The organism is Nocardioides sp., assembly GCF_044226765.1.
Taxonomy (GTDB): domain Bacteria; phylum Actinomycetota; class Actinomycetes; order Propionibacteriales; family Nocardioidaceae; genus Nocardioides.
Map to the genome: position 1 here is coordinate 339,385 of NZ_JBGAGJ010000002.1, position 227,143 is coordinate 566,527.

Sequence of the window (227,143 nt, forward strand, 5' to 3'; positions counted from 1 at the left end):
GTGGTGACGGTAGGTACAGAAGAAGCACCGGCCAACTACGTGCCAGCAGCCGCGGTAATACGTAGGGTGCGAGCGTTGTCCGGAATTATTGGGCGTAAAGGGCTCGTAGGCGGTTTGTCGCGTCGGGAGTGAAAACACTGGGCTTAACTCAGTGCTTGCTTTCGATACGGGCAGACTAGAGGCATGCAGGGGAGAACGGAATTCCTGGTGTAGCGGTGAAATGCGCAGATATCAGGAGGAACACCGGTGGCGAAGGCGGTTCTCTGGGCATGTCCTGACGCTGAGGAGCGAAAGTGTGGGGAGCGAACAGGATTAGATACCCTGGTAGTCCACACCGTAAACGTTGGGCGCTAGGTGTGGGATCCATTCCACGGGTTCCGTGCCGCAGCTAACGCATTAAGCGCCCCGCCTGGGGAGTACGGCCGCAAGGCTAAAACTCAAAGGAATTGACGGGGGCCCGCACAAGCGGCGGAGCATGCGGATTAATTCGATGCAACGCGAAGAACCTTACCTGGGTTTGACATACGCCGGAAACATCCAGAGATGGGTGCCCTTTTAGTCGGTGTACAGGTGGTGCATGGCTGTCGTCAGCTCGTGTCGTGAGATGTTGGGTTAAGTCCCGCAACGAGCGCAACCCTCGTCCTATGTTGCCAGCAAGCCCTTGTGGTGTTGGGGACTCATAGGAGACTGCCGGGGTCAACTCGGAGGAAGGTGGGGATGACGTCAAGTCATCATGCCCCTTATGTCCAGGGCTTCACGCATGCTACAATGGCCGGTACAAAGGGCTGCGATGCTGCAAGGCGGAGCGAATCCCAAAAAGCCGGTCTCAGTTCGGATTGGGGTCTGCAACTCGACCCCATGAAGTCGGAGTCGCTAGTAATCGCAGATCAGCAACGCTGCGGTGAATACGTTCCCGGGCCTTGTACACACCGCCCGTCACGTCACGAAAGTCGGTAACACCCAGCCGGTGGCCCAACTCCTTGTGGAGGGAGCCGTCGAAGGTGGGGCTGGCGATTGGGACGAAGTCAACAGCGTAGCCGTACCGGAAGGTGCGGCTGGATCACTTCCTTTTCTAAGGAGCACACACCCCGCACGCCCAGCAACTGTCTGGGCGGCACCGGTGGTGTTCACTAGTGGAATCGTCGACGAATGGCGCGACCGCACGTGTGCGGTCGGTCCCAGTACTGTCGTGCTCCGTCATGGAGCCGGCGTGGAACCGCGCCGGTCGTGAGCGGGCGAGAGCGTCGAGACACACTGTTGGGCCCTGAGGAATCAGCCGACAGGCGACACCTCCGGCTCTCCCGGACCGACACCGCGAGGTGGCGGCCGCGACGAGCACGCACCTTCAGAACTCGATAGTGGACGCGAGCATCTTGCGACCGCGCTTCACCAGGCGTGGTCGCTTTATTGACGGCAGTAGAAGTACTGCCGTCGTCTAGTCTTTGCAGTTTCTGTTGAGTGTTTGTGAGACAAGCTGTGAAGGGCACATGGTGGATGCCTTGGCATCGAGAGCCGATGAAGGACGTTGGAGCCTGCGATAAGCCCTGGGGAGTTGGCAACCGAGCTGTGATCCGGGGGTGTCCGAATGGGGGAACCTGGCACGAGTCATGTCGTGTCACCCGCGCCTGAATGAAATAGGGTGTGTGGAGGGAACTCGGGGAAGTGAAACATCTCAGTACCCGGAGGAAGAGAAAACAATAGTGATTCCGAGAGTAGTGGCGAGCGAAATCGGAGGAGGCTAAACCCCATGCGTGTGATACCCGGCAGGGGTTGCGTATGGGGGTTGGGGTAGCATCTGATCACATCTGCCGGTGTGGTGAGCAGTGAGAAATCGCGTGTGAAGTTGAAGTCCGTTGGAAAGCGGCGCCGGAGAGGGTGAGAGCCCCGTAGGTGTAAGTGCGTGACTGTTGTGTTTTCCAAGTAACACGGAACTCCTGAAATTCCGTGTGAATCTGGCGGGACCACCCGTTAAGCCTAAATACTACTCGATGACTGATAGCGGACTAGTACCAGGAGGGAAAGAAAAGTACCCCTGGCGGGGAGTGAAATAGTACCTGAAACCGTGTGCCTACAATCCGTCGGAGCTCGGCCGCCCACTGTCGTGGTGGGTGTGGGGGTGACGGCGTGCCTTTGAAGAATGAGCCTGCGAGTTTGTGTTGTGTTGCGAGGTTAACTCGTGTGGGGGAGCCGTAGCGAAAGCGAGTCCGAACAGGGCGGTTCAGTAGCACGATCAAGACCCGAAGCGGAGTGATCTATCCATGGGCAGGTTGAAGCGCGGGTAAGACCGCGTGAGGACCGAACCCACTTAGGTTGAAAACTGAGGGGATGACCTGTGGATAGGGGGTGAAAGGCCAATCAAACTCCGTGATAGCTGGTTCTCCCCGGAAATGCATTCGTAGGTGCAGCGTTGTGTGTTTCTTGCCGGAGGTAGAGCACTGGAGGATTGATGGGCCTGACCAGGTTACTGACGTTAGCCAAACTCCGAATGCCGGTAAGTGAGAGCGCAGCAGTGAGATCGGGGGATAAGCTCCGTAGTCGAGAGGGAAACAGCCCAGACCATCAGCTAAGGCCCCTAAGCGGTGACTAAGTGGAAAAGGATGTGGAGTCGCAGTGACAACCAGGAGGTTGGCTTGGAAGCAGCCACCCTTGAAAGAGTGCGTAATAGCTCACTGGTCAAGTGATTCCGCGCCGACAATGTAGCGGGGCTCAAGTCATCCGCCGAAGCTATGGCATTCATGCGCACCCTGCGGGGTGGAACCTAGCCACTGGGTGGTTCAGGTGTGTGGATGGGTAGGGGAGCGTCGTGTCGCGTGTGAAGCCTCGGAGTGATCCAGGGGTGGATGCGACACGAGTGAGAATGCAGGCATGAGTAGCGAATCACGGGTGAGAAACCCGTGCGCCGAATGATCAAGGGTTCCAGGGTCAAGCTAATCTGCCCTGGGTAAGTCGGGACCTAAGGCGAGGCCGACAGGCGTAGTCGATGGACAACGGGTTGATATTCCCGTACCGGCAACGTAGCGCCCATGACGAACCTGGTGATGCTAACCATCCGAAGCCGCGCATGACCGATCCCTTCGGGGTGAGGCGGCGTGGTGGAGCGTGGGACCCGAGCTGGTAGTAGTCAAGCGATGGGGTGACGCAGGAAGGTAGCCCAACCGTGGCGATGGTTGTCCACGGGTAAGCAGGTAGGGGAGACGATAGGCAAATCCGTCGTCTTGTGTTTGATCACGACCCTGAGATGTGATGCCGAGCCCGTATGGGCGAAGTGGGTGATCCTATGCTGTCGAGAAAAACCTCTAGCGAGCTATGCGCCGCCCGTACCCCAAACCGACTCAGGTGATCAGGTAGAGAATACCAAGGCGATCGAGCGAACCATGGTTAAGGAACTCGGCAAAATGCCCCCGTAACTTCGGGAGAAGGGGGGCCGGATCCGTGACCGAACTTGCTTCGGGAAGCGGTGATGGCCGCAGAGACCAGGCCCAAGCGACTGTTTACTAAAAACACAGGTCCGTGCGAAGTTGTAAGACGATGTATACGGACTGACTCCTGCCCGGTGCTGGAAGGTTAAGGGGACCGGTTAGACACGTGAGTGTCGAAGCTGAGAACTTAAGCCCCAGTAAACGGCGGTGGTAACTATAACCATCCTAAGGTAGCGAAATTCCTTGTCGGGTAAGTTCCGACCTGCACGAATGGAGTAACGACTTGGGCGCTGTCTCAACCGTGGAAAATTGCAGTACGAGTAAAGATGCTCGTTACGCGCGGCAGGACGGAAAGACCCCGGGACCTTTACTATAGTTTGGTATTGGTGTTTGGTTCGGCTTGTGTAGGATAGGTGGGAGACTGTGAAACCTTCACGCCAGTGAGGGTGGAGTCATCGTTGAAATACCACTCTGGTCGTACTAGATGTCTAACCTAGGGCCATGATCTGGTTCAGGGACAGTGCCTGATGGGTAGTTTAACTGGGGCGGTTGCCTCCTAAAATGTAACGGAGGCGCTCAAAGGTTCCCTCAGCCTGGTTGGCAATCAGGTGGCGAGTGTAAGTGCACAAGGGAGCTTGACTGTGAGACAGACATGTCGAGCAGGGACGAAAGTCGGAACTAGTGATCCGGCCACGGCATGTGGAAGCGTGGTCGCTCAACGGATAAAAGGTACCCCGGGGATAACAGGCTGATCTTCCCCAAGAGTCCATATCGACGGGATGGTTTGGCACCTCGATGTCGGCTCGTCGCATCCTGGGGCTGGAGTAGGTCCCAAGGGTTGGGCTGTTCGCCCATTAAAGCGGCACGCGAGCTGGGTTTAGAACGTCGTGAGACAGTTCGGTCCCTATCCGCCGCGCGCGTAGGAAACTTGAGAAAGGCTGTCCCTAGTACGAGAGGACCGGGATGGACGAACCCCTGGTGCCAGTTGTCCGCCAGGGCACGGCTGGTTAGCTACGTTCGGAAGTGATAACCGCTGAACGCATCTAAGCGGGAAGCACGTTTCAAGATGAGGTTTCCCACCCCCTCGAGGGGGTAAGGCCCCCAGCAGAACACTGGGTTGATAGGCCGGAGGTGTACAGCAGCAATGCCCAGCCGACCGGTACTAATAGGCCGAGGGCTTGTCCCACAAACCCTCAACTGAACCTGCACAAGACAAGTTCTGATCCTCGCGTCCACTAACGATCTGCACCAGATCATCTGAATACCCAGATCAACTGAATACTTGGTGCCACCCACGTGTGTTGTCCGTGGGGGTGCGCCGCAAGAGTTACGGCGGCCATGGCGAGAGGGAAACACCCGGTCCCATCCCGAACCCGGAAGTTAAGCCTCTCAGCGCCGATGGTACTGCGACCGGGAGGTCGTGGGAGAGTAGGACGCCGCCGGACATCCTTTCTGAGCAGGGCCATCCAGTCATGGGTGGCCCTGCTCGGCATTTCGGGTCGGTCTCGTCCGGCTCCGCGGTGGTGGCCCGCCGGACGTCCACAGGTCCGCCACCGGACGGGCTCGTGCACAGGCGACGAGAGGTCGGGCCGGCGCCGTCGGTGCCGGCCCTCAGCGTGGTCGGCGGAGGTGATGTGCGATGTCCGCACCGAAGACGAGGGCGACCGCCGAGGTCGCGATGTGCAACGAGGTCCGGCTCGTGGGCCGGGTGTCCCGGGCACCCGAGGAGCGGGTGCTGCCCAGCGGTGACGCGGTCTGGACGTTCCGGGTGGTCGTCCCCCGGGCGCCGGGCCGCTCGCGTCAGGCGGTCGATGCGATCGAGTGCGCCGCCTGGTCGGCGCGGGCACGCCGGTCCGTGAGCGGCTGGTCGGCCGGCGACGTCGTGGAGGTGAGAGGGGCGCTGCAGCGTCGCTTCTTCCGCGCCGGGGGCGCGGTGGCCTCGCGGGTCGAGGTGGAGATGTCCGCCGGTCGGGTCATCCGTCGCGCAACGAGCGGATGAGGACGCCGACGTGTGGCTTGGGCTGGAAGGAGGTCGCCTTCTCCGGCAGCAGGCGGTCGGCCGCACAGATCTCGAGCACCCGGCCGAAGTCGGGCGCCGGCATCAGGACGGCGGTGCCGCCGCGCCCGGCGACGGCAGCCAGCGCCTCGTCGGTCGAGTGGTGGTAGTCCACCAGGGGAGCAGGTCGCAGCGACGCGAGGATCCGGTCGTGGAGGACCTGCACCGCGAGCTCCTCCGGCGGCAGGGGCAACCGCAGGGTGATCCAGCGGCGGCCGTCGGTGGCCACCAACGTGTCGGGCCGCAGGGCGCTGATCGCCGCTCCCGCGTCGCTCTCCCGGACCTCGACGCCGACCCGCACCGCCGTGGCGCGGAGCGCCTGGAGGTCCGTCCCGGCGAGGTGCCGGTGGATCGGGCCCAGGTGGAGCGGGGTCGCGTCCTGGTCCACGAGCATCGCCAACCCTGCGCGGGCCGCTGGCCGCGGGTCGCGCGCCTGCAGCTGCAGGTAGGCCGCGTACCGGTGGTGTCCGTCGGCGATGAGGGCTCGTCGCGCCGCCAGCTCCTCCTGGACGCCGGCGACGATCTCGCGGTCGCGCAGTGCCCAGAGGCGGTGCCGCTGCCCGCCGCGGTCGACCAGCTCCCGCGACGGCGGCGTGCGCTGCACGTCGTCGAGCAGGGCCCGTCCGGCCGTGGACCCCCGGTAGACCAGCAGGATCGGCGCCGGGTTGACCTGCAGCTGCTCCATCCGGGTGGCGAGGTCGTCGACCTGCCGGGGATGGACACCCTCGTGCGGCAGTACCGCGACCTCGGCGCGTGACCTGGCCCGCCGGGACAGGTCGAGCGCCCCGGTGAGGCCCCGGACGGTCAATCCCTCGCTCGTGTACTCGTGGAGGTAGATAGCCGGCACCGGGTCCCGGTGCACCAGTCCGCGCCGCTCCCAGCGGTCCAGCCGCTCGGCGGCTCGTCGGTAGGGCCGGCCGAACAGGCGCATCGAGGACGGCACCCCGATCCGTGCCGGGTCGACGGTCAGCCCACGGAAGGGCAGGAGCCGCAGCGGCTGCGCCACGTGGGGTGGCGGAACCACAGCACGCGCGTCCACGAGGAGCATCGTAGGGTGCGGGCACGCATCGACCATCGAGGAGGCATGCGTGCTCGGCTCGTCGACGCAGCTGCTGTGCGAGGCACACGACCTGGCCATGCTCGACCTCGACGGCGTCGTCTACGTCGGCGGAGAGGCTGTGCCCGGTGCGCCCGAGCACCTCGCCGCCGCCCGCGCGGCCGGGATGCGGCTGGCATTCGTCACCAACAACGCGTCCAGACCGCCCACCGAGGTGGCGAGCCATCTCCAGCGGCTCGGCGTCGCCGCCGCTGCCGAGGACGTCGTCACCTCCGCACAGGCCGCGGCCCACCTGGTCGCCGACCGGTGGGGTGCGGGTGCGCGGGTCGTCTGCCTGGGCGCCGCGGGGCTGCGCGAGGCGCTGGAGGGACAGGGGCTTCGTCCGGTCACCGCGGCCGACGAGGCGGTCGCCGTCGTCACCGGCTACGGTCCGGACGTCGTCTGGTCGGAGATCATGCGTGCCGCGGTCCGGATCCGCGACGGCCTGCCGTGGGTGGCCAGCAACACCGACGCGACCTTTCCGGCGCCCTACGGCGTCGCTCCGGGACACGGCGTCCAGGTCGACATGCTGCGGCGCTTCGCCGGCGTCGAGCCGGTGGTGGCCGGCAAGCCCGAGCGCCCGCTGCTCGACGAGACCGTGCGCCGGGTGGGCGGTCGGCGACCGCTGATGGTCGGCGACCGGTTGGACACCGACATCGAGGGCGCCCACCGGGCCGGCGTGCCGTCGCTCCTGGTGCTGACCGGAGTGACCGGCCTCGCCGACCTGGTGACGGCGCGGGACGAGCAGCGGCCGACCTACCTCTCGCCCGACCTCGCCGGCCTGCTGTCCGCGCACGCCGCACCCGCCCACGAGGAGGACGGCGGCTTCCTCCTGGGCGGGTGGACGGCGCGGGTGGTCGACAGCCGCCTCGCGGTCGACGGTGACGGCGACGGCGCCGACTGGTGGCGGGTCGCGGCCGTAGCCGCGTGGGCCCACCTGGATGCCACCGGGGAGCCCGCGGACGTGACGGGCGTCGCCGGGCCCCGCGATAGCCTCGACCCATGAGCGAGCAGTCCGACCGGCCCGACCCCTCCAGCGGCCCGGAGCAGGTCCGCACCGGGCTCCCGTCGGTCGACGAGGTGATCGCGGCGGTCGAGGAGCTCGAGGACCGGCCCGTCGAGGAGCACGTCGGCGTGTTCGAGACCGCGCACGACCAGCTGCGGCGGGCGCTCGACCCGGTCGACGACGACCCAGCCTGACGTGCCGCCGCGACGCCTGCGCCTGGACGCCGAGCTGGTCCGCCGCGGCCTGGCCCGGTCCCGCGAGCACGCCAGCGACCTGATCGCCCAGCGTCGGGTCACGGTCTCCGGAGCGGTCGCGACCAAGCCCGCGACCGGCGTCACGACCGACGTCGCGATCGTCGTGGTCGCCGGCTCCGACGGGCCCGACTACGTCTCGCGGGGTGGTCACAAGCTGGCTGGGGCGCTGGCGGCCTTCGAGCCGTCGGGATTCGTGGTGTCGGGACGCCGGTGCCTCGACGCCGGTGCCTCCACCGGCGGTTTCACCGACGTGCTGCTGCGCCACGGCGCCCGGGAGGTGGTCGCCGTCGACGTGGGCTACGGACAGCTGGCCTGGAGCCTCCAGCAGGACGCCCGCGTGCTGGTGCGGGACCGGGTCAACGTCCGGGAGCTGACCCTGGAGATCACCGACGGGACGGTCGACGTCGTCGTCGGCGACCTCTCCTTCATCTCCCTGCAGCTGGTGCTCGACGCGCTCCTGGGCGTCACCGCGGAGGACGGCGACCTCGCGCTCATGGTCAAGCCGCAGTTCGAGGTCGGCAGGGAGCGGGTCGGCAAGGGGGGCGTGGTCCGCGACCCCGCACTGCGGGCCGAGGCGGTGGTCGGGGTCGCCGACGCGGCCGCCGCACGCGGCTGGGGCGTCCGCGCGGTCGCCACCAGCCCGCTGCCGGGCCCGTCGGGCAACGTCGAGTTCTTCGTGTGGCTGCGCCGGGGTCCCGCGCAGCTGGACGCGGACGCGATCCACGCCGTGGTGCGTGCCGCCGCACCGGCGGGGACGGCGGGTGAGAGGGTGGGGTCGTGACCTCACCTGACCCGGGAACCGCGGACGGCGGCGCCCGGCGCGTGCTCCTGGTGGCCCACACCGGGCGCGACGACGCGCGCGAGGTCGCCCGGGGCTTCGCCAAGGCGCTCACGGCGCACGGGCTGCTGGTCCGGCTGCGCGAGTCCGAGGCGGTCGACCTCGACCTCTCCGCCGACACCGACGGGGTGGAGGTGGTCGCCAGCTCCCGGCCGCCCAGCGCCGACTGCGAGCTGGTCGTCGTGATCGGCGGCGACGGGACGATCCTGCGTGCTGCGGAGCTGACCCACGACTCCGGCACCCCCCTGCTCGGCGTCAACCTCGGCCACGTCGGCTTCCTCGCCGAGGCCGAGTACGAGGACCTCGAGTCCACCATCGAGGCGATCGTGGCACGGCGGTACAGCATCGAGGACCGGCTCACCCTCGACGTGACGGTGCACCGCGACGGCGAGGTCGTCGGACGCACCTGGGCGCTCAACGAGGCGAGCGTCGAGAAGGCCGCGCGCGAGCGGATGATCGAGGTCGTCGTCGAGGTGGACGGGCGACCGCTCTCGCGGTGGGGGTGCGACGGCGTGGTCTGTGCGACCCCGACGGGGTCGACCGCCTACAACTTCAGCGCCGGAGGGCCGGTCGTGTGGCCGGGCGTCGAGGCCCTGCTCCTGGTGCCGATCAGCGCCCACGCACTCTTCGCGCGCCCGCTCGTGGTCGCGCCGAGCTCGGTGCTCGCCGTCGAGGTGCTCGCGCGCACGGACGGCGCCGGGGTGCTGTGGGCCGACGGCCGGCGCACCGTGGAGCTGCCGCCGGGGGCTCGCATCGAGGTGCGTCGCGGGGCGGTGCCGGTGCGCCTGGTCCGCCTGCACGAGGCGCCGTTCACGGACCGGCTCGTCGCGAAGTTCGGCCTGCCGGTCGAGGGTTGGCGGGGGTCCACCGAGCGGCGTCGCCGGATCGGGGACGGCGCGGAGATCGCGGATGCTTGAGGAGATCCGGATCGCCTCGCTCGGGGTGATCGAGTCCTCGACGCTGGAGCTCGGGCCCGGGCTCACCGTCATCACCGGTGAGACCGGCGCCGGCAAGACCATGGTCGTCACCGCACTGGGGCTGCTCCTGGGCGGCCGTGCCGACAGCGGTGCGGTCCGCACCGGTGCCCGCTCCGCCCGGGTGGAGGGCGTCGTGCGGGTCGGCGAGCTGGCGGCCTTCACGGCGGCGGTCGAGGAGGTCGGTGGCGAGGTGGAGGACGGCGTCGTCGTGCTCGCCCGCAACGTGTCGGCCGAGGGCCGGTCCCGCGCGTTCGTCGGCGGGGCGTCGGTGCCGGTGTCCTCGCTGGCCGAGGTGGCCGAGCCCCTGGTGGCGGTGCACGGCCAGTCCGACCAGCACCGGTTGCTGCGGGCGCGCGCCCAGCGCGACGCGCTGGACCGCTTCGGCGGGGACGAGGTCGCCGGGCTGCTCGCGGCGTACGCCGACGTCCACCACCGGCTGGTGGCGGTGGAGGAGGAGCTCGAGGAGGTCGTCGCCCACGCCCGGGAGCGAGCCCAGGAGGCCGACCTGCTGCGGTTCGGGCTCGGCGACGTCGAGGGCGTCGCGCCGGTGCCCGGCGAGGACGTCGCCCTGGCAGCGGAGGAGGCCCGGCTGGGCTTCGCCGACACCCTGCGCACAGCTGCCGAGCAGGCCCGCGAGGCACTGTCGAGCGAGCAGGGCCATCCGGACGCGCTGGCCACCACGGCGGCGGCCCGCGCCCTGCTCGACGGGGTCCGGGAGCACGACGCCGAGGCCGGGGAGCTCGCGGACCGGATCGCCGAGATCACCTACCTGCTCTCCGACCTCGCCGCCGACGTGGCGTCGTACGCCGCCCGGGTCGAGACCGACCCGGCCCGGTTGGCGGCGGTCTCGGAGCGCCGGGCGGCGCTGACCGCCCTGACCCGGAAGTACGGCGACACCATCGACGAGGTCCTCTCCTGGGCCGAGCGGTCGGCGACCCGGCTGCTCGACCTGGACCACACCGACGAACGGATCGCGGAGCTGCGCGCGGAGCAGGAGCTGCTGCGGCACGACCGGGCCCGGGCCGCGGCCGCGCTCACCGCGGCCCGCACGGAGGCCGCGGCGCGGCTCGCCGACCAGGTCACCGCGGAGCTCGGCCTGCTCGCGATGCCGCACGCCCGCCTGAGCGTCGAGGTCCGTCCGCTGGAGCGGTTCACGTCCTCCGGTGCCGACGAGGTCGAGCTGATGCTGGCGGCCAACACCGGCTCCGACCCGCGGCCGCTGGGCAAGGGCGCATCGGGTGGCGAGCTCTCCCGCGTCATGCTCGCCCTCGAGGTGGCGCTGGCCGGCACGAGCCCGGTGCCGACGTTCGTCTTCGACGAGGTGGACGCCGGCGTCGGCGGAGCGGCCGCCGTCGAGGTGGGCCGTCGCCTCGCCGAGCTGGCGACCAGCGCCCAGGTGCTCGTCGTGACGCACCTGCCCCAGGTGGCCGCCTACGCCGACCGGCACGTCGTGGTCGAGAAGGCGTCGGACGGCACCGTGACGAGCTCGGGCCTGACCGTCCTGGACGACGCCCAGCGCGAACAGGAGCTCTCCCGGATGCTGGCCGGCCTCGCGGGCTCCGACACGGCCCTGGCACACGCCCGGGAGCTCCTCGAGGTGGCGCAGGAGACCCGCGCCAGCCACTGAGGAAGCCGCAGGACCCGTGACGCGCCCGGTGCCTGGAGGTCCGAGGATCTCCGCAACCTGCCTGACAGCATGGAACGGCCATGAGGATCTCCGTTCGCCCACGTCCTGCCGTCGGCCTTCCCGGGCTCGTCGGCACCGCTCGCGTCGACCGCCGCACCACCGCGCTCCTACCCCGCCTGCGACCCGGTGACGTCGCGGTCGTCGACCAGGTCGACCTGGACCGCGCGACCGCCCAGGCGCTCGTGGACGCCGGGGTGGCCGCGGTCGTCAACGCGGCCCCGATGATCTCGGGCCGGTTCCCCAACCTGGGGCCGCGGGTCCTCGTCGACGCCGGGATCACCGTGGTGGACCGGGTCGGTGCGGCCGGGTTGGCCGCGGTCGCCGACGGCCGCACGGTGCGGGTCCACGAGGGGACGGTGTACGCCGGGGAGGACCCCCTCGCGCGGGGTCGCGCGGTCGACGCCGCGACCGTGGAGTCCGAGCTCGAGGAGGCGCGCACCGGCCTGGTCACCCAGCTCGAGACCTTCACCTACAACAGCGCGGAGCTGCTGCGCCGCGAGCAGGACCTGCTGCTGCACGGGCTGGGGCTGCCGCGGCTGCGCACCCGGATCGCCGGGCGGCCCGTCGTGGTCGTCGTCCGCGGCCACGACCACGAGCGCGAGCTGGACCTCGTGCGACCGTTCCTGAGCGAGCAGCAGCCGGTCCTGGTCGGGGTCGGGGCGGGCGCGGACGTGCTGCGTGCCGCGGGCCACCGTCCTGATGTCGTCGTCCTCGACCCGCTCGCGGACGAGTCCGAGATGCCGTCGGCGAAGGTCCTCAAGGCGGCGCGCGACGTCGTGGTCCGCTCGGACCGCGGTGCCGGCCGGGTCACCGTCGACCAGTTGGAGCGGCTGGGGGTGCGCCCGCTCGCGTTCGAGTCGACCGCGACGCCCGAGGACGCCGCCCTGCTGCTGGCCGACGCGGGCGACGCCGCGGTGATCGTCGGAGTCGGGATGCACGCGACGCTCGACGACTTCCTCGACCGCCAGCGGGCCGGGCTCGCCAGCACCTTCCTCACCCGTCTCAAGGTCGGCCCGCGACTGGTCGACGCCACCGCCGTGCCGTCCCTCTACTCCGGCCGGGTGCGACCGTGGCACCTCCTGGTGGTGATGCTCGCCGGTCTGGTCGCGGTGGCCGCGGCGATCGCCGTCACCCCGGTGGGCCAGGAGTGGGCCCACCAGCTGACCGCCTGGCTGACCGACACCCTGCAAGGACTTCTCTCGTGATCTCCTACCGTCACCACATCGTCTCCCTGGTCGCCGTCTTCCTGGCGCTCGCCGCCGGGATCGCGCTCGGGGGCGGCCCGCTCAGCGACCTGGGCCGCGACGACCAGCCGGCCGCGGCGAGCACCCGGGCGGACCGGGCGACCGAGCAGCGCGCGTCGTACGGCGACCAGTTCGCCACCGCGTCGGCCGGCGCGCTGTACGCCGGTGGGCTCAAGGACCACCCCGTCGCGGTCGTGACCCTGCCCGGTGCCGACGCCGACGCCGCAGGGGGCCTCGGGGTCCAGGTGCGGGCCGCGGGCGGCACCGTGGCTGGGACCTACGCCGTCCAGCGCGCGCTGACCGACGCCTCCGAGAAGTCGCTCGTCGACACGCTCGGCAGCCAGCTGACCCAGCAGCTGGGGGCGGGCGCGGTGAGCCCCGACTCGTCGACCTACGTGCGGATCGGGCAGCTGCTCGGGCTCGCGGTCGCCACCTCCGACCTGTCCACCGCCGACGTCGCGGCCGTCCGCGAGAGCCTGGCCGGCGCCGACCTGGCGACCGCACCGGACGCGGCACCGCGCGCGCCGCTCGTACTGCTGGTGCTCGGCCGGCACACCGACCCGGCGATCCTCGCGGGGGTCGTCACCGGGCTGGCGGACAAGGCCACCGGGGTGGTGGTCGCCGGCACCACGGCCGCGGCCGCCGCGGCCGGCGACCTCGGCGTGCTGCGCAGCGACCCGGCGGCCCACCAGGTCGCGACCGTGGACGGGGTCGAGACGCCGCTGGGCCAGGTGACCGCCGTGCTCGCGCTGATCCGCTCGCTGACGACCCCGGGCGGGTCCTACGGCGTGGCGGGGGCCGACGGCGCGGTACCCGTGCGTTGAGCCGCGACGGCTCGGTGCGTCGGGCACCCGGGTCGCGGCGGGCCTGACGTAGGATGGAGTCCCGTGAGTAGCCGGACGCCGACGAAGCACGTGTTCGTGACCGGAGGCGTCGCCTCCTCGCTCGGGAAGGGGCTCACCGCCTCCAGCCTGGGCAGCCTGCTCAAGGCGCGCGGTCTCCGCGTGACCATGCAGAAGCTGGACCCCTACCTCAACGTGGACCCCGGGACGATGAACCCGTTCCAGCACGGCGAGGTGTTCGTGACCAACGACGGGGCGGAGACCGACCTCGACATCGGCCACTACGAGCGGTTCCTCGACACCGACCTCAGCCAGATCGCGAACGTCACCACCGGGCAGGTCTACTCCAGCGTGATCGCCAAGGAGCGCCGCGGCGACTACCTCGGTGACACCGTCCAGGTGATCCCGCACATCACCAACGAGATCAAGGACCGGATCCTCGCGATGGGCGAGACCCAGGTGAACGGCGAGACGGTCGACGTCGTCATCACCGAGGTGGGCGGCACCGTCGGTGACATCGAGTCGCTGCCGTTCCTCGAGGCCGCCCGGCAGACCCGGCACGAGATCGGTCGGGAGAACTGCTTCTTCCTCCACGTCTCCCTGGTGCCCTACATCGGCCCGTCCGGGGAGCTGAAGACCAAGCCCACCCAGCACTCCGTCGCCGCGCTGCGCCAGGTCGGCATCCAGCCCGACGCGATCGTGTGCCGGGCCGACCGCGAGCTCCCGCCGGGCATCAAGAAGAAGATCTCGCTGATGTGCGACGTCGACCAGGAGGCGGTGGTCACCGCCGCGGACGCACCGTCGATCTACGACATCCCCAAGGTGCTGCACCGCGAGGGCCTCGACGCCTACCTGGTGCGCCGTCTCGACCTGCCGTTCCGCGACGTCGACTGGACCGCCTGGGACGACCTGCTGCGCCGCGTCCACCACCCGGTCGAGGAGGTGACCGTCGCACTGGTCGGCAAGTACGTCGACCTCCCCGACGCCTACCTCTCGGTCGCCGAGGCGCTGCGCGCCGGCGGCTTCGCCCATGAGGCCAAGGTCAACCTGCGCTGGGTCGCGTCCGACGAGTGCCAGACCCCGGCCGGGGCCGCCAAGCAGCTGCAGGACGTCGACGCGGTCTGCGTGCCCGGCGGGTTCGGGGTGCGTGGGATCGAGGGCAAGCTCGGCGCGCTGACCTACGCCCGCACGCACGGGATCCCGACGCTGGGGCTGTGCCTGGGCCTGCAGTGCATGGTCATCGAGTACTCCCGGTCGGTCCTCGGCCTGCAGAAGGCGGGCTCGACGGAGTTCGACCCCGACACCCCCGAGCCCGTCATCGCGACGATGGCCGAGCAGCTCGCCTTCGTCGAGGGCGCCGGTGACCTCGGCGGCACCATGCGCCTGGGGCTCTACCCGGCCGCGCTGAAGCCGGGGAGCATCGCCCGCGAGATCTACGGCGAGGCGCAGATCGACGAGCGGCACCGCCACCGCTACGAGGTCAACAACGCCTACCGCGAGCAGCTCGAGGAGGCTGGCCTGGTCTTCTCCGGCACCTCGCCGGACGACACGCTCGTGGAGTTCGTGGAGCTGCCGCGCGAGAGCCACCCCTACTACATCGCCACCCAGGCCCACCCCGAGCTCCGCTCGCGCCCGACGCGGCCGCACCCGCTCTTCAAGGGCCTGGTCGGTGCCGCCATCGACCGGCAACGCGAGCTGCGGTTCCCGATCGACGAGAGCGTGCTGCGCCGAGAGTTCGACGACGCCGACGACTCGATGGACGCCTGAGGCCGGTGCCGCCCGAGCTCGACGACACCCCGGAGGAGTGGCCCGTCTCCGACAGCCAGGTCGTGTACGACGGCGGCTGGGTGGTCCGGGTGCGCGAGGACCAGGTGCGCCGTCCCGGGCACCCCGAGGAGGAGCCGTTCACCCGCCTGGTCGTGGAGCACTCCGGTGCGGTGGTCGTGCTCGCCCTCGACGACGAGGACCGGGTGCTGTGCCTGTGGCAGTACCGCCACGCGATCGGCCGGCGGCTGGTCCAGCTGCCGGCGGGGCTGCTCGACGTGCCGGGGGAGGACCCGCTGGTGGCCGCCCGCCGCGAGCTGTGGGAGGAGGCCGGGCTCGAGGCGAGCCAGTGGACGCACCTCACCTCGACGTACTCCTCGCCCGGCTTCACCGCCGAGCTCTCGCACTACTACCTGGCTCGCGGGGTGACCGCCGTCGACCGGGGCGACTTCGAGCCCCAGCACGAGGAGGCCGAGATGCAGGCGGCCTGGGTGCCCTTCGGCGAGCTGCACGACGCCGTGGCCCAGGGGCGCCTCTCGGACGCCCACCTCGCCATCGCGGTGCTGACCGCCGGGAGTAGGCTCGCGCCGGCGCCACGACGAGGTGGCGCAGATCACCGAAGGAGCATCGCGTGAAGGTCGGCGTCCCGAAGGAAGTCAAGAACCACGAGTACCGGGTGGCGATCACGCCGATCGGTGTGCACGAGCTGACGGCTCATGGTCACGAGGTGGTCATCGAGCGGGGCGCGGGTGTCGGTTCGCAGATCACCGACGAGGAGTTCGTGGGCGCGGGTGCGCGGATCGTGGCCACGGCCGAGGAGGCGTGGGGCACCGACGGTGGTGTGGACATGGTGCTGAAGGTCAAGGAGCCGGTGGCCGAGGAGTACCACCGGATGCGTGAGGGCCTGACGCTGTTCACCTATCTGCACCTGGCGGCGGACAAGCCGCTGACCGAGGAGCTGATGGCGCGCAAGGTGACCGGGATCGCCTACGAGACGGTGCAGCTGCCCTCGGGTGGTCTGCCGCTGCTCTACCCGATGTCGGAGGTCGCGGGCTGCCTGGCGCCGCAGGTGGGTGCCTACAGCCTGATGAAGGCCCAGGGTGGCCGCGGGGTGCTGATGGGCGGCGTCGGTGGGGTGGCGAACGCGAAGGTCGTGATCATCGGCGCGGGTGTGTCGGGTCAGAACGCGGCGAACATCGCGTTGGGGATGGGCGCGGACGTGACGCTGCTGGACACCGACCTGGACAAGCTGCGGATGTCGTTCTGGCGCTACAACAACCGGGTGCACGGGCTGGCGTCGTCGAAGCTGGCGATCGAGCAGCAGGTGATGGAGGCCGACATGGTGATCGGTGCGGTGCTGATCCCGGGTGCGGCGGCGCCGAAGCTGGTGTCCAACGAGCTGGTGTCGCGGATGAAGCCGGGCTCGGTGCTGGTCGACATCGCGATCGACCAGGGCGGCTGCTTCGAGGACTCCCACGCGACCACGCACGCGGACCCGACCTACCCGGTCCACGACTCGACGTTCTACTGCGTGGCGAACATGCCCGGCGCGGTCCCGAACACCTCGACCTACGCGCTGACCAACGCCACGTTGCCGTACGCCGTCGCGCTGGCCGACAAGGGCTGGCAGCAGGCGCTGCGCGACGACCGGTCGCTGGCACTGGGTCTCAACACCCACGACGGGCAGCTCACCAACGCGCCGGTCGGCGAGGCGGTCGGCATCGACGCCGTCGAGCTCGAGGGCGTGCTCGCCTGACGGTGAGCGACGGGGGAGACGTCCAGCGGGCGGTCCGCACCTACCTCGACCACCTGTCGGTGGAGCGGGGGCTCGCGGCGAACACCCTGTCGTCGTACCGGCGCGACCTGCGCAGGTACCAGGAGTTCCTCGCGCAGCAGGGCGTCGACCGGCTCGCCGACGTCACCGAGGCGACGGTCGCCGACTTCCTGGTGCGGCTGCGCGAGGGGGACGAGGTGCATCCCGCCCTCGGCTCGAGCTCGGCCGCGCGGACGGTCGTCGCCGTGCGGGGCTTCCACCGGTTCGCGGTGGCCGACGGGCTGTCGGCCACCGACCCGGCGAGCGGGGTGAAGCCGCCGACACCGGCCAAGCGGCTGCCCAAGGCGCTGCCGCTGGCCGACGTGGAGGCGATCCTCGACGCCGCCGGTGCGCCGGGCACCACCCTGGCGCTGCGCGACCGCGCGCTGCTCGAGGTGCTCTACGGCACCGGTGCGCGGATCTCCGAGGCGGTCGGGCTGGACGTCGACGACCTCGACCTGGTCGACGGAACCGTGCTGCTGCGGGGCAAGGGCAGCAAGGAGCGGCTGGTGCCCGTGGGGTCCTTCGCCCGCGCGGCCGTGGAGGCCTACCTGGTGCGGGGCCGCCCCGAGCTGGTCGCGGCCGGGCGAGGCGGTCCGGCGCTCTTCCTCAACGCCCGCGGCGGCCGGCTGTCGCGCCAGTCGGCCTGGTCGGTGCTGGTCAAGGCGGCCGACCGGGCCGGCGTCACCAGGGACGTCTCGCCGCACACGCTGCGGCACTCGTTCGCCACCCACCTGCTCGACGGCGGTGCCGACGTGCGGGTGGTGCAGGAGCTGCTCGGCCACGCGTCGGTGACGACCACGCAGGTGTACACGCTGGTGACGGTGGACAACCTCCGAGAGGTGTTCGCGACCGCCCACCCCCGAGCCCGCGACTGAGCGCCTGGTGACCGACCTCCTCGACCAGATCACTGCCGTCGTCGCCGGCCGCGGCCTCGACCTCTACCCGCACCAGGAGGAGGCGATCCTCGCCCTGCTCGCCGGGGACAACGTCGTGCTCGCGACGCCCACCGGCTCCGGCAAGTCGCTGGTGGCCGAGGCTGCCCACCGGGCCGCCCTGGCCGAGGGCCGGGTGTCGTTCTACACCGCGCCGATCAAGGCCCTGGTGAGCGAGAAGTTCTTCGCGCTGGTCGCCGAGCTCGGCGCCGCCGACGTGGGGATGCTCACCGGCGATGCCTCGGTCAACCCGGACGCCCCCGTCATCTGCTGCACCGCCGAGGTGCTGGCCAACATCGCGCTGCGGGAGGGGGCCGGCGCCGACGTCGGGCTGGTCGTCATGGACGAGTTCCACTTCTACGCCGAGCCCGACCGCGGCTGGGCCTGGCAGGTGCCGCTCCTCGAGCTGCCCCAGGCGCAGTTCCTGCTGATGTCGGCGACGCTGGGCGACGTCAGCGACCTCGCCGCCGACCTGACCCGGCGCAACGGGCGCCCGACGACGGTCGTCGCGGACGCCGTACGACCGGTGCCGCTCACCTTCTCCTGGTCGACCACGGCGCTGGCCGAGACCCTCGAGGAGCTCGTGACGACCGGTCAGGGGCCGGTCTACGTCGTGCACTTCACCCAGAAGGACGCCGTCGAGCAGGCGACCTCGCTGCTCAAGGCCGGCTGGGTGCCCAAGCCCGAGCTCGGCGACCGGCTGGACCACGTCCGCTTCGGCGCCGGGTTCGGCAAGACCCTCTCGAGGCTGCTGCGGCGCGGCATCGGCGTGCACCATGCCGGCATGCTGCCGCGCTACCGGCGCCTGGTGGAGCAGCTGGCCCAGGCCGGGCTGCTCGCCGTCATCTGCGGCACCGACACGCTCGGGGTCGGCATCAACGTGCCGATCCGCACGGTGCTCTTCAGCGGGCTCGCCAAGTTCGACGGCAGCCGGCAGCGGATCCTGCGGACCCGGGAGTTCCTGCAGATCGCCGGCCGTGCGGGCCGGGCCGGCTTCGACACCGCCGGCTACGTCGTCGTCCAGGCGCCCGAGCACGTCATCGAGAACGAGAAGGCCAAGGCGAAGGCGGAGGAGCGCCGCGCCGCGGGCCGCAAGGCGTCCAAGGCGCAGCTGAAGAAGCCCCCCGAGGGCACCGTGGTGTGGTCCGAGCAGACCTTCGACAAGCTGGTGTCCGGCACGCCGGAGCCACTGGTCTCCCGGATGCGGGTCGACAACGCGATGCTGGTCAACGTCCTCGCCCGCGAGGAGGACGCCTTCCCGGTCCTGCGGCGACTGCTCACCGACAACCACGAGGACCGGCGCCAGCAGCTGCGGCTGGCCCGGCGTGCGCTGCGACTGGGCCGCTCGCTCGTGCGCTCCGGCGTGGTGACCCGCCTCGACGAGCCGGACCGCTTCGGCCGGCGCTACGTCCTGACCGTCGACCTCCCCGCCGACTTCGCGCTCAACCAGCCACTGGCGCACTTCGCGCTCGCCGCGCTCGACGTGCTCGACCCGGACGCGCCCGAGCACACGCTGGACGTCGTGTCGGTCGTCGAGGCGGTCCTCGAGGGGCCGCGCCAGGTCCTGCTCCAGCAGCAGTTCGTCGCCCGGGGTGAGGCGGTCGCGGAGATGAAGGCCGACGGCCTGGAGTACGACGAGCGGATGGCGCTGCTGGAGGACGTGACCTGGCCGCGGCCGCTCGCCGGGCTGCTGGAGGCGACCTACGAGATCTACCGCCAGACGCATCCCTGGCTCCCCGAGGACGCCCTGCAGCCCAAGTCGGTCGTGCGGGAGATGTACGAGCAGGGGATGGGCTTCACCGACGTGATCTCGCGCTACCAGCTCGCGCGCTCCGAGGGTCTGGTGCTGCGCTACCTGACCGATGCGTACCGCACCCTGCGGCAGACGGTCCCCGAGCAGCACCGCACCCCGGAGCTGGACGACCTGGTCGAGTGGCTGGGGGAGACGATCCGCCAGACCGACTCCTCGCTCCTCGACGAGTGGGAGGCGCTGGCGGACCCGTCGCACGTCCGCTCGGACGTGGCGCACCACGAGCCGCCGCCTCCGCCCCGGCCGGTGTCGCAGCAGGCCCGCGCCTTCGCGGTGATGATCCGCAACGCGATGTTCCGCCGGGTCGAGCTCGTCGCCCGCGACGACCTGGACGCTCTGATGGCCCTGGAACGCGCCGCTGCCGACCGGACGGACCCGCCGGCCGAGGTGGTGATGACGCGCTCGCGCTGGGACGAGGCGATCGAGGCGTACTACGAGGAGCACGACCGGGTGCTGCTCGACGCCGACGCCCGGGGCCCGGCGCTGCTGTCGGTCGTGCGCGAGGGCCCGCTCTGGGCGGTGACCCAGACCGTCCACGACCCGGAGGGCCACCACGACTGGGTGGTCGAGGCCGAGGTCGACGTCGCCGCGTCCGACGAGGCCGGCGAGCTGGTGCTGCGCACCACCGCGATGCGGCGGCTGGGCGGCTGATTCTCCCGGCCGGCGCAGCGGGGAACGGTCAGAACAGGCTGCAGAAGCCCTGGGGGCAGGAGTCGAGCCACGCCTTGCCCCAGCTCCCGTTCGGCCCGAGGGACGAGATCTGCTTCTTGCCCGACCCGTCGTCGAACCAGAGCATCGACCACAACGGCTTCGAGGACTGGGCGCGGGCAGCCGCGGTGATGACCTCGGGGTTCCAGCGCCCCGTCGTCGAGTTGTAGGGCCCGGCCTCGGTGATGGTCATCCGGGTCACCAGGGCCGCCACCGCGGCGTAGCCGGTCATCGGCAGGGTGGCCGGCTGCTTCGCGGTCGCTGGGGAGCCGTAGGAGTCGATCCCGGCCAGGTCGACCCGGCTGACCGGTGGCAGCAGGCTGACCGGCTTGACGGTCCGGGGACCGGTGTCGGCATTGAAGCTGTAGGCCCACAAGACGTTGTGGACGCCGTCGACCGCAGCCCGCTCCTGCATTGCCTTCCAGACCTTGCGGAAGGTGGTCGGATCGGGCCGGCCCCACCAGAACCAGTCCCCGTTGACCTCGTGGAAGGGCCGGAAGACGACGGCGACGCCGTACTGGTCCTGGAGCTGCTTCAGCAGCGCCATCTTGGCGTCGAAGTCGACCCAGAAGGTCGAGTACTCCGGCGTGCTCGGGTCGAGCAGCGGGCCGAGGTCGTGCCACGGGTCGTCCTGGAAGCTGTTCGCGACGCCGTTGCGAGGGTTGTGAGCGTGCCACGTCGCGCTCAGCACCGCGCCCTGCTGGGCGAGCTGGCCGAGCGCGTCGAGCGGAGCGGTCGGGAACTGGTAGGTCTGGCCGTCGGCGAGCTCCTGCAGGTCGAAGCCGACCACCGACACCCGCCGTCCGCCGAGGGTGTCCAGGGGCTGACGGTAGGAGATGTTGGAGACGTTGAGCTGCTGGCCGACACCCATGACACCCGCCTTGCGCCAGCGGTCCAGGCGCGCGGCCAGGCACCGGGCGGCGGGCGTCGCCTGGTCGTCGACCAGCGGCGTGGTGGGAGCGCACGCAGACCCGGCCGGTGCGACGGTGACCGCGAACGTCGGGGAGGCCGCGCGACCGGTGGTCCGAAGGGTGATCGCCCGGTACGTGTGCACCCCGGCGGTGGCAGGGCTCAGCCGCGCGACGGCAGCGCCGCGCGAGGAGGTCACGGCGCTGGTCCGGGCGACCCACCGGCCAGCGACACGCTCCTGGACCTGTAGCCGCGTGACGGCCGCGGGCCGCAGCTGCAGCCGGACCGAGGTCGGGTCACCGGCGGTCACCGCCGCCGTCGCGGGCCGGGCGGCGAGCGTCGCGCGGGCCGCGCGCGTGCGCGCGTGCGCAGGGGTCGTCGCGGCGACGATCAGTCCCCCCGTGATCAACCCCGCCAGCACGGCCTTCGCGGCCACCCGTGGGTGCACCCCGCCATTCTAGGGCCGGACTAGGGTCGACCCCATGACCGACGTGGAGACTTCACACAACCTTGAGGCTGCCCGCTACGAGGCCCGGATCGACGGCGAGCTCGCCGGGTTCGCCCAGTACCAGCTCACCGACGAGCTCGTGGTCTTCACCCACACCGAGGTCGACGAGCGGTTCGAGGGCCGCGGTGTCGGGTCCGCGATCGCCCGGTACGCCCTCGACGACGTGCGCCGCGGCGGGTCGCGACGGGTGCTCCCGCTGTGCCCGTTCATCAAGGCCTGGATCGGCAAGCACCCCGACTACGCCGACCTCTTGTACGGCGCCCCGGCGACCACCGCGCGGGACTGACTCGTCCACAGCCCTGTGCACAGGCACCGGGTCGGCTGTGCACCTGAGGCGGCGCTCGTGCACAGGCTGTCAACAGATCGGGCCCGGGCCTGGGGGTTTCGGCGTACCGGGTTGTTCCCCGTCGGAGCGCGCACCTAGAGTCGCCCGCGAACCAGGCCACAAGTCGTCGTGTCGACATGTGGCCGCCGCACCCAGAGGAGCGTGGCATGAGCGCAGGCGGCACCATCGGCGGCGGACCCACCGGCGGCGCGGCTGCGAGCTCGATGCCACCCCTGGTCCGCACCCCCGCACCGCCCGCCGACACCCAGCCCCCCGCAGCACCCATCCCTGAAGCCGGAGACTCCGTGGCCGACCCCGTCGCCGACGCCCTGCCCTTCGAGCGACCCGCGAGCGAGACGAAGCTCGGACCGACCGGCCGACCGATGCCGGACCTTCCCGAGCCGCGACCCCTCACCGAGCACGGGCCCGCCCGGGTGATCTCGATGTGCAACCAGAAGGGCGGGGTCGGCAAGACCACCACCACGATCAACCTCGGCGCCGCGCTCGCGGAGTACGGCCGCAAGGTCCTCCTGGTCGACTTCGACCCCCAGGGCTCGCTGTCGGTGGGCCTCGGCCTGAACCCGCACGAGATGGACCAGACGGTCTACAACCTGCTGATGCAGCGCGACGTGACCCTCGAGGACGTCGTGGTGCCCAGCGGGGTGCCCGGGATGGACCTGCTGCCCTCCAACATCGACCTCTCGGCCGCCGAGGTCCAGCTGGTGCACGAGGTGGCCCGCGAGCAGACCCTGCAGCGGGTGCTCGCGCCGGCCGTCGAGCACTACGACGTCATCCTCATCGACTGCCAGCCCTCGCTCGGCCTGCTGACGGTCAACGCGCTCACGGCCAGCGACGGCGTGATCGTCCCGCTCGAGTGCGAGTACTTCGCGCTTCGCGGGGTGGCGCTGCTCAAGACGACCATCGACAAGGTGCGCGAGCGGCTCAACCCCAAGCTGGAGATCGACGGCGTGCTCGGCACCATGTACGACGGCCGGACGCTGCACAGCCGGGAGGTGATGGAGCGCCTGGTGCAGGCGTGGGGCGACCAGGTCTTCCACACCGTCATCCGGCGCACCGTGAAGTTCTCCGACTCGACGGTCGCGGGGGAGCCGATCACGACGTACGCGTCGACGTCGGCGGGTGCCGACGCCTACCGGCAGCTGGCCAAGGAGGTGCTGGCTCGTTGTCTCGACGGGTGAGCCTCCCCGCGGCCGACGACCTGTTCCGCCCCACCGCGCCGGCCGGTGACCAGTCCGGCCCCCAGCCCGGGCAGGAGCCGGACCAGCAGCCGGCGGACGAGCCGGCCGAGGACCGGTCCGGGCCGAGGCGGCCGAGCGGCCGGGTCCGGCACGACGAGAAGATGACGGTCTACGTCACCTCCGACGAGCTGCTCGACCTCGAGCACGCCCGGCTGCTGCTGCGCCGGTCGCACGGGCTCGCCGTCGACCGCGGCCGGCTGGTCCGCGAGGCGGTCGCGATGGTCCTCGCCGACTTCGAGGCGCACGGCGCGGACAGCGCGCTCGTGCGGCGGTTGACCGAGGGATGACCGCGCGACCGCAGGCCCGGGCCGACGTCGAGCCGGCCGCCGACGCGGCGCCCGGGTTCGAGGTGCGCCTGGACAACTTCGAGGGCCCGTTCGACCTGCTGCTCAGCCTGATCGCCAAGCACAAGCTGGACATCACCGAGGTGTCGCTCTCCCGGGTCACCGACGAGTTCATCGCCCACGTCAAGGCCGGTGGGGCCCTCTGGGACCTGGAGCAGACGACGTCGTTCCTGCTCGTCGCGTCCACCCTCCTCGACCTCAAGGCGGCCCGGCTGCTCCCGCAGGGGGACGTCGAGGACGAGGAGGACCTCGCGCTGCTCGAGGCCCGCGACCTGCTCTTCGCGCGGCTGTTGCAGTACAAGGCGTTCAAGCAGGTCGCCGCCGTGATCGAGCAGCGGCTGGCGACCGAGTCGCGCCGGCACCCGCGGGCGGTCGGCCTGGAGGAGCGGTACGCCGGCCTGCTGCCCGAGGTGCTGATCGGCATCGGGCTCGAGCAGTTCGCCCAGCTCGCGGCCCGGGCGATGGAGCCCAAGCCGGTCCTCGAGCTCTCGCTCCACCACATCCACGCCGCGAAGGTGAGCGTGCGGGAGCAGGCGGCCCTGGTCGTCGAGCGGCTGCGCCGACAGGGGACGATGACCTTCCGGGCCCTCTGCGGGGACTCCCCGGACCGACTGACGACGGTGGCGCGCTTCTTGTCGCTGCTCGAGCTGTTCCGCGAGGGGGCGGTCGCGTTCGACCAGGTGACGCCGCTCGGCGAGCTCACCGTGCGCTGGACCGGCGACGACGACGCCGACGTGGACGAGCTGATCACCGACGAGTTCGAGGGCGCGCCGCCCGAGGAGGCGCAGCCGGAGGGAGATCCCGATGACCCAGCAGACGTCTGAGCAGCCCGACGCCCAGGAGCAGGAGACGCTCGCGGTCCCGGTGGCCGCGCTGCGGCCCTCGCTCGAGGCGGTGCTGATGGTCGCCGACCAGCCGCTGGAGCCGGTGACGCTGGCGACCGCCGTGGGCTACCCGGTCGCCGAGGTCGTCGAGGCGCTGGAGGACCTGGCCGGCGAGTACGCCGAGCAGGAGCGGGGCTTCGAGCTGCGCCACGTGGGCGGCGGCTGGCGCTACTACACGCGCGACGAGTACGCGGCGGTGGTCGAGGGGTTCGTGCTCGACGGTCAGCAGGCCCGGCTGACCCAGGCATCGCTGGAGACGCTGGCCGTGGTCGCCTACAAGCAGCCGGTGTCGCGGGCCCGGGTGTCTGCCATCCGCGGCGTCAACGTCGACGGGGTGATGCGCACGCTCGTGACGCGCGGGCTGGTCGAGGAGTGCGGTCACGACCACGAGACCGGGGCGAACCTCTACCGCACGACCGGCTACTTCCTGGAGCGGATCGGCATCACCTCGCTCGACGAGCTGCCCGAGCTGGCGCCGTACCTGCCCGACATGGACGACCTCGAGGACGAGCTCGCCGAGATGGTGGCCGCGCCGGTCGCCAGCGAGACCGCGCCGGAGCCGAGCCACGACGACCCCCACCCCCCGTCGCCGCACGCCTCGCCCCACAGCGGGGACGGCACCGAGCCCGACGGGGGGACCGAGCCGACGTGAGCGGTCCCGAGATCGAGACCGACGAGGAGGGGCGGGTCCGGCTGCAGAAGCTGCTCGCGCAGTCGGGTGTGGCCTCTCGTCGCAAGTGCGAGGAGCTGATGCTGGGCGGGCACGTCGTCGTCGACGGCGAGGTGGTCACCCGGCTCGGGACCAAGGTGGACCCGCGGACCGCGGTGATCCGGGTCGACGGCAAGCGGCTGCCGCCGGTCTCGGAGAAGGTGTACCTGGTCCTCAACAAGCCGCGGGGCGTGGTGTCGACGATGTCGGACCCCGAGGGCCGCCGCACGCTGGGCGACCTGGTCGCGGACCGGCCCGAGCGGCTGTTCCACGTCGGCCGGCTCGACACCGACACCTCCGGCCTGATCCTGCTCACCAACGACGGCGACTTCGCGCAGCGGATGGCGCACCCCTCCTACGAGGTCGACAAGACCTACGTCGCCGAGGTGCAGGGCGAGGTCTACCCGCGGATCGTCAAGCAGCTCCTCGAGGGGGTGACCCTCGAGGACGGACCGGTGACGGTGCGCCGGGCCCGGGTGGTCGAGGCGACCGAGGCCAAGTCGATCGTCGAGCTGGTGATCCACGAGGGCCGCAACCGGATCGTGCGCCGGCTGCTCGACCACGTCGGTTACCCGGTGCGCCGGCTGACCCGCACCGCCATCGGGCCGGTGCGTCTGCGGCGGCTCCCCGTGGGGGAGATGCGCGACCTGACCCGCGACGAGCTCGGCGAGCTGCTCGAGGCGGCCAGGCTGTAGCCGCGTTCCGCCCTCCCGGCCGATCGGTCGGCGCTAGCGTGCCCTCATGAGCCTCTCCGAGGACCTGGGCTACGTGTTCCGCCGCCCCAATGCGGTGCAGCGGTCGATGCAGGCCCTCGGCTCCAGCCGCCCCGGCGCCTGGACGTTCGCCAAGATCCTGCCGCCGATCGACACCGTGGTCGAGCGGCTGACCCACGACCGGCACAGCCTGCCGAGCCTCCTGGCCGGCCTGCCGGTCCTCGACGTCACCACGACAGGTCGCAAGTCCGGGCTGCCCCGGACCGCCCACCTGATCGCAGTGCCGCACGACGGCTCGCTCGCGCTGCTCGGGACCAACTTCGGCCAGACCTCGACACCCACGTGGGTGCTCAACCTCGAGGCCGACCCGCACGCCCAGGTGCGCTACCGCGGGACGACCGTCGACGTGGTGGCGCGGCCGGTCACCGGTGCGGAGTTCGAGCAGGTGCTGGCTCGCGCCGAGTCGCTGTACGCCGGCTACCGCAAGTACCAGACCCGGATCACCGGTCGCCGGCTGCGGATCTTCGCCCTGGAGACCGTCACGGCCTGACGGCGTACCGTCGTCGCGTGCACCCAGCGCTGGCGCCGTACGTCGCCTCCGCGGTCGCCTACGACGTCGACCTCGGAGGCGCGGGCGTGCACCGCGGCCTGCCGTCCACGACCCTCACCCTCGTGCTGCCGGTCGGCGAGCCACTCGAGGTCGGCTGGTCGGGCCTCCCCGGGACCCGGGCGCGACGGTGGTCGACGGTGTCCGGGCTGCACGCCCACCCGGCCGAGATCCACCACGCGGGCCACCAGCGCGGCGTCCAGCTGGCGCTCACGCCCGCGGCCGCTCCGGCGCTCCTCGGCGTGCCCTCGGCGGCCCTGGCCGGCGAGCTCCTCGAGGTCGGCGACGTCGCCCCCGCCCTGGGCGACCTGCCCGGACGCCTCCAGGAGACGCCGTCCGAGCGATGGCTGGCGCTGGTCGAGCGCGCCCTGCTGGAGCGGCTCTCCGCGTCCGGGTGGGGCCTCGGCGCGGTCGCCCCCCGCGCGGAGGTGGGGCACGCCCTGGCCAGGCTGACCCGGGGCGCCTCGGTCGCCGCGGTGGCCACCGATGTCGGCTTCAGCCGCCGCCACCTCGCCAGCCTGGTGCGGGCGGAGGTCGGCGTCACGCCCAAGCAGGTGCAGCGCCTGGGCCGGTTCGAGGCGTCGCGGGCGCTGGTCGGTCGGCTGCCGCTGGCCGAGGTGGCCGGACGGTGCGGCTTCGCCGACCAGGCGCACCTGACCCGCGAGTGGGTCGCGCTCGCGGGCTGCCCGCCGACCACGTGGCTGCGCGAGGAGTTCCCGTTCCTCCAAGACATCGGGCCCGGGCCCGGGGAAGGCTTGCGCCCATGAGCAACGCAGCAGACATCCGACTCTGGCACACGATGTCCTTCCGGGACGCCGACGCGATGATCACGTGGCTGTCGGCCACCGGGTTCGTCGAGCACGCGACCTACCGCGACGAGTCCGACCCCTCGGTGGTGGTGCACGCCGAGTGGCTGTGGCCCGGGGGCGGCGGGATCATGTTCGGGAGCCTGCGCGCCGACGGGGTGGTCACCAACGTGGGCGGCTCGTCGGCGTACCTGGTGACCGACGAGCCCGACGAGGTCTTCCGACGGGCGGTCGAGGCCGGCGCCACCGTGGTGCAGGACATGGTCGACCAGGACTACGGTGGCCGCGGCGGCACCGTCACCGACCCGGAGGGCAACCAGTGGTCGGTCGGGAGCTACCAGCCTTCGTGAGACCGCGCCCGGCCGGCGCCCGGGCACCACTAGCCTGGGGACCGTGGCAGTCAGGGCAGTGCGAGGGGCGACCCAGCTCGACGTCGACGCGCGCGACCACATGCTCGAGCGGGTCGCCGAGATGGTCAGCGGGGTGATGGTCGCCAACGGCCTCGAGGTCGACGACTTCATCTCGGTAATCTTCACCGCGACCTCCGACCTGCACTCCGAGTTCCCGGCGTACGCCGCCCGCCGGCTCGGCTTCGGCGACGTGCCCCTCATCTGCGCCCGCGAGCTGGAGATCGAGGGCTCGATGCCGCGGGTGGTGCGGATGATGGCGCACGTCGAGACCGACCTGCCCCGCTCGGACATCACCCACGTCTACCTCCACGGCGCGGCCGCCCTGCGGCGCGACCTGACGCGGGTCCAGGCGCTCCCCGACGATGAGTGACACCCGGTCGACGCTCGTGGGACCGGTCGAGGTCGTCGGCACCGGTCTGCTGGGCACGTCGATCGGGCTCGCCTGCCGTCGGGCCGGCGTCGAGGTGCTTCTCACCGACACCTCGCCCGAGCACGTCCGGACCGCCTCCGGCCTCGGCGCCGGCCGCCCGCGCCGGCCCCAGGACCGGCCGCGCCTGGTCGTGGTCGCCGTCCCGCCCGACCACCTGGGGGCGGAGATCGTGCGGGCTCTGGAGGACACCGACGCCGTCGTGACCGACGTCGGGAGCGTGAAGACGGGTCCGCTGGCGTCGGTGACCGGCCGCCCCGGTGCCGAGCGGTACGTCGGCGGTCACCCGATGGCGGGCAGCGAGCGATCCGGGCCGCTGGCGGCCAGCGCGGCGCTGTTCGACGGCCGCCCGTGGGCCGTCACCCCCCACAGCGGTTCGGACCCCGACGCGGTCGCCCAGGTGGAGGCCCTGGTCGCGGCGTGCGGGGCCGTCGCCGTCCGGCTGACGCCGGAGGAGCACGACCGCGCCGTCGCCCGGACCTCCCACGTGCCGCACCTCCTGGCGGCCCTGGTGGCGGCCCGGCTGGCCGACGGCCCGGCGGAGCACCTGGCGCTCACCGGCCAGGGCGTGCGGGACGTGACCCGGGTTGCCGCCGGCGACCCGGCCCTCTACGGGCAGATCGTCACCGCGAACGCCGAGGCCGTCCTGGCCCTGCTCGGCGAGGTGCGCGCCCAGCTGGACTCGCTCATCGACGCCGTGGGCACCGCCGACCGGGGCGGTCTGGAGGCCGTGCTGCGCGAGGGCGTGGCCGGCACCCGTGCCATCCCCGGCAAGCACGGTGCTCCGGTGCGACCGATGCGCTCGGTCTTCGTGTCGGTGCCCGACCACCCCGGGGAGCTGGCCCGGCTGTTCGCCGACGCGGGGGAGAGCGAGGTCAACATCGAGGACGTCCACATCGACCACGACCCCGGCCGACCGGTGGGCCTGGTCGAGCTGCTGGTCGAGGAGGCCCGTGCGGAGCACCTGCTCGGGTCGCTGGAGTCCCGGGGATGGGTGACACACCGGTAGGCTGCCGCCCCGTGAGCAGCTCCGCCCCGACCCCGGTGCCCAGTCTCGTCATCGCCGTCGACGGCACGTCGGGATCCGGCAAGTCGAGCACGTCGCGCGGCGTCGCCGAGCGGCTGGGCCTGCGCTACCTCGACACCGGGGCGATGTTCCGCGCGATCACCTGGTGGATGCTGCAGCACGGTGTGGACGTGCACGACGCCGCCGCCGTCGCCGAGCGGGTGGACGAGGCGGTCATCGTGTCCGGCACGGATCCCGCGTCGCCGACGATCACCGTGGACGGCACGGACGTCGCGGTGTCCATCCGCCGCGACGACGTGAACGCGGCGGTCTCCCCGGTCAGCGCGGTGCCCGAGGTGCGCACCCGGCTGCTCCGGCTCCAGCGGGAGGTCATCGCCGCGGCGGCGACCGGCATCGTCGTCGAGGGCCGCGACATCGGCTCCGTGGTGGTCCCCGACGCCCCGGTGAAGGTCTACCTGAGCGCCGACCCGGCCGCCCGCGCCGCTCGCCGGACCGCCGAGGAGGGCAGCGCGGACGTCGAGGCGACCCGCGCGTCGCTGCTGGCCCGCGACCGGATCGACTCCGGACGAGCCACCGCGCCGCTCACCCGGGCCGACGGGGCCGTGCACATCGACACCACCGACCACACGCTGGCCGAGGTGATCGAGATGGTGGTCGCTCTCGTCGAGGACGCCGGGGCACGCACGTGACCCGGTCACCGGCGCACCTGGACCCGCCGCGCAGCGACCGGGTCACGGCCGCTCCGCGCTACCTGCTGCACCCGCTGCGCCCGATCGCGCGGTTCCTCTTCCGTCGCCGCTGGGACGTCCGGGTCCACGACGTGCACGAGGTGCCGACGACCGGCGGGGTGATCTTCGCCTCCAACCACGTCGGCGTGATCGACGGGCCGCTCCTGGCGATCTTCGCCCCGCGGCCGGTGCACGCGCTGACGAAGGTCGAGATGTTCAAGGGCTTGCTCGGCCGCTTCCTCTGGCACTCCGGCCAGATCCCGCTCGACCGCTACCACGCCGATCCCGCCGCAGTGCGCACCTGCCTGCGGGCGCTGCGCGACGGGCGCGCCGTCGGCATCTACCCCGAGGGACACCGCGGCGCCGGCGACCTCGAACGGTTCCACCGCGGGGCGGCCTACCTGGCGCTGGTGTCCGGCGCCGCCGTCGTACCCGTGACGATGTTCGGCAGCCGCGAGCCCGGAGGCACCAGCGGGTCGCTGCCGCGGCGCGGCGCGCGGATCGACCTGGTCTTCGGGGAGGTCTGGCGCACCGAGCCGGTGCCCTGGCCGCGGACGCGGGAACAAGTGGAGAAGTCCTCGTTGTTGCTGCGAGAGCACATGCTGGTCCAGCTGGACCGGGCGCGCGCGTCGACCGGGAGGGAGCTCCCAGGTCCGCTGCCGCCGACCGACGTAGACCCCGACCCCGACACCGGGGTGACCGATGAAGGAGCACCATGACCGAGCTCGAGCCTGCCGACACGGAGGCGCTCGGCCCGCTGCCCATCCTGGCCGTCGTCGGGCGGCCGAACGTCGGGAAGTCGACGCTGGTCAACCGGTTCATCGGCCGGCGTGAGGCCGTCGTCGAGGACGTGCCGGGCGTCACCAGGGACCGCGTCTCGTACGACGCGCTGTGGAACGGCCGGTCGTTCACGGTCGTCGACACCGGTGGCTGGGACCCCGACGCCCGGGGCCTGGCCGAGCGGATCGCCGGCCAGGCGGAGGTGGCGGTCGGGCTCGCGGACGCGGTCCTCTTCGTCGTCGACGCGACCGTCGGCATCACCGACGCCGACGAGGCGGTCGTGCGGATCCTGCGCAGGTCCGGCAAGCCCGTGGTGCTCGCCGCCAACAAGGTCGACGACCAGCGCACCGAGGCGGAGGCGCACGCGCTGTGGAACCTCGGGCTGGGAGAGCCCTACCCCGTCTCCGCGCTGCACGGACGCGGCTCGGGGGACCTGCTCGACGCCGTCCTGGCGGCGCTCCCGGAGCCGCCGCCGGAGCGCGAGCCCGAGGTCGGCGGACCGCGCCGGGTCGCGATCGTGGGCAAGCCGAACGTCGGCAAGTCGTCGCTGCTGAACAAGCTCGCCGGCGAGGACCGCGTCGTCGTGGACAACGTCGCCGGCACCACCGTGGACCCGGTCGACGAGCTCGTCGAGCTGGGCGGCCGGACCTGGCGGTTCATCGACACCGCCGGCATCCGCAAGCGGGTCAAGGAGGCCTCCGGCCACGAGTATTACGCCTCGCTGCGGACCTCGACGGCCATCGACCGGGCCGAGGTGGCCGTGCTGGTCGTGGACGCCGACCAGAGCATCTCCGAGCAGGACGTGCGGATCATCCAGACCGTCCGCGACGCCGGCCGCGCGCTGGTGATCGCGTTCAACAAGTGGGACCTGGTCGACGAGGAGCGCCGGCACTACCTCGAGCGGGAGATCGAGCGCGAGCTCGTGCAGGTCCAGTGGGCGCCGCGGATCAACATCACCGCTCGCACCGGCTGGCACGTCGACCGCCTGGTCCCTGCCCTGGACCGGGCCCTGGAGGGTTGGGAGACCCGGGTGTCGACCGGTGCTCTCAACGGGTTCCTCGGCCGTCTCGTGGCCGAGCACCCCCACCCGGTGCGTGGCGGGAAGCAGCCCAAGATCCTCTTCGGCACGCAGGCGACGACCGCGCCGCCGACGTTCATCCTGTTCACCAGCGGCAAGCTGGACGCGTCGTACGAGCGGTTCATCGAGCGTCGGCTGCGCGAGGAGTTCGGGTTCGTCGGCACACCGATCGTGCTCCAGCAGCGGCCTCGGGAGAAGCGCAAGCGGTAGTACCGTCGGGCCATGAGGCGTCTCCTGGTCCTCGTCGCCGCGGTCCCGCTCGGCCTCACCTCCGTCGGGTGTGCGTCCGCGACCGTCCCGGCGGTCGGGAGACCGGTGGCCGGCACCACGTGCGAGACCTTCCCGGCGGACAGCTGGTGGCACGCCGACGTCAGCCGGCTGCCGGTCCACCCCCGCAGCCGGCAGTGGCTCTCGCACATGTCGACCGGTGTCGACCTGCACCCCGACTTCGGACCGTCCTACGGTGACGGGCCCGACTACGGCATCCCGGTGACCGTCGTGGGGCCCGGGCACGCGAAGGTGCCGGTGCGTTTCGACTACGCGTCGGAGAGCGACCGGGTGCGCTACCCGCTCGGGCGCGACACCCGGATCGAGGGTGGCCGCGGATCGGCGGGGGACAAGCACGCGATCGTGGTCGACAAGGGCACCTGCCGGCTCTACGAGACGTGGAACACCCGGGTCAGCCACGGCCGCTGGGTCGCCGGCTCGGGGGCCGTCTGGTCGCTGCGGTCCAACGCGCTGCGCCCGGACGGCTGGACCTCGGCCGACGCGGCCGGCCTCCCGATCCTCCCTGGCCTGTTGCGGTGGAACGAGGTGCGGGCCCGCGACGTCGACCACGCCATCCGGTTCACCACCGACGTCACGAGCCGGCACCACCTCTGGCCCGCCCGGCACGACGCCGGGTCGCGCTCGTCGCTGGCCTACCCGCCGATGGGTGCGCGGTTCCGGCTGCGCGCCGGCTTCCCGACCACCGGCTTCTCGGCGTACGCCGTCGCGGTCATCGAGGCGATGAAGAGGTACGGCCTCGTGCTCGCCGACAACGGGTCGCCCTGGTACTTCCAGGGCGAGCAGGACGCCCGCTGGCCCGACCGTCTGGTCGAGGAGCTCAAGCGGATCCCGGCGTCGGCGTTCGTCGCCGTGGACACCTCCTCGCTGAAGGTCTCCGACGACTCGGGCCAGGTGTCGGTGCGCGCGTCTACGGTCGGTCCATGAGCGAACGCGACGATCTCCTGGACCTCCTGCACAAGCACCGCGACCTGTTCCGAGTCACCGTTCGCGGCCTGTCGGACGACGATGCCCGCTCCCGACCCACCGTCAGCGAGCTGTCGCTCGGCGGGCTGGTCAAGCATGTGGCGGAGGTGGAACGCACCTGGGCCCGCTTCGTCGTCGAGGGCCCTGCGCCCGAGCCCGACATCGACTGGGCGAACGTCGACTGGAGCAACCCACCGGAGCGGGTGAAGGCCTACCAGGACGGGTTCCGGATGCTCGGCGACGAGACGCTGGCCGGCCTCCTGGCCACGTACGACGAGGTGGCGGCCGCCACCGACGAGCTGGTCCGCACCGTCGACCTGGACGCCCGCCAGCCGCTGCCGGCAGCTCCGTGGTTCGAGCCCGGCGCCACCTGGTCCGCACGCCGGGTCTTCACCCACATCGTCGCCGAGACGGCTCAGCACGCCGGCCACGCCGACATCCTCCGCGAGACCATCGACGGTCAGAAGTCGATGGGCTGAGCCTGAGTCGTGGATCCGGTCGTCGGCTGTCCCTGGTCGAGCCGGTAGTCCTCGTCGGCACCGACGTGGATGGCCTGGAGGCCGCCGACCACCGAAGCGGGGATGAGATAGGGACGCAGGTCCCCCGTTGACGACTGCGAACGCATCGATGTCGTCCGGGTCGTACGGGCGCTGCGCGTCGCTGGACCTGGTGAGCCGCACGACCCACGTGCGTCCGGCACGGAGGTCGTCGTCTTCACCTGCACCCGCAGCAGCCTCCGGCCGGCCACCAGGTCGTAGACCGCGGGCTCCAGCGGCCAGGAGATCTCGTACCCGCACAGCGCCAGCCATCCCGCCGCCAGCAACGACCCGGCGCGGGGGAGCCGGTCGAGCCGGGGCCCCGGAACGGAGAACGGGTCCGGCCGGGTCGGAGTCCTGGACAGGTGGCCGGTGTCCAGGCCGAGCCGTGCGGCGTGCCCCGTCAACGCGGTGGTGTGCGATCGCCCGACGCCGCCACGCTCGGCCACTTCCGACGACTGGGTGGAGCGATGCACCGCTGGCGCCGCGAGCTGGCGGCACTGGCAGGCCCCGGTCGCCACCGGCCTGGCGAGGGTGTGACCGGTGCTCGGGTCGGGCTCGCGCCGTCGTACCGACCCGAGCGCCAGCCCCACCAGACCCGCCAGTCCCACCGGTCAGGCTCTTCCTGACGTTGTCGGGTGTTGCAACCCCTGACAACGTCAGGAATCCCCGGCTGACCGGGGATTCATCCACCCTCCCGGGTCGCTATCGGGCCAGGTCTGCGCCGACCACCGGCGCGTGCCGGTGACGTGTCGGTGATCGATGCCGAGCTCATCGGCGCGAGCCCGCACCGCAGTCCCAGACGTGGCGGTCAGGGCGAGGGCTCGTAGCACGCCACGCCAGGAGCGAGAAGTGGCGACGACCCGAGCGAGGCCCTGGTCGTCGTAGGCGCGTCGGCGGCCCATGGCCGCACGCTGGGTGGCAGCACCGACAGGGGGAGCGATTCCGGGGCGGGCCTCCCGGTGCGGTAGGGTTTCCCGCGGTCCGACAGGGCCACTCGGGCTGTAGCGCAGCTTGGTAGCGCACTTGACTGGGGGTCAAGGGGTCGCAGGTTCAAATCCTGTCAGCCCGACCGAGTTCCAGCAGGTCAGAGGCGGTCTTCCCGGTCCGGGGAGCCCGCCTCGACCTGTCTCCCGGGGTCTCCCGCCCGGCCCGCCCGCCAACCGTCCCGGCGGACGTGACGTTCGCCCCTGCCCGCGCCGTCGCGCTGCCGACAGGATCGGCACATGAGCACGACGACGGATCCCCGGGTCGACGGCAGCGGACGGCGGCAGCGGCTGGGTGGCCAGGACGCGCTGTGGCTGGAGATGGACACCCCGGGCAACCTGATGGTGGTCGACAGCCTCTTCTGGACCGAGGAGCCGATCGACTGGGACCGCTACCTCGACACGATGCGCGAGCGGCTGTGGGACCGCTACCCGGTGTTCCGCAGCGTCGCCGTCCGCGGCGACGACGGCGGCTGGTGGTGGGAGGAGCAGCTCGGCGCCGAGGTCGAGTCGCGCTACGAGCATGTGGTGCTGCCGGACCCGGGCGGTGAGGCCGAGCTGCAGGCCCTGGTGGCCGAGCAGCGGGTCGTGCAGCTCGATCCCGACGAGCCGCTGTGGCGCTCGTTCCTCATCGACAACTACCGGGGTGGCAGCGCGGTGCTGTTCCGCGCGCACCACGCGATCGCCGACGGCATCCGGATGGTCCAGCTGACGCTCAGCATCTTCGACGCCGATCCCGATGGCACGCCCGCCGTCCCGGTGCCCGAGGGCGTCGCCCACGAGCCCGCGGTCGAGGCCGCCGATCAGACTCCGCCGGGTGTCCTCGGGCTCGCGTCCGCAGCGGTGGGCGGGTCCGTGCAGCTGGCCCGGACGGCGGTGACGAACCCGCTCGGTGCCGCCCATACCGCCCTGTCACTGGGCGGTGCCGCCGCCGGTGCCCTCACCAGCCGGACCGCGGCCGCCCTCCCGGGGGACCTCGACACCGTCCGCAAGCTCGTGCTCGGCACGCGCAACGACAACGCGGCCTGGACCGGACACGTGGGCGACCGCAAGACGATCACCTGGACCGAGCCGCTGTCCCTGGCGGAGACCAAGCGGGTGGCGCACGCCCACGGCGCGACCGTCAACGACGTGCTCGTCACGTGCGTGGCGGACGCCCTGCGCACCTACCTCGAGACCCAGGGCACGGTGTGCCACAGCGTCACCTGGGACGTCCCGGTCAACCTCCAGCCCTTCGACCCCGACCTGCCGATCGTCCTCGGCAACGGCTTCGCGCTCGTGCAGCTGGAGCTCCCGACGCATACCCACGAGATCGAGGACACCCTCCGGGTGGTACAGGACCGGATGGGCCGCATCAAGCGCGGCCACGAGGCCGTCGTGGACTTCGGCATCCAGGCCCTCATCGCCCGGATGAGCAAGGGGCTCTACCGAGCGGCGATCGACCTGCTCGCGAACCGGGCGGTCGGCGTGCTCACCAACGTCCCCGGACCTCAGGTCCCGCTCTACGCCGCCGGCCAGCGGGTCGTGGCGATGATGGGCTGGGCGCCCACCGCTGCCGACCAGGCGATGAGCATGACGATCTACAGCTACGACGGCAAGGTGTTCGTCGGGCTGGCCGCCGACGCCGGCCTGGTGCCCGACGCCGAGTCGGTCATGAGCGGCTTCGTCGCGGCGTTCGAGCGACTCTCCGCCAGCGCCTGATCAGGCAGGTCCGATCAGGCAGGTCCGATCAGGCAGGTCCGATCAGGCAGGGTCGATTAGGCAGGGTGCGCGGCGAGGTGGTCGCGCACCTGCGCCTGGATGCCGGGCGCCTCCGGTCCGATCCATGCGGACAGGTGCGTGCCGACGTCGACGGTCACCAGGCGAGCGTCCGGCAGGTGCTCGTGGGCGTGGAGGCTCTGGTCGTAGCCCACGTCGGCGTCGGTGCGCGCGTGGACGAGCAGGACCGGCGCCCGGACGTCGGCCAGCGGCAGGTCGAGCGCGGCGTACTGGTGGATGTCGTTGGTGAAGCCGTGCCGTCGCGGTCCCGTGATCGTGTCGAAGAGCTCGAGCGCGAACGACCGCTGCTCGTCGTCGGCCAGGATCTCGGCCGCGAGCTCCTTGGCCTGGGCGCGGGACAGGTCGCCCTCCTCGCCGAGGAGACCCTTCACGGTCGTGGCCGGCGCGTGGTCGGCGACCTTGCCGGTGAGCCAGCGGCCGAATCGGTTCATCAGCAGCTTCTCCTCGGCCAGTCCCACCCGCCGGCGCAGGTCGGGGCGGAAGGAGGTGCTCACGGCGGCCAGTGCCACCACCGACGTGACCCGGTCGGGGTGCCGGGCGGCGAGCGAGTACGACGACGGCCCGCCGCCCGACCAGCAGACGACGCCGAACCGGTCGATGTCCAGGGCGTCCATCAGCGCGATCTCCAGGCCGGCCTGCTGCTCGGGCGTGCGGTTGTCCTCCATCAGCGGCGTCGCGCGGAAGCCGGGACGGGAGAGCGCCACGACCCGGTGCCGGTCGGTGAGGAACCGGGTCATCAGCGCGCCCTGGTCGCACCCGCCGGGCGAGCCGTGGACGAACAGCACCGGGGGTCCCGCACCGACGTCGACGTGCTCGACGGTGCCGGCGGCGGTGGGGGTCAGGATCGGGTCCGGAGCGGTCATGGCACGTCCTCCTCGTGGTCGGCCGGTCGTCCCCGAGGAGCCGGTCGAGGGTGTGGGTCCGAGTCTGACCCACGCAATCGGTGACAGGCGTCACCCGACGCGCTACCGTCTGCACAAGAACGTGTTCTACTTCTGCCGAGGGAGACCCATGAAGACTCGCGCCGCCATCCTGTGGGAGCCGCACACCGACTGGAGCGTGGAGGACATCGAGCTGGACCCGCCCAAGAAGGGCGAGATCCTGGTCAAGCTCGCGGCCTCCGGTCTCTGCCACTCCGACGAGCACCTGGTGACCGGCGACATGGTCCTCGACCCCGAGCTCGCCGAGGCCTTCGGGCTCAAGCAGTTCCCGATCATCGGAGGCCACGAGGGCGCCGGCGTGGTCCAGGAGGTGGGCCCGGACACGGCCGGCTTCGAGGTCGGCGACCACGTCGTCTTCAGCTTCATCCCGTCCTGCGGCAAGTGCCCCTCCTGCTCCACCGGGCACCAGCACCTGTGCGACCTCGGCGCCTTCCTGCTCAGCGGCCTGCAGCTCAGCGACTTCTCCTACCGCCACCACGCCAAGGACGGTCGCGACCTCGGCATCATGGTCGGGCTCGGCACGTTCTCGCCCTACACCGTCGTCAACGTCGACAGCGCCGTGAAGATCCGCCCGGACGTCCCGCTCGAGCGCGCCGCGCTGGTCGGCTGCGGCGTCACCACCGGCTGGGGCTCGGCGACCTACGCCGCGGACGTGCAGTCCGGCGAGACGGTCGCCGTGATGGGCCTCGGCGGCATCGGCATGAGCGCCGTCCAGGGCGCCGCGATGGCCGGGGCGCGGTTCGTCGTCGCCGTCGACCCGGTCGACTGGAAGCGCGAGAAGGCGCTGACGCTGGGCGCGACGCACACCGCGGCGTCCATGGCCGACGCGCAGGCCGTGATCAGCGAGCTGACCGCCGGCATGATGGCCGACAAGGCGATCCTGGCCGTCGGACTCGCCGAGGGGGAGCTGATCGCTCCGATGATGAGCCTGGTGAAGAAGGCCGGCCGCGGCGTCGTCACGTCGGTGGCGAACATGATGGCCGACGACGTGAAGCTCAACCTCTTCGAGATGTCGATGATGCGCAAGGAGCTGGTCGGCTGCATCTTCGGCAACGCCAACCCGCGCTACGACATCCCGCGCCTGCTCGACCTCTACATGGACGGCAAGCTCAAGCTCGACGAGATGGTGACCACCGAGTACACCCTCGACGAGATCAACCAGGGCTACCAGGACATGCGCGACGGCAAGAACATCCGCGGCGTCATCCGCTACGAGTGACCTAGCGCCCCCGGGAAGGGGGCCGTGCGGCACTGACCGGAGACCCCCCTCCGGTCCGACGCTGGGTGCATGGACGCCGAGGTCTGGCGTGCAGCGGGAGAGTCGCTGGCGATCGGGCTGCTCGTCGGCGCCGAGCGTGAGCGCTCGAAGGCGGAGGCGGGCAGTGCCGGTGTGCGCACGTTCGCGATCGTCGGGCTGCTGGGCTGTGTCGCGTCGCTGCTCGGCGCCGCCCTGGGCGCCCTGCTGCTCGCGGGTGTGGCCACGCTGGTCGCCATCTCCTACGTCGACTCGCGGCGCACCGACCCGGGCGTCACCAGCGAGGTCGCGCTGCTGGCGACGTTCGCGCTGGGCGCGCTGACCCGCAGCCAGCCGGCGTTCGCCGCCGGTGCGGCGGTGGCGATGACCGTCGTCCTGGTGTCGAAGGACACGCTGCACCACTTCGTCCGCGACACGATCACCGACCTCGAGCGCACTGACGCGCTGCGGTTCTTCGTGGCGGCGTTCATCGTGCTGCCGCTGCTGCCGTCGGGGTCGGTCGGCCCGTACGGCGTCCTGGTGCCGCAGCGGATCTGGTTGCTGGTCGTGCTGATCTGCGCGATCGGGTGGGTGGGGTACGCCGCGACGCGGGCACTCGGCGCGAGCCGCGGGCTGCTGGTGGCCGGACTGGCCGGGGGGTTCGTGTCCGGCACCGCCACGATCGGTGCGATGGGGCTGCGCGTGCGCCGGTCCGACGCACCCGTGCCGGCCGCCCTCGGCGGTGCACTGACGGCGAGCGTCGCCACGCTCGTCGAGGTCGGGGTGCTGACCACGATCGCCGACACCGACGTCGCCGTCCGTCTGTACCCGGCGCTGGCGGCCGGGATCGCGGTGCTCGTGCTGGAGGCGCTGGCGCTCGGTCGTCGAGCGGGGACGACCGGGCCGGACGCCGAGATCGGCCGCCCGTTCGCGCTCCTCCCCGCGGTCGTGATCGCCGGCGTGATCTCGGGCGTCCTGCTCCTGGCGACCTGGCTCGACCACCGGTACGGCGCCTCGGGGGCGACCCTGGCTGCGGCCATCGGGAGCCTGGCCGACACCCATGCCTCCGCCGTCGCCGTCGCCACGCTCGCGCACCGGGGTGAGCTCGCCGTGTCGACGGCCGTCGTCGCGGTCGGCATCGGGCTGGCCACGAACACGGTGAGCAAGCTCGTCGCGGCGCTGGCGGGTGGCGGGCTCCGCTTCGGCGTCGCCACGCTGCTCTGGCACCTGCCGGCCGTCGCGGTGGTGGCGCTCGGGATCCTCCTCCTCAGCTGACCCAGTCGGCCCTCCGCAGCCACCGCAGCGCCCAGGCGCCGTACACGTCCGGGCCGTACGAGGTCGCGATCCGCTGGGTGACGGCGATCGCGAACGCCGGCCCGCTCGGGACGCCCACGGCGACGAGCCCAGCGGTGAGGGCGGCCTCGGCGACGCCGACGTTGCCCGGCACGGGAATGAGGGCCGAGAAGAGTGCGGCCGCGGCGACCACGAACACGCAGTCGGCGAAGCCCGGACCCGGGTAGAGCCCCTGCACCATGAGGGTGAGGCAGAGTCCGGTGATCAGCAGCGAGACCAGGTTGCTGCCGAACATGAGCAGCGCGCGGGTGGGGCTCGCGGTGACGATGCGCAGGGAGGCCCACTGGGCGCGCCCCGCCTCGACGACCTTGGCGCGCAGCGGCCGGACGAGCACCAGGACCAGGACCGAGACGACGAGCACGACGACCAGCAGCAGGGCGAGCTGGTCGAGGTCGTCGGGTCCGCTGAGGGAGACGCTCGGGACCCGGTTGACGAAGATCAGCCCGAGCACCACCACGATGGCGTTGCACACCGACGCTGCGAAGGCGTCGAGGGCCGCGGCGCTCACGGCGACGGTGGGCGGCTCGCCGAACCGGCGGAGGAACGAGGTGGTCAGGGCGACGCGCCCGACCGTCGCGGAGATCGCCAGGCCGACGGTCTTCACGGCGTACTGGATCTGCACCAGCGGCCACAGCGGCAGCCGGCTCGGGACCGCCGACATCGTCGAGACCGAGTCGGCGACCGACGTCGCCTGGGCCACGACCAGGCCGGCGGCGACCCAGCCCCAGGCGGCGTTCTGCCAGGTGTTCACCACCGTGTTCCAGTCGATGCCCACCAGGGTCGACAGCAGGGCGTACGCCGCGAACAGGATGAGTCCGGTCTGCAGCAGGTCGCGCAGCTTGACCCGGACGATCGGTGCGGGCGCCGGCGGCTCGACCCCGGTGCGTTCGGTGATGACGGCGACCAGCGCGGGCAGCGCCGCCTTCACCCCGTCCGTGGCCCGCAGCGAGCGAGGGAGAGCGGCTCGCTGCAGGTAGGGCAGGGATGCCGCGACAGCGTCGGCGCCCAGGCCCGCGATGGCGGCACCTGCCGCCCGCTCCGGGCCGACCAGGAGGGCCTGCGCGGTCAGCTGCGTGGCGACCTCACGGCCCTTGTCGGCCACCGACGCGGCGACCCGTCCCTCGGCGAAGTCGGAGATCACCACGGCCCCGTCGGCCGCCTGGCCGACGCGCTCCAGGGTGAGCCGGGTGTGGGCGAGACCGGCCCGGTGGAGCCGCCGGACGGCGGCCCAGACCGCGTCGAGTGTCGCGTCGTCGAGGTCGTCACGCTCCGCGAGCGGGGGTGGCGGCGCGGTGAGGGCGAGCACGGCGTCGCCCTGGTCCGCTCCGGCCGCGACGACCTCGGGCACGGCGACGCCGGCCTTGCCGGCCAGCAGCGTCACGAGCGCCTCGTGCTCGACCAGCTGGAGCCGCGTGGCGTCCGGTGCCGACTGGTCGCGGTAGGCCAGCGACCGCCCCCATCGGGCGGCTCGGTGCGCATCGCTCGCGTCCCGTCCGTAGATCTTCACGACCAGCGGGCCGAGCGTCGGCGACACCGCGGTCAGCTCGCGCACCCCCCATGGCTGGTGCTCGGCGAACTCCAGGTGGTCTGCCTCGACCCCGAGCTCGTCGAGGGCGCGGGCCACCTGGGCGAGGTCGGGGTAGCCGGCGGGGGAGCCGAAGACCACCAGCGCGATCCCGGCGGCGGCCAGACCGACGCCGAGGGCGCCGGCCACGTCGGTCGGGCCGCCGATGCCGATCATCCAGGCGGCCAGGCACTGGATGACCACGATGGTCATGCTCAGCCGCCGGTAGGCCAGCACCAGCCACGGGCGCAGCACGAGCAGCACGGCGGCCGACACGGCGATCCGGACGACGGGGAAGGTCGACTCGCTCGCGCCGTACGCCGGCGCGGGGTCGAGGTCCGGCCAGCCCTCACCAGCCAGGAACGACGCGACGAGCACGCCGGCGATCGCGACCGCTGCGGCGAGGAGGAGGGTGAGGGGCAGGCGACCCCGGCGCGTGAAGGTCAGCAGGGTCAGCACCGCCGCGGCCGCGGCATACACGAAGCCGAGGAAGTAGGCCGCCTCGAAGACGCCGACCAGCCACCGCGGCAGGTCGTCCGCGAGGTGGCGCACCGCGGCGTCGAGGTCGCCGGCGCCGGTGGCGACCTCGCGGGTGCTGACCGCGACGACGAGTACGCCGAGGACGCCGATGGCGAGGTCGACCGGCCGGCGGGAGAAGCCGCCGCCCTGGACGAAGAACCGGCGCGTGCGCCGGTCCGCGTCGCTCACGCCGCGCCCTCGGGCGCCTCGGTGGGAAGGTCCCGGCGGTGCCCGCAGCCCTCCAGCCAGCCGACGAGGACCCGGTGCAGGGCGTCGGCGCCGATGACCATGTCGGTCGGCATCGGGAGGTCGACGGGGTGGACGACCATGCCACGGTCCTGCCAGCCGCCGAGCCCGCCGTGGCACGCGACGAGCCCCTCGAACGCCGCGACCTCGTCGAGGTCGTCGACCAGGCTGTTGACGTAGACGTCCGGCGCCTCGGCCATCGTGGCTGCGCGCAGGACGAACTCCGGGGCGTGCTCGCCGTACGGCGCCAGCGGGTCGACCCCGACGACGACCCGGTCGCGGACCCGGTGCTCGCCGTCGGCGCCGTAGGCGACCGGACCGTGCTCGACCGTGTCCACGACGACGAAGCCGACGCCCGGGTGCGCGACGAGCCCGGGGAGCAGCGCGGGGAAGCGCTGGTCGAGCTCGGTCCGGGTCAGCCGGTGGTCCTGGCCCGCGACGTAGACGAGGCCCAGGTTGCCCGAGCCGAAGACGACGAATCGCTCCTCGTCGGGCCGGGCGCTCTCCGCCTCGAGGGAGTCCTCGGTGATCCGGTCGGACGCCCGGCCGAATGCCCGGCCCACCACCGAGTCCTGGTCGGCGCTGCCGGCCATCATCGAGTTCAGCGAGCCGCTCGCCTCGTTGTTGTCCACCGCGCCGAGCGCCGGCGCGTCGGCGAGCCGGGAGACGAGCGTCGCCAGGTCCTCGCCGTAGCGGTCCACGAAGATCGCGCCCTGGGACTGGCCGTGGTCGGAGAGCACGACCAGGTGGTACCTGCGCGGCGCGACCGCGGCGATCGCCTCGAGCTGGGCGAGCACCGCGTCGATGCCCGCCAGGGCGTCGAGCGACTCGGGCTGCAGGATGCCGCAGTGGTGGGCGACCGCGTCGTAGTCGACGTAGTCCACGTAGATGCTGCGGCGGCCCTTGAGCATCGCGTCCGCGACCAGGGTGGTGTTGAGGTCGCGGACGACGCCGGTCAGGGCGGCGCGCTCCATCGTGAAGCCCCAGCCCCGGTGCACGCGCGGCCGGATGTCGCGCCGGATCGCCCGGCGGGCTTGGAACCGCTCCCGGACGATCTCGCTCAGGGCACGCGTCATGCTGCGCGCGAAGCCCGCGGGCCGTCCGAGGAACTCCGAGATCGTGCGCCGCGACTCGCGGGTCTCCTGGCTGCGGCCGACCGCGCTCATCGTGACGTACGCCGTGGGCGCGTCGCCGGTGAACAGGTTGCTCACCGAGACCCCGTCGTCGACCAGGAGCCCGCGGCCGTCGGAGTGCATCGCCTCGATCGCTGCCGCGTCGCCGGGCCGGTTGGCGACGTAGACCTTGCCGGTCGGCCGGTCGACCCAGCGGAACGCCGGGATGCCGTCGATGGTGCCGTGCAGGATGCCCATCTGGCTGGCCGGCGTCGTCGCGGGCAGCTTGGGCCGCCACTCGACCGCCCGGTGGGACCCGTCGCGGATCCAGCGTGACAGGGTCGGCAGTGTCCCCGCTCGGACGCACCAGTCCAGGACGGGGTAGGGGACCCCGTCGGCCTGGACGAAGACGATGCCGGGCACGTCGGGGTCGGGGATGCTCGCCTGCTTGCGCCGCGCGCGGCGCAGGAGCGTGGCGGTCACCGCGTCGTCGGTGCCCGCGGTGCCGACCCAGACGAACAACGTGGAGGTGATCGCGACGATCCAGGAGGCGAGCACGGCCGTCACCAGGTCGGCGGCGGACAGCCCGTACGGCGCGTAGAAGACCACCCACACCGCGACCGCCTGCCCCAGCAGGCCGAGCAGGATCGCACCCACCCAGCCCAGCAGGACCGCCGCCTCGACGAGGAAGACGCGGAGCACGGCCCCGATGACCGCGACCAGGATCGCGGCGAGGAACGCCTGGGCGACGCTGGTGACCTGGAAGTCCGGGAGCAGCCAGGAGGTCAGCAGGAAGCCGACGGTGGCGCCCAGGAGCCCGAGGAAGGCGCGCCCGACGTCGCCTCGCCGCAACCGCCGACGGTGGCGCGTGCCGTCCGGGGTCCCGACCATGGCGGCGACGCTAGTGGTCCGGGCCTGCCCGGCGTTGGCCCGTTGCGGGTGACTTTCGCCCTCAGGCGACCGGCTCGACGTCGGCGTCCATCTGCGCCACGAAGTCGCGCTTCACCCGGCGCCACGCCTCGTCGGTCATGGTGCGCCGCCAGTAGGGCGAGCAGGACATGTCGGCGCGGGTCAGCCCGCGCTCGACGAGCAGGTGCCGGCGTACGCCGCGGATCTCGTCGGCCTCGCCGTGCACGAACGCCTGCACCCCGGACGCGGGGAGGTCGAGGTCCTCGACCGCGCGCAGGAGCAGCTCGGCGTCTCCGGAGCCGGTGCGGTGCAGCCACCGGAGGTCCAGCTCGCCGGGGCAGGAGAGGTCGACCTCGTGCTCGGGTCCGTCGCAGACGATCCGTGCGACCGCCCGCTGGCCGGCGGGCACCGCCTCGAGCGAGGCCGCGACCGCGGGCAGGGCCGACTCGTCGCCGGCCAGGAGGTGGCAGGCCGCCGCCGGGTCGGGCCGGTAGCTGCCCCCGGGGCCTTCCATGACGAGGACGTCCCCGGGCGCGGCCGAGGCCGCCCAGGGCCCGCCGACGCCGTCGTCGCCGTGGACGACGAAGTCCAGCGTCAGGCTCTCGGTCGCGGGCTCCCACCGCCGGACCGTGTAGCGGCGGCGCGCGGGCCACAGCTCGGCCGGATAGTGCTCGCGCACCTCGGCGGGGGCGAACACCGGCCCGTACGGCGCGTCGGCGGGCGGGAAGGCGAGGTTGACGTAGGTGTCGGTGGCGTCGGGCGTCGCGAAGCCCGACAGGCCGTCACCCCGCAGCACCACCCGGACCAGCGCCGGCGTGAGCCAGCTCGCGCTCCGCACCGTCGCGTGCCACACCGCCATCCAGGGCTCCCTCCACCGGTTCCGGTGAGGCAACCCTAACCTCGGCGTCCGCGCGCGTCGTCTCGCAGGCCCGGTAGGTCGCCCACAGGTAGAGCGCGAGCAGCGCGACCGTGAGGAGGATGACGATGCTGATGAAGACGACCCACCACATCACGTTCGTCTGGGTCATGACGTAGTTGTTGCCGTCGTACTGAGCGGGCATGGGCTCCTCCGTCGCCAGGGTCGCTGGGTCCTCGCCGGGTGGCGGTCCACGGCCACGGTCGCAGCGCGGCGGGCCCGGTCGGCAGGGTCGGCGGTCCCGAGCGCCGGAGGACCAGTCCCGGGGACCGGAGGACCAAGGGCCCGGACTCTTGGCCCGACTCCGGTCCGCCGCGCCCGCGGGTCTGGCACCCTGCACGCGTGAGGGTCGACGCGTGAGGGTCCTGGTCACCGGCGGCGTGCGGTCGGGACGGTCGCACCGTGCCGAGGAGCTGCTCGCTCACCATCCCGACGTGACCTACGTCCGGCCACGGCCGCTGCACGACGACCCGGCCTGGGCGGCCCGGCTGGGCGTCCTGCGGCAGCGGCACCCCGGGACCACCTGGTCGGTCTCCGAGACCGGCGACCTGGCGGAGGCGCTGTGGACGCCCGGCCCGGTGCTGGTCGACTCCGTCGGCTCCTGGCTCACCCGCCTGCTCGACGACGCCGGGATCTGGGACGCCCGCGCCGAGGACGTGACGGCGTACGTCGACGAGGAGCTGGACGCCGCCCTCGCGGCCCTGGTGGGCACCGACCACGACCGGGTCCTGGTCACCAACGAGGTCGGCCTCGGCGTCGTCCCGGAGCACCGCACCGGCCGGCTCTACCGCGAGCTCCTCGGCGAGGTGAACCAGCGGATCGCCGCCGTGTCGGACCAGGTCCACCTGATGGTGGCCGGCCGGGTCCTGCTGCTGTGAGGCCGGCGGGAGACCTGGTCGGCGACCGGCTCCCACGGGTCGTGTGCCTCACACCTACCCCACGGTCGGTCTCAGGCACACGACCCGACACCGGCGTTCGCCACGTCGGGCTGCTCGGTGGGGGTCAGGGCGGACCGGCGAGCGGTGCGACGACGTCGCGGAGCCAGCGCTCGACGTCGCGCCGGCGGCGCAGGCGCACGACCGGGAGGTCGGGATGGGCGGCGCGGACGGCGGGGATGCGCTGGTCGTAGAGGTTGCGGGTGCTGATCGCCCACCGCACGATGTGCTCGCGGTCGGTGAGGAAGGTGTGCAGCGGACCCTCCTGGTTGCCGTTCCACAGCTCCTCGCGGCGCCACCGCCGGCGTACCGTCCGTCGGACGACCCGGCTGAAGGTGACCGGGAAGGGCAGGTCGAGCCACACGAGGAGGTCGGCGCGGGCGGCGAGCAGCGGCCGGGCGTGGTCGTACTGCCACTCGGTCACCCACCGGTCCGTCGCGACGAACGCGTCGACGTCGGCCTCGAACTCCGGCCGCTTCGTCCAGCCCGGTCCGTGGAAGAAGGCGTCCAGCTCGTGGTGCGGCAGGTCGAGGACCTCGGCCAGCCGGCGGGCCAGGGTGCTCTTGCCCGATCCCGAGACGCCCGCGATCGCCACCCGCTGCGGCCGGCGGGGGAGCGGGTCGTCCGCGTGGAGCATCCCGGACGCTGGCACCCCGGACATCGGCACCGCGGCATCGTACGGTGCGGGGGTGCCAGACCCTCAGATCGTGCCGGGTGACCGGCCGGGGACGGTGGTGCTCCGGATGGCCGGGATGCAGCAGTCCCACGTCGACCTCGACGACCCGCGCCGGATCGAGTTCGCCTACGTGCGCCGGATCGCCGACGTCGTCGACGCCTGCGGTGCCCCCGGTGAACCGGTGCGGGTGGTACACGTCGGCGGCGGGGCGCTGACGCTGCCCCGGTACGTCGCCGCGACCCGTCCCCGCTCGGCCCAGGTCGTCCTCGAGCCCGTGGCGGCGATGACCGACCTGGTCCGGTCCGAGGCGCCCCTCCCGCCGCGCAGCGGCATCAAGGTCCGGCCCGTCGACGGGCGGACCGGGACCGCCGAGCTGCGCGACGGGCAGGCGGACCTGCTGGTCGTCGACGCGTTCGACGACGCCCGGGTGCCCGCCGACCTGGTGACGTCCGAGTACCTCGTCGACGCCGCCCGGGTCCTCGACGCGCACGGGCTGCTGGTGCTCAACCTCACCGACCGGGCGCCCTTCGGCTGGACCCGGCGCGTGGTGGCCGGTGTCCGGGCGGTGTTCGCCGACGTGCTGCTCACGGCCGAGCCGGCGACGCTGCGGGCCCGCCGGCTGGGCAACCTGGTCGTCGTCGCCTCGCGCGGCCCGGTGCCGCTGGACCCGCTCCGCGCCCGGGCGGCGAGCTCTGCGGCGCCGTACCGGGTGCTCGAAGCACGCCAGGTCAGCGACTCCTTCGGCGGCGGCACGCCCTTCACCGACGCCGACAGCGAGCCGTCGCCCGCGCCGGGCTGATCAGGAGTACGACGTGCCGCGCTCGGCCCGGGTCCACAGGAGCCCGTCGCCCGCGACCGCGCCCTCCGCGGCGAGGGCCCGCTTGAGCACCTTGTTGGTGGCCGTCCGCGGGAGCGACTCGACGACCCGCACGAAGCGGGGCCAGGCCTTGGCGGAGAGGTCCGGCTGCTCGGCGAGGAACTCCTCCCACCCGGTCGGGTCGAGCGGGCCGGACACGACCAGCGCCGCCACGACCTGGTCGCCGACGTCGGGGTCGGGCACCGCGTAGACCGCGGCCTCGACGACCGACGGGTGCCGCAGCAGGATCCGCTCGACCGGGGCCGCGGCGAGGTTCTCGCCGTCGACGCGCAGCCAGTCCGCCGTGCGGCCCGCGAAGTACACGAACCCGTCGGCGTCGCGGTAGGCGAGATCGCCGGACCAGTACATGCCCCCGCGCATCCGCTCGGCCTCGGCGCCCGGGTCGCGGTAGTAGCCGGCGAACGCGCCGGACCCCAGGGTGTTGACCAGCTCCCCGGTCGCCTCGTCGGGGTTGAGCAGCACGCCGTGCTGGTCGAAGACGGCGTCCGGCGTCTCCCGGGTCGTCACCGGGTCGAGCACCTTGACGCCGTCCACGGGCCGGCCCAGGCTGCCGGCGGGCATCCCCGGCACCCGCTGCACCACGACGGCGTTCTCGGTGGAGGAGTAGGAGTCGACGACGAGGCAGCCGAACCTGCGCGCGAAGCCCTCGATGTCGCGGTCGTTGGCCTCGTTGCCGAAGACCAGGCGCAGGGGGTTGTCCGCGTCGTCGGGCCGCTCGGGAGTCGCCATGACGTAGGTCAGCGGCTTGCCGACGTAGTTGGCGTACGTCGCGCCGAACCGACGTACGTCGGGCAGGAAGCCCGACGCGGAGAAGCGGCGCGCCAGCGCGACCGTCGCCCCGGCCGCCAGCGCGGGACCCCAGCCGGCCATCACCGCGTTGGAGTGGAACAGCGGCATCGACAGGTAGGCGGTGTCGGCGGGGGAGAGGCCGAACCGCTCGGCGAGGAACCGGCCGGGGTGGGCGACCTTCGCCTGGGTCACGTTGACCGCCTTGGGGTCACCGGAGGTGCCGGACGTGAAGATCAGCATCATCACGTCGTCCGGCCCGATCGCGACCGGCGGCACCTCGGCGTCGGCGTGCACCTCCAGCAGGGCCGCCCAGTCGGGGGAGTCCAGGGGCAGGACCGGCACGTCGACGTCCGCGAGCAGGTCGGCGTGCGCCGCGTCGGTCACCACGGCCTGGACGTCGGCGCGGGCCACGTCGGCCGCGAGGGCGGGACCGCGCCGGGTCGGGTTGAGCCCGACGACGACCTGGCCGCCCAGCGCGGCGCCGCCGAGCAGGAACAAGAACTCGGGGACGTTCTCCAGCAGCACACCGACGTGCCGCGGCCGGCCGGGGTCGAGCAGCGCGTCGAGGACCCCGCTGCGCACGCACGACTCGCGCACGACCTGGGCCCAGGACCAGGAGTCGTCCTCGAAGAGCAGGCCGGGGCGCTCGTCGTCCGCCCGGGCGAGCAGCTGCTCGCGGACGGTCGGCAGCGTCACGCGGGCTCGGCGGCCAGGGCCCGTCCGACGGTGAGCGCCTGCTCGGTCGCCCCGCCGTGGAGGAGCTCGAAGCGCTTGGCGCTGGTGAAGTAGCGGTGCGCCTCGCCGTCCAGGTCGATGCCGACGCCACCGTGGACGTGCACGGTCGTGTGCGCCAGGCGGTGGCCCGCGTCGGCCGCCCACAGCTTCGCGATGGCGACCTCGGTGTCGGCGGGCAGGCCCTCGTCCAGGCGCCAGGCGGCCTGCCACAGCGTGAGCCGCTGGCCGAGCACGTCGATGTAGCCGTCGGCGAGCCGCTGCGACACCGCCTGGAACGTCCCGATCGGGCGGCCGAACTGCTCGCGGGTGCCGGCGTACGCCGCCGTGAGGCGCAGCGCCCCCTCGGTCACCCCCACCTGCTCCGCCGCGCCGGCGAGGACCCCGAGCTGGCGCAGCCGGTGCGCGGCGACGCCGTCGGCAGCGCCCACGAGACGGTCGGGACCCAGCGTCACGCCCTCCAGGTCGAGCCGGGCGACCGCGTCGCCGTCGGAGACGTGCTGGGTGACGACGGTGACGCCGGGGTCGCCCGGCTCCACCAGGAACACGGCAACCCCGGACGACGTCTCGGCGGGCACGAGGAAGGCGTCGGCGTACGGCCCGGCGGGCACGACGGCCTTGCTGCCGGTGACCCGGTGGCCGTCACCGTCGGGGGTCGCCGTCGTGGCCGGGCGGTCGGGCGCCCAGGTCAGGTCCTCGGCCAGCGCCAGTGTGAGGACCGTCGTGCCGGCCGCGGCACCGGGCAGCCAGCGCTGCTGCTGCGCCTCGGAGCCGTGCTCGGCGAGCAGGCGGGACGCCGGGCCGTGTGCCACCAGCGGGACGGGGGCGACGGTGCGACCGACCTCGACCAGCACGCGGCACAGCTCGACCAGGCCGAGCCCGGCGCCGTCGTACGCCTCGGGCAGGGCCAGGCCGAGCAGGCCCGCCTCCCCGAGCTCGGCCCACAGCTCGCGGTCGAAGCGGTCGCCGCCGGCCTCGACGGCCTTGAGCCGCTCGGTGCCGGTGCGGTCGCGCAGGATGCTCGCGGCCAGCTCTGCGGCCTCGTCCTGCTCCTGGGTGAACCGGAAGTCCATCGGGTGCCTTTCGTCGTGCGGGGTCTCGACAAGCTCGACCAGCGGAAGGGTCAGGATCGCTTCGGGGCGGGCAGGCCGAGTCCGACGTAGCCGATGATGTCGCGCTGGATCTCGTTGGTGCCGCCGCCGAAGGTCATCACCAGGGCCGAGCGGTGGAACCGCTCGAGCCGGCCCTGCAGGACCGCGCCGTCGGAGTCGGCGGTGAGGCCGGCGTTCGGACCCACGATCTCCATGAGCGACCGGTAGACCTCGGTGGCGAGCTCGGAGCCGTAGATCTTGGTCGCGGAGGCCTCGGCCGGCGAGAGGTCGACGCCCGCGTCGGCGTCGGCTGCCAGCTTCCAGTTGATCAGCCGCAGCGCCTCGGTCCGGGCGTGCGCCCGTCCGAGCGCGACCTGCACCCACTCCGCGTCGATCACCCGGTCACCGCGCGGGCCCTTGGTCTCCTGCGCCCAGCGCCGCACCAGGTCGATCGACTGGGTCAGCGGCGCGGCCGAGGTGAGCGCGACCCGCTCGTGGTTGAGCTGGTTGGTCATCAGCGACCAGCCGCCGTTGAGCTCGCCGACCAGGTTGCCCACCGGGACGCGGACGTCCTCGTAGTAGGTCGCGCTGGTCGTGACGCCCGCGACCGTGTGCACCGGCGTATAGGAGAACCCCGGCGCGTCGGCCGGCACCAGGATCATCGACAGGCCCTTGTGCCGGGGCAGGTCGGGGTCGGTGCGGCAGGCGAGCCAGATCCAGTCGGCGTACTGGATCAGCGAGGTCCACATCTTCTGCCCGTTGATGACCCACTCGTCGCCCTCCTGCACGGCGCGGGTCTTCAGCGAGGCCAGGTCCGTGCCCGAGCCGGGCTCGGAGTAGCCGATGGAGAAGTGCAGCTCGCCGCGCAGGATCCGGGGCAGGAAGTGCTCCTTCTGCGCGTCGGTGCCGTAGCGCATGATCGTCGGGCCGACGGTGTTGAGCGTCAGGTAGGGGATCGGCACGCCGGCCACCGCAGCGGCGTCGGTGAAGATCAGCTGGTCGGTCATCGACCGGGCCTGCCCGCCGTACTCCGCCGGCCAGCCGATGCCGAGCCAGCCGTCGGTGCCGAGCTGCCGGATGACGTCCTTGTAGACCTGCTCGTCCCCGAACTCGCCGGAGGAGGGCGACAGTCCCGCCCGGACCTCGGGCGTGACCAGGGCGGCGAAGTACTCGCGCAGCTCCTCGCGGAGCCGCTCCTGCTCCGGCGTCAGGGCGATGTGCATGCGACTCTGCTTTCTCGAGAGGAGGTTGCCGGGGTGTCCCCGGGTGGAATCACAGCCGGGAAAACTATAACCTGTTCTAAGTTTCGGTCCACAGGTCTGGAGGCACGCCCATGACGGACACACGGAGCGTCAGGACCCTCGACCCGGGGACACCACCCGAGCGCTTCGCACGCGGGTGGCACTGCCTCGGGCTGGTCGACGCCTTCCGCGACGGCACCCCCCACGCGGTCGAGGCCTTCGGCGGCAAGCTCGTCGTCTGGGCCGACTCCCAGGGGGAGATCCAGGTGCTCGACGGCTACTGCCGGCACATGGGCGGCGACCTGACCCAGGGCACCGTCAAGGGCGACGAGATCGCCTGTCCCTTCCACGACTGGCGGTGGGGCGGCGACGGCCGGTGCAAGCAGATCCCGTACGCCCGGCGGGTCCCGCTGCGCGCCCGCACGCACCGCTACCCGGTCGTGGTGCGCAACGGCCAGGTCCTGGTCTGGCACGACGCCGAGGGCAGCGAGGCCGACCTGGACGTGCTGCCCCCGGAGCTGCCGGGCGTGGGCACCGACGCCTACACCGACTGGACGTGGGAGGTGCTCGACGTCCCGACCGCGCACTGCCGCGAGATCATCGACAACGTCGTGGACATGGCGCACTTCTTCTACATCCACTTCGCCTTCCCGACCTCGTTCCGCAACGTCTTCGAGGGCCACACGGCGACCCAGTTCATGGAGTCGCGCGGACGGCCCGATGTCGGCGGGAGCGGGTACGGCGACGCGAACCTGGTGCTGAAGTCCGAGGCGACCTACTACGGGCCGTCGTACATGATCAACTGGCTCCACGTGGACTACAAGGGCTTCGAGACCGAGGTCATCCTCATCAACTGCCACGTGCCGACGAGCCAGAGCTCGTTCAAGCTGCAGTACGGCGTGTGCGTGAAGAAGCCCGAGGGTGTCGACGAGGAGACGGCGCAGTACATCGGCCGGCGCTACTCCGAGACCTTCAAGGAGGGCTTCGAGCAGGACGTCCACATCTGGCTGAACAAGGCGCCGGTGCAGAACCCGCTGCTCTGCGAGGAGGACGGGCCGGTCTACCAGCTGCGCCGGTGGTACGAGCAGTTCTACGTCGACAGGGCCGACGTGACGCCGGAGATGACCGACCGCTTCGAGTTCGAGGTCGACACGACCAAGGCCAACGAGTTCTGGCAGGAGGAGGTCGCCGAGAACCTGCGCCGTCGCGAGGCGGAGGGCGGCCCGGCGGACCCCTCGTCGCAGCAGATCATGACGGGGACCTGAGCCGATGGCGTCGTTCGTGCCGCAGAGCCCGGAGACCCTCGAGGACCAGCGCCTCTACACCTCCGCCCGGCTGGTGGAGGTCGCCTGCCTCGACTGCCTGGCCACGGTCGGGGTGAAGAAGAACAGCGAGCACCACACCTCCATCCAGTGGACGGCGGACGCGCGCGACCAGTGCCCGGAGCTGTCCCGGCGGCACGGGCTGCGTGCGTCGCACCCCGCGTGCCCGCGGATGATGGCGAGCATCGAGGCCGCCGTCCGGGAGGGTCGCGTCACCATCGGCGCCGAGGACGGTTACTGATCGCATGGCAGAGGAGTCCTTCGAGCTCGAGGTCGTGGACGTCGTCGAGGAGACCGACGACGCCCGCTCGATCTCCTTCGGCGTCCCCGCGGGGGCCGAGGAGCAGTTCCGCTACCGGCCCGGGCAGTTCCTGACCCTCGCGGTCCCGAGCGACCTCACCGGTGTGGCCGCGCGGTGCTACTCGCTGTCGAGCAGCCCGTTGGGCGCCGGCCCCCTCACGATCACCGTCAAGCGCACCGTCGACGGCTACGCGTCGAACTGGGTGTGCGACCACCTGCGCGTGGGCGACACCATCCGGGTGCTGCCGCCGAGCGGCATCTTCACGCCGGCCTCGCTCGACGCCGACCTGCTGCTGCTGGCCGGGGGGAGCGGCATCACCCCCGTCATGTCGATCACCCGCACCGCGCTCGCCGAGGGTTCGGGCCGGATCGTGCTGTTCTACGCCAACCGGGACGAGCGATCGGTCATCTTCGCCGAGGAGCTGACCCGGCTCTCCGCCGAGCACCCGCAGCGGCTGCAGGTCGTGCACTGGCTGGAGTCCGTGCAGGGGCTGCCCAGCCAGGACCAGGTGCGCGCGTTCGCGTCGGCGTTCACGTCGTACGACGCGTTCGTGTGCGGCCCGGCACCGTTCATGAAGCTGGCGGTCGCGGCGCTGCGCGAGCTGGAGTTCCCGCGCGAGCGGCGGCACCAGGAGAAGTTCGTGTCGCTCGGCGGCAACCCCTTCGGCGACCTGCACGAGCGGGAGGTCGCGGAGCACGAGATCGAGGACGCGGAGCGCGACGAGGCGGACCCGGGCGAGGCCGTCGACGCGCCGGACGTCCCGCAGGCCCCGGTCCGGCTCGAGGCCGAGCTCGACGGCGAGGTGCACCGCTTCGACGACTGGGCGCCCGGCACCACGCTGCTGGAGCACCTCGAGGCCAAGGGAGTGAAGGCGCCGTACTCGTGCCGCGAGGGGGAGTGCTCGGCATGCGCCGTGCGGTTGCTCGAGGGCGAGGTCAAGATGCTCCACAACGACGTCCTGGACGAGGAGGACATCGCCGACGGCATCCGCCTGGGGTGCCAGTCGCTGCCCGTCACCGACGTCGTCCGGGTGACCTACCACTGACGGGCGCGCGACCACTGGTCCATGCCACTGGTCCAGTCGTGCGGGCGACCCAGGCGTAGGTGAGGCGGGGCCGGGGAAGGGTGCCGCCAAGCCAACAATGGACACCCCCGGTCCGGTACGGCGCCTCGACCTCGTCGTCCCGTCCCCAGGGGCCGGCAGTGAGGACGAGCCATGATTCTCGGACTGTGCTTGATCGCGGTGACCCTGCTCGGGTGGACGGTGGTGGGCGTGGCGACACGCCCGGCCGGCCGGGGACGGGTCCGCCGGCGCGAGGCGGAGCGCCGGTCGCACCAGCTCCACGTCAACCCCGACCGGGTCTCGCGCTTCGACGTCGAGAACCTGCTGCTGGCGGAGTCGGTCCCGCTCAGCGCGGTCGCCCGGGTGATGGACCGGTCGGCGGCACGACGGATGTCGGCGCGCACCATGTGGCGGTGGGCCAGGGTCCACGGCAGCGCCCAGCTGGTCGCGGTGGTCGACGCCGGGCTGGCCGAGGACATGCTGCTCGACCACCTCGACGCGGGGACCGCGCCGGACCCCGCGAGCCTCGAGGTCTTCGCCCGGCTGGCCCGGGACACGGTGCCGGTGCTGCCGGCGGTCCCGTCCGCGCCCGACGTCGCCGGCCTGATGTCGGACCCGGAGCCGATCTCGCTGGACGGGGCGCCCTGGCCCGTGGACCCCGTCCTCGTCGCTGGCCTGGAGGGCCTGGTGGACTGGGGGAGCCGGTCGGCCGACCCGGTGGAGCTCCAGATGTTCGACCGCCTGCCGCCGATCGCCGAGCCGGGCCTCACGCCGCGGCGCGGCCTGGACGGCGGGTGGCCCGCCTTCGGCTGAGATGCCCGCCCGGTCAGCGCGGCCGCGTCACCAACCCCGCTCGCGCCACTGCGGCAGCGCGGGCCGCTCGACGCCGAGGGTGGAGTCGCCGCCGTGCCCCGGGTAGAACCAGGTGTCGTCCGGCAGCCGCCCGAAGACCTTGGTCTCCACCTCGTCGATCAGCTGGGTGAACGCGGCGGCGTCGCCGAAGGTGTTGCCGACGCCGCCGGGGAAGAGCGTAGAGTCTGAAAGGTGAACATAGACGCGGGTGTGCAGGTCGTCCTCTACGCCCGGATCAGCGAGGACACCACCGGAGAGGCCTCCGGCGTTCGCCGCCAGCTCGAGGAGTGCCGCGCCCTCGCTGTGGGCCGCGGCTGGGACATCGTTGACGAGATCACCGACAACGACCTGTCGGCCGCCAAGGGCGGGCACCGGCCCGGCTACGCGAAGGTCCTCGACCTGGTGCGGTCCGGCGCCGTGTCCCACGTCGTGGTCTGGCAGACGTCGCGCCTCGTCCGCAACCGACGCGAGCGCGCGGACGCCATCGAGCTCTTCGGCCGTCAACGGGTCGGGATCATCGCGGTGCGCGGCGTCAGCTTCGACCTGTCGACCGCGTACGGCCGCGGGCAGGCCGGGCTCCTCGGAGAGTTCGACAGCATGGAGAGCGAGGTCAAGGCCGAACGCGTCGCCGCCGCCGCCGCGGATCGCGCGAGGTGCGGTCGCCCCAACGGCGGTCTGGGCTACGGCTGGACGAAGGTCGGAGCCGGATCGTCAGCGACGTACGCCGTCGACCCGGAGCAGGCCGCGATCGTCCAGGAGATCACTCGCCGGCTCCTCTCGGGCGAGTCCCTCCTGAGCCTTACCAACGATCTGAACGTCCGCGGCGTGCCGGCTCCGGCCGGGGACCGGTGGGGCAAGACCTCGGTGAAGAAGATCGCGACCCGGCCGGCGAACGTCGCGCTGCGCGTGCACCACCGTGGGCGCTCCACAGAGACGGTGTACGAGGGCGCGTGGCCACCGTTGGTCGACCGTGCCGACTGGGAGCGCCTCACGGCCGTTCTGGCGGCCCCTGAGCGGCGCCAGAACAGCGTGGCGCGGCCCGGGGCCCGTCGGCACCTGCTGACCTGGGGGATCGGCTCCTGCGGGGTCTGTGGCGGCTTCCTGCGTGTCGGCACAAAGGGCAACAGCAGGTACGGCGTGCACCGTCCGCTGTACCTGTGCGCCGAGAAGGGTTGCGTCGGACGCTCCCAGGCTGCCGTCGACGAACTCGTCGGGAAGGTCGTGATCGCTCGCCTGTCTCGTGATGACGCCCTTGCGTGGCTGCTTGGCGACGACGACGAGGCCCGCCGCCAGGCCGAGGTGGCCGAAGATCTACGCCGACGCCTCGACGCCGCTGCGGACCAGTACGCCGACGGCAAGATCACCGACCGCCAGCTCGGCCGGATCACAGCTCGGCTCCAGCCGCGGATTGACGACGCAGAACGGGCACGCCGCTCGGCAACCCGGATGCTTGACCTTGACACGCTCCGTGCGCTGGCCGGCCCGACTGCTGTCGAGCGCTGGGAGGGCATGACGGTCACCCAGCGCCGGGCCGTCCTGGAGACCATCGGCATGGAAGTTGCGATCGACCGGGTCACCCGGCGCGGGCCCGGTTTCGACCCGCAGTCGGTCCGAATCGGATGGAAGGGCGCATCCTCGTGAAAGACCCCGAAGAGATCTTCCAGTCCCAGGTTCAGGACCTCCGGCTGGTGATCGGATTGGGCCACATGGCTCGCGGCTTCGCACAGAGCGCCGAGCGATCGACATCGGTGAAGCCGCGCGTTGTCGTGCGCTGTCCTCACCCGCACGGCCGCGAGGTTGCAAGGGTCTTCGAGACGCCCGAAGGGCCGTTGTACTTCGCGATGATCCCTGCTGTGTCGGCGGACCGTCGTGGCCCGGACCGGCCTCTCTGGGAGCAGCTCGACCGTCTGCTTCGGCTCCCGCCCGAGGTCGTCGACGACGACCTGTCCCTCTTCGAGGCCTTCAACTCAACCCGAGTGAAGAAGAACCCGCCGGTGATGGTCAATGACCCAGCTCCGCGGCTCCCGAAACCGGTCGCGTACTCGGTCCTGATGAAGCCAAACGCGCTCACGCGCCTGTGGTGGCGATGTAGCGATCACTGGACGCCCGAGCAGCCGTACGCTTCCCTTGACCCGGCTGCGCTCGGGGCAGTCTTCGACCGGGCTGTGACCGACGATCGATGGCGGCGCGTGTTCCTGCCGCCTGCGTCGGATGGGGTCGTCTAGGATCGGCCACAGCCCCGCGGAAGCCGCGGAACCCCGTCTTGGAATGGGCCCCATGACGATCACCCACATGGGAGTTCGTCATGCCTACCCAGGCTTCACAGGGACTCGACGAGTACGTCGAACACGTCGCCGCGAGCGCTCCGCCGCTCACCTCGGAGCAGCTTGACCGTCTGACCGCGCTTCTCGCCGTCGACCATTCACGTGTACGCACAAGCGCACCGGGGGAGGTCGCATGAAGATCATCCGCCAGCGCCGACCCGACCGATTCACAGTCCTCGACAACCAGCTGATCGAGAACGCCGACCTCTCCTTTCGCGCGCTCGGCGTCCTCGCCTATCTCCTCTCGCGGCCCGACGGGTGGGAGACCGACAGCACCCGACTCGCGCGCAACCGACCTGAGGGTCGGGATGCCGTCCGGACGGCGCTGAAGGAGCTCGAGCGCGCCGGATACCTGATGCGGCGGCACGTCCAGGACAACACGACCGGGCGGTGGTCGACGGTCACAGAGGTGCTCGATTCACCGGAGACGGATTCCCAGGCGTCGGGTATCCAGGCGTCGGTTTCCCAGTCGTCGGATATCCAGTCGTCGGATTCCCAGGCGCTTCTAGAAAGCACTGACACCGAGCACGGAGACCTAGAACTGCCGCTAAAGAACCAAGACCAAGCGCCGACCGCCGCTGACGCGTCGGGTGTCGGCGCAACTACGGGGTCGGCGGCGGACCACGGCATCCCGCTCGGCCGCCTCGCCGCGCTCTCCAGCCGCCTCATCGCCGTCGAGCACCAGACCCTCGACCCCGCCGTCGTCTGGTTCGACATGAAGGCCGACGGCATCCGCCACCCCGACGTCTGGGCCACCAAGCTCGACGACGTCGAACTCGCAGGTTGGCTGTACTCGCACACGTTGAAGGCCGAGGCGATCGCATGACCGGCCTGTTCCAGACCCCTGACATCAACCAGCACTCGACTGCCACTCCCAGGCAGCAGACGAAGGTCGTACGCCTCAACGCAGCCGACGACTCCGAGATCGTCCACATCACACGCGCCAAGCTGTCGCAGATCGCCAAGGGCTACCTCGGCAAGGGCCGACGCCGCGGCCGTGACGAACTCGCAACCGAGCTCGGGTTCCGCACACCACGCGACCTCGCCACGTTCGTGGCCGCAGCCCGAGGGCAGAAGCCATGACGGCCGGCCCCGTCGAGGACGTGTGGGTGTCGCGCTACCGCGACCGACGCCAACGACTCTGGCTCCGCGTGGCGTCGTACGCCGAAGCCCACGCGCGCCCCAGCGGCCACGCTCCACTCACCGCAGGCGAACTGACCAAGGTCCTCGACCAGGGCGGACCAGCGGTCAGCCGAGCCATCGCCACCGCCGTCCGCGAAGGCTGGCTCCACCCCGCGTCCTCGGCCCGGTGCCTGGTCCTCCCACGCTGCGACCCCAACGCACCATGCCCCGCAATCCACCGGGACGGACGTTGACCGCCACCTGGTCGGGTCGCAAGGTACAAGCCGCACGAGCGATCGTCGCGACATGGCTACCCATGAAGTGCGGACGCTGCGACCAGGTTGTTGACGGACGCACCCCGTGGGTGGTCGGTCACAAGATCAGCCGCACCCTTCGACCCGACCTGACCTGGGACGTAGCCAACTGGCAACCCGAACACCGAGCCTGCTCCGACGCCTCCGCCCAGGCCGCCGTCATCGAGAAAGCCCGAGCCGAAGGCGCCCGAGAAGCCATCAACGGCTCTTTTCCCCACCACGATCACGACGGACAACCCCCGCGCCTTCCGGCACACACACACGGGACCAACGAAGACCCCGTGGAGGCCCGGGCGGGCCTGTCGTGGACCGATCTCTGCCGAGATCCGCCTGATTGGCTCACGCCGTACCTGGAGGTTCCGGAGGACGCGGCCCCGCCGCTGTGGGTGTCGAGCGTTCACCCCGATGCGGTGGGCACTTTCGGGCCCGAGGCGATCGAGTGGATGGAGTCCAACATCGTCGAGCGGGGGCGACCGCTGCGGTTGCGATGGTGGCAGAAGCTCGCGATCGTCCTGCAGCTCCAGCACCGTGAAGACGGCACCCTGTGTTGGCGGGTTGTCCTTGAGTCCGGGCCCCGGCGGATCGGGAAGTCAGTTCGGCTGCGGGGAATGGCGTTGTGGCGCCTCGCGAACGGACCGGACATGTTCGAACCGGAGCAGCTGGTCCTCCACACCGGCAAGGACTTGGCGATTGTTCGCGAGGTGATGCGCAAGGCGTGGGCGTGGGCTGCTCCACGCGACGAGTGGGACATCAAGCGGGGGATGACGGAGCCGGAGGTGTCGTACCGCGGTGTCAACCGCTGGGTGGCCCGCAGCAAGGACTCGACGACCGGGTACGACGCCTGCCTCGCTCTGTGCGACGAGGCGTGGGACGTACCCCCGGCGAGCATCGACGACGACCTGGAACCGACCATGCTCGAACGCGAGAGCCCGCAGCTAGTACTGACCTCGACCGCGCACCGGCGCGCGACCTCGCTGATGCGTGGCCGGATCACCGAGGCGTTGGCCGTCGACGACGGCGAGACGCTGGTGCTGATCTGGTCGATGCCGCCCGGCTCGGATGCGGGCGACGAGACCGCGTGGCGTGCCGCGTCGCCGCACTGGTCCGAGGACCGCCGGCGGATGATTGCCAGCAAGTTCGCCAAGGCGCTGGCAGGGGAGTCCGACCCCGAAGCCGACGACCCCGACCCAATGCAGGGCTTCCTCGCCCAGTACGGCAACGTGTGGCGGCTGCGCGAGCGTCGAGCCCTTCGGGGTCAGGGCGTTGTCGATTCGGAAGCGTGGAACACCCTCGCCGCCGAGGTCCCGTTCATCCGGCCTGACGCGGCCGCGATCGAGTCGTGGTACGCCGAGGGTGTCAGCCTCGCGCTCGCATGGAAGGACGCCGGTCGGTCGATCGTCAGCGTCTCGGACCACCCCGACATGGAGTCCGCGGTGGCCGCCCTCAAGGAATCGGGGTGCCGCGCCGTCGTCACAGTCGGCGCCGGCCTCATGGATCACGTGGCGCTGAAGGGTGTGCGGAAGCGGAAGGGTGAGGCGCGGGTGATCGGCGCCGTCCAGGTCCTCAGTCGGCTCATCTCCGAGGGTGTCCTACGACACGACGGTGGTCAGCACCTCGGTGGGCAGGTCCTCACGCTTCGCACCCTGCCTGGAGCTGACGGCCCACGCATGGCGTCCACCGGCCGAGCCGATGCGGTCAAGGCGGCGGTTTGGGCTATAGAGAGAAGCCGCTTGGCACGTTCACGCAAGCCAGGTGTCGTTCTCCCGACAGCGGCCACCGCCTGACACCGTCCGTTCCTACGTTCGCCGCGTGGGTGTGCTCAGGTCGCTGCTGACGGGTCATCGGGACCCTGTCGTCGCGGCTGCCCTGGAGACCGACTCGGCGGACGTGACCTTCGCAGTGGACGCCGAGTCGGTCCCACCCGAAGTCTTCGGACTCACGTCGTACGCCTCCCCGGTGTCGCCGGCGCCGCGGGTCTCGCGGCGCGAGGCCACCCAGGTCCCGGCCGTGAAGCGGTCCCGTGACCTGATCGCCGGGTCACTGGGCACGCTCCCGCTGAACGTGGTGAAGCCCGACCTCACGATCGAGGCGACGTCGTGGCTGCAGCAGCCCGAGCGCGACGTGCCGCGATCGGTAACCATGACGCGGCTCGCCGAGGACCTGCTCTACGAGGGCATCGCGTGGTGGAAGATCGTCGGCTTCGACTGGCGCGGTTTCCCCGCCCAGGTGATCCGCCTCGACCCCCGCTCCGTGGACGTGCAGAAGGATGGCCGGGTCCACGTGACCCTCGACGGCCACCGCGGCATCGCCGACGAGTGGCCCAAGGACACCGAGCTGATCCGGTTCGACTCCCCGAACGACCCACTGCTGGTCGCCGGCGCACGAGCGATCCGTCAGTGCCTCATCCTCGACAAGGCCGCCCAGCGGTACGCCGAAGGCGCGCCTCCCGGCGACTTCTTCACGCCCGTCGATGAAGTGGACCCGTTCGAGGACGAGCAGGAGCTCCGCGAGAAGCTTCTGGACCCGTGGGCTACGGCTCGCCAAGCGCGCTCGACGGCGTACATCCCCGCCGCGGTCAAGTACAACGCCGCGGCCTTCAACCCCGAGCAGCTGGAACTCGCGGACCAGCGTCAGCACGCCGTGCTGGAGATCGCTCGAATCGCCGGTGTCGACCCTGAAGAGCTCGGCGTCTCGACCACCTCGCGGACCTACGCCAACCAGTACGACCGCCGCAAGGCGTTCATCGACTTCACCCTGGGCGGCTACCGCGCCGCGATCGAGGATCGGCTCTCGATGGGCGACGTGACCCCGCGCGGCTCGGTTGTCCGGTTCGACCTCGACGCGTTCCTCCGCACTGACGCGCTCAGCCGCTACCAGGCCTACAAGGCCGGGATCGAGGTCGGCGCCATCGACGGAGCCGACGAGGTCCGAAAGCTCGAGGGCAAGCCCGCCCTGTCCACCAAGCCCGACAGCACGACGACAGCCAAGGAGACCAACGTGACCCCGTCACTCGCGGCGCCCGAGCCGATCCACATCACCTTCGACGCCGGCCCGAGTCTCGTGCTCGACGCCCCGCCGGCCGCCGACGAGTTCTCGGTCGACACCGAGAAGCGCGTCATCCGCGGCCTGGCCGTGCCCTACGGCAAGGTCGGCGTCAGCAATGGCCAGAAGTTCACTTTCTCCAAGGGGTCGCTGAAGTTCGCCGACCCGAAGCGGGTGAAGCTGTGGGTGCAGCACGACAAGAACCAGGCCATCGGGTTCGCCACCCAACTCGACGACCGCGAGGACGGGCTCTACGCCGAGTTCCAGGTTGCCCGCGGCGCCGAGGGTGACCGGATCCTGTCCCTGGCCGAGGACGGCGTCCTCGACGGCCTCTCGATCGGTCTTGGCCGCGGCGGCCGGTTCCAGACCCGCGACGGGATTCAGTTCGCCGTCGACGTCCCGCTGATGGAGATCTCGTTGACGCCGGCGCCCTCGTTCGACGACGCCCGCACCGGCACCTTCGAGGGCGAGAGCGGCGAGCTGAAGTTCGACGCCACCCACCTCGCCACCGAGATCCGCAAGGCGATGTTCCAGGGGTTCTCGGACCTGGCCCGCCCGCAGGGCGAGCGCGAGGTCGTCTCGGCCGGCGGGACCCAGTTCGAGGTCACCGAGCCGTCGCCGTACCGCTTCGACGGCGTCAAGGCCGAGCACTCGTTCGTCGCGGATATGCGGTCGGCGCAGCAGGGCGACAGCGAGGCGCGGCAGCGGCTCGAGGAGTTCGGCGAGGAGTTCGCAGCGTTCGCGGTCACCACCTCGAACGTGAGCTCGCTCAACCCGACCCGCAACCGCCCCGACCTGTATGTGCCGAACCTGCAGTACTCCCGTCCGCTGTGGGAGTCGGTGTCGACCGGAGTCGTCGACGACGTCACCCCGTTCACGGTGCCGAAGTTCTCGTCGGCCTCCGGCCTGGTCGGCGCGCACACCCAGGGGACCGAGCCGACCCCGGGCTCGTTCTCGGCGACGATCCAGACGATCACCCCGACGCCCACCTCGGGCAAGATCGAGATCAACCGCGAGGTCCTCGACCAGGGCGGGTCGCCGCAGGCGGACCAGATCATCTGGGCCGAGATGCTGAACGCCTACTACGAGGCGATCGAGGCGAAGATCGCGACGCTTCTCAACGGCATCGCGACGGCCGAGCTGAACTTGGCCAGTGCCGTCGACTCGGCACTCGTCGATGCCCTCACGGCGTACTTCGCCGGCCTGCAGTTCGTCCGCGGCGGGAACCGGTTCACCGGCTTCGTCGCCGATGGCAACTTGTTCCCGGCGCTGGTCGCCGCGAAGGACTCGGCCGGCCGGAAGCTGCTCCCGATCCTGGGTCCCACCAACGCGCAGGGCACCGTCTCGGGCGGCTTCGACCGGGTGCAGCTGGGCAACCAGAACATCCGCGCCGCCTGGGCCCTCGGCACCGGCAACGACAAGAAGTCGTACAACTTCGTGCCGTCCTCTGTGTGGGCCTGGGCCTCGACGCCGAAGAAGTTCGTGTTCGAGTACCAGGTCAAGTCGGTCGACATGGCCATCTGGGGCTACTCGGCGACCGCGTGCCTGCGTGACTCCGACGTGAAGCCGATCGACTACACGACGGCGGACAGCTGATGGCCCGCCGGCAGCGCCGGGCCGTCGTGGACGGAGACAGCCGGCAGGTGCCCTCCGCTGAGGAGCGGAAGGGCAAGCGCGCCCACGACGACCAGGGCAACGTCCGGCCGGCCGACGGTCGCTGGGACCTGCACGAGCCCAAGGACGAGAGCAAGTACGTCCGCACGAGCAAGGAGACCTGATGGCGCAGCGCGAAACGACCGCGAAGAAGGCCACCGCGAAGAAGGCCAGCCAGCCCAAGCCGCGGCCCGCGCCGAACCTCACCGCCGCAGTCGGGACCACGGTCGAGCTGGAGGTCGACGAAGACGCCCGCGAAGTCGCTGTCGAGCTTCCCGACGGCACCAAGCGGACCGTCTACGCGGCCGGTGGCCGGGCGCTCTACGTGCTCGACCGGCCCGGGATCCACATCGCCGGCGGGCTCGTGGTTGCGGCGACTCCATGACCAGCCCCGCCCGCGTCGTCACCGGCGCCAACGTAAGCCGTCGACAGGTCCGCCTGGACCCGTGGCCGTGCCGACGTTGCGGGATCGACCTGGGGCGGAAGGTCCAGCACGACACCTGCCGCGACTGCCGCTCCGTTGAGCGGGCAATCGCACTGCTTGAGCTGGAGGAGTTCTTCCAGCAGCGCCACCCGTTCACCACGACCAGCTGAAACACCGGAGAGGAGGACCTCGTCATGGCCACACTTGAAGCGCTGACCCCGCTGGACGTCACGATGTCCTTCGAGGACCCGTGGGAGTTCGGCTTCCGCGTGATCGGTGACCTTGATGACCTCGTCGGTGACATCACGTTGGAGGTCACCTGGCCACGCGGTGAACCGACCACCACACAGATCCAGATCCCGTCGCATGGTCTCGACGGTGACCAGGAGATGTACCTGACTCAGCCGTTCACGCGAGGGAGTGGCACCTACTCCATCAGCGCTTCGATACTGGGGCCCGAAGAGGACGTGCTGGTCTTCACGTGCACGGTGCCTGGCGTAAACCAGGGCGTGACAGTGACAGACGTCCGGAACTACCTCGGTGCCAGCGTCGCCGCGTGGTCTGACGAGGACCTGGAACTGGCTCTGCGGGCCGAGGGCGCCGCTCAAGACGCCCGATGCCGGTATCCCACCGAGGAGCCCGCGTACGACCTCCGCGAAGCGCTCTGCCGGCGGGTCGCGGTCAACCTGGCCCGCCGCGGCCTTCCCCTCGGGATGCAGGCAACCGAGGTCGGCGCCGCCCGCCTATCCACGACAGACCCCGAGATCCGTCGTCTCGAACAGCCCTACCGCAAGGTGCTGGTCGGATGAGCGCCGAAGTCCGAGCCGAGCTCGCGACCGCGGCCTCTGGGGTCGAGGGCATCTCGTGCAGCCCGACGTACGTACAGCTCACGTCCATCGGGCAGGCGTGCGTCCGACTGGAGCGCCAGGAGTTCCCGGATCGGTTTGGCGCCGTCGTCCACTGGAACGTCGTCGTCTGCCTCGGCCAGGACATGGCGACGGCTGAAGCCTTCTTCGAGCAGAAGGTTCCGGCTCTCGTTGCGGCCCTTCGGCCGCTCATGGCGATCCGCTCAGCAACACCTCAACAGCTTCACCTTGTCGACGGCACGACCGTGCTGGCGGCGTTCATCAACGGGTTCCGGGAGGAATGACATGACCGCATTGGGCACCCGCCAGCTCGTGCTGACGATCGGTGGCACCGACTACACGGCGCAGGTCAGCAACTGCGAGATCACCTCGCAGGCTGCTGAGTCTGACGTCACCACGTTCGCCGAGGCCGCCGCCGGCGGCGCGCGCGAGTACAGGCTGAAGTTCACCGGCCTGCAGGACCTCACCACCGGGACGATCTGGGACAAGGTCTGGTCGGCGGCAGGCAGCTCGGTCGCCGCGCTCGTGAAGCCGTACGGCAACTCCACCGCCTCTCCGACGCAGCCGCACTACTCCGGCAACGTCACGATCACCGAGCCCGACGGCACGCTGATCGGTGGAGACGCCGACGCCTCGACCACCTCGCGGTGGACCTTCGAGTGCGAGTGGGTCTTCTCGGCCAAGCCCACGAAGGTGACCAGCTGATGGCGACCCAGCGGACCATCCTCACGGGCCTCGTCCAGACCCCGGTCGCTGCGGCCGCGGACGCGACCGGCGACTACTGCGTCCCCACGGACTCCCGCCAGCGGCTCGCGATCCGAGTCAAGAACGGCGGCGGGTCGGCGATCACGGTCACCCTCGACGACGTCAACAGCGTTGGCCCTGACCAGGCGCAGTCCTTCAACGCCGACGTCCAGGTATCGGTACCGGCCGGCGCCGAGCGGGTCCTGGCCATCACCGACACGACCAGGTTCCTCAGCCTCACCACCGGCCGGGTGTCCTGGACCTACTCCGCTGTCACGTCGGTCACCGTCGACGTCTTCGGGGTCTAGAGGACCCCATGGACGGGCTGTCGATCGAGGTCGACAACCTCGCAGACGTCACCCGGGCGCTCCGCGAGGTCGGGGTCTACGTCGACGAGCCGAAGGACGCCCTGGAGGAGATCGCAGAGCGCGGTGCGCGGGCCGTCGAGAGGCACACACCTCGACGGTCCGGGCGCCTCGCCGGCCGAGTGTCCGGCCGGCAGTCCCGCAAGGCCGCGGTCGTCACCGCGAGCACCGACTACGCCGGCGTCATCAACTACGGCTGGCCCGCTCGGAACATCGCACCCGCTCAGTACATGCAGGAAGGCGAAGCCGACGTCCTGCCCGACGCCGTCTCGATCTTCGAGGACGCCATCAACGACCAGATCAAGGAGCACCACTTCCGATGAGCACCAGCCCCATGACCGCCGAGGAGATGGCCGAGAGCCTCACCGGCTTCGACGAGATCGCGATCGAGAAGCACTTCGGGATCGACATCTACACCGACTCCGAGACCAAGGGCGTCAAGGCCCTCCGGGCGCTCGTGTTCGTCGACCTCCGCCGCGGCGGCAAGAGCGACGACCAGGCCAAGCAGGCCGCCATGGAGATGGCCCTGCGCGACGCCAACACCTACTTCGCCGACGACGAGCCCGAGCTGGACCCCGAGCACCCGGAGACCCCGTCGGGAAACGACTCCGCGCCCTCCGACTGAGGGCGTACGACCTCGGCCTCTGGTGCTTCATGACCGGCCAGACCCCCGAGGTCTACCGGTCGCTCACGCGACTGGAACGAGAGCAGTTCAGCAAGGCCGCGACGGACGCGAAGAAGAAGGGATGGTGACCGGTGGCAGGCCCGATCCGGATCTCCATCCTGGCGGACGCGTCCAATGCCAACCGGGCCATCACCTCGGTCTCGGCCAACGCCGCCGGCATGGGCGTGCGGGTCCGCAAGGCCGGCCGGGTCGCCGGAGTCGCGCTCGCCGCAGGCCTCGGCGTCGCGACCGTCGCAGCGGTCCGGTTCGGCAAGGCGTCGATCTCGGCGGCCTCCGACGCCCAGCAGTCCCTCGGTGCGTCTCAGGCCATCTTCGGCCGCTGGTCACGCAAGGTCATCCGCACCTCCCGTGATGCGGCCACCAAGTTCGGTCTGTCGGCCAACACCTACCGAGAGAACTCCAACCTCCTCGGCGCCCTGTTCAAGAACCAGGGCGTCGCCATGGACCAACTGGCGCCGAAGACCCGCCGCATGGTCAAGCTCGGCGCCGACCTGTCCGCGATGTACGGCGGCACCGCCACCCAGGCCGTCGAGGCCCTCACCTCGGCGTACAAGGGCGAGTTCGACCCCTTGGAGCAGTACGGCATATCGCTGAAGCAGTCGACGATCAACGTCGAGGCGCAGCGCGTCGCGCACGTGAAGTCGACCACAGAGTTCAACAAGCTCACGATCGCCCAGCAGCGCCAGGCCCAGCAGCAGGCCACCACCAACCTGCTGATGAAGCAGTCCAAGGACGCACAGGGCCAGTTCGCCAAGCAGACCGGCACCCTCGCAGAGCAGCAGCAGATCCTCGGCGCCGGGTGGGAGAACATCAAGGTCAAGATCGGCCGCGCCCTGCTGCCGGCCATGACCCAGCTGGTCGCCGTCGGCAACAAGCAGGTGCTGCCGTTCATCTCGACCCTGGCCGACAAGTACGCGCCGAAGCTCTCCCGGGCCCTCGCCGGGCTGCCGGCGGCCCTGAGCAACCTGACCTCGAGCAAGGGCGGCGGCACCGGCTCCCAGTACGCCGAGATCGCCAAGAACCTCGCCAAGGTCGGCCCGGCCGTCAAGCAGGCCTCGCAGTCGCTGCCGTCGTTCACCGACCTCCTCAGCGTCACCTCGGTCGTCATCGGGTTCGCCGCCGACCACATCGACCTGCTGACCAAGGCGCTGCCGTTCCTGGCCGCCGGGTTCGTCGCCGTCAAGGCCGCCCAGGTCGCCGCCAACGCGGCCGCGGTCCTCTCGGTGCCGACCAAGATCGCCGAGGTCGTCGTCAACCGCCAGCTGGTCGCGTCCAACAAGGCGCTGATCGCCACCCGGGCCGAGCTGACCGGTGCGACCATCAGCACCACGGCCGCCGAGAACGTCGGGGTCGCCACCCGCGCCCGGTCCGTTGTCGGCCTGGTCGCCCAGCGCGTAGCCACCGTGGCCATGGGCGCAGCGACCAAGGCGGCTGCGGTCGGCCAGTGGGCTCTCAACGTGGCCATGACCGCCAACCCCATCGGCCTGGTAGTCGTCGCGATCGCCGCCCTGGTCGCCGCGTTCGTCATCGCCTACAAGAAGTCCGACACCTTCCGCGCCATCGTCGACAAGACCTTCAGCGTCATCAAGAAGGTCGTCTCCGCCGCCGTCTCGTTCGTGGTCGACTTCATCAAGAGTCACTGGAAGCTGATCATCGTCCTGATCGGCGGACCCCTCGCAGCCGTCGCCCTCCTGGCCGCCAAGCACTGGAACAAGGTCAAGGCGGTCACCTCGGCCGTCTGGTCGGCCGTCAAGGCGGTCGTCTCCACCTACATCGGCGCGGTCAAGGCAGTCGTCTCCACCGGCATCCGAGCCGTGGCCGCCTACTTCAACACCATCGCCGCCATCGTCGGGAAGGTCCGCGGATGGTTCGGGCAGATCGAGTCCGCGGTCCGATCGAAGCTCGAGGCGGCGGTCTCGGTCGTGCGGTCCATCCCGGGCAAGATCAAGTCCGCACTGGGCTCGCTGGGCTCCCTGCTCTACAGCGCTGGGGCCGAGCTGATCCAGGGGTTCATCAACGGCATCACCTCGAAGTTCTCGGCTGTCCAGGGCAAGCTCGGAGAACTCACCGGCAAGCTGACCTCCTGGAAGGGCCCGCCGAAGAAGGACAAGATCCTCCTGCGTCCGGCCGGCCGCTCGATCATCACCGGCCTGATCGCCGGGTTCACCGACGGCGAGGACGGCGTCAAGAAGTCCCTGGGCAAGATCACCGCCCTGATCAAGAAGCGGATCAACCTCAAGGACGCCAAGAAGGAGGCGGCCCGCGAGAAGGCGGTGCTCGCCCACCTGCGCGGCCAGTACGCCGCGCTGGTCAAGAACGGCAAGGCCCAGGACCGGGTCAACGACGCCCTGGACAAGGCCAAGGACAAGCTCAAGGAGATCAAGAAGGCCGCCGCCGACTACGCCGCATCGGTGGCATCGACGGTCACCGGCACCGGGTCGCTGTCCACCCTGGGGCAGGGGGCCGGGTTCGGGTCGGTCGACCAGCTCATCCAGCAGCGCGGCGGCGCCGTCGCCACAGCGAAGAAGTGGGCGGCCGCCATCAAGCGGCTGGCGAAGATGGGGCTCAACGCCACCGACCTGCGCGACCTGATCTCCCAGGGACCGGCGTCGCTGCCGCAGGTCCAGGCGATCCTGGCGGCTGGCAAGGGCTCGATCAAGGTCCTGAACTCCCAGCAGGCCGAGCTGGCCAAGATCGGGAAGGACCTCGGCAAGTACGCCGGGCAGCACTTCTACGGCGCCGGCATCGCAGCCGCTGATGGTCTCGTGCGTGGGCTGGAGGCTCAGGCCAGGCGGCTCGACCGGGCCGCGGTGCGGCTGGCCAACGCGCTCGTCGCAGCGGTCAAGAAGGCGCTAGGGATCAAGTCGCCGTCGCGGGTGTTCGCCCGCATCGGCCTCGACACCGTCAGGGGACTGGACCTCGGTCTCGATGACATCTACGTGCGCCGCTCCGGCGCCGTCCTCGCCGCGTCGCTGCAGAAGGGATTCGGACGCCCCGGCCTCGACGCGTTCGTGGCCTCCGGCGCCGGCAGCAGCGGCCGAACCATGACGCTGCGCCTCACCGCCGAGCAGGTCGACCAACTGCGCCGGGGCCGGGAGATCCAGGCCGACCTCGACGCCTGGCACGGAACCGGAGCCCGCTGAACATGCCCACCCAGAGCTTCTCCACCGTCGACGTGCTCCGCCTGGAGGTCGAGACCGACCCCACCGGGCTCTACAACCTGGTCGCCAACCCCATGGGCGAGCTCGGCGGCTGGGGCTGGATCACCCCGGTCGCCGGCACGACGATGACCAAGTCCAAGGTCACCTCCGGCTGGCGACTGCGGTACAACCACACGATCGGTGCGAACTACTTCTACACCGAGCCGATGCCGGTCACGGCCGGCGAGTACGTCGCGGCCTACGCCGAGGGCGGCTCGGGCGGCACCGGCTACGTCCGACTCCGGTTCGAGTGGCTGAACTCGGCTGGCGCAGTGATCACCGCGTCGACCCAATCCGGCTACTACTTCGTCAACGGCACCGTCATGAGCGTCGGCGCCGTGCAGGCACCGACCGGAACCGTCTACGCCCGACTCCGGTTCGACCAGTACCTAAACACCTCCGGCGCCAACATGGTCAGCGGCGGATACATCACCTTCACCAAGGTCACCGTCGCCAAGTCCGCGACGCTCGGGGCACTGACCGGGCTGGGCTACCTCGACCCCATCCCGTACCAGAACATCCTCGGCCCGACCCACGACCTGTCGATCAACCGCGACGAGCTGAACGTGGGACTGCTCACCGCCAGCGTCCTCGACGCCTCCCTCGACCCGGCCGTAGCCACCCTGCTCCGCCCCGGCCGCAAGGCGCGAGTGATGACCCTCGACGGGACCACCTGGACTCCGATCTTCTGGGGCGCCATCCGCAACGCCGCGGTCACCTACGACTACGCCCGCACCGACGCAAAGCGCGCCCGAATCACCCTGACCGCCGTCGACAACGTCTCCAGGCTCGCCTCCATCCCCGCCACAGACGGCGTCGCCCAGATCAGCGAACTGCCCTGGATCTTGGAGGGCGCCGGGGTGCCCTGGTCGTGCAACGGCTCAGGTAGCCAGGTCGCCAGCGCCACCGTCGTCGCGCACAACGAGAACGCCTCCGTGCTCGACCAGATCGCCATCACCCGCGACACCATCAGCGGGTACGCCTGGGTCGACCGGTTCGGCGTGATGCAGGCCTGGGACGCCTCCCAGATCCCCACCACAGTCGCGGCCACCCTCGACGAGGACGACTACTCCTCGCTGGTCGTCGACTACGACACCGACCGGTGCATCAACACCGTCACCATCAAGTACCTGCGGATCAACCTCGCGACCGGCGAGACCGTCGAAATCCCCTACGGTCCCTACACCGACGCCACCTCCGTGGCCACCTGGGGACCGCACGCCGCCGAGTTCACCGTCCAGGGCGGCACCGAGTCCAGCGCAGCCATGGCCGCATACGGCGCCGCGGTCCTCGCAGCCAACGCCACCCCGGTGATCCGCGTGCAGTCGACCACGCTCCCGATCGCCGGAGTGGGAGACCTCCCCAAGGCGCTGCTAGACCTCTACGACCTGGTCACGGTCAACAACACCAACGGCGGCCTCTCGGACTCCCTGCGGGTCACTAGCATCCAGCACACCATCACCTCCGAGAAGTGGCTCACCACCCTCGGATTCGCTGTCGACGGCGGTGTGGCGCCACCGGTCAACACCCCGAGCCCAGGCAACGGCGCCGTGGCCCCAGGCATCCAGCACGGCTCGACCACGATGTCCGGCAGCAGCATCGCCGCAGGTGCATCGGTGACCGCCACCGTCTCGTTCACCGTCCCCTACAGCGCCACCCCGGCCGCGGTCTACGCCCAGGTCGCAGGCTTCGTCTCCGGCGCCGGCCTCATCGCCATTCGCCAGGTCGACCAGATCACCGCCACCGACTTCCGGATCGTCCTGGTCAACCTCGGCTCCGGCGCCGCCACGTTCACCAACTTGCCTATCCGATGGACGGCGTTCTCGTGAGGCGAATCACGTGTAGGCACAATTCGAATATCCGAATTGATCGCGTGTAGAGACAATTCCATTGTTTATGTTCTGCCTTGACTAACTAATTCGAATGGTGCTCCGATAACTACATGGAACTCAATTTGAAGCGAATTCGAAAACTGGCCGCCAAGATGGAGAACGACCCGACGATCCCGGATATGACGTTGACCCAAGCCCGTGCGGTCCTCACCCTCATGGGTACGCCAACGCGCGACGCTGAGGACGCGAGCTGGGGTGAGCCGTCATGGCACTGAACCTTGACCGCATCGTCCGCCTCGCCCAGGAATTCGATGACGACCCCGAGATCCCGCCGATGACGCCCAAGCAAGCCCGTATCCTCCTGCGGGTGCTGAAGCAGGCCCCCGGCAGGCAGATCCACGACGACGGCCTCCCGATCTAGCAAGACGTTGGGGACGTCGACTGCTCCCTCTACTCACCAACCGCGCGAGCGCCACTCCGCAAGGGACGGGCGCTCGACGCCGAGGGTGGAGTCGTTGCCGTGACCGGGGTAGAACCAGGTGTCATCGGGTAGCCGCCCGAACACCTTGGACTCTAGGTCGTCCATGAGGCTGGTGAAGTCCTCCGGGCGTGTTGTCCTTCCAGGACCCCCGGGGAAGAGCGAGTCGCCGGTGAACAGGTGCGGCGACCCGGCCGGGTCCTCGTAGAGCAGGGCGACCGAGCCCGGGGTGTGGCCGGCCAGGGCGATGACCGACAGCGTGCACGAGCCGACCGCCACCGTGTCCCCCTGGGCCAGCTCCCGGTCGACCGGCACGCCCGTCTGCTCGGTGATCGCCGCCGCGTCCGGTGCCCCGGCGAGGACCTGGGCGCCGGTGGCGGCCACGACGTCGGCGAGCGCCCGGTGGTGGTCCCAGTGCTGGTGGGTGGTCACCACGGTGGTCAGGCCGGCGTCGCCGACCAGCGACAGCAGGGTGGGGGCGTCCGAGGCGGCGTCGACCAGCACCTGGTCGCCCGTCTCCCGGCACCGCAGCAGGTAGCAGTTGTTCGACATCTGCTCGTCGACGGCCAGCTTGGTGATGGTGAGGTGCTCGAGCTCCCGGACGTCGGGGGCGCCGCCCGGGGTCACGTCTCCGGTGTAGGTCATCATGCTCCGATCCGCGGCAGGGCGCCGCTGTCGCTCGTCAGGTCACTGCCGTCACCGCGCCCGCTGAGCCACCAGCCCAGGTCCGCGGCGGTGCCGGAGACGGTGGGGCCGCCCTCGCCGGTGGACCAGGTGCGGTCCAGGTCCACCGCGCGGAGGGTCAGCGCGGGCTCGGGCCGGTCGAGCATCGAGGCGACCAGGCGGAGCGCGAACTCGGCCGGCCACTCGGTGCGGTCGTAGCCGCAGTGGAGGTCGGCGTGGTGGATCTCCACCTCGCGCAGCCGCATCCAGGTCACGTCGTCCGCGGTGAACGTCGCCCCGCCCGGCACCCGCTCGACGACCGTCCCGGCCCGGTCCTGCGGCACCGCGGCGACGGCGTCGTGCAGGTCGGTGGCGGCGCCGAGCAGCCGGCTCCGGATCGCCGAGGGGTGCTTGGCCGCCAGCGACGCGATGTCGGCGTCGCGCCGCTCCTGGCTGGCGTACATCGGGGTCGGACGTCCCTCGACGATGCCGCGCAGCGCCCCGGCCAGCCCCTCGGCGTTCAGGGCGAGGTGGGCGAGCACGTGGGCACGGGTCCAGCCCGTGCACTCGGTGGGCGCACCGTAGTCGGCGTCGGCGAGGCCGTCGGCGGTGCGGATCAGGCGGCGGGTCGCCGCGGCGAGGTCGGTCGGGTCCTCCATGGGCCCATCCTGCCGGACCGAGCTGCCGGGCGGGGTGGCTGTCGGTCCCCCGTGAGATCGTGGGGAACACCGGCGCGCCTCGCGGGGTTGTCGTGTGCTCAGGCCGGTTAGGATGACGAACAGGTGTTCGAAACGAGGGGACAAGCAGTGGTCGACCAGCTCATCGTCCGGGGTGCCCGGGAGCACAACCTCAAGGACGTCTCGATCGACCTGCCGCGCGACTCGCTCATCGTCTTCACCGGGCTGTCCGGGTCGGGAAAGTCCTCGCTGGCCTTCGACACCATCTTCGCCGAGGGGCAGCGGCGCTACGTCGAGTCGCTGTCGGCGTACGCCCGGCAGTTCCTCGGCCAGATGGACAAGCCGGACGTCGACTTCATCGAGGGTCTCTCGCCGGCGGTCTCGATCGACCAGAAGTCGACGTCGAAGAACCCACGCTCGACCGTCGGCACCATCACCGAGGTCTACGACTACCTGCGCCTGCTCTACGCGCGGGCGGGGCGGCCGCACTGCCCGGTGTGCGGTGCCCCGATCGAGCGGCAGACCCCGCAGCAGATCGTCGACCGGGTGCTCGCGATGGAGGAGGGCCGGCGCTTCCAGGTGCTCGCACCGGTGATCCGCGGGCGCAAGGGGGAGTACGTCGAGCTGTTCAAGCAGCTGCAGACCCAGGGATTCTCGCGCGTGCGCGTGAACGGCGAGACCCACCCGCTGGACGACCCACCGAAGCTCGACAAGCAGAAGAAGCACACCATCGAGGTGGTGGTCGACCGGCTCGCCGTCAAGGACTCCGCGAAGCGCCGCCTCACCGACTCGGTCGAGACGGCGCTGCAGCTGGCCTCCGGCCTGGTGGTCCTCGACTTCGTCGACCTCGACCCCCAGGACCCGCACCGCGAGGCCCGGTTCAGCGAGAAGATGTCGTGCCCCAACGACCACCCGCTGGACACCGACGAGCTCGAGCCGCGATCGTTCTCCTTCAACTCCCCGTTCGGCGCCTGCCCCAGCTGTCACGGCCTGGGCACCCGGATGGAGGTCGATCCCGAGCTGGTCGTCCCGGACGGGCGGGCGACGCTCGGCGAGGGCGCGATCCAGCCCTGGAGCCAGGCCCACGTCGCCGACTACTTCCTGCGGCTGCTCGGTGCGCTGGGCGAGGAGCTCGGCTTCGACCTGAACACCCCGTGGGACGACCTGCCGGCGAAGGCCCGTCGGTCGGTGCTCGACGGGCACCCGACCAAGGTGCACGTGGTCACCCGCAACCGCTACGGACGCCAGCGCGCCTACTACGCCGAGTTCGAGGGCGTGCGCGCCTACATCGAGCGCCGCCACCGCGAGGCCGAGTCCGACGTCAGCCGCGAGCGCTTCGAGGGCTTCATGCGGGAGGTGCCGTGCCCGGTGTGCGCCGGCAGCCGCCTCAAGCCGGTCTCGATGGCGGTCACCCTCGGCGCGCGCGAGCGGGGCGGCAAGAACATCGCGGAGGTCTGCGCCCTGCCCATCAACGAGGCGGCCGACTACCTGCGCAACCTCGACCTGTCCGCGCGGGAGCGGCAGATCGGCGAGCGGGTGCTCAAGGAGATCCAGGAGCGCCTCAACTTCCTGCTCGACGTCGGCCTCGACTACCTCTCGCTGGACCGACCCTCCGGGTCGCTGTCCGGGGGCGAGGCGCAGCGGATCCGGCTGGCCACGCAGATCGGCGCCGGGCTGGTCGGGGTGCTCTACGTGCTCGACGAGCCGTCCATCGGCCTGCACCAGCGTGACAACCACCGGCTGATCGAGACCCTGGTGCGGCTCAAGGACCTCGGCAACACCCTGATCGTGGTCGAGCACGACGAGGACACCATCCGGGTCGCCGACTGGGTCGTCGACATCGGCCCGGGCGCCGGCGAGCACGGCGGCCAGGTCGTCCACAGCGGCAGCGTCGCCGACCTGCTCGACCACCCCGACTCCATGACCGGGCAGTACCTCTCCGGCCGGCGGGAGATCCCGGTCCCGGAGGTGCGCCGGCCGCGCACGAAGGGCCGGGAGCTGACCGTCGTCGGCGCCCGCGAGCACAACCTGCGCAACGTCGACGTCTCGTTCCCGCTGGGGCTGTTCGTGGCGGTCACCGGCGTCAGCGGCTCGGGCAAGTCCACCCTGGTCAACGACATCCTCTACACGTCGCTGGCCAAGCAGATCTACAACGCCCGCGCGGTGCCCGGGCGGCACCAGCGGATCACCGGCCTCGACCACGTCGACAAGGTCATCCACGTCGACCAGTCGCCCATCGGGCGCACCCCGCGCTCCAACCCGGCGACCTACACCGGGGTCTTCGACCACATCCGCAAGCTGTTCGCCTCGACGCCCGAGGCCAAGATGCGGGGCTACCTGCAGGGTCGGTTCTCGTTCAACGTCAAGGGCGGGCGCTGCGAGGCGTGCGCGGGCGACGGCACGATCAAGATCGAGATGAACTTCCTCCCCGACGTCTACGTGCCGTGCGAGGTGTGCCACGGCGCGCGCTACAACCGCGAGACGCTCGAGGTGCACTACAAGGGCAAGACCATCGCCGAGGTCCTCGACATGCCGATCGAGGAGGCGGCGGAGTTCTTCGCCGCGGTGCCGGCGATCGCGCGGCACATGAAGACGCTGGTCGAGGTCGGCCTCGGCTACGTGCGGCTGGGGCAGCCGGCCACGACGCTGTCCGGCGGCGAGGCGCAGCGGGTCAAGCTCTCCTCCGAGCTGCAGAAGCGGTCGACCGGACGCACGGTCTACGTGCTCGACGAGCCGACCACCGGCCTGCACTTCGAGGACATCCGCAAGCTGCTGCTCGTGCTCGGCCGCCTGGTGGACGCCGGAAACACGGTTCTGGTCATCGAGCACAACCTGGACGTGATCAAGACCGCGGACTGGCTGGTGGACATGGGCCCCGAGGGCGGGTCGCGCGGCGGCATGGTCGTGGCCGAGGGCACACCGGAGGCGGTGGCGGCGAACCCGGCCAGCTACACCGGCCAGTTCCTCCGACCGCTGCTCGACGGCCGCGAGGCGGTCCAGCCGGCGGCGCCGCGGCGGGCCACGAAGCAGGCACCCGCGACGAAGGCAGCGGCGACGAAGGCAGCGGCGACGAAGGCAGCGGCGAAGAAGGCAGCGGCGAAGAAGGCAGCGGCCAAGAAGTCGACCGCGCGGACCCGCAAGGCCAGCTGAGGCGAGATTCACAGGGACCTCACAGGGGTCTGAACCACGGGCCCGCCCCGTCCGTGCCTACTGTGAAGATTCAACGAGTCGCTCGCCCGAGAGGACCAGGATGTCGCTCACCCGCCGCAACACCTTGACCGGAGCCGCCGCGATCGGGGTCGGTGTGCCGATCCTCGCCGCCTGCGGGGCCAGCGACTCCGGGTCGACCGGGTCGGCGCCGACCGCGGCGGCCGGCGAGAAGCTCGGACCGGCGTCCGACGTGCCGGTCGGAGGCGGCACGATCTACGCCGACCAGAAGGTGGTCGTCACCCAGCCCAGCCAAGGCGACTTCAAGGGCTTCTCGGCCGTGTGCACCCACCAGGGCTGCCTGGTCTCGAACGTCGAGGGCGGCACCATCAACTGCACCTGCCACGGCAGCAAGTTCTCCATCGACGACGGCTCGGTCGTCAACGGGCCGGCGACGTCCGGGCTCCCGGCGGTCGGTGTCGCCGACCAGGGCGGTCAGATCACGACGGCGTGACGGTCGCCCCCGCGGCACGCGTCACGCCATCGCTCGTCGCGGGGTGAGCGGCGCCGGTCGAGACGGGCGTCGAGCAGCACCCGCGCCTCGTCGGTCCGGTCCGCGCGGAGGAGCGAGGCGATCCGGGCCTCCTCGACGACCTCGCGCTGCGCGTCCGAGCCGCCGAGCCGGGGCACCGACGGGGCGAGGCGTGCGAGCGCGTCGGCAGCGGCCGAACAGCTCCCGGAGGCCAGCTGCGCCAGGGCTGCCGCGAGCGGGCTGACGACGTCGCGCTGCGTCGGGTGCTCGTGGCGGGCGGCCCAGTCCTGCAGGCGACGCAGGCCGGCGCGGTCGTCGGTGGCGAGCAGCACCACGGCGGTGTGGAGCGCCAGGAACGGGGTGCTCGGGCGTTCCAGGACGTCCCGGCCGGCCGCGTCGGCGACCGCAGTGATGTCGGGGACCCCGGTGGCGCCGGGGGTCAGCGCCCAGCGGAACAGCAGCGACCCGCTGTCGACCACCGCGCGGCACCCGAGCCCGCGCTCGGGGCGCAGCTGGGCGTCGTACCGGCGGCGGACGGCGTCCTGGTCGCCGAGAGAGAGCTCGTGCAGCGCCGCGTGCCAGGAGAAGTGGCTCAGGCTGTCGGTCGCCGCGCCGTCGCCGGTGACCCAGGCATCCATCCAGGCGAGGCCGGCCTCGTGGTCGCCGGTCTCGTAGTGCGCGTGCGCGCGGGCGTGTGCGGAGTGCCCGGCACCCGGCTCGACCGCGAGCGAGACGACGGCCAGGTCCATCGCCTCGTCGAAGCGCCGCTGCTCCTGGCGGACGAACGCGAGCAGCCCGAGGAACCACCAGTCGTCGCCGTAGGCCGGGATCGCCGCCTCGACCAGCGCCCACGCCTCCTCGGGGACCTCGGTGACACCGGCGAACGCGATGGTCGGCACGGCCGTCGACAGCAGGACCGCGTCGCGGGGGTAGGCCCGCAGGTGCCGCACCAGTGGCCGGGAGTCACCGCGCAGGTGGGCGGCGACCGCGTGCACGTGACTGCGCTCCCGCACCGTCGCCTGGGACGCGTGACGCAGCGCGTCGGTCATCCGCGCCGCGATGTCGACGGGCGCGCACAGCTCGTGGCCGAGCAGCGCGACCGTGGCGTGGCCGAGCGCGAAGGTGGGGTCCAGGACCACGGAGCTGGCAACGGCCCCCACCGCACCCGACCGGAGCCGCAGCAGGTCGAGGACGCCTCGGCCGTACGCCCTGCCCGCCTCGTCGGTGCACGTCAGTGCGTAGCCGTAGGTATCCAGACATGCCATGTAAGTAGACTAAGACACTCGACATCGGGATCGGGGGAACCCGGTGTCGGACCCCCACCGTAGGGTTGCCACGTGTCACGAGCCCTGTCCTACCGGCCGGCGCCCGGGTCGATCCCGACCCAGCCCGGGGTCTACCGGTTCCGGGACCCGAGGGGCCGGGTCGTCTACGTGGGCAAGGCCAAGAACCTGCGCGCGCGGCTGTCGTCGTACTTCCAGGACGTCGGCCACCTGCACCCCCGCACCGCGACGATGGTGACGACCGCGGCCAGCGTCGAGTGGACGGTCGTGAAGACCGAGGTCGAGGCCCTCCAGCTCGAGTACTCCTGGATCAAGGAGTTCGACCCGCGCTTCAACGTCAAGTACCGCGACGACAAGTCCTACCCCTGGCTTGCGGTGACCGTCGGTGAGGAGTTCCCCCGAGTCATGGTGGGCCGAGGCGCCAAGCGCAAGGGCACCCGCTACTTCGGCCCCTACAGCCACGCCTGGGCGATCCGGGAGACCGTCGACCTGCTGCTGCGGGTCTTCCCGATGCGCTCGTGCAGCAATGGCGTGTTCAAGCGCTCGGGCCAGATCGGGCGGCCGTGCCTGCTCGGCTACATCGACAAGTGCGCCGCCCCGTGCGTCGGCAACGTCACCGCCGAAGAGCACCGGGCGATCGTCGACGACTTCTGTGACTTCATGGCGGGCCAGACGAGCGCGTTCGTCCGGCGGATCGAGCGGGAGATGTACGCGGCGGCGGAGGCGCTGGACTTCGAGAAGGCAGCGCGGCTGCGCGACGACCTCGGTGCGCTGAACAAGGCCCTGGAGAAGCAGGCCGTCGTGCTCGGCGACGGCACGGACGCCGACGTCATCGCCCTCGCGGAGGACCCGCTCGAGGTCGCGGTCCAGATCTTCTACGTGCGCGGCGGCCGGATCCGCGGGCAGCGCGGCTGGGTGGCCGACCGCGTCGACGAGGGCGGCACCGCCGAGCTGGTCGACGACTTCCTCCTGCAGCTGTACGCCGGCGGCGACCCGGACTCGATCCCCCGCGAGATCCTGGTGCCGGCGCTGCCGCCCGACCACACGACGTACGAGCAGCTCCTCGGCGACCTGCGCGGCTCGCGGGTCGCGATCCGCGTCCCCCAGCGCGGCGACAAGAGGGCGCTGCAGGAGACGGTCGCGCAGAACGCCGCCCAGGCGCTCGCACTGCACAAGACCAAGCGGGCCAGCGACCTGACGACGCGCAACCGGGCCCTGGAGGAGATCCAGCAGTCGCTGGGGCTCGACGAGGCGCCGCTGCGCATCGAGTGCTACGACGTCTCCAACCTGCAGGGCACCGAGGTGGTGGCCTCGATGGTGGTCTTCGAGGACGGGCTGGCGCGCAAGAGCGAGTACCGCCGGTTCGTCATCCGGGGCGTCGACGGGCAGAACGACGTCGCGTCCATGCACGAGGTGATCACCCGTCGGTTCCGCCGCCTGCTCGACGAGCAGGCCAGCTCGACGGAGCGGATCACCGAGGACGGCCCGATGCTGGTGGACCCCGAGACCGGCCGACCGAGGAAGTTCGCCTACGCACCCGGCCTGGTCGTCGTCGACGGCGGTCCGCCGCAGGTGGCGGCGGCGCAGCGCGCCCTGGAGGAGCTCGGGGTGGTCGACATCCCGGTCTGCGGCCTGGCCAAGCGTCTGGAGGAGGTCTGGCTACCCGACCAGGAGGACCCGGTCATCCTGCCGCGCACCAGCGAGGGGCTCTACCTGCTGCAGCGGATCCGGGACGAGGCCCACCGCTTCGCGATCACCCACCACCGCTCCCGGCGCTCGAAGTCGATGGTCGAGAGCGTGCTCGACGACGTGCCGGGCCTGGGGGAGGTGCGGCGCAAGACGCTGCTGAAGCACTTCGGGTCGCTGAAGAAGCTCCGGGCGGCCACGGTCGCGGAGATCGCGGACGTGCCGGGCATCGGTCCGCGGACCGCGGAGGCGATCAAGGGTGCGGTCGCCCAGGCGAGCGGCCAGAATCGTCCGGTCAGCGTGAACACCGCGACCGGCGAGATCGAGGAGGGCTAGTGGCTGAGCACGGCACGGACCACCACGGCGAGCTGGTGGTGGTGACCGGCATGACCGGAGCCGGCCGCAGCACCGCGGCCAAGGAGCTCGAGGATCTGGGCTACTACGTCGTGGACAACATGCCGCCGAGCCTCCTGCGCGAGGTCGTCCGGCTCGTCGACGAGAGCCGTGGGGTGGAGCAGCCGATCGCGGTGGTCGTCGACGTCCGCTCCGGCTCGTTCTTCGAGTCCGTCCAGGCCAACCTCGCCCAGGGGGCCACCGGGCGGCACGCCACCTTGGTGTTCCTCGAGGCGACCGACGACGTCCTCGTGCGCCGGCAGGAGGCCGCCCGCCGGCCGCATCCCCTGCAGGGCGGTGGCCGCCTGCTGGACGGCCTGCAGCGCGAGCGCGAGGTGCTCGGCGACCTGCGCAGCGACGCCGACCTGGTGATCGACACCACCTCGCTCAACGTGCACCAGCTCACCGACCGGATCGCCGAGGCGTTCGGCACCGCCGACAACATCCGGCTGAAGGTGACCGTGACCAGCTTCGGCTTCAAGTACGGCATCCCGGTGGACGCCGACTTCGTGGCGGACATGCGGTTCCTGCCCAACCCCCACTGGGTGCCCGAGCTGCGCGCCAGCACCGGACGTGACCGCGAGGTGGCCGACTACGTCCTGGGCCAGCCCGGCGCCGCGGAGTTCCTCGACGGCTACGTGCCGGTGCTGGAGAGCGTGGCGGCTGGCTACCTGCGCGAGGGCAAGCGCTTCATGACGGTGGCCATCGGCTGCACCGGCGGCAAGCACCGCAGCGTCGCGATGAGCGAGGAGATCGCCAGCCGGCTCGTCGCGGCCGGCTTCGAGGCGCGCGTGAGCCACCGGGACCTGGGGCGCGAATGACCGCGTCCTCCGGCGCCCAGCGGGCGCAGTCCGTCGTCGCGTTCGGCGGTGGTCACGGCCTGGCCGCCACCCTGCGCGCGCTCCGTCTGCTCGTCGACGACCTCGTGGTCGACGACCTGACGGCTGTCGTGACCGTCGCCGACAACGGCGGGTCGTCCGGGCGGCTGCGGTCGGAGTTCGGGGTGCTGCCCCCCGGCGACCTCCGGATGGCACTGGCGGCGCTGTGCGCCTCCGACCGGTGGGGCGACACCTGGGCGCAGGTGTTGCAGCACCGGTTCGCCGGCCAGGGCGAGATGCGCGGGCACGTGATCGGCAACCTCCTCATCGTCGGGCTCTGGGAGCAGCTCGGCGACCCGGTCGCCGCCCTGGACTGGGTCGGCAAGCTCCTGGGGACCTCCGGCCGGGTGCTGCCGATGGCGCTCACCCCGTTGGACATCACCGCCGACGTCCGCGGCCTCCACGCGGACGACCCCGACCGGCTGACGCCCGTGCGCGGTCAGGTCGAGGTCGCGACGACCGACGGCGTGATCTCCTCGATCGCCCTCGACCCGCCGGACCCCGCCCCCTGCCCGGAGGCGATCGCCGCCGTGGGCGCCGCGGACTGGCTGGTCCTGGGGCCGGGGTCCTGGTTCACCTCGGTGCTCCCGCACCTGATGGTCCCGGCGCTGCACGAGGCGATGGTGGGCTCGCAGGCCCGGGTCCTGGTGACGCTCAACCTGACCGAGCAGGAGGGGGAGACCCACGGGTTCGCGGCGGCCGACCACCTCGCGGTGCTCGTCGAGCACGCACCGGACCTGCGCGTCGACACCGTCCTGGTCGACCGGTGCCACGTCCGCGACGGCCTGGCCGACCTCGAGCACCTGGTGCAGGCGGCCGGTGCGCGGCTCGTGGTCGACGACATCGCCGCCGGCGAGGGATCGGCCCGCCACGACCCGGCGAAGCTGGCGGCGGCGTACGCCCGGATCATGGCGGACCGACCGCACCCCCGGTGAGCGCCCGCTTTTCCGACAGCGCCCGTACGGCGTGTTGACGATCGTGCGAGGATCGGGCCCATGGCGATGACGGCTCAGGTGAAGGCGGAGCTCGCGAGCACGCAGATCACGAAGACGTGCTGCCGCAAGGCCGAGGTCGCCTCGATGCTCCGCTTCGCCGGCGGCCTCCACATCGTCAGCGGCCGGATCGTCGTGGAGGCGGAGTTCGACACCGGCGCCGCCGCCCGGCGCCTGCGCACCAACATCATGGAGGTCTACGGCCACCAGTCCGAGGTGGTGATGGTGCAGGGCAACGGGATCCGCAAGGGCAGCCGCTACATCGTCCGGGTGGTCAAGGACGGCGAGGCCCTCGCCCGCCAGACCGGGCTGCTGGACCAGCGCGGCCGTCCCGTGCGCGGGCTGCCGCCGGCCGTGGTCTCGGGCGGCGGGTGTGACGCGGTCGCGGCCTGGCGGGGAGCGTTCCTCGCCCACGGGTCCCTGACCGAGCCCGGCCGGTCGTCGGCCCTCGAGGTCACCTGCCCCGGCCCGGAGGCCGCGCTGGCCCTCGTGGGCGTGGCCCGCCGGCTCGGGATCCACGCGAAGGCCCGCGAGGTCCGCGGCGTCGACCGGGTGGTGATCCGCGACGGCGACGCCATCGGCCAGCTGCTGACCCGGCTCGGTGCGCACGAGTCGCTCATGGCGTGGGAGGAGCGCCGGATGCGCCGCGAGGTGCGGGCGACCGCCAACCGGCTCGCGAACTTCGACGACGCCAACCTGCGCCGCTCCGCGCGCGCCGCGGTCGCTGCCGGCGCCCGCGTCGGCCGCGCGATGGAGATCCTCGGCGACGACGTCCCCGACCACCTCCGGATGGCAGGCGAGCTGCGCCTCGAGCACAAGCAGGCGTCGCTGGAGGAGCTGGGCCAGCTACACGACCCGGTGCTGACGAAGGACGCCATCGCCGGTCGGATCCGCCGCCTCCTGGCGATGGCCGACAAGCGCGCCGAGGAGCTCGGCATCCCCGACACCGAGGCGTCGCTCACCCCCGAGATGCTGGCCGAGGACGCCTGACTTCGGTTCTTGGGAGGCCGAAGGGCCCGGGGTGGGGGACCTTCGGTCGTTACCCGTACGTAGGGCGGGACGCGAGGCTGGGGTCGGTGGACCGGACGATAGGGTCGAGATCGACGCGGGTCCGCCGTGAGCAACCCTCACACGCACCACGGAACCCCACCAGCTACCGCTACAGAGGAGCCCTGCAGTGACCGTTCGAGTAGGCATCAACGGGTTCGGCCGGATCGGCCGCAACTACTTCCGCGCCGCCGTTGCCGCCGGCGCCGACGTCGAGATCGTCGCCGTCAACGACCTGACCGACAACACGACGCTCGCGACGCTGCTGAAGTACGACTCCATCCTCGGCCGCCTCGACGGCGACGTGTCGCACACCGACACCGACATCACCGCCGCGGGCCACACCTTCAAGGTCTTCGAGGAGCGCGACCCGGCCGCGCTGCCGTGGGGCGACCTCGGCGTCGACGTCGTGATCGAGTCGACCGGCTTCTTCACCGACGCCACCAAGGCCAAGGCCCACGTCGACGGCGGTGCCAAGAAGGTCATCATCTCCGCCCCGGCGAAGAACGAGGACGTCACGATCGTCATGGGCGTCAACGAGGGTGACTACGACCCGGCGTCCCACACGATCATCTCGAACGCCTCCTGCACCACCAACTGCCTGGCGCCGATGGCGAAGGCGCTCCACGACGAGTTCGGCATCGTCAAGGGCCTGATGACCACCATCCACGCCTACACCGGTGACCAGAACCTGCTCGACGGTCCGCACCGCGACCTGCGCCGCGCCCGGGCCGCGGCGCTCAACATCGTCCCCACCTCGACCGGCGCCGCGAAGGCGATCGGCCTGGTCATGCCCGACCTCAAGGGCAAGCTCGACGGCTACGCGCTGCGCGTGCCCGTGCCGACCGGCTCGGCCACCGACCTCACCTTCGAGGCCGGGCGCGAGACCACCGTCGAGGAGGTCAACGCCGCGGTGCGCGCGGCGGCGGACGGCCGGATCCTGCGCTACAACGAGGACCCGATCGTGTCGACCGACATCATGACCGACCCCGCGTCCTGCATCTTCGACGCGCCGCTGACCAAGGTCATCGGCAACCAGGTCAAGGTCGTCGGCTGGTACGACAACGAGTGGGGCTACTCCAACCGGCTCGTCGACCTGGTCGACTACGTCGGTCAGACGCTCTGACGATGGCGGAGTACTCCACCCTCGGCGACGTGCAGGGCAAGCGGGTCCTGGTCCGCTCCGACCTCAACGTCCCGCTGGACGGTCACACGATCACCGACGACGGCCGGGTCCGGGCCAGCGTCCCGACGATCAGGGCGCTCGCCGACGCGGGCGCCCGGGTCGTCGTGGTCGCCCACCTCGGACGCCCGAAGGGCGAGCCGGACGAGCGCTACACGCTGCGTCCGGTGGCCGCCCGGCTGGGCGAGCTGCTCGGCAAGGACGTCGCGTTCGCGAACGACACGGTCGGCGAGAGCGCGCAGGAGACCGTTGCCGGCCTGTCGGACGGGCAGGTCGCCGTCCTGGAGAACGTCCGGTTCAACCCCGGTGAGACGAGCAAGGACGAGGCGGAGCGGGGCGTCTTCGCGGACCAGCTGGCGGCGCTGGCGGACGCCTTCGTGTCCGACGGCTTCGGGGTGGTGCACCGCAAGCAGGCCTCCGTCTACGACGTCGCCCAGCGGCTGCCGCACGCGATGGGACAGCTGGTGGCCACGGAGGTGGAGGTGCTGCGGCGCCTGACCGAGGACCCGGAGCGGCCCTACGCGGTCGTCCTGGGCGGCTCCAAGGTGTCCGACAAGCTCGGTGTCATCGACAACCTGCTCGGCAAGGCCGACCGGCTGCTGATCGGTGGCGGCATGGTCTTCACGTTCCTCAAGGCCCAGGGCCACGAGGTCGGGAAGAGCCTGTTGGAGGAGGACCAGGTCGAGACCTGCCGCGGCTACCTCGAGCGCGCCGCCGACACCGGCGTGCAGATCCTCCTGCCGACCGACGTCGTGGTCGACACCGCGTTCCCCTCGGGCGACCGGGAGCCGCAGCCGCAGGTCGTCGCCGCGGACGCCATCCCGTCGGACGCGCTCGGGCTGGACATCGGACCGGAGTCGGGTCGGGCCTTCGCGGCCGCCCTGGCCGACGCCCGCACCGTGTTCTGGAACGGCCCGATGGGTGTCTTCGAGACTCCGGCGTTCGCCGACGGCACCCGGGCGGTCGCGCAGGCGCTGACCGGCATCGACGGCCTCTCCGTGGTCGGCGGCGGTGACTCGGCGGCCGCCGTACGCACGCTCGGCTTCGACGAGGCCGCGTTCGGCCACATCTCGACCGGCGGCGGCGCCAGCCTGGAGTACCTCGAGGGCAAGACGCTGCCGGGCATCCAGGTCCTGGAGGACTGATGACACAGAGCCGATCCGCGAGCCGCACCCCGCTGATGGCGGGGAACTGGAAGATGAACCTCAACCACCAGGAGGCGGTGGTCCTGGTCCAGAAGCTGGCCTGGACCCTCGCCGACAAGAAGCACGACTTCGGCCGGGTCGAGGTGGTCGTCGTGCCGCCCTTCACGGACCTGCGCTCCGTGCAGACCCTGGTCGACGGGGACCGGCTGCTCGTCGAGTACGGCGCGCAGGACGTGTCGCAGCACGAGTCCGGTGCCTACACCGGCGAGATCTCGGCGGGCATGCTGGCCAAGCTGGGTTGCTCCTACGTCGTCGTCGGCCACAGCGAGCGCCGGGAGTACCACGGCGAGAGCGACGAGCTGGTCAGCGCCAAGGCGCACCGGGCGCTCGACGCCGGCATGACCCCGATCGTGTGCGTCGGCGAGGGACTCGAGGTGCGCCAGGCCGGTGAGCACGTCCCGCACGTGCTGGCCCAGGTCGACGGCTCGCTCGCGGGGTTCAGCGCCGAGCAGGTCGCCGGCCTCGTGGTCGCCTACGAGCCGGTCTGGGCCATCGGCACCGGTGAGGTCGCGACCCCCGAGGACGCGCAGGAGGTCTGCGCGGCGATCCGGTCGCGGGTCCGCGAGGTGCACGGCGACGCGGCGGCCGACGGCGTCCGGGTGCTGTACGGCGGCTCGGTCAAGGCCGCGAACGTCGGCGGCATCATGGCGCAGACCGACGTGGACGGCTGCCTGGTGGGCGGCGCGAGCCTCCAGGTGGACGAGTTCGGCGGCATCTGCCGCTACTACGACATGCCGATCATCTGATCGTCGGACGACTGACGTAGGATCGCGGCCGTGGAACTGCTCTTCACCATCGTCCTCCTCATCACCAGCGGCCTGCTGATCCTGCTCGTGCTCCTGCACAAGGGTCGCGGTGGCGGGCTCTCGGACATGTTCGGTGGTGGCGTCTCCAGCTCTCTCGGCGGCTCGTCCGTGGCGGAGCGCAACCTCGACCGGCTCACGGTCGGGATCGGCGTCATCTGGTTTGCCTGCGTGGTGGCCCTCGGGCTGCTGCTGGCGTACTCATAGAACGAAAGGGAGCCAACTCCGTGGCTGGTGGAGGAAACGCTATTCGCGGAAGTCGAGTCGGGGCCGGCCCGATGGGTGAGGCCGAGCGGGGCGAGGCAGCCCCGCGCCAGGCCGTCACGTACTTCTGTGCGCACGAGCACCGCTCCGTGGTGACGTTCTCGATCGAGGCGCAGGTCCCGGAGACCTGGGACTGCCCCAAGTGTGGTCTCCCGGCCAGCCTCGACTCCGAGAACCCGCCGCCGGCACCGAAGATCGAGCCGTACAAGACCCACCTGGCCTACGTGAAGGAGCGGCGCTCGGACAAGGAGGCCGCCGACATCCTCGACGAGGCCCTCGAGCTGCTCCGCTCCCGCCGCAAGTCCGGCGACATCGTCTTCTAGCCCGCTACCCGGGCCGACTCGGCGCTACTGCCGCGTCTCGGGCCCGGTCACCACGCGCGCGAGTGCCTCGCGGGCCGCGGCCCGGGACAGGGGTCGCAGGTGGAGGTGCTCGCCGGGTCCAAGGATCATCTCGGCACCCAGCGACCACCCGGCGAGCCGATCGACGACCACGTAGTCGTCGGGCACGACGAGTCACCAGCAGGCTGCCCGCCGCGCCAGCGAGCTCGAGGCGGCAGGAGCGCCGACTCGGCGAGCTACAGCTGGCTGGCCGCGGGTCGGTCGAGGAACCAGATGGTCTCGTCGTGGCCGGTGACGCCGGCGGCGGGGATGTCGTGTCGGTCGGCGCCGCCGAGCGCGCGGGCGACGGCGCCGGCCTTGCCGTCCCCGCTGACCAGGAACCAGACCGACCGGGCCCGGTTGAGGCTGGCGTTGGTCAGGCTGATCCGCTCCGGAGGGGGCTTGGGCGAGCCGGTCACGCCGACGGCGACCCCGTCGGCGTCGAGCTGGGGGAAGCCCGGGAACAGCGATGCGACGTGGCCGTCGGGGCCGATGCCGAGCATCACCACGTCGAACTCGCCCGCCCCGTGGTCGCGCACCGTCTCGGCGTACGCCGCCGCCCCGGCGTCGACGTCGGCCGCGTCGGCCGTCGACGGCATCGGGTGCACCTTGGCCGGGTCGGCACCGACGGCGTCGAGGAAGGCCGCCTGTGCCTGACCGGCGTTGCGGTCGGGGGAGTCCGGTGCGACGAAGCGCTCGTCGCCCCACCAGAGGACCACCTGGGACCAGTCGACCTCCGAGCCCGGTGAGAGGCGGGCGATCTCGCGGTGGATGTCGTCGGCGATGGTGCCACCGGTCAGCACCACCTGGGGCACGCCGCCGGCCGCCTGCGCGTCGGCGAGCCGGCTCAGCAGCTCGCCGGCGACGGCGGTCGCCAGGGCCGCCGCGTCGGGGTGGACCTCCACCCGGGGCGCGGCGCTCACGCGGACTCCATCTTCAGCAGCTTGCGGGCGGTCTCGGCGTACACGTCGTCCTCGTCGAGGCGCCGCAGCTCCTCGGCGAGCAGCTCGGGCAGGTCGCGTCGCTTGAGCGCGACCGGCCGGTCCGGTCGGTCGGGGGAGGAGAAGGTCGCCAGCTTGCCGTCGGCCCGCGAGATCGAGATCGGGCCGTCCTTGGACTCCAGCACCACCTCGGTGATCCCCGGCCCGGACGAGTTCTTGCGTCCGATCGGCACCTTGAGCCGGTCGGAGAGCCAGGCGACCAGCAGGTCGGCGCTGGGGCTGATCCGCTCGGCGGTGACCGAGCCGCCGGTCACTTTGACCGGCTGCTGGTCCAGCGCGGCCGCCAGGAGCGCTCGCCACGAGGTGATCCGGGTCCAGGCGAGGTCGGTGTTGCCGACGGTGTAGGCCTCGCACTGCCGGTGGATCGCCCGCGTCTTGTTGCGCGACGCCGCGGCCGCGTCGGTGATCCGGCGCTGCCCGAGGCGACCGATCGGGTCCTGGGACGGGTCGTCGGGCGGGTGGTTCGGCCACCAGACGGCGACCGGCGAGTCGGGCAGCAGCAGGGGCAGCACGACCGACTCGGGGTGCTTGACCACCTCGCCGTGCAGCCGGATCAGCGCGGTCTCGCCGGTCCAGCCGGACCCGATGCCGACCTGGGCGTTGACCTGGGCGGCGCCGCGGGCGCTGCCCAGGATCACGCCGAGCACCCGCGACGGGTGCTCGTGTGAGGCAGCACGAGCGGCCGCCATGGCCGACTCGGCGTCGTCGTCGTCGACGACGATGACCAGCGTCATCACCATGCCCATCGCGGGGCTGCCGGCCCGGCTGCGGGCGCGGAGGAACTCGGCGGCGATCTCTGACGAATTCGTGTCCAGGAGCTCGATCATCGTCAGGGCCTCCTCCAGACGCGGCCGTCGCGCGCGAGCATCGCGTCGGCGGACTCGGGCCCCCAGGTGCCGGAGGCGTACTGCTCGGGCTTGCTCTTGCCGGCCGCGTCCTGCTTGGCCCAGTGCTCGAGGATCGGGTCGAGGATCTTCCAGGAGAGCTCGACCTCCTCGTGCCGCGGGAAGAGCGGCGGATCGCCGAGCAGGACGTCGAGGATCAGCCGCTCGTAGGCCTCGGGCGAGGACTCGGTGAAGGCGCCGCCGTACACGAAGTCCATGTTCACGTCGCGGATCTCCATGTGGGTGCCGGGCACCTTGGAGCCGAACCGCAGGGTCACGCCCTCGTCGGGCTGCACGCGGATCACCAGCGCGTTCTGGGTCAGCTCCTCGGTCGCGGACGCGGCGAAGGGGAGGTGCGGCGCCCGCTTGAAGACGATCGCGACCTCGGTGACGCGACGGCCCAGACGCTTGCCGGTGCGCAGGTAGAACGGCACGCCGGCCCACCGTCGGGTCTCGACGTTGAGCGTGACGGCGGCGAAGGTCTCGGTCGTCGACGACCTCTTGATGCCCTCCTCCTCCAGGAAGCCCGGCACCTTCTCGCCCCCTGCCCATCCCGGGGCGTACTGCCCGCGCGCGGTCGTGAGGTCGAGGCGGCGGGGCAGGGTGACGCTGGAGAGCACCTTCTGCTTCTCGATCCGCAGGCTGTCGGCGTCGAACGACGTCGGCTCCTCCATCGCGACCAGGCACATCAGCTGCAGCAGGTGGTTCTGGATGACGTCGCGCGCGGCGCCGATGCCGTCGTAGTAGCCGGCTCGTCCGCCGATGCCGACGTCCTCGGCCATCGTGATCTGCACGTGGTCGACGTAGTTGGAGTTCCAGATCGGCTCGAACATCTCGTTGGCGAACCGCATCGCCAAGATGTTCTGCACCGTCTCCTTGCCGAGGTAGTGGTCGATCCGGAAGATCGAGCCCGACGGGAAGACGTCACCGAGCACCGCCTGCAGCTCCCGCGCCGACTCCAGGTCGTGGCCGAACGGCTTCTCGATGACCACGCGGCGCCACGAGCCCGGCTGCGCCTCGGCGAGCCCGTGCTCCTTGAGCTGGCTCACCACGGCGCCGAAGAACCCGGGCGGGATGGCCAGGTAGAACGCGTGGTTGCCACCGGTGCCCCGCAGCTCGTCGAGCTCCTCGATGGTGCGGCGCAGCCGCTCGAACGCGTGGTCGTCGTCGAAGTTGCCGGGGACGAAGCGGAAGCCCTCGGCGAGCTGCTGCCAGACCTCCTCCCGGAACTCGGTCCGGGCGTGCTCCTTGACCGAGTCGTGGACGATCTGGGCGAAGTCCTGGTCCGCCCAGTCGCGGCGGGCGAAGCCGGTCAGGCTGAAGCCGGGCGGCAGCAGGCCACGGTTCGCGAGGTCGTAGATCGCCGGCATGATCTTCTTGCGGGACAGGTCGCCGGTGACGCCGAAGAGGACCATCCCGCTCGGCCCCGCGATGCGGGGCAGGCGGCGGTCGCGCGGATCGCGCAGGGGGTTGGCCGGGAAGCCGGTCACGAGCGGTGCCTCCGGTAGTAGGCGATGAGGGCGCGGGTCGAGGGGTCCTGCCGGGCCGCGACCTCGGTGTCACCCGAGACCGCCGGGCTGAGCTGCTGGGCGAGCTGCTTGCCGAGCTCGACGCCCCACTGGTCGAACGAGTCGATGCCCCAGACCACGCCCTGGGTGAACGTGATGTGCTCGTAGAGCGCGATCAACTGCCCGAGCACCGACGGCGTCAGCCGCGGGGCCATGATGGACGCGGTCGGCCGGTTGCCGGTGAACACCCGGGCCGGGACGATCGCCTCGGCGGTGCCCTCCGCCCGGACCTCGTCGGCGGTCTTGCCGAACGCCAGCGCCTGGGTCTGGGCGAAGAAGTTGGCGAGGAACAGCTCGTGGACGTCGGTCGTGCCGTCGCGCAGCGGATACGCCGGCTCCGCGAACGCGATGAAGTCGGCCGGCACCAGCCGGGTGCCCTGGTGGATCAGCTGGTAGAACGCGTGCTGGCCGTTGGTGCCCGGCTCGCCCCAGAACACCTCCCCGGTGTCGGTCGTGACCGGCGTGCCGTCCCAGCGCACGCCCTTGCCGTTGGACTCCATCGTCAGCTGCTGGAGGTACGCCGGGAACCGGTGCAGCAGCTGGGAGTAGGGGAGCACGGCGTGCGTCTGGGCACCGAGGAAGTTGGCGTACCAGACGTTGAGCAGCCCCATGAGGACCGGGACGTTCCGGTCCAGGGGCGTCGTGCGGAAGTGCTCGTCCATCGCGTGCATGCCCGCCAGCAGGTCGGAGAAGGCCTCCGGGCCGATCGCGACGACCAGGGAGGTGCCGATGGCCGAGTCGACCGAGTAGCGGCCGCCGACCCAGTCCCAGAAGCCGAACGCGTTCTGCGGGTCGATGCCGAAGTCGGCCACCTTGTCCAGGGCGGTCGACACGGCGACGAAGTGGCGCGCGACCGCACTCTGCTGATCCAGGTGCGGGTCCCCGTCGGCGAGCCCGTCCAGCAGCCAGGCCTTGCACAGGCGCGCGTTGGTCAGCGTCTCGAGCGTGCCGAAGGTCTTGCTGGAGACGATGAACAGCGTGGTCGCGGGGTCCAGCCCCGCCAGCTTCGTGGCGGCGTCGGTCGGGTCGATGTTGCTGATGAACCGGCACTCCAGGCCAGCCTGGCGGTAGGGGCGCAGCGCCTCGTATGCCATCACCGGGCCGAGATCGGAGCCACCGATGCCGATGTTGACGACCGTGCGGATGCGCTTCCCGGTCACCCCGGTCCACGCGCCGGACCGGACCCGGTCGGCGAACTCGTAGACGCGACGCAGCACCTCGTGCACCTCGGCCGCCACGTCCTGCCCGTCCACCTGCAGGCGGGCGTCGGGCGGCAGGCGGAGGGCGGTGTGCAGGACGGCCCGGTCCTCGGTCACGTTGATGTGCTCGCCTCGGAACATCGCGTCCCGCCGGTCGGCGAGGCCGACCTGGTCGGCGAGTTCGAGGAGTGCGGGCAGCACCTCCCCGTCGATCAGGCCCTTGGAGAGGTCGACATGCAGGTCGGCCGCCGAGAAGGTCAGCCGGTCGGCCCGCCCCGGGTCCTCGTCGAACCACCGGCGCAGGTCCGGGGCGAACCCCTCGGCGAGCGACGTGAGCCGGCCCCAGGCCGGGCTGTTGGTCGCGTCGACCGGCGCCCCGCTCACGCCCGGGCCTTCTCCATCTGGCCCGAGACGGTCTCGACCAGCTCGGTCCACGACTTCTTGAACTTGTCGACGCCCTCGGTCTCCAGGACCAGGAGGACGTCCTCGAAGTCGATCCCGACCTCCGTGAGCCGGTCGAGCAGCGCCTGCCCCTCGCCCGCCTTGCCGGTGACGACGTCGCCGAGCAGCTCTCCGTGGTCGGCGAAGGCGTCCATCGTCTTCTCCGGCATCGTGTTGACGGTCTCGGCGACGACGAGGTCGCGGACGTACATGGTGTCGTCGTAGTCCGGGTTCTTGACCCCGGTCGAGGCCCACAGCGGACGCTGCCGGTTGGCCCCGGCCGCCTCGAGGTCACGCCACCGGTCGGAGCCGAAGACCTCCTCGAACGCGCCGTAGGCCACCAGCGCGTTGGCCACGGCGGCCTTGCCACGCAGCGCGAGGGCGACGTCGGAGCCGACCGCCTCGAGCCGCTTGTCGACCTCGGTGTCGACGCGGGAGACGAAGAACGACGCCACCGAGTGGATCGTGGACAGGTCGCGCCCGGCGTCGCGGGCCTGCTCGAGACCGGTGAGGTAGGCGTCCATGACCTCGCGGTAGCGGAGCTCACCGAAGATCAGGGTGACGTTGACGCTGATCCCCTCGGAGATCGCCGTGGTGATCGCCGGCAGCCCCTCGAGCGTCGCGGGGATCTTGATGAGCGCGTTGGGACGGTCGACCGCCGACCACAGCGCCCGGGCCGACGCGATCGTGCCCTCGGTGTCGTTGGCGAGGTCGGGCTCCACCTCGATCGAGACGCGCCCGTCGTACGGCGTCGCCTCGTGCACCGGCGCCATGATGTCGCAGGCGTTGCGCACGTCCTCGGTCGTCAGCTCGAAGACCACCTTGTCGACCGGCTCGCCCTTGTCGACGAGCTGGGCGACCTGCTCGTCGTAGCGCTCGCCGTCGGCGATCGCCGCCGCGAAGATGGTCGGGTTGGTCGTCACGCCGACGACGTGCTTCTCCCGCACCAGGTCGGCGAGGTTGCCGGTCTCGATGCGCTCGCGCGACAGGTCGTCGAGCCAGATCGACACCCCCGCATCGGACAAGTCCTTCAGACGGTCGGTCATGCTGTTCTCCCTTGCAGACGGTGGGTGTGGACGGTCCGGTCAGGCGGTGACCGCCGCGACGGAGTCGAGCGCGGCGGCGACGACGGCGTCGCTGGTGATGCCGAACTCCTGGTAGATCCGCGCGTAGTCCGCCGACGCGCCGTAGTGGTCGATCGAGATGATCCGGCCGTGGTCGCCGACGTACTCGCGCCAGCCCTGCTTCACGCCGGCCTCGACCGAGACCCGGGCACGGACGGTCGGCGGCAGCACGGTGTCGCGGTAGGACTGGTCCTGGGCCTCGAACCACTCCTGGCACGGCATCGACACCACGCGGGCGCCGACGCCGGCGGCGGCCAGCTGCTCGCGAGCCTCGACCGCGATCTGGACCTCCGAGCCGGTGCCGATCAGGACGACGTCGGGAAGGCCCGCCTTGCCGTCGATCTCCGGCGCGTCGAGCAGGACGTAGGCGCCCTTGGCGACCCCGTCGGTGTCCGCCCAGCGCTCACCGGTGTCCGCATCGGTGCCCCGAGGGAACACCGGCACGTTCTGCCGGGTCAGGGCGAGGGCCGCCGGCCGGTCGCTGTGGCCGAGGATGGCGAGCCAGGCCGCAGCCGTCTCGTTGGCGTCCGCGGGACGGACGACGTCGAGCCCCGGCATCGCGCGCAGCGCGGCGAGGTGCTCGATGGGCTGGTGGGTCGGGCCGTCCTCGCCGAGACCGATCGAGTCGTGCGTCCAGACGTACGTCACCGGCAGCTGGCTGAGGGCGGCCACCCGCACCGCGCCGCGCATGTAGTCGGAGAAGGTGAGGAACGTGCCCCCGAACACGCGGGTGAGCGAGTCGGCCGCGATGCCGTTCATGATCGCGCCCATGCCGTGCTCGCGGATCCCGAAGTGGAGCACCCGGCCCTGGTAGGGGTCGGCCTGCCACTCCTTCACGGACCGGCTCTCCGGCAGGAAGGACGGCGCGCCCTTGATCGTGGTGTTGTTGGAGCCGGCCAGGTCGGCCGAGCCGCCCCACAGCTCCGGCATCACCGGGGCGACAGCGTTGATCACGTCGCTCGACGCGACCCGGGTCGCGACGCCCTTCTCGCTGGGCTCGAAGGTCGGCAGCGCGTCCGCGAGCCCGTCGGGGAGCTCGCGCGCCTTGAGCCGGTGCAGCAGCGCGGCCTTGTCGGGGTTCGCCTCGGACCACGCGGTGTACCTCTCGTCCCACTCCGCGCCGAGGGCGGCGCCCCGCTCGCTCAGCGACCGGGTGTGGGCCAGGACGTCGGCAGGGACCTCGAAGGTCTGGTCGGGGTCCCACCCGAGCACCTTCTTGGTGGCGGCCACCTCGTCGGCGCCGAGGGCGCTGCCGTGGGCCTTCTCGGTCCCCTGCGCGTTCGGCGCGGGCCAGGCGATGATGGTGTCGAGGACGATCAGCGACGGCTTGTCGGTGACCTCGCCGGCGGCGACGATCGCGGCGTGGAGGGCGGCCACGTCCTCGACGTACTCCGTGCCGCCGTTGGTCCAGTCGACGACCTGCACGTGCCAGCCGTAGGCCCCGTAGCGCGCCGCCACGTCCTCGGTGAAGGCGATGTCCGTGTTGCCCTCGATCGAGATCTTGTTGCGGTCGTAGATCAGCGTCAGGTTGCCCAGCTCCTGGGTCCCGGCGATCGAGCTCGCCTCGCCGCTGACGCCCTCCTCGAGGTCGCCGTCGGAGCACAGCGCGTAGACGTGGTGGTCGAAGAGACTCTCACCGGGAGCGGCGTCCGGGTCCAGCAGCCCGTGCACCCGGCGAGCAGACATCGCCATCCCGACCGCGTTTGCGACGCCCTGGCCCAGCGGGCCGGTCGTGACCTCGACCCCCGCGGTGTGGTGGAGCTCGGGGTGGCCCGGCGTCTTCGAGCCCCAGGTGCGCAGCGCCTTGAGGTCGTCGAGCTCGAGACCGAAGCCGCCGAGGTAGAGCTGGGTGTAGAGCGTGATGCTCGAGTGTCCGCACGACAGGACGAACCGGTCGCGGGCGATCCACCGCGGGTCGGCGGGGTCGTGGCGCATCACCTTCTGGAAGAGCAGGTAGGCGGCCGGCGCCAGGCTCATGGCCGTCCCCGGGTGCCCGTTGCCGACCTTCTGGACGGCGTCCATCGCCAGCACCCGGGCTGTGTCCACCGCCTTGTCGTCGACGTCGGTCCAGTCCAGTCGAGCGGTTCCGGTCACAGGATTCCTTTCGGGTGGGTCAGCCAGGCCCGAGCCTACTCATGACGGGGGTTAGACTCCCACCCGTCCAATGCCGTGTTCAGGTACCCGCATTCCCTCCCCGAGGAACCCCGTGACGTACGTCGGCCACCCGGCCGCTGCTGCCCAGCAGCCAGCGGCTGAGCGCGCGACCGTCAGGGACGTCGTCGCGGCGTACGTCGGCCTCACCAAGCCGCGGGTCATCGAGCTGTTGCTGCTGACGACGGTGCCGGTGATGTTCTTCGCCGCGCGGGGGGTGCCGCCCCTCGGGCTGGTGGTGGCGACCGTGGTCGGCGGCACGTTCTCGGCCGGCTCCGCGTCGGTGTTCAACTGCGTCTACGACCGTGACATCGACGAGCAGATGCGCAGGACCCGGCGCCGCGCGCTCCCGCGGCACATCGTGTCGCCGGCCGCCGCCCTGGTCTTCGGCTCGGTGCTCGGCGTGCTGTCGACGGTGATCCTCTACGTCTGGGTCAACCCGCTCTCCGCGCTCCTGTCGGTGCTCGCCAACGCGTTCTACGTGCTCGGCTACACGATGCTGCTCAAGCGACGGACGACCCAGAACATCGTCTGGGGCGGCATCGCGGGATGCTTCCCGACGCTGATCGGCTGGACCGCGGTGACCGGCGAGCTGTCCTGGACCCCGGTCGTGCTGTTCCTCGTCGTCTTCTTCTGGACCCCGCCGCACACCTGGGCGCTCGCGCTCCGCTACCGCGAGGACTACGCGAACGTCGACGTGCCGATGCTTCCGGTCGTGATGCCGGCCCGTCAGGTGGGCCTGCGGATCGTGGTCTACAGCTGGCTGATGGTGGCGACGTCGCTGCTGCTCTGGCCGGTCGCCGGCACCGGCCTGTTCTACCCGCTCGCCGCGGGTGTCCTGGGGGCGGTCTTCCTGGTCGAGGCCCACCGGATGTGGGGCCGCTGCCGCGACACCGAGAGCCTCGCCGTGATCCAGCCGATGCGGCTGTTCCACACCTCGAACCTCTACCTCTCGCTGCTGTTCGTGGCGGTCGCGCTCAGCCCGCTCGTCACCCGCTGACCCGCACCCGCCGGGGCCGGGCGAGGATCCGTCGCAGAAATCTGCGGTGGTGAGGCAACCGATCCGGCTGCCGCCGCGTCAGAGGGGTTGACGGCGGCCGGCCCGGTCACGGGGGAGCGGGAGGCCGCCGTCATCTCCCCTGTGGTGGTGAGCAGCCCGGCTGTCGGCCGTGGCCCCCGAGCGCCGGGCGTCAGCCCTCGCCCAGCCCGCCGGGGGACTCCTCCTCGGTCCCCTCGGTGTCGGGGCGGTGCTCGAACGTCTCGCCGGTCAGCGGGTCGACCGCGACCTGGCCGGGCGGCAGGTTGGACAGGTCCGGCGCGATGACGGTGGGCATCACGCCGCTGTCGGGGAGCGTGCGGACGGCGGTCGCGTCGGCGACGTCGGGCACATCGGGGGTGAGGAGCACCAGCTCGGTGGAGTCGCGGCGCGGCAGCGTCTCGCCCCGGAAGTAGGCCGGGGACACCGCCTGCCGGATCACCATGAGCACGACCCCGATCACCAGGGAGCCGACGCCGAGCAGGAAGACGCCGCCGACGTTCGCGATGCTGGTGTAGCCGTAGTTCGGGTCGGCGTAGGTCTTCGAGGCCCAGACGAAGGCGCCCAGCAGCATCGTGCCGCCGAGGAAGGGCAGGAGCCCCTGCATGACGAGGTCGCGCGGGCGGTACCAGAAGGTCCTGCGGTAGAACCACACGCACGCGTAGCCGGTCAGGCCGTAGTAGAACGCGATCATCAGGCCGACGGCGGCGATCGTGTCGGCCAGGATGTTGGCGCTGAGCAGGGTGAGCCCGACGTAGAAGGCGATCGACACGACGCCCATCCACACGGTGGAGTCGGTCGGTGTCAGGTAGCGCGGGTGGATCCGGTCGAATCGCTCGGGGATCGCCTTGAACGCCGCCATCGAGAGTGCCGTGCGCGCCGTCGGCAGGATGGTCGTCTGCGTGCTCGCGGACGCCGAGGTCAGGATCGAGATCGAGAGCAGGTGGATCATGACCCAGCCGAACGCTCCCGAGCCGAAGACCGCGCTGCCCATGGCGGCGAACACGTCGTCCGCGTTCGCCTCGTTGCCCAGCCCGATCCCGGTGGTGCCGACGCCGGCATAGGCGATCGTGGCGACCGACACCAGCGCGTAGGTCAGCAGCAGGAGGACCGTGGAGAGCACCGCGGCGCGGCCCGGTGTCGTCGCGGGGTCGTCGGCCTCCTCGTTGGTCGCGACGGCGGTGTCCCAGCCCCAGTAGATGAAGACGGCGATCAGGCTGGCCGTGACCAGACCGGTGCCCGTGATGCCGGACAGGGAGAACCAGGACAGGCTCGGGGTGATGGCTGTCGGGACGTCACCCCACGTCGCCTTCGCCAAGGCGACCACGGCGAAGACGATGAGGACCAGGACCTCCATGCCCAGCAGGGCGTACTGCAGCCGCACCGAGACCTCGATGCCGCGGTAGCAGATGTAGGTCATCACCGCGATCCAGACGACGCCGGCGACCGTCGACCACAGCGTGCTGGCGGCGAGCGAGTCGAGGCCGAAGAACGTGAAGGTGTAGGAGCCGGCGATCTGGGCGAGGTTCGCCATCACGATGATGTCGGCGACGATGATGCCCCAGCCGCCCATCCACCCGACCCGGGTGCCGAAGGCCCGCGCGGCCCAGGTGAAGGTGGTGCCGCAGTCGGGCTCGGCGCGGTTGAGCTCGGCGTACGCGACGGCGATGAAGTACATCGGGACGAACGCCAGCACCATGATGAGCGGCGCCTTGACGCCGATGATCCCCGATCCGTTCTGGGTGATCACGACGTAGCCCAGGCTGGCCGCGAGGCTGTACGCCGGCGCGGTCGACGCGATGCCGACGACGATGCTCCCGATCAGCCCGATCGCACCCGGCTTGAGGCCTTTCCCGACGCTCTCTGCTGCTGGGGTGTCGGTCTGCGTCACGGCGGCCTGCCTCGTGTCGGAGTGGGACGGCGACGTGACCCTAGCGGCGCCCGCGCGCGCCCGAGGCAACTCGGCGGGTGGTCTAGGCCCGCCGCTCGGACGCGGGCTCGCGCACCTGGATGAGCGCCCACGTGACGGTCGCGGAGATCACAGCGGCGCCGAGCATGTGGAAGGCGACCAGGACGACGGGCAGGTGGGTGAAGTACTGCACGAAGCCGATCGCGCCCTGCCCGACGGACACGACCAGCAGCCACACGACCGCGCTCCGCGTCGTCCGCGGAAAGCCGCCCGCCACCACCGCGAACAGCAGGCCGAGCGAGAGACCGAGGAAGAGGAACACCAGGTCGGCGTGGAGCTGGCTGACCTGCAGCGGGCTGAAGCCGTTGCGCGCCGACCCCGCGTCCCCGGCGTGCGGGCCGGCGCCGGTGACCACGGTGCCGACGTAGAGGACCGCCCACGCGGACGCGAACGTCGCCCAGGCCAGGCCGACGACCGGGCCGCGCGGGCGGACGCCTGGGGCCGGCCGCGAGACCCGCTGCAGGAACAGCACGGCGACGTCGATGATCAGCAGCGAGCACAGCAGGTGGAGCGAGACGATCCAGGGGTTGAGGTCGGTGAGCACCGCGATGCCCCCGATCACCGCCTGCGCGGGGATGCCGAGGGCCATCACCAGCGCGAGCCGGCGCAGGTCGCGGCGTCCGGACTGCCAGGCGGCCACGAAGGTCCCGACCGCCACGGCGACCAGCACGTAGGTCAGCAGGCGGTTGCCGAACTCGATGGCCTGGTGGATGTCGTAGGCGCCGTGGGGGGTGAACGACTCCTCGGTGCACCGTGGCCAGGTCGGGCAGCCCAGGCCCGAGCCGGTCAGCCGCACCACGCCGCCGGTCACCACGATCACGCAGTTGGCGACGATCGACGCCCAGGCCCAGCCGGGCAGCCACTCGTCGAGCCGCCGGAGCCGCCCGGGTCGTGCCGGCGTCACGTCCTGCGTCTGGGTCACTCCCACTTGAAGGTCCTCGCAGTCAGGGTCGTTCCGACAGCGGCCCAGAGCACCAGGACCCCGAGGTCCCGCCAGGACGTGGTGCCGTCGATGAGCGCAGCGCGCATCGCGCTGCCGAGCGCCCCCGAGGGCAGCCACCGCACCACGCCGCCGAACGCGCCGTAGGCCGAGATCGGCAGCACGACGGCGCCACCGGCGAGCAGCAGCAGGTAGATCAGGTTCGCCGCCGCCAGGGTGGCCTCGGCGCGCAGCACGCCCGCGACGAAGAGGCCGAGCGAGGCGAAGGCCGCGGTCCCGAGCGCGACGGCGAGCACGAAGCCGAGCACGTCCGGCGTCGGGTCCCAGTCGAGGGCGAGCGCGACCCCGCCGATGATCACGACCTGCAGCACCTCGACCAGCAGCAACGCGCCGACCTTGCCCAGCAGCAGGCCCGAGCGGGGCAGCGGCGAGGCGCCGAGCCGCTTGATGACGCCGTAGCGGCGCTCGAACCCGGTCGCGATGGCGAGGGAGGTGAACGCCGTCGACATGATCGCCAGCGCCAGGACGCCCGGGGCGAAGACGTCGACGGGGTCGTGGTCGAGGGAGAGCCCGAGGTGCTCGGACCCGGTGACGCCGCCGACGAGCACGATCACCGGGATCACGACGGCCAGGAGCAGCTGCTCGCCGTTGCGCACCATCAGGCGCGCCTCCATGCGGGCCTGGGCGAGCACCTGCCGTGACAGGGGCGCGGCGCCCGGCCGGGGCGTGAAGGTGCCGACGCTGCCGATGGTGGTCACGGCGTCAGCCCCCGTCCGGTGAGCTGCAGGAAGACGTCCTCGAGGTTGCGCTGCCCCAGCGTCAGCGACTCCGGCAGCACGCCGAACTCCTCGCACCACCGCGAGACGCGCGCGAGGGTCGAGGGGTCGGCCGGACCGGTCACCAACAGGCTGACCTCGTCGAGCTGGGCGACCTCGGTCCCCGCGCCGAGCGCGGCCGCGAGGGAGCCGGGAGCACCCGCCGGGAACGGCCGCGTCACGACCAGCCGGATGGTCGCGTGCGTGCCGCCGCGGGTCAGCTCCAGGGGCGAGCCGGAGGCGATCAGCCGACCGTGGTCGATGATGTGGATGTGGTCGGCGAGCCGCTCGGCCTCGTCCATGTAGTGCGTGGTGAGCACGACCGTCACGCCGTCGCCGCGCAGCTCCTCGAGCAGCTGCCACGTGGTGCGGCGGGCCTGCGGGTCCATCCCCGCGGTCGGCTCGTCCACGAAGACCAGGTCCGGCCGGCCGACGACCGCCATCGCCAGGCCGAGCCGCTGTTGCTGGCCACCGCTCAGCCGCCGGTACGGCGTGCGACCGCACTCGCCCAGCCCGAGCCGCTCGGCCAGCATCCCCGTGTCGAGCGGGTGTGCGTGGAGCCGGGCGACGTGCTCGAGCATCTCCATCGCCCGCACGCCGCTCCAGGCGCCACCGCCCTGCAGCATCACCCCGATGCGGGGGAGCAGGTCGCGACGGTCCCGCACCGGGTCCAGCCCCAGGACGCGCACGGAGCCCTGCTGCGGCTTGCGGTAGCCCTCGCAGGTCTCCAGCGTGGTGGTCTTGCCGGCTCCGTTGGGACCGAGCACCGCGGTGATCGAGTCGCGCTCGACGGTCAGCGACAACTCGTCGACGGCGACCTTGTCGCCGTAGCGCATCACCAGGCCGTCGACGACGACGGCAGGGTCGGGTCCACCGGGCACGCACCGAGTCTAGGAACGAGGGCTGGGTCACACCGCCCCGGGCCTGCGTCCGACGACCTCACGCAGGATCGCCGGCTCGTCGCTGATGATGCCGTTCGCGCCCAGGTCGAGGACCGTCTCGAGCCGGTCGAGGTCGTTGACCGGCCACGTCATGACGACCTCGACGTGACGGCGCAGCAGCTCGACGAGCGCGGGGTCGAGCAGCGAGCAGTGGACGGACACCCCGTACGGCGCGGTCCGGCGTGCGTCCGCGACCCGGGACACCAGCGCCGACAGCTCACCCCTGGTCCGGGCCGACAGCACGGGGTCGACGTACGTCAGCCGGTCGGCGACGTGCTCGACCACCGGCCAGTGCCGTCCGCACACCAGGACCCGGTGCCCGGGTGCGCGCTCGTGCAGCAGCCGCGCGACGGCGCGACCGGTCGACTCGCGGCGCCCCTTGAGGTCCAGCATGAAGACCGCTCCGCGGCGGTCCGCCTCGAGCAGCTCGTCGAGCCCGAGCCGGGGCGCCCAGGCGGGGGCGAGCGTCCAGGTGTCCCAGAGGAACGGGAGCGGGCCCGCGGTCTTGAGGTGCCGCACCTCGAGCCGGCCGCGGAAGGCATGGACGTCGCACTCCACGACGTCGACACCGAGCTGGTTGGCCGCGTGCAGCCCGGTGAGGGAGTTGCCGGCCCGGTGGGCGATGGCGAGGAGGCTCATGGCGCTGCCGCCCGGTGGTCACGGCGCCGCTCGAGGAGGAGGGCGGCGGCGTACCCGACGAGGGCGAGCGCGAGTCCCGCCACGACGTCGACCACGTAGTGGTTGCCGGTGGCCACGACGGCCACGGACATGAGGACCGGGAGCACCCAGCCGATCGCGCGGACCGCGACCCAGGCGGCAGCCGTCGCGATCGAGATGCCGACGAGCAGGTCCCAGCCGGCGTGCAGGCTCGGCATGGCGGCGTACTGGTTGACGAAGTTCGGCGGCTGCAGCACCCGGTAGGCCCTCGACGAGGCCGTGACGGTATCCATGAGCTCGCCGTCGGCGAGCCGGGGCGGTGCGACCGGGAATCCGACGAAGACGACCAGGCCCAGGGCGCCCGACACGAGCATCGCGTCGCGCAGCCGGAGGAAGTGTCGGCGGTGGCGCCACGCCAGCCACGCCATGGTGACGATGATGACCGGCCAGTGCCCCCAGATGTAGATCCAGTTGACCACCGTCTGGCCCGCCGCCGTCGCGATGAACGGCGCCTGGACGGTGGCCTCGAGGTCGAGGTGGACGTGGCGCTCGAGGTCCGCCACCGCACGGGCGTGTGCAAAGGCGCTCGCCGGAGCGGCCGCCGTCAGCCCGCGCACCTGGAAGTAGCAGAACACGCCCGCCGCGACGACGGCGACCTGCCCGAGGAACCAGCGCAGGCGGGCGCGCGCAAGCATGCGATCCGGCATCAGCATGGCCGACCCTCCGTGGACCTCACCACCGATGATGCCGCGGCGTCACCGGCCGGGCCGGAGGCGAAGGTCCCGCGGGCGCACCGGAGTTCGTCCCGGGCTCCGGGACCGGTCGGCCGGGTCCCGCGCCGGTCAGGCGGGGGTCAGGCGGGGGTCAGCGCCGTGCGACGGTGGTGGAGCAGGCTGGTGCCCCCGAGCACGAGCCCGGGGAGCCAGGCGATGGCGGCCTTGATCGACACCGCCGCGACCGCGGCCGCCCAGGGGACGCCCGCGGCGACGAGCCCGATCACGAGGGCACCGTCGCGGGGACTGGCACCGTTCGGGCCCGGCACCGCGCCGGCCAGCTGGCTGGCACCGAAGGCGCCGAGGACGGCGAGAGGTGAGACGGTGTGCCCGGTCGCGCCGACCGCCCCGAGCAGCAGGGCCGCGATCGAGAGCTGGTAGCCGGCCGACAGCAGCAGGCCGTGAGCGAGGGCACGCGGCGGGGGGAGCGGCCGGCTGGGCAACAGCCCCGGCCGGACCCGGCGGAGCACGAGCACGGTGACGATCGCCGCCAGCGAGACCCCGGCCACCCCGAGCAGCATTCGCACCGGCAGCGCGGTCCCGGCGAAGGCGACGAACGCGGCCAGCCCGAGCGCGCCGACGAGGCGGTCGGAGCCGACGCTCACGACGGCGTCGCCGCGACCCAGACCGGCACCGGTGAGTCGCTTGAGCCGCCACAGGTCGGCGCCGACGTGCCCCGGCGTCAGCAGCCCGAGCAGCTCGGACTCGGCGTAGGCCCGCAGGTACCAGCGGCGGCTGAGGTCGGCGTCGGTGAGAGCGCGCCATCGCAGCGGGCAGAGGAGGTACTTGCCGACCACCCAGGGTGCGAGCCCGGCCAGCACCGGCCAGACGGTCACGTGCGGCAGGCGAGGCAGCGTGATCACGGGGACGAGCAGGCTCACCGCCACCCCCACCGCCAAGACGGTGCGGGAATGGAGGACGGCGCGCAGGCGATCGATCATGCTGCTGCGAGTGTGGCAGGACCGTCCGAAAATGCCGAACCGGAGCGGGGAAGACCTTAGGTGAACCTTACTTGAACGGCTCCGGGCAATAAGAGCACACTGGCGTTGTGGAATTCGAGGAGGCGCGCGCGACGGTCCCGCAGGGGACGTCGGCACCGGGCCACGACCAGCCGACGCGCGAGCGCGTGGCCCGGTCGATCCTCGTCAACGGCCCCTCGACGGCCGCCGCCCTCGCGGAGCGGCTGGACCTGACGCCGGCCGCCGTGCGCCGGCACCTCGACCAGCTCCTCGAGGAGGGCGCGGTCGAGGCCCGCGAGCCGCGGAGCACCGCGGTGCGCGGCCGGGGCCGGCCCGCCAAGGTGTTCGCGCTGACCGAGGCCGGCCGCGACCTGTTCGACCAGCAGTACGACGACCTCGCCGTCCAGGCCCTGCGCTTCCTGCGCGAGACCGGCGGTGACACCGCGGTGCGGGAGTTCGCCACGCGTCGAGCGGCGTTCATCTCCGAGCGGTTCGAGGGCGTTCGCGCGGAGCACCCGGAGCTCGGGTCCGCCGAGGTGCTGGCGAAGGTCTTCACCGACGAGGGGTACGCCGCCGCGGTGCGCGACGTGCCCGTGGGAGAGCAGCTGTGCCAGCAGCACTGCCCGGTCTCCCACGTCGCCCACGAGTTCCCGCAGCTGTGCGAGGCCGAGACGCAGGCGATCAGCCTGGTGCTCGGCCGACATGTGCAGCGCCTGGCCACGATCGCCCACGGCGACGGGGTCTGCACCACCTGCATCCCCGACATCCCGACCACCGACACGAAGGAGCGGGTCAGCTGATGACCTCCATCGAGGAGCTCAACCCCGAGCTCAAGGGCATCGGACGCTACGAGTTCGGCTGGGCCGACCCGGACGTCGCCGGCGCAGCCGCCCAGCGCGGTCTCACCGAGGCCGTCGTCCGCGACATCTCGTCGAAGAAGGACGAGCCGCAGTGGATGCTCGACCTGCGCCTGAAGGGCCTCAAGCTCTTCGGCCGCAAGCCGATGCCGACCTGGGGCTCCGACCTCAGCGCGATCGACTTCGACAACATCAAGTACTTCGTCCGCTCCAGCGAGAAGCAGGCCGCCTCGTGGGAGGACCTGCCCGAGGACATCAAGAACACCTACGACAAGCTCGGCATCCCGGAGGCGGAGAAGCAGCGCCTGGTCGCCGGCGTCGCCGCCCAGTACGAGTCCGAGGTGGTCTACCACTCGATCCGCGAGGACCTCGAGGAGAAGGGCGTCCTCTTCCTCGACACCGACACCGCGCTCAAGGAGCAGCCGGAGCTGTTCCAGGAGTACTTCGGCACGGTCATCCCCGTCGGTGACAACAAGTTCGCTGCGCTCAACACCGCGGTGTGGTCGGGCGGTTCGTTCATCTACGTGCCCAAGGGCGTGCACGTCGACATCCCGCTGCAGGCCTACTTCCGGATCAACACCGAGAACATGGGCCAGTTCGAGCGGACCCTGATCATCGTCGACGAGGACGCCTACGTGCACTACGTCGAGGGCTGCACCGCGCCGATCTACAGCTCGGACTCGCTGCACTCGGCCGTCGTCGAGATCATCGTGAAGAAGGGCGGCCGCTGCCGCTACACCACGATCCAGAACTGGTCGAACAACGTCTACAACCTCGTCACCAAGCGCGCGACCTGCGAGGCCGGCGCCACGATGGAGTGGGTCGACGGCAACATCGGCTCCAAGGTCACGATGAAGTACCCGGCCGTCTACCTGATGGGCGAGCACGCCAAGGGTGAGACGCTGTCGATCGCGTTCGCGGGCGAGGGTCAGCACCAGGACGCCGGCGCGAAGATGGTGCACGCGGCGCCGCACACCTCGTCGTCCATCCTGTCGAAGTCCGTGGCGCGCGGCGGCGGGCGGACGTCGTACCGCGGCCTGATCCAGGTCAACGAGGGCGCGCACGGCTCGAAGTCCAACGTGCTGTGCGACGCGCTGCTGGTCGACCAGATCAGCCGCAGTGACACCTACCCCTACGTGGACATCCGCGAGGACGACGTCTCCATGGGCCACGAGGCCAGCGTCTCCAAGGTGTCCGACGACCAGCTCTTCTACCTCATGTCGCGCGGCATGGAGGAGGACGAGGCGATGGCGATGATCGTGCGCGGCTTCGTCGAGCCGATCGCCAAGGAGCTCCCGATGGAGTACGCGCTGGAGCTGAACCGCCTGATCGAGCTCCAGATGGAGGGTGCGGTCGGCTGAGAGCCGACCCCCTCGTTGGTCGAGGAACGAGCGCCAGCGAGCGTATCGAGACCCCTGAACGTAGAAAGCAGATGGAGTGACTGTCACTGACACGGCACGCGAGAGCGTGTCGGCCGCCCTGGAGCAGGAGCGGGTGGAGAGCCACCTCAACCCGCCCGCGTCGTACGACCTGGTCGACCACCCGGTGCCGACCGGCCGCGAGGAGATCTGGCGCTTCACGCCGCTCAAGCGGCTGCGCGGCGTCCTCGACGGCGAGGCGTCGGATGCCGGCCTGACCTGGGAGACCGCGCTGCCCGCCGGGGTCACGCTGACCGAGATCGGCGACGCCGAGGCCCGTGAGATCGGCGAGCTCCCCCCCAACGACCGGCCGTCGGCCCTGGCCGCCGCGAACGCGCGGGGGGCGCTGCTGCTCGACGTGCCGGCCGAGGCCGAGGTGGCCGAGCCGATCGTGCTGCGCCTGCACGGTGAGTCGGTCGACGACCTGGTCTGGGGCCGGCTCCTGGTCCGGGTCGGCCGGCACGCCCAGGCGACGGTCGTGATCGTGCACACCGGGTCCGCCCGTTACGCGGCGATCACCACCGTGCTGGTCGGCGACGGCGCGTCGGCGAACGTCCTGTCCCTGCAGGATTGGGACGACGACGCGGTCCACCTGGGCCGCGACGCGATCCGGGTCGGCCGAGACGCCACCGTCAAGCACACCTCGATCTCCTTCGGCGGCGACGTGGTGCGGATGCACGCCAACGTCGAGTACGCCGGGCCCGGCGGCGACGCCGAGCTGCTCGGCCTCTACTTCGCCGACGAGGGCCAGCACCTCGAGCACCGGCTCTTCGCCGACCACAACGCGCCGCGCACCAAGAGCCACGTCGTCTACAAGGGCGCGCTGCAGGGGCAGGGCGCGCACACCGTGTGGATCGGCAACGTGCTGATCCGCAAGGTCGCCGAGGGCATCGAGACCTACGAGGAGAACCGCAACCTGGTCCTCTCCGACGGCTGCCAGGCCGACTCGGTGCCCAACCTCGAGATCGAGACGGGCGAGATCGAGGGTGCGGGCCACGCGTCCGCCACGGCCCGCTTCGACGACGAGCAGCTGTTCTACCTGCGCTCGCGCGGGGTCTCCGAGCAGGAGGCCCACCGCCTGGTCGTGCACGGCTTCTTCAACGACCTGATCCGCAAGGTCGGCATCCCGATGATCGAGGAGCAGCTGCTCTCGACCGTCGAGGCCGAGCTGGCCAAGAACCTGCTGCGCGAGGACGCCTGATGTCCTTCGAGCGGGCGTGTGCGCTGGCCGACGTCCCTGCCGACGAGGCCCTCGGCGTCACGGTCGGGGCGTACGACGTCGCGGTCGCGCGCGACGGTGACGAGGTGTTCGCGATCCAGGACCTCTGCTCCCACGCCGCCGTCGCGCTGAGCGAGGGCGAGGTGGCCGACTGCACCGTGGAGTGCTGGTTGCACGGCTCCCGCTTCGACCTCCGCACCGGCAAGCCCACCGGCCTGCCCGCGACCGAACCGGTCGCCACCTTCCCCGTGGACGTCCGCGACGGCGACGTCTACGTCGACACCACCACCACCCTGAACGGAGTGACCCCCTCATGAGCAAGCTGGAGATCAAGGACCTGCAGGTGTCGGTCGACACCGAGGACGGGCCCAAGGAGATCCTCAAGGGCGTCACGCTGACCATCGGTGACGGCGAGACGCACGCGATCATGGGGCCGAACGGCTCCGGCAAGTCGACGCTGGCCTACTCGATCGCCGGCCACCCGAAGTACACCGTCACCGGTGGCTCGGTCACCCTCGACGGCCAGGACGTCCTCGCGATGTCGGTCGACGAGCGGGCCCGTGCCGGCCTGTTCCTGGCGATGCAGTACCCCGTCGAGGTGCCCGGCGTGTCCGTGGCGAACTTCCTGCGCACCGCCAAGACCGCGATCGACGGTGAGGCGCCGAAGCTGCGCACCTGGGTCAAGGACGTCAACACCGCGCTCGGCAACCTCGACCTGGACCCGACCTTCTCCCAGCGCTCGGTCAACGAGGGCTTCTCCGGTGGTGAGAAGAAGCGCCACGAGATCGCGCAGCTGGAGCTGCTCGACCCGAAGGTCGCGATCCTCGACGAGACCGACTCCGGCCTCGACATCGACGCGCTCAAGGTCGTGTCCGAGGGGGTCAACCGGTTCCGGGCCCAGGAGGGCAAGGGCGTCCTGCTCATCACCCACTACACCCGGATCCTGCGCTACATCCAGCCCGACCACGTGCACGTGTTCGTCAACGGCAAGGTCGCCGAGTCCGGCGGTGCTGAGCTGGCCGACCAGCTCGAGGCCGAGGGGTACGACAAGTACGTCAAGGCCGGCGTCTGACATGACCACCGTGCAGCTGCCCGGACTCCTCCCCGAGCTGGAGGTGATCCGCGCCGACTTCCCGATCCTGTCGCGGACCCTCGCCGGTGGGCAGCCGCTGGTCTACCTCGACAGCGCCAACACCTCGCAGAAGCCCCAGGTCGTCATCGACACGATGGTCGACCACCTCGAGCGGCACAACGCGAACGTCGCCCGCGCGATGCACCAGCTCGGTGCGGAGTCCTCGGAGGCGTTCGAGGCGGCGCGCGACAAGGTGGCGGCGTTCATCGGCGCACCCAGCCGTGACGAGGTGATCTTCACCAAGAACGCCTCCGAGGCGCTCAACCTCGCCGCCAACACGCTGGCCTGGGCCACGGGCGACCTGGCGGTCGGCCCGGGGGACGAGGTCGTCATCACCGAGATGGAGCACCACTCCAACATCGTGCCGTGGCAGCTGCTGACCGAGCGGCGCGGAGCCACGCTGCGCTGGTTCGGGCTCACCGACGACGGCCGGCTCGACCTCTCCGACATCGACACGCTGATCACCGAGCGGACCAAGGTCGTCGCGCTGACCTGGGTGTCGAACATGCTCGGCACGATCAACCCGGTCGCCGAGATCGCCCGGCGCGCCCAAGAGGTCGGCGCGATCGTCGTCGTCGACGCGTCGCAGGCCGCCCCGCAGCTGCCGGTCGACGTGGTCGCCTCCGGGGCGGACCTGCTGGCCTTCACCGGCCACAAGGTGGTCGGACCGACGGGCATCGGCGTGCTCTGGGGGCGCCGCGAGGTGCTCGACCAGCTGCCGCCGTTCCTCGGCGGCGGCGAGATGATCGAGACCGTGCGCATGGAGCGGTCGACGTACGCGCCGATCCCGCACAAGTTCGAGGCCGGCACCCCGCCGATCGCGGAGGCCGTCGGCCTGGGCGCGGCGGTCGACTACCTGTCGCACATCGGGATGGACGCGATCCACCGCCACGAGCAGACGATCACGGCCTACGCCCTGGAGGGACTCGCCACCGTCCCCGGCCTGACCGTGCTCGGCCCGCTCGACGCGGCCGACCGCGGCGGCGCGATCTCGTTCGAGATCGACGGCGTGCACCCGCACGACGTCGCCCAGGTCCTCGACTCCCGCGGCGTCGCGGTGCGTGCGGGCCACCACTGCGCGAAGCCGGCCCACGCGCGGTTCGGCGTGCAGAGCTCGACCCGGATGTCGTCGTACCTCTACACGACGCCGGCCGAGATCGACGCCCTGGTCGACGCCCTGGAATACACCCGCTCCTACTTCAAGTTGGGCTGAGGCGATGACCCAGGACCTCGACAGCCTCTACCAGGAGATCATCCTGGACCACTACAAGCACCCCCACCACGCGGGCCTGCGGGAGCCCTTCGAGGCGGAGGTGCACCACGTCAACCCCACGTGCGGCGACGAGGTGACGCTGCGCGTGCACGTCGCCGACGGCCTGGTCGCGGACGTGTCGTACGACGCCGTCGGGTGCTCGATCTCGCAGGCGTCCGCCTCCGTGCTGACCGACCTGGTGATCGGCAAGCCCGTGGACGAGGCGATGTCGATCCACGAGACGTTCCTGACCCTGATGCAGGGCAAGGGCACCGTCGAGCCGGACGAGGACGTGCTGGAGGACGGCATCGCGTTCGCCGGTGTCGCGAAGTTCCCCGCACGCGTGAAGTGCGCGCTGCTGTCGTGGATGGCCTGGAAGGACGCCACGGCCCGATCCCTGGAGGAGACCCATGGCTGACACCCACCCGATCGACCACGGTGACCTGCCGGAGGTGCCGCAGGCGGCCGGTGGCGTGTCCACGGTCTCCGTCGACGACGTCACCGAGGCCATGAAGGACGTGGTCGACCCCGAGCTCGGCATCAACGTCGTCGACCTGGGACTCGTCTACGGCGTGCACCTCGACGAGAGCACCAACGTCGTCATCGACATGACCCTCACGTCCGCGGCCTGCCCGCTCACCGACGTGATCCAGGACCAGACCAACACCGCCCTCGAGGGCCTGGTCAACGACGTGGCCATCAACTGGGTCTGGATGCCTCCGTGGGGCCCGGACAAGATCACCGACGACGGCCGCGACCAGCTCCGGGCCCTGGGCTTCAACGTCTGAGCCGTCGTCCGCAGCGGAGCTGCGGTCATCCGGGGTTGTCAGGGGATTCATGACGTTGTCAGGGGTTGCAACACCCGACAACGTCCGGAAGAGCCTGACAACCTCCCCGCCGCAGCCTGACAGGATGCCCGCATGCCGACGGTCCTGGTGCCCGCCGACCGGATCGAGCGGTGGGTGGAGAACTTCCGCACGAGCCACGGTGGGGCCAGGCTCTCGGTGCAGGACGGGGCCCTGACCGGTCAGGCGGCGGACGGCAGCACGTTCTCGGCCCGCCTGCCGTTCGACCAGGAGTACGCCGGCGCCGCCGACCCCGCCGCGTTCGCCGGTGCCGTGACGGTCCCGGGGGACTGGGGCCTGCTGCTGGTGCGCAAGGGCGGCTTCGCGGTCGCCCGGCTGCACGGCACGACCGTGGTGGGGAGCAAGGTCGGTCAGCGGCACGTGCAGGGGCGCACGAAGGCGGGCGGCCAGAGCCAGCAGCGGTTCGCGCGGCGCCGCGCCAACCAGGCGCGGCAGGCCTACGAGGCGGCAGCCGAGCACGCGGCGAGGATCCTCGACGGCCTCCGAGGACCCGTCGTCACCGGCGGTGACCGCGCTGCGGTCGACGAGGTGCTGGCCGACCCGCGGCTACGGTCGCTCAGGGTGACCGGGCCCTGGCTCGCCGTACCGGACCCGCGCCGGAGCGTGCTGGACCGGGCCGTCCTCGCCGCGGGCTCGGCCCGCGTCGAGCTCGACAACGCCGGACCGGCCTAGCCGCAGTAGGTGGCGTCCTGGGTGCCGGAGATGCCGTGCCACGCGGGCTGCATCGGCGTCTCCCACGCCTGGGTGGTCGAGGTGAACGCCCGCGGTGTCCGGATCGGGTCACCGGGCGGGTTCGTGGAGCGCGCGTGGACGACCGTGATCCGCAACGTGGCGGAGTCCTGCTCGGTCCCGGCCCAGCAGGCGGAGGCCCTCCGCATGGTCTTCGCCACCCTGTTGGTGACCACGTCGCCGACGTGCTCACCGGCGTAGCGGAACACGACGGTCGGGACGTAGCCGGCGCCACCGTCCCACGGTGCCAGCACCGTGATGCTGAGGCCATGGGTCCGGCTGGTCGGGATCGACCAGGAGGCCCGCCCGTGCCGGACCGTGCGACCCGACGCCTGCCACACGTGGCGGCGACCGTCGAGGGCCTGCGTGAGCCCGATGTGGCACCCGTCGCAGCCGGTGAACCGCAGCGTGAGGTGCGTACGCGGCTGGGCGGCCCGAGCTGTGGGGCCCGTCCCGTCCGAGGCGCTGGCCGAGGTGGTGAGCCCGGTCAGGGCACCCGCCGAGAGTCCAGCGGCGAGGCCTGCGGTGAGCACGGCCGTCAGTACCCGAGAAGTCATGTCCCGTCCTTCGTGGTCGGCCCGGCCGGTCCGGGCGTCACCGGGGGAGACGCGGCGACCGGGACGTTTGGTTGCGGGCGACCACGCCCACGTTCGTGGCGTGACGTCTCCGCTGCTCCGTGCCGACGCCTCCGACGTCGCCCACCGTCGACAGCCGTCTGCACCTAGCCTGACCGCGGTGGTCGAGGACAGGGACCTCCGGCACGTGGTGCTGCACCGATCGCCACTGCCCGGCTGCGGTCCGCCGGGGTTACCGTCGAAGGCGTGACCGGCGATGTCATCGAGATCCGCGGCCTGGTGAAGACGTTCGGCGCGGTGCGCGCCCTCGACGGACTGGACCTCACAGCCAGCTCCGGCGAGGTGCACGGGTTCCTCGGCCCGAACGGCGCGGGCAAGTCGACCACCATCCGCGTGCTGCTCGGGCTCCTGCGCAAGGACGCCGGGCAGGTACGGCTCTTCGGCGGTGACCCGTGGACGGACGCGGCCCAGCTGCACCGTCGGTTGGCGTACGTCCCGGGGGAGGTCAACCTCTGGCCGAACCTGACCGGTGGCGAGGTCATCGACCTGCTCGGCCGCCTGCGCGGCGGCATCGACCAGCGGCGCAGGACCGCGCTGCTCGAGCGGTTCGAGCTGGACCCGACCAAGAAGGGACGCAGCTACTCCAAGGGCAACCGGCAGAAGGTGGCGCTGGTCGCCGCCCTCGCGTCCGACGTCGAGCTGCTGGTGCTCGACGAGCCGACCTCGGGGCTCGACCCGCTGATGGAGGCCACGTTCCGCACGTGCGTCGAGGAGTTCCGCGACGAGGGCCACACGGTGCTGCTGTCCAGCCACATCCTTGCCGAGGTCGAGCACCTCTGTGACCGGGTCAGCATCATGCGGGCCGGCTCGGTCGTCGAGTCGGGAACCCTCGCCGAGCTGCGACACCTGACCCGGACCTCGATCTCCGCCGAGCTCGAGCGTCCCGCGGCGCGGCTCGCCGACCTGCCGGGAGTCCATGACCTCGACGTCGACGGCCACCGGGTCCACCTCGAGGTGGACACCCCGGCCATCGACGCCGTCCTGGACGCGCTGCAGGAAGCGGGTGTGCGCTCGCTCACGACGCAACCGCCCACCCTGGAGGACCTCTTCCTGCGCCACTACGGCGACCGCGCCGAGCCGGGTGCCGCGAGCGGACCCGGAGCGTCCCGGTGACCGGGACGCTCACCTTCCTCCGCGTCTTCCTCCGGCGCGATCGCTGGATCTACCTGGCGTTCGGGATCGGCACCGCCATCTTGTACGTGAGTCAGGGCTGGAGCGTCGACGGGCTCTACGCGACCCAGGCCGAGTTCGACCGGGCGGCCGCCGGGATGGAGAGCAACGCCGCCTTCATCGCCATGGCGGGCCCGGCACGCGCCCTCAACACCACGGGAGGCCAGGTCGCGTGGCAGGCGACGGCGTTCGGCGCGATCGTCGTCGGCCTGATGGCGATGCTCATCGTCGGCCGGCACACCAGGACCGAGGAGGAGACCGGGCGTGACGAGCTGCTGCGCGCCGCGCCCGTCGGGCGCTACGCGACGACCACGGCGGCCCTGGCCGACGCGGCCCTGGCCAGCCTCGTCGTGGGTGCGTTGGTCGCGGCCAGCCTGGTCGGCTACGGGTTGGCGGTGGCCGACTCGGTCGGCTTGGGCGTCGGGGCCGCCCTGTCCGGGTGGTTCTTCGCCGGCACGACGCTGGTGGCGGCCCAGCTGACCAGCAGTGCGCGCGGGACCTACGGCCTCACCGGGGCGGTGATCGGGCTGTCGTACGGGCTGCGCGCCATCGGAGACGTCAGCGCGCCGGCCCTGAGCTGGGTGTCGCCGATCGGCTGGTACCAGGGCATGCACGCGTTCTCGGGACTGCGGTGGTGGCCGGCCCTGCTGCTGGCGCTGGGCGCCGTCGCCCTGGCGGCTGCGGGGTACGCCGTCTTCGACCGGCGCGACTTCGGCGCGGGGGTGCTCGCTGCACGTCCCGGTCCCGTGCACGCCGGGCGAGGGCTGCGCAGCGGGATCGGGCTCGCCTGGCGACTCCAGCGGCCGGCGTTCCTGGGCTGGGCGTTCGGCCTGGCGGTCGCGGGGCTGTCCTTCGGTGTGATGGGGAACGACGTCGACGCGCTCGTCGGTGACTCGAACCTCAGCGACGAGATGATCCGATCGCTCGGCGGCAGCGTGGTGGACGCGTTCTACGCGATGCTGATCGCGATGCTCGCCGCCCTGGCGGGTGGATACGCCATCTCCTCGGCGCTGCGCCCCGCCGGCGAGGAGGACGCGGGCCGGGTCGAGCCGCTGCTGGCCACCGCCCTGCCCCGCTCCCGGTGGTTGGGCGGGCACGTGGTGATCACCGTCGCGGGCACCGTGGTCGTGCTGCTCCTGGCCGGGCTGGGCCTGGGCGTGAGCTACGCCCTGGTCACCGGCGACGGAGGCGCCGTGGGCCGGATGGTCCTCGACATGGCGTCGTACCTGCCTGCGGTCCTCGTCCTCAGCGCACTCGCCCGGCTGCTGCACGGCCTGGTGCCTCGGGCGGCGCGGGCGGCCTGGGTCGGGCTGCTGCTGGTGTGGGTGGTGATGATGTTCGGTGAGGTGCTGCGGCTGCCGCGGTGGCTCCGGGACCTGTCGCCGTTCGAGCACCTCGCCAAGGTGCCGGCCGAGAGCTTCGCGTGGGCGCCGTTCGTCGCGCTGAGCGTGCTCGCGGTCCTCCTGAGTGTCGCGGGTCAGGTCGCGTTCCGGAGGCGCGACGTGCACTAGCGTCTGCCCCATGTGGCAGCCCCAGCCCGGCTGGCACCTGCTCGCACGCGGGTCCGGCGGGTCCACGGTCGGTGTCTGGCGCACCGTGCTCGGCGACCAGGCCGTGGTCGTCAAGCGGATCGCCGCACCGGTCGAGGGCGATCCCGCCGAGCTGTCCGAACCCCGCCACTTCGCCTACTGGCGCCGACCCGCCGACGTGGTGACCGCCGGCGTCGTGGTCGCCACGCCCGGCCTCCGCGCGCCCGGGATGGCCGCCGTCGAGGAGGACGACGAAGGCATCACGATCACCGAGGAGTGGGTGGAGGACGCCGCGACGAGCGGGTTGTTCGTCGCGCACGCCCTGGGCCGGTTCGGCGGCTGCCACCTGGCGCCCGCCCCGTGGCTCGCACGCAACCACCTGCGCGACCGGGTCGCGCGGGTCGAGCGGCACGGCGGCTGGAAGACCCTGGCGCGGACCACCGTCGCCGACGTCGCCGACGTGCTCTGGGCGCGCCGCGCCGAGCTGCTCTCCGCCGCCGACGCCCTGGTGCAGGTGCCGGTGCACGGCGATGCCGTGCCGGCCAACCTTCCCGGACGCGACGCCGACGAGGTGGTCGCTGTCGACTGGGCGATGCTGGGCACCGGACCGGTCGGCTCCGACCTCGGCTTCTTCGCCCTCGCGGCCCGCGAGGAGCTGGAACCGCTCGTCGACGCCTACCTGATGGGTCTGCCCGACGGCCTGGCCACCCGCGCGGAGGTCACCCTCGGCGCCCGCGTGACCGCGGTCTACACGGTGCTCAACCGTGCCGAGTGGGCGCTGGCCCGGGTCGCCGGCGGCGAGGGCGCCCTGGCCGGCAAGTACCGCCACCCCTCCGTCGCCCCCCACCTCCGCGCCCTCCAGCGGCAGTTCCCGCACATCGAGGCCCTGGTCGACAGCTGACCTCCCCGGCGCGGACGTGTCCCCAGGGGTTCTGGGTGTCGTCCACAGGCAGGTTTGGTCACCAACCGCATGCTGATGGCCTGAAATCGTGCGGTTGGTGACCAATCGTGGGGATGACCCCCAGCGGCCGGAAGCTGTGGACGGGAGGTGGGCCGCCCGAACCACTCGAGGGGTCCTCGGCGTCGTCCACATGCAGGTTTGGTCACCAACCGCATGCTGTGGGCCCGAAATCGTGCGGTTGGTGACCAAACGTGGGGATGACCCCCGCCGGCCGGAAGCTGGGGACGGGAGGTGGGCCGCGGGGCGTGGCGCCGGGCCGGGCGGGGGTCAGACGGCGCCGGGGGCGAAGGTGTCGCAGTCGGCGAGGGAGCCGGCGCGGTAGCCGGTGAGGAACCAGGCGACCCGCTCCTTCGACGACCCGTGCGTCCACGAGTCGGGGTTCACCCCGCCGCCGGACTGCTGCTGGATCCGGTCGTCGCCGACCGCGGTGGCGGCGTCGATGGCCTGCTGGACGTCCTGCTTGGTCAGGTCGGAGATGAGCACGACGCCCTGGGCGTCCTTCGTCGTGGTGGCCGAGCGCGCCCACATGCCGGCGTAGCAGTCGGCCTGCAGCTCCAGCTTGACGCTGTCGCTGTGCGGGCCCTGCTGCGTCTTGACCCGGCCCATGGTGCCGAGCAGGTTCTGGATGTGGTGCCCGAACTCGTGGGCCAGCACGTACGGCTCGACGAAGGCACCGCTGGGTCCGCGGAGCTGGCCCTGCAGCACGTCCTGGAAGAAGGTCGTGTCCAGGTAGATCGTCTGGTCGGTCGGGCAGTAGAACGGGCCGACGTCGGAGGAGGCCTGGCCGCAGCCGGTCGAGATGCCGCCGGTGAAGGTCTCGACCTTCTGCTCGGGGCGGAACGTCGCGTCCGACTGGTCCGGCAGCGTCGCCGACCAGTAGTCGACCAGCGAGTTCTCGACGGCGACCCGCGCACAGTCGGGAGACGAGTTGGCGTCAGCGCCGGTCTGGCAGCTGTCGTAGCGCCCGGTGTCCGACATCCGGCTGGAGTCGTAGCCGTCGCTGGAGGACCCGCCCGGCAGGCCGCCGCCGAGCCACATGGTGAGGCCGACGATGATCACCAGGACGATCAGCCCGCCGATGCCGCCCCCGGCGAGCCCGCCCGGGATGGGGAGGCCGCCGCCACCACCCATCCGCGCCCCCGAGCGCCCGGCGTCGCCCATCCGGCCCGTGTCGAGCCGCGCCCTGGGGTTGAACCGCATGCCTTCTCCTGGAGGTCGCCGCCGATGTCAGTCAGGACCGTACCCACATCTAGACTTACTGCCCTCATGATCACCACCCACCAGCTCGAGGTCCGGGCCGGTGCGCGTCTGCTCATGGAGGACGTCAGCTTCCGCGTCGGCCCCGGCGACAAGGTGGGTCTGGTCGGCCGCAACGGCGCCGGCAAGACCACCCTCACCAAGATCCTGGCCGGCGAGGCGCTGCCCGCCTCCGGCACCGTGCACGCCACCGGCGACGTCGGCTACCTGCCGCAGGACCCGCGCACGGGCGACCCCGAGGTCCTCGCCCGCGACCGGATCCTGTCCGCGCGCGGACTCGACGACGCCGTACGCCGGCTGCGGCGCGCCGAGGTGGACATGGCCAGCGAGGACCCGACCGAGCGGGAGCGGGCGATGCGGCGCTACGAGCGGGCCGACGCGGAGCTGCACGCCGGGGGCGGCTACGCGGCCGAGGCCGAGGCGGCGCAGATCGCCCAGAGCCTGGGCATCGAGGAGCGCATCCTCCACCAGCCCCTGAAGACGCTCTCCGGAGGCCAGCGACGGCGCGTGGAGCTCGCCCGGATCCTCTTCTCCGGGGCCGACACGCTGCTCCTCGACGAGCCCACCAACCATCTCGACGCGGACTCGATCGTGTGGCTGCGCGAGTTCCTCAAGGCGCACAAGGGTGGCCTGATCGTGATCAGCCACGACACCGGGCTGCTGGAGGCGACCGTCAACAAGGTCCTCCACCTGGACGCCAACCGGGCCGAGATCGACGTCTACAACATGGGCTGGACGGCGTACCTGCGCCAGCGCGAGACCGACGAGAAGCGCCGCAAGCGCGAGCGCATGAACGCCGAGAACAAGGCGAGGACGCTCACCGACCAGGCCAACAAGATGCGCGCCAAGGCCAGCAAGGCGCAGGCGGCGCAGTCGATGCTGAAGCGGGCCGAGAAGCTCCTCGCCGGTGTCGAGGGCGAGCGGCAGGCCGACCGGGTGGCCAAGATCGCGTTCCCGAAGCCGGCGCCCTGCGGCAAGACCCCGCTCACGGCGTACGAGCTGTCGAAGTCCTACGGCTCCTTGGAGGTCTTCACCGACGTCGACCTGGCGATCGACAAGGGCTCGCGGGTGGTCATCCTCGGGCTCAACGGTGCCGGCAAGACCACCCTGCTGCGGATCCTCGCCGGGCTCGACCGGCCCGACACCGGCCGCGTCGAGCCGGGCCACGGCCTCAAGCTCGGCTACTACGCCCAGGAGCACGAGACGCTCGACGTCGAGCGGACGGTGTTGGAGAACATGCAGAGCGCCGCGCCGCAGCTGACCGACACGGAGGCGCGCTCGGTGCTCGGGTCGTTCCTCTTCTCCGGCGAGGACGCCCACAAGCCGGCCAAGGTCCTCTCCGGCGGTGAGAAGACGCGGCTGGCGCTGGCCAGCCTGGTCGTCTCGAGCGCGAACGTCCTGCTCCTCGACGAGCCCACCAACAACCTCGACCCGGCCTCGCGGGAGGAGGTGCTCGCCGCGATCCGCACCTACGAGGGCGCGATCGTGCTGGTCACCCACGACGAGGGCGCCGTCCTGGCGCTCGAGCCCGACCGCGTGCTGATCCTCCCGGACGGCGTCGAGGACCTCTGGAACCCCGAGTACGCCGACCTCGTGTCCCTCGCCTGAGCGGCCCCTCTACCCTGCGGACATGGACGCAGAGACCCTGGAGCAGGCCGGGCTGAGGTACGCCGTGGACGGGCCGGTGGCCACGATCACGCTGCACCGGCCCGAGGTACGCAACGCACAGACACCCACGATGTGGCGGGCACTGGCCGCACTCGGGGCGGAGATCCCGGGCGATGTCCGGGTCGTCGTGGTGCAGGGATCCGGGCACTCCTTCTCCGCCGGGCTCGACCGCTCCATGCTCGATCCGACCAACACGTCGGGGGAGGAGTCGGTCGCGGGTCTGCTGTCGCTGTCCGACGAGGAGCTGTCCACGACCATCGACGCCTACCAGCGCGGCTTCACCTTCCTGCGCGACCCGCGGTTCGTGTCGATCGCGGCCGTGCAGGGTTACGCGATCGGCGCCGGCTTCCAGCTCGCCCTGTCCTGCGACCTGCGGGTGGCGGCCGAGGACGCGCAGTTCTGCATGAAGGAGTCCGCCCTCGGGCTCGTGCCGGACCTGACGGGAACAAAGCCGCTGGTCGAGTGCGTTGGCTACGCCAGGGCGTTGGAGATCTGCGCGACCGCCCGCATGGTGGGCGCCGCGGAGGCCGTCGACATCGGGCTCGCGCTGGCCGCCGTACCGGCCGACCAGCTCGGGGCGGCGGTCGCGGACCTCACCGCCGCCCTCACCGCACCGATGGCCGGGGCGGTGCGCGAGACCAAGGAGCTGCTCCAAGGCGCCGCCGACCGCAGCCTGGACGACCAGCGGCGCCTGGAGCGTGAGGCCCAGACGCGGCGGTTCCGGGAGCTGGCGGCGCTGATGCAGGGCTGACGACGCGGGGCTGATGACGCGGGGCTGAGGGGCTCGGGCCCCGGACGAGGAGGACCAGTGGCGCACACGGGGATGGGCATCGGACCGGCGTTCCGCTCGCTGCGCACCGACCGCAGCGCCGCTCAGCAGAAGCTCGCGCGCGGCACGCTGCGCCGCGTGATCGCCTACGCCTCCCCGCACCGGATGCTGATCGCGCTGTTCCTCGCGTTCACCGTGGTGGACGCCGGCCTCGTGGTCGTGTCGCCGTTGCTGGTCAAGAACATGGTCGACAACGGCATCCTGGCGGGCAACGCGCAGCTTGTGACCGAGCTGGCGCTGCTGATGGCGGCGGTCGCGATCTTCGACGCGCTGCTGTCGGTGCTCACGGGCTACCTCTCGTCCCGCATCGGTGAGGGCCTGATCTACGACCTGCGGACCGAGGTCTTCGGTCACGTCCAGCGTCAGTCGCTCGCGTTCTTCACCCGCACCCAGACCGGTGCGCTCGTCTCCCGACTCAACAACGACGTGATCGGGGCGCAGCGCGCCTTCACCACCACCTTGTCGGGCACGGTGTCCAACGCGATCTCGGTCGTGGTCGTCGGTATCGCGATGCTGGTGCTGAGCTGGCAGATCACCCTGCTGTGCCTGCTGCTCTTCCCGATCCTCTACCTCTGCTCGCGCTGGGTCGGCAACCGGCTGGCCGGGCTGACGCGCGACCAGATGAACGGCAACGCCGACATGGGCAACACCATGACCGAGCGCTTCAACGTCGGTGGGGCGATGCTGCTCAAGCTCTTCGGTCGTCGCGACGAGGAGGACCGGGTCTTCGCCTCGAAGGCGTCGGTGGTCCGCGACCTCGGCGTCCGCATCTCGCTCGTGCAGCGGGTGTTCATGGCGGCCATGCTCGTGGTGCCGGCACTGGCGACCGCGGTCGTGTACGGCGTCGGCGGCCACCTCGTGATCAGCGGGGCACTGGAGCTCGGCACGGTGCTGGCGCTCGCGACGCTGCTCGTGCGCCTGCTCGGCCCGCTGCAGGGCCTCTCGAACGTGCGCATCGACGTGATGACCGCCCTCGTCAGCTTCGAGCGGGTCTTCGAGGTGCTCGACCTGCCGTCGCTGATCGTCGAGAGGCCCGACGCCGTCGCGTTGCCGCCGACCGCGTCGCGGCTGGAGTTCGACCACGTCGCGTTCGGCTACCCGCGGGCCGACGAGATCTCCCTCGCGTCACTGGAGTCGATCGCCCGCACCGAGAGCCGCGACTCGGGCCAGGTGCTGGCCGACATCACCTTCACCGCCGAGCCCGGGCAGATGGTCGCGCTGGTCGGTCCGTCGGGCGCGGGGAAGACCACGGTCACCCACCTGGTCGCCCGGTTGTACGACGTGGGCGCCGGTGCGGTGCGCGTCGGCGGCCACGACGTCCGCGACGTGACGCTGCAGTCGCTGGAGGACGTGGTCGGCTACGTCACCCAGGACGCCCACATGTTCCACGACACCATCCGCGGCAACCTGCTCTACGCCCGGCCCGGGGCCTCGGACGACGAGGTCTGGGCGGCGCTCGACGCGGCGCAGATCGCCGGTCTGGTCCGCAGCCTGCCCGACGGCCTGGACACGGTCGTCGGCGACCGGGGCTACCGGCTCTCCGGCGGTGAGCGGCAGCGTCTGGCGATCGCCCGGCTGCTGCTGAAGGCGCCGGCGATCGTCGTGCTCGACGAGGCCACCGCCCACCTCGACAGCGAGTCGGAGGTCGCCGTGCAGCGAGCGCTGGACAACGCGCTCGCCGGACGGACGTCGCTGGTCATCGCGCACCGGTTGTCCACGGTGCGCGAGGCCGACCAGATCCTCGTGGTCGACCAGGGACGGGTCGTCCAGCGGGGGACCCACCTCGAGCTGCTGGCCCAGGGTGGGCTCTACGCCGACCTCTACCGCACGCAGTTCCAGGAGACCGGCAGCCCCGGCGAACGCACCCCCGTCTGACCCGGCGGTGGCGCGAGCGCTCGGACCCGTGGGAGCGGCTCAGGAGCTGCTGCGCTCGTCCTGTCGTTCCTCGCGCTCGCGCCGCTCCGCCTCGTAGGCGCGCTGGTAGGCCGCCCGCACGGCCTGCTTCTTCGCGTTCTTCGCGGCCCGCTTGCGCTTGCGATCCGCGAGGACCTCCTCCCGGGTCGAGTCGGCGCCGGTCGCGCGGCTGCGCCACTCGTCGAAGGCCAGGTAGCAGAACCCGACCACGGCGAGGACCCCGAAGAACCACCACTGGATCCCGTAGAAGAAGTGGGGTCCGTTGTCGAGCTCGGGCAGCTCGACCGGCTCCAGCCCGTCGGCCGGCCGACCGTCCTCGGCCTTGAGCTCGACGAACCCGCCGAAGACCGGCCGGCCCAGGGCCGGACCGATCGTGGCGCTCGAGATCGCCCGGGTGGAGCCGTCGCTGACCGCGGTGCTGTCGCCGGTCGCGTCCGCACGGACCCAGCCCTCCACCGTGACCTCGCCGCCGGGTGGGGACGGCACGTCGCCGGCATCGGCGCCCTGGTTGTCGGTGGCCAGCCAGCCGCGATCGACCAGGAGCGCCGTCCCGTCGGCGGTGACCAGGGGCACGACCGCGTCGACCCCGGACCGGCCGTCGCGGGTGCGGTAGCGCACGATCACGGTGTCGTCGGCGGCGTACGCCCCGGTGGCGGTGACCAGGCGCCACTCGTCCGAGGCCGCCACACCTTCACCGCGGGCGAGCACCTCGGTGACCGGGGTGGGGGCTCGGTCCTCGTTGGTGCGCACGACCGCGTTGCTGGCCTTGCGGTCAGCGAGCCGGTGGAACTGCCACTGGCCCAGCCACCAGGTCGCGTAGCAGAGCAGGACGACGACGAGCGCGAAGAGCACCCACCGTCGGCTCAGCAGGAAGGCCCACGACCGCACCCCACGAGGCTAACCGGCCGCCCGGCAGCGACCTACACTGCATGGATGCAGACGAGGATGCTCGCCGACCGCTACGGCCGGGTCGCCACCGACCTCCGGGTGTCGCTGACCGACCGGTGCAACCTGCGGTGCACCTACTGCATGCCGGCCGAGGGGCTGGACTGGCTGCCGTCGAAGAGCACGCTGACCGACGATGAGGTGGTCCGGCTCGTCCGGATCGGGGTCGAGCTGCTCGGGGTGCGCGAGGTGCGCTTCACCGGTGGGGAGCCGCTGCTGCGCCGCGGGCTCACCGACATCGTGCGGCGTACCAAGGCCGTCGACCCGGCGGTGGAGGTGTCGATCACCACCAACGCGCTCGGACTGGCCCGCACCGCCCACGCCCTCGCCGCGGCGGGTCTCGACCGGGTCAACGTCAGCCTCGACACCGTCCGCCGTGACACCTTCACCCAGATCACCCGCCGCGACCGGCTCGCCGACGTGCTCGGGGGTCTGGCGGCCGCCGAGGAGGCCGGGGTCGCCCCGGTCAAGGTCAACGCGGTCCTCATGCGCGGCGTGAACGACGACCAGGCCCCCGAGCTGCTGCAGTGGGCCGTGGCGGAGGGGTACGCGCTGCGGTTCATCGAGCAGATGCCGCTGGACGCCCAGCACGGGTGGAGCCGCGCGGACATGGTGACCGCCGACGAGATCGTGGAGCGACTGTCGGCGCAGTTCACGCTCACCCCCGCGGCCGAGCCCCGCGGCAGCGCCCCTGCGGAGCTCTTCCTCGTCGACGGGGGACCGGCGACCGTCGGGATCATCGCCAGCGTCACGCGTCCCTTCTGCGGCGACTGCGACCGGGTGCGGCTGACGGCCGACGGTCAGGTGCGCAACTGCCTGTTCGCCCGCGACGAGTCCGACCTGCGGGCCGCGCTGCGTGCGGGCGCCACCGACGCGGAGATCGCCGACCGGTGGGTGGTCGCGATGAGCGGCAAGCTGCCCGGCCACGGCATCGACGACCCGACCTTCCTCCAGCCGGACCGGCCGATGTCGGCCATCGGCGGCTGACGGCGGCTGACGGCGGCTGACGGCGACCGCGGCGACCCGTCCGGCGCTGTTTCATCAGGGGATGCAGGTGAGCCGGCACTTCCCACGGTGTGCCCAGGGTGGGAGGTGCGGGTTCACCAACAGACCATGGTGAACCTGTGACGGCGACTACCGGGGGCAGCGACCCCGCACCGGGTCGGGTCGTCACCGGCCCCCAGGCCGCACTCAGTGCGCGACGACGTCCTTGAGGAACTGCCGGGCCGCGAGGAAGTCGGAGAGCTGCTGGCGGTGCTCGTCGCACGCGAGCCAGGTCTTGCGGCGCTCGGGGGTGTGCAGCCGCGGGTTGTTCCACAGCAGCTCCCAGGCCGCCGGCCGCCGGCACCCCTTCGCCGAGCACTCGTCGACGGTGTCGACCTCGTCGCCGGGGCTCATCGAGCACCTCCTGGCCGGGCCGGTCGGGTGCGGACGGGACGAGAGGAGCGGTGCCGGACAGCCACGGGGGAAGCCGTCCGGCACCGCGGCGAACCGGGACGGGGGAGACCCGGCTCGCGCGGCGATTGTGTCATGCGGACGGGATCAGTCCAAGGGTGGGTCGGACACAAATCGACCCGAATTCTGCGCCGACCCGAGCTCGCGCTGGCTGTGCTGGGCGTCCACCAGGTCGAACCCGTCGGACTGGGAGGCGACGGCGTTGGCCATGACGACCGCGACGTAGGGCAGCACGAGCGCGCCCGCGATGAGGATGGGCCACAGCCAGCCGATCCCGGCCAGGGCGGCGACGATCGCACCGACGAAGCAGACCGATCGCAGCGTCATCGAGATCAGGTAGCGACGCTGGCGTCCCGCGATCTCGTCCCGACGGTTCGCCGGGGCGGTGGTGATGCGGATCGCCTCGTCGGACCCCTGCCGGGCCCCCGTGCGTCGAACCTCCCGGGCCATTGCTCCATCGTACGACGGGGCACCCAACGCCCCAGGTCCGGGACGGCCACTAGTCTCGGCCCATGACGAACCGCACCTACCGCGTCACCGAGATCGTCGGCACGTCCCCCGAGGGCATCGACGCCGCCGTCCGCAACGGGATCGAGCGCGCCTCGCGCACGCTGCGCCACCTCGACTGGTTCGAGGTCACCCAGGTGCGCGGCCAGATCAAGGACGGGACCGTCGAGCACTTCCAGGTCGGCATGAAGGTGGGCTTCCGGCTCGAGGACGACTAGGTGCCGTCTTGCGTGCTCGCCCGTTCGGTCTACCCGCCGGTAGTCGCTAGCGTCGCGTGACGTGAGCGCAGCAGTGGAGACCGAGCAGCAGTCCGGGCCCGAGCCGAGATCGGTCCTGGTGACCGGCGGCAACCGCGGCATCGGCCGCGCCATCGCCGAGGCGTTCGTCCGCAACGGCGACCGGGTGGCGGTGACCACCCGCGGCGGCGGTGCCCCGATGGGCGCCCTGGACGTGCGGTGCGACATCACCGACCCCGCGCAGGTGGAGGCCGCGTTCGCCACCATCGAGGAGGCGCACGGGCCCGTGGAGGTGCTCGTCGCGAACGCCGGCGTCACCGCCGACACGCTCCTGCTGCGCATGTCGGAGGACGACTGGTCGAGCGTCCTCGACACGAACCTGACCGGCTCCTTCCGGCTGGCCAAGCGGGCGGCCAAGGGGATGCTCCGCATGCGCCGCGGCCGGATCGTGCTGATCTCCTCGGTGGTCGGCCTCCTCGGCTCCGCCGGCCAGGTCAACTACGCCGCCTCCAAGGCGGGCCTGGTGGGCCTGGCCCGCTCGATCGCTCGTGAGCTCGGCTCGCGCTCGATCACCGCGAACGTCGTCGCCCCGGGCTTCATCGAGACCGACATGACCGGGGTCCTCAGCGACGAGCAGAAGGCGGCGATCCTGGCTCAGGTGCCGCTGGGCCGCTACGGGCAGCCCGACGAGATCGCCGAGACGGTGCTGTGGCTGACCGGGCCCGGCGCGGCGTACGTGACCGGGGCCGTCATCCCGGTCGACGGTGGACTGGGAATGGGGCACTGAGATGGCAGGCATCCTCGAGGGCAAGCGGATCCTGGTGGCCGGGGTCACCATGGACTCCTCGATCGGCTTCGCGACGGCGAAGGTCGCCCAGGAACAGGGCGCGACCGTGCTGATCTCGAACTTCGGACGGGCACTGGGGATCACCCGGCGGATCGCGAAGCGGCTCCCGGTGGAGCCGCCCGTGCTCGAGCTCGACGTCACCGACGACGACCACCTCGCCGGGCTGGAGGCGGCGGTGCGCGAGCACGTCGACGGGCTGGACGGCGTCGTGCACTCGATCGCCTTCGGCAACCCCGAGACGCTGCTGGGCGGCAAGTTCCTCACCGGACCGTGGCCCGACGTCGCCCAGGCGGTGCAGGTGTCGGCGTACTCCCTGATGTCGCTGACCCAGGCCGCCCGCCCGCTGATGACCGACGGCGGCTCCGTGGTCGGGCTCACCTTCGACGCGTCGGTCGCCTGGCCGGCGTACGACTGGATGGGCGTGGCCAAGGCCGGACTGGAGTCCTGCGCGCGCTACCTGGCCCGCGACCTGGGGCCCGAGGGCATCCGCGTCAACCTCGTCTCGGCGGGCCCGCTGAAGACGCTCGCGGCCAAGGCGATCCCCGGCTTCGAGGATCTCGAAGCGCTGTGGAGCACCCGGGCCCCGCTGGGCTGGGACAACACCGACCAGGAACCGACCGCGAAGGCGGTGTGCGCGCTGCTCTCCGACTTCTTCCCGGCGACGAGCGGCGAGATCGTGCACGTCGACGGCGGGTTCCACGCGATGGGCGCCTGACCTCCGCACCACCGATGCCGGTGGGCGTGCCAGAGTGGACGGGTGGACCTGGCTGAGCACCCCACCCGCCTGATCGTCGTGATGCGGCACGCCAAGGCCGAGCAGGTCGGACCGACCGACTTCGAGCGGGCCCTGGCCGACCGCGGGCACGCCGACGCCGCCGAGGCCGGCGCCTGGCTCGCGGCACGCGGCTTCGTGCCCGACCACGCCCTGGTGTCGGCGGCGCGCAGGACCCAGGAGACCTGGGCCTCCCTGGTCGCCGGGGGCGGCTGGGACCTCGACCCCGAGCTCGACCGGGGTCTCTACGCGGCCGAGCCCGAGACGGCCCTGGCCCTGGTGCGGCGCAGCGACCCGCAGAGCCGCCGGCTGGTCCTGGTCGGGCACAACCCGACGATGGCCTACCTGGCTCAGCTGCTCGGCGACGGGGGTGCGCCCGACGGCCTGGAGCGCGAGCTGATGACCGGCTTCCCGACCAGCGCCCTCGCGGTGTTCGCCCACGACGGCGAGTGGCCCGACCTCGTCGACGGGTCCGCCCGGCTGCTCGCCTACCACGTCGGCCGCGGCTGACCCGGGCCGCGAGACGACGTCAGACCGGGGGAGCCGGCGTGACGATGCCGACCTCGGCGTCCGCTGCCTCGATCTCCTCCCGGGAGATGCCGAGCAGGTAGACGATCGTGTCGAGGTAGGGGACGTTGACGGCGGTGTCGGCGGCGTCCTGCAGGATGGGCTTGGCGTTGTACGCGATGCCCAGGCCGGCCGCGTTGAGCATGTCGAGGTCGTTGGCGCCGTCGCCGATCGCGATCACGGCCGCCTCCGGGACCCCGATCTCGGCGGCGAACTCCCGCAGGGCGGCGGCCTTCCCGGCCCGGTCGACGACCGCTCCCACGATCCGACCGGTGAGCCGCCCGTCGGCGACCTCGAGCTCGTTGGCGCGGGAGAAGTGGATGCCGAGGTCCGACGCGAGACGGTCGGTGATCTGGGTGAAGCCTCCGGAGACGATCGCGAACCGGTAGCCCAGCCGGCGCAGCGTGCGGACCATGGTGCGCGCACCGGGGGCGAGCACGATGTCGGCGTACACCTCGTCCAGCGCTGACTCGGGCACGCCCGCCAGGAGTGCCACCCGCTCGCGCAGCGACTCCTCGAAGTCCAGCTCGCCGCGCATCGCCCGCTCCGTCACGGCCGCGACCTCGGCCTCGCAGCCCGCGTGGGCGGCCAGCATCTCGATGACCTCGCCCTGGATCAGCGTCGAGTCCACGTCCATGACGATCAGTCGGGTGCCCCGGCGCAGCAGGTTGGCCGGCTGCACGGCGATGTCGATGGACTGACGGCTGGCCTCGGCGGCCAGCACCGTGCGCAGTGTCTCGGTGTCGACGCCGCTCACGTGCAGGTCGATCGCGGTGACGGGGTAGCGCGCCATCCGCTCGATCCGGTCGATGTTGGCGCCGGCGTCCGCGATGCGACCCGCCACGGCGCTCATGGCGGCGGCCCGCAGCGGCGCCCCGATGACGGTCACGTGGGAGCGCCCCGACGCCCGGGCCCTGTTGTCGCCCGCGCCGGTCTCCAGGTCCACGCTCATGCCGAGCTCGGCCGCCGTCGTCTGCACCGCCTCGGTCACGCGGCGCAGGTTGCGGGGCGCGGTCACCAGGACGCCCAGGATCAACCGGCCGCGCAGCACGATCTGCTCGATGTCGAGCACCTCGACGCCGGCGCCGGAGAGCGCCCCGAAGACCGACGAGGTCACGCCCGGCCGGTCGCGGCCGGTGAGGGTGATGAGGAGCGTCTCGGGCTTGGGTGGAGTCATGACACCCGGGAGGCTATCCCGCCCGTGGGATGCGCTCAGTCCGGCGGCCACACCTCGGGCGAGCAGGCCGCGGTCAGGGCGGCACGGCCGGCGCGGTCGAGTGGGACCAGCGCGGCGCGGCGCTCCTGCATCTGTGCTGCCGACACGGCCGCGCCGTCGTCCTCCAGCGCGAGCGCCACGACCTCGACCGCCTGCAGCCCGCGGGCGGCCAGGTCGACGCAGCGGGCCGGCACGCCGTCCGGCGCGGCGAGCGGCTCGCGGTGACGCAGGTCCATCAGCCGGTCGGCGACCTCGGGCCGCCACCGCGCGACGTCGAGGTCCGCGAGTGCCTGTGCGGACTGCACCAGCGCGACGCGCAACGCCCGGTCCGCCTCGCCGACGTCGGGGAGCTGCCGACGCTCGGCCGGCGTCGCCACCCAGGCCACGGCTGCGCCGGTCCGGGCCGGCACCAGGCCGATCCCGGCGCCGATCGCGACCACGGCCTCCCCGGCCCCGAGCGCCTCGGTGTTGAAGTCCCGCGGGCCACCCAGGCCCACAGGATCCCCCTCGGCGGGGAAGGCGGCGCCCACGCCCGTGGCGCCCCGGCGACGCAGCTGGGCCAGGCCCTCGACCAGGCCGACGGTCCCGGTCACGCCGGGGAGCCCGGCGACGACGTGGGTGGCGTCGTCGCCGACCACCGCGTCGACGACGAGGTCGGTGACGACATCACCGCGCAGCCACGCCGTGCCCCACCACGCGAGCCGTGCGGCGGGCGGCAGGTGGGTCGTCACGGCCGTCGAGGATACGCGGTGAGCACCGGTCGGGAGGTCAGGCACCTCTCGCTAGGGTGACGCCATGACCGCCGTGCTGGACTTCGCCGAGGTGACCGTCCGGCGCGGCGAGGCGACGCTCCTCGACCGCGTCTCGTGGCGCGTGGAGGAGGACGACCGCTGGGTGGTGCTGGGTCCCAACGGGGCGGGCAAGACGACGCTGCTGCAGGTCGCCTCGGCGCAGATCCATCCCACGGCGGGGGTGGCCGGCATCCTCGACGAGGTCCTCGGGACGGTCGACGTCTTCGAGCTGCGTCCGCGGATCGGCCTGACCAGCGCGGCCCTGGCCGAGCGGATCCCGCGCGGTGAGCGGGTGCACGACGTGGTGGTGTCGGCGTCGTACGCCGTCGTCGGCCGCTGGCGGGAGGCGTACGACGGGCTCGACCACGACCGCGCGAGCCAGCTGCTCACCGAGGTCGGTGCCGCCCACCTCGCGGACCGCACCTTCGGCACCCTCAGCGAGGGCGAGCGCAAGCGGGTGCAGATCGCCCGGGCGCTGATGGCCGACCCCGAGCTGCTGCTGCTCGACGAGCCCGCCGCGGGCCTGGACCTCGGCGGCCGGGAGGACCTGGTGTCGACCCTGTCGGTGCTGGCGGCGGACCCGGGCTCCCCGGCGACCGTCCTGGTCTCCCACCACGTCGAGGAGATCCCGCCCGGCTTCACCCATGCGCTGCTGCTGCGGTCGGGACAGGTGGTGGCAGCCGGACCGGTCGGCGAGGTGCTGACCGAGGACCACCTGGCGGCGACGTTCGGGATGCCGTTGCTGCTGGGCCACGAGGACGGTCGCTGGAGCGCGCGGCGGCGCACCCGGCACCGCTGACCGGTCGGCTGCGGAGCAGCGGCTAGGGTCGATCCATGGATTGGCTGAGCGAGAACGCCTGGGCCGCATGGCTCGGCCTCGCCGCCGTGCTCGGCGCCGCCGAGCTGGTCAGCCTCGACCTCGTGCTCATCATGCTCGCGGTCGGCGCGCTGGCGGGCGGCCTGACCGCCGCGCTGGGTGCCGCGGTGGTCGCCCAGGTGCTGGTCGCCGGCATCGCCTCGATCGCGATGCTGGCCCTGGTCCGCCCCAGCCTGATCGCCAAGCTCCACCAGGGTCCCGAGCTCAGGCTCGGCCACAGCAAGCTCATCGGCCAGCGGGCCGTGGTGACGCGGCGGATCACCGGCCTCGAGGTCGGGCAGGTCCAGCTCGCGGGGGAGACCTGGTCCGCCGCGCCGTACGACGAGCACGTCACGATCGAGCCCGGGACGACCGTGGAGGTCTTCGAGATCCGCGGCGCCACGGCGTACGTCCACCCGGTCCCCGAGCTCGGCGGGGACTGACTCGGAAATGGTGAGGTGAATGGAGAGTTCCGTGCCCCTGGCGATCCTGATCGTCCTGCTGCTCCTGCTGATCTTCGTGATCGTGCTGCTGGCCAAGACCGTGCGGATCATCCCGCAGGCCCGCGCCGGCGTGGTGGAGCGCTTCGGCAAGTACCTCAAGACCCTGCCCGCCGGGCTCAACATCGTGGTGCCCTTCGTGGACCGGGTGCGCTACATCATCGACCTGCGCGAGCAGGTCGTGAGCTTCCCGCCGCAGCCGGTGATCACCGAGGACAACCTGGTGGTGTCGATCGACACCGTCATCTACTTCCAGGTCACCGACCCGATCGCCGCGACCTACGAGATCGCCAACTACATCCAGGCGATCGAGCAGCTCACGATGACCACCCTGCGCAACATCGTCGGCGGCATGGACCTGGAGGAGACGCTGACCAGCCGCGACCAGATCAACTCCGGCCTGCGCGGCGTCCTCGACGAGGCCACCGGCAAGTGGGGGATCCGGGTCAACCGGGTCGAGCTCAAGGGCATCGACCCGCCGCCGTCGATCAAGGACTCGATGGAGAAGCAGATGCGCGCGGACCGCGAGAAGCGCGCCGTCATCCTCACCGCCGAGGGCTCTCGCCAGGCCGCGATCCTGACCGCCGAGGGTGCCAAGCAGTCGTCGATCCTCAACGCTGAGGGTGACCGGGAGTCGCAGATCCTGCGCGCCCAGGCCGACCGGGAGTCGCAGATCCTGCGCGCCCAGGGCGAGGGCCAGGCGATCCAGACCGTCTTCCAGGCCATCCACGACGGCCAGCCCGACCAGTCCCTGCTGGCCTACCAGTACCTCCAGATGATGCCGAAGATCGCGGAGGGCGACGCCAACAAGGTCTGGATCGTCCCGAGCGAGATCGGGAAGGCGCTCGAGGGCCTCGGCTCGACGATGAACAGCCTGCAGGGGATCCCGCAGGAGGTCGCCGGGCCCCTCAAGCGGGTCGACATGGGCCCCTCCGAGCCGGCGGCACCCAAGTCCGACGCCACCTTGACCGAGACGAACGCCGCGGTCGAGGCGGCGATCAAGGAGGCGGAGAACGCCGCCAACCCGGGTCGCAGCAGTCGCGCGTCGCAGGCCGTGGAGGCCATGGGATCGACGCCGCCCGACGACACCGACCCGTCCGTCGACCCGGGTGAGGTGCCGCCCGCCACGTGAGCCCGCTCGAGGTCGTGGCGATCCTGCTCGCCGGGGTCGCGGCCGGGACCATCAACACCGTCGTGGGGTCGGGAACGCTGATCACGTTCCCGACCCTGCTGGCGTTCGGCATCCCCCCGGTGACGGCCAACGTCTCGAACACGATCGGGCTGGTGCCGGGCTCGGTCTCCGGGGCCGTGGGCTACCGCCGCGAGCTGTCCGGCCAGCGCTCCCGGGTGCTGCGGCTCGGCGTGGCGTCGCTGGTCGGCGGCACGGTCGGCGCGGTGCTGCTCCTCGTCCTGCCGGCGGGCGCCTTCGAGGCGATCGTGCCCGTCCTCATCGTGCTCGGCCTGGTCCTCGTCGTGCTCCAGCCCCGGATCTCGGCCTGGGTCGCGCGGCGGCACGAGGCGCTGGGGGGCATGCCGCACCACGGCACCTGGTGGGTGTGGCCCGGCGTGCTGCTGACCGGCGTGTACGGCGGCTACTTCGGCGCTGCGCAGGGGGTCCTGCTGATGGCCGTGATGGGGACCGGCCTGGACGAGCCGCTGCAGCGCCTCAATGCGGTCAAGAACGTGCTGGCCGCCCTCGTCAACGCCGTCGCCGGGCTGATCTTCGCGCTCGTCGCGGACGTCGACTGGTGGGTGGTGCTGATGATCGGCATCGGCTCCGTCATCGGCGGGCAGCTCGGCGCCACGGTCGGCCGCCGGCTGCCCGGCACCGCCCTGCGGGTCACGATCGTCGTCGTGGGGCTGGTCGCCCTCGTGGCGTTCCTGCTGGGCAGCTGACGGGCGTGGCGACGCGGGTCAGCGGCGGCGGACCAGCGCGACGAGCCCGGCGGCGATCGCACCACCGGCGGGGCCGATCAGGGTCATCGCGGTCTTCCGGCTGACGGTGCCGTCCTGCATCGCGAGGTAGCCGGTGCCGGCGTCCGCGGCGTCGACCAGGATGCCCAGCCCGATCAGGCCCTTCTGGGCCCGGCCCCGGGAGACGAGGGTGACCAGCCCGAGGGCGACCTCGCGCGAACCGAAGAGCCGGGCGACGTACGACACCTGGGGGTTGGCCGCGGTGTCGAGCTGGAACATGCGGGCGGCGGTCTCGGGGCTGGCCAGGGCGACCGCCCCGACCGCGATCCGGCCGAGGGACAGTCCGATCACAGGGTTCATGGCGAGCAACCTAGAGCACGACGCAGGTCCACGTGACAGGCTCGGCCACATGGAGCTGTACGACGTCATGCGGACCACGCCCGCGGTCCGGGAGTTCACCGACGACCCGCTGCCGGACGAGACGCTGCACCGGATCCTCGAGAACGCGCGGTTCGCCCCGAGCGGCGGCAACCGGCAGGGCACCCGCGTGGTGGTCGTGCGCGACCAGGCGACCCGCGAGCGGCTGGCCGAGCTGAACGAGCCGGCGGTGCGCCGCTACGTCGCGCAGATCAGGGCCGGGCAGAGCCCGTGGAACCCGCTCGAGCCCCCGGTGCCGTCGCCGGAGGAGATCGCGGCGACCGACGTGCCCGAGCAGTTCACGCGACCGGTGCTGACCGCGGCGGCCGTGCTGGTCTTCTGCGTCGACCTCGGCGTCGTGGCGGCGATGGACCAGGACCTGGACCGGATCGGGCTGGTGTCCGGCGCCTCGGTCTATCCGCTGGTCTGGAACGTGCTGCTGGCCGCTCGCAACGAGGGCTTCGGCGGCACGATCACCACCATGGCGGTCGCCGAGGAGCCCGCCGTGCGCGAGCTGCTCGGCGTCCCGGAGCAGTACGCCGTCGCGGCGGTGGTCCCCCTCGGTCGCCCGGTCCGGCAGCTGACGAAGCTGCGGCGGGTGCCGGTCGCCGAGCTGGCTCGGCGGGAGCGGTTCGACGGCGAGCCGTTCTGAGGGTCGGCGCCGACCACTCCTGTCTCGTGAACCTCAGGTTCATCACGGTCTGCAGGTGAAACCGCACCTCCCGTGGTGAGCCCACCGTGGGAAGTGCAGGTTCACCTGCAGACCATGGTGGAACCGCACCAGCTCGTCGCGCACACCGCTGGCGGCGCGCTGACCCCCCACGTTTGGTCACCAAACCGCACGTTCTGCGCTCGAAAACCTGCGGTTGGTGACCAAACGTCGCAACTTTCCGCCACCGGCGCGCGGGGCGGGCAGGTCAGGAGGTGGGGAGGACCAGACCGGCGGGAGACTGCAGGAGCGTGCGCCGGACGACCGGACCGCGGAGCGTCCGTGAGGTGTCACGCGTGTCGCCTCGACCGGTCCGCACCCGGGCGCCGTAGATCAGCGTGTTGGGATCCACCACGAGGTCGCTTGTGCCCCAGGTGTCGACGGCCACCACGACCTCGTCGATGAGGCCCGACTCGGCCGCTCCGAAGCGGACCCAGGTCGGGGAGCCGAGGCAGGTGCGCGGCAGCGCAACGGTGAGCAGCGGACCGGCTACGGTGACCGCGGACTGGGGGCAGGTCCGCTCGGCCATGACGGCTGACCAGCCGTGGCAGTCGGGCGTCCCGTCCCCGTCCTCGTCGAAGTCCATGGGTGACCAGTCGGGCTCGTCCCCGAGGAACACGTGCCACCGGCCGTGGGGCCGGAGCCGGGAGACGTCCACCAACAGCTCCCGACGAGGCGTCAGCACGTGCAGCGTGAGGTACCTGCCGTCCGTGGCGTCGGCGCCGACGTGACGCAGCCGGACCATCACCACGTGGGGACGGTGCTGCACGGTCATCCGGGTGATGTCGACGCTGGTGGCCGCCTCGGCCTCGACGGGGGTGGCGGCGCACAGGCGTCCGGCCTCCATCCGGGCCGCCTGCACGTCCCCGGCAACGTCGTCACCGGACCACGGTGCGGCTCCTGCGGGAGCCGGCAGGACGAGCACCAGGAGGGCGAGGACGAGGACCCCGAGGGCACGTGACATGCGCGCATCCTGCCCCAGCCAGCACGGGCGGGGAGGACGAACGGGTCAACCGACGTACGTCGCGTGCCAGCGGTCCATCTCGGCGTACGCCGTGGCGCGCGGCGCCGCGCGGGACAGGATGACGTCGTGGCGGGCGCCCTCGATGGCGATGTAGGTGACGTGGCTGCCGAGCGCGGTGGCCCACCTCCGGATCTGGGGCACCTCGAGCACGATGTCGTAGTCGTGCACGTCGTCCCCCATCTCCTTGGGCCAGCGGGTGCCGGCCGAGGAGAGCACCAGCACGGGGCAGCCGACCTCCAGGCCGCTCTGGACCTGGTCGTGGCCCAGGCGGATCGCGCGCAGCCACCCGAAGGTGACCGGGAAGGAGTCCAGCGGCTTCCAGTCGGTGTTGAAGGTCCACTCGCCGTGGTGGTCGGCGTGCAGGCTGCGGCCGTAGTGGCCACCGACGGTCCGCGGGATGGTCAGCGTGGGCTGGCGGGCGCCGACCTGCTTGATGACCGAGGTGCCCACGCCTCGCACGAGCGGGCCGCCCTGCATGTCCAGCCAGGGCGAGTTGAGCACCATCCCGGCGAGCCCGGGCCGCCGGTCGTCGGCCCACAGGGACGCGATCAGGCCACCCGTCGAGTGCGCGCTGAGCACGACGTGGTCGTGGCCGTCGCGCTCGACGACCCGGTGCAGGGCGGCGTCGATGTCGGGGAAGTGCTGGCGCAGGTCGGTGACGAAGTTGGGCGTCTGGTGCGGCCGCAGCGACCGGCCGTACTTGCGCAGGTCGACGGCGTAGAAGTCGTAGCCCCGGGCGTTCCACCACTCGGCGAAGTCGGTGTGGAAGAAGTAGTCGCAGAAGCCGTGGACGTGCAGCACCGCGCGGCGGGTGGGCTCCGGCGCGCGGCGTACGACGAGGGTGACGACGACCGGGCCCTCCTCGTCGGGAGGGAGGTGGATCGTCTCGGCCAGGTAGGGCTCGCCCAGCACGTCGGGGACGAGCTCGTCGAAGGCGCCCGTGCTCATGCGGAGATCCTGCCAGCGCGCAGGTCGAGGGCGACGGCCGGCTCGTTGGACGTCACCAGCCAGGCCCGGCCCGGCCGCATCCAGTAGGCAAGCGACCGAGGGGTGTCGACGGTCCACACGAGCAGCGGCAGCCCCTGTCGACGGGCGAAGCGCGCCACCCGCAGCCGGGCGAGCCAGTGGTGCGCGACCACGACGTTGGCGCGCGAGTGGCCGTAGCGAACCTCGGGCCACAGCTCGGAGACCCGGACCGTGACCATCTGCCAGAGGGCGAAGCCCGGCACGCCACGCCCCAGCGACAGGCCCACCATCAGGTCGTGCCCGGTGGCGTCGGCCCAGTCCCGGACCCTGCGGACGCCCTCGTCGTGCCCGGTCGTCACCAGCAGCCGGTCGGTGCCGAGGCGCTCCACGGCGCGGGCGACCGCGGCCACCTCGTCGCCGTGGAACTTCAGGTCCAGGTGCGCGCGGGCGCGGCCCGCGAGCAGTCCCAGCGCCTCCTCGTAGCGCAGCAGCTCGGGCGCGGCGACGTCCAGCGGGTCGTGGTGGAGCACGAGCTCGCCGTCGGCGCAGCGCTGGACGTCGATCTCGACGTAGTCCGCACCGAGCGCGATGGCGGCCTCGATGGCGTCGCGGGTCAGGCAGCGGTGGGCGCTGACCAGGGGTGGTGGTGGCGTCATCGGGAGGCAGCGTACGACGCGGCCGCGCGGACCAGCCCCGCCAGCAGCCCGACGTCCGCCGCGGTCTCGGGGTGCCACTGCACGCCGAGGCAGAACCGCTCCCCGGGGAGCTCCATGGCCTCGAGCGTCCCGTCCGCCGCGTGCGCGACCTCGTCGTAGCCCGGATGCGTGGCGACCGACTGGTGGTGGTGGCAGTTCACCGACAGCCGGTCACCGACCAGGCCGGCCAGTCGCGAGCCGGTCACGGTGGTCACCGCGATCACCCCGAACTCGTCGCCGCCGGGGGAGTGCTGCTCGTGGTCGACGACGTCGGGGACGTGCTGCTCGAGCGCGCCCCCGCTGTGCACGGCCATCACCTGCATGCCGCGACACACGCCCAGGACCGGCAGGCCGGTCGCGTCCGCGGCGTCCAGCAGGGCGAGCTCCCACCGGTCGCGGTCGGGCCGCCAGCCCGCCGTGCGCGGGTGCGCCTCGGCGCCGTACGACGCCGGGTCGACGTCCGCGCCCCCGCAGACCACCAGCCCGTCCAGCCGGGCGACGACGGTGTCAGCCGCGCCGGGCTCGGCGACAGGAGGCAGCAGGACCGGCACACCGCCGCACGCGACCACGGCCTCGGCGTACTGCGTGGGCAGCAGGTCGGCGCGCTGGTGCCACACCCCCCAGGCCGCGTCCTCGCGGTAGGTGGTGAGACCGATGAGGGGAGCCGTCATGCTCGCAGCTGGTTCTCAGAGCGGAGTGACGTACGCCCCGGAGATGCCGCCGTCGACCAGGAAGGTGTTGGCGGTCATGAACGAGGAGTCGTCGGAGGCGAGGAACAGCACGGCCGCCGCCATCTCCTCCGGCTCGCCGAAGCGGCCCATCGGCACGTGCACCAGCCGCCGGGCGGCGCGCTCGGCGTCCTTGGCGAACAGCTCCTTGAGCAGCGGCGTGTTGACCGGACCGGGGCACAGCGCGTTGACCCGGACGCCGTCGCGGGCGAACTGCACGCCGAGCTCGCGGGTCATCGACAGCACGCCGCCCTTGGAGGCGGAGTAGGAGATCTGGGACGTCGCCGCACCCATCACCGCGACGAACGACGCCGTGTTGATGATCGAACCCTTGCCCTGCTCGAGCATGTAGGGCAGCGCCGCCTTGCAGCACAGGTAGACGCTGGTCAGGTTGACCTCCTGCACCTTGCGCCACGCATCGAGGTCGGTGTCGAGGATCGAGTCGTCCTCCGGCGGGCTGATGCCGGCGTTGTTGAAGGCGATGTCGACCGACCCGTAGGTGTCCTTCGCGGTCTGGAAGAGGGCGTCGACCTGCTCCTTGGAGGTGACGTCGACGTGCACGTACGTCGCCACGCTCTCGCCGCCCAGCTCGGCCACGATCTCGGCGCCACGGGCGTCGTTCAGGTCGCCGATGACCACCTTCGCGCCCTCGGCGACGAAGCGCTGGACCGTCGCGAGACCGATGCCCGAGCAGCCTCCGGTGACGACCGCGACCCGGTCCTGGATGCGTCCTGCCACGTGCGTTCCTTTCAAGTGACGGGGGTCTCGAGACGGTTGCTGCGCAACCTCCTCGACCACCGTGGGTCAGTGGGCGATGAAGACGTTCTTCTCCTCGGTGAACGCCATCGGCGCGTCCGGGCCGAGCTCGCGGCCGAGGCCGGACTGCTTATAGCCGCCGAACGGCGTCCAGTAGCGGACCGAGGAGTGCGAGTTGACGCTGAGGTTGCCGGACTCGACGGCCCGCGCCACGCGCAGGCCGCGGCCGAGGTCGGTGGTGAAGATCGAGCCGGACAGGCCGTACTCGGTGTCGTTGGCCTTGGCCACGGCGTCCGCCTCGTCGTCGAAGGGCATCACCGCGACGACCGGTCCGAAGACCTCCTCGCGCCAGATCCGGGTCGCGGGGTCGTCCACGGTGACCACCGACGGCGGGAGCCAGAAGCCCGGGCCGCCGGGGGACGAGCCGGCGAAGGCCACCTCCACCTCGTCGAGGTAGCCGGCCACCGAGTCGCGCTGCTGGGCGGAGATGAGCGGCCCCATCTCGCTGGACTCGTCGCTGGGGTCGAGGACGCGCAGGCCCTCCACTGCCGGCTGCAGCTTGGAGAGGAACTCGTCGTACGCCGAGCGCTCCACCAGGATGCGGGAGCGGGCGCAGCAGTCCTGGCCGGCGTTGTCGAAGACGGCGTACGGCGCGCTCGCGGCCGCCGCGTCGATGTCGGCGTCGGCGAAGACGATGTTGGAGCTCTTGCCACCCAGCTCGAGCGTCACCTTCTTCACCTGGTCGGCGCAGCCGGCCATGATCCGCTTGCCGACCTCGGTGGAGCCGGTGAAGCAGACCTTCTGCACCAGCGGGTGGGTCACGAACCGCTCGCCGACCACCGAGCCCTTGCCGGCGACGATCGTCAGCACGTGCTCGGGCAGGCCGGCCTCGAGGGCGAGCTCGCCCAGCCGCAGGGCGGTGAGAGGGGTCAGCTCGGCCGGCTTGAGGACCACGGTGTTGCCCGCGGCCAGGGCCGGCGCGAACCCCCAGCCGGCGATGGGCATCGGGAAGTTCCACGGCACGATCACGCCCACGACGCCGAGCGGCTCGTGGAAGGTGACGTCGACGCCGCCGGGCACGGGGATCTGACGGCCGAAGAGCCGCTCGGGGGCACCCGCGTAGTAGTTCAGGCAGTCCCGGACGTTGCCGGCCTCCCAGCGCGCGTTGCCCCACGTGTGGCCGGCGTTGCGCACCTCCAGCTCGGCGAGCTCGTCGACGTGCGCGTCGACCACCGCGGCGAACCGCCGCAGCAGCGCGGCCCGCTCACCGGGCGGCATCGCCCGCCAGGCCGGGAAGGCGGCGTGGGCGGCCTCGATCGCCGCGTCGGCGTCCGCCAGGGACGCCAGGGGCAGCTCGACGACCGGCGTCGCGGTCGCCGGGTTGATCACCACGTGTGTCGCAGTCACTGCTTCGGTCACCTACAGCCTCTCGAACCCTCGGAACCGCTCCCAGTCGGTCACGGTCGCGTCGTACGCCGCCAGCTCGACGGCGGCCATGTTGGCGTAGTGGTCGACGACCTCGTCGCCCAGGGCCGCCCGCGTCACCTCGGAGGAGACGAACGCCTCACGGGCGGCGCCCATCGTGTGGGGGACGTGCGGCTTGTCGGAGTGGTAGGCGTTGCCCTCGAGCGCCGGCTCGAGCGGGAGCTCGTGCTCGATACCGTGCAGCCCGCCCGCCAGCATCGCGGCCAGCGCCAGGTAGGGGTTCACGTCCGCGCCCGGGATCCGGTTCTCCAGCCGCGCGCTCGGGCCGCGGCCGACCAGGCGGACGGCGCACGTGCGGTTGTCCAGGCCCCAGGCGATCGCGGTCGGCGCGAACGAGCCGTCGGCGAACCGCTTGTAGGAGTTGATGTTGGGCGCGTACAGCAGCGTGAAGTCGGCGGCGGTCGCGAGGATCCCGGCGACGAAGTGGTCGTAGAGCGGGCTGCGCTCGCCGCGGTCGGCGTCCCAGAACACCAGCGAGCCGTCCTGGCCGCGCAGCGACATGTGGATGTGGCAGGAGCTGCCCTCGCGCTGGTCGTACTTCGCCATGAACGTGATCGCCTTGCCCTGCTGGGCGGCGATCTCCTTGGCGACGGTCTTGTAGACCGCATGGTTGTCGGCGGTGGTCAGCGCGTCGGCGTAGAGGAACCCGATCTCGTGCTGCCCGAAGTTGCACTCGCCCTTGGCGGCCTCGACGTCGAGCCCCGCGTCATACATCGTGTTGCGGATCGCGCGCAGCAACGGCTCGGCGCGGGTGGTGCCGAGGATCGAGTAGTCGACGTTGTACTGGTTCACCGGGGTCAGGTCGCAGTAGTGCTGGGCGTGCGCCTGCTCGTAGGAGGTGTCGAAGGCGATGAACTCCAGCTCGGTTCCGGCAAGCGCCTCCCAGCCCCGCTCGGCCACGCGGTCGAGCTGGCGCTGGAGGATCCCGCGGGGCGACGGGAGCACCGGCCGGTGGTCGGGCCACACCCAGTCGGCCTGCACCATCGCGGTCGCCGGCAGGTGGGTCAGCACCCGGATCGTCCGCTCGTCGAGCACGAACTCCATGTCGCCGTAGCCGCTCTCCCACGAGGTCATCGCGTAGCCGTCGACGGTGTTCATGTCGACGTCGACCGCGAGCAGGTAGTTGCAGCCCTCGGTGCCGTGGGGCACGACCACGTCGGCGAAGTAGCGGGCGTGCATGCGCTTGCCCTGGAGGCGTCCCTGCATGTCGGTGGCGGCCACGACGACCGTGTCGATCTTGCCGGTCTCGATGCGCTGGAGCAGCTGTGCCATCGACAGGTGCCGGTCGTTGCGCAGCTGCCCTCGGGCATGGTCGGTCATCGGGTCTCCTTTATCCCAGCAGCCCGCGCAGCAGCGCGGCCGTGTCGTCGCAGTGCTCCTCCATGACCGCGCGTGCCCGGGCGGCCTCGCCGGCCAGGACCGCCCGCACCAGCGCGGCGTGCTGGCGGTCGGAGTGGCCGATGTTGGTGCCCAGCACGGGGATGGCGAGCAGCATCTCGTGGAGCGTCGCCTGGACCGAGGTGACGGCCTCGATGACCCGGGGCGAGTCGGCCAGCGAGGCGATGGTCAGGTGGAAGCGGGAGTCGGCCTGGCGGTGGTCGGCCGGCCGCCGCGCCGCGACGACGTCGGCATGCGCGCGCTCGAGCTCCTCCCGGCGTACGCCGGTGAGGTCGGCGTTCGCGGCCAGCCAGGCGGCACCGGGCTCGACGACCCGCCGGAACTCCAGGGCATCGAGCCAGTCGCGCCGCCGCTCGGGGGAGATCCGCGCTGCGGCCCGGGCGCTGGGCGTGCGCGGCTTGAGGATCACCACGGTGCCGCCGCCCCGGCCGCGCCGGGTCTCGACCAGGCCGGCCTCGCGGAGCGCGGCCATCGCCTCGCGAAGCGTCGCCCGCGACACGGCCAGGCGCGCCGCGAGCTCCCGCTCGCTGGGCAGCGTGCTGCCCAGCGGGTAGACCCCGAGCCGGATCGCGGTGCCCAGCTGCTCCACGCAGGCCTCGAACGCGTGGTGGCCGCGGACCGGTCGCAGCACCGCCTCGGGCAGGCGCTGGTCGGGCGAGGCGGTCACGGGCTCAACCTTCGGGTCGCGGTCTGAGGGTGTCAATGGCCAAGTGGTCTGAGTTCATACCATTTTTACGGAGATGTCTTTACACCCGGATCGGCCCGGGTCTAGCGTCCGCCTCACATTCGCACTCACGCCACCCGGAAGGTGTGTCGCATGCCCGAAGCGTACGAGCCGGCCTCGGCTCCTCACCCCCACCTCAGCGAGGACGAGAAGCACCTCGCCCGTCTCGGGTACAAGCAGGAGCTGAGCAGGACCTGGTCCGGCTTCTCCAACTTCGCCATCTCCTTCTCGATCATCTCGATCCTCGCCGGCTGCCTGACGACCTACGGCGCCGGCATCGCCAACGGCGGACCGGTCTCGATCTCGTGGTCGTGGCCGATCATCTCGGTCTTCATCCTGATCATCGGCTTCACGATGTCGGAGCTGGTCTCGTCGATGCCGACCTCCGGCGGCATCTACTACTGGTCGTCCAAGCTCGGTGGACCCAGGGCCGGCTTCTTCACCGGGTGGCTGAACCTGATCGGCCTGATCGCGGTGACGGCGTCGGTGGCCTACGGCTGCGCGACCTTCTTCGAGCTGACGTTCCTCGAGTGGGGCTGGTACGACACCTTCTCGCTCAACCGGATCTTCGTCTTCTTCGTGGTGATCCTGGCGCTGATCACCGTGATCAACATCTTCTCCAGCCACCTGCTGGCGCTGCTCAACAACATCTCCGTGTGGTGGCACGTCGTCGGGGCGGCCGTGCTGATCGGCGTCCTGCTCATCGTGCCGGACCAGCACCTGAGCGTCTCCCAGGTGTTCACCGACACCTACAACGGCTCTGGGTGGGACGGTGGATCGACCAGCTCCCTGGCGTTCTTCTTCGTGATCATCCCGTTCGGGTTCATCCTGACCCAGTACACGATCACCGGGTTCGACGCCTCGGTGCACCTCTCGGAGGAGACGCAGGGAGCCGCGAAGTCGGCGGCCCAGGGCATCTGGCGGTCGATCTTCTACTCGGCCGTCGGTGGCTACCTGCTGCTCCTCGCCGTCACCTTCGCGATCCCGCAGGTGGACGGCCAGCCCGACTACGCCAGCATCCCTGCCGGCGGCGTCGCGTACGTGTTCGACGCCTCGCTCGGTGCGAACTGGGCCGGCACGCTGCTCTTCATCTCGGCAGCCGCCCAGCTCTTCTGCGCCACGGCCTGCCTGACGTCCACCTCGCGGATGATGTTCGCCTTCAGCCGCGACCGCGCGGTCCCGGGCTCGCGACTCTGGTCGAAGGTCAACCACAGCAAGACCCCGGTCAACGCGGTCCTCTGCGCAGCCGTCATCGGCGGACTCATCACGCTCCCGGCGCTGAAGTCCGTGAACGGCATCCCGACCGCGTTCTACGCCGTCGTCTCGGTCTCCGTGATCGGTCTGTACTTCTCGTTCGCGATCCCGATCTTCCTGCGCTGGCGACACGGCGACAAGTTCCAGGTCGGCAGCTGGAACAACGGCAGCAAGTACAAGTGGATGAACCCGCTGGCCGTGATCGAGATCCTCTTCGTCGGCATCATGCTGATGCTCCCGACGTCGCCCTATGGCGCGCCCTGGACCGACGAGTTCACCTGGGCCAGCGTCAACTACGCGCCGATCATGACGGTGGGCGTGCTCATCGTGCTGTGGATCTGGTGGGAGGCGTCGGCCAAGAAGTGGTTCACCGGCCCGGTCCAGACGATCGACCAGGCCGTCGTCGACGCCTTCGACGACTGACGGGTGGACTCACTGCCGCTGGACCGCCTCGCCTGCCTGGCGGGGCGGTCCTGGCGCGTCTCGGAGCTCCCGGGCGGGCTCACCAACCGCAACTACCGGGTGGTCACCGACGATGCGGATGTGCCTCTCGACCTGGTGGTCCGCTGGTCGGCGGGTGACGCCGGGCTGCTCGGCATCGACCGGGACGCCGAGGCCGCCAACACGGCTGCGGCAGCGGAGGCAGGTGTCGGTGCTCAGGTCGTGGAGTACCGTCCCGACCTGTCCTTGCTGGTGATCACCTTCCTCCCCGGACGTGGTCTGGACGACGCCTCCTTCGCCGACCCCGCGGTCCTGGCGCGCGCGGCCGACGCGTGTCGGCGCCTGCACGCGGGTCCGCGGTTCACCGGCGACTTCGACATGTTCAGCCGCCAGGCGACGTACCTGCGCACGGTCCGCGAGCAGGGCTTCGCCCTGCCGGCGGGGTACGACGACCACGCGGCCGCCTGGGACGACGTGCGGAGGGCGCTGGCGGTCGCGCCCCGGCCGACCGTGCCGTGCAACAACGACCTGCTCGCCGGCAACTTCATCGACGACGGCGAGCAGGTGTGGCTCATCGACTACGAGTACTCCGGCAACAACGACGCCTGCTTCGAGCTCGGCAACACCGCGACGGAGTGCGGGTTCACGCCCGAGCAGGTCGAGGCGTACGTCGAGTGCTACTTCGGCGCGCCGACGCGGGCCGACCTCGCGCGGGTGCGCGTGCAGATGCTGTGCAGCGAGTACGGCTGGTCGCTCTGGGGGTTCATCCAGGCGGCCGCGAGCCCGATCGACTACGACTTCCACGGGTGGGGCATGGAGCGCTACGAGAAGGCGGCCGCGACGTTCCGCGGTCCGGACCTGCGACGGCTGCTCGAGGAGGTGGCCGCAGGTGCCTGACCTCCCCTCGCGGGCGCAGGTCGTGGTGATCGGCGGCGGGATCATCGGCACGTCGGTGGCGTACCACCTGACCAAGCTCGGCTGGACGGACGTGGTCCTGCTCGAGCAGGGCACCCTCTCGTGCGGCACCACGTGGCACGCGGCCGGCCTGGTCGGGCCGCTGCGCGCCTCGGAGAGCGGCACCCGGCTGGTGCAGTACTCCGCGGAGCTCTACGAGTCGCTCGAGGCCGAGACCGGGCTCGCGACCGGCTACCGCAACGTCGGCGGCGTGGTCGTGGCCCGCACCGAGGACCGGCTGGTGCAGCTGCGGCGCACCGCGGCCAACGCGGTGGCCTACGACCTGCCCTGCGAGCTCGTGTCGCCCGAGCGCGCCCAGGAGCTCTGGCCGCCGATGCGGGTCGACGACCTGCTCGGCGCGATCTGGCTGCCCGGCGACGGCAAGGTCAACCCCACCGACGTCACCCAGTCGCTGGCCAAGGGCGCCCGGCAGCGCGGTGCCCGGGTCGTCGAGCGGGTGCGGGTCACCGACGTGGACGTGGTCGACGGGCGAGTGACGGGCGTGCGGACCGACCAGGGGACGGTGGAGACCGAGGTCGTGGTCAACTGTGCCGGGCAATGGGCCAAGGCGCTCGGCGACCTCTCCGGCGTGACCGTGCCCCTGCACTCGGCGGAGCACTTCTACGTCGTGACCGAGGCGGTGCCCGGCGTCCACCCGGACCTGCCGATCATGCGCGACCCCGACGGCTGGACCTACTTCAAGGAGGAGGTGGGCGGCCTCGTGGTCGGCGGGTTCGAGCCGGAGGCGAAGCCGTGGCGGTCGCCGGACGACCTGCCGTACCCCTTCGAGTTCCAGCTCCTCGAGGAGGACTGGGAGCACTTCTCGATCCTCATGGACGAGGCGCTGCGGCGGATCCCGGCCCTGGAGGAGACCGGCATCCGCAAGTTCTACAACGGGCCGGAGTCGTTCACCCCCGACAACCAGTTCCTGCTGGGGGAGGCGCCCGGGCTGCGTGGCTACTTCGTGGGTGCGGGCTTCAACTCCGTCGGCATCGCCTCGGCAGGCGGCGCCGGGCGGGCGCTGGCCGAGTGGGTCGTCTCGGGGGAGCCGCAGGACGACCTGGTGGCGGTCGACGTACGCCGGTTCGCCCCGTTCCACGGGGACAACGCCTGGCTGCGGTCGCGGGTGTCGGAGGTCCTGGGGCTGCACTACGCGGTCCCGTGGCCGAACCGGGAGATGGAGTCCGCCCGACCCCAGCGCACCTCACCGCTGCACGAGCGGCTCACCGCCGCCGGCGCGCTGTTCGGCACCCGGATGGGCTGGGAGCGGCCCAACGTCTTCGCGCCGTCGCTGGACTACTCCTGGGACCGCCCGAGCTGGCTCCCGTCCTCGGTCGAGGAGCAGCTGGCCACCCGCACCGACCTGGCGGTCTTCGACCAGACCTCGTTCTCCAAGTACGTCGTCACCGGTCCCGACGCGCTGGCCGGGCTGCAGTGGGTGTGCGCGGCCGACGTGGACGTCGAGGTCGGGCAGTGCGTCTACACGCCGTTCCTCAACGCGCGCGGGACCTACGAGGCGGACCTCACCGTCACCCGGACCGCCGCGGACGAGTTCCTGCTCGTCTCGAGCTCCGCGACGACGGTCCGTGACCTGGACTGGCTCGAGCGGCACGGCGTCCCGGCCCGTGACGTCACCGAGCAGCACGCCGTCCTCGGTGTCATGGGGCCGCGGTCGCGGGACGTGCTCTCGTCCCTGTCCGACGACGACTGGTCGGAGGACGGGTTCGCGTTCGCGACGTCGCGCGAGGTCACGGTCGCCGGCGTCCGGCTGCGGGCCACCCGGATGACCTACGTCGGAGAGCTCGGCTGGGAGCTGATGGTGCCGGTCGACGGCGCCGTCGCCGTCTACGACGCCGTCCGCGGGGCCGGCGCGCGAGACGCGGGCTACTGGACGATCGAGTCGTTGCGCCTGGAGAAGGGCTACCGCGCCTTCGGTCGCGAGCTCACCCCGGACTACCGCCCCGTCGAGGCGGGCCTGGTCTTCGCGACCGCGCTGTCGGGGACCAAGGACTTCCTCGGCCGGTCCGCGCTGACCGCGCACCGCGACCGGCTGCGCCAGGGGGGACCGCGTCGCCGGCTCGTCTCGTTCGTCGTCGACCCGCCCGAGCCCATGCTCTGGGGCGGCGAGCTGGTGCTGCGCGACGGAGCACCGGCCGGCCAGGTGACCAGTGCCGCCTGGGGGGCCACGGTCGGGTCCTGCGTCGGCCTGGCCTACCTGCGTCACGACGAGGCCGTGACCGCCGACTGGCTCGCCGGCAGCGCGTTCGAGGTGGACGTCGCAGGCGTGCTGCACCCGATCCGCTGCACCCTCAAGGCGCCGCTGCCCTGACGCGCGCATCGGCCGGCCGCCTGCTGGGTAACTCCCCTCCAAGGGGACGCCGCCGCGCCGGCGGCATGAGCAGGAGATCGTCGATGTCACACTCTCGGACCGCACGCGCACGCGTGCTGGTCGCAGCGGCCGTGCTGGCGGCGCCGTCGTGGGCCCTGGCCGGGCCCGCCGCGGCCGGCCCACCTCCGGACGGACCCGGTCACGGTCATGGTCATGGTCATGGGGGTCCGCCTCCGGGTCACGAGGGCCCGCCGCACGGTTATGGGGGCCCGCCGCACGGTCACGAGGGTCCGCTTCCGGGTCACGGGGGCCCGCCGCACGGTTATGGGGGTCCGCCTCCGGGTCATGGGGGCCCGCCTCCGGGCCACGACGGCCCGCCGCACGGTCACGAGGGGCCGCCTCCGGGTCATGGGGGCCCGCCGCACGGTCACGAGGGGCCGCCTCCGGGCCATGGGGGCCCGCCCCCGGGCCACGACGGCCCGCCGCACGGTCACGAGGGGCCGCCTCCGGGTCATGGGGGCCCGCCGCACGGTCACGAGGGGCCGCCTCCGGGCCATGGGGGCCCGCCCCCGGGTCATGGGGGCCCGCCTCCGGGCCATGACGGCCCGCCTCCGGGTCAGGCTGCCGGGGGAGCGCCGAGCCACGCGCACCCGCCGGTCCAGCCGCAGCACGCCCTGGGTCACCCGCAGCACGGGCAGCACCCGCAGCAGGGGCAGCACGGGCAGCACGGCTCCCGTGCGCACCAGGCTCAGGCCGAGCAGCGCCCGCACCAGGGTGGGCACCACCGTGCGCTCCACGCGGGTCGCCCCGCAGCCGTTCGACCCCCGGATCCGGCCGTGACCGCGAGGGTGCCCACCGCCCGCGAGATCGTCCTGGACCTGGCGCCGCTCGCCACGCCGCTGGACGACGGCAGCGGCCCGGCCACGCTGTCGGTGGGCAAGGGCGCCCTGCAGATGCTGTCGACCCAGGGGCCGGCGACGATCCTGGGCGGCCGGCCCGACTCGGGGCCGCTGGGCTCGTCGTGGCTGCTGGTGCTGGTCCTCGACGGGTTCGTGCTGCTCGGTGCCGCCGCCCTGCCCTACCGCAACCAGGTGCGCGCGGCCCGGTCTCGGCCCGCGGCGGGCGGCTCGCTCACCGTCGAGGAGCTGCTGGCGCGCGGTCAGCGTCGCTGACCGGTCGATGTCGGGTCGACGTCAGGTCGTACGACGTCGGCCGGTCGACGCCACCAGGAGCCCTGCGCAGAGTGCGCCCAGGGTGCCGAGCACCTCGTCACCCAGGGTGTCCTCGTAGGCGGTGTCGAGCTCGGTGCCGTGCCGGATGAAGGTCCACCACTCACCGACCTCCCAGCCGATCGCGAGGATCGCCCCCAGCCCGCACACCGTGACGACGACGGCCCAGGGTGGCCGGACGGACCCACACAGGAGCAGTCCGAGCCCGGTCAGCAGGAGGAACCAGTTGACGAAGTGGTTGGCGTCGTCCCACCACCCGACGCGGTCATAGAGGTCCAGGCTGTTGCCGGTCACGTCGACGAGGAACGGCAGCATGACGAGCGTGAACGCGCCGTACGGAGGGGCGGGACGTGGGTCCCGGCGCCGGGTGGCCCACCACCACACGGCGGGCGCCACCAGCATCAGCAGGGGGTAGGCGAGCAGCCGCGCGCCGAAGGCCTTGTCGGCGAACCGGTCGATCCCCGGCCACCACTCGGCGACGGCGAGCTGACCGACGGTGAGGAGCAGGACGAGGACCGGCACCCACCACGGGCAACGACCTCGGGCGGAGGGGGTGGACGAGGAGGGGGGCACGTCGAGATGGTGGCAGGAATACGTGGCGTGCCGCTCCGGTTAGAGGCATAGTTCGCTATTCAACTACCACACCCGAGGACAGTGAGCCCCATGCAGATCGGAATCTTCTCCGTCGGCGACGTCACGGTGGACCCGACGACCGGTCGTGCCCCGACCGAGCACGAGCGGATCAAGGCGACGGTCGCGATCGCGAAGAAGGCCGAGGAGGTCGGTCTCGACGTCTTCGCGACGGGCGAGCACCACAACCCGCCGTTCATCTCCTCCAACCCGACCGCGACGCTGGCCTACATCGGCGCCCAGACCGACGACATCATCCTGTCGACGGCGACCACGCTGATCACCACGACCGACCCGGTGCTGATCGCGGAGGACTACGCCAAGATCCAGCACCTGACCGACGGGCGCGTCGACCTGATGATGGGCCGGGGCAACACCGGTCCGGTCTACCCCTGGTTCGGCAAGGACATCCGGCAGGGCATCAACCTGGCGGTCGAGAACTACGCGCTGCTGCACCGGCTGTGGCGCGAGGACGTCGTCGACTGGGAGGGGCGCTTCCGCACCCCGCTGCAGGGCTACACCTCGACGCCGCGGCCGCTGGACGGAGTGCCGCCGTTCGTGTGGCACGGCTCGATCCGCAGCCCCGAGATCGCCGAGCAGGCCGCGTACTACGGCGACGGGTTCTTCCACAACCACATCTTCTGGCCGGCCGGCCACACCCAGCAGATGGTGGACCTCTATCGGCGCCGCTGGGAGCACTACGGGCACGGTCCGGCCGACACGGCGATCGTCGGCCTCGGCGGGCAGTTCTTCATGCGCAGGAACAGCCAGGACGCCTGGGACGAGTTCCGCCCGTACTTCGACAACGCCCCCGTCTACGGTCACGGGCCCTCGTTGGAGGACTTCACCGAGGCCACGCCGTTGACCGTCGGCTCGCCGCAGCAGGTGCTCGAGCGCACCCTCGGCTTCCGCGACTACGTGGGCCACTACCAGCGCCAGCTGTTCCTGGTCGACCACGCCGGCCTGCCGCTCAAGACGGTCCTGGAGCAGCTCGACCTGCTCGGCGAGATCCTGCCGGAGATGCGCAAGGGCTTCGCCGAGGGCCGACCCGCCCACGTCCCCGACGCGCCGACCCACGCCTCACTCGTGGCCGCCGCCGGCGGACCCCACGACGCGACCGTCTACGCCCCGGCCGACGACGTCACCGGCAGCTCGGACCGCGAGCCGGTGCGAGCATGAGCACCCTCGTCGTCGTCTCCGCGGGCCTCTCGACGCCCTCCTCGACCCGGCTGCTGGCCGATCGGCTCGCCGACGCGACCGTCGAGGCGCTCGGCGGGGCCGACGTCACGTACGTCGAGCTGCGGGACCTCGCGCACGAGCTGACCGACCAGCTGCTGACCGGGTTCCCCGGCCCCGCGCTGGCGGCCGCGGTCGAGGCCGTGCGGGACGCGGACGGACTGGTCGTCGTGACGCCGGTCTTCGCGGCGTCCTACTCGGGCCTGTTCAAGACCTTCTTCGACGTGCTGGAGCCCGGCCTGCTGGAGGGGAAGCCCGTGCTGCTCGCCGCCACGGCGGGCACCGCGCGGCACTCGCTGGTGATCGAGCACGCGCTGCGCCCGCTGTTCGCCTACCTGCGCGCGGTCCCTGTCCCCACCGGGGTGTTCGCCGCGACCGACGACTTCGGCGACCGGGGCCTGCAGCAGCGGGTCGAGCGGGCCGCCGGCGAGCTGGCCGTGCTGATGGGCAAGGTCGACCCGGCCGGCGTGTCCCGCCGGCGCCGGACGGTCGAGGACGAGCTGGCCGACCCGACGCCGTTCGAGCAGCTGCTGCGCGAGGCGTCCGAGGGCTGATCCCAGCGGGCTCCCCAGGAGGGAGCCCGCTGAGTCGTGGGCCGTGCTGGGGTGGTCGGTGCAGCCCGTCGAACACGACGCACTCGACATGTGTCTCGACGGAGTGGGGCTCATTGACGGAGCCTCACCGCTCCGATGGGCTGGGTCGGGGCGGTGAGCTGGCCACCGTCTCATGCGGCCGATCGGTGGCTGACCCACCGCTGCGCGGCACACGACCGTCGGGACGCACCTGGTCACAGCCGGTAGACGCGCCGAGCGTTCTGCGACGAGACCAGGTCGACCACCCGCAGCGCGTCGTCCTCTGACCAGTCCCCACGCCCCACGAATGCGCCGAGCACCTCGGTCATGGCCCGGCGCCACAGGACAGCACCGAGGTAGTGCAGCTCGGGCAGCCCGTAGGCGTCGGAGGAGTAGAGCAGCTTGCCGAACGGCGCGAGCTCCATCGCCTCGGCCACCAGCGCAGACGATCGGGCGCCGAGGTGGCTGACCGCGAGACCCACGTCGAGGAACACGTGCTCGAACGCCTGGGCGAGGTAGCCGGCGTGCCGGTGGTAGGGGTAGCAGTGCAGCAGCAGCACCGGCGACTCGACCGCCCGCAGCAGCGGCAGCAGGTGGAGGGGGTCCGCGCGACGCAGGTCCAGGTCGCGGTCCCCGAAGCCGGTATGCACCTGCAGCGGCAGTCCGCGGGCCGCGGCCTCGTGGACGCCGAAGGCGACCAGCACCGGGTCGACCAGGCGGGGGCCGGACGCGTGCGCGTGCCGGGCCGCGGTGGTGTCGTCCGGGCGGCCCCAGTCGATGTCGAGCCCGCAGCGGTAGGCGGCGATCGACTTGGCCCCTACGACGGTCGGGTCGTCGACCACGGCGTCCAGGCGCGCCCGGAAGACCGCGAGCGGGTCGTCCGTGGCGAGGGCCTGCTCCATCAGGAGCTCGAGCCGCACGACCTCCGACCGGGGTGTGGGCTCGGTGACGAGGTCGGGTGTGAGCCCGGTGTCGACCACCCAGTGGGAGACGCCCGCGGCGTCGAGGAAGGAGCGGACCACCTCCTCGTACGGCGTCGCCGAGCGCGCCTCCCAGTAGTCGTCGGCCGACGCGAGGGCGGGCAGGCCGAGCAGCGGCGCGCACCAGCGGCGCACCGCGACGCCGACCGGCAGGTCGAAGCCCGAGGTGACCGGGCCGGGGGAGCCCTCGTTGAGGGCCGCCTCGAAGGCGGCGCGGTCACCCGGCTCGCTGAACCAGCCGTGGACGTGGTGGTCGACGAGGGGGACCTCGCGCAGGTGTCCCTCCAGCCGGCCCCCGGCCGGGTCGGTCAGCAGCTCCATGCCAGCCGCAGCGCCTCGGCGGTCTCGGCGATCGGCAGGCCGGAGTAGGAGCGCACCTCGTGGCGGCGAACCGCCAGAAGCCCTTCGACGACCGGAGCTCCGAGCAGCTCCCGGGCCACCGCGGAGGACTCGAGCGCGTTCAGCGCCGCGGCCTGGTGGGGTGGGAGGACGAGCAGCTCGCGGCCCGAGTCGGCGGGGTTCTCGGCGACCTCCGGGGGCAGTGTGAGGTCGCGCTCGACGCCGAGACAGGCGCTGCCGAGGAAGGCGGCGACCGCGAGGTAGGGGTTGGCGCTCGGGTCGACGACCTTGAGCTCGATGTTGGCGCCGTGCGCGCTGCCCGGGCCGGCGGCGACCAGCCGGACCGCGGCCTCGCGGTTCTCCAGCCCCCAGCACAAGGAGGCGCCCGCCCAGTTGCCGGGCACCAGGCGCCGGGCCGACAGCGTCGAGCCGGCGTACGCGGCGACCAGCTCCGGGAGGGTGTCGAGGACGCCGGCGATGGCGGCCCCGCCGATCGGGGTGAGGCCGCGTGGGCCGTCGCCGCCGGAGAAGACCGGCACGCCGTCGCGCTCCAGCGACAGGTGGAGGTGCGCGCCGTTCCCGGCGTCGCCGGCGAACGGCACGGGGGAGAAGGACACCCGCATGCCGTGCCGCTCCGCGGTCCGGCCGACCACCACGCGCGCCAGGATGACGTCGTCCGCCGCCGAGAGGGGGTCGGCCGGCGACAGCGAGAGCTCGAGCTGGTCGTGCCCGTACTCCACGTGCAGCTGCTCGACGCCGAGGCCGGCCCGCTCCGCCGACTCCACCAGGTCGACGAGGAACGCCGAGCGCTCGAGCGAGCTGCGGACGCCGTACGGCGCCCAGGCTCCGGCCGTGGCGTGTCCGCCGTCGGGGGCCAGCAGGGTGCACTCCAGCTCCGCGCCGACCTGGGCGCGCAGCCCGGCCTGCTCCGCACCGGCCACGACCCGGCGCAGCAGTGCCCGTCCGCACATCGGCGACGGCGAGCCGTCCTGCTGGCAGAGGTCGCCGGGGGCGAGCGCGACGCCGTCGGCGACCGGCCGGAGGTCGTCGGCATCGATCCGGATGCGCAGGTCACCCACCACCCCCAGCTCGGGGGTGAAGGCGATGGCGCCGTCCGCGGTGAAGACGCTCCACGACGGCGAGGCACCCATCCCGACCTTCTCGAACGCGTCGAGCCTCGCCGCCGGCACGTACTTGGCGCGCGCGACGCCCGCCATGTCGACGACGAAGCCCCCGACGAGGACCGCCCCCGTCGTACCCTCCCCGGCCATCGTCAGTGCTGGTAGGTGCCGTGCAGGATGGCCCGTCCCGCGGTCTTGAAGGCCAGGTTGAACGACACCACGGCGGGCGAGGCGTCCGAGTCGACCCCGAGCGTCTCCTCCTTCACCGCGTGCACGACGAAGTAGTAGCGGTGCACCTGGTCCCCCTCCGGTGGGGCCGCACCCATGAAGGACTTGGGTCCGCCGTCGTTGCGGCACATGAAGGCGTTGCCCGGCAGCGCGGCCCCCTCCGCCCCGGCGCCGGTGTCCAGCGAGGTGACGTCGGCGGGGAGGTCGACCAGCACCCAGTGCCAGAAGCCGCTCGGAGTGGGTGCGTCGGGGTCGAAGCAGGTGACCGTGTAGCTCTTCGTGCCCTCCGGGGCGCCCTCCCACGACAGCTGCGGCGAGGTGTTGCCGGCCGCCGCGACCTGGTCGTCCTTCAGCGGCTGGCCGTCGGTGACGTCCGCACTGGTGACGGTGAACGACGGCACGGCGGGCAGCAGGTCGTAGGGGTCCGGGGCGACCGGGCGGTCGAGGCTCATGGCTCTCCTGTCGGCTGGATCGGTGCCCCCTAACCCGGGGGGCGCGTCACGATCAACGTAGTCCGGTGGGTGAACGCGCGCCACGGTCGTGCGGACCGGGACAGGTGATGATGAGCCGGTGGACGACTTCCCGACCTACCCCTCCGGCCTGCGCCTGGCCGGCCGCCGGGTGCTCGTGGTCGGCGGTGGGCACGTCGCACAGCGCCGGGTCCCGCAGCTGCTCGCGGTCGGCGCGGACGTCCACCTCGTCTCCCCCCAGGTGACCCCGGCCATCGAGGGCATGGTCGGGTCGGGCGAGATCAGCTGGCACCCTCGCCGCTTCGCCCCCGAGGACGTCGACGAGACCTGGTACGTGATCGCCGCGACCGACGACCGCGCCGTCAACCAGCAGGTGTCCGACGCCGCGGAGGCACGGCGGGTCTTCTGCGTCCGTGCCGACGACGGCACCCGGGCGACGGCGTGGACGCCCGCGGTGGGCCGGCACGACGGCGTCACCGTCGCGGTGCTCTGCAACCGCGAGCCGCAGCGCTCCGCGCGCATCCGCGACGAGATCGTCGAGGAGATGCGCGAGGGCACGATCGCGGCGCGCAAGCAGCGCGACTACGCGCCCGGGGTGGTCCTGGTCGGAGGAGGCCCGGGAGACCCGGAGCTGATCACCGTCGCGGGCCGCAAGGCGCTGATGGAGGCCGACGTGGTGGTCGCGGACCGGCTCGCGCCGCGCGAGCTGCTGGGGGAGCTGCCGGCCGACGTGGAGCTGGTCGACGTCACCAAGCTGCCCCGCGGCCGGTCGGCCCAGCAGGAGGAGATCAACCGGGTGATCGTGGAGCGAGCCCTCGCCGGCAAGCGGGTGGTGCGCTTCAAGGGTGGCGACAGCTTCGTCTTCGGCCGCGGCTACGAGGAGGTGCTGGCCTGCCGGGAGGCGGGGGTCCCGGTCACCGTCGTGCCGGGGTTGAGCAGCCCGGTCGCCGTACCCGCCGTGGCCGGCATCCCGGTCACCCACCGCGGGGTCGCGCACGAGTTCACCGTGGTCTCGGGCCACCTGCCGCCGGACCATCCCGAGTCGCTGGTGAGCTGGGCCGGCGTCGCCGCGATGTCGGGCACGGTCGTGCTGCTGATGGCGGTGGAGAACGCCCCGGCGATCGCCGCCGCGCTGGTCGCCGGGGGCCGGCCGCCCGGGACGCCGGTCGCCGTGGTCTGCGAGGGGTCGATGCCGGGGGAGCGGACCGTGCTCGCCACGCTCGGCACCCTCGAGGCCCGGCTCGCCGAGGAGACCGTCCGGCCGCCCGCGATCATCGTCGTCGGCGAGGTCGTGCGGGTCGCCCACCCGGACGGCTTCGGGGCCTGATGGCGACCGTCGTCGAGGTCAGCGACCCCGCGGACCCGCGGCTTGCCGACTACCGCGACCTGCGCGACGTCGAGCTGCGCAAGCACCTCGAGGCCGAGCACGGGCTCTTCCTCGCCGAGGGGGAGAAGGTGGTGCGGCGCGCGGTCGCCGCCGGCTACCGGCCCCGGTCCTTCCTGATGGCGCCGCGGTGGCTGGACGGGCTGGCGGACTCGCTGCGCACCACCGACGCGCCGTGCTACGTCATGCCGGTGGCGCTCGTCGAGCAGGTCACCGGATTCCACGTGCACCGAGGTGCGCTGGCGTCCCTCGAGCGGCGGCCCCTACCGTCGGTGGAGTCGGTGCTGGCCGGTGCCCGCTCGGTGCTGGTGCTCGAGGACGTCGTCGACCACACCAACGTCGGCGCGATCTTCCGGTCCGGCGCCGCGCTCGGCTTCGACGCCGCCCTGCTCGCCCCGCGCTGCGCGGACCCGCTCTACCGCCGGGCGATCAAGGTCGCGATGGGCGCGGTGTTCACCCTGCCCTGGACCCGGCTCACGGACTGGCACGACGCCCTCCCCTCGCTGCACGCCGCCGGGTTCACGACCGTCGCGCTCACGCTGGCCCCCGACGCCGTACCCCTCGAGGAGGCGGTCGCGGGCCTGGACCGCGTCGCCCTCGTCCTCGGCTCGGAGGGCCACGGCCTCTCGCCGCGTTGGGAGCGCTCCGCCGACCGGCGCGCCACCATCCCGATGGCCGCCGGCATCGACTCCCTCAACGTCGCCGCCGCCACCGCCGTCGCCTGCTACGTCACCGCCCGGCGGTGAGGTCCGACAGGCGCGACGTTTGGTCACAATCCGCAGGTTTCTCGACCTCGAACCTGCGGTTGGTGACCAATCGACGGGGATCGTCGCCGGAGTCGGGTCGGTCTGCAGGGTCGTCAGCTCGGCGCCGATCGGCGGTCCGGGAGATGCGACGTTTGGTCACAATCCGCAGGTTTCTCGACCTCGAACCTGCGGTTGGTGACCAATCGACGGGGATCGCCGCCGGGGTCGGGTCGGTCTGCGGGGTCGTCAGCTCGGCGCCGATCGGCGGTTCGGGCGATGCGACGTTTGGTCACAATCCGCAGGTTTTCGGGCCTCAGACTTGCGGATTGTGACCAAACGACGTCCATCTGGGCCGCCGGGTTGGGAACCGGGCCCCGGCGCGCTCAGATCCAGCGGCGCAGCTTGAAGACCGCCCACAGGGTGCAGCTGACCAGCGCCATCAGCACCAGCGCGAACGGGTAGCCGCCGACCCAGTGCAGCTCGGGCATGTGGTCGAAGTTCATGCCGTAGATGGTGCCGATGAGGGTGGGGGCGAAGAGGATCGCGGCCCAGGCGGAGATCTTCTTGACGTCCTCGTTCTGGTCGATGCTGGCCTCGGACAGGGCGCGCATCTCCTCGTTCTGGCGCTGGGCGACCAGGGTGGCGTTCACCGTCAGGATGTCGCGCAGCAGGTGGCGGAAGCCGGAGACCTGCTCGATGACCTGGGTGAGGTGGTCCTCGACGTCGCGCAGGTAGCGCTGGAGCTCCTCGTCGGTGCCGTACTTGTCGAACCCGGCGGTGAGTGCCGCCAGCACCGCCTCGAGCGGCCGGGTGGCGCGCTGGAACTCGATGACCTCGCGGGAGAGCTCGTAGATGCGCCGCGAGACGCCCGGGTCGCTGCCGAAGACCTCGGTCTCGATCTCGTCGATGTCGTTGCCGAGCCCGGCGACGACCGGGAGGTAGCCGTCGACGACGCGGTCGAGGATGGCGTAGAGGATCGCCTCGGGGCCCAGGGCCAGCAGGTCGGGGTTGCTCTCCAGTCGCCGGCGCACCGCGGACAGGTCGGGTGACTCCGAGTGCCGCACCGTGAGGACGAAGTCCGGGCCCACGAAGACGTGCACCTCGCCGAACTGCACCTCCTCGGCCGCGTCGTCGTAGTGGGCGGCCCGCAGGACGACGAACAGCGTGTCGTCGTAGCGCTCGAGCTTGGGCCGCTGGTGGGCGACGATCGCGTCCTCGACCGCGAGCTCGTGGAGGTCGAACTCTCCGGCCAGCGAGGCGAGCTCGTGCTGGTCGGGGCGGTAGAGCCCGATCCACGCGACGGCGCCCTCGTGCTCGCGCAGCGACCGGTAGGTGTCACCGAGCGTGGTCGGTGACGCGACCCGGTCGCCGTCGACGTAGACGGCGCTGTCGATGATGCTGACCCGGTCGCCGATGCGCTCGACGGCGAGCGACGCGCTCGGGGCGGACGGCGGACGGCGGCGGACCCGCCCGGTCAGCGAGCGGATCGGCTTGAAGCTGCGTTCGGACATGAAGGCACCTCGTGGTGGGAAGGAACGTGGCGGCAACTGTCGCTATGCATCTCCACCACCTCCTCGGGGCCGTCCGGTACGCCGTCGAGAAGGGTACGCCCGGGGCTATCCGGCGGGCCACTCCGCAGGCCAGTGGGCGGGGAAGTCGGCGACCGACCGGTCGTGCGCCTTCTGCAGCTTCTTGCGCTGCCGGGTCGAGAGCCGGTCACCGAACACCGTCCCCAGGGTGTGGTCGGTCTCGTGCTGCAGGCACCGCGCGAGCATCCCGTCGCCGCTGAACTCCACCGGCTGCCCGTCCAGCCCCGTGCCGGTGACCGACGCGACGTCGGGCCGGGCGCACTCCACGAACGCGCCCGGGAACGACAGGCACCCCTCCTCGCTGTCGTCGAGGCGGCGGTCGCGACCCTCGGGGAGGGTCAGCACCGGGTTGCACACGACCCCGACGGTGCGACGACCGGCCTCGTCGGGGCAGTCGAAGACGAACATGGCGACGTCCGCGCCGATCTGGCAGGCGGCCAGACCCACGCCGTCGGCGGCGTACATGGTCGCGACCATGTCGGCGGCGAGCGCACGCAGGTCGTCGTCGTACGTCGTCACCGGCTGCTGTGGCCGGTGCATCACCGGCGTCCCCCAGCGGGTGATCGGGCGGGCGGTGCCTCCCTCGGGCAGCGGACCGTGCGGGGTGAGCGGCTCGTCGGGCATGGGCGGGAGCGTATCCAGCGTGTGACGGGTCGCACGAGCGCGGCTGTAGCCGTCGTTGTAACTCAGAGTTACATTGGTGCGCATGTCGTTGACCAACAGCCTGCGGCCCGGCGGCAAGCACGGGCTCGCCACCACCGAGCGGCGGGACCCGATCGGGTACGCCGTCGCCGCCCTCAGCCGCCTCGCCCAGAGCGAGCTGCTGGACCGTGTCGGGCTGCGCCGGCAGGCCGAGCAGGCCGTCCACGTCGCCACCCGCAGCGGGTTCCGCACCCTGACCGCCGCCAGCCGGACCTTCACCCGGGCCGGCGCCTCCTCGCGAGCGGGCGTCCGGCCGGCGAGCGCGCCTCGCACCGGCGTCTTCGACCTCACCCCGACCGAGGACGAGCAGCTGCTGGTCGACGTGGTGACCGAGCTCGCCGACGAGGTCCTGCGACCGGCCGCGGCCGCGGCGGACGAGGCCTGCGCCGCCCCGGAGGAGGTGCTGCGCGCCGGCCTCGAGGTCGGGCTGCCCGTCCTGGGCGTCCCCGAGGCCCTCGGAGGCGTCTCGGAGGAGCGCTCGGCGGTCGCCGGGGTGCTGGTCGCCGAGGCCCTCGCCCGCGGCGACCTCGGGCTCGCGGTCGCCTCGCTGGCGCCGGGAGCCGTCGCGACCGCACTCGGCCTGTGGGGCACCGAGGAGCAGCAGCAGACCTACCTGCCGGCGTTCACGGGCGAGGACGTCCCGGCCGCGGCCCTGGCGCTCGCCGAGCCGACCGTCCTGTTCGACGCCCTCGAGCCGGCCACCACCGCGACGCGCACGGACGACGGCTACCTGCTGACCGGCGTGAAGTCGGCGGTCCCGCGTGCTGCCGAGGCCGAGCTCTTCGTCGTCGGCGCGATGCTCGAAGGCAGCCCGGCGCTGTTCCTGGTCGAGTCGTCGACCCCGGGGCTGACCGTGGTCGCCGACCCCGGCATGGGCGTGCGGGCCGCCGGGCTCTGCCGTCTCGAGGTGCACGATGTCCGGCTGCCGGGCACGGCCCTGCTGGGGGAGACCGACGGCTCGACGTACGCCGAGTGCGTGCGCCTCTCCCGCCTCGCGTGGTGCGCCCTGGCCGTCGGCACGGGGCAGGCCGTGCTCGACTACGTCACGCCGTACGTGAAGGAGCGCGAGGCGTTCGGTGAGCCGATCGCCCACCGTCAGTCGGTCGCGTTCATGGTCGCCGACATGGCGATCGAGCTGCAGGCGATGCGGCTGCTCACCTGGAAGGCCGCCTCCCGGGCGGCCGCGGGCAAGGACGTGGCCCGCGAGGTCGGGCTGGCCCGCCACCTGTGCGCGGAGAAGGCCATGCGGATCGGTCTGGACGGCGTGCAGCTGCTCGGCGGCCACGGGTTCGTCAAGGAGCATCCGGTGGAGCGGTGGTACCGCGACCTCCGGGCGATCGGCGTGATGGAAGGCGGTGTCCTCGTATGAGCATCTCGCTCGACGACCCCAGGAAGTTCCGGCCGCTGGTCGGGCAGGCGCACCAGGTCGCGATGAACATGCTGCGGCCGATCTCTCGCAGGTACGACAAGGCGGAGCACGCCTACCCCAAGGAGCTCGACATGCTCGCCGCGATGATCGACGGGCTCTCGGAGTCCGGGGCGAGCGAGGGCGCTGGTGCGGCCGGTGTCCGGCGGGACGAGTCCGCCGACGACGGCAGCGTGCGCAACGGCACCAACCTGGCCTCGGTGCTGTCGATCGCCGAGATGTGCTGGGGCGACGTGGGCCTGCTGCTCTCGATGCCGCGACAGGGTCTCGGCAACTCCGCCATCGCCTCGGTGGCCGACGACGAGCAGCAGGAGCGGTTCGCCGGCATGTGGGCCGCGATGGCGATCACCGAGCCCGGCGCCGGGTCGGACTCCGCGAGCATCCGCACCACCGCGGTCCTCCACGGCGACGAGTACGTCATCAACGGCGAGAAGATCTACGTCACCTCCGGCGAGCGCGCCGACGCCGTCGTCGTGTGGGCGACGCTGGACCGGTCGCTGGGACGGGCCGCGATCAAGTCCTTCGTGGTCCCGAAGGGCACCCCGGGCATGCGGGTCGAGCGGCTCGAGCACAAGCTGGGCATCAAGGCCTCCGACACCGCCGCGATCGTCTTCGAGGACTGCCGCGTGCCCCGGGCGAACCTGCTCGGGTCGCCCGAGGTGGACACCAAGCAGGGCTTCGCCGGCGCGATGGCGACCTTCGACAACACCCGCCCGCTGGTCGCGTCCATGGCGGTCGGCTGCGCCCGCGCCGCGCTCGACCTCACGCGCGAGCTGCTGGAGAACGCCGGGGTGGTGGTCGACCACGACCGGCCGGCCCAGGTGCAGCACGCCGCGGCGGCCAAGCTGCTGCAGATGGAGGCCGACTGGGAGGCCGCGTACCTGCTGATGCTCCAGGCCGCGTGGATGGCCGACAACCACCGGCCGAACTCGCTGGAGGCGTCGATGGCCAAGGCGAAGGCGGGCCGGGTCGGCTCCGACATCACGCTCTCGTGCGTAGAGCTGGCCGGGACGGTCGGCTACAGCGAGGCCGAGCTGCTGGAGAAGTGGGCGCGGGACTCCAAGATCCTCGACATCTTCGAGGGCACCCAGCAGATCCAGCAGCTGATCGTCGCGCGCCGGGTGCTCGGCCTGAGCAGCGCCGAGCTGAGGTAGCCCGCTCAGACCGGCTCAGACCAGGAGGGGAGCGAGCCGCTCCACGTCGTCGGGTCCCTCGAGGTCCCCGACGGCGAGGAACACGGTGTCGACACCCCGGTCGGCCAGCGCGCCGTAGCGGTCGCGCTGCTCGGCCGGGGTGCCGGCGTGCGTGCGCTCGGCGTACGCCGCCGCGGCGGTGCTGCCGCGCAGCCGCTCGACGCGCGCCCAGGTGTCATCCCGGTCGCGGCCGACGACGGGGAGGTCGAGGACCGTGACCCGCGCCTCGGTGCCGGCGACGGCGTCGAGCGCGCGCCCGACGTGCTCGGTGCGGACGTTGACCGCGTCCGCGCGGCGGGCGGCCAGGCGCAGGATCCGCTCGCTGCTGCCGCCCACGACCACCGGGATGTCGTGCACGGGGCGCGGGTAGCAGGTCGTCTCGGGCAGCGCGACGCGCTCGCCGGCGTACGCCTTGGTGCCGGGCGCCCACAGCGCCCGCATGGTCTCGATCGCGGCCTCGACCGCATCCACGCGCTCGCGAGGTGGCGGGAACGGCAGCCCGTACGCCGCGTGCTCCCGCGCCCACCAGCCGGCCCCGAGCCCGACGAAGGCCCGGCCGCCGCTGAGGACGTCGAGGGTGGCCGCGGCCTTCGCGACGACGCCGGCGGGCCGGAACGTCACCGGGGTCACCAGGGTGCCGAGCTCGAGCCCGGTGTCGAGACCGGCGAGCAGCCCCAGGGTGACCCACGGCTCTGGGATCGGTTCCCACGCCCGACCGACCTGGGGGATCTGCACGAGGTGGTCCATCAGGGCGAGTCCTGCGAAGCCCGCCCCGTCGGCCGCACGGGCGACGCCGGCCAGCCACTCCGCGGGCCGCTCGCCCCAGGGGAACCGGCTCACCTGCAGCACGAACCGCAGCCCCTGCGAGCTGCGACGGTCCCCGCCCGCTCGGGTCGTGTGCCTGAGACCGACCGTGGGGTCGGTGTTGTGTCTCATGACATCGCGGACACTTATGTCTCAGGACTTCGGGGACACTTTTGTAGTCGATGGGTTGGCTGACTGGTAGCCGGCTCGGGAGATCAGGTCGAATTCGACGATGAGGGTGTTGTTGTCGAAGACGGTGACGCGGTCGGCTCGGCGGAACAGGGTCACGGTCTTGCCGGCGTGGGTGCGCCCGATCCCGACCCGGGTGCGGTGGATCGTGACGGTGCCGTTTGCGGCGACCTTCCCGTGGGTGACGTGCAGTGGCTGGTCACCGGCGCCGGCGGGGGCGGCCTTCTCGCCTAGCGCGTAGCGCTGGGCGGGGGTGAGTCCGTTCAGATGGGTCTTGCGTCGCTCATGGTTGAACCGGTGCCGGTAGGTGTCCAGCGCGGCCTGGAGGTCCTCGACGGTGTCATGAGGGCCGTGGGCGGCCAGCCACTGCTGCACGGGCTGGTGGGCACGTTCGACCTTCCCGCAGGTCTGGGGGTGCGCGACACGGCTGGTGAAGTGGGCGACTCCCAACGTGGCCATGTTCGCTTCCAACGGGCTGGTCCAGCCCCGGCGGCGACCTGAGAACGCGGTGCCGTTGTCGGTGAGCAGCTGGGCTGGCAGCCCGTGTCGCTGCGTGGCCGCGACCACGGCCTGCCAGACCTCGGCGGCGTTCTCGCTGGACATGACCTGCAACGCGATCTCGAACCGGGAACAGTCGTCGATGATGTGCAAGACCACCACCCGCTGCCGGTCGGTCAGGCGCCACTCGAAGCCGTCCATCTGCCACCGCTGATTGGGCTGGGCGGCCTCGAACCGACGTGTCGCTGCCCGGGGCCGCCGCTGGGGAACCTTGACCAGCTGCCCACGACGTTCCAGGACCCGGTTGATCGTGGCCCGAGAAGGCACCGCCTGACTGGCCGGCCAGGAGCAGACGCCCGCATCGATCTGAGCGGTCAACCAGAACCGGATCTGCTCCGCACCGGCATCCCACCCCTGGTCCAGCAGCTCCTTGCGCACGCGCACCAGCTCGTCCTCACACCCAGCCGAGAGCCGCCCGGGACTGCCCAGCGGGCGACGCGAACGAGGAAAGAAGCCATCGACACCCTCGGCCCGGAACCGCTCGACGTACTTGTAGAACGACGACTTCGACACCCCCAGCGCGGCGCACTCGGCCCGCACGTTCACCCTGGCTGAAGACCCAGACACCGACTCCAACGACTCCACGTACCGCGCCACCAATGCCGCAAGCTGCGGACTCACCGCGACTCCATCTCTGGCCACGACCCACCCTGTCCTGCAGACAGGCCACAACCCGGTCAGGTGTCCGCGATGTCCTGAGACATATTCCGTCCGCGATGTCCTGAGCCTTCACACCGACCGTGGGGTCGGGCTCACGCACACGACCCGTCGCCGCCGTCTCCGTGACCCGGTGGACCACGTCCCACCCGGTCAGGTCGAGCTCACGGGCGCGGCGCAGCTGGCCGGCGAGCGCGGCCGCGGGCACCGGCCGGTCCCGCTCCCGGTTGCGCGCCCGGCAGACCTCCGCGGGGTGTCCAGGACGACCACGACCGCCGGGAGCCCGGCCGCCCGGGCGGCGGCGAGCCACCGCGTGCGTCGTACGTCGTCGAGGCCGAGCGTGTCGACCACAGTGGTCAGACCACGGCCCAACCGGGCGTCGACGACGCGCTCCAGCACCGCGAACGCGTCCTCCGAGGCGTCCAGGTCGTGGCGGCCGCTGCCGACGACCTCTCGCAGGTCGTCGGACGAGACGATCTCCGCGCGGCGGTAGCGGGCCCGCGCCCAGGTCGACTTGCCGGACCCCGAGGCACCGACCAGGACGACCAGGGCCGGGTCGGGCAGCCGGTCGTCCGTGCTCAGCCCTTCTCGGGGTCGGCCCCGCGGGCACCCACAGCGGCCTCGCTGGCGACCGCCTTGACGGTCGCGGGGTCGACCAGCGGCTCGGTCCCGGGCTGCTGCAGGTCGGTCTCCGCCGTGGAGGGGTTGGTGGCGACGTCGGCTCCGGTCGTGCCGACCGGGGTCTGCACCGAGGTGTCCTCGACGACCTCTGCAGCCGACTTCGCAGCCGGCCGCTTCCGGGCGGGCAGCTTCGCGCTGGGCGTGGAGGTGGTGGCCTTCTTCGCCGGTGCCTTCTTCGCGGGTGCCTTCTTCGCGGGTGCCTTCTTCGCGACACTCTTCGCGGCGGGCGCCTTCTTCGCGACCTTCTTGGCGACGTCGGCCGGGGTGGCGTCCACGTGCGCCGGGTCGGCTGCCGCGTCGATCGGGCTCTGCGGGGCCTCCTCGGGCGCGGGGACCGGCTGGTGGGCGGCCTGCTCCTTGACCATCTCGGTGGCGACGTCGGTGACCGGCGGCCGGACCGCGGTCTGGGTCGCCGGTGCCTGCTTGGCCGGTGCCTTCTTCGCGGGTGCCTTCTTCGCGGGCACCTCGACCGGGGCGGGCGCGGCGGGCTCGGACCGCTGCACGGGCGCCGGGGATGCGGTACCGCCGTGGTGGCCCGGCAGCCGGCTGGTGACCGCGCCGGCGGCGCCCTTGGCGACCTGGCCGGCGACCGCACGCCCGAGCGTGAGCGCACCCCGGGCCTGCCCGATCGCCTTCTCGGCGGTGCCGACAGGGTGGGCGATCGCCTCCTTGACGCCGCCGACGAGCGTCTCCGGGAGGTGGGAGAGAGGGGACTTGGTGGGCACGGGGGCTTCCCTTCGGTCGCGAACGCGGGGTCCTTCCTGGATTGAAGCATGTACCCGATGCGCCGGGGCATGCTGCGTGTCATGGGCCACTCCGCAGCCGGTGACCGGACCGACCGCATCGTCGCGGTCCTCGACGACGCGTTCGCCCCGCTGATGGAGGCCGACCCCGCCGCCTTCCGCCACAAGTACCGCACCATGGCGTCGGACCCGCACGCCTTCTACCGCGGCACCGCCTGCCTGTTCTACGCCGACGTCACCGCCGAGGACGACCCCTTCTGCGACGAGCGGAGCGGTCGGATCTGGGTGCACGGCGACCTGCACGTCGAGAACTTCGGCACCTACCTCAACTCCGACGGCCGGTTGGTCTTCGACATCAACGACTTCGACGAGGCCTACCTCGGCCGATTCACGTGGGACCTGCAGCGGTTCGCGGCGTCGCTCGCGCTCGTGGGCTGGCAGAAGGCGCTGCCGGAGGACGACGTACGCCGCCTGGTCGGGCGCTACCTGCGCGCCTACCTCGCCCAGGTGGATGCCTACCGCGACTCCGAGGACGACGACTTCTCCCTCCACCTCGACAACACCGACGGTCCGGTGCACCAGGCGCTGGTGGCGGCCCGCCAGGAGCGCCGGGCCGACCTGCTGGACGGCTTGACGGTGATCGAGGACGGCACCCGCGGCTTCCGTGACGGCGCGACGGTGCGACGGTTGGGCAAGCGCGAGCGGTCGGCGGTCGTCGCGGCCTTCGAGCGCTACCTCGACACGATCCCGCAGACCAAGCGGTTCGACCGGGCGCTCTTCTACGAGCTGCGCGACGTGGTCGGCAAGAGCGGGTTCGGGATCGGCAGCGCCGGCCTGCTGGCGTACAACCTGCTCGTCGAGGGGTTCAGCCAGGCCCTCGACAATGACGTCGTGCTGTCGATGAAGCAGGCGAACGTGCCCGCGGTGAGCCGGTTCGTCGACACCGGTGCCGTCGAGAGGTACTTCGAGCACGAGGGCCACCGGACCGTCGTGAGCCAGCGCGCGCTGCAGGTGCACACCGATCCGCTGCTCGGCCACACCGACCTGGACGGTGTGGGGTACGTGGTGTCCGAGCTGTCGCCCTACGAGGTGGACCTCGACTGGAGCGAGCTGACCGAGCCCGACCAGATCGCGTCCGTGGTCGACCCGCTCGGCCGGGCGACGGCGAAGATCCACTGTGCCTCGGACGAGGACAGCGACCAGGACCTGGTGGACTTCCAGGTCGAGGACGCGATCGCCGAGTGCGTCCACCGACGCCGCAAGGAGCTGGTCGCCTGGGTCACCGACTTCGCGATGACCTACGCCGAGCAGGTCCGCACCGACCATGCGCTCTTCGTCGAGGCCTTCCGGGGCGGCCGGATCGGCGTGTCGGCGACCTGAGCCCGCCCACCGCTGGCGCCCGGCTCGGATCGGTGAGATGCGACGTTTGGTCACCAACCGCAGATCGGGAGCGCTCCCACCTGCGGTTGGTGACCAAACGACGGGTGGAACGCGACAACGGGTGCTACAGAACGGCGGCGGCCGGGCCGGGGTCGGCCAGGAGGTGTTGGGGCGGGGCGAAGCCCGCGGCGGCGAAGGCGGCGTCGACGGCCCGGACGACGGCATCCACGCGCGGCGTCGGGACGAGCGCGATGGAGGAGCCGCCGAAGCCGCCACCCGTCATCCGGGCACCGACGGCACCGGCCTCGACCGCGGTGTCGACCGCCAGGTCCAGCTCGGGGCAGGAGATCTCGAAGTCGTCGCGCATGGAGACGTGGGACTCCGCGAACCGGGCACCCACCGCGGCCCAGTCCTGCGCACCCAGGGCCGCCACGACTGCGCGGACCCGCTCCACCTCGGTGACCACGTGCCGGGCGCGGCGGCGCACCCGCTGGTCGGGTATCTCCTCCACGGCTGCGAGTGTCGCCTGGCGCAGGGACGGCACCCCGAGCAGCGCCGCCGCCGCCTCGCAGTCGGCCCGCCGCTCGCCGTAGCCGCCGTCCACCAGCGCGTGCGAGACGCGGGTGTCGGTCACCACCAGCGCGAGGCCCGCGGGCCCCAGCGGCAGGGGGACCGGCGCCGTGGTGCCCGCGTCGAAGTCGATGAGCAGCGCCGCGCCGGCCTCGGCGAGCATCGAGACGGTCTGGTCCATGCCGCCGGTCGGCGCTCCGGCGACCTCGGTCTCGGCGCGGATGCAGGCGTCGACGACCAGCGACCGGTCCAGGTCGACCCCGACCGCGGCGCACGCGGCCACGGCGACGCTGCACTCGAGCGCTGCCGAGCTCGACAGGCCCGCGCCGAGCGGCACCGTGCCGTGGACGAGGACGTCCGCGCCGGACAGTGGCACCCCGGCCTCGCGCAGCGCCCACAGCACCCCGGCGGCGTACGCCGCCCAGCCCGGTGCGTCGGCCGCGTCCTCGAGCGACCCCGACCACGGCTCGTCGTGCTCGGCGCTGCGGACCCGGACCAACCCGTCGGACCGCGGCGACGCCGCCGCGAAGGTGGCGTGGGGGAGCGCCACCGGCAGGACGAGCCCACGGTTGTAGTCGGTGTGCTCGCCGATGAGGTTGACCCGTCCCGGAGCGCGCGCCACGACCGCGGGCGCGCCCGCATAGGTGGTGGCGAATGCGTCGGCGAGCTGTGACGCGACGATGGACGGGTCCCCGGGAGCGACGAACGGCACCGGTCCAACCTAGACTGGTCCGACGTGCAGTTCCTCGACGCGGCCACGCCGCCCCACGACCTGACCTACGACGACGTCTTCATGGTGCCTCGGCACTCCGGCGTCGCGAGCCGGTACGACGTCGACCTGGCCACCAGCGACGGCACCGGCGCCACGCTCCCGCTGGTCGTGGCCAACATGACCGCCATCGCCGGCAAGCGGATGGCCGAGACGATCGCCCGGCGCGGGGGGCTGGCGGTGATCCCGCAGGACATCCCGGCCGCCGTGGTCGCCGACGTCGTGCGCTTCGTGAAGTCGCGTCACCTCGTCTTCGACACCCCGATCGAGCTGGCGCCCCACCAGACCGTCGCGGAGGCGCTCGCGCTGATCCCGAAGCGGGCCCACCGGGCCGCCGTCGTCGTCGCCGACGGCAAGCCCCTCGGCGTCGTCTCGGAGGCCGACTGCGCCGAGGTCGACCGGTTCGCCCAGGTGCGGCACGTGATGCAGCCGGTCGCGGTCCGGCTCAGCGCCGATGCCGACCCACGCGACGCGTTCGACCGCCTCGACGCCGCGCACGCGGCGGTCGCGGTCGCGGTCGACGACGCCGGCCGGCTCCTCGGGGTGCTCACCCGCACCGGTGCACTGCGGGCCACTCTCTACGACCCGGCCGTCGACGGGACCGGCCGGCTCCGCGTCGCGGCCGCGGTCGGCGTCAACGGCGAGGTGGCCCAGCGGGCCGAGGAGCTGCTCGCCGCGGGCGTCGACTGCCTGGTCGTCGACACCGCGCACGGTCACCAGGACCGGATGCTCGAGGCACTGGCCGCCGTGCGCGCCCTCGGCCCCGAGGTGCCCGTCGCGGCCGGCAACGTCGTCTCGGCCGAGGGGACCCGCGCGCTGGTCGAGGCCGGGGCCGACATCGTCAAGGTCGGCGTCGGACCGGGCGCGATGTGCACCACCCGGATGATGACCGGCGTCGGCCGGCCGCAGTTCTCCGCGGTGCTGGAGTGTGCCGCCGCCGCCCGCGAGCTGGGCCGCCACGTGTGGGCCGACGGGGGAGTCCGGCATCCACGCGACGTCGCGCTCGCGCTGGCGGCCGGGGCGTCCTCGGTGATGATCGGGTCCTGGTTCGCGGGCACCCACGAGTCTCCCGACGACCTGATGCACGACTCCGACGGCCGGGCCTTCAAGGTGTCCTTCGGCATGGCCTCGGCCCGCGCGGTCGCCAACCGCACGGTCGCCGAGTCGGCGTTCGACCGGGCCCGCAAGGGGCTCTACGAGGAGGGGATCTCGTCCTCGCGGATGTACCTCGACCCGGTCCGTCCGGGTGTGGAGGACCTGGTCGACCAGATCTGCTCCGGCGTCCGCTCCGCGTGCACGTACGCCGGAGCGTCGACCCTCACCGAGCTCCACGAGCGCGCGGTGGTGGGCGTCCAGTCTGCGGCCGGGTTCCACGAGGGCCGCCCGCTCGACACCAGCTGGTAGCGCCGGGCGCGCCGGCGGACCCGCGGTCGAGGCACGAGGTCGCGGCCGGCGTGTCGAGACCCAGCGAGCCGGGCAGCAGCGTTGGTCCCGGCCTCAGGCCTCCGGGTCGCGGTCGACGGCGAGGACGAAGTCGTCGCCGTGCTCGGTGACGCCGGCGATGACCGCGGCCTCGACGGCCTCCGCGGCGTACCGGCGCCGCACCGTCAGCGGGTCGCTGCGCAGGTCCTTCACCAGCGAGACCGCGAGGCCGATCATCACCAGCACGAACGGCAGCGCCGCCACGATGGTGATCGTCTGCAGGCCGGTGAGGGCGTCGGTGCCGCCGACCAGGAGCATCACCGCGGCCACGGCGCCGGTCGCGACGCCCCAGAAGACCACGGTACGGCGGCTCGGCTCCTGCGTCCCGCGCTCGGACAGCGTGCCCATCACGATCGAGGCGGCGTCGGCGCCGGAGACGAAGAAGATCGCCACCAGCACCATCACCACCACGCTCGCGGCGGTGGCGAACGGGTAGGCCGCCAGAGTGCTGAAGAGCTGGGACTCGATGCCACCGGCGCCGGCGATGTCGGTCCCGGACTGCTGCTGGTCGATGGCGGCGCCGCCGAAGATGCAGAACCAGACGAGGCTGACCAGGCTCGGCACCAGCAGCACGCCGGTCACGAACTGCCGGATCGTGCGCCCGCGGGAGATGCGGGCGATGAACATGCCCACGAACGGGGTCCACGAGATCCACCAGGCCCAGTAGAACACGGTCCAGGACTGCAGCCAGCTGCTCGTCTCGCTGCCCTCCGCACCGGTGCGGGCCGACATCATCGCCAGGTCCTGCAGGTAGCTGCCGATGGACGTCGGCACCAGGTCGAGGATGAACACGGTCGGACCGACGAGGAAGACGAAGAGGGCGAGCGCGACCGCCAGCACCATGTTGATGTTGGAGAGCCACTGGATGCCCTTGGCGACGCCGGACACCGCAGAGAGGATGAAGGCGACGGTGAGCACGGCGATGATGGCGACCAGCACGCCGTTGCCGACCCGTCCGATCCCGGCGACGATCTCCAGGCCGCTCTGGATCTGCAGCGCACCCAGGCCCAGTGACGCGGCGGAGCCGAAGAGCGTCGCGAAGATCGCGAGCATGTCGATGACCTTGCCCCACGCGCCCCGGGCGTGGCGGCCCAGCAGCGGCTCGAACGCGGCGGAGACCAGCTGCAGGCGTCCCTTGCGGTAGACGCCGTACGCGATGGCCAGGCCGACGACGGCGTAGATGGCCCAGGGGTGCAGCGTCCAGTGGAAGAGGGTGGTCGCCAGGGCGTGCTGCGTGGCGGCGGCGTTGCCGGGCTCACCGGTGCCCGGCGGCGGCGTGGCGAAGTGCGTGATCGGCTCGCTGACGCCGTAGAACATCAGGCCGATGCCCATGCCGGCGCTGAACATCATCGCCACCCAGGAGACGGTCCGGAACTCCGGCTCCTCGTCGTCGCGGCCCAGCGGGATGTCCCCGAACCGGCTCGCGGCCAGCCAGATGACGAACACGACGAAGGCGCTCGCGGTGGTGACGAACAGCCAGCCGACGTCCCGCATCACCCAGGACAGGGCGCTTCCGGACGCGCTGGCCAGCGAGTCGGTGCTGACGAACCCCCACGCCAGGAACGCCACCGCGACCGCGGCGGTCACGCCGAAGACGACCTTGTCCAGGCCGGGAGGTGGCGCCGCGTCGGAGACCGGCTGGTCCAGCGCGGGGTGGGCGCCGGAGTGGGCGCCGGGGTGGGAGAGGACGTCGACGGGTGTCCTGACGGAGTCCGAGACCCGGTGCGTGCGGGGGTACTGGTCAGTAGTCACGTCCGGACGGGTACCACCCACCCCTGGGGGTGAAACCCCGACGTGAGGACGCTCACCCGCGCGAGCTGCGCTCCGTGCGGCCGCGCACGATGCCGATGAATCGCTGCACCCACGGGTCCTCGTTGTCGACCAGCCACGCCAGGCCGACGGTGGTCGCAGGGAGGTCCGCCACCACCCGGTAGGTCACGTCCCGCCGGTGGTGGAGCCGCGCGACCGACATCGGTACGACGGCCACACCGGTGCCGCTCGCGACGACCTCGACGGCCTCGGCGACGCTCATCGGCGGCCAGGCGAGCTGCTCGGCGGACGGCCGCCAGCCGGACCGCTCGGGCAGCACCAGCTGCTCGTCGGCGAGGTCGGCCGTGGTCACCTCCTCGGTGAGCGTCAGCAGGTGCTCGACGCCCATCACGGCGACGGGCAGCTCCTCGTAGAGGGGGATCAGGTGGAGGCCCTGCCGGTCGACGGGCAGGCGCACCAGGGCCATGTCGAGCGTGCCGGCGCGGACCCGGTCCTCCTGCTCGGCCTCGGTCAGGGGCACCAGCTCGAGCGGATCGCGTGCGTACCGCTGCTGCCAGGTGCGCGCCCACTTGTCGGGCGTCGCGCCGGTGACGAACCCGACGCGGAAGTGGCCGAAGGCCTCGCTCACGCGCCGGCGTCCGTCAGGCCGCCTCGGAGCGGTTCGCCAGCCAGCGCCACAGCGCGGTGACGATGAGCGCGCCGATGATGGAGCCGATGATCCCGCTCGGCCGGAAGGCGAGCCCGTCGCCGGCCAGCAGGCTCAGGAGGAGACCGCCGACGAACGAGCCGACGATGCCGGCGACGATCGCCCGCGTCCAGTCGATCCTGCCGCCCTCGCGGCCGAGGATGAACTGGGCGATGGCGCCGACCACCATGCCGAAGAGGATCAGGCCGAGGATGAGGTACATGGCCGAGATCCTAGGGTGCGAGGCGGCCCGGGCCGTTCACCCGGTTTCACCGAACTGCTCGACCCGGATCGTGTCCGCGGGGACACCAACCCCCTCGAGCAGCCTGGTGGCGAAGGAGGCGAAGCCCACCGAGCCGCAGACGTACGCGCGCCCGGCGCCCGCCGCCAGGGGCGCGACCTCCTCCGGGTACGGCGGTGCCGCGACCCGGTCACCGAGGTTCTCCCGGGTCAGCGCGAGGAGGGCGCCGTACCGCCGCAGCTCGGCGGCGTAGGGCAGCTCGTCCCAGGTGCGCGCGACCACGACGACCCGGAGCCGGTCCTGCAGGCCGAGGCGTCGGGCGACGCGGGTCATCGCGACCACCGGCACCACGCCGGAGCCGCCGGCGACGCAGATCGCGGGCACGTCGTCCTCCCACACGAACCAGCCACCGATCGGGCCGCGCAGCTCCAGGACGTCACCGACCTCGGCGACGTCGTGGAGGAAGCCGGACACCTCGCCCCCGGGCAGGCACTCGACCATCAGCTCCAGCAGCGGGTCGTCCGGGTCCGACGCCACCGAGTAGGACCGCTGCGCGGTGTAGCCGTCCGGTGCGCGCAGCCGCACCACGTAGTGCTGACCGGCGAGGTGGTCGACCCGGGCGTCGACGTGCAACCGCAGCCGCACGAGCCGGTCGGTGGGGTGGTCGAGCTCGATGATCGTGCCGGTCGTCCACCCGCCGGCCGGTGCGGACACTAGGGATCGCCCTGGTAGCGCTGCTCGAGCCAGGGGTCGCCGCGGTCGTGGTAGCCGTTCTGCTCCCAGAAGCCCGGCCGGTCGCGCTCCATCAGCTCCAGCCGGGTGACCCACTTCGCGGACTTCCAGAAGTACAGATGGGGGACCAGCAGGCGCACCGGGCCGCCGTGGCCGGCGGGCAGCGGCTTGCCGTCGACCTCCCAGACCACCCAGGCCTTCCCGCCAGTGACGTCGGCGAGCGGCAGGTTGGTCGTGTAGCCGGTCGTGGAGTGGGCCATCACGAAGCCGGCCTCCGGCAGCGGCATCGCGACGTCGAGCAGCGTGTCGACGCTGATGCCCCGGAAGGTCATGTCGAACTTCGACCAGGTCGTGACGCAGTGGATGTCGCCGACGTAGGAGGAGACCGGGAGCGCCTGCACGTCGGCCCAGGACCACGTGTGCGGCCGCCCGACCAGGCCGTCGACCGTCATCGTCCAGCTCGCCGGGTCGATGCGCGGGGTCGCCTCGGCGGTCAGGGTGGGCCAGGAGCTGCCCGTGTCGTACTGGACGGGTGGAAGCCGGTCGGGCCGCTCGGGTCGACGCTTGCCGGTGAAGCCTCGGGTGACAGGCACGGGACCCAGTATCCCCCACCTCGCCCGCGCGCCCGGCCCGCCGGCGGAGCCAAGACACCCCGCGTTTGGTCACCAACCGCACGTTTTCGGCGCTCCGATCTGCGGTTGGTGACCAAACGTGGTCATTTTCGGCGCCGCGACCGGAACTAGAACGCGTTGCAGAATGGCCGGCGGTCGCCTACGTTGACACGCGTCAACCGAGGGGTTCCGGGGCTGTGGTCCGGGGGAGGAGACCGCATGGCCGAGACGATCCAGCAGCTGCTGCGCGAGCGGGCGGACGACGACGGCACCGCGGTGCGGCACGGCGACGACACCTGGACGTGGCGCGAGCACGTGGCCGAGGCGAGCCAGGTGGCGGCGGCGCTCATCGGCGCGGCCGACCCGGACCGACCGATGCACGTGGGCACCCTGCTCGGGAACACCCCCGACATGCTGCGGATGATGGCCGCGGCGGGACTCGGCGGCTTCACCCTGTGCGGCATCAACAACACCCGCCGGGGCGAGGGGCTGGTCAAGGACGTCCGGCGCGCCGAGTGCCAGCTGCTGGTGACCGACGCCGAGCACCGCCCGCTCCTCGACGGGCTCGACCTCGCCGGCGTCCGGGTGCTCGAGACGGGCACACCGGAGTGGTTCGACCTGGTGGGGGCGGCCGGGCCGCTGACGCCGTACCGGGAGGTCGAGGCCACCGACACGTTCATGATGATCTTCACCTCCGGCACGAGCGGCGACCCCAAGGCCGTGCAGGTCAGCCACCTGATGGTGCTCTTCTCCGGGCTCAACCTGCAGGGCCGTTTCGAGCTCGGCCCCGACGATGTCTGCTACGTCGCGATGCCGCTGTTCCACTCCAACGCGGTGGTGGCCGGGTGGAGCCCGGCCGTCTGCGCGGGCGCGACGATCGTGCCGGCCAGGTTCAGCGCATCCAGGTTCCTCGACGACGTGCGCCGCTACGGGGTCACCTACATGAACTACGTCGGCAAGCCGCTGGCCTATGTGCTCGCGACGCCCGAGCGGCCCGACGATCGCCACAACACGCTGCGCGTCGCCTTCGGCAACGAGGCGAGCGACCGCGACATCGAGGAGTTCGCGCGGCGGTTCGGCTGCGACGTGTGGGACGGGTTCGGGTCCACCGAGCTGGCCGTGATCATCACCCGCGAGCCGGGCACCCCGCCCGGCTCGATCGGCAAGGGGTTCGACGGGGTGGCGATCTACAGCTCGACGACGCTCACCGAGTGCGCGGTCGCCGAGTTCGATGCCGACGGCAAGCTGCTCAACGCGGACGCCGCGGTGGGGGAGCTGGTCAACACGACCGGCGGCGGCTACTTCGGCGGCTACTACAACGACCCGGACGCGAACGCCGACCGGATGCGGCACGGCATGTACTGGTCCGGCGACCTCGCCTACCGGGACGCGGACGGGTGGATCTACCTCGCCGGGCGCACGGCCGACTGGATGCGGGTGGACGGCGAGAACCTCGCCGCCGCACCGATCGAGCGGGTCCTGCAGCGCCTGCCGGCCGTCAACCGGGTCGCGGTCTACGCGGTGCCCGACGAGCACGTCGGCGACCAGGTGATGGCCGCCCTCGTCCTGCAGGACGACGCGACGCTCGCGCCGGCCGAGCTCGAGGAGTTCCTCGCCGCCCAGCCGGACCTGTCGGCCAAGGCGTGGCCGCGCTTCGTGCGGATCGCCCCGGACCTGCCGAGCACGGCGACCAACAAGGTGCTCAAGCGCGAGCTGGCCGCCCAGGGCCCGACGGCCGGCAATGGCGTGCTGTGGGTCCGCGAGGAGCGAGGCAGGTCGTACGCCGAACCGACCGCTGGGCCTGCCTGACGCTCCCGTGCCGGAGGCCCGGTGCGCGCCGGCGTCGAGCGTGAGCGGACCCGCGTGCACGGCGGTCGACCGCGGCGCGCCCGTGGACCCGGGTCGGGTCAGTTTCACCGACGAGGGCTGAGCCCGGCAGGTACCCTCCGGCGAGGAACCGGTCGGGAGAGGGTGCGCGATGTCGACGTCGGGGGGTGCTGAGGCGTCCCCGGCACGCCCGCGGCACCGGGCCATCCGGCGCCGCCCCTTCCGCCGGGCTCGCACCCTCGCCGGCGCGCTCGGGGTCACGGTCCTGGGCGCCGTCCTGCCGGGGACGGGCTACGTGTGGACCGGCCGGCGGCTCGGCTATGCCGTGCTGGGCGGCTTCCTCGCGCTCCTCGGTGTCGTCGGGTACTTCGTCCAGGACTGGCACCGGGCACTCGACCTGGCGTTCGAGCCGGTGCAGCTGCGGGTGCTGGCGGTGGTGCTCGGCGTCGTCTTCGTGGCCTGGGCGTTCACCGTGGTGACGACCTACGTGATGGCGCGACCAGCCGCGATGAGCCGCCTCGAGAGCGCTCTGGGGGCCGTCGTCGTCACCCTGCTGTGCGTGCTGGTCGCCATCCCGGCGGTGCAGAGCGCCCGGCTGGCCACCACCCAGGCCCATCTGGTCGCCACCGTCTTCGACGACGAGCAGACCGCGACGACGCCGACCGACACCACCGCCGCCGACCCGTGGGGCGGCCGCGACCGCGTCAACGTGCTGCTGCTCGGCGGGGACGGCGGGGTGGGCCGCACCGGCATCCGCACGGACTCGGTGATCCTGCTCAGCATGGACACGCACACCGGCAGGTCGGTCATGTTCAGCCTCCCGCGCAACATGATGAACGCCCAGTTCCCCGCCGACAGCCCGCTGCACGGGGCCTTCCCCGACGGCTTCCGCAGCACCGACCCGGCCGCCGACGCCGGCAACTGGATGCTCAACGCCGTGTACAGCCAGGTGCCCGCGCTCTACCCCCACATCCTGGGGAAGTCGGAGAACGAGGGCGCCGACGCGGTCAAGCAGGCCGTGGCCGGCAGCCTCGGGGTCCACGTCGACTACTACCTGCTGATCAACCTGCTGGGCTTCCAGCAGCTCGTCGACGCCATCGGCGGGGTCACGGTGAACGTCAACGAGCCGATCGCGATCAACGGCAACACCGACGCGGGGATCCCGCCGACCGGCTACCTCCAGCCCGGCCCGGACCAGCACCTCGACGGGTTCCACGCGCTGTGGTACTCCCGCGGCCGGTGGGGGTCCGACGACTACCAGCGGATGCTGCGGCAGCGCTGCATGGTCAACGCGATCATCGAGGAGGCCGACCCGGTCAACGTCCTGCGCCGCTACCAGGCGCTCGCCAAGACGGGGGAGAAGATCCTGCGCACCGACGTGCCCCGCGAGCTGATGCCGGCCTTCGTCGACCTGGCCCTCAAGGTCAAGGAGACCAAGGTCCGCTCCATCGCCTTCATCTCCTCCGACCGGTTCTCCTCCGCTGACCCCGACTTCGCCTGGATGCAGACCGTCGTCGCCAACGCGCTCGAGCCCCACCGCCGGCACGCGCCGAAGGACGACCCCGGCAAGGCGGTCCGCACCGACGACGTCTGCGGCTACCACCCGGTCGCGGCGGCGACCCCGTAGCCTCGCGGCCGGGCGTCAGGGCAGACGGACCGGCCGGCTGACCCGGATCCAGTGGACGGTGTCGCTGCCGGCGTACCGGACCCAGAGCGTGCGCTCTCCGCTGCGGATGTCGGTGATGCGCAGTGTGGCGGCTCCGTTGCGCAGGGGGACGGTGGCTGCCTTGCCACCGATCCGCGCCACGACGTTCCCGGTGACGACGTCGACGCCGGGCGCGGAGACCGTCACCAGGACCCGCACGGAGCTGCGCCCCTTCTCGACCCGGAAGTGCATCTCCGGGTCGGACTTCACCTGGATCGTGGGGGCCGAGTCGACCACCCGGGTCGTGTAGCCCGCCCGGGTCAGCGTGACCCGCACGGAGAGGCGACTGCCGAGGTCGACGTTCTGGATCTGGTACGTGGCGGCGGTCGCGCCCTCGATCGGCTGACCGTTGCGCAGCCACTGCACGGCGACGCCGGAGGCCGCGGGCTGGTAGGAGCCGAGGTCGACGGTCAGGGTCTGGCCGAAGGTGACGGTGCCCTGCACGGACGGGGGATCGGTGACGGCGAACGTCCCCGGCGCGACGGGCGTCGTCGCCGGAGCCGCGACAGTCACCGGCGCGTAGCCCGAGCGGGTGGCGGTCACGGTGGCCGAGATCGCGGTGCCGACCAGGTCCGGGGTCAGGGGCAGGCTGGTGCCACCGGTCGCGCCCTCGATGGGCTGGCCGTCGGCGAGCCACCGCACGGTCAGCCCGTCCGGGGTCGGGTTCCACGTGCCGGTGTCGAGGGTCAGCACGGAGTCGACCCGCGGCTCCCCGCTGATCTGCGGGGTCGTGACCGCCTGCAGGGTGCCGGGGAGGACGGCGGCCGTCGGCGCCGATCGCGCTGTCCGGGTCGGGTAGCCGAGCTTGGACGCGGTGGTCGTGACCGTGACGACCTGGCCGAGGCGGGCGGTCGTGAGCCGCAGGCCGGTGTGCGTGGCGCCGGAGATCCTGCGGCCGTTCGCCCACCACTGGTAGGCCACCGTGACGTCGGTCGGCGCCCAGGACCCTGAGGTCGCCCGCAGCAGGGACCCGACCTTCGCGACCCCGGTGATGACCGGTGCAGACCGGTTGGTGAGCGGGCGGTCGTTGAAGTGGATGAAACCGCTGGGCCAGTTGCCGCTCGCGCGGGTGATGACCGCCCAGGAGAAGTCGCCGCCCCAGCTGTCCTGGGAGATGATCACCTCGTCGGCGGAGACGACCTTCTCGACGTATGCGACGTGCCCGACCGAGCCCGCCGGGCCGGCGTTCGCCTTCCACCAGGCGACGGCGCCCACCCGAGGCGTGCCGTTGGTGATGTCGGGCATCGAGGTGCCCCAATACATCGCGTTGCCGCCACCGGACCAGGGCCGCACGTTCGGCATCCCGCTGCGCACCATCCGGTAGGCGGCGTAGTTGGTGCAGTTGTGACCGCTGTACATCCGCCAGTACATCTTGTCGTTCGCCGCGGCGTAGCCGTCGTTGCCCATGCCCTTGTTGCGGCAGTCGACGTAGCCGTAGCACAGGTAGGAGCTTCGCTTGAAGACCGCGCTCGGCCCGTGCCCGGGGACCTCGCGCGGCGACCCGCCGTCGGCCCGGGCCGGCGCCGGTGCGAGCAGGGCGAGGCTCGCGACCAGGCACGCCACCAGGGCGGCGGCGCAGGAGCGCGCGGGGGTCGCGAGCAGTGCGGTCCGTCTCGACACGGATGGGAGTCTAGAGACTGATGTGGTCTGCTGGGAACGGTGTGACGCAAATTGTCAAGGATTTCGCTCGGCATGTCGGGTAAAACTACATCCTTGTCATTCGGGAGTCAGGTACGCCGTTTGGTCACCAACCGCATGATTTCCGCCCGCAGACCTGCGGTTGGTGACCAATCGACGCCCTCGCGCGGTCGGGACAGGGAGACGAACGGGGGCCCGGTCGCCGCAGCGACCGGGCCCCGCGATGCGGCGCCTCAGGCGAGGTCGAAGCGATCCAGCTCCATCACCTTGACCCAGGCGGCCACGAAGTCGCGCGCGAACTTCTCGGTCGCGTCGGCGCTCGCGTAGACCTCGGCGAGGGCCCGCAGCTGCGAGTTCGAGCCGAACACCAGGTCGACCGCGGTGGCGGTGTGCCGCACGTCTCCGGTCGCCAGGTCGCGGATCTCGTAGACGTGCTCCTCGGACTCCGACGCCTTCCACTGCGTCCCGGCCGCCAGCAGCTGGGTGAAGAAGTCGTTGCTGAGCACGCCCGGGCGGTCCGTGAGCACGCCGTGCGACGAGCCCGCGGTGTTCGCGCCGAGCGCGCGAAGGCCACCGACGAGCACGGTCATCTCCGGCGCCGTCAGGCCGAGCATGTACGCGCGGTCCACCAGCAGCGTCTCGGGCTGCAGCTTCTCGCCGGGCTGCAGGTAGTTGCGGAAGCCGTCGGCCCGCGGCTCGAGCACCGAGAACGACTCGACGTCGGTCTGCTCCTGCGTCGCGTCGGTGCGGCCGGGGTGGAACGGCACGGTCAGCTCGACGCCACCGTCCCGTGCGGCCTTCTCGACCGCCGCGGAGCCGGCCAGCACGATCAGGTCCGCCAGGGAGATCGAGGCGCCACCGGCGCCGTTGAACTCGGTGCGGATGCCGTCGAGCGTGTCCAGCACCCGAGCCAGCTGCTCGGGCTGGTTGACCGCCCAGCTGCGCTGCGGCTCCAGCCGGATGCGGGCGCCGTTCGCACCACCTCGCTTGTCGGTGGAGCGGAACGACGAGGCCGACGCCCAGGCGGTGGCGACCAGCTCGGACACCGTCAACCCCGAGTCCAGCACCTTCGCCTTGAGCGCTGCCACATCGGCGTCCCCGACGAGCTCGCCCTCCACGGACGGGACGGGGTCCTGCCACAGCTGCGGCTCGGGCACCCAGGGGCCGAGGTACCGCTGCACGGGGCCCATGTCGCGGTGGAGGAGCTTGTACCAGGCCTTGGCGAAGGCGAGCGCGAACTCGTTGGGGTTCTCCAGGAACCTGCGCGAGATCTTCTCGTACGCCGGGTCGAAGCGCAGCGCGAGGTCGCTGGTCAGCATGGTCGGCTTGCGCTTGGGGGAGTCCGCCGTCGGGCCGGGGATGATGTCGTCGGCGTCCTTGGCGACCCACTGCTTGGCACCGGCCGGGCTCTCGGTGAGCTCCCACTCGTAGCCGAAGAGGATCTTGAAGAAGTCGTTGCTCCAACGGGTCGGCGTGGTCGTCCAGGTGACCTCCAGGCCGGACGTGATCGCGTCCGCACCCTTGCCCGACCCGAACGCGCTGCGCCAGCCCAGGCCCTGCTCCTCCAGCGGGGCCGCCTCGGGCTCGGGGCCGACCAGGTCGGCGTCACCGGCACCGTGGGTCTTGCCGAACGTGTGGCCGCCGGCGATCAGGGCGACCGTCTCCTCGTCGTTCATCGCCATCCGGGCGAAGGTCTCGCGGATGTCGCGCGCCGAGGCGACCGGGTCCGGGTTGCCGTTGGGTCCCTCGGGGTTGACGTAGATCAGGCCCATCTGGACCGCGCCCAGCGGATTGGACAGGTCACGCTCGCCGCTGTAGCGCTCGTCGCCCAGCCAGGTGTCCTCCGGCCCCCAGTAGATCTCCTCCGGCTCCCAGACGTCCGGGCGGCCGAAGCCGAAGCCGAAGGTGGCGAACCCCATGTCCTCCAGCGCCACGTTGCCGGCGTACACCAGGAGGTCGGCCCAGGAGATCTTCTGGCCGTGCTTCTGCTTGACCGGCCACAGCAGCCGGCGGGCCTTGTCCAGGTTGACGTTGTCGGGCCAGCTGTTGAGCGGGGCGAAGCGCTGCGCACCGTCGCCCGCGCCGCCGCGGCCGTCGAAGGTCCGGTAGGTGCCGGCGGCGTGCCAGCTCATCCGGATGAACAGGCCGCCGTAGTGTCCGAAGTCGGCCGGCCACCAGTCCTGGGAGGTGTTGAGCACCTCGACGATGTCGCGGCGCAGCTCGGCGAGGTCGAGCTTGGCGAACTCGGCGGAGTAGTCGAAGTCGGGGCCCAGCGGGTCGCTCTTCGGCGAGTGTGCGTTCAGCACGGACAGGTCGAGCTGGTTGGGCCACCAGTCCTTGTTGCTGTGCGGACGGCCGTCGGTGCGGGGGGTCGGCGAGTCGATGACCGGGTTCTCGCTCTCGCTGCCCTGGGCGGTCGCGGAGTCGGGGGCGACGGGGCACCCCGCCGCGTCCTTGCGGTCGACACCCTGCGGGCTCGCAGGCGTGGCGGTGGGGTCCTGGCTGTCGGTCATGGTCAACCTTTCCTGGCGGTCACTGACGGACTTCATCAAGGGGATGGGCGGTGGAGCAGGCGGGGCAGGTGCCCCAGTAGACGACCTCGGCCTCGTCGATGGTGAAGCCGTGGTCGTCGGAGGCGGTCAGGCACGGGACCTCACCGACTGCGCAGTCGACGTCGGCGATCGCGCCGCACGACCGGCACACGACGTGGTGGTGGTTGTCGCCGACCCGGGCCTCGTAGCGGGCCAGCGCCCCGGACGGCTGGATGCGCCGCACCAGACGAGCCGCGGTGAGGGCCCGCAGGACGTCGTACACCGCCTGGTGCGAGACGTCGCCGAGAGCCTCCCTGGCCGCCTCGATGACGGTCTCGGTGTCGGCGTGCGGATGCCGGTGGACCGCGTCGAGGACCGCGACCCGCGGCCGGGTCACCCGCAGGTCGGACCGGCGCAGCATCTGCTCGTAGTCCGGCGACGGGTGCATGCCCGCACTCTCGCGCACTTTCTTGAATCATTCAAGAACTGTTCCCTCAGGAGGAACGCCGGGACGCGAGCGGCCCCACCGCGCGGGGCGAATGGGGCCGGTGCGAGAGACCGGTGCGAGGAACCGGTGGATGGACCGATGGTGTCCGAGGGGGGACTTGAACCCCCACGCCCTAATACGGGCACTAGCACCTCAAGCTAGCGCGTCTGCCAATTCCGCCACCCGGACGAGTGCGGGTGGAACAGTAGCAAAGCCGGGGTCGAAGGCCCGCATCGCCACCGACGCCCTTGCGGGGGACCGTCCCGGTGACATGCTGGGGCCATGACGGACGCCCCCGCGGACCCGGCCGACGAGGTCGTCGACCTGTGTCGCGACCTGATCCGGATCGACACCTCCAACTACGGGGACGAGGACGGTCCGGGGGAGCGCAAGGCCGCCGAGCACGTCGCGACACTGCTCGACGAGGTCGGGATCGAGTCGCGGCTCTACGAGTCCGAGCCCGGCCGCACCTCGGTGGTCGCCCAGTGGGGCGGGACGCCCGGGGGCTCCCGTGACGGGGGCCTCCTGCTGCACGGGCACCTCGACGTCGTACCGGCCCGGGCCGAGGACTGGCAGGTGGACCCGTTCTCCGGGGAGGTCCGCGACGGCTACCTGTGGGGCCGGGGCGCGGTCGACATGAAGGACTTCGACGCGATGCTCCTGGCCGTCGTCCGAGCGCGGCAGCGGAGCGGACGCGTGCCGGACCGGCCGATCACCCTCTGCTTCACCGCCGACGAGGAGGCCGGCGGCCACAAGGGCGCCCAGGTGCTCGTCGAGCAGCACGCCGACGAGCTCGAGGGCTGCACCGAGGCCGTCGGGGAGGTCGGCGGCTTCAGTGCCACCGTGCGCGGGCGGCGGATCTACCTGGTGGAGGCCGCTGAGAAGGGCATGGCGTGGTTGCGGCTGACCGCCCGCGGCCGGGCCGGCCACGGCTCCATGGTCAACCGTGACAACGCGGTCAGCACGCTGGCGGCCGCGGTCGCGCGGATCGGGGCGCACGAGTGGCCGGTGCGGCTCACCCCGGCGATGCGGACCCTGCTCGCCGCGGTCGGTGACCTGGCCGGCGAGGAGGCGACGCCGGAGAACGCCGAAGCGCTGGTCGAGGAGTTCGGCGGCGCGGCACGGATGCTCGGCGCGGTCATCCGCAACACCTGCAACCCCACCATGCTCGACGCCGGCTACAAGGTGAACGTGATCCCCTCTGAGGCGACCGCCCACGTCGACGGACGGTTCCTGCCCGGCCACGAGGACGAGTTCTTCGCGACCCTGGCCACCCTGGTCGGCGACGGGATCGAGATCGAGGCGGTCTCGCACCAGCAGCCGTGGGAGACGCCGTACGACGGCCGGCTGGCCGACGCGATGACCCGATCGCTGCTCGCCGAGGACCCCGACGCCATCGTCGCGCCCTACCTGATGAGCGGCGGCACCGACGCCAAGCACTTCCGCAAGCTCGGCATGGCCTCCTTCGGCTTCGCGCCCCTGCGGCTCCCCGCCGACCTGGACTTCACCGCGCTCTTCCACGGCGTCGACGAGCGGGTCCCCGTCGACGCCCTGGAGTTCGGTGCCCGGGTGTTCGACCGGTTCCTCGACGAGGTCTGACCCCGTCTTCATCGGCGCTGTGCCGGACGACCGAAAAAGGGCGTCGTGTGGTCACCAACCGCAGATCCGGCGGCCGAAAACCTGCGGATGGTGACCAAACGACGTCAGTTACCGCGCAGTAGCTCGGCGGGTCTCGGCGGGTCTCGGCGGGTCTCGGCGGGTCAGGCGGTGCGGACGGCGCGGATGATCTTGCGGCGCAGCACCACCCGGCGGGTGCCGTCGGCGGTGATCCGGACCCGGTCGAGCTCCCAGCCGCCGTGCTCGGCGCGCTCGACGAGCAGCTTGGTCACGACGTTGCGCGGGAACTCCCGGGAGAAGGTCACCTTGTCGAACTCCCACTCCACCCCACGGGCGGGTGGGCGCCGCAACGCACGGGTCATGCTGCTCCCTCTCCGGTCGGCGTCCGTCGTCGGTGCTCAGTCTGCCGAAACGTCGTCGAGGGCGTGAACGATCTCGTCGGGGAGCGCGAGCTCCTCCACACCGAGCGCACCGCGCAGCTGGGCGGCGGTGCGGGCGCCGACGATGGGTGCGGTCACGCCGGGACGGTCGCGGACCCAGACGAGGGCGACCTCCAACGGCGACCAGCCCAACCCGTCGGCAGCGCGGGCGACTGCCTCCACGACGCCCGCGGACCGCTCGTCGAGGTAGGCCTCCACGAACCCCGCGAAGTGCGCCGACGCTGCCCGGGAGTCCGAGGGCGTCCCGGAGCGGTACTTCCCGGTGAGGACACCTCGACCCAGCGGTGACCAGGGCAGGACGCCGAGGCCGAGAGCGGTCGCGGCCGGCAGGACCTCGTGCTCGACGGCCCGGTTGAGCAACGAGTACTCCACCTGCGTGGAGGCGAGCGGCGTACGTCCCGGGACCGCGCGCTGCCAGGTGGCCGCCTGGGCGGTCTGCCAGCCGGAGTAGTTCGAGACGCCGACGTACGCCGCCCGGCCGCTGCTCACCGCGGTGTCGAGGGCAGCCAGGGTCTCCTCCAGCGGGGTCTCGTCGGACCAGATGTGCACCTGCCAGAGGTCGACCCGGTCGGTGCCGAGCCGGCGCAGCGAGGCGTCGAGCGTCGCGAGCAGGTGCCCACGGGAGGTGTTGTACTCGCGTCCGCCGCGCCGCGCGCTGATCCCGGCCTTGGTCGCGAGAACGACGTCGTCGCGGGGCACCACGTCGCCGAGGAGCCGCCCCACCAGCTCCTCGGATGCGCCGTTCCCATACCCGGCCGCGGTGTCGAGCAGGGTCCCGCCGGCCTCGGTGAAGGCGACCAGCTGGTCGCGGGCCTCGTGCTCGTCGGTGTCGCGTCCCCAGGTCATGGTGCCCAGGCCGAGCCGGGAGACCCGGAGCCCGGTTTCGCCGACACGCCGCTGCTGCATGGGGAAGAAGGTAGCCGTGCGCCCGCTGCACCACGGCCCCGGCTCGCCGTTCACGTTCGGGACAGGTAGCACCCCGTAGGCTGACGCAGCCCTCCCCGCACCGACCTCGAAAGCGAGTCGATGAACTACTTCGACGCCGTCGTCCTCGGCATCGTCGAGGGGCTCACCGAGTTCCTCCCCATCTCCAGCACCGGCCACCTCACGATCGCCGAGAAGGCGTTGGGGCTGGACCTCGCCGACGAGTCGGTGACGGCGTACACGGCGGTCATCCAGATGGGCGCCATCGCGGCCGTGGTCGTCTACTTCTTCCGCGACATCCTGCGCATAGCCAAGGCGTGGGCCCTCGGGCTGGTCAAGCCGGAGTACCGCGGGCAGCTCGACCACCGGATGGGGTGGTACGTCATCGTCGGCACCATCCCGGTCGGGATCGCCGGCCTCCTCCTCAAGGACGTCATCACCGGGCCTCTGCGGTCCCTCTGGGTCGTCGCGATCGCCCTGATCGCCTGGAGCGCGGTGATGTGGGCGGCCGAGCGGGTTGGCCGCCAGGACCGCTCCGAGCGGGACCTGCGGATGCGCGACGCCGTGCTGATCGGACTGATCCAGGTCGCCGCCCTGGTCCCGGGCGTCTCGCGCTCGGGGGCCACGATCTCCGGGGGCCTGTTCCTCGGCCTGGACCGGGTGACCGCGACGCGAGTGAGCTTCTTCCTGTCCATCCCGGCGCTGGTCGCCGCCGGCCTCTTCGAGCTGCCGGACGCCATGAGCGGCGACATCGCCGTCGGCGTGATGGTGGTCGGTGTCGTGGTCGCCTTCGTGGTCGCCTACGCCACGATCGCCTGGTTGCTGCGGTTCGTCGCAGGGCACCCGATCACGTGGTTCATCCCGTACCGCGTGGGGCTCGGCGTGCTGCTGCTCGGGCTGCTGGTCTCGGGCGTGATGTCGGCGACCTGAGTGGCTACAGCCACCCGGACCGCTTGAAGAGCCCCCACAGTCCGAGCACGACCAGACCCATCACCGCGAGCGCCATCGGGTAGCCGTAGCGCCAGTCCAGCTCGGGCATGTGCTTGAAGTTCATCCCGTAGATCCCGGCGATCAACGTCGGTACGACGACCAGCGCCGCGCCCGCCGAGATCTTGCGCATGTCGTTGTTCTGCTGGACCGAGATCTGTGCGACGTGGGCCTCGAACGCCGTCGACAGCAGGCCGTCGAGGGAGTCGGCGGTCTCAGCGACGCGTGCCAGGTGGTCGGAGACGTCGCGGAAGAACGGTGCCGCCTTCTCCGGAACCCCCTCGACCACCCCGTCGGCGAGCCGGGCGAGCGGCTCCCGCAGCGGCAGCACCGCCCGGCGTACCTCGGCCAGCTCCCGCTTGAGCACGTAGATGCGCTCGGAGTCGTTGGTGCGCTCGGTGGAGAACACCGAGCTCTCGATCTCGTCGACGTCGACGGTCAGGGAGTCGACGACGTCGAGGTACTCGTCGACGACCCGGTCGACCACGGCGTACAGCACCGCGCCGGCGCCGTGGCGCAGCACCCGCTGGCGGTGCTCGAGGTCGGTGCGGGCGGAGTGCAGCTCGTTGCCCTTGCCGTGACGCACCGTCACGACGAAGTCGTGGCCGATGAACATCGCGATCTCGCCGGTCTCCACGGCGTCCTGCTCGTCGACGTACCAGAGCGTCTTGAGCACGACGAAGACCAGGTCGTCGTAGCGCTCGAGCTTCGGGCGCTGGTGGGCCACGACGGCGTCCTCGACGGCGAGCGGGTGCAGGCAGAACTCCTCGGCCACGTCCGCGATCTCGTCGTGGGTGGGCTCGAACATCCCGATCCAGACGAAGTCACCCTGCTGGTGGACCTGGGTGCGCAGCGCCCGCCAGTCCTCGCCGCCCTCCACGCGAGCCCCGTCGCGGTAGAGCGCGCAGTCCACGATCACGGAGCAACCGTAGCCGCACTACAGTCGCCGCCATGGCAACCGTGATCCTCGTGCGCCACGGGCGGACGACGGCCAACGCCTCGGGGACCCTCGCCGGCCGGCTGCCGGGCGTGCGGCTCGACGAGACCGGGACCGCGCAGGCGGCGCGCACCGGGGAGCGGCTGGCGGTCGTGCCGCTGGTCGGAGTGGTCACCAGCCCGCTCGAGCGCTGTCGCCAGACCGCCCGTGCCGTCGTGACGGCGCAGGCGTCGCCGCCGCCCCTGACGAGCGATCGCGGGATCACCGAGTGCGACTACGGCGAGTGGGCCGGCCGGCCGATCAAGGAGCTGGCCAAGGAGAAGCTCTGGTCGCTGGTGCAGACGCAGCCGTCGGCCGCGGCCTTCCCCGGCGGTGAGGCGATGACCGCCATGCAGGCGCGCGCGGTCGCCGCCGTACGCCGGCTCGACGCGGCGTTCGAGGCCGAGCACGGTGCGGGTGCGGTCTGGGTCGCCGTGAGCCACGGCGACGTCATCAAGTCCCTGCTGGCCGACGCGCTCGGGATGCACCTGGACCTGTTCCAGCGGCTGCACGTCGACCCGGCGTCGGTCTCGATCGTGCGCTACACCCCCACCCGCCCCTACGTGCTGGCCACGAACACCCACGCAGGCGACCTGGCCTGGCTGGCCCCGCCACCCGCCAGGCGCGGCCGTCGCTCGGCGCGCCGGACCGACGCGGTGGTCGGCGGGGGCGCGGGCCCTTCCGGGACGGCCTAGGGTGAACGACATGCCTCCCCTCGTCCACGGGTTCGACCCGCCCGAGCGGTTCGTCGCCGGCACGGTCGGCCCGCCCGGACAGCGCACGTTCTTCCTGCAGGCCAGGTCCGGGGCCCGGATCGTGAGCGTCGCCCTGGAGAAGCAGCAGGTGCAGGCGCTCGCCGAGCGCATCGACGAGCTGCTCGACGAGGTGATGTCCAGCGAGCGCAACCAGGCGCTGATCCCGGCGGTCGCGCCGATCGGGCTCGAGGACGCCGACCCACTCGAGCAGCCGATCGAGGAGGAGTTCCGGGCGGGCACCATGACGCTGTCGTGGGATCCCGACGACCAGCGAGTCGTGATCGAGGTGTTCCCGTTCACCGAGGCCGCCGTCGTCTCGCCCGACCAGCTCGACGAGGACCTCGAGGAGCCCGAGCCCGACGAGATCTTCCTGGTGCGGCTCGAGCCCGGGCCGGCGCGGGCGTTCGTCAAGCGTGCCGAGCAGGTCATCGAGGCCGGTCGGCCCAGCTGCCCCTTCTGCGGCAACCCGATCGACCCCGAGGGCCACCTGTGTGTCCGGGCCAACGGCTTCCGGCGACGGGACCCGTGACGGACCTCGTCGACGGCGACCTCGACCTCCACGGGCGGGTGATGCCGGCATCGAACGCGACGTTCGTCGGGCAGATCGGTGACGTCAAGGTCGTCTACAAGCCCGTCGCCGGGGAGCGGCCGCTCTGGGACTTCCCGGACGGCACGCTGGCGGACCGGGAGCGCGCGGCGTACCTGGTGTCCGAGACGTTCGGGTGGGACGTCGTGCCCGAGACGTGGCTGCGCGACGGCCCGCACGGCCGCGGGATGGTCCAGCGGTGGCAGGAGCCGGACGAGGCACAGGTCGCCGTGACGCTGGTGCCCGAGGGACGGGTCCCCGAGGGCTGGCGGCACGTGTTCGACGGCCTGGACGGTCACGACCGACCGATCTCGCTGATCCACGAGGACACCGCTGCGCTGCGGCGGATGGCCGTGTTCGACGTCGCGGTCAACAACGCCGACCGCAAGGGCGGACACGTGCTGGAGATGACCGACGGGCACCGCTACGGCGTCGACCACGGCGTCACCTTCCACGTCGAGCCGAAGCTCCGCACGGTCCTGTGGGGGTGGCTCGGCGAGCCCCTCACCGCCGACGAGGTGGCCACCGTGCGCCGCGTGGCGGTCGAGGCCCGCGGTCGGCTCGGCGATGTGCTCGCCGACCACCTCACCGACCTGGAGATCGAGGCGCTCGCCCGCCGCTGCGAGCGGCTCGCCGACCGGGGCGTCATGCCGGCTCCGCGCGGCGAGTGGCCCGCGATCCCGTGGCCACCTTTCTGAACCCACTGGATAGTCTTCGCCCCATGCGCGCCTGGCCGTCCCCGGACATCCCGACCCTGTCCGTCGCCGGACCCGCGGTCACGCTCCACGACACCGCGTCACGGGGTCCGGTCACCACCTCACCCGAGGGCTCGGCACGGCTCTACGTCTGCGGGATCACGCCGTACGACGCCACCCACCTGGGCCACGCGGCGACGTACGTCGCCTTCGACCTGCTCAACCGCGCCTGGCGCAGCGCCGGGCACGACGTCGTCTACGTCCAGAACGTCACCGACGTGGACGACCCGCTGCTCGAGCGGGCGGCGAAGGTGAAGGTCGACTGGGTCGAGCTGGCCGAGCGCGAGACCGAGCTCTTCCGGCAGGACATGACGGCGCTGCGGGTCCTGCCTCCCGCACACTACGTGGGGGCCGTCGAGTCGATCCCGCTGGTCATCGACCTGATCGGGCGCCTGGACGAGCTGGGTGCGATCTACCGCGTCGAGGACGACCTCTACTACTCGGTGTCCGCCGACCCCGCGTTCGGGGCCGAGTCCGGGTGGACGCGCGAGCGGATGCTCGAGATCTATCCCGAGCGCGGCGGCGACCCGGAGCGCCCCGGCAAGAAGGACCCGCTGGACTGCGTCGTGTGGCGTGGCCGCCGCGAGGGGGAGCCCTCGTGGGAGAGCCCGTGGGGCCCGGGGCGCCCCGGCTGGCACGTGGAGTGCACCGCGATCGCGCAGGAGCACCTCGGCGGCGCCTTCGACGTGCAGGGTGGGGGCAGCGACCTGGTGTTCCCGCACCACGAGATGTGCGCCGGCCACGCCCAGGTCGCCGTGCCCGGCACCCCGTTCGCGCAGGTCTACAGCCACGGCGGGATGGTCGGCTACGACGGCGAGAAGATGTCGAAGTCGCGGGGGAACCTGGTCTTCGTCTCGGCGCTGCGCAACAGCGACGTCGACCCGATGGCGATCCGGCTGGCCCTCATGCGCCACCACTACCGCGCCGACTGGGAGTGGGTCGACGAGGAGCTCTGGACCGCCGTCGACGACCTCGCTCGCTGGCGACGCGCCCTGGCGCTCGGCGCCGGCGCCCCGGCCGCTCCCGTCGTCGAGGAGGTCCTCACGGCCCTGGCCGACGATCTCGATGCGCCGCGGGCGCTCGCCGCCGTCGACTCGTGGGTGGACGCCACGCTCGGGACCGACGGCCTCGCCGACACCAGCGACCCCGATGCCGCCGTACAGCTCCTCGGGGTCATCGACGCTGCGCTCGGACTCCTCGTCTGACCCTCGCCTCGCGGGTCCTGCTCATGCGGTTGGTGACCAATCGTCGCCATTTCGGGCCGCGGACCTGCGGTTGGTGACCAATCGGCGCACTTCCCGGCCGCTGACGACGGTGTCGGTACAGGGGCTCAGGACTCGCCGTCGCGGCGCTTGAGGTAGCGCTCGAACTCCCGGGCGATCGCCTCGCCGGACGCCTCGGGGAGGTCGGTGGTGTCGCGGGTCTCCTCGAGGGCACGGACGTAGTCGGCGACGTCCTCGTCCTCCTCGGCGAGCTCGTCGACGCCGCGCTCCCAGGCGCGGGCGTCCTCAGGCAGCTCGCCGAGCGGGATCGACGCCTCCAGCAGGTCCTCGAGCTGGCCGAGCAGCGCCAGGGTGGCCTTGGGGCAGGGCGGCTGGGCGACGTAGTGCGGGACGGCCGCCCAGTAGGACACCGCCGGCATGTCGACGCGCACGCAGGCGTCCTGGAAGACCCCGACGATCCCGGTGGGGCCCTCGTAGGTCGACTGCTCGAGCTTGAGGCGGTCGACCAGGTCGGGCTCGGTGGCAGTGCCGGTCACCGGGATCGGGCGCGTGTGCGGGGTGTCCGCGAGCAGCGCCCCGAGGGTGACGACCAGGGCGCCGCCCAGCTCGTCGCAGGCCGCGAGCAGCTCGGCACAGAACTGGCGCCAGCGCATGTTCGGCTCGATGCCGCGGATCAGCACGATGTCGCGGTCCAGCTCCGGGGGAGAGGCGATCGAGATGCTGGTCGTCGGCCAGGTGATCCGCCGGTGACCGATCTCGTCGGTGCCGACGACGGGCCGGTTGACCTGGAAGTCGTAGAAGTCCTCGGGGTCCACCGCGCCGATGGTCCGCGCCCGCCACACCAGCGCCAGGTGGTCGACGACCGCCGACGCGGCGTCCGCCGCGTCGTTCCAACCCTCGAACGCGGCGATGACGATCGGGTCCACCAGGTCGGGGACGTCCTCGAGCTCGATCACCTCACCAAGCCTAGGCCCCGGCCGGAAGCGACCGCCGGGATTTCGGCCGGGGGGTCCCGCGGTGTCAGGATTTGGGAATCCTGTCCACCCTGCGGACCCGGTTCCTACGCTGGAGCTGCCGAGAGGAGCCCCGTGTCCCACACCCCAGCGCCCGCGGCCTGGCGTCCCGACGCCACCGACGAGCTCGCCCGCGCCCTGCAGGAGCGGATCCTGGTCATCGACGGTGCCATGGGCACCGCGATCCAGCGCGACCGCCCCGACGAGGCGGGCTACCGGGGTGACCGGTTCGCCGACTGGCCCCACGACGTGGTGGGCAACAACGACCTGCTCACGTTGACCCAGCCCGACATCATCGCGTCGATCCACCGCGAGTACCTCGAGGCGGGCGCCGACCTCCTCGAGACCAACACGTTCAACGCCAACGCGATCTCCCTGTCCGACTACGGCATGGAGGACCTCGCCTACGAGCTGAACCTGGAGGCCGCCCGCCTCGCGCGGCGCGAGGCCGACGCCGTCGGGTCGCCCGACAAGCCGCGGTACGTCGCCGGCGCCCTCGGGCCGACCACGAGGACCGCCTCGATCTCGCCGGACGTCAACGACCCCGGTGCACGCAACGTGTCCTTCGAGCAGCTGGTCGCGGCGTACCACGAGGCGGCGCGCGGCCTCGTCGACGGCGGCGCGGACCTGCTCATCGTCGAGACGGTCTTCGACACCCTCAACGCCAAGGCCGCGATCTTCGCCCTGGAGCAGCTGTTCGAGGAGTCCGGCCGCCGCTGGCCGGTCATCGTCTCCGGCACCATCACCGACGCGTCGGGGCGCACCCTGTCCGGGCAGACCACCGAGGCGTTCTGGAACTCGGTCCGCCACGTGCGACCGCTCGCGGTCGGGCTGAACTGCGCCCTCGGTGCGAAGGAGATGCGGCCCTACATCGCGGAGATGTCGCGGGTCGCCGACACGTTCGTCTCGTGCTACCCCAACGCCGGGCTGCCCAACGCCTTCGGCGAGTACGACGAAGTCGCCGAGGAGACGGCCGCCGTCGTCGGCGAGTTCGCCCGCAGCGGGTTCGTCAACCTCGTCGGCGGGTGCTGCGGCACCACGCCCGCGCACATCGCGGCCATCGCACGCACGGTCGCCGACCTCGCTCCGCGCCCGGTGCCCGAGGCCGCCCCGGCCATGCGGCTGTCCGGTCTCGAGCCGTTCACGATCGACGACGCGAGCCTCTTCGTGAACGTCGGCGAGCGCACCAACATCACCGGCTCCGCCCGGTTCCGCAACCTGATCAAGGCAGGCGACTACGACACCGCGCTCGCCGTCGCCGCCCAGCAGGTCGAGAGCGGCGCGCAGGTCATCGACGTCAACATGGACGAGGGGATGATCGACGGCGTCGCCGCGATGGACCGGTTCCTCAAGCTGGTCGCGAGCGAGCCCGACATCAGCCGGGTCCCGGTGATGGTGGACTCCTCGAAGTGGGAGGTCATCGAGGCCGGCCTCCGCACGATCCAGGGCAAGCCGATCGTCAACTCGATCTCGATGAAGGAGGGCGAGGAGAAGTTCGTCGAGCAGGCGCGACTGTGCCGGCGGTACGGCGCCGCCGCGGTCGTCATGGCCTTCGACGAGGACGGGCAGGCGGACAACCTGGAGCGCCGGATCGCCATCTGCGAGCGCGCGTACCGGATCCTGGTCGACGAGGTCGGTTTCCCTGCCGAGGACATCATCTTCGACCCCAACGTCTTCGCGGTCGCGACCGGCATCGAGGAGCACGCGTCGTACGGCCTGGACTTCATCGAGGCCACCCGCTGGATCAAGCAGAACCTGCCCGGGGCGAAGGTCTCGGGCGGGATCTCGAACGTCAGCTTCTCCTTCCGTGGCAACAACCCGGTGCGCGAGGCGATCCACGCCGTGTTCCTCTACCACGCGATCGGCGCCGGCCTGGACATGGGCATCGTCAACGCCGGAGCACTCGCGGTGTACGACGAGGTGGAGCCCGAGCTGCGTGAGCGGATCGAGGACGTGGTGCTCAACCGCCGTCCCGACGCCGCCGAGCGGCTCCTCGAGATCGCCGAGAGCCACAACCGCACCGGCGAGGAGGCAGAGGCGGCGGCGGAGGAGTGGCGCTCCCTGCCGGTGGGCGAGCGGATCACGCACGCCCTGGTCAAGGGCATCGACGCCCACGTGGAGGCCGACACCGAGGAGCTGCGCCAGGAGATCGCCGACCGTGGCGGCCGCCCCATCGAGGTCATCGAGGGGCCGCTGATGGACGGCATGAACGTCGTCGGCGACCTCTTCGGCGCCGGGAAGATGTTCCTGCCGCAGGTCGTGAAGTCCGCGCGGGTGATGAAGAAGGCCGTGGCGTACCTGATCCCGTTCATCGAGCAGGAGAAGGTCGACAACCCCGAGTACGCCACCGCGAAGGACACCAACGGCACGATCGTGATGGCGACCGTCAAGGGCGACGTCCACGACATCGGCAAGAACATCGTCGGGGTCGTCCTCCAGTGCAACAACTTCGAGGTCGTCGACCTCGGGGTGATGGTGCCGGCGCAGAAGATCCTCGACACCGCGGCCGAGATCGGCGCCGACGCGATCGGGCTCTCCGGCCTGATCACCCCGTCCCTCGACGAGATGGTCAACGTGGCCTCCGAGATGCAGCGCCAGGGGATGGACATCCCGCTGCTGATCGGTGGGGCGACGACCTCGCGCGCCCACACCGCCGTCAAGGTGGACCAGCGCTACGACGGCCCTGTCGTCTGGGTCAAGGACGCCTCCCGCTCCGTCCCGACCCTCGCGCACCTGCTGAACGACGCCCAGCGGCCGCGGCTGATGGCCGAGGTCCAGGCCGACTACGACGCGCTGCGAGTGCGGCACGCGGCCAAGCACGACCGGCCGATGCTGACGGTCGAGCAGGCGCGGGCCAACCGCACCCCAATCGAGTGGGACTGCTACGCACCGCCCGCGCCGCGCGCGCCGGGCATCCACCACCTGCGCGAGTACGACCTGGCTGAGCTGCGCGGCTACATCGACTGGCAGCCGTTCTTCAACGCATGGGAGATGAAGGGCAGGTTCCCCGACATCCTCAACAACCCGGCCACGGGCGCCGCGGCGCGGTCGCTCTACGACGACGCGCAGCGGATGCTGGACCGGATCGTCGAGGAGAGATGGCTGGTCGCCAACGGGGTCTTCGGCTTCTTCCCCGCCCACGCGGTCGGCGACGACATCGTGCTCTACACCGACGACACCCGCACCGAGGTGCTGACGACCTTGCACCACCTGCGCCAGCAGGGCGAGCACCGCGACGGGGTGCCCAACCGGGCGCTGAGCGACTTCGTGGCACCCCAGGAGTCCGGTCTGCCCGACCACGTGGGCGCCTTCGCGGTGACGGCGGGGCTCGGCCTTCAGGAGCGCATCCTCGCCCTCAAGGCAGAGCACGACGACTACTCGGCGATCCTGCTGGAGTCCCTGGCCGACCGGCTCGCCGAGGCCTTCGCCGAGCGGCTCCACCAGCGGGTGCGCACCGAGTTCTGGGCGCACGCCCCGGATGAGCGACTCGACAACGAGTCGCTCATCGCCGAGCGCTACCGCGGGATCCGGCCGGCACCGGGCTACCCCGCCTGCCCCGAGCACACCGAGAAGCTGACGCTCTGGAGCCTGCTCGACGTCGAGGCCTCCACCGGCATCGAGCTCACCGAGAGCATGGCGATGTGGCCGGGCGCGGCGGTCTCTGGCTGGTACTTCTCCCACCCGCAGTCGCAGTACTTCGTCGTCGGCCGGCTCGGCCGGGACCAGGTCGCCGACTACGCCGAGCGGAAGGGCTGGACCCTCGCCGAGGCCGAGATGTGGCTGTCGCCCAACCTCGGCTACGACCCGGATGACTGACCCCGCAGGCGGCGGTGACCCCCGTGGTTTGGTCACCAACCGCAGATCGGGAGCGCTCCCACCTGCGGTTGGTGACCAAACGTCGCACCTCTCAGGACCCGCGGCGGTCCTGTGGGACATGGACGGGACGCTGGTCGACACCGAGCCGTACTGGATCGCCACCGAGTACGAGATGGCCGAGCGGTACGGCGGGCGGTGGACCGACGCGGACGCCCTGAACCTGGTCGGCAACGACCTGCGCACCTCCGGCGCCTACATTCGCGAGCACATGGGGATCGACCGCGACGTCGACGACATCGTCGAGGAGCTGCTCGACGGGGTGGTGCGCCGGGTGCGCGAGGCCGTGCCCTGGCGGCCGGGTGCGGTCGAGCTCCTCGCTCGGTTGCGCGCCGACGGCGTGCCGTGTGCGCTCGTGACCATGTCCTACGACCGGTTCGTCGCCCCGATCCTCGACCAGCTGCCGCCCGAGACGTTCCGGGTGGTCGTCACCGGGGACCGCGTGGACCGGGGCAAGCCGCACCCGGAGCCGTACCTCACGGCGGCCGCGGCCCTCGGGCTGCACCCCGAGGACTGCCTCGCGATCGAGGACTCGAACACCGGCGCCAAGTCCGCCGAGGCGGCCGGCTGCCTGGTGCTCGTGGTGGAGAACCACGTGCCGGTGCTACCCGGCGACCGCCGGGTCTTCGCCGCGAGCCTCGAGGCGGTCGACCTCGCCGAGGTCTGGTCGCTGCGGTAGCGGCGGGGGAGTGCCGCCGAACGCGGGGCAGAGCGCCTGGTGGGCGCACCAGTCGCACAGCCGGCCCGGGCTGGGCCGCCAGTCGCCGTCCGCCTCCGCCCGGCGGATCGCCTCCCAGATGGCGACGACCTTGCGCTCGGTGGCCAGCAGGTCAGCCTCGTCGGGCACGTAGCGCAGCATCTCCCCGTTGCCGAGGTAGACCAGCTGCAGCATCGCCGGGACCACGCCGCGAGTGCGCCAGATGACCAGGGCGTAGAACTTCATCTGGAACAGCGCGCGCGCCTCGAACATCTCGGCCGGGCTCCGCCCCGACTTGTAGTCCACGACGCGGATGGCGCCGTCCGGGGCGATGTCGACGCGGTCGACGAAGCCGCGCAGCAGGAGCTTGGAGTCCAGGAGCGTCTCGACGTACAGCTCCCGCTCAGCCGGCTCGAGACGGGTTGGGTCCTCGAGGGTGAAGTACCGCTCGAGCACGTCGTGGCAGGACGCGAGCCAGTCGGCGTCCGGCCCGTCCGGCCCGAACATCGCGCCGAGCTCGGGGTCCTGCTCGGCCAGGGCCGCCCAGGTCGGCTCGAGCATGGCGGACGCCTGGTCCGGCGTACGGCGGGGCGCGGGCAGGTCGAACAGGTCCTCGAGGATCTTGTGCACCAGGGTGCCGCGCACAGCGTCCGGCGAGAACGGCTCGGGGAGCTTGTCCACGGTGCGGAACCGGTAGAGCAGCGGGCAGCTCATGAAGTCGCCCGCGCGGCTCGGGGAGAGCGCGCCCAGCACCTCCACCCCGTCCACGGGCGTGCCCAGCCGGGCCGCCGGCGACTCCTGCTCCACGCTCACACCGGCACCCTAGGGGAGGGCTCCGACATCGCGGCGGCGGTCCGCCGCCACGGCCGGTCGGCTAGCCTCGTGGCGTGGCCGACACCCAGCCCCGCCCGTCGCGGCCACCCTCCCGTCCGCCCGGCACCTTCAAGATCGGCACGATCGCGGGCAGCGACGTGCTGGTCTCCTCGTCGTGGTTCCTCATCGCTGGGCTGATCGCGATCATGGTCGCGCCGGTGGCCGAGATCGCCCAGCCGGGGCTGGGCCCGTGGAAGTACGTCGCCGGCCTGGCGTTCGCGGTGATCCTCTACCTGTCGGTGCTCCTGCACGAGGCGTCGCACGCGATCGTCGCGCGGCGTCTCGGGTTCCCGGTCAGCTCGATCACGCTGCACTTCCTCGGCGGCATGACCGCCATCGAGGGGGAGTCGCGCACGCCGCGCCAGGAGTTCCTCATCGCCGTGGTCGGACCACTGACGTCGCTCGCGGTCGGCGCGGTCGCGTTCGTGCTGCGGCCGGTCACGCCCGACGGCCTGCTCGGGATGGCCGTCGGGGGACTCGCCGGCGCCAACCTGCTGGTCGGCTTCCTCAACCTGGTCCCGGGCCTGCCGCTCGACGGCGGTCGGGTCCTGAAGTCGCTGGTCTGGCGGCTCACCGGTGACGTCCACCGCGCGACGATCGTGGCCGGCTGGGGTGGACGCCTCGCGGCGGTCGCCGTGCTCCTCTGGCCGCTGATCCAGGAGGCGCTGCTCGGCACCAGGCCCGAGATCGTCGACTTCGTGCTGGCGGCCGTCGTGGCGGCGTTCTTGTTGTCGGGCTCGACGGCAGCGATGTCCGCAGCACGGATCCGGCGCCGGCTCCCGCACCTCGTGGCGCGCGAGCTCGCCCGCCGTACCCTCGCCGTGCCGGGCGACCTGCCGCTGGCCGAGGCGGTACGACGGGCCCGCGACGCCGAGGCGGGCGGGATCCTGACCGTCACCTCCTCCGGCGTGCCCGTCGGGATCGTGAGCGAGGCCGCCCTGGAGGCCACGCCCGAGGACCGCCGTCCGTGGGTCGCGACCTCCACCGTCGCCCGGACCCTCGACCCGGGGCTGCAGCTGCCGGCCGACCTGAGCGGGGAGGACCTGGTCACGGCGATCACCCGCACCCCTGCCCCGGAGTACCTGCTGGTGGAGCCCGACGGTGTCGTGGTCGGCGTCCTGTCGACCGCCGACGTCGACCGCGCGTTCCGCCAGGCCGCGCGGTGATGCCCACCTTCCGATGCCCTAGGCTCTGCCGCCGTGCCCGACCCTGACCACGCCAGTCCCGACGTCCCGCCCGAGGCCTGGTCGGGTGTCCACCGCGGACCGCTCCGTCCCGGCGAGTGGGTGCGGCTGGTCGACAGCAAGGGCCGTCGCCACAACATCTGCCTCGAGCCGGGCAAGCGCTTCTTCTCCAACCGAGGGCACTTCGACCACGACGAGCTCATCGGTCGGGAGGAGGGCTTCACCGTCACCTCGTCGGCCGGCGGCGAGTACCTGGTGTTCCGGCCGCTGCTCTCGGAGTTCGTGGTCTCGATGCCCCGCGGAGCCGCCGTCGTCTACCCCAAGGACGCCGCACAGATCGTCGCGCTCGCCGACATCTTCCCCGGCGCGCACGTGGTCGAGGCCGGCGTGGGCTCCGGGGCGTTGACGTGCTCACTGCTGCGCGCGGTGGGTCCGTTCGGCCGGGTGTCGTCGTACGAGCGCCGGGAGGAGTTCGCGGAGGTCGCCCGGCGCAACGTCGACCAGTTCTTTGGGGCCCCCGACGGCCAGAGTCACCCGGCCTGGCGGCTCACCCTCGGTGACCTGGCCGAGGCGCTGCCCGCCTCCGGGGAGCGGGCGGACCGGGTGATCCTCGACATGCTCGCGCCCTGGGACTGCCTGGACGCGACGGCCGACGCGCTGCGGCCTGGTGGGATCGTGTGCGCCTACGTCGCCACGACGACCCAGCTCTCGCGGTTCGTCGAGACCGTGCGGGTGCACGGCGGCTTCACCGAGCCCCAGGCCTGGGAGTCCCTGGTGCGCGACTGGCACGTGGAGGGCCTGGCCGTGCGACCCGGGCACAAGATGATCGGCCACACCGCATTCCTGGTGACGGCCCGCCGGATGGCACCGGGGGAGCGAGCGCCGCTGAAGAAGCGGCGCCCGGCGCCCGGCGCCTACGGCCCCGACTACGCCGGGCCACGGCCGCCGGGGGTCCCCGCCGACTGACGGCGGGGCCGGTCGCGCCCGGACCTGGCGCCCCGACAGGACCGGGATTGGTCACCAACCGCAGGTTTTCGGGCCGATCATCTGCGGTTGGTGACCAATCGACGTACCTGAGCGCCGCCAAATCGTGACCGACACCCTGAGATCAGGCCTTCCGTCCCCGACGCTCGCGGGTAGGGTCGACGACACGAGGAGGTGGCGCGGATGTCGACATCAGAAGGCAGTCCCATGGGTGGCCGCAGCCCGGAGGAGCTCGAGGACCAGGTCCGGTTCCTGGAGTCGGAGGTGACCGACCTGCGTCGTCGGCTGGCCGACGGACCGGGGAGCTCCCGCACGCTCGAGCTGCGTCTCGCCGACGCACAGCGCAGCCTGGCCGGCCTGACCTCGCAGAACGAGCGGCTGGCCCAGACGCTGCGCGAGGCCCGCGACCAGATCATGAAGCTCAAGGAGGAGGTCGACCGGCTGGCCCAGCCCCCGGCCGGGTTCGGGACCTTCCTCCACCGCAACGAGGACGACTCGATCGACGTGTTCACCGGGGGCCGCAAGCTCCGGGTCAACGTCAGTCCGAGCGTCGACCTCGACGCGCTGCGCCGTGGCCAGGAGGTCATGCTCAACGAGGCGCTCAACGTCGTCGCGGCCCTCGAGTTCGAGCAGGTCGGCGAGGTCGTGATGTTCAAGGAGCTGCTGGCCGACGGCGACCGGGCCCTGGTCATCGCGAACGCCGACGAGGAGCGGGTCGTGCGCATCGCCGACCCGCTGCGCGACGAGACGATCCGCGCCGGTGACTCCCTGCTGCTGGACTCCCGCGCCGGCTACGTCTACGAGAAGGTCCCGAAGTCCGAGGTCGAGGAGCTGGTCCTCGAGGAGGTCCCGGACATCGCCTACGAGTCCATCGGTGGACTGGGCGCTCAGATCGAGGCCATCCGCGACGCTGTGGAGCTGCCCTACCTCCACCCCGAGCTGTTCCAGGAGCACCAGCTCAAGCCGCCCAAGGGCGTGCTGCTGTACGGCCCGCCGGGGTGCGGCAAGACCCTGATCGCCAAGGCCGTGGCCAACAGCCTGGCCAAGAAGGTCGCCGCCAAGACCGGGCAGGAGGGCAAGTCCTACTTCCTGAACATCAAGGGACCAGAGCTGCTCAACAAGTACGTCGGCGAGACCGAGCGGCACATCCGCCTGGTCTTCCAGCGTGCCCGCGAGAAGGCGAGCGGCGGTACGCCGGTCATCGTGTTCTTCGACGAGATGGACTCGCTCTTCCGCACGCGCGGGTCGGGGGTGTCCTCCGACGTCGAGAACACCATCGTGCCCCAGCTGCTCAGCGAGATCGACGGTGTCGAGCTGCTGGAGAACGTGCTGGTGATCGGTGCCTCGAACCGCGAGGACATGATCGACCCCGCGATCCTGCGACCGGGCCGGCTGGACGTGAAGATCAAGATCGAGCGGCCCGACGCGGAGTCTGCGCGCGACATCTTCAGCAAGTACCTGCTCACCAGCCTCCCGCTGCACGCCGACGACCTCGCCGAGTTCGGGGGCGACCGCGACGCCTGCGTCGCGGGGATGATCCGGGCGACCGTCGAGCGCATGTACACCGAGACCGAGGAGAACCGGTTCCTCGAGGTGACCTACGCCAACGGCGACAAGGAGGTCCTGTACTTCAAGGACTTCAACTCCGGCGCGATGATCCAGAACATCGTCGACCGCGCGAAGAAGATGGCGATCAAGGACTTCCTCGAGCACGACCAGCACGGGCTGCGGGTCTCGCACCTGCTCCAGGCCTGCGTGGACGAGTTCAAGGAGAACGAGGACCTCCCCAACACCACCAACCCCGACGACTGGGCCCGCATCTCCGGCAAGAAGGGGGAGCGCATCGTGTTCATCCGCACCCTCATCACCGGCAAGCAGGGCACCGAGCCGGGCCGCTCGATCGACACGGTGTCCAACACGGGGCAGTACCTCTAGGACGCTCCGCTGCACCTTCGGGCCGTGGTCACGGCGTACGACGCGACCACGGCCCGCTCGGTCGCGCCATGACCCGAACGGGTGGTCGCGGATGGCGCGGCCTGGTCAGGCAGCGGGCTAGGGACTGCCGTGCAATGGAGGGCATCCAACATCTCGGACTCGGGAGGTCCCCATGCAGAACCCCACCCCCACCAGGACCCGCAGCACCGTGCGCACCGCCGCTCTCGTCGCGGTCGCGGCGCTCGGCCTCGCTACCGCGGCGAACACCGCGTCGTACGCCGCCGGCGGCCCCAGCGTCGGCCTCGGACGGGCCAACCACAGCGCGCACACCACGTCCATATCCTCGACGCACGGGCCGGCCCTGTCGCTGCGCAGCCGGCCGAGCAGCCCCTCGCTCGCCGTGTCGAGCACCAAGCAGGTCGCCCGCCTGAACGCCTCGATGGTGGGTGGCAAGACGGCCGCCGCTCTCGAGCCGACCACCAAGGTCTACTCCCTGGGGACCACCGGGGGCGCCCTGCCCAACTACACCACCGACCAGCTCACGGTGGCGCCGGGCCTCTACCGGGTCGGCGTCACGGTCATCAACTCCGGAGGTGGGACCTACAACTGCTACGCCTTCCCGTTCGAGGAGGTGTTCGCCGGCAACTACGCCAACCTCATCGGCGGCCAGTCGACCTTCATCATGTCGTTCCAGGGGGTCGTCAAGATGTCCGCGGGCCAGCACCTGGCAGTCGGCTGCGAGGGCAGCGGGACACTCCAGGCCCCGGCCCGCGTGACCGTGCAGAAGCTCTCCGCTGCATCGACCACCACGTTCCCGACCCGCTCGGCACCCAAGGCCGGACGTCACCTGCACATCGGGCAGTGACCCCGGGTCCGCTACCCGAACAGGTAGCACGGGCATAGCCCGGTCGGGCCATGCCGATTGGTTCGAAGGAGTCAGGCGTCAGCCTGGGGAAACCACGTGGAGTAGGGGCGTCCCGTCCCTCTCGGACCACGGAGGTCCTCATGCCCCGCACCCGCTCCCTCCGCTCCACCCTCACGGTGCTCGCCGCTGCCGCGCTCATCGCGACGGCGGCGAACACCGTGTCGTACGCCGCAGGCGGACCCAGTGTCCTGCTCGGCAAGTCCAACACCGCCTCGAAGACCACCACGATCACCGCGAAGAACGGACCGGCCGTCTCCTTGAGGAGCAAGCCCTCGGTCCCGTCGCTCGCCGTCTCGAGCAAGCGCCTGGTGCCGCGGCTGAACGCCGACATGCTCGACGGAGCGCACCTCGCCCAGATCTCGCCGACGACCTACCGCCAGACGCTGAACCTCCCCGTCGGCTCGGCTTCCGTGCCGGACGGCACGATGGCGTACCGCGCGACGACCCGACTCCCGGCCGGCACCTACCGGGTGCGGATGACCGGCATCATGGAGCCGGGCGCCGGAGCGAACTACACGTGCCTGGCCGTCGACTACACCAAGCTCGTGGTCTCCGACCTCACCGCCTACTTCACGGTCGCGAGCGTCTCCGACACAAGCGACCGGATCGACCTGACGCAGGACAACCTGGTGCGGATCGTCGGTGGCCACAAGATCGTCTTCGGCTGCGCGTTCAACGGAGGCGCGACCACGGTTGCCGTTCCCCCGACGTTCACCTTCCAGAAGGCGACGGCCACCCGGCCCGTCCCCGGAGCTGCCGTCTTCAACCCGCCGCCCCGCGCCGGCCACCGGCTGTCGGGCGGGCTCGACTGACGCGAGACACCGCAACCCCGCTCGACGATGCTCAGGTGGCCGGCACGGTGACGTCGGCCACCTGGGCATCGAGGGCCGCGACCAGCGCGGTCGCGTCGACGGTCAGACCGACACCGGGGGCGCCACCGCCGATGCTGACAATGCCGGCGACCGACGAGTCCACGACGACCGGCAGGGCAGTCGCGCTCCCGAGCGGCGTGATCGTGCCGCGCACGTAGCCGGTGACCTCGTACGCCGACTCGGCCGTCGCCAAGGAGAGCCTGTTGACCCCGAGCAGTGCGCGCAGGCGCGGCCAGGCGATCTCGCGGTCGCCCGGCACCAGGACGAAGCGGTGGTCGTCCGCGGCCACCCGCACGACCATCGTCTTGAGCAGCTGGTGCGGCTCGATGCCCCGCGCGGCGGCGGCCTCCGCGAGCGACCCGACCGGACCGTGCCGGGTCACCGTGACGGTCAGGCCCAGCGTGGCGGCCGCCGCGACCGCTCGGTCGACCCCGTCGGCACTCATCCGGCCCGGCCGCGCGAGACCCAGGTCCACGGCCGGCCGGCACCCGGTCCGGGGAGGTAGGCCGACTCCAGCTCGAGGACGTCGAAGCCGGCCGCCCGGACGAGGGTGGGCACGTCGCGGCTGAGCTCGCACCCGCCGGCGACGAGGCGCTGGAGTGGATCGAGGCGACGCTGCCACCGGCCGACGCCGGGGTCGGGGGAGAGCCCGTGCTCGAGGAAGTGCAACGCCCCGCCCGGTCGCAGCACCCGCCGGACCTCCCCGAGCGCCCGAGTGGCGTCGGGGATGGTGCAGAGCGTGAACGTCGACAGCACCGCGTCGTACGTCTGGTCCTGCGCAGCCAGCCGCTGACCGTCCAGGCCGACCCGCTCGACCGGCACCGTCGCGGCCGCACGGCGTGCCTCCGACATCTCCCACCCGACGTCGGAGGGCTCGACGGCGTCCACCTGGTCGACCTCGGGCGGGTAGAGGCCGGCGTTCAGCCCGCTGCCGAAGCCGATCTCGAGCACCCGGCCACCCAGGCCGGCGACGGCGCCCCTGCGCAGCCGCATCACCGGTCGGGTCGACAGGGAGCGGTCCGCGAGCCGTGGCACGACGCGGTCGGTCCAGATGCCCATGGGACCGAGGGTAGGACAGGCGCGGCCGGCGTACCTGCAACGCGTAGGCTCGGACCATGAGCGTGCGCCGGGTCATGGGGACGGAGGTCGAGTACGGCATCGCGGTCCAGGGGCAGCCGCTGGCCAACCCGATGGTCGCCTCCTCCCAGGTCGTGAACGCCTACGCCTCCGCCACCGTCAAGGCACGCCGCGCGCGGTGGGACTTCGAGGAGGAGTCCCCGTTGCGCGACGCACGTGGCTTCGACATGTCCCGGCAGGTCGCCGACCCCAGCCAGCTGACCGACGAGGACCTGGGCCTGGCCAACGTCATCCTGACCAACGGCGCTCGGCTGTACGTCGACCACGCGCACCCCGAGTACTCCACCCCCGAGGTGACGACCCCGCTGGACATCGTGCGCTGGGACAAGGCGGGGGAGCAGGTCATGCTCGACGCCTCCCGCCGCGCCGGCCAGCTCCCGGGCGGGGCGCCGATCGTGCTCTACAAGAACAACACCGACAACAAGGGCGCCTCCTACGGTGCCCATGAGAACTACCTGATGCGGCGGTCGACACCGTTCGGCGACATCGTGCGCCACCTGACGCCGTTCTTCGTCAGCCGCCAGGTCGTGTGTGGGGCCGGCCGGGTCGGCAAGGGGCAGGACGGGCGTGAGCATGGCTTCCAGCTGAGCCAGCGAGCCGACTTCTTCGAGGTCGAGGTGGGCCTCGAGACGACGCTCAAGCGCCCGATCATCAACACCCGCGACGAGCCGCACGCCGACCCGGAGAAGTACCGCCGGCTGCACGTGATCATCGGCGACGCCAACCTGGCCGAGGTGTCGACGTACCTCAAGGTCGGCACGACCGCGCTGGTGCTGGCGATGATCGAGGACCGCTTCATCACCGTCGACCTGACCGTCGACGGCCCGGTGTCGGGGCTGCGGGCCATCTCCCACGACCCGACCCTGCGGCAGACGGTGACGCTGACCGACGGGCGCCGGCTGACCGGGGTGCAGCTCCAGCTGGAGTACCTCGACCTCGCCCGGAAGTACGTCGAGGACCGCTATGGCGCCGACGCCGACCAGCAGACCGTCGACGTGCTGCAGCGCTGGGAGTCGGTCCTCGACCGGCTCGAGCGCGACCCGATGCTGTGCGCGGCCGAGCTGGACTGGGTGGCGAAGCTGAGGCTGCTCGAGCAGTACCGGCAGCGCGACGGACTCGCCTGGGACGACGCCAAGCTGCAGCTCATCGACTACCAGTACTCCGACATCCGGCCCGAGAAGGGTCTCTACCACCGGCTCGTGGCCGGCGGCCGCATCGAGCGCCTCCTCGACGACGTCGCCGTGGAGTCCGCGATGCACGACCCGCCCGAGGACACCCGGGCCTACTTCCGCGGGCGGTGCCTGGAGAAGTACGCCGACCACGTGGCGGCCGCCTCCTGGGACTCGGTCATCTTCGACCTCCCCGGGCGCGAGTCCCTCCAGCGCGTCCCCACGATCGACCCCCTGCGCGGCAGCAAGGCCCACGTCGGCGACCTGCTCGACCGCAGCGCCACCGCCGAGGCGCTGTTCACCGCCCTCACCTCCTGAGGCGCGGACCGACCGGTCGACGCGCGGCACTCGGGGTGCGAGAGGTGCGTGGATTGGTCACCAACCGCACGTCTTGGCGGCCGCGGCATACGGTTGGTGACCAATCCACGTCCATGCGACCCCTGCGTGTCGACCCGAGTGGATAGGGTCTCGGTATGGCACAGGAGCAGAAGCAACCGCGGAAGTCCTCGGACTCCGACGAGGCCGTCCAGTCGGCCCCGGAGAGCGACGTCGCCGAGCGCAAGGAGTCCCTGGACGCCGACGTCGACGACATCCTCGACGAGATCGACGACGTGCTCGAGACGAACGCCGAGGACTTCGTGAAGTCGTTCATCCAGAAGGGCGGCCAGTGACAGACCCCCGACTCCCGGCTGCGTTCCTGCGACCGGGCACCTCGTCGTTCAGCGACTTCCTCGCCGAGCAGGCACCGGAGCTACTGCCGGCCCGCCGCGCCATGCCCCAGGGGCACGCGGGCGACCTCGCGCCGCACGGCACCACGATCGTGGCTGCCACCTTCCCCGGCGGCGTCGTGATGGCCGGCGACCGACGCGCCACGATGGGCAACATCATCGCCCAGCGCGACATCGAGAAGGTCTTCCCGGCCGATGAGTTCTCCGCGGTCGGGATAGCCGGCTCAGCCGGAATCGCGGTAGAGATGGTGCGCCTGTTCCAGACCGAGCTCGAGCACTACGAGAAGATCGAGGGCACCACCCTCTCGATGGACGGCAAGGCCAACCGACTCGCCGCCCTAATCCGCTCGAATCTGGCCATGGCGATGCAGGGGCTGGCCGTCGTACCGCTCTTCGCCGGGTACGACCTGGTGGCCGAGCAGGGAAGGATCTTCAGCTATGACGTGACAGGTGGTCGCTACGAGGAGACCGCCTTCCACTCGGTCGGCTCGGGCTCGATGTTCGCCCGCGGAGCGCTGAAGAAGCTCTACCGCGAGGACCTCGACGAGACCGGCTGCGTCACGGCCGTCGTGCAGGCCCTGTACGACGCCGCCGACGACGACTCTGCGACCGGTGGTCCCGACCTGACCCGACGCATCTTCCCGGTCGTGCAGGTCATCACCGCGGACGGTGGGCGACGCCTCGCCGACACGGAGGTCGCGGCGATCGCCGACGAGGTGATCGCCGGTCGGATGTCGCGCCCCGACGGCCCGTCCGCCCCGCTGACCTCCGGAGGTGACGTGCGATGAGCATGCCGTTCTACGTCTCGCCCGAGCAGCTGATGAAGGACCGCGCCGACTTCGCCCGCAAGGGCATCGGTCGAGGCCGCTCGGTGGTCGCGGTCCAGTACGCCGACGGCGTGCTGTTCGCCTCGGAGAACCCCTCCCAGGCGCTGCACAAGGTCTCGGAGATCTACGACCGGATCGCCTTTGCCGCGGTCGGGCGCTACAACGAGTTCGAGAACCTCCGGATCGCCGGGGTGCGCCTCGCCGACATGCGCGGCTACGCCTACGACCGGCGCGACGTCACCGGCCGCGGGCTGGCGAACGCCTACGCGCAGACGCTCGGCACGATCTTCTCCTCCGGTGGAGAGAAGCCCTACGAGGTCGAGCTGTTCGTCGCGGAGATCGGTGACGTCGCCGAGGACGACCAGCTCTACCGCCTCACCTACGACGGCCAGGTCGCCGACGAGCACGGGTACGCCGTGATGGGCGGTGCGGCCGACGTCGTCGCCACGTACCTCGCCGAGCGGTACCAGCCCGGGCAGCCCCTTGCCGAGTCGCTTCGGCTCGCGGTCGCCGCGCTCGGCCATGCCGAGAGCGAGGACCGGGTCATCCCCGCAGAGGACCTCGAGGTGGCGGTGCTGGATCGGTCGCGCAGCCAGCCACGCAAGTTCGCCCGGATCCGCGGGTCACGCCTCGAGCAGCTGCTCGGGGCGCGCGGCCCGGCCACTCCGGCCGAGCACGCGGAGCACGCCGAGTACCCCGGCCCGGACGCCGACGAACCGCCGGTCGCTCCACCGGGCTGACCCTCCCTCCGCCTCGTGGCCATGCAGGCCACCGGTCCGTGAGGTACCGGGATTGGTCACCAACCGCGCATTCTGGGCTCATTCTCGCGGGTTTGGTGACCAATCCCCGTCCACAACCGCCCGCGCGGCAGGTGTCATCCACAGCAGCGTGCACAGTCGGGTGCGCTGCGGGGCCGTCGCGGGGACCGTGGGTCCATGGATGACGTCCCTTTTCGCGGCGAGATCAGGTTGGCCGGTCACCGACGCGTCAGTCACGGCCTGGGGCTGGTGCGTCGCGACGGGCTCAGCGAGTGGGAGGAGTTCCTCCGAGAGCTTGAAGCCTGGCGGCTGGTGCTGCCGTCCGCGGCGGTCTTCACCCACCTCACGGGGGCGCGGCTGCTCGGCTGGCAGCTGCCGCACCTCCCTGAGCAGGTGCCCGTCTTCGCCGCCGTCGACCTACAAGACCCGCGTCCGCGACGGCCGGGGCTGGTCTGTTCGCGATTGGTACGCGAGCGACGGCCGATCCATCGGTACGGGTTGCCGATCGACGCGCCGGAGGAGATCCTCCTGCGAGCAGCGCGGGACCTGGGTCTGCTCGACCTGGTCATCATGATCGACTCCGCACTTCGGCTGAACCATCTCGACCGCGAGCGGATGGAGCAGCTGCTGGCGAGTGGTCGGCCGGGGGTCCGGATGCTCCGGGAGGCGTGGAACCGCGCCACCGGCAAAGCGGACTCTGCCGGCGAGTCGGTCCTCCAGCAGTTCCACGTCGTGCTGGGTGTCCCGTTCGAGGCACAGGTCGATATCACCGATGACGAGGGGCGGCTCCTGGGCCGGGTCGACCTGTTCATCACCGGCACCACCTCCCTCCACGAGTACGACGGCGAGCACCACCGCGACAAGCGCCAGCACCGCACCGACCTCCGCCGGGAGCGTGGCATCGCCGGGACGTCGTACGTGCGACGCGGCTTCGTGCTCGACGACCTCCTCAACCATCCGGCCGCTGTGATGCACGAGATCGACCGAGCCCTGGGCCGGCCCCACCGGAGCAGCAGGCTGCGATCTTGGCGCCGACTGGTGGAGAACTCGATGTACTCCGAGAGTGGTCGTTCTCGCTTGGTGAACCGGTGGCGAAGACAGACCGGCCTCGCCGACTGGTCGAAGACCGGGTGAGGCGCGGCGGACCTAGGGCCCGACCCTGGCCCGCCGCGGTGGGCACGACCCCACCGGTGCGACCTGTCCGAGCCGCACCGGCGTGACCGACACCGCCGACGACCCCGGGACGATCCCCGGTCCGGCCTCTCCTACCGGCGCAGTCAGCCGGCGATGCGGCGCATCGGGATGCGGCACGACGGCAGCGACCAGCGACGGTCATCGCGGCAGACGCGACCCACGACACGGCTCGGTCGAGCTCGCCGATCCGCTACCCACCACGTCGCGGCCGAGGACGCCCTCGGCGAGGTCGCCGTCGGGTCCACGTCGAGGACGGTCGCGCTGCGCGCCACCTGACCCTGCGGCGACCGTGCGGCGACTACGCTGCATCCATGGACCGGCGGATCTTCGGGATCGAGAACGAGTACGGCGTCACGTGCACGTTCAAGGGCCAGCGCCGGCTCAGCCCCGACGAGGTGGCACGGTACCTGTTCCGCAAGGTCGTCAGCTGGGGACGCAGCAGCAACGTGTTCCTGCGCAACGGGGCCCGGCTCTACCTCGACGTCGGCAGCCACCCGGAGTACGCGACGCCGGAGTGCGACGACATCGTCGAGCTCGTGACCCACGACAAGGCGGGCGAGCGGGTCCTCGAGGGTCTCCTGCTCGACGCCGAACAGCGGCTGCACGACGAGGGCATCGCCGGCGAGATCTACCTGTTCAAGAACAACACCGACTCCGCGGGCAACTCCTACGGCTGCCACGAGAACTACCTGGTCAGCCGCGCGGGGGAGTTCTCCCGGCTGGCAGACGTGCTGATCCCGTTCCTGGTGACCCGGCAGATCATCGTGGGCGCGGGCAAGATCACTCAGACGCCTCGCGGGGCGTCGTACAGCGTCTCCCAGCGCGCCGAGCACATCTGGGAGGGCGTCAGCAGCGCGACCACCCGCTCGCGGCCGATCATCAACACCCGCGACGAGCCGCACGCCGACGCCGAGAAGTACCGGCGGCTGCACGTCATCGTCGGTGACAGCAACATGAGCGAGACGACCACCATGCTGAAGGTGGCCAGCTGCGACCTCGTGCTGCGGATGATCGAGGAGGGCGTGGTGATGCGCGACCTCACCATGGAGAACCCCATCCGAGCGATCCGTGAGATCTCGCACGACGTCACCGGCCGGCGCAAGATCCGACTCGCGAACGGGCGTGAGGCGAGTGCCCTCGACATCCAGCAGGAGTACCTCGCCAAGGCGCGCGACTTCGTGGACCGCCGGGAGATCAGCACCCCGGTCATCGAGCAGGCGCTCGATCTGTGGGAGCGGGGGCTCAAGGCGATCGAGTCCGACGACCTCGGGCTGGTCGACCGGGAGATCGACTGGGTGATCAAGTGGAAGCTCATCGAGCGCTACCGGGCCCGCCACGGCCTCCCGCTGGGACACCCTCGCATCGCCCAGCTCGACCTGGCCTACCACGACATCCACCGCGGCCGCGGGCTGTACTACCTACTGGAGAAGCGTGGCGCCGTTGCCCGAGTCACCAGTGACCTGCGGATCTTCGAGGCCAAGTCGGTGCCCCCGCAGACCACCCGCGCCCGGTTGCGTGGGGAGTTCATCCGGCGCGCACAGGAGCGCCGCCGGGACTTCACCGTCGACTGGGTGCATCTCAAGCTCAACGACCAGGCCCAACGAACCGTGCTGTGCAAGGACCCGTTCCGTGCCTACGACGAGCGTGTCCAGCGGCTGATCGACGGCATGTAGTCCGTTCGCCGGCCGGGCGCCGTGACCGCGATGAGGTCTGCGGTTGGTGACCAATCGTCGCCGGTTCCGGTCGAAAACCTGCGGTTGGTGACCAAACCCGGGGTCGAAGGACCCGCCGATCAGGGTTCCCTCAGGGGCGCCGGATAGGCTCGCCGACGCTCGACCGACCCCGACGAACAGGTGTGCTTCTCGTGTCCCGACGTCTCCGACGCCTTCCGATCCTGCTCCTCCCACTCGTGCTGGCGACGACGCTGGCGGCGTGCGGCAGCGACGGCGGCTCCTCGAGCGATGCCAGTGGTGACAGCGATGCCCTGCACGGCATCACGATCAGCGGCGACGTGGGCAAGGAGCCCCAGGTCGACTGGAACGGCAAGCTCGACGTCGACAAGACCGAGACGACCGTCGTCGACGAGGGTGACGGGGCCGAGGTCAAGAGTGGCGACCAGGTCCAGGCCTACCTGTGGATCGGCAACGGCTTCACCCAGAAGAAGGCCTACAGCGACTTCGACGGCGGGCAGCCCGAGGCGGTCACCGCCGACGACAACCTCGCGCCGGTCTTCAAGGACGCGGTCCTCGGTCAGAAGCTCGGCTCCCGGGTTGCGGTCACGACGACCGCCAAGGAGGCGTTCGGCGACGCCGGCAACACCCAGCTCGGCATCAGCAACACCGACACGGTGCTGATCATCGTCGACCTGATGGGGCCCTACGAGGCACCGAAGCCGAAGGAGGTCCCGGCCTCCCAGATGCCGACCATCGTCGAGAAGGGTGGCGAGCCGGTCAGCCTCGACTTCAAGGGGGTGCCGAAGCCGCAGGCCGACGGCGACCTGCAGCGCACGATCGTCAAGGAGGGCAGCGGCGAGACCGTGACCTCGGACATGACCCTCACGGTCAACTACCTCGGCCAGGTCTACGACGGCGCCAAGCCGTTCGACGAGAGCTACTCCAAGCAGCCGGCGACGTTCTCACTCCAGCAGGTCGTCAAGGGCTGGACCTACGGGCTGACCGGCGTCAAGGTCGGCAGCCGGGTGCTGCTCGCGATCCCGCCGGAGCTCGGCTACGGCTCGTCGGCCCAGCCGGGCATCCCGGCCAACAGCACCCTCTACTTCGTCGTCGACGTCCTCAAGGCCCAGAAGTAGGACCAGGCGCCGGACTAGGTACCCTGCGGGCTCGGGACCCACAGGAGGCGGGATGGCGGCGCGGAAGAGCGAGCGGCTCCTCAACCTGCTCATCATGCTGCTCGTGCAGCGGTACTACGTGCCCAAGGAGCGGATCCGCGAGATCCTCTACCCGGGCGCGAGCACCGAGGCGTTCGAGAAGATGTTCGAGCGCGACAAGGAGGAGCTGCGCAGCCTCGGCGTCCCCATCGAGGTCGGCAGCATGGACGCCTACTTCGACGACGAGCCGGGCTACCGGGTCCGGCCCGACGAGCTGGCCCTGCCCGACATCTCGCTGAGCGCCGACGAGGCCGCGGTGATCGGCCTGGCGACCCGGGTGTGGGAGCACGCCCGGCTCGCCGACGCCACCACGGAGGCGGTCCGCAAGCTGACGGCGCTCGGCGTGCCGACCGACGTCGGCGCCCTGGACATCGCGCAGCCCCGGCTGAGCGCCGACGAGCCGTCGTTCGACGTCTTCTGGGAGGCCGTGCAGGAGCGCACTCCGGTCGAGTTCGGCTACCGCCGGTCCGGCGCCACGACGACCACGACCCGGCATCTCCAGCCGTGGGGTGTGGTGCGCTACTCCGGGCGCTGGTACGTCGTGGGCTTCGACACCGACCGTGAGGAGGAGCGGGTGTTCCGGCTGTCCCGGGTCCAGGGCGAGGCGCGCAAGGCCGGCCGTCCGGGCTCGTTCGAGGTCCCGCCCGGCACGGACGTGCGGGCCACGACGCGCCGCCTGGCGCCGGCGCCGACGCCCACGCGCGTCGTCCTGCTGGTCCGCGAGGACACGGGCCTGGCGCTGCGCCGCGACGCGGTGTCGGTGGAGACCGGCGTGCCCGGACCCGACGACCGGACCGGGTGGGACCGCGTCGTGCTGGACCGGCCGGGGGAGGGGGCGGCCGACGAGGTCCTCGGCTACGCCGCCGACGTGTACGTCGAGGAGCCCCCCGCGCTGCGCGACGAGGTCGTGCGCCGGCTCACCGCCGTGACGGAGCTCTCCGCATGAGCACCCCGCAGCCCTCGGGGGCCTCGGGGGCCAAGGACCAGGTGGCGCGCCTGCTCACCCTGGTGCCCTACCTCCATGCCCGGGGCGGCGCGGACGGGCAGGTGCGTCTCGACGAGGCGGCCCGGGTCCTCGGGGTCACCCCGGAGCAGCTGCTCGGTGACCTCAAGGTGCTGCTGATGTGCGGCCTGCCCGGCGGCTACCCCGACGACCTGATCGACGTCGACCTCGACGCCCTCGAGGGGCCCGAGGCGGACGGGGTGATCCGGGTCTCCAACGCCGACTACCTCGCCCGCCCGCTGCGACTCACGCCCACCGAGGCGACGGCGATCATCGTCGCCCTCCGCGCCCTGCGGGCCGGTGCCGGAGCAGAGACCCGCGAGGTGGTCGACCGCGCGCTCGCCAAGCTCGAGGCCGCCGCCGCGGAGGGCTCGGCAGCGCCGCAGATCGACCCGGGGGAGGAGCCGGCCCGCCGGGTCGACACGACCCGGCTCGAACGGGAGCTCACCGAGGCCGCCGCGGCGCGACGCCAGGTGCGTCTCACCTACTTCGCCCCTTCGCGAGACCAGGTCTCCGAGCGGACGGTCGACCCGCGCGGGGTCGTCACCGCCCACGGGTTCCGCTACCTCGACGCCTGGTGCCACACCGCGCGTGCGCCTCGCCTCTTCCGGGTCGACCGCATCCAGTCCGCCGAGGTCCTCCAGCAGCCGATCACCACCGACCCCGAGCCACCGCGCGACCTCGCGGCCGGACTGTTCACCGCCGGGGCGACGACGCCGGTGACGTTGCACCTGGAGCCCGAGGCGCGCTGGATCGTCGAGTACTACCCGGTGGAGGCGGTCCGGCAACGGCCTCGCGGCGCGCTGGAGGTCGACCTGCTCATCGCCGACGAGCGCTGGCTGCAGCGGCTGCTGCTGCGCCTGGCGCCCCACGCACGTGTGGTGACCCCGCCCGGCGTCGAGGAGACCGTGGTGGCCCAGGCCAGTGCCGCCCTCGACCTCTACCGCTGACGCCCGCCGATCCCCGGGGCGTACCATGAACATCTCCGACCGCGTACGTGAGGAACACCATGCTCCCTCTCATCGGCAGCCTCGGCACCCCTGAGCTGCTCCTGATCTTCCTCGTCGTCATCCTGCTCTTCGGTGCGACGAAGCTCCCCGACCTCGCGCGCGGGAGCGGTCGGGCCCTGCGCATCTTCAAGGCCGAGACGAAGGGCCTGATGGACGACGACGACGACGCACCCGCGGAGTCGACCACGACCGCCCAGCAGCTGACCCCGGAGGAGACCGCACGGCAGCGCGAGCTGGAGTCGCGGCAGGCCGAGCTCGACCGTCGCCAGGCCGAGATCGACGCCGAGCGTGACCGCCTGAACCACCCCGACAGCGGCGTCTGACCCCCAGCGCCGCTCGCCGCCCACCGTGTCCGTCAGCGGAGTCTTCGACTACTTCTCCGGCCGCCCCCGGCACCCGGTCGGGCCCGACGGCAGGATGGCGCTCTCCGACCATGCCCGAGAGCTGCGCGCCCGGCTGCTGCGCTCGGCGTTCGCGCTCGTCCTCGCGTTCTGCCTGGCGCTGTTCTTCTACGACGACCTGCTCCGCCTGATCGAGGCGCCGTACAAGGAGGCGCTGCCCCGGCTGCAGCCCGGCACCAAGTCCGAGATCGTCCTGAACGGCGTCACGGCCGGCCTGATGCTCCAGCTGAAGCTCTGCGGAGTGGCCGCGATCGTGGTCGCGAGCCCGTACTGGCTCTACCAGATCTGGGCGTTCATCATGCCCGGCCTGCACCCGAGCGAGAAGAAGTGGACCCGCACCTTCGTCGCCATCGCCGGTCCGCTGTTCCTCCTCGGCGTCGCCACGGGGTACTACGTGCTGCCGACCGGGATCGCGGTGCTGCTGCAGTTCGCCCCGGACACCGCGACCACCCTGGTCGAGTTCACCCAGTACTTCTCCTTCATCACGCGGATGCTGCTCGTCTTCGGCATCGCGTTCGAGATCCCGCTGTTCGTCATCATGCTCAACCTCGCCGGCGTCGTGTCGGGGCGGGCGCTGGGCAAGTACCGACCCTGGATCATCCTGGGCGTGTTCGTGTTCGCCGCGGTGGCGACCCCGTCGACCGACCCGTTCTCGATGCTGATGCTAGGCATCCCGATGCTCGTGCTCTTCCTCGTGGCGGAGGTCATCGCGCGACTGGTCGACCGCTCCCGCGGCCGTGGCCGGGACAGCACCGCCCAGTGGGACGACGACGAGGTCTCGCCCCTGTGACGCGCGATCTCGGGAGGAGTGGCCGGTGAGGCGGGTCGACCCGTTCGACCTGCCCGACTGGCTCGGCGAGGAGGAGGTCACCTGGTCCGCCGATGCCGGCCTGCGGACCGGGCACGCCGTCCCCGGCCGGCTGTCCGGCAGCGGCCACCAGCCCGTGCCCTGCGACCTGCTCGCGGTCGACGTGGCGTACCCGCGCCCGGTGGCGGACCAGGACGTCCGTCACGACGCCCACCAGGCCTGGCGGCACGGCCAGGTCCTGCTCGTCCGACCGTCGGACCGGCTCACCCTCGCGGTCCCCGGCACCCGGTTCACCGCGGACCTGGCCCTGGACGCCCTGGCCCGGCTGGCCAAGGCGGTCGGCGCCTCGCCCGACCGCTACAGCGTCCTGCTCCGGATCGGCGCGGACGGGGCCAGGTTGCCCTAATCTCACGGCGTGACCCTGCGTGAGATCGCGATGCTGACCAACCCGACCGCCGGGAAGGGGCGAGGCGCGCGCTTCCGGGACGCCGCGACCGAGCGGCTGCGAGCAGCCGGTGTCGCGGTCCGCGCGCTGCAGGGCCGCGACGCCGACGAGGCGCTCGACCTGGCCCGGGAGGCCGTCTCGGCAGGCACCGAGGCGCTGGTCGTGGTCGGCGGCGACGGCATGGTCCACATCGGTGTGCAGGCCGTGGCGGGCACCGGCACCCCGCTGGGCCTGGTGGCCGCCGGCACCGGCAACGACGTGGCCCGCTACTTCGACCTGCCGCGCAAGGACCCGGTCGCGGCGGCCGAGCGCCTGCTGCCCGGCACCACCCGCACGGTCGACCTCGCCCGGAGCGGCACCCAGCACTTCGTGACGGTCCTGGCCGCCGGGTTCGACGCCATCGTCAACGAGCGCGCCAACAAGATGACCTGGCCCAAGGGGCAGATGCGCTACAACATCGCCACGCTCGCCGAGCTGCGCACCTTCGAGCCGATCCCGTACACGCTCGAGCTCGACGGCGTCACCCACACCCTGGAGGCGATGCTGGTCGCGGTCGGCAACGGCCCGTCCTTCGGCGGCGGCCTGCGGATCACCGAGGGCGCGGTCCTCGACGACGGGATGCTCGACGTGGTGATCATCAAGCCGATGTCCAAGCCCGGGCTGATCCGGACCTACCCGAAGCTGTTCAAGGGCACCCACACGACGCATCCGGCCTACGAGCACCACCTGGTCCGCAGCGTGACGGTGGCGGCGCCGGGCATCGTCTCCTACGCCGACGGCGAGCGGTTCGGGCCGCTGCCGCTGACCGTCGAGTGCGCCCCGGGAGCGTTGACGGTGCTCGCGTAGGTTGGAGGGCATGAGCACGGCGGACGACCTCAGCCCGTCCGAGCGGTACGCCGACTACCGCCGGCACCGCCAGCACCCGGTGCTCCGCGACTTCCAGGCGCTCTACGACTTCGCGCTCGACGAGTTCCAGCTGGAGGGCTGCCGGGCCATCGAGGACGGTCGAGGCGTGCTCGTCGCTGCCCCGACCGGCTCCGGCAAAACGATCGTCGGGGAGTTCGCGGTCCACCTGGCGATGCAGACCGGGCGCAAGTGCTTCTACACCACGCCGATCAAGGCGCTGTCGAACCAGAAGTTCAACGACCTGGTCGCCCGCTACGGCCCCGACCAGGTCGGGCTGCTCACCGGCGACAACGTCGTCAACGGCGAGGCGCCGATCGTGGTGATGACCACCGAGGTGCTGCGCAACATGCTGTACGCCGGCTCCCGCACGCTGCTGGGTCTCGGCTTCGTGGTGATGGACGAGGTCCACTACCTCGCCGACCGCTCCCGGGGGGCGGTGTGGGAGGAGGTGATCATCCACCTGCCCGAGTCCGTCGCGCTCGTCTCCTTGTCGGCGACCGTGTCCAACGCCGAGGAGTTCGGCGAGTGGCTGCAGACGGTGCGCGGCGACACGCAGACGATCGTGGAGGAGCGCCGCCCCGTCCCGCTCTACCAGCACGTGATGGTGGGACGCCGGGTGCTCGACCTGTTCGCCTCCTCCGACGTCGACGCTGCCGCCGGTTTCGTCAAGGAGGGAGCACCGGTCAACGACGAGCTCCTCAAGGTCGCCCGGGACGACTGGGCGAGCACGCGGGTCAGGGACCGGCGCTCCCCGCGCGACCGCAACCGGCGGGGGACCAGCAAGCACGCTCCGGGCCGTCAGGTGGGCAACGGACGCCGGGTCTGGATCCCGAGCCGACCGGACGCGATCGAGCAGCTCGACCGCCTGGCGCTGCTGCCCGCCATCGTCTTCATCTTCAGCCGCGTGGGCTGCGACGCCGCGGTCACCCAGTGCCTGTCGGCCGGCGTCCGCCTCACCACCCCGGCAGAGCGCGACGCGATCTACGAGCACGTCGAGGCCGCGTGCGCCCACCTGCCGTCCGAGGACCTCCAGGTGCTCGGCTACCACGACTTCCTCGACGGGCTGACCCGCGGCGTCGCGGCCCACCACGCGGGGATGCTGCCGGCCTTCAAGCAGGTCGTCGAGGAGCTGTTCGTCCGCGGCCTCTGCAAGGTGGTCTTCGCGACCGAGACGCTGGCGCTGGGCATCAACATGCCCGCCCGCACCGTGGTGATCGAGAAGCTGTCGAAGTGGAACGGCGAGAGCCACGCCGACATCACGCCGGGTCAGTACACCCAGCTCACCGGTCGCGCCGGGCGGCGCGGCCTGGACACCGAGGGGCACGCGGTCGTGCTCTGGCAGCCGGGGATGGATCCGCGCCAGGTCGCCGGCCTCGCGTCGACCCGCACCTACCCGCTGCGGTCGTCGTTCCGGCCGTCGTACAACATGGCGGTCAACCTGGTGCACCAGTTCGGACGGTCCCGCTCGCGAGAGCTCCTCGAGCAGTCCTTCGCCCAGTTCCAGGCCGACAAGGCCGTCGTCGGCCTGGCCCGCCAGCTGCGCAAGGCGGAGGACGCGCTCGCCGGCTACCGGGAGGCGGCGACCTGCGACCGTGGCGACTTCATGGAGTACGCCGATCTGCGTCGCCGGATCAACGAGGCCGAGAAGGGCGCCAGCCGCGCTCGCAAGGCCGACCGGCGCGAGGAGGCGGTGGAGTCCCTGCGCGCCCTCAGGCCCGGTGACGTCATCTCGGTGCCCACCGGCAAGTTCGCCGGCTGGGCAGTGGTCGTCGACCCGGGATGGTCCCCCGAGGGGCCCCGGCCGTACGTCGTGACCGCGGACCGGCAGGCGCGCCGGCTCGCGCTCATCGACTTCCCGACACCGGTCGTGGCGCAGGCCCGGCTCCGGATCCCGAAGACCTTCAACGGCCGCAACCCGCAGATGCGCCGCGACCTGGCGTCCGCCCTGCGGGAGCGCACCCGTGACCTCGACCCGGCGCTGCCCCGCCGGGCCGGCGACCGGGCCGACCGCTCGCGCAGCCACGTCGACGACGAGATCGCGGCGCTGCGGTCCCAGCTGCGTGCGCACCCCTGCCACGACTGCCCGGAGCGCGAGGACCACGCCCGGTGGGCGGAGCGCTACCTCAAGCTCGAGCGGGACGCCCGCACGCTCCAGCGTCGCGTCGAGCAGCGCACCAACACGGTGGCCCGGCAGTTCGACCGGGTCTGCGAGGTCCTCACGGCACTGGGCTACCTCGACGGGGAGCAGGTCACCGACCAGGGTCGGCACCTGATGCGGATCTACTCCGAGCTCGACCTGGTCGCCGCCGAGTGCCTGCGCACGGGGTTGTGGGACGACCTCGACCCGTCGGGTCTCGCGGCCGCCCTCTCCGTCCTGGTGTTCGAGGCACGGCGGCCCGACGACGCCTCGGCACCGCGCATCCCCGGCGGCGGCGTCCGCGAGGTGATCGGCGAGATGGTCCACCTGTGGGGGACGCTGGACGCCCTCGAGCGCGACCACCGCCTGGACTTCCTGCGCCAGCCCGACCTCGGCTTCTCCTGGGTCGCCTACCGCTGGGCGGAGGGCGACGAGCTCGACGACGTGCTGCTGGTCAGCGACCTCGCGGCCGGCGACTTCGTGCGGTGGATGAAGCAGCTGGTCGACCTCGCCGGGCAGGTCGCGGACGCGGCCGGCCCCGGTCGGGTGCGCGAGACCGCCCGCGAGGTCGTGCGCCGCCTCCGGCGAGGGGTGGTCGCCTACTCCTCGCTGGCCGACGACGAGGAGTGAACGGCGACCTCGATCGGCACGTCGCCGTTGACGAGGTTCCACTGCTTCCCGACGGTGTCGGGAGCGTCGAGGACGGCGGCGAGCACGGCGGCGACGTCCGCACGCGTCACCTCGCCGCGGGCGACATCCGGCCCCAGCGCGACCCGGCCGGTGCCCGGGTCGTCGGTCAGCCGACCGGGACGGATGATCGTCCAGGCCAGGTTGCTGGCGCGCAGCGCAGCGTCCGCGTCGCGCTTCGCCTCGACGTACGCCCGCCACACGTCGCCGGTGTCCGCCGGCAGCGGGTCGTCGACCCCGATGGCCGAGACCTGGACGAACCGGTCGATCCCCGCCAGCCGGGCGCCGTCGGCGGACTTCAGCGACCCCTCGAGGTCGACGGTGCGCTTGCGCTCGATGTTGCCGTCGGGGCCACCGCCGGCCGCGAACACGACGGCACCGCAGCCGGCGAACGCCGTCGCGAAGTCTGCGGCGTCCTGCCGTTCGATGTCGAGCAGCCGCACCTGCGCGCCCCGTCCCTCGAGCTCGGAGCGGTGCTCCTCGCGGCGCACGAGCGCGACCACGTCGTGGTCGGCCCGGCGCAGGACGTGGACGAGCTGGCGGGCCACCTGGCCGTGGCCACCGACGATCGCGACACGAGTCATGTCAACCACCGTACGGACGCCCGGGTGACGGCGTACCGTGCCCGCCATGGCGGACACCCGCTCGGACCTGCTCGTCGTCGGTGCCGGCCCCTACGCGTACTCGGTCGCGGCGCGAGCCGGCGACCGCGGCATCGCGACGACCGTCGTCGGTCGGCCCCTCTCGTTCTGGCGCGACAAGATGCCGACGGACATGTTCCTGCGCTCGGGGACCGACTGGCACCTCGACGCCGCCGGCGAGCTCACCTTCGAGGCGTTCGTGGAGGACCGGGGCCTCGACCGGGCCGACCTCGACCCGATCCCGATCGCGGTCTTCCTCGACCACGCGGACTGGTTCGCGGCCGGCAAGGGCGTGGTCCCGGACCCCCGGATGGTGGCCGACCTGACCAAGCCCGGTGACACCTTCGTCGCGACGATGGAGGACGGCACGGTCATCGAGGCGGACCGGGTCGTGGTCGCACCCGGTGTCGGGTACTTCGCGCAGCTGCCCGACTGGCACGCGCAGGTGCCGCCGGAGCGCCGGTCGCACACGCTTGACCGGGTCACCTTCGACGACCTCGCCGGGGCGCGGGTCGCGGTGATCGGCGGCCGGCAGAGCGCCTACGAGTGGGCGGCGCTGCTGTGCGACCACGGCGCCGAGCGAGTGGACGTGGTGCACCGGCACCCCACGCCGGCGTTCGAGCGGGTCAGCTGGCGGTTCGTCGACCCGTACGTCGACCAGACCCTCGCCGTGCGTGGGTGGTGGCGGCAGCTGACCGCCGACCAGCGCGCCGCGATCGGCCAGGAGTTCTGGGCGGTCGGTCGGCTCACGCTCGAGCACTGGCTGGTCCCGCGGCTCCGTCCCGAGGTCGTCCACCGGCACCCCGAGTGCGAGGTGACGGCCGTCGCGGGGGAGGGGCCGGTGTCCCTCACGCTCTCCGACGGCGACGTGCTCGACGTCGACCACGTGGTGTTCGCCTCGGGCTACCGACCCGACGTCGCGCGGGTGCCGTACCTGGCCGGGGTGCTCGACCACGTGGACTCGACCGACGGGTTCCCGGACCTCTCCGAGGGGTTCGAGACCAGCCTGGCGGGCCTGTACGCCGTCGGCTTCCTCGCCACCCGCGACTTCGGCCCGTTCTACGGGTTCACCAAGGGCTGCCCGTCGGCGGCCTCGCTGGTCGTCGACGAGATGCTGCGCTAGAGGGCGCAGAGGACGTCGGTGAGCCGCTGGACCGGCGACTCGATGCCCCACCGCTGGCCGAGCTCCGCGACGCGCGGCAGGTCCTTCGGCTCGGGCGGCAGGGAGGTGTCGGGGGAGCCGAGGTCGATGTCGCGGGCGACCGCCACGACCTGCGGGGCGACCTCGAGGTACGCCGCGGCGGCCTTGACCTTCCCACGCGGGCCCGGCCCCATGTCCGCGTCCGGGTCCAGCGCTGCCGCCACGATCCCGTCCATGTCCCCGAACCGGCCGAGCAGCGTTGCGGCCGTCTTCTCGCCGATCCCCGCCACGCCGGGGAGGCCGTCGGAGGCGTCGCCGCGCAGGGTGGCGAAGTCGGCGTACTGGTGGGCGTCGATGCCGTACTTGCCGCGCACCCACTCGTTGGTCACCCGCTCGTGGTTGCCGACGCCGCGCGCGATGTAGAGCACGCGGACGTCGCGGTCGTCGTCGACGAGCTGGAAGAGGTCGCGGTCGCCGGTCACGATGTCGACGGGCTGACGCGCCTGCGCTGCGAACGACCCGATCACGTCGTCGGCCTCGTAGCCGGCCGCGCCGACCACGCAGATGCCGAAGGCGTCGAGGACCTCGCGGATGATCGGCACCTGGACCTCGAGCGGGTCCGGCACCTCCTCAACGTCCGGAGCGCCGGTGCGCTCGGCCGCGACCCGGTGGGCCTTGTAGGTCGGCAGCAGGTCGACGCGCCACTGCGGCCGCCAGTCGTCGTCCCAGCAGCAGACCAGATCGCTGGGCCGGTAGTCGCCCACGAGCCTGGAGATGAAGTCCAGGAGCCCGCGCACGGCGTTGACCGGCGTCCCGTCCGGGGCAGTGATCTCGGGGACCCCGAAGAAGGCGCGGAAGTAGAGCGACGCGGTGTCGAGGAGCATCAGTCGACCGGGCTGGACAGTCACGTCCGCATCCTGCCACGCGCCGCTACCCTGTCCGCGTGACCCAGTCAGAGCTCGAAGGCACCGATCAGAAGATCATCGAGCTGCTCGTCCAGGACGGTCGGATGTCGTTCACCGACCTCGGCCGGGCCACGGGCCTCTCCACCTCGGCGGTCCACCAGCGGGTCAAGCGGCTGGAGTCGCGCGGCCTGATCACCGGGTACACCGCGACGGTCGACCACGAGCAGCTCGGCCTGCCGCTCACGGCCTTCATCTCGATCCGGCCGATCGACCCCTCCCAGCCCGACGACTCTCCCGAGCGGGTGCGCGGCATCCCCGAGATCGAGTCGTGCTGGTCGGTCGCGGGCGACGAGTCGTACATCCTCAAGGTGCGCGTCGCCAGCCCGACCGCCCTGGAGGACCTGCTCGCCCGCATCCGCGCCGCCGCCAACGTCTCCACGCGGACCACCATCGTGCTCTCCACCCCGTACGAGGGCCGCCCGGTCAGTTGACACCCGCGCCACGCCGGGGCGCGGCGGCGCGCAGGAATGCGCACGTTTGGTCACCAACCGCAGATCGGGAGCGCTCCCACCTGCGGTTGGTGACCAAACGCGGCAATTCCCGGCCGCGCGACTACCAGGCCTGGAGGGCGGCGGTGCGGCGCGAGGCCTCGGCGACCTCGGCGGCCTTGAGCGCCGAGGTGTCGAGGTCGGAGTGCTGGGCCCACCACTCCTGCCCGGCGACCGGGAGGGTGTGGATCGGGTCGTAGTACTCGTAGGTGCGGGTCAGCGCCTCGGCGTCGGCCGCCTCGATCGAGGTGCGGTAGTTCTTCGTCCAGTAGGAGATGCCGCGCTCGGTGTCGTACGACGCGAGCTGGTGCACCCAGCGCTTCCCGACGAACGGCACGTCGCAGACGATGCGCGGGGTGGCGAAGCCGGGCAGGTAGCCCATGATGTGGTGCTGGAGGCGCTGGGCGTCGGCGACCGAGACCCGCCAGTGCTCCGAGAACGGGATCATGTCGCACATGTAGAAGTAGTAGGGCATGATCTGCGCGCCGTCGAGGAGGCGGAAGCACAGGTCGAGCAGGGCGTGCGGCTCGGCGTTCACGCCGGCCAGCAGGACCCCCTGGTTGCGCACGTCGCGGACGCCGGCCTCGAGCATCGCGCGCGAGGCGCGGGCCACCAGCGGGGTGATCGAGCTGGCGTGGTTGGCGTGGGTGTGGATGGCGATCGACACCCCGCGGGAGCGCGCCGTCCCGGAGACCCGCTCCATGCCGGCCCGGACGTCGTCTTGCAGCCAGTGCTGCGGCAGTCCCACCAGCGCCTTGGTGGCCAGGCGGACGTCGCGGATGTTCTCGATCTCCAGCAGCTGGGTGAGGAAGTCCTCCAACCGGGGCCACGGCATGTTCGCCACGTCGCCGCCGGACACCACCACGTCGCGGACCTGCGGGGTACGGCGCAGGTAGTCGAGCATCGCGCCGAGCCGGTCGGCCGGCTTGCCGACGAGCTTGAGCTTGTCGATCGTCGGGGTGGAGTTGCCGACCAGGTCCATCCGGGTGCAGTGGCCGCAGTACTGCGGGCAGGTCGGCAGCAGCTCGGCCAGCACCTTGGTGGGGTAGCGGTGGGTCAGGCCCTCGGTGACCCACATGTCGTGCTCGTGCAGCGAGTCGCGGGTCGCGTGCGGGTGCGACGGCCAGTCGGTGCGCCGGTCGGAGAAGACGGGGATCATGTAGCGGCGCACCGGGTCGGCGTAGAAGGCCTCGGTCAGCGAGCCCGGTCCCGCCGGGTCGACGTCGGGGACCATCGTGTTCATCATCTGCGGCGGCACCAGCATCGACATCGTGGCCCGCTCGGCCTGGTCGCGCTCGAGGTCGGCGTAGAACCGCTCGTCGAGCAGGTCACCCATCAGCTCGCGCAGCTGCCGCACGTTCTTGACGCAGTGCGCGCGCTGCCACTGCACGGACTCCCACTCGGCGGCCGTGACGGCCGCCCACCCCGGGAACCGGGTCCAGTCCGGCTCGAGCAGCTCGGTGCGCCGGTACGGGTAGGGCTGACCGGTGTCGGCCTCGACGGGCGGGGCGAACGAGGTCGAGATGCTCATGGGTGTGTCCTCCTCGGGCGGGTCGTTTGTGTGGGCCACGCCACCTCTGCCAGAGTAGGAGAAGATCATCCGGCATGTCGAATACCGCGCCGCATGTTTTCCTGCACAACACCCGTTTTCGAGAAGGACGACTCGTGACGACCAGCGACCCCACCGGACTGCACCGGGTGCTCGACGACACCGTCCGGCTGCCCCAGGCCGCCGAGCGGCTCGACACCCGTCGCGAGCTGTGGCCCGACGAGGTGCGGGTGCGCGTCGAGCGGCTCAACCTCGACGCCGCGTCGTTCCGCCAGCTCGAGCGCAAGCACGCGGGGGACGGGTCGGCCGTGCGGGCCGAGGTGCTGGACATCGTGCGCACCCGCGGCAAGATGCAGAACCCCGAGACCGGGTCCGGCGGGATGCTGGTCGGCACCGTCGAGGAGGTCGGCCCGGCGTCGCCGCTCGGCCTCGCCGTGGGCGACCGGGTCGCCACCCTGGTCTCGCTCACCCTGACGCCGCTGGTGATCGAGGACGACCTGGCCCGCTGGGACGGGCTGGGGGAGCAGGTGCCCTGCGACGGGTACGCCGTGCTGTTCGGCCGGTCGGTGGCCGCGGTCCTCCCCGACGACCTGCCCGCGGAGCTGAGCCTGGCCGTCATGGACGTGTGCGGCGCTCCTGCGCTCACCGCCCGGGTCGTCGACGGCTACGCCCGGGCCGGGTCGGCCCCGGTCGTCGCCGTCGTCGGCGGCGCCGGCAAGTCCGGCTCGCTGAGCCTGGCCGCCGCCCGGAGGGCCGGGGCGCGGCGCACGATCGGGGTGGTGCCGCACGACGCCGAGGCCGACCTGCTGCGCGGGTCCGGCCTGGCCGACGAGGTGGTCGTGGCCGACGCCCGCGACCCGATCGCGCTGCGCGACGCCGTCACCGCGGCCGGGGGACCGGCCGACGTCACGGTCGTGTGCGTCGACGTCCCGGGCTGCGAGGGCGGCGCGATCCTGGCCACGGCGGACCGCGGGACGGTCGTGTTCTTCTCCATGGCCACGTCCTTCTCGGCTGCCGCCCTGGGCGCCGAGGGACTCGCAGCCGACGTGACGATGCTGGTCGGCAACGGCTACGCGCCGGGCCACGCGGCGTACGCCCTGGAGCTGCTGCGGGAGACTCCGGGGGTCCGCACGCTCTTCGATCGGAGGCTGTAGATGGCTCGCACCCGAGGCAAGCTCGACCTCGACCCGGTCACCGTCCGCAAGGCCAGGTCGCTGGCCCGCCGGGCGGGCCGGCCGATCGTCACGATGGCCAGGAAGCACACCACCGTCTCGGTGGAGCGCGCGACGCTGCGCCTGGCCGGCCTCGAGGGCGCCGATCCCGAGGGCACGCCGTGGGTCAACCGCCTGGTGGACGTGGTCCGCGCCGACCTGGCCGCCGACGGCGGTCTGGCCCACGGGGTCGCGCTGCCCGTCTGGGACGCGCTGGTGCGCGGGGAGGCCGACGACCTGGCCACGCTCGCCCAGAAGGCCTCAGCCGGGTCGGTGACCTTCCGTCTGCCCACCGGCAAGGACGCCGAGCGGGCCGCGCGCGCCTCGCGGCAGGCGGTGGGCCGCGGCATCAGGCGGATCGATGCGCGCCGCGCGGAGCGGGAGCGCCTGGTCCGCCGCATCGGGGACGCGCCGAGCAAGCCGTGGATCTACCTGATCGTCGCGACCGGCGACATCTACGAGGACATCCCGCAGGCCCAGGCCGCGGCCCGCGAGGGCGCCGACGTGATCGCGGTGATCCGCTCCACCGGGCAGAGCCTGCTGGACTTCGTGCCGGAGGGCGCGACCCGTGAGGGCTTCGCGGGGACCTACGCGACCCAGGAGAACTTCCGGCTGATGCGGGCCGCGCTCGACGAGACCAGCAAGGAGCTGGGTCGCTACGTCCGACTGACGAACTACGCGTCCGGGCTGTGCATGCCGGAGATCGCGACGCTGGCCGGTCTCGAGCGGCTGGACATGATGCTCAACGACTCGATGTACGGGATCCTGTTCCGCGATATCAACCCGATCCGCACCTTCGTCGACCAGCGGTTCAGCCGCCAGGTGCATGCCCGGGCCGGGATCATCATCAACACCGGCGAGGACAACTACCTCACCACCGCCGACGCGATCGAGGCCGCTCACACCGTCACCACCAGCCAGCTCCTCAACGAGTACTTCGCCAAGGAGGCCGGCCTCGAGGACTGGCAGCTCGGGCTCGGCCACGCCTTCGAGATCGACCCCGACGTCCCGGACTCCTTCCGTCTCGAGCTGGCACACGCGCTGCTCGCGCGCGAGCTGTTCCCCGACGCGCCGCTGAAGTGGATGCCGCCGACCCGGCACATGACCGGCGACGTCTTCCGCGGCTACCTGCTCGACGGGTTCTTCAACCTGGTCGGTGGGCTCACCGGTCAGGGCATCCTCCTGGTCGGCATGATGACGGAGGCGGTCGTCACCCCGTGGCTCTCCGACCGTGACCTCGCCCTGCAGAACGTGCGCTACGTGCTCAACGCCGCGGGCAACCTGCACGAGGACTTCCGCCCCGCCCACGACGGATTCATCGTCCAGCGGGCGCGCCAGGTGCTCGCCGAGACCATCGACCTGCTCGAGGACATCGTCCACGACTCCGACGAGGCGGGGGACCCGCCGCTGCTGGCGGCCATCGCCGACGGCACGTTCGGCCTGATGAAGCGGCCGCCCGGCGGGGGCAAGGGGCTCGACGGCGTGGCGCGCAAGTCGCGTGCGTACTACAACCCGGCCACCGAGATCCTGGAGGCGAGGTCGTGAGCTCCGTCGTCCGCCCGTACGGCGACACCACCGGCGACGGCATGGTGCAGGTGAGCTTCACGCTCCCGGTGCCGCACTCCAAGGTCGCCGAGGGCGGCGCGGCGCAGCTGGCCAAGAAGATGGGGATCGACCCCGCGCTGGTGGTGCACGCCAAGCCGATGGGGCCCGACTTCACCTTCTTCGTGGTCTACGGCCGGGTCAACCACCTCGTCGAGCTCGACAAGGTCGAGGTCGTCGAGCGGGACTACCCGCTGCTGACCCCCAAGGAGGTCAACGCCGCGGTCAAGCGCTCGATGCGTCGCCGGCTGGTCGTCGTCGGCGGCTGCATCGGCACCGACGCGCACACCGTGGGCATCGACGCCATCCTCAACGTCAAGGGGTTCGCCGGCGAGAAGGGCCTGGAGTACTACCGCGAGCTCAAGGTCGTGAACCTCGGAGCGCAGGTGTCGGTCCCGCAGCTGGTCGAGCGGGCCCGGGAGGAGAGGGCCGATGCCGTGCTCGTCTCCCAGGTCGTCACCCAGCGCGACGCCCACCTGCTCAACACGCGCGAGATGTCGGCGGCGTTCCGGGAGGCCTATCCGACCGACCGCCGCCCCCTGCTCGTCGTCGGCGGGCCGCGCTTCGACGAGACGATGGCGGCCGAGCTCGGGGTCGACCGGGTCTTCACCCGCGGCACCACGCCCGGCGAGGTGGCGTCCTACCTCGTGCACCGGCTCGTGACCTTGAAGGGGACGGCATGACCCAGGAGCAGACACCCACCGCCGGCACGACCGTGGTGCACCGCCGCTACGTGCCCTACTCGCACGCCCACTACGCCGGCAACCTGGTCGACGGCGCCTACAGCCTGGGCCTGTTCGGTGACGTGGCGACCGAGATGTGCATCCGGACCGACGGCGACGAGGGGTTGTTCGCGTCGTACTCCGACGTGCAGTTCCGGGCACCGGTGCGCGCCGGCGACGTCGTCGAGGTGACCTGCGAGCTCGTCCGGGTCGGTCGCCGGTCCCGGGTGATGGAGTTCGAGGTCCGGGTCGTCGCGCGCGGAGAGGCGTCGGCCGAGCGGCCCGGCGCGGCTCGGATGCTGGCGGAGCCCGTCGTGGCGACCACCGCCACCGGCACCGTCGTCGTCCCGGGCTGACCGCCGGACCCGCCGTGGCCCCGGCGCGTCGCGCCCGACACGCCGGGCAAGGCAGGAAATCGACGGGATTTTGCCGTTCCGCGACCCCGGCCCTGACCTGCGCCTTCGCGCATCTGCGCAGGTCAGCCAGGGCTTGACGACGGGGCGCGCACCGACCAAGGTGGCCGCCGTTCGCCCATGCAGATCGTGGCCGGCGGACCGACGTCCGAGTGGCCGTGTCGGAGGGTGGGAGTGCCAGCCATCCGTCCGACCTGGTTCGCGGAGGTCGGTCCGCCCCCGAGGGCGGGCTCGGGAGGGAACTGCGTCCCCTAGACAACAGCCCGGTCCTGGTAGCCGGCTGGGGGAGGGCTGGTCCGAAGGGTGCGGTTCCCTCCCGAACTCGTGCACTCGCCGTACGGTTCGGGGGACGGCCAGGTATTTTCGTCTCGTGCTGCTGCGGGTCGTGTTCGCCGTCGTCTCCGGCGTGGCGCTGTCCCTGGCGTTCGAGCCCGTCGCGGCGCCGATCCTCATCCCGTTCGCGGTCGCCGGGTTCGTCCTCTCCTGCCGGGGCCTGCGCCTGCGGTCAGGGTGGGTCCCCGGCCTCGCCTTCGGGATCGGCTTCCAGTTCGTCCTCATCGTCTGGATGCGAGCGGTCGGCACCGACGCCTGGCTCGCGCTGGCGACCGCCGAGGCGGCGTTCCTGGGCGTCCTGGGGTCGCTCACCGCGGTGCTGACCCGGCACCGGCTGTGGCCGCTGTGGGTCGCCGCCGCGTGGACGGCCGTCGAGGTGTGGCGCAGTGGCTGGCCGTTCAGCGGCATGCCTTGGGGGCGCCTGGCGTTCGCCGTCATCGACACCCCGGTCGCCCGTGCCCTGCCCTGGATCGGGGGCGTCGGAGTGAGCTTCGTGCTCGCCCTCAGCGGGACGCTGCTGGCCTGGCTGGTCGTCTCCCGTGGCCGGGAGCGGCTGCTGGCCGGCGGCCTGCTCGCGGCCCTCGTCCTCGTGGCGCTGGTGCCGGTCGCCGCGCCGTGGCGCGCCACCCCGGAGTCGTCCATCACCGTCGCGGCGATCCAGGGTGACGTGCCCGGTGACGGCGACGACATCCTCTACGACTTCCGCCAGGTCACCCAGAACCAGGTCGACGTCACCAGCCAGCTGGCCGCGGAGGTCGCCGCCGGGACCCGGCCCGAGCCGGACTTCGTGCTGTGGCCGGAGAACTCCACGGCGATCGACCCGTTCCGCGACGCCCAGACCAACAGTGCGATCTGGGCTGCCAGCCAGGCGATCGGCGTGCCGATCGTCGTCGGGGCCATCGTCGACGCGGGTCCCGACCACGTGCTCAACCAGGGGATCGTGTGGGATCCGGTGACGGGTGCGGGTGAGCGCTACACCAAGCGGCACCCGGTGCCCTTCGGGGAGTACATCCCCGCCCGCGAGTTCTTCAGCCGCCAGTTCGGACGGCTCGCGATCGTCGCCCGCGACATGGAGAGCGGCACCCGCCGGACGCCGTTGCAGGTCGCGGGCGTGCCGGTCGCCGACGCCATCTGCTTCGACATCGCCTACGACGACGTCCTCTACGACCAGGTCAAACGCGGTGCCCAGCTGGTGACGGTGCAGACCAGCAACGCGACGTTCATCCACACCGACCAGATCGAGCAGCAGTTCGCGATCACGCGCGTGCGGGCGATGGAGACCGGCCGCACGGTGGTCGTCGCGTCGACCAACGGCGTGTCCGGCGTCATCGCACCCGACGGCTCGGTGGTGGCGAGCGCCGCGCCCCGCACCCAGGCGGCCCTCGTCGCGACCGTCGGCCTGGACTCCAGCATCACCCCGGCCGTGCGGATCGGGCCCTGGACCGGTCGGCTGATGCTCGCCCTGACCGTCGTGGGGCTCGTCCTCAGCATCCGTTCATCCCGGGTGTCGTACGGTGCGGGCCGACGGCAGGCCGCGGGAGACCGCGCAGGTGCCAGCCTCGCCGTCGCGGCAAGCCCGGCCGGCGTCGAACCGCTGGGTGACGAAGCGGCACCCGGAGAGGAGCGACCTCGGTGAGCGAGGACCGGCGAGACGAGCGCAGCGTGGACGGTCTCGGCCGCGTCGTGATGGTCATCCCGACGTACAAC

At 71.7% G+C, this 227,143-nt stretch carries 217 protein-coding genes, 2 tRNA genes, 3 rRNA genes and 1 pseudogene (2 of these 223 running past the window's edge); 146 read left to right on the plus strand and 77 right to left on the minus strand.

Annotation, left to right across the window (positions count from 1 at the left end; all coding sequences use genetic code 11):
- The 4 genes from ACILRH_RS06450 to ACILRH_RS06465 form a co-directional block, all read left to right on the plus strand.
- Window positions 1–1,071, plus strand: a 16S ribosomal RNA gene (locus ACILRH_RS06450) (it extends 458 nt beyond the left edge of the window).
- Window positions 1,072–1,467: 396 nt separating this feature from the next.
- Window positions 1,468–4,605: ribosomal RNA gene (locus ACILRH_RS06455) — 23S ribosomal RNA — on the plus strand.
- A 142-nt stretch (window positions 4,606–4,747) separates the two neighbouring features.
- A 5S ribosomal RNA gene (gene rrf / locus ACILRH_RS06460) occupies window positions 4,748–4,864 on the plus strand.
- The 16S, 23S and 5S rRNA genes sit together here, the layout of an rRNA operon.
- A gap of 194 nt (window positions 4,865–5,058) precedes the next feature.
- A complete protein-coding gene (locus ACILRH_RS06465; RefSeq protein WP_395691701.1) occupies window positions 5,059–5,418 on the plus strand; it encodes a single-stranded DNA-binding protein in 360 nt (119 codons plus the stop codon).
- Here ACILRH_RS06465 and ACILRH_RS06470 read toward each other — a convergent pair.
- Window positions 5,393–6,514, minus strand: a complete 1,122-nt coding sequence (locus tag ACILRH_RS06470; protein ID WP_395691703.1) for a DUF1015 family protein — start codon at window positions 6,512–6,514, stop codon at window positions 5,393–5,395. The genes ACILRH_RS06465 and ACILRH_RS06470 overlap by 26 nt on opposite strands.
- Before the next feature lie 49 nt (window positions 6,515–6,563).
- Here ACILRH_RS06470 and ACILRH_RS06475 point away from each other — a divergent pair, with 49 nt between their 5' ends.
- The 12 genes from ACILRH_RS06475 (at window position 6,564) to ACILRH_RS06530 (ending at window position 20,392) form a co-directional block, all read left to right on the plus strand.
- Window positions 6,564–7,577: an HAD-IIA family hydrolase gene (locus tag ACILRH_RS06475; RefSeq protein WP_395691704.1), complete on the plus strand. Its 1,014-nt coding sequence runs from the start codon at window positions 6,564–6,566 to the stop codon at window positions 7,575–7,577.
- Window positions 7,574–7,771: a hypothetical protein gene (locus ACILRH_RS06480; RefSeq protein ID WP_395691706.1), complete on the plus strand. Its 198-nt coding sequence runs from the start codon at window positions 7,574–7,576 to the stop codon at window positions 7,769–7,771. The genes ACILRH_RS06475 and ACILRH_RS06480 overlap by 4 nt, the downstream gene beginning before the upstream one ends.
- Window position 7,772: 1 nt before the next feature.
- Complete coding sequence (locus ACILRH_RS06485) at window positions 7,773–8,612, plus strand: TlyA family RNA methyltransferase (RefSeq protein WP_395691707.1); 840 nt, start codon at window positions 7,773–7,775, stop codon at window positions 8,610–8,612.
- Window positions 8,609–9,586 carry an NAD kinase gene (locus ACILRH_RS06490; RefSeq protein WP_395691709.1) on the plus strand — a complete coding sequence of 326 codons (978 nt, stop codon included), beginning with the start codon at window positions 8,609–8,611 and terminating at the stop codon, window positions 9,584–9,586. Before ACILRH_RS06485 ends, ACILRH_RS06490 begins: the two co-directional genes overlap by 4 nt.
- Window positions 9,579–11,273, plus strand: coding sequence for a DNA repair protein RecN (gene recN, locus ACILRH_RS06495; protein ID WP_395691710.1), 1,695 nt, complete (start codon window positions 9,579–9,581; stop codon window positions 11,271–11,273). The genes ACILRH_RS06490 and recN overlap by 8 nt, the downstream gene beginning before the upstream one ends.
- 80 nt (window positions 11,274–11,353) lie before the next feature.
- On the plus strand, window positions 11,354–12,538 hold the full coding sequence (gene steA / locus ACILRH_RS06500; RefSeq protein ID WP_395691712.1) for a putative cytokinetic ring protein SteA: 1,185 nt from the start codon (window positions 11,354–11,356) through the stop codon (window positions 12,536–12,538).
- Complete coding sequence (locus ACILRH_RS06505) at window positions 12,535–13,401, plus strand: copper transporter (RefSeq protein WP_395691713.1); 867 nt, start codon at window positions 12,535–12,537, stop codon at window positions 13,399–13,401. The genes steA and ACILRH_RS06505 overlap by 4 nt, the downstream gene beginning before the upstream one ends.
- Window positions 13,402–13,464: 63 nt before the next feature.
- The gene (locus ACILRH_RS06510; protein ID WP_395691715.1) at window positions 13,465–15,186 is read left to right on the plus strand and encodes a CTP synthase; all 1,722 of its coding nucleotides are present in this window, start codon (window positions 13,465–13,467) and stop codon (window positions 15,184–15,186) included.
- A gap of 5 nt (window positions 15,187–15,191) precedes the next feature.
- On the plus strand, window positions 15,192–15,818 hold the full coding sequence (locus ACILRH_RS06515; RefSeq protein WP_395691717.1) for an NUDIX domain-containing protein: 627 nt from the start codon (window positions 15,192–15,194) through the stop codon (window positions 15,816–15,818).
- Window positions 15,815–16,939, plus strand: coding sequence for an alanine dehydrogenase (gene ald, locus ACILRH_RS06520; RefSeq protein WP_395691719.1), 1,125 nt, complete (start codon window positions 15,815–15,817; stop codon window positions 16,937–16,939). Before ACILRH_RS06515 ends, ald begins: the two co-directional genes overlap by 4 nt.
- A 2-nt stretch (window positions 16,940–16,941) precedes the next feature.
- Window positions 16,942–17,874 (plus strand): site-specific tyrosine recombinase XerD, encoded by a 933-nt coding sequence (gene xerD / locus ACILRH_RS06525; RefSeq protein ID WP_395691720.1) that lies wholly within the window; start codon window positions 16,942–16,944, stop codon window positions 17,872–17,874.
- Window positions 17,875–17,881: 7 nt separating this feature from the next.
- The gene (locus ACILRH_RS06530; protein WP_395691722.1) at window positions 17,882–20,392 is read left to right on the plus strand and encodes a DEAD/DEAH box helicase; all 2,511 of its coding nucleotides are present in this window, start codon (window positions 17,882–17,884) and stop codon (window positions 20,390–20,392) included.
- 28 nt (window positions 20,393–20,420) lie between these two features.
- Here ACILRH_RS06530 and ACILRH_RS06535 read toward each other — a convergent pair whose 3' ends face one another.
- Window positions 20,421–21,806: a glycoside hydrolase family 26 protein gene (locus tag ACILRH_RS06535; RefSeq protein WP_395691724.1), complete on the minus strand. Its 1,386-nt coding sequence runs from the start codon at window positions 21,804–21,806 to the stop codon at window positions 20,421–20,423.
- Between the two features lie 34 nt (window positions 21,807–21,840).
- On the opposite strand from ACILRH_RS06535, the gene ACILRH_RS06540 reads away from it, so the two are divergent.
- The 16 genes from ACILRH_RS06540 (at window position 21,841) to ACILRH_RS06615 (ending at window position 33,693) form a co-directional block, all read left to right on the plus strand.
- Window positions 21,841–22,152: a GNAT family N-acetyltransferase gene (locus tag ACILRH_RS06540; RefSeq protein ID WP_395691726.1), complete on the plus strand. Its 312-nt coding sequence runs from the start codon at window positions 21,841–21,843 to the stop codon at window positions 22,150–22,152.
- Window positions 22,153–22,574: 422 nt separating this feature from the next.
- Window positions 22,575–23,390 carry a ParA family protein gene (locus tag ACILRH_RS06545; RefSeq protein ID WP_395692085.1) on the plus strand — a complete coding sequence of 272 codons (816 nt, stop codon included), beginning with the start codon at window positions 22,575–22,577 and terminating at the stop codon, window positions 23,388–23,390.
- Complete coding sequence (locus ACILRH_RS06550) at window positions 23,387–23,737, plus strand: hypothetical protein (RefSeq protein ID WP_395691727.1); 351 nt, start codon at window positions 23,387–23,389, stop codon at window positions 23,735–23,737. Before ACILRH_RS06545 ends, ACILRH_RS06550 begins: the two co-directional genes overlap by 4 nt.
- Window positions 23,734–24,618, plus strand: coding sequence for a segregation and condensation protein A (locus tag ACILRH_RS06555; RefSeq protein ID WP_395691729.1), 885 nt, complete (start codon window positions 23,734–23,736; stop codon window positions 24,616–24,618). Before ACILRH_RS06550 ends, ACILRH_RS06555 begins: the two co-directional genes overlap by 4 nt.
- A complete protein-coding gene (gene scpB / locus ACILRH_RS06560; protein WP_395691730.1) occupies window positions 24,599–25,330 on the plus strand; it encodes an SMC-Scp complex subunit ScpB in 732 nt (243 codons plus the stop codon). Before ACILRH_RS06555 ends, scpB begins: the two co-directional genes overlap by 20 nt.
- The gene (locus tag ACILRH_RS06565) at window positions 25,327–26,082 is read left to right on the plus strand and encodes a pseudouridine synthase (RefSeq protein ID WP_395691732.1); all 756 of its coding nucleotides are present in this window, start codon (window positions 25,327–25,329) and stop codon (window positions 26,080–26,082) included. Before scpB ends, ACILRH_RS06565 begins: the two co-directional genes overlap by 4 nt.
- Window positions 26,083–26,128: 46 nt before the next feature.
- Window positions 26,129–26,650, plus strand: coding sequence for a nitroreductase family deazaflavin-dependent oxidoreductase (locus ACILRH_RS06570; protein WP_395691734.1), 522 nt, complete (start codon window positions 26,129–26,131; stop codon window positions 26,648–26,650).
- A gap of 17 nt (window positions 26,651–26,667) precedes the next feature.
- Window positions 26,668–27,474, plus strand: coding sequence for a helix-turn-helix domain-containing protein (locus ACILRH_RS06575; protein ID WP_395691735.1), 807 nt, complete (start codon window positions 26,668–26,670; stop codon window positions 27,472–27,474).
- Window positions 27,471–27,863 carry a VOC family protein gene (locus tag ACILRH_RS06580; RefSeq protein ID WP_395691737.1) on the plus strand — a complete coding sequence of 131 codons (393 nt, stop codon included), beginning with the start codon at window positions 27,471–27,473 and terminating at the stop codon, window positions 27,861–27,863. The genes ACILRH_RS06575 and ACILRH_RS06580 overlap by 4 nt, the downstream gene beginning before the upstream one ends.
- 43 nt (window positions 27,864–27,906) lie before the next feature.
- Window positions 27,907–28,293 carry a chorismate mutase gene (gene aroH, locus ACILRH_RS06585; protein ID WP_395691739.1) on the plus strand — a complete coding sequence of 129 codons (387 nt, stop codon included), beginning with the start codon at window positions 27,907–27,909 and terminating at the stop codon, window positions 28,291–28,293.
- Window positions 28,286–29,359 (plus strand): prephenate dehydrogenase, encoded by a 1,074-nt coding sequence (locus ACILRH_RS06590; protein WP_395691740.1) that lies wholly within the window; start codon window positions 28,286–28,288, stop codon window positions 29,357–29,359. Before aroH ends, ACILRH_RS06590 begins: the two co-directional genes overlap by 8 nt.
- Window positions 29,341–30,066, plus strand: a complete 726-nt coding sequence (gene cmk / locus ACILRH_RS06595) for a (d)CMP kinase (RefSeq protein WP_395691742.1) — start codon at window positions 29,341–29,343, stop codon at window positions 30,064–30,066. The genes ACILRH_RS06590 and cmk overlap by 19 nt, the downstream gene beginning before the upstream one ends.
- Window positions 30,063–30,824 (plus strand): lysophospholipid acyltransferase family protein, encoded by a 762-nt coding sequence (locus tag ACILRH_RS06600; RefSeq protein WP_395691744.1) that lies wholly within the window; start codon window positions 30,063–30,065, stop codon window positions 30,822–30,824. Before cmk ends, ACILRH_RS06600 begins: the two co-directional genes overlap by 4 nt.
- Window positions 30,821–32,173, plus strand: coding sequence for a ribosome biogenesis GTPase Der (gene der / locus ACILRH_RS06605; RefSeq protein ID WP_395691746.1), 1,353 nt, complete (start codon window positions 30,821–30,823; stop codon window positions 32,171–32,173). Before ACILRH_RS06600 ends, der begins: the two co-directional genes overlap by 4 nt.
- Window positions 32,174–32,185: 12 nt before the next feature.
- Window positions 32,186–33,175: a hypothetical protein gene (locus ACILRH_RS06610; protein ID WP_395691748.1), complete on the plus strand. Its 990-nt coding sequence runs from the start codon at window positions 32,186–32,188 to the stop codon at window positions 33,173–33,175.
- Window positions 33,172–33,693 (plus strand): DinB family protein, encoded by a 522-nt coding sequence (locus ACILRH_RS06615; RefSeq protein WP_395691749.1) that lies wholly within the window; start codon window positions 33,172–33,174, stop codon window positions 33,691–33,693. Before ACILRH_RS06610 ends, ACILRH_RS06615 begins: the two co-directional genes overlap by 4 nt.
- Here ACILRH_RS06615 and ACILRH_RS06620 read toward each other — a convergent pair.
- Window positions 33,675–34,361, minus strand: coding sequence for a hypothetical protein (locus ACILRH_RS06620; RefSeq protein ID WP_395691751.1), 687 nt, complete (start codon window positions 34,359–34,361; stop codon window positions 33,675–33,677). The two genes, ACILRH_RS06615 and ACILRH_RS06620, sit on opposite strands and share 19 nt — an antisense overlap.
- Before the next feature lie 387 nt (window positions 34,362–34,748).
- Here ACILRH_RS06620 and ACILRH_RS06625 point away from each other — a divergent pair.
- Together ACILRH_RS06625 and ACILRH_RS06630 are read left to right on the plus strand one after the other, a co-directional pair.
- Window positions 34,749–34,822, plus strand: a tRNA-Pro gene (locus ACILRH_RS06625).
- Window positions 34,823–34,976: 154 nt separating this feature from the next.
- Window positions 34,977–36,437, plus strand: a complete 1,461-nt coding sequence (locus ACILRH_RS06630; protein WP_395691753.1) for a WS/DGAT domain-containing protein — start codon at window positions 34,977–34,979, stop codon at window positions 36,435–36,437.
- A 56-nt stretch (window positions 36,438–36,493) separates the two neighbouring features.
- Here the strand turns inward: ACILRH_RS06630 and ACILRH_RS06635 are convergent, their stop codons facing one another.
- A complete protein-coding gene (locus ACILRH_RS06635; protein ID WP_395691754.1) occupies window positions 36,494–37,378 on the minus strand; it encodes an alpha/beta fold hydrolase in 885 nt (294 codons plus the stop codon).
- 148 nt (window positions 37,379–37,526) lie between these two features.
- Between ACILRH_RS06635 and ACILRH_RS06640 the strand changes: the two genes are divergently transcribed.
- Both ACILRH_RS06640 and ACILRH_RS06645 read left to right on the plus strand, forming a co-directional pair.
- Window positions 37,527–38,675: an NDMA-dependent alcohol dehydrogenase gene (locus ACILRH_RS06640; protein ID WP_395691756.1), complete on the plus strand. Its 1,149-nt coding sequence runs from the start codon at window positions 37,527–37,529 to the stop codon at window positions 38,673–38,675.
- 69 nt (window positions 38,676–38,744) lie between these two features.
- Window positions 38,745–39,965: an MgtC/SapB family protein gene (locus ACILRH_RS06645; protein WP_395691758.1), complete on the plus strand. Its 1,221-nt coding sequence runs from the start codon at window positions 38,745–38,747 to the stop codon at window positions 39,963–39,965.
- Here ACILRH_RS06645 and ACILRH_RS06650 read toward each other — a convergent pair.
- From ACILRH_RS06650 to ACILRH_RS06665, 4 genes are all read right to left on the minus strand, one after another.
- Window positions 39,958–42,315 (minus strand): lysylphosphatidylglycerol synthase domain-containing protein, encoded by a 2,358-nt coding sequence (locus ACILRH_RS06650; protein ID WP_395691759.1) that lies wholly within the window; start codon window positions 42,313–42,315, stop codon window positions 39,958–39,960. The two genes, ACILRH_RS06645 and ACILRH_RS06650, sit on opposite strands and share 8 nt — an antisense overlap.
- The gene (locus ACILRH_RS06655; RefSeq protein WP_395691761.1) at window positions 42,312–44,375 is read right to left on the minus strand and encodes a phage holin family protein; all 2,064 of its coding nucleotides are present in this window, start codon (window positions 44,373–44,375) and stop codon (window positions 42,312–42,314) included. The genes ACILRH_RS06650 and ACILRH_RS06655 overlap by 4 nt, the downstream gene beginning before the upstream one ends.
- A 61-nt stretch (window positions 44,376–44,436) precedes the next feature.
- Window positions 44,437–45,252 carry a siderophore-interacting protein gene (locus ACILRH_RS06660; RefSeq protein WP_395691763.1) on the minus strand — a complete coding sequence of 272 codons (816 nt, stop codon included), beginning with the start codon at window positions 45,250–45,252 and terminating at the stop codon, window positions 44,437–44,439.
- Complete coding sequence (locus ACILRH_RS06665; protein WP_395691765.1) at window positions 45,176–45,454, minus strand: hypothetical protein; 279 nt, start codon at window positions 45,452–45,454, stop codon at window positions 45,176–45,178. Before ACILRH_RS06665 ends, ACILRH_RS06660 begins: the two co-directional genes overlap by 77 nt.
- Before the next feature lie 211 nt (window positions 45,455–45,665).
- Between ACILRH_RS06665 and ACILRH_RS06670 the strand changes: the two genes are divergently transcribed.
- A complete protein-coding gene (locus tag ACILRH_RS06670) occupies window positions 45,666–46,187 on the plus strand; it encodes a bifunctional adenosylcobinamide kinase/adenosylcobinamide-phosphate guanylyltransferase (protein WP_395691766.1) in 522 nt (173 codons plus the stop codon).
- A 124-nt stretch (window positions 46,188–46,311) separates the two neighbouring features.
- Here ACILRH_RS06670 and ACILRH_RS06675 read toward each other — a convergent pair whose 3' ends face one another.
- Window positions 46,312–46,905 (minus strand): AAA family ATPase, encoded by a 594-nt coding sequence (locus ACILRH_RS06675; protein ID WP_395692087.1) that lies wholly within the window; start codon window positions 46,903–46,905, stop codon window positions 46,312–46,314.
- Between the two features lie 28 nt (window positions 46,906–46,933).
- Between ACILRH_RS06675 and ACILRH_RS06680 the strand changes: the two genes are divergently transcribed.
- The gene (locus tag ACILRH_RS06680) at window positions 46,934–47,719 is read left to right on the plus strand and encodes a spermidine synthase (RefSeq protein ID WP_395691767.1); all 786 of its coding nucleotides are present in this window, start codon (window positions 46,934–46,936) and stop codon (window positions 47,717–47,719) included.
- Here ACILRH_RS06680 and ACILRH_RS06685 read toward each other — a convergent pair whose 3' ends face one another.
- The 3 genes from ACILRH_RS06685 to ACILRH_RS06695 are packed head-to-tail and all read right to left on the minus strand — an operon-like array spanning window position 47,720 to window position 51,632.
- Complete coding sequence (locus ACILRH_RS06685) at window positions 47,720–49,282, minus strand: long-chain-fatty-acid--CoA ligase (RefSeq protein WP_395691768.1); 1,563 nt, start codon at window positions 49,280–49,282, stop codon at window positions 47,720–47,722.
- Window positions 49,279–50,391 (minus strand): acyl-CoA dehydrogenase family protein, encoded by a 1,113-nt coding sequence (locus ACILRH_RS06690; RefSeq protein ID WP_395691770.1) that lies wholly within the window; start codon window positions 50,389–50,391, stop codon window positions 49,279–49,281. Before ACILRH_RS06690 ends, ACILRH_RS06685 begins: the two co-directional genes overlap by 4 nt.
- A gap of 50 nt (window positions 50,392–50,441) precedes the next feature.
- Window positions 50,442–51,632, minus strand: coding sequence for an acyl-CoA dehydrogenase family protein (locus ACILRH_RS06695; RefSeq protein ID WP_395691772.1), 1,191 nt, complete (start codon window positions 51,630–51,632; stop codon window positions 50,442–50,444).
- Between the two features lie 110 nt (window positions 51,633–51,742).
- On the opposite strand from ACILRH_RS06695, the gene ACILRH_RS06700 reads away from it, so the two are divergent.
- The 4 genes from ACILRH_RS06700 (at window position 51,743) to ACILRH_RS06715 (ending at window position 55,149) form a co-directional block, all read left to right on the plus strand.
- Window positions 51,743–52,915 carry a Rieske 2Fe-2S domain-containing protein gene (locus ACILRH_RS06700; RefSeq protein WP_395691773.1) on the plus strand — a complete coding sequence of 391 codons (1,173 nt, stop codon included), beginning with the start codon at window positions 51,743–51,745 and terminating at the stop codon, window positions 52,913–52,915.
- A 4-nt stretch (window positions 52,916–52,919) separates the two neighbouring features.
- Window positions 52,920–53,213, plus strand: coding sequence for a hypothetical protein (locus ACILRH_RS06705; protein ID WP_395691775.1), 294 nt, complete (start codon window positions 52,920–52,922; stop codon window positions 53,211–53,213).
- A 4-nt stretch (window positions 53,214–53,217) separates the two neighbouring features.
- Entirely contained in the window at window positions 53,218–54,318 is a 1,101-nt protein-coding gene (locus ACILRH_RS06710; RefSeq protein WP_395691776.1) for a 2Fe-2S iron-sulfur cluster-binding protein, read from the plus strand.
- Between the two features lie 171 nt (window positions 54,319–54,489).
- Window positions 54,490–55,149, plus strand: coding sequence for a hypothetical protein (locus tag ACILRH_RS06715; protein WP_395691777.1), 660 nt, complete (start codon window positions 54,490–54,492; stop codon window positions 55,147–55,149).
- Between the two features lie 27 nt (window positions 55,150–55,176).
- On the opposite strand, the gene ACILRH_RS06720 is transcribed toward ACILRH_RS06715, so the two are convergent.
- Window positions 55,177–55,299: a hypothetical protein gene (locus ACILRH_RS06720; protein ID WP_395691779.1), complete on the minus strand. Its 123-nt coding sequence runs from the start codon at window positions 55,297–55,299 to the stop codon at window positions 55,177–55,179.
- Window positions 55,300–55,398: 99 nt separating this feature from the next.
- Here ACILRH_RS06720 and ACILRH_RS06725 point away from each other — a divergent pair, with 99 nt between their 5' ends.
- From ACILRH_RS06725 to ACILRH_RS06810, 18 genes are all read left to right on the plus strand, one after another.
- Window positions 55,399–56,829, plus strand: coding sequence for a recombinase family protein (locus tag ACILRH_RS06725; RefSeq protein WP_395692088.1), 1,431 nt, complete (start codon window positions 55,399–55,401; stop codon window positions 56,827–56,829).
- The gene (locus tag ACILRH_RS06730; RefSeq protein WP_395691781.1) at window positions 56,808–57,413 is read left to right on the plus strand and encodes a hypothetical protein; all 606 of its coding nucleotides are present in this window, start codon (window positions 56,808–56,810) and stop codon (window positions 57,411–57,413) included. The genes ACILRH_RS06725 and ACILRH_RS06730 overlap by 22 nt, the downstream gene beginning before the upstream one ends.
- 232 nt (window positions 57,414–57,645) lie before the next feature.
- Window positions 57,646–58,338: a helix-turn-helix domain-containing protein gene (locus ACILRH_RS06735; protein ID WP_395691782.1), complete on the plus strand. Its 693-nt coding sequence runs from the start codon at window positions 57,646–57,648 to the stop codon at window positions 58,336–58,338.
- Window positions 58,335–58,595 (plus strand): hypothetical protein, encoded by a 261-nt coding sequence (locus tag ACILRH_RS06740; RefSeq protein ID WP_395691784.1) that lies wholly within the window; start codon window positions 58,335–58,337, stop codon window positions 58,593–58,595. Before ACILRH_RS06735 ends, ACILRH_RS06740 begins: the two co-directional genes overlap by 4 nt.
- A gap of 289 nt (window positions 58,596–58,884) precedes the next feature.
- Window positions 58,885–60,732, plus strand: coding sequence for an HNH endonuclease (locus ACILRH_RS06745; RefSeq protein WP_395691786.1), 1,848 nt, complete (start codon window positions 58,885–58,887; stop codon window positions 60,730–60,732).
- A gap of 25 nt (window positions 60,733–60,757) precedes the next feature.
- Window positions 60,758–63,586, plus strand: coding sequence for a phage portal protein (locus ACILRH_RS06750; protein WP_395691788.1), 2,829 nt, complete (start codon window positions 60,758–60,760; stop codon window positions 63,584–63,586).
- Window positions 63,586–63,768 (plus strand): hypothetical protein, encoded by a 183-nt coding sequence (locus tag ACILRH_RS06755; protein WP_395691789.1) that lies wholly within the window; start codon window positions 63,586–63,588, stop codon window positions 63,766–63,768. Before ACILRH_RS06750 ends, ACILRH_RS06755 begins: the two co-directional genes overlap by 1 nt.
- Window positions 63,768–64,028 (plus strand): hypothetical protein, encoded by a 261-nt coding sequence (locus ACILRH_RS06760; protein ID WP_395691791.1) that lies wholly within the window; start codon window positions 63,768–63,770, stop codon window positions 64,026–64,028. The genes ACILRH_RS06755 and ACILRH_RS06760 overlap by 1 nt, the downstream gene beginning before the upstream one ends.
- Window positions 64,025–64,237 (plus strand): hypothetical protein, encoded by a 213-nt coding sequence (locus ACILRH_RS06765; protein WP_395691792.1) that lies wholly within the window; start codon window positions 64,025–64,027, stop codon window positions 64,235–64,237. Before ACILRH_RS06760 ends, ACILRH_RS06765 begins: the two co-directional genes overlap by 4 nt.
- 24 nt (window positions 64,238–64,261) lie before the next feature.
- Window positions 64,262–64,876, plus strand: a complete 615-nt coding sequence (locus tag ACILRH_RS06770; protein ID WP_395691793.1) for a hypothetical protein — start codon at window positions 64,262–64,264, stop codon at window positions 64,874–64,876.
- Complete coding sequence (locus tag ACILRH_RS06775) at window positions 64,873–65,217, plus strand: hypothetical protein (RefSeq protein ID WP_395691794.1); 345 nt, start codon at window positions 64,873–64,875, stop codon at window positions 65,215–65,217. The genes ACILRH_RS06770 and ACILRH_RS06775 overlap by 4 nt, the downstream gene beginning before the upstream one ends.
- A gap of 1 nt (window position 65,218) precedes the next feature.
- Window positions 65,219–65,638, plus strand: a complete 420-nt coding sequence (locus tag ACILRH_RS06780) for a hypothetical protein (protein WP_395691795.1) — start codon at window positions 65,219–65,221, stop codon at window positions 65,636–65,638.
- Window positions 65,638–65,985, plus strand: a complete 348-nt coding sequence (locus ACILRH_RS06785; protein WP_395691797.1) for a hypothetical protein — start codon at window positions 65,638–65,640, stop codon at window positions 65,983–65,985. The genes ACILRH_RS06780 and ACILRH_RS06785 overlap by 1 nt, the downstream gene beginning before the upstream one ends.
- 8 nt (window positions 65,986–65,993) lie before the next feature.
- Window positions 65,994–66,365: a hypothetical protein gene (locus ACILRH_RS06790; protein WP_395691798.1), complete on the plus strand. Its 372-nt coding sequence runs from the start codon at window positions 65,994–65,996 to the stop codon at window positions 66,363–66,365.
- Window positions 66,362–66,667: a hypothetical protein gene (locus ACILRH_RS06795; RefSeq protein ID WP_395691799.1), complete on the plus strand. Its 306-nt coding sequence runs from the start codon at window positions 66,362–66,364 to the stop codon at window positions 66,665–66,667. The genes ACILRH_RS06790 and ACILRH_RS06795 overlap by 4 nt, the downstream gene beginning before the upstream one ends.
- Window positions 66,668–66,798: 131 nt before the next feature.
- Window positions 66,799–69,870 (plus strand): hypothetical protein, encoded by a 3,072-nt coding sequence (locus ACILRH_RS06800; protein WP_395691800.1) that lies wholly within the window; start codon window positions 66,799–66,801, stop codon window positions 69,868–69,870.
- A gap of 2 nt (window positions 69,871–69,872) precedes the next feature.
- A complete protein-coding gene (locus tag ACILRH_RS06805; RefSeq protein WP_395691801.1) occupies window positions 69,873–71,756 on the plus strand; it encodes a hypothetical protein in 1,884 nt (627 codons plus the stop codon).
- Between the two features lie 268 nt (window positions 71,757–72,024).
- The gene (locus tag ACILRH_RS06810) at window positions 72,025–72,180 is read left to right on the plus strand and encodes a hypothetical protein (protein ID WP_395691803.1); all 156 of its coding nucleotides are present in this window, start codon (window positions 72,025–72,027) and stop codon (window positions 72,178–72,180) included.
- Window positions 72,181–72,213: 33 nt separating this feature from the next.
- On the opposite strand, the gene ACILRH_RS06815 is transcribed toward ACILRH_RS06810, so the two are convergent.
- Both ACILRH_RS06815 and ACILRH_RS06820 read right to left on the minus strand, forming a co-directional pair.
- Complete coding sequence (locus ACILRH_RS06815) at window positions 72,214–72,882, minus strand: MBL fold metallo-hydrolase (RefSeq protein ID WP_395692089.1); 669 nt, start codon at window positions 72,880–72,882, stop codon at window positions 72,214–72,216.
- Window positions 72,882–73,559, minus strand: a complete 678-nt coding sequence (locus ACILRH_RS06820; protein WP_395691805.1) for a maleylpyruvate isomerase family mycothiol-dependent enzyme — start codon at window positions 73,557–73,559, stop codon at window positions 72,882–72,884. The genes ACILRH_RS06815 and ACILRH_RS06820 overlap by 1 nt, the downstream gene beginning before the upstream one ends.
- A gap of 147 nt (window positions 73,560–73,706) precedes the next feature.
- Here ACILRH_RS06820 and uvrA point away from each other — a divergent pair, with 147 nt between their 5' ends.
- Window positions 73,707–76,727 carry an excinuclease ABC subunit UvrA gene (gene uvrA, locus ACILRH_RS06825; RefSeq protein WP_395691807.1) on the plus strand — a complete coding sequence of 1,007 codons (3,021 nt, stop codon included), beginning with the start codon at window positions 73,707–73,709 and terminating at the stop codon, window positions 76,725–76,727.
- 100 nt (window positions 76,728–76,827) lie between these two features.
- Entirely contained in the window at window positions 76,828–77,238 is a 411-nt protein-coding gene (locus tag ACILRH_RS06830) for a Rieske (2Fe-2S) protein (RefSeq protein ID WP_395691808.1), read from the plus strand.
- On the opposite strand, the gene ACILRH_RS06835 is transcribed toward ACILRH_RS06830, so the two are convergent.
- The gene (locus tag ACILRH_RS06835) at window positions 77,220–78,521 is read right to left on the minus strand and encodes a pyridine nucleotide-disulfide oxidoreductase (protein ID WP_395691810.1); all 1,302 of its coding nucleotides are present in this window, start codon (window positions 78,519–78,521) and stop codon (window positions 77,220–77,222) included. The genes ACILRH_RS06830 and ACILRH_RS06835 overlap by 19 nt on opposite strands.
- Window positions 78,522–78,593: 72 nt before the next feature.
- Here ACILRH_RS06835 and uvrC point away from each other — a divergent pair, with 72 nt between their 5' ends.
- The 9 genes from uvrC (at window position 78,594) to ACILRH_RS06880 (ending at window position 87,313) form a co-directional block, all read left to right on the plus strand.
- Entirely contained in the window at window positions 78,594–80,561 is a 1,968-nt protein-coding gene (uvrC, locus tag ACILRH_RS06840) for an excinuclease ABC subunit UvrC (protein ID WP_395691811.1), read from the plus strand.
- Complete coding sequence (rapZ, locus tag ACILRH_RS06845) at window positions 80,561–81,439, plus strand: RNase adapter RapZ (RefSeq protein ID WP_395691813.1); 879 nt, start codon at window positions 80,561–80,563, stop codon at window positions 81,437–81,439. The genes uvrC and rapZ overlap by 1 nt, the downstream gene beginning before the upstream one ends.
- A complete protein-coding gene (gene yvcK / locus ACILRH_RS06850; protein WP_395691814.1) occupies window positions 81,436–82,431 on the plus strand; it encodes a uridine diphosphate-N-acetylglucosamine-binding protein YvcK in 996 nt (331 codons plus the stop codon). The genes rapZ and yvcK overlap by 4 nt, the downstream gene beginning before the upstream one ends.
- A 60-nt stretch (window positions 82,432–82,491) precedes the next feature.
- The gene (gene whiA, locus ACILRH_RS06855) at window positions 82,492–83,478 is read left to right on the plus strand and encodes a DNA-binding protein WhiA (RefSeq protein ID WP_395691816.1); all 987 of its coding nucleotides are present in this window, start codon (window positions 82,492–82,494) and stop codon (window positions 83,476–83,478) included.
- A gap of 187 nt (window positions 83,479–83,665) precedes the next feature.
- Window positions 83,666–84,661 carry a type I glyceraldehyde-3-phosphate dehydrogenase gene (gap, locus tag ACILRH_RS06860; RefSeq protein ID WP_395691818.1) on the plus strand — a complete coding sequence of 332 codons (996 nt, stop codon included), beginning with the start codon at window positions 83,666–83,668 and terminating at the stop codon, window positions 84,659–84,661.
- Window positions 84,662–84,663: 2 nt separating this feature from the next.
- A complete protein-coding gene (locus ACILRH_RS06865) occupies window positions 84,664–85,863 on the plus strand; it encodes a phosphoglycerate kinase (protein WP_395691819.1) in 1,200 nt (399 codons plus the stop codon).
- Window positions 85,863–86,669, plus strand: a complete 807-nt coding sequence (gene tpiA / locus ACILRH_RS06870) for a triose-phosphate isomerase (RefSeq protein WP_395691821.1) — start codon at window positions 85,863–85,865, stop codon at window positions 86,667–86,669. The genes ACILRH_RS06865 and tpiA overlap by 1 nt, the downstream gene beginning before the upstream one ends.
- Before the next feature lie 30 nt (window positions 86,670–86,699).
- The gene (gene secG, locus ACILRH_RS06875; RefSeq protein WP_395691823.1) at window positions 86,700–86,933 is read left to right on the plus strand and encodes a preprotein translocase subunit SecG; all 234 of its coding nucleotides are present in this window, start codon (window positions 86,700–86,702) and stop codon (window positions 86,931–86,933) included.
- Window positions 86,934–86,953: 20 nt separating this feature from the next.
- Window positions 86,954–87,313, plus strand: a complete 360-nt coding sequence (locus tag ACILRH_RS06880) for an RNA polymerase-binding protein RbpA (RefSeq protein WP_395691824.1) — start codon at window positions 86,954–86,956, stop codon at window positions 87,311–87,313.
- A gap of 24 nt (window positions 87,314–87,337) precedes the next feature.
- On the opposite strand, the gene ACILRH_RS06885 is transcribed toward ACILRH_RS06880, so the two are convergent.
- From ACILRH_RS06885 to tkt, 7 genes are all read right to left on the minus strand, one after another.
- The gene (locus ACILRH_RS06885) at window positions 87,338–87,499 is read right to left on the minus strand and encodes a hypothetical protein (RefSeq protein ID WP_395691826.1); all 162 of its coding nucleotides are present in this window, start codon (window positions 87,497–87,499) and stop codon (window positions 87,338–87,340) included.
- Between the two features lie 68 nt (window positions 87,500–87,567).
- The gene (gene pgl / locus ACILRH_RS06890) at window positions 87,568–88,293 is read right to left on the minus strand and encodes a 6-phosphogluconolactonase (protein WP_395691828.1); all 726 of its coding nucleotides are present in this window, start codon (window positions 88,291–88,293) and stop codon (window positions 87,568–87,570) included.
- Window positions 88,290–89,198: a glucose-6-phosphate dehydrogenase assembly protein OpcA gene (locus ACILRH_RS06895; protein WP_395691830.1), complete on the minus strand. Its 909-nt coding sequence runs from the start codon at window positions 89,196–89,198 to the stop codon at window positions 88,290–88,292. The genes pgl and ACILRH_RS06895 overlap by 4 nt, the downstream gene beginning before the upstream one ends.
- A gap of 2 nt (window positions 89,199–89,200) precedes the next feature.
- Window positions 89,201–90,745, minus strand: coding sequence for a glucose-6-phosphate dehydrogenase (gene zwf, locus ACILRH_RS06900; protein WP_395691832.1), 1,545 nt, complete (start codon window positions 90,743–90,745; stop codon window positions 89,201–89,203).
- Window positions 90,742–92,406, minus strand: a complete 1,665-nt coding sequence (gene pgi, locus ACILRH_RS06905; protein WP_395691833.1) for a glucose-6-phosphate isomerase — start codon at window positions 92,404–92,406, stop codon at window positions 90,742–90,744. Before pgi ends, zwf begins: the two co-directional genes overlap by 4 nt.
- The gene (tal, locus tag ACILRH_RS06910; protein ID WP_395691835.1) at window positions 92,403–93,509 is read right to left on the minus strand and encodes a transaldolase; all 1,107 of its coding nucleotides are present in this window, start codon (window positions 93,507–93,509) and stop codon (window positions 92,403–92,405) included. Before tal ends, pgi begins: the two co-directional genes overlap by 4 nt.
- Window positions 93,510–93,548: 39 nt before the next feature.
- Window positions 93,549–95,681, minus strand: a complete 2,133-nt coding sequence (gene tkt / locus ACILRH_RS06915) for a transketolase (protein ID WP_395691837.1) — start codon at window positions 95,679–95,681, stop codon at window positions 93,549–93,551.
- 112 nt (window positions 95,682–95,793) lie between these two features.
- Between tkt and ACILRH_RS06920 the strand changes: the two genes are divergently transcribed.
- Entirely contained in the window at window positions 95,794–96,738 is a 945-nt protein-coding gene (locus ACILRH_RS06920; protein ID WP_395691839.1) for a heme o synthase, read from the plus strand.
- Between the two features lie 190 nt (window positions 96,739–96,928).
- Here ACILRH_RS06920 and ACILRH_RS06925 read toward each other — a convergent pair whose 3' ends face one another.
- The 7 genes from ACILRH_RS06925 to ACILRH_RS06955 form a co-directional block, all read right to left on the minus strand.
- Window positions 96,929–98,665, minus strand: a complete 1,737-nt coding sequence (locus ACILRH_RS06925; RefSeq protein ID WP_395691841.1) for an APC family permease — start codon at window positions 98,663–98,665, stop codon at window positions 96,929–96,931.
- Between the two features lie 82 nt (window positions 98,666–98,747).
- Entirely contained in the window at window positions 98,748–99,671 is a 924-nt protein-coding gene (locus ACILRH_RS06930; RefSeq protein ID WP_395691843.1) for a heme A synthase, read from the minus strand.
- Window positions 99,662–100,432, minus strand: coding sequence for an ABC transporter permease (locus tag ACILRH_RS06935; RefSeq protein WP_395692090.1), 771 nt, complete (start codon window positions 100,430–100,432; stop codon window positions 99,662–99,664). The genes ACILRH_RS06930 and ACILRH_RS06935 overlap by 10 nt, the downstream gene beginning before the upstream one ends.
- Before the next feature lie 5 nt (window positions 100,433–100,437).
- Window positions 100,438–101,379 (minus strand): ABC transporter ATP-binding protein, encoded by a 942-nt coding sequence (locus ACILRH_RS06940; RefSeq protein ID WP_395691845.1) that lies wholly within the window; start codon window positions 101,377–101,379, stop codon window positions 100,438–100,440.
- Between the two features lie 27 nt (window positions 101,380–101,406).
- Window positions 101,407–102,078 carry a glycerophosphodiester phosphodiesterase gene (locus ACILRH_RS06945; protein WP_395691846.1) on the minus strand — a complete coding sequence of 224 codons (672 nt, stop codon included), beginning with the start codon at window positions 102,076–102,078 and terminating at the stop codon, window positions 101,407–101,409.
- Window positions 102,075–102,809 carry a phosphatase PAP2 family protein gene (locus ACILRH_RS06950; RefSeq protein WP_395691848.1) on the minus strand — a complete coding sequence of 245 codons (735 nt, stop codon included), beginning with the start codon at window positions 102,807–102,809 and terminating at the stop codon, window positions 102,075–102,077. Before ACILRH_RS06950 ends, ACILRH_RS06945 begins: the two co-directional genes overlap by 4 nt.
- A 140-nt stretch (window positions 102,810–102,949) precedes the next feature.
- A complete protein-coding gene (locus ACILRH_RS06955) occupies window positions 102,950–103,810 on the minus strand; it encodes a lysylphosphatidylglycerol synthase domain-containing protein (RefSeq protein ID WP_395691850.1) in 861 nt (286 codons plus the stop codon).
- 107 nt (window positions 103,811–103,917) lie between these two features.
- Here ACILRH_RS06955 and ACILRH_RS06960 point away from each other — a divergent pair, with 107 nt between their 5' ends.
- The 9 genes from ACILRH_RS06960 to ACILRH_RS07000 all read left to right on the plus strand — a co-directional run bounded on the left by ACILRH_RS06960 (window position 103,918) and on the right by ACILRH_RS07000 (window position 111,244).
- Entirely contained in the window at window positions 103,918–104,628 is a 711-nt protein-coding gene (locus tag ACILRH_RS06960) for a helix-turn-helix transcriptional regulator (RefSeq protein ID WP_395691852.1), read from the plus strand.
- The gene (gene sufB / locus ACILRH_RS06965) at window positions 104,628–106,046 is read left to right on the plus strand and encodes a Fe-S cluster assembly protein SufB (RefSeq protein WP_395691854.1); all 1,419 of its coding nucleotides are present in this window, start codon (window positions 104,628–104,630) and stop codon (window positions 106,044–106,046) included. The genes ACILRH_RS06960 and sufB overlap by 1 nt, the downstream gene beginning before the upstream one ends.
- A gap of 76 nt (window positions 106,047–106,122) precedes the next feature.
- On the plus strand, window positions 106,123–107,304 hold the full coding sequence (gene sufD / locus ACILRH_RS06970) for a Fe-S cluster assembly protein SufD (RefSeq protein ID WP_395691855.1): 1,182 nt from the start codon (window positions 106,123–106,125) through the stop codon (window positions 107,302–107,304).
- A complete protein-coding gene (locus ACILRH_RS06975) occupies window positions 107,304–107,639 on the plus strand; it encodes a non-heme iron oxygenase ferredoxin subunit (RefSeq protein WP_395691857.1) in 336 nt (111 codons plus the stop codon). The genes sufD and ACILRH_RS06975 overlap by 1 nt, the downstream gene beginning before the upstream one ends.
- Window positions 107,636–108,394, plus strand: coding sequence for a Fe-S cluster assembly ATPase SufC (sufC, locus tag ACILRH_RS06980; RefSeq protein ID WP_395691859.1), 759 nt, complete (start codon window positions 107,636–107,638; stop codon window positions 108,392–108,394). Before ACILRH_RS06975 ends, sufC begins: the two co-directional genes overlap by 4 nt.
- 1 nt (window position 108,395) lies before the next feature.
- Window positions 108,396–109,667, plus strand: coding sequence for a cysteine desulfurase (locus ACILRH_RS06985; RefSeq protein WP_395691860.1), 1,272 nt, complete (start codon window positions 108,396–108,398; stop codon window positions 109,665–109,667).
- A gap of 4 nt (window positions 109,668–109,671) precedes the next feature.
- A complete protein-coding gene (gene sufU, locus ACILRH_RS06990; protein WP_395691862.1) occupies window positions 109,672–110,124 on the plus strand; it encodes a Fe-S cluster assembly sulfur transfer protein SufU in 453 nt (150 codons plus the stop codon).
- Window positions 110,117–110,494: a metal-sulfur cluster assembly factor gene (locus ACILRH_RS06995; protein ID WP_395691863.1), complete on the plus strand. Its 378-nt coding sequence runs from the start codon at window positions 110,117–110,119 to the stop codon at window positions 110,492–110,494. The genes sufU and ACILRH_RS06995 overlap by 8 nt, the downstream gene beginning before the upstream one ends.
- A gap of 132 nt (window positions 110,495–110,626) precedes the next feature.
- Window positions 110,627–111,244 carry an acVLRF1 family peptidyl-tRNA hydrolase gene (locus ACILRH_RS07000; protein WP_395691865.1) on the plus strand — a complete coding sequence of 206 codons (618 nt, stop codon included), beginning with the start codon at window positions 110,627–110,629 and terminating at the stop codon, window positions 111,242–111,244.
- Here ACILRH_RS07000 and ACILRH_RS07005 read toward each other — a convergent pair.
- Window positions 111,241–111,858 carry a hypothetical protein gene (locus ACILRH_RS07005; protein WP_395691867.1) on the minus strand — a complete coding sequence of 206 codons (618 nt, stop codon included), beginning with the start codon at window positions 111,856–111,858 and terminating at the stop codon, window positions 111,241–111,243. The genes ACILRH_RS07000 and ACILRH_RS07005 overlap by 4 nt on opposite strands.
- Before the next feature lie 264 nt (window positions 111,859–112,122).
- Between ACILRH_RS07005 and ACILRH_RS07010 the strand changes: the two genes are divergently transcribed.
- The 3 genes from ACILRH_RS07010 to ACILRH_RS07020 are packed head-to-tail and all read left to right on the plus strand — an operon-like array spanning window position 112,123 to window position 115,536.
- Entirely contained in the window at window positions 112,123–113,049 is a 927-nt protein-coding gene (locus tag ACILRH_RS07010) for an ATP-binding cassette domain-containing protein (RefSeq protein WP_395691868.1), read from the plus strand.
- Window positions 113,046–114,617, plus strand: a complete 1,572-nt coding sequence (locus tag ACILRH_RS07015) for an ABC transporter permease (RefSeq protein WP_395691870.1) — start codon at window positions 113,046–113,048, stop codon at window positions 114,615–114,617. The genes ACILRH_RS07010 and ACILRH_RS07015 overlap by 4 nt, the downstream gene beginning before the upstream one ends.
- Window positions 114,618–114,627: 10 nt before the next feature.
- Window positions 114,628–115,536 (plus strand): phosphotransferase, encoded by a 909-nt coding sequence (locus tag ACILRH_RS07020; protein WP_395691872.1) that lies wholly within the window; start codon window positions 114,628–114,630, stop codon window positions 115,534–115,536.
- A 327-nt stretch (window positions 115,537–115,863) separates the two neighbouring features.
- On the opposite strand, the gene ACILRH_RS07025 is transcribed toward ACILRH_RS07020, so the two are convergent.
- Window positions 115,864–116,796: a neutral zinc metallopeptidase gene (locus ACILRH_RS07025; protein WP_395691874.1), complete on the minus strand. Its 933-nt coding sequence runs from the start codon at window positions 116,794–116,796 to the stop codon at window positions 115,864–115,866.
- A 66-nt stretch (window positions 116,797–116,862) separates the two neighbouring features.
- Here ACILRH_RS07025 and ACILRH_RS07030 point away from each other — a divergent pair, with 66 nt between their 5' ends.
- From ACILRH_RS07030 to ACILRH_RS07040, 3 genes are all read left to right on the plus strand, one after another.
- Entirely contained in the window at window positions 116,863–118,461 is a 1,599-nt protein-coding gene (locus ACILRH_RS07030) for an ABC-F family ATP-binding cassette domain-containing protein (RefSeq protein ID WP_395691875.1), read from the plus strand.
- A 22-nt stretch (window positions 118,462–118,483) separates the two neighbouring features.
- Entirely contained in the window at window positions 118,484–119,272 is a 789-nt protein-coding gene (locus ACILRH_RS07035; RefSeq protein WP_395691877.1) for an enoyl-CoA hydratase/isomerase family protein, read from the plus strand.
- A 72-nt stretch (window positions 119,273–119,344) separates the two neighbouring features.
- A complete protein-coding gene (locus ACILRH_RS07040) occupies window positions 119,345–121,225 on the plus strand; it encodes an ABC transporter ATP-binding protein (protein ID WP_395692092.1) in 1,881 nt (626 codons plus the stop codon).
- A gap of 39 nt (window positions 121,226–121,264) precedes the next feature.
- Here ACILRH_RS07040 and ACILRH_RS07045 read toward each other — a convergent pair whose 3' ends face one another.
- A complete protein-coding gene (locus ACILRH_RS07045) occupies window positions 121,265–122,152 on the minus strand; it encodes an SURF1 family protein (protein ID WP_395691878.1) in 888 nt (295 codons plus the stop codon).
- A gap of 45 nt (window positions 122,153–122,197) precedes the next feature.
- Here ACILRH_RS07045 and moaA point away from each other — a divergent pair, with 45 nt between their 5' ends.
- A complete protein-coding gene (moaA, locus tag ACILRH_RS07050; protein WP_395691880.1) occupies window positions 122,198–123,196 on the plus strand; it encodes a GTP 3',8-cyclase MoaA in 999 nt (332 codons plus the stop codon).
- Window positions 123,197–123,400: 204 nt separating this feature from the next.
- On the opposite strand, the gene ACILRH_RS07055 is transcribed toward moaA, so the two are convergent.
- A complete protein-coding gene (locus ACILRH_RS07055) occupies window positions 123,401–123,607 on the minus strand; it encodes an acetone carboxylase (protein WP_395691881.1) in 207 nt (68 codons plus the stop codon).
- A 144-nt stretch (window positions 123,608–123,751) separates the two neighbouring features.
- Window positions 123,752–124,114, minus strand: coding sequence for a DUF3099 domain-containing protein (locus ACILRH_RS07060; RefSeq protein ID WP_395691883.1), 363 nt, complete (start codon window positions 124,112–124,114; stop codon window positions 123,752–123,754).
- A gap of 62 nt (window positions 124,115–124,176) precedes the next feature.
- Between ACILRH_RS07060 and ACILRH_RS07065 the strand changes: the two genes are divergently transcribed.
- The 4 genes from ACILRH_RS07065 (at window position 124,177) to ACILRH_RS07080 (ending at window position 126,536) form a co-directional block, all read left to right on the plus strand.
- A complete protein-coding gene (locus tag ACILRH_RS07065) occupies window positions 124,177–124,389 on the plus strand; it encodes a dodecin (RefSeq protein ID WP_395691885.1) in 213 nt (70 codons plus the stop codon).
- A gap of 61 nt (window positions 124,390–124,450) precedes the next feature.
- On the plus strand, window positions 124,451–125,194 hold the full coding sequence (gene fabG, locus ACILRH_RS07070; protein ID WP_395691887.1) for a 3-oxoacyl-ACP reductase FabG: 744 nt from the start codon (window positions 124,451–124,453) through the stop codon (window positions 125,192–125,194).
- A 1-nt stretch (window position 125,195) separates the two neighbouring features.
- Window positions 125,196–125,969 carry an enoyl-ACP reductase FabI gene (fabI, locus tag ACILRH_RS07075; RefSeq protein ID WP_395691888.1) on the plus strand — a complete coding sequence of 258 codons (774 nt, stop codon included), beginning with the start codon at window positions 125,196–125,198 and terminating at the stop codon, window positions 125,967–125,969.
- A gap of 42 nt (window positions 125,970–126,011) precedes the next feature.
- Window positions 126,012–126,536, plus strand: coding sequence for a SixA phosphatase family protein (locus tag ACILRH_RS07080; RefSeq protein ID WP_395691890.1), 525 nt, complete (start codon window positions 126,012–126,014; stop codon window positions 126,534–126,536).
- Between the two features lie 19 nt (window positions 126,537–126,555).
- Here ACILRH_RS07080 and serB read toward each other — a convergent pair whose 3' ends face one another.
- Together serB and ACILRH_RS07090 are read right to left on the minus strand one after the other, a co-directional pair.
- On the minus strand, window positions 126,556–127,770 hold the full coding sequence (serB, locus tag ACILRH_RS07085; protein WP_395691892.1) for a phosphoserine phosphatase SerB: 1,215 nt from the start codon (window positions 127,768–127,770) through the stop codon (window positions 126,556–126,558).
- 35 nt (window positions 127,771–127,805) lie between these two features.
- Complete coding sequence (locus ACILRH_RS07090) at window positions 127,806–128,540, minus strand: hypothetical protein (RefSeq protein ID WP_395691894.1); 735 nt, start codon at window positions 128,538–128,540, stop codon at window positions 127,806–127,808.
- 64 nt (window positions 128,541–128,604) lie between these two features.
- On the opposite strand from ACILRH_RS07090, the gene ACILRH_RS07095 reads away from it, so the two are divergent.
- The 4 genes from ACILRH_RS07095 to ACILRH_RS07110 are packed head-to-tail and all read left to right on the plus strand — an operon-like array spanning window position 128,605 to window position 131,852.
- Window positions 128,605–129,399 (plus strand): ABC transporter ATP-binding protein, encoded by a 795-nt coding sequence (locus ACILRH_RS07095; RefSeq protein WP_395691895.1) that lies wholly within the window; start codon window positions 128,605–128,607, stop codon window positions 129,397–129,399.
- 35 nt (window positions 129,400–129,434) lie between these two features.
- Window positions 129,435–129,899, plus strand: a complete 465-nt coding sequence (locus tag ACILRH_RS07100) for an NfeD family protein (RefSeq protein ID WP_395691897.1) — start codon at window positions 129,435–129,437, stop codon at window positions 129,897–129,899.
- 19 nt (window positions 129,900–129,918) lie between these two features.
- Window positions 129,919–131,088: an SPFH domain-containing protein gene (locus ACILRH_RS07105; RefSeq protein WP_395691899.1), complete on the plus strand. Its 1,170-nt coding sequence runs from the start codon at window positions 129,919–129,921 to the stop codon at window positions 131,086–131,088.
- Entirely contained in the window at window positions 131,085–131,852 is a 768-nt protein-coding gene (locus tag ACILRH_RS07110; protein WP_395691901.1) for a sulfite exporter TauE/SafE family protein, read from the plus strand. Before ACILRH_RS07105 ends, ACILRH_RS07110 begins: the two co-directional genes overlap by 4 nt.
- 18 nt (window positions 131,853–131,870) lie before the next feature.
- Here ACILRH_RS07110 and ACILRH_RS07115 read toward each other — a convergent pair whose 3' ends face one another.
- Window positions 131,871–132,230, minus strand: coding sequence for a DUF4267 domain-containing protein (locus tag ACILRH_RS07115; RefSeq protein ID WP_395691902.1), 360 nt, complete (start codon window positions 132,228–132,230; stop codon window positions 131,871–131,873).
- A 49-nt stretch (window positions 132,231–132,279) separates the two neighbouring features.
- Here ACILRH_RS07115 and ACILRH_RS07120 point away from each other — a divergent pair, with 49 nt between their 5' ends.
- Window positions 132,280–132,939: a nitroreductase family protein gene (locus ACILRH_RS07120; protein ID WP_395691904.1), complete on the plus strand. Its 660-nt coding sequence runs from the start codon at window positions 132,280–132,282 to the stop codon at window positions 132,937–132,939.
- 265 nt (window positions 132,940–133,204) lie between these two features.
- On the opposite strand, the gene ACILRH_RS07125 is transcribed toward ACILRH_RS07120, so the two are convergent.
- From ACILRH_RS07125 to ACILRH_RS07160, 8 genes are all read right to left on the minus strand, one after another.
- Entirely contained in the window at window positions 133,205–133,960 is a 756-nt protein-coding gene (locus tag ACILRH_RS07125; protein WP_395691906.1) for a hypothetical protein, read from the minus strand.
- Between the two features lie 45 nt (window positions 133,961–134,005).
- A complete protein-coding gene (locus tag ACILRH_RS07130) occupies window positions 134,006–134,968 on the minus strand; it encodes an alpha/beta hydrolase (protein ID WP_395691908.1) in 963 nt (320 codons plus the stop codon).
- Window positions 134,965–135,642, minus strand: a complete 678-nt coding sequence (locus ACILRH_RS07135; RefSeq protein WP_395691910.1) for a glycerophosphodiester phosphodiesterase — start codon at window positions 135,640–135,642, stop codon at window positions 134,965–134,967. The genes ACILRH_RS07130 and ACILRH_RS07135 overlap by 4 nt, the downstream gene beginning before the upstream one ends.
- On the minus strand, window positions 135,639–136,352 hold the full coding sequence (locus tag ACILRH_RS07140; RefSeq protein WP_395691912.1) for a gamma-glutamyl-gamma-aminobutyrate hydrolase family protein: 714 nt from the start codon (window positions 136,350–136,352) through the stop codon (window positions 135,639–135,641). The genes ACILRH_RS07135 and ACILRH_RS07140 overlap by 4 nt, the downstream gene beginning before the upstream one ends.
- Before the next feature lie 15 nt (window positions 136,353–136,367).
- A complete protein-coding gene (locus ACILRH_RS07145) occupies window positions 136,368–137,147 on the minus strand; it encodes a 3-oxoacyl-ACP reductase (RefSeq protein ID WP_395691914.1) in 780 nt (259 codons plus the stop codon).
- A 66-nt stretch (window positions 137,148–137,213) separates the two neighbouring features.
- Window positions 137,214–138,584, minus strand: coding sequence for an aldehyde dehydrogenase family protein (locus ACILRH_RS07150; protein WP_395691915.1), 1,371 nt, complete (start codon window positions 138,582–138,584; stop codon window positions 137,214–137,216).
- Window positions 138,585–139,970: a glutamine synthetase family protein gene (locus tag ACILRH_RS07155; protein WP_395691917.1), complete on the minus strand. Its 1,386-nt coding sequence runs from the start codon at window positions 139,968–139,970 to the stop codon at window positions 138,585–138,587. It lies immediately after the preceding gene.
- Window positions 139,971–139,980: 10 nt separating this feature from the next.
- Window positions 139,981–140,715: a FadR/GntR family transcriptional regulator gene (locus ACILRH_RS07160; RefSeq protein WP_395691918.1), complete on the minus strand. Its 735-nt coding sequence runs from the start codon at window positions 140,713–140,715 to the stop codon at window positions 139,981–139,983.
- 150 nt (window positions 140,716–140,865) lie between these two features.
- On the opposite strand from ACILRH_RS07160, the gene ACILRH_RS07165 reads away from it, so the two are divergent.
- The 4 genes from ACILRH_RS07165 to ACILRH_RS07180 all read left to right on the plus strand — a co-directional run bounded on the left by ACILRH_RS07165 (window position 140,866) and on the right by ACILRH_RS07180 (window position 146,922).
- Window positions 140,866–142,449 (plus strand): amino acid permease, encoded by a 1,584-nt coding sequence (locus ACILRH_RS07165; RefSeq protein ID WP_395691920.1) that lies wholly within the window; start codon window positions 140,866–140,868, stop codon window positions 142,447–142,449.
- A gap of 3 nt (window positions 142,450–142,452) precedes the next feature.
- The gene (locus tag ACILRH_RS07170) at window positions 142,453–143,364 is read left to right on the plus strand and encodes a phosphotransferase (RefSeq protein WP_395691922.1); all 912 of its coding nucleotides are present in this window, start codon (window positions 142,453–142,455) and stop codon (window positions 143,362–143,364) included.
- Window positions 143,357–145,750 (plus strand): FAD-dependent oxidoreductase, encoded by a 2,394-nt coding sequence (locus ACILRH_RS07175; RefSeq protein WP_395691924.1) that lies wholly within the window; start codon window positions 143,357–143,359, stop codon window positions 145,748–145,750. Before ACILRH_RS07170 ends, ACILRH_RS07175 begins: the two co-directional genes overlap by 8 nt.
- Before the next feature lie 836 nt (window positions 145,751–146,586).
- Entirely contained in the window at window positions 146,587–146,922 is a 336-nt protein-coding gene (locus ACILRH_RS07180; protein WP_395691925.1) for a hypothetical protein, read from the plus strand.
- Between the two features lie 21 nt (window positions 146,923–146,943).
- Here the strand turns inward: ACILRH_RS07180 and ACILRH_RS07185 are convergent, their stop codons facing one another.
- The gene (locus ACILRH_RS07185) at window positions 146,944–147,501 is read right to left on the minus strand and encodes a hypothetical protein (protein WP_395691927.1); all 558 of its coding nucleotides are present in this window, start codon (window positions 147,499–147,501) and stop codon (window positions 146,944–146,946) included.
- Between the two features lie 141 nt (window positions 147,502–147,642).
- Here ACILRH_RS07185 and ACILRH_RS07190 point away from each other — a divergent pair, with 141 nt between their 5' ends.
- Window positions 147,643–148,788, plus strand: coding sequence for an LLM class flavin-dependent oxidoreductase (locus tag ACILRH_RS07190; protein WP_395691929.1), 1,146 nt, complete (start codon window positions 147,643–147,645; stop codon window positions 148,786–148,788).
- On the plus strand, window positions 148,785–149,399 hold the full coding sequence (locus tag ACILRH_RS07195; protein ID WP_395691930.1) for an FMN reductase: 615 nt from the start codon (window positions 148,785–148,787) through the stop codon (window positions 149,397–149,399). Before ACILRH_RS07190 ends, ACILRH_RS07195 begins: the two co-directional genes overlap by 4 nt.
- Window positions 149,400–149,632: 233 nt before the next feature.
- On the opposite strand, the gene ACILRH_RS07200 is transcribed toward ACILRH_RS07195, so the two are convergent.
- Genes ACILRH_RS07200 through ACILRH_RS07210 form a run of 3 tightly spaced genes read right to left on the minus strand, consistent with a single transcriptional unit; the run spans window position 149,633 to window position 152,537 of the window.
- Entirely contained in the window at window positions 149,633–150,718 is a 1,086-nt protein-coding gene (locus tag ACILRH_RS07200; RefSeq protein ID WP_395691932.1) for an amidohydrolase family protein, read from the minus strand.
- Window positions 150,706–152,007 carry a glutamine synthetase family protein gene (locus ACILRH_RS07205; protein ID WP_395691933.1) on the minus strand — a complete coding sequence of 434 codons (1,302 nt, stop codon included), beginning with the start codon at window positions 152,005–152,007 and terminating at the stop codon, window positions 150,706–150,708. Before ACILRH_RS07205 ends, ACILRH_RS07200 begins: the two co-directional genes overlap by 13 nt.
- A gap of 2 nt (window positions 152,008–152,009) precedes the next feature.
- The gene (locus ACILRH_RS07210) at window positions 152,010–152,537 is read right to left on the minus strand and encodes a YbhB/YbcL family Raf kinase inhibitor-like protein (protein ID WP_395691935.1); all 528 of its coding nucleotides are present in this window, start codon (window positions 152,535–152,537) and stop codon (window positions 152,010–152,012) included.
- Between the two features lie 118 nt (window positions 152,538–152,655).
- Between ACILRH_RS07210 and cobA the strand changes: the two genes are divergently transcribed.
- Entirely contained in the window at window positions 152,656–153,882 is a 1,227-nt protein-coding gene (gene cobA / locus ACILRH_RS07215) for a uroporphyrinogen-III C-methyltransferase (RefSeq protein ID WP_395691937.1), read from the plus strand.
- Window positions 153,882–154,685: a TrmH family RNA methyltransferase gene (locus ACILRH_RS07220; RefSeq protein WP_395691939.1), complete on the plus strand. Its 804-nt coding sequence runs from the start codon at window positions 153,882–153,884 to the stop codon at window positions 154,683–154,685. Before cobA ends, ACILRH_RS07220 begins: the two co-directional genes overlap by 1 nt.
- A 383-nt stretch (window positions 154,686–155,068) precedes the next feature.
- On the opposite strand, the gene ACILRH_RS07225 is transcribed toward ACILRH_RS07220, so the two are convergent.
- Window positions 155,069–156,196: a magnesium and cobalt transport protein CorA gene (locus ACILRH_RS07225; RefSeq protein WP_395691940.1), complete on the minus strand. Its 1,128-nt coding sequence runs from the start codon at window positions 156,194–156,196 to the stop codon at window positions 155,069–155,071.
- Between the two features lie 105 nt (window positions 156,197–156,301).
- Entirely contained in the window at window positions 156,302–156,898 is a 597-nt protein-coding gene (def, locus tag ACILRH_RS07230; RefSeq protein WP_395691942.1) for a peptide deformylase, read from the minus strand.
- An 82-nt stretch (window positions 156,899–156,980) separates the two neighbouring features.
- Between def and ACILRH_RS07235 the strand changes: the two genes are divergently transcribed.
- Together ACILRH_RS07235 and ACILRH_RS07240 are read left to right on the plus strand one after the other, a co-directional pair.
- Window positions 156,981–158,345 (plus strand): acyl-CoA dehydrogenase family protein, encoded by a 1,365-nt coding sequence (locus ACILRH_RS07235; RefSeq protein WP_395691944.1) that lies wholly within the window; start codon window positions 156,981–156,983, stop codon window positions 158,343–158,345.
- A complete protein-coding gene (locus tag ACILRH_RS07240) occupies window positions 158,342–159,556 on the plus strand; it encodes an acyl-CoA dehydrogenase family protein (RefSeq protein WP_395691946.1) in 1,215 nt (404 codons plus the stop codon). The genes ACILRH_RS07235 and ACILRH_RS07240 overlap by 4 nt, the downstream gene beginning before the upstream one ends.
- A 15-nt stretch (window positions 159,557–159,571) precedes the next feature.
- On the opposite strand, the gene ACILRH_RS07245 is transcribed toward ACILRH_RS07240, so the two are convergent.
- From ACILRH_RS07245 to ACILRH_RS07265, 5 genes and pseudogenes are all read right to left on the minus strand, one after another.
- Window positions 159,572–160,531, minus strand: a complete 960-nt coding sequence (locus ACILRH_RS07245) for an LLM class flavin-dependent oxidoreductase (protein ID WP_395691948.1) — start codon at window positions 160,529–160,531, stop codon at window positions 159,572–159,574.
- A 21-nt stretch (window positions 160,532–160,552) separates the two neighbouring features.
- Window positions 160,553–161,524 (minus strand): DDE-type integrase/transposase/recombinase, encoded by a 972-nt coding sequence (locus tag ACILRH_RS07250; protein WP_395692094.1) that lies wholly within the window; start codon window positions 161,522–161,524, stop codon window positions 160,553–160,555.
- 48 nt (window positions 161,525–161,572) lie between these two features.
- Window positions 161,573–161,788: pseudogene (locus ACILRH_RS07255) on the minus strand (helix-turn-helix domain-containing protein); the annotation flags it as partial.
- Window positions 161,789–161,956: 168 nt separating this feature from the next.
- Window positions 161,957–162,385 (minus strand): AAA family ATPase, encoded by a 429-nt coding sequence (locus ACILRH_RS07260; protein WP_395692095.1) that lies wholly within the window; start codon window positions 162,383–162,385, stop codon window positions 161,957–161,959.
- The gene (locus ACILRH_RS07265; RefSeq protein WP_395691949.1) at window positions 162,382–163,209 is read right to left on the minus strand and encodes a hypothetical protein; all 828 of its coding nucleotides are present in this window, start codon (window positions 163,207–163,209) and stop codon (window positions 162,382–162,384) included. The genes ACILRH_RS07260 and ACILRH_RS07265 overlap by 4 nt, the downstream gene beginning before the upstream one ends.
- Window positions 163,210–163,290: 81 nt before the next feature.
- Between ACILRH_RS07265 and ACILRH_RS07270 the strand changes: the two genes are divergently transcribed.
- Window positions 163,291–164,607 carry a DUF2252 domain-containing protein gene (locus tag ACILRH_RS07270; RefSeq protein ID WP_395691951.1) on the plus strand — a complete coding sequence of 439 codons (1,317 nt, stop codon included), beginning with the start codon at window positions 163,291–163,293 and terminating at the stop codon, window positions 164,605–164,607.
- Between the two features lie 124 nt (window positions 164,608–164,731).
- Here the strand turns inward: ACILRH_RS07270 and galK are convergent, their stop codons facing one another.
- On the minus strand, window positions 164,732–165,889 hold the full coding sequence (gene galK / locus ACILRH_RS07275; protein WP_395691952.1) for a galactokinase: 1,158 nt from the start codon (window positions 165,887–165,889) through the stop codon (window positions 164,732–164,734).
- A gap of 24 nt (window positions 165,890–165,913) precedes the next feature.
- On the opposite strand from galK, the gene ACILRH_RS07280 reads away from it, so the two are divergent.
- Complete coding sequence (locus tag ACILRH_RS07280) at window positions 165,914–167,350, plus strand: GuaB1 family IMP dehydrogenase-related protein (RefSeq protein WP_395691954.1); 1,437 nt, start codon at window positions 165,914–165,916, stop codon at window positions 167,348–167,350.
- Between the two features lie 93 nt (window positions 167,351–167,443).
- Here ACILRH_RS07280 and ACILRH_RS07285 read toward each other — a convergent pair whose 3' ends face one another.
- The 5 genes from ACILRH_RS07285 to ACILRH_RS07305 are packed head-to-tail and all read right to left on the minus strand — an operon-like array spanning window position 167,444 to window position 171,449.
- Entirely contained in the window at window positions 167,444–169,180 is a 1,737-nt protein-coding gene (locus ACILRH_RS07285) for a BCCT family transporter (RefSeq protein ID WP_395691956.1), read from the minus strand.
- Between the two features lie 52 nt (window positions 169,181–169,232).
- A complete protein-coding gene (locus ACILRH_RS07290; RefSeq protein ID WP_395691957.1) occupies window positions 169,233–169,826 on the minus strand; it encodes a LysR family substrate-binding domain-containing protein in 594 nt (197 codons plus the stop codon).
- 13 nt (window positions 169,827–169,839) lie between these two features.
- Window positions 169,840–170,106, minus strand: a complete 267-nt coding sequence (locus ACILRH_RS07295; RefSeq protein ID WP_395691958.1) for a GlsB/YeaQ/YmgE family stress response membrane protein — start codon at window positions 170,104–170,106, stop codon at window positions 169,840–169,842.
- A gap of 36 nt (window positions 170,107–170,142) precedes the next feature.
- Window positions 170,143–170,838 carry an FAD-binding oxidoreductase gene (locus ACILRH_RS07300; protein ID WP_395691960.1) on the minus strand — a complete coding sequence of 232 codons (696 nt, stop codon included), beginning with the start codon at window positions 170,836–170,838 and terminating at the stop codon, window positions 170,143–170,145.
- Window positions 170,838–171,449 carry a sulfite oxidase-like oxidoreductase gene (locus ACILRH_RS07305; RefSeq protein WP_395691962.1) on the minus strand — a complete coding sequence of 204 codons (612 nt, stop codon included), beginning with the start codon at window positions 171,447–171,449 and terminating at the stop codon, window positions 170,838–170,840. The genes ACILRH_RS07300 and ACILRH_RS07305 overlap by 1 nt, the downstream gene beginning before the upstream one ends.
- 237 nt (window positions 171,450–171,686) lie before the next feature.
- Here ACILRH_RS07305 and fadD1 point away from each other — a divergent pair, with 237 nt between their 5' ends.
- Both fadD1 and ACILRH_RS07315 read left to right on the plus strand, forming a co-directional pair.
- Window positions 171,687–173,276 carry a fatty-acid--CoA ligase FadD1 gene (fadD1, locus tag ACILRH_RS07310; RefSeq protein ID WP_395691964.1) on the plus strand — a complete coding sequence of 530 codons (1,590 nt, stop codon included), beginning with the start codon at window positions 171,687–171,689 and terminating at the stop codon, window positions 173,274–173,276.
- 169 nt (window positions 173,277–173,445) lie between these two features.
- Window positions 173,446–174,921: an LCP family protein gene (locus tag ACILRH_RS07315; RefSeq protein ID WP_395691966.1), complete on the plus strand. Its 1,476-nt coding sequence runs from the start codon at window positions 173,446–173,448 to the stop codon at window positions 174,919–174,921.
- Window positions 174,922–174,936: 15 nt separating this feature from the next.
- Here the strand turns inward: ACILRH_RS07315 and ACILRH_RS07320 are convergent, their stop codons facing one another.
- The 4 genes from ACILRH_RS07320 to ACILRH_RS07335 all read right to left on the minus strand — a co-directional run bounded on the left by ACILRH_RS07320 (window position 174,937) and on the right by ACILRH_RS07335 (window position 179,844).
- Window positions 174,937–176,619 carry a CHAP domain-containing protein gene (locus ACILRH_RS07320; RefSeq protein WP_395691968.1) on the minus strand — a complete coding sequence of 561 codons (1,683 nt, stop codon included), beginning with the start codon at window positions 176,617–176,619 and terminating at the stop codon, window positions 174,937–174,939.
- Between the two features lie 251 nt (window positions 176,620–176,870).
- Window positions 176,871–179,150: a catalase/peroxidase HPI gene (gene katG / locus ACILRH_RS07325; protein ID WP_395691969.1), complete on the minus strand. Its 2,280-nt coding sequence runs from the start codon at window positions 179,148–179,150 to the stop codon at window positions 176,871–176,873.
- A gap of 19 nt (window positions 179,151–179,169) precedes the next feature.
- On the minus strand, window positions 179,170–179,616 hold the full coding sequence (locus tag ACILRH_RS07330; RefSeq protein WP_395691971.1) for a Fur family transcriptional regulator: 447 nt from the start codon (window positions 179,614–179,616) through the stop codon (window positions 179,170–179,172).
- 139 nt (window positions 179,617–179,755) lie between these two features.
- Window positions 179,756–179,844, minus strand: a tRNA-Leu gene (locus tag ACILRH_RS07335).
- A gap of 93 nt (window positions 179,845–179,937) precedes the next feature.
- Between ACILRH_RS07335 and ACILRH_RS07340 the strand changes: the two genes are divergently transcribed.
- On the plus strand, window positions 179,938–181,254 hold the full coding sequence (locus ACILRH_RS07340) for a M20/M25/M40 family metallo-hydrolase (RefSeq protein ID WP_395691972.1): 1,317 nt from the start codon (window positions 179,938–179,940) through the stop codon (window positions 181,252–181,254).
- Between the two features lie 161 nt (window positions 181,255–181,415).
- Here the strand turns inward: ACILRH_RS07340 and ACILRH_RS07345 are convergent, their stop codons facing one another.
- Together ACILRH_RS07345 and ACILRH_RS07350 are read right to left on the minus strand one after the other, a co-directional pair.
- Window positions 181,416–181,634 carry a DUF5703 family protein gene (locus ACILRH_RS07345; protein WP_395691974.1) on the minus strand — a complete coding sequence of 73 codons (219 nt, stop codon included), beginning with the start codon at window positions 181,632–181,634 and terminating at the stop codon, window positions 181,416–181,418.
- A gap of 36 nt (window positions 181,635–181,670) precedes the next feature.
- Window positions 181,671–182,618, minus strand: a complete 948-nt coding sequence (locus ACILRH_RS07350; protein WP_395691976.1) for an aldo/keto reductase — start codon at window positions 182,616–182,618, stop codon at window positions 181,671–181,673.
- A 120-nt stretch (window positions 182,619–182,738) separates the two neighbouring features.
- On the opposite strand from ACILRH_RS07350, the gene ACILRH_RS07355 reads away from it, so the two are divergent.
- Window positions 182,739–183,566: an undecaprenyl-diphosphate phosphatase gene (locus ACILRH_RS07355; protein WP_395691977.1), complete on the plus strand. Its 828-nt coding sequence runs from the start codon at window positions 182,739–182,741 to the stop codon at window positions 183,564–183,566.
- A gap of 4 nt (window positions 183,567–183,570) precedes the next feature.
- On the opposite strand, the gene corA is transcribed toward ACILRH_RS07355, so the two are convergent.
- Window positions 183,571–184,542, minus strand: coding sequence for a magnesium/cobalt transporter CorA (corA, locus tag ACILRH_RS07360; protein ID WP_395691979.1), 972 nt, complete (start codon window positions 184,540–184,542; stop codon window positions 183,571–183,573).
- Between the two features lie 32 nt (window positions 184,543–184,574).
- Between corA and ACILRH_RS07365 the strand changes: the two genes are divergently transcribed.
- From ACILRH_RS07365 to mshC, 4 genes are read left to right on the plus strand one after another with little or no spacing between them, the layout of a single operon-like run.
- Complete coding sequence (locus ACILRH_RS07365; protein ID WP_395691980.1) at window positions 184,575–185,294, plus strand: histidine phosphatase family protein; 720 nt, start codon at window positions 184,575–184,577, stop codon at window positions 185,292–185,294.
- A 10-nt stretch (window positions 185,295–185,304) separates the two neighbouring features.
- A complete protein-coding gene (locus ACILRH_RS07370) occupies window positions 185,305–185,883 on the plus strand; it encodes a DUF3090 domain-containing protein (RefSeq protein WP_395691982.1) in 579 nt (192 codons plus the stop codon).
- Window positions 185,880–186,638, plus strand: a complete 759-nt coding sequence (locus ACILRH_RS07375; RefSeq protein ID WP_395691983.1) for an SCO1664 family protein — start codon at window positions 185,880–185,882, stop codon at window positions 186,636–186,638. Before ACILRH_RS07370 ends, ACILRH_RS07375 begins: the two co-directional genes overlap by 4 nt.
- Before the next feature lie 23 nt (window positions 186,639–186,661).
- Complete coding sequence (gene mshC / locus ACILRH_RS07380) at window positions 186,662–187,900, plus strand: cysteine--1-D-myo-inosityl 2-amino-2-deoxy-alpha-D-glucopyranoside ligase (RefSeq protein WP_395691985.1); 1,239 nt, start codon at window positions 186,662–186,664, stop codon at window positions 187,898–187,900.
- Between the two features lie 125 nt (window positions 187,901–188,025).
- On the opposite strand, the gene ACILRH_RS07385 is transcribed toward mshC, so the two are convergent.
- The gene (locus ACILRH_RS07385; protein WP_395691987.1) at window positions 188,026–188,874 is read right to left on the minus strand and encodes a PAC2 family protein; all 849 of its coding nucleotides are present in this window, start codon (window positions 188,872–188,874) and stop codon (window positions 188,026–188,028) included.
- Window positions 188,875–189,006: 132 nt separating this feature from the next.
- Between ACILRH_RS07385 and metH the strand changes: the two genes are divergently transcribed.
- On the plus strand, window positions 189,007–192,747 hold the full coding sequence (gene metH / locus ACILRH_RS07390; protein WP_395691988.1) for a methionine synthase: 3,741 nt from the start codon (window positions 189,007–189,009) through the stop codon (window positions 192,745–192,747).
- A 28-nt stretch (window positions 192,748–192,775) separates the two neighbouring features.
- The gene (locus tag ACILRH_RS07395; protein WP_395692097.1) at window positions 192,776–193,483 is read left to right on the plus strand and encodes an HAD family hydrolase; all 708 of its coding nucleotides are present in this window, start codon (window positions 192,776–192,778) and stop codon (window positions 193,481–193,483) included.
- Here the strand turns inward: ACILRH_RS07395 and ACILRH_RS07400 are convergent.
- The gene (locus ACILRH_RS07400) at window positions 193,409–194,314 is read right to left on the minus strand and encodes a RecB family exonuclease (protein ID WP_395691990.1); all 906 of its coding nucleotides are present in this window, start codon (window positions 194,312–194,314) and stop codon (window positions 193,409–193,411) included. The genes ACILRH_RS07395 and ACILRH_RS07400 overlap by 75 nt on opposite strands.
- A 74-nt stretch (window positions 194,315–194,388) precedes the next feature.
- On the opposite strand from ACILRH_RS07400, the gene ACILRH_RS07405 reads away from it, so the two are divergent.
- From ACILRH_RS07405 to ACILRH_RS07425, 5 genes are all read left to right on the plus strand, one after another.
- Window positions 194,389–195,540 (plus strand): M50 family metallopeptidase, encoded by a 1,152-nt coding sequence (locus ACILRH_RS07405; RefSeq protein WP_395691991.1) that lies wholly within the window; start codon window positions 194,389–194,391, stop codon window positions 195,538–195,540.
- Between the two features lie 33 nt (window positions 195,541–195,573).
- Window positions 195,574–196,524: a tRNA (adenine-N1)-methyltransferase gene (locus ACILRH_RS07410; protein WP_395691992.1), complete on the plus strand. Its 951-nt coding sequence runs from the start codon at window positions 195,574–195,576 to the stop codon at window positions 196,522–196,524.
- A gap of 201 nt (window positions 196,525–196,725) precedes the next feature.
- Window positions 196,726–198,477 carry a proteasome ATPase gene (arc, locus tag ACILRH_RS07415; RefSeq protein WP_395691993.1) on the plus strand — a complete coding sequence of 584 codons (1,752 nt, stop codon included), beginning with the start codon at window positions 196,726–196,728 and terminating at the stop codon, window positions 198,475–198,477.
- A 172-nt stretch (window positions 198,478–198,649) separates the two neighbouring features.
- Window positions 198,650–199,342 carry a hypothetical protein gene (locus tag ACILRH_RS07420; protein WP_395691995.1) on the plus strand — a complete coding sequence of 231 codons (693 nt, stop codon included), beginning with the start codon at window positions 198,650–198,652 and terminating at the stop codon, window positions 199,340–199,342.
- 140 nt (window positions 199,343–199,482) lie between these two features.
- Entirely contained in the window at window positions 199,483–200,214 is a 732-nt protein-coding gene (locus tag ACILRH_RS07425; RefSeq protein WP_395691997.1) for a hypothetical protein, read from the plus strand.
- Window positions 200,215–200,245: 31 nt separating this feature from the next.
- On the opposite strand, the gene ACILRH_RS07430 is transcribed toward ACILRH_RS07425, so the two are convergent.
- A complete protein-coding gene (locus ACILRH_RS07430; protein WP_395691998.1) occupies window positions 200,246–200,719 on the minus strand; it encodes an aminoacyl-tRNA deacylase in 474 nt (157 codons plus the stop codon).
- Entirely contained in the window at window positions 200,716–201,333 is a 618-nt protein-coding gene (locus tag ACILRH_RS07435) for a class I SAM-dependent methyltransferase (protein WP_395691999.1), read from the minus strand. Before ACILRH_RS07435 ends, ACILRH_RS07430 begins: the two co-directional genes overlap by 4 nt.
- Window positions 201,334–201,389: 56 nt before the next feature.
- Here ACILRH_RS07435 and dop point away from each other — a divergent pair, with 56 nt between their 5' ends.
- The 14 genes from dop to ACILRH_RS07505 all read left to right on the plus strand — a co-directional run bounded on the left by dop (window position 201,390) and on the right by ACILRH_RS07505 (window position 216,314).
- A complete protein-coding gene (dop, locus tag ACILRH_RS07440; protein WP_395692000.1) occupies window positions 201,390–202,898 on the plus strand; it encodes a depupylase/deamidase Dop in 1,509 nt (502 codons plus the stop codon).
- A gap of 155 nt (window positions 202,899–203,053) precedes the next feature.
- On the plus strand, window positions 203,054–203,251 hold the full coding sequence (locus ACILRH_RS07445; protein ID WP_395692002.1) for a ubiquitin-like protein Pup: 198 nt from the start codon (window positions 203,054–203,056) through the stop codon (window positions 203,249–203,251).
- Window positions 203,248–204,096, plus strand: coding sequence for a proteasome subunit beta (gene prcB, locus ACILRH_RS07450; protein WP_395692004.1), 849 nt, complete (start codon window positions 203,248–203,250; stop codon window positions 204,094–204,096). The genes ACILRH_RS07445 and prcB overlap by 4 nt, the downstream gene beginning before the upstream one ends.
- Window positions 204,093–204,875 carry a proteasome subunit alpha gene (gene prcA, locus ACILRH_RS07455; protein WP_395692005.1) on the plus strand — a complete coding sequence of 261 codons (783 nt, stop codon included), beginning with the start codon at window positions 204,093–204,095 and terminating at the stop codon, window positions 204,873–204,875. The genes prcB and prcA overlap by 4 nt, the downstream gene beginning before the upstream one ends.
- A gap of 195 nt (window positions 204,876–205,070) precedes the next feature.
- Window positions 205,071–206,027 carry a hypothetical protein gene (locus ACILRH_RS07460; protein WP_395692007.1) on the plus strand — a complete coding sequence of 319 codons (957 nt, stop codon included), beginning with the start codon at window positions 205,071–205,073 and terminating at the stop codon, window positions 206,025–206,027.
- 371 nt (window positions 206,028–206,398) lie between these two features.
- Entirely contained in the window at window positions 206,399–207,760 is a 1,362-nt protein-coding gene (gene pafA, locus ACILRH_RS07465; RefSeq protein ID WP_395692009.1) for a Pup--protein ligase, read from the plus strand.
- 191 nt (window positions 207,761–207,951) lie between these two features.
- The gene (locus ACILRH_RS07470) at window positions 207,952–208,896 is read left to right on the plus strand and encodes an FKBP-type peptidyl-prolyl cis-trans isomerase (RefSeq protein WP_395692011.1); all 945 of its coding nucleotides are present in this window, start codon (window positions 207,952–207,954) and stop codon (window positions 208,894–208,896) included.
- Window positions 208,897–208,948: 52 nt separating this feature from the next.
- Window positions 208,949–209,920: a helix-turn-helix transcriptional regulator gene (locus ACILRH_RS07475; RefSeq protein WP_395692013.1), complete on the plus strand. Its 972-nt coding sequence runs from the start codon at window positions 208,949–208,951 to the stop codon at window positions 209,918–209,920.
- Window positions 209,917–210,927: a helix-turn-helix transcriptional regulator gene (locus tag ACILRH_RS07480; protein WP_395692015.1), complete on the plus strand. Its 1,011-nt coding sequence runs from the start codon at window positions 209,917–209,919 to the stop codon at window positions 210,925–210,927. Before ACILRH_RS07475 ends, ACILRH_RS07480 begins: the two co-directional genes overlap by 4 nt.
- Before the next feature lie 59 nt (window positions 210,928–210,986).
- Complete coding sequence (gene tatA, locus ACILRH_RS07485) at window positions 210,987–211,310, plus strand: Sec-independent protein translocase subunit TatA (protein WP_395692017.1); 324 nt, start codon at window positions 210,987–210,989, stop codon at window positions 211,308–211,310.
- Window positions 211,311–211,335: 25 nt separating this feature from the next.
- On the plus strand, window positions 211,336–212,178 hold the full coding sequence (gene tatC, locus ACILRH_RS07490; protein WP_395692018.1) for a twin-arginine translocase subunit TatC: 843 nt from the start codon (window positions 211,336–211,338) through the stop codon (window positions 212,176–212,178).
- Window positions 212,179–212,203: 25 nt separating this feature from the next.
- Window positions 212,204–212,602, plus strand: coding sequence for a hypothetical protein (locus ACILRH_RS07495; RefSeq protein ID WP_395692020.1), 399 nt, complete (start codon window positions 212,204–212,206; stop codon window positions 212,600–212,602).
- Window positions 212,603–212,611: 9 nt separating this feature from the next.
- Window positions 212,612–213,487: a diacylglycerol kinase gene (locus ACILRH_RS07500; protein WP_395692022.1), complete on the plus strand. Its 876-nt coding sequence runs from the start codon at window positions 212,612–212,614 to the stop codon at window positions 213,485–213,487.
- A gap of 10 nt (window positions 213,488–213,497) precedes the next feature.
- Window positions 213,498–216,314 (plus strand): DEAD/DEAH box helicase, encoded by a 2,817-nt coding sequence (locus tag ACILRH_RS07505; protein ID WP_395692024.1) that lies wholly within the window; start codon window positions 213,498–213,500, stop codon window positions 216,312–216,314.
- On the opposite strand, the gene ACILRH_RS07510 is transcribed toward ACILRH_RS07505, so the two are convergent.
- Window positions 216,284–216,955 carry an SDR family oxidoreductase gene (locus ACILRH_RS07510; RefSeq protein WP_395692025.1) on the minus strand — a complete coding sequence of 224 codons (672 nt, stop codon included), beginning with the start codon at window positions 216,953–216,955 and terminating at the stop codon, window positions 216,284–216,286. The two genes, ACILRH_RS07505 and ACILRH_RS07510, sit on opposite strands and share 31 nt — an antisense overlap.
- 46 nt (window positions 216,956–217,001) lie before the next feature.
- Between ACILRH_RS07510 and ACILRH_RS07515 the strand changes: the two genes are divergently transcribed.
- A complete protein-coding gene (locus ACILRH_RS07515; protein ID WP_395692026.1) occupies window positions 217,002–218,135 on the plus strand; it encodes an FAD-dependent oxidoreductase in 1,134 nt (377 codons plus the stop codon).
- Here the strand turns inward: ACILRH_RS07515 and ACILRH_RS07520 are convergent.
- A complete protein-coding gene (locus ACILRH_RS07520) occupies window positions 218,132–219,037 on the minus strand; it encodes a 5'-3' exonuclease H3TH domain-containing protein (protein ID WP_395692098.1) in 906 nt (301 codons plus the stop codon). The two genes, ACILRH_RS07515 and ACILRH_RS07520, sit on opposite strands and share 4 nt — an antisense overlap.
- Window positions 219,038–219,096: 59 nt before the next feature.
- Here ACILRH_RS07520 and ACILRH_RS07525 point away from each other — a divergent pair, with 59 nt between their 5' ends.
- Window positions 219,097–219,549 (plus strand): Lrp/AsnC family transcriptional regulator, encoded by a 453-nt coding sequence (locus ACILRH_RS07525; RefSeq protein ID WP_395692028.1) that lies wholly within the window; start codon window positions 219,097–219,099, stop codon window positions 219,547–219,549.
- A gap of 121 nt (window positions 219,550–219,670) precedes the next feature.
- On the opposite strand, the gene ACILRH_RS07530 is transcribed toward ACILRH_RS07525, so the two are convergent.
- Window positions 219,671–221,137 carry a KamA family radical SAM protein gene (locus tag ACILRH_RS07530; protein ID WP_395692030.1) on the minus strand — a complete coding sequence of 489 codons (1,467 nt, stop codon included), beginning with the start codon at window positions 221,135–221,137 and terminating at the stop codon, window positions 219,671–219,673.
- A 134-nt stretch (window positions 221,138–221,271) separates the two neighbouring features.
- On the opposite strand from ACILRH_RS07530, the gene ACILRH_RS07535 reads away from it, so the two are divergent.
- The 6 genes from ACILRH_RS07535 to ACILRH_RS07560 all read left to right on the plus strand — a co-directional run.
- Window positions 221,272–222,309, plus strand: a complete 1,038-nt coding sequence (locus ACILRH_RS07535) for an L-erythro-3,5-diaminohexanoate dehydrogenase (protein WP_395692031.1) — start codon at window positions 221,272–221,274, stop codon at window positions 222,307–222,309.
- Window positions 222,310–223,911 (plus strand): lysine 5,6-aminomutase subunit alpha, encoded by a 1,602-nt coding sequence (locus ACILRH_RS07540; RefSeq protein WP_395692033.1) that lies wholly within the window; start codon window positions 222,310–222,312, stop codon window positions 223,909–223,911.
- Window positions 223,908–224,651: an OAM dimerization domain-containing protein gene (locus ACILRH_RS07545; protein ID WP_395692035.1), complete on the plus strand. Its 744-nt coding sequence runs from the start codon at window positions 223,908–223,910 to the stop codon at window positions 224,649–224,651. The genes ACILRH_RS07540 and ACILRH_RS07545 overlap by 4 nt, the downstream gene beginning before the upstream one ends.
- Window positions 224,648–225,046, plus strand: coding sequence for a hotdog domain-containing protein (locus tag ACILRH_RS07550; protein WP_395692037.1), 399 nt, complete (start codon window positions 224,648–224,650; stop codon window positions 225,044–225,046). Before ACILRH_RS07545 ends, ACILRH_RS07550 begins: the two co-directional genes overlap by 4 nt.
- 427 nt (window positions 225,047–225,473) lie before the next feature.
- Window positions 225,474–227,072 carry an apolipoprotein N-acyltransferase gene (gene lnt, locus ACILRH_RS07555; protein ID WP_395692038.1) on the plus strand — a complete coding sequence of 533 codons (1,599 nt, stop codon included), beginning with the start codon at window positions 225,474–225,476 and terminating at the stop codon, window positions 227,070–227,072.
- A gap of 50 nt (window positions 227,073–227,122) precedes the next feature.
- On the plus strand, window positions 227,123–227,143 hold the 5' end (the start) of the coding sequence (locus ACILRH_RS07560) for a polyprenol monophosphomannose synthase (protein WP_395692099.1). It continues 699 nt past the right edge of the window; the window shows 21 of its 720 coding nt (coding positions 1–21); it begins with the start codon at window positions 227,123–227,125; its stop codon lies beyond the right edge, outside the window.

Excerpts from the sequence above, each read along its gene's own strand:
- ACILRH_RS06465 (WP_395691701.1), top strand. The coding sequence starts at position 5,059 with ATGTCCGCACCGAAGACGAGGGCGACCGCCGAGGTCGCGATGTGCAAC.
- ACILRH_RS06480 (WP_395691706.1), top strand. The coding sequence starts at position 7,574 with ATGAGCGAGCAGTCCGACCGGCCCGACCCCTCCAGCGGCCCGGAGCAG.
- recN (WP_395691710.1), top strand. The coding sequence starts at position 9,579 with ATGCTTGAGGAGATCCGGATCGCCTCGCTCGGGGTGATCGAGTCCTCG.
- steA (WP_395691712.1), top strand. The coding sequence starts at position 11,354 with ATGAGGATCTCCGTTCGCCCACGTCCTGCCGTCGGCCTTCCCGGGCTC.
- ACILRH_RS06540 (WP_395691726.1), top strand. The coding sequence starts at position 21,841 with ATGACCGACGTGGAGACTTCACACAACCTTGAGGCTGCCCGCTACGAG.
- ACILRH_RS06545 (WP_395692085.1), top strand. The coding sequence starts at position 22,575 with ATGCCGGACCTTCCCGAGCCGCGACCCCTCACCGAGCACGGGCCCGCC.
- ACILRH_RS06555 (WP_395691729.1), top strand. The coding sequence starts at position 23,734 with ATGACCGCGCGACCGCAGGCCCGGGCCGACGTCGAGCCGGCCGCCGAC.
- scpB (WP_395691730.1), top strand. The coding sequence starts at position 24,599 with ATGACCCAGCAGACGTCTGAGCAGCCCGACGCCCAGGAGCAGGAGACG.
- ACILRH_RS06570 (WP_395691734.1), top strand. The coding sequence starts at position 26,129 with ATGAGCCTCTCCGAGGACCTGGGCTACGTGTTCCGCCGCCCCAATGCG.
- ACILRH_RS06580 (WP_395691737.1), top strand. The coding sequence starts at position 27,471 with ATGAGCAACGCAGCAGACATCCGACTCTGGCACACGATGTCCTTCCGG.
- ACILRH_RS06590 (WP_395691740.1), top strand. The coding sequence starts at position 28,286 with ATGAGTGACACCCGGTCGACGCTCGTGGGACCGGTCGAGGTCGTCGGC.
- cmk (WP_395691742.1), top strand. The coding sequence starts at position 29,341 with ATGGGTGACACACCGGTAGGCTGCCGCCCCGTGAGCAGCTCCGCCCCG.
- der (WP_395691746.1), top strand. The coding sequence starts at position 30,821 with ATGACCGAGCTCGAGCCTGCCGACACGGAGGCGCTCGGCCCGCTGCCC.
- ACILRH_RS06610 (WP_395691748.1), top strand. The coding sequence starts at position 32,186 with ATGAGGCGTCTCCTGGTCCTCGTCGCCGCGGTCCCGCTCGGCCTCACC.
- ACILRH_RS06615 (WP_395691749.1), top strand. The coding sequence starts at position 33,172 with ATGAGCGAACGCGACGATCTCCTGGACCTCCTGCACAAGCACCGCGAC.
- ACILRH_RS06630 (WP_395691753.1), top strand. The coding sequence starts at position 34,977 with ATGAGCACGACGACGGATCCCCGGGTCGACGGCAGCGGACGGCGGCAG.
- ACILRH_RS06635 (WP_395691754.1), bottom strand. The coding sequence starts at position 37,378 with ATGACCGCTCCGGACCCGATCCTGACCCCCACCGCCGCCGGCACCGTC.
- ACILRH_RS06640 (WP_395691756.1), top strand. The coding sequence starts at position 37,527 with ATGAAGACTCGCGCCGCCATCCTGTGGGAGCCGCACACCGACTGGAGC.
- ACILRH_RS06645 (WP_395691758.1), top strand. The coding sequence starts at position 38,745 with ATGGACGCCGAGGTCTGGCGTGCAGCGGGAGAGTCGCTGGCGATCGGG.
- ACILRH_RS06655 (WP_395691761.1), bottom strand. The coding sequence starts at position 44,375 with ATGGTCGGGACCCCGGACGGCACGCGCCACCGTCGGCGGTTGCGGCGA.
- ACILRH_RS06660 (WP_395691763.1), bottom strand. The coding sequence starts at position 45,252 with ATGGCGGTGTGGCACGCGACGGTGCGGAGCGCGAGCTGGCTCACGCCG.
- ACILRH_RS06665 (WP_395691765.1), bottom strand. The coding sequence starts at position 45,454 with ATGCCCGCTCAGTACGACGGCAACAACTACGTCATGACCCAGACGAAC.
- ACILRH_RS06675 (WP_395692087.1), bottom strand. The coding sequence starts at position 46,905 with ATGTCCGGGGTGCCAGCGTCCGGGATGCTCCACGCGGACGACCCGCTC.
- ACILRH_RS06690 (WP_395691770.1), bottom strand. The coding sequence starts at position 50,391 with ATGGACTTCCGGTTCACCCAGGAGCAGGACGAGGCCGCAGAGCTGGCC.
- ACILRH_RS06695 (WP_395691772.1), bottom strand. The coding sequence starts at position 51,632 with ATGCACATCGCCCTGACGCCGGAGCAGGAGCGGCTCCGCGAGGAGCTG.
- ACILRH_RS06700 (WP_395691773.1), top strand. The coding sequence starts at position 51,743 with ATGACGGACACACGGAGCGTCAGGACCCTCGACCCGGGGACACCACCC.
- ACILRH_RS06705 (WP_395691775.1), top strand. The coding sequence starts at position 52,920 with ATGGCGTCGTTCGTGCCGCAGAGCCCGGAGACCCTCGAGGACCAGCGC.
- ACILRH_RS06710 (WP_395691776.1), top strand. The coding sequence starts at position 53,218 with ATGGCAGAGGAGTCCTTCGAGCTCGAGGTCGTGGACGTCGTCGAGGAG.
- ACILRH_RS06715 (WP_395691777.1), top strand. The coding sequence starts at position 54,490 with ATGATTCTCGGACTGTGCTTGATCGCGGTGACCCTGCTCGGGTGGACG.
- ACILRH_RS06730 (WP_395691781.1), top strand. The coding sequence starts at position 56,808 with ATGGAAGGGCGCATCCTCGTGAAAGACCCCGAAGAGATCTTCCAGTCC.
- ACILRH_RS06735 (WP_395691782.1), top strand. The coding sequence starts at position 57,646 with ATGAAGATCATCCGCCAGCGCCGACCCGACCGATTCACAGTCCTCGAC.
- ACILRH_RS06740 (WP_395691784.1), top strand. The coding sequence starts at position 58,335 with ATGACCGGCCTGTTCCAGACCCCTGACATCAACCAGCACTCGACTGCC.
- ACILRH_RS06755 (WP_395691789.1), top strand. The coding sequence starts at position 63,586 with ATGGCCCGCCGGCAGCGCCGGGCCGTCGTGGACGGAGACAGCCGGCAG.
- ACILRH_RS06760 (WP_395691791.1), top strand. The coding sequence starts at position 63,768 with ATGGCGCAGCGCGAAACGACCGCGAAGAAGGCCACCGCGAAGAAGGCC.
- ACILRH_RS06765 (WP_395691792.1), top strand. The coding sequence starts at position 64,025 with ATGACCAGCCCCGCCCGCGTCGTCACCGGCGCCAACGTAAGCCGTCGA.
- ACILRH_RS06770 (WP_395691793.1), top strand. The coding sequence starts at position 64,262 with ATGGCCACACTTGAAGCGCTGACCCCGCTGGACGTCACGATGTCCTTC.
- ACILRH_RS06775 (WP_395691794.1), top strand. The coding sequence starts at position 64,873 with ATGAGCGCCGAAGTCCGAGCCGAGCTCGCGACCGCGGCCTCTGGGGTC.
- ACILRH_RS06780 (WP_395691795.1), top strand. The coding sequence starts at position 65,219 with ATGACCGCATTGGGCACCCGCCAGCTCGTGCTGACGATCGGTGGCACC.
- ACILRH_RS06785 (WP_395691797.1), top strand. The coding sequence starts at position 65,638 with ATGGCGACCCAGCGGACCATCCTCACGGGCCTCGTCCAGACCCCGGTC.
- ACILRH_RS06790 (WP_395691798.1), top strand. The coding sequence starts at position 65,994 with ATGGACGGGCTGTCGATCGAGGTCGACAACCTCGCAGACGTCACCCGG.
- ACILRH_RS06795 (WP_395691799.1), top strand. The coding sequence starts at position 66,362 with ATGAGCACCAGCCCCATGACCGCCGAGGAGATGGCCGAGAGCCTCACC.
- ACILRH_RS06805 (WP_395691801.1), top strand. The coding sequence starts at position 69,873 with ATGCCCACCCAGAGCTTCTCCACCGTCGACGTGCTCCGCCTGGAGGTC.
- ACILRH_RS06810 (WP_395691803.1), top strand. The coding sequence starts at position 72,025 with ATGGCACTGAACCTTGACCGCATCGTCCGCCTCGCCCAGGAATTCGAT.
- ACILRH_RS06815 (WP_395692089.1), bottom strand. The coding sequence starts at position 72,882 with ATGACCTACACCGGAGACGTGACCCCGGGCGGCGCCCCCGACGTCCGG.
- ACILRH_RS06820 (WP_395691805.1), bottom strand. The coding sequence starts at position 73,559 with ATGGAGGACCCGACCGACCTCGCCGCGGCGACCCGCCGCCTGATCCGC.
- ACILRH_RS06830 (WP_395691808.1), top strand. The coding sequence starts at position 76,828 with ATGTCGCTCACCCGCCGCAACACCTTGACCGGAGCCGCCGCGATCGGG.
- ACILRH_RS06835 (WP_395691810.1), bottom strand. The coding sequence starts at position 78,521 with ATGGCATGTCTGGATACCTACGGCTACGCACTGACGTGCACCGACGAG.
- yvcK (WP_395691814.1), top strand. The coding sequence starts at position 81,436 with ATGACCGCGTCCTCCGGCGCCCAGCGGGCGCAGTCCGTCGTCGCGTTC.
- whiA (WP_395691816.1), top strand. The coding sequence starts at position 82,492 with ATGGCGATGACGGCTCAGGTGAAGGCGGAGCTCGCGAGCACGCAGATC.
- ACILRH_RS06865 (WP_395691819.1), top strand. The coding sequence starts at position 84,664 with ATGGCGGAGTACTCCACCCTCGGCGACGTGCAGGGCAAGCGGGTCCTG.
- tpiA (WP_395691821.1), top strand. The coding sequence starts at position 85,863 with ATGACACAGAGCCGATCCGCGAGCCGCACCCCGCTGATGGCGGGGAAC.
- ACILRH_RS06895 (WP_395691830.1), bottom strand. The coding sequence starts at position 89,198 with ATGATCGAGCTCCTGGACACGAATTCGTCAGAGATCGCCGCCGAGTTC.
- tal (WP_395691835.1), bottom strand. The coding sequence starts at position 93,509 with ATGACCGACCGTCTGAAGGACTTGTCCGATGCGGGGGTGTCGATCTGG.
- ACILRH_RS06945 (WP_395691846.1), bottom strand. The coding sequence starts at position 102,078 with ATGAGCCTCCTCGCCATCGCCCACCGGGCCGGCAACTCCCTCACCGGG.
- ACILRH_RS06950 (WP_395691848.1), bottom strand. The coding sequence starts at position 102,809 with ATGCTGATGCCGGATCGCATGCTTGCGCGCGCCCGCCTGCGCTGGTTC.
- ACILRH_RS06955 (WP_395691850.1), bottom strand. The coding sequence starts at position 103,810 with ATGATCGATCGCCTGCGCGCCGTCCTCCATTCCCGCACCGTCTTGGCG.
- sufB (WP_395691854.1), top strand. The coding sequence starts at position 104,628 with ATGACCTCCATCGAGGAGCTCAACCCCGAGCTCAAGGGCATCGGACGC.
- ACILRH_RS06975 (WP_395691857.1), top strand. The coding sequence starts at position 107,304 with ATGTCCTTCGAGCGGGCGTGTGCGCTGGCCGACGTCCCTGCCGACGAG.
- sufC (WP_395691859.1), top strand. The coding sequence starts at position 107,636 with ATGAGCAAGCTGGAGATCAAGGACCTGCAGGTGTCGGTCGACACCGAG.
- ACILRH_RS06985 (WP_395691860.1), top strand. The coding sequence starts at position 108,396 with ATGACCACCGTGCAGCTGCCCGGACTCCTCCCCGAGCTGGAGGTGATC.
- sufU (WP_395691862.1), top strand. The coding sequence starts at position 109,672 with ATGACCCAGGACCTCGACAGCCTCTACCAGGAGATCATCCTGGACCAC.
- ACILRH_RS06995 (WP_395691863.1), top strand. The coding sequence starts at position 110,117 with ATGGCTGACACCCACCCGATCGACCACGGTGACCTGCCGGAGGTGCCG.
- ACILRH_RS07000 (WP_395691865.1), top strand. The coding sequence starts at position 110,627 with ATGCCGACGGTCCTGGTGCCCGCCGACCGGATCGAGCGGTGGGTGGAG.
- ACILRH_RS07005 (WP_395691867.1), bottom strand. The coding sequence starts at position 111,858 with ATGACTTCTCGGGTACTGACGGCCGTGCTCACCGCAGGCCTCGCCGCT.
- ACILRH_RS07020 (WP_395691872.1), top strand. The coding sequence starts at position 114,628 with ATGTGGCAGCCCCAGCCCGGCTGGCACCTGCTCGCACGCGGGTCCGGC.
- ACILRH_RS07025 (WP_395691874.1), bottom strand. The coding sequence starts at position 116,796 with ATGCGGTTCAACCCCAGGGCGCGGCTCGACACGGGCCGGATGGGCGAC.
- ACILRH_RS07030 (WP_395691875.1), top strand. The coding sequence starts at position 116,863 with ATGATCACCACCCACCAGCTCGAGGTCCGGGCCGGTGCGCGTCTGCTC.
- ACILRH_RS07035 (WP_395691877.1), top strand. The coding sequence starts at position 118,484 with ATGGACGCAGAGACCCTGGAGCAGGCCGGGCTGAGGTACGCCGTGGAC.
- ACILRH_RS07040 (WP_395692092.1), top strand. The coding sequence starts at position 119,345 with ATGGGCATCGGACCGGCGTTCCGCTCGCTGCGCACCGACCGCAGCGCC.
- moaA (WP_395691880.1), top strand. The coding sequence starts at position 122,198 with ATGCAGACGAGGATGCTCGCCGACCGCTACGGCCGGGTCGCCACCGAC.
- ACILRH_RS07055 (WP_395691881.1), bottom strand. The coding sequence starts at position 123,607 with ATGAGCCCCGGCGACGAGGTCGACACCGTCGACGAGTGCTCGGCGAAG.
- ACILRH_RS07060 (WP_395691883.1), bottom strand. The coding sequence starts at position 124,114 with ATGGCCCGGGAGGTTCGACGCACGGGGGCCCGGCAGGGGTCCGACGAG.
- ACILRH_RS07065 (WP_395691885.1), top strand. The coding sequence starts at position 124,177 with ATGACGAACCGCACCTACCGCGTCACCGAGATCGTCGGCACGTCCCCC.
- fabI (WP_395691888.1), top strand. The coding sequence starts at position 125,196 with ATGGCAGGCATCCTCGAGGGCAAGCGGATCCTGGTGGCCGGGGTCACC.
- serB (WP_395691892.1), bottom strand. The coding sequence starts at position 127,770 with ATGACTCCACCCAAGCCCGAGACGCTCCTCATCACCCTCACCGGCCGC.
- ACILRH_RS07095 (WP_395691895.1), top strand. The coding sequence starts at position 128,605 with ATGACCGCCGTGCTGGACTTCGCCGAGGTGACCGTCCGGCGCGGCGAG.
- ACILRH_RS07100 (WP_395691897.1), top strand. The coding sequence starts at position 129,435 with ATGGATTGGCTGAGCGAGAACGCCTGGGCCGCATGGCTCGGCCTCGCC.
- ACILRH_RS07105 (WP_395691899.1), top strand. The coding sequence starts at position 129,919 with ATGGAGAGTTCCGTGCCCCTGGCGATCCTGATCGTCCTGCTGCTCCTG.
- ACILRH_RS07115 (WP_395691902.1), bottom strand. The coding sequence starts at position 132,230 with ATGAACCCTGTGATCGGACTGTCCCTCGGCCGGATCGCGGTCGGGGCG.
- ACILRH_RS07120 (WP_395691904.1), top strand. The coding sequence starts at position 132,280 with ATGGAGCTGTACGACGTCATGCGGACCACGCCCGCGGTCCGGGAGTTC.
- ACILRH_RS07125 (WP_395691906.1), bottom strand. The coding sequence starts at position 133,960 with ATGTCACGTGCCCTCGGGGTCCTCGTCCTCGCCCTCCTGGTGCTCGTC.
- ACILRH_RS07130 (WP_395691908.1), bottom strand. The coding sequence starts at position 134,968 with ATGAGCACGGGCGCCTTCGACGAGCTCGTCCCCGACGTGCTGGGCGAG.
- ACILRH_RS07135 (WP_395691910.1), bottom strand. The coding sequence starts at position 135,642 with ATGACGCCACCACCACCCCTGGTCAGCGCCCACCGCTGCCTGACCCGC.
- ACILRH_RS07140 (WP_395691912.1), bottom strand. The coding sequence starts at position 136,352 with ATGACGGCTCCCCTCATCGGTCTCACCACCTACCGCGAGGACGCGGCC.
- ACILRH_RS07155 (WP_395691917.1), bottom strand. The coding sequence starts at position 139,970 with ATGACCGACCATGCCCGAGGGCAGCTGCGCAACGACCGGCACCTGTCG.
- ACILRH_RS07165 (WP_395691920.1), top strand. The coding sequence starts at position 140,866 with ATGCCCGAAGCGTACGAGCCGGCCTCGGCTCCTCACCCCCACCTCAGC.
- ACILRH_RS07190 (WP_395691929.1), top strand. The coding sequence starts at position 147,643 with ATGCAGATCGGAATCTTCTCCGTCGGCGACGTCACGGTGGACCCGACG.
- ACILRH_RS07195 (WP_395691930.1), top strand. The coding sequence starts at position 148,785 with ATGAGCACCCTCGTCGTCGTCTCCGCGGGCCTCTCGACGCCCTCCTCG.
- ACILRH_RS07200 (WP_395691932.1), bottom strand. The coding sequence starts at position 150,718 with ATGGAGCTGCTGACCGACCCGGCCGGGGGCCGGCTGGAGGGACACCTG.
- ACILRH_RS07205 (WP_395691933.1), bottom strand. The coding sequence starts at position 152,007 with ATGGCCGGGGAGGGTACGACGGGGGCGGTCCTCGTCGGGGGCTTCGTC.
- ACILRH_RS07210 (WP_395691935.1), bottom strand. The coding sequence starts at position 152,537 with ATGAGCCTCGACCGCCCGGTCGCCCCGGACCCCTACGACCTGCTGCCC.
- ACILRH_RS07220 (WP_395691939.1), top strand. The coding sequence starts at position 153,882 with ATGGCGACCGTCGTCGAGGTCAGCGACCCCGCGGACCCGCGGCTTGCC.
- ACILRH_RS07225 (WP_395691940.1), bottom strand. The coding sequence starts at position 156,196 with ATGTCCGAACGCAGCTTCAAGCCGATCCGCTCGCTGACCGGGCGGGTC.
- def (WP_395691942.1), bottom strand. The coding sequence starts at position 156,898 with ATGCCCGACGAGCCGCTCACCCCGCACGGTCCGCTGCCCGAGGGAGGC.
- ACILRH_RS07235 (WP_395691944.1), top strand. The coding sequence starts at position 156,981 with ATGTCGTTGACCAACAGCCTGCGGCCCGGCGGCAAGCACGGGCTCGCC.
- ACILRH_RS07240 (WP_395691946.1), top strand. The coding sequence starts at position 158,342 with ATGAGCATCTCGCTCGACGACCCCAGGAAGTTCCGGCCGCTGGTCGGG.
- ACILRH_RS07245 (WP_395691948.1), bottom strand. The coding sequence starts at position 160,531 with ATGAGACACAACACCGACCCCACGGTCGGTCTCAGGCACACGACCCGA.
- ACILRH_RS07270 (WP_395691951.1), top strand. The coding sequence starts at position 163,291 with ATGGGCCACTCCGCAGCCGGTGACCGGACCGACCGCATCGTCGCGGTC.
- ACILRH_RS07295 (WP_395691958.1), bottom strand. The coding sequence starts at position 170,106 with ATGTACCTCATCCTCGGCCTGATCCTCTTCGGCATGGTGGTCGGCGCC.
- fadD1 (WP_395691964.1), top strand. The coding sequence starts at position 171,687 with ATGGCCGAGACGATCCAGCAGCTGCTGCGCGAGCGGGCGGACGACGAC.
- ACILRH_RS07315 (WP_395691966.1), top strand. The coding sequence starts at position 173,446 with ATGTCGACGTCGGGGGGTGCTGAGGCGTCCCCGGCACGCCCGCGGCAC.
- katG (WP_395691969.1), bottom strand. The coding sequence starts at position 179,150 with ATGACCGACAGCCAGGACCCCACCGCCACGCCTGCGAGCCCGCAGGGT.
- ACILRH_RS07330 (WP_395691971.1), bottom strand. The coding sequence starts at position 179,616 with ATGCACCCGTCGCCGGACTACGAGCAGATGCTGCGCCGGTCCGACCTG.
- ACILRH_RS07340 (WP_395691972.1), top strand. The coding sequence starts at position 179,938 with ATGACGGACGCCCCCGCGGACCCGGCCGACGAGGTCGTCGACCTGTGT.
- ACILRH_RS07345 (WP_395691974.1), bottom strand. The coding sequence starts at position 181,634 with ATGACCCGTGCGTTGCGGCGCCCACCCGCCCGTGGGGTGGAGTGGGAG.
- ACILRH_RS07350 (WP_395691976.1), bottom strand. The coding sequence starts at position 182,618 with ATGCAGCAGCGGCGTGTCGGCGAAACCGGGCTCCGGGTCTCCCGGCTC.
- ACILRH_RS07355 (WP_395691977.1), top strand. The coding sequence starts at position 182,739 with ATGAACTACTTCGACGCCGTCGTCCTCGGCATCGTCGAGGGGCTCACC.
- ACILRH_RS07365 (WP_395691980.1), top strand. The coding sequence starts at position 184,575 with ATGGCAACCGTGATCCTCGTGCGCCACGGGCGGACGACGGCCAACGCC.
- ACILRH_RS07370 (WP_395691982.1), top strand. The coding sequence starts at position 185,305 with ATGCCTCCCCTCGTCCACGGGTTCGACCCGCCCGAGCGGTTCGTCGCC.
- mshC (WP_395691985.1), top strand. The coding sequence starts at position 186,662 with ATGCGCGCCTGGCCGTCCCCGGACATCCCGACCCTGTCCGTCGCCGGA.
- arc (WP_395691993.1), top strand. The coding sequence starts at position 196,726 with ATGTCGACATCAGAAGGCAGTCCCATGGGTGGCCGCAGCCCGGAGGAG.
- ACILRH_RS07420 (WP_395691995.1), top strand. The coding sequence starts at position 198,650 with ATGCAGAACCCCACCCCCACCAGGACCCGCAGCACCGTGCGCACCGCC.
- ACILRH_RS07425 (WP_395691997.1), top strand. The coding sequence starts at position 199,483 with ATGCCCCGCACCCGCTCCCTCCGCTCCACCCTCACGGTGCTCGCCGCT.
- ACILRH_RS07430 (WP_395691998.1), bottom strand. The coding sequence starts at position 200,719 with ATGAGTGCCGACGGGGTCGACCGAGCGGTCGCGGCGGCCGCCACGCTG.
- ACILRH_RS07435 (WP_395691999.1), bottom strand. The coding sequence starts at position 201,333 with ATGGGCATCTGGACCGACCGCGTCGTGCCACGGCTCGCGGACCGCTCC.
- dop (WP_395692000.1), top strand. The coding sequence starts at position 201,390 with ATGAGCGTGCGCCGGGTCATGGGGACGGAGGTCGAGTACGGCATCGCG.
- ACILRH_RS07445 (WP_395692002.1), top strand. The coding sequence starts at position 203,054 with ATGGCACAGGAGCAGAAGCAACCGCGGAAGTCCTCGGACTCCGACGAG.
- prcA (WP_395692005.1), top strand. The coding sequence starts at position 204,093 with ATGAGCATGCCGTTCTACGTCTCGCCCGAGCAGCTGATGAAGGACCGC.
- ACILRH_RS07460 (WP_395692007.1), top strand. The coding sequence starts at position 205,071 with ATGGATGACGTCCCTTTTCGCGGCGAGATCAGGTTGGCCGGTCACCGA.
- pafA (WP_395692009.1), top strand. The coding sequence starts at position 206,399 with ATGGACCGGCGGATCTTCGGGATCGAGAACGAGTACGGCGTCACGTGC.
- ACILRH_RS07475 (WP_395692013.1), top strand. The coding sequence starts at position 208,949 with ATGGCGGCGCGGAAGAGCGAGCGGCTCCTCAACCTGCTCATCATGCTG.
- ACILRH_RS07480 (WP_395692015.1), top strand. The coding sequence starts at position 209,917 with ATGAGCACCCCGCAGCCCTCGGGGGCCTCGGGGGCCAAGGACCAGGTG.
- tatA (WP_395692017.1), top strand. The coding sequence starts at position 210,987 with ATGCTCCCTCTCATCGGCAGCCTCGGCACCCCTGAGCTGCTCCTGATC.
- ACILRH_RS07505 (WP_395692024.1), top strand. The coding sequence starts at position 213,498 with ATGAGCACGGCGGACGACCTCAGCCCGTCCGAGCGGTACGCCGACTAC.
- ACILRH_RS07510 (WP_395692025.1), bottom strand. The coding sequence starts at position 216,955 with ATGACTCGTGTCGCGATCGTCGGTGGCCACGGCCAGGTGGCCCGCCAG.
- ACILRH_RS07515 (WP_395692026.1), top strand. The coding sequence starts at position 217,002 with ATGGCGGACACCCGCTCGGACCTGCTCGTCGTCGGTGCCGGCCCCTAC.
- ACILRH_RS07520 (WP_395692098.1), bottom strand. The coding sequence starts at position 219,037 with ATGCTCCTCGACACCGCGTCGCTCTACTTCCGCGCCTTCTTCGGGGTC.
- ACILRH_RS07530 (WP_395692030.1), bottom strand. The coding sequence starts at position 221,137 with ATGAGCATCTCGACCTCGTTCGCCCCGCCCGTCGAGGCCGACACCGGT.
- ACILRH_RS07540 (WP_395692033.1), top strand. The coding sequence starts at position 222,310 with ATGGCTCGCACCCGAGGCAAGCTCGACCTCGACCCGGTCACCGTCCGC.
- ACILRH_RS07550 (WP_395692037.1), top strand. The coding sequence starts at position 224,648 with ATGACCCAGGAGCAGACACCCACCGCCGGCACGACCGTGGTGCACCGC.